Below are 230,686 nucleotides of genomic sequence, written 5' to 3'. Positions count from 1 at the left end.
TTATCAAATCCTTACGCTTTGCCTCATATTCTTAACAACAATTCAATTACTTGGTTTTTTTAGCAAAGTAAGCTGCTGCCTGTTTATTTGCAGGATCGTTTTCCTTTGCTTTATTAAAGTTCTCGGCCGCTTTCACTTCATCCTTTTCTTTAAACTCGTAAATAGTACCTAAGTAAGCGTATGATTCGGCAAGGGCCTTTTTGGTTTTATCATCCGGTGCGCCTTTAGCCAATACTACTTCGATATATTTTTCATAAAACGGTTTGGCATAACCTACAATGTTGTTACGGTCTTTATCCTTAAGCTCGTTAACACGGGCGCGGTATAAATAAGCATCGGCAGTTGTAGGGCTCTTTGCCATTACGTAACTGAAAGCGCTATCTGCTCTCACTATCAGTGTATCGGCATTAGGCAATTTCACATCATAACCATAGTAGTAGCTGATCCCTTCGTAAAAGTAATCTGTTAACTTAACGCTACGACCCGCTTTTAGTGTTGCCGTCCTGTAAGCATCACCAGCCTGAACATATTTCTTTTGACGGAAAAGCGACTTGGCTATCTCGCTGTAAACATCTGTTTGTGTGCTATCAAGCTCCAAAGCTTTCTTCAGGGTGTTGATACCTACTGAATCCTGATTTGAAGCTATCTCCAAACGACCTTTGTATAAATAATCGCGCGGAAGGATACGCTTAGGCTCGGCTTTTTGAAACCAGGTATTAATAGCGGTTAAACCGGCAGGATAATCCTTGTTTTCGTAAGCAGAATAAGCTAAGTAACGATATACCCTTGAGTTTGAATTTGCAGCTTGCGAAAGCGCGGTAGCTTCTACCTGCAAAGTTTTAAAATCACCAGCCTGGATCAGGAAGTCGGCATAACGCATTCTTGATTCAACAGAAAGATCTGTTAAGCTCAGGTATTTTTTATAATTATCTGCAGCTTGCTTTACTTTTTCCGATGCCATTTTGGGATCGGTTGTAGCCCAGCGAAGATCTGTTTCGGCCCATTCGCGGTAAGCGGGACCAAAGTTAGGATCAATAGCCAAAGCATCTTTAAACTGTGTTTCTGCACCATCAAAGTTGTTGGCAAATTTCCATAGTACGCCTGTTGCAACTTTTGCATTAGGGTTTTTAGGATCAAGCGTGGCAGCATCAGAATATGCGGCGTAGGCCTCGTTGCTTTGTACCTGTGAACGGTAAGCATCGCCAATGGTAACCAGCAGCTCAACATCTTTAGGGTTTACAACTTTACCTTTTTGCAATACTGCAAGGGCAGCGCTGGCATCGTCTTTTGTTACTTTACCATCGGCAGTAAGCGGCAATAAATATGCTTTACCTACATATACAAACGGTTTTACGTTTTTACCTGCAAGTGATATAGCCTGGTTAAAATTGGTGGTTGCGGTAGCCCTGTCTTTATCAATAAAAGCAGCGGCACCTAAACCGGCATAGTTTAATCCTGATTTTGGATTTACGGCAATACCTTTGTTAAAGGCAACCTTAGCCGAATCGGAGTAGTCCTGTTTAACATACACCCAACCCAGGTAAAAGAAATTTTCGTCCTTATCGGCCTGCGTGGTCGTAAGGTTTTTAAGCATCGACTTGGCTTTCTGATACTGCTCGGCATCAATAGCTTTCTTGGCATCGGCTAAACTCTGCGCAAAAACTGATGATGAACCAATAAGTACCAGTCCTAATGTCGTTTTAGCTATTTTACTGATCATTTTCATCTTTAAAATTATAGTTTACTTTTTAAATTAATTTCCCTTGGGGGTATCGAATCGGGCAATAATCCCGATCTTAATATAATTCGCTGTCCTACATCGCTGGCTAAAAACGTAGTAAAACCGGTTGTTAAACCTACCTTGCTTGAACAGTTGATCATATACAGGCCCCGGCTTAAAGGGTACTGTTTTAAGACAAGCGATTCTTGCGATGGTTTAAAGTACTCGTTGGGGTACTTCTTGCTGTTTTCGTCTTTTACGCCAACAATTTTAACTTTACTTACGTAATCCGCATAGTCTTTATCCGGATCAATGAGCCAGCTAAAACCGGTAATACCAATGGCATCCGGATGCTCGCTTACGTATTTTATAACTTCTTTATTTGATTTAAGCGCGTAAATGTTTTTTTGCTTAAATTCCTTATTACCCGAAAACTCTTTCAAATACCTTACCAAACTTGAGTTTGGGTTGTCAAAAACAATAGTTTTATTTACACCCGCCTGACCGTTCAGCATCTTTTTTAATTCATTTACGGTAGTTACGGTATCTGCAGATGTTTTATTTACTATTAAAGTAACCGCATCTGTAGCAAAACGCACTACCTCAACACTAAGCTGTTGCTTTATTAAAGCATTACGTTCGGCAGTATCCAGATCGCGGGATAACACTACGGCCCTTACACTGTCATTCATGAGCATGTTTACCGCCCTGTTTTCGGTACGGTAAAGTACTGTGGGGTTGGCATCGCGGTTTCGGCTTTTAAAAACGTACATCTCCTGGCCTACAATTGGTGCAAATGATTCGTCGGCTACAAGGGTTATCTCACCTGATTGAAAAGTATCTTTGGTAGAAAACTTAACCGCCTTTTGCTTACAGGCTGTTAAGCCCGCAACCATAGCAAGCGCTAAAAGCGCGTATTTGTTAATCTTATTCCTCATCATACTTGTCTTTTTTGAATAACCTCGAGAACCTCAGGATACCGTAACCTATTATTAAAACTCCGAAAAGTATGCGCTGGTATGGCTGAAGCTGTAGCGGGATCCTGTCCCAAAATATTATCATTAAGCCAAAAATGACAATACAAATAAATGCGGCTGTTCCTAAAATAAGCAAAAACCGCCTTTTGGGCGATTTTTGCTCTTTATTAAAATCTGTTGACATTATTTTATTCTTCGCTGGCCAGGGTAAAGCTTACCGGTACACTATATTGTACACGAACAGGCCTTCCGTTTTGAATACCAGGTCTCCATTTTGGTGATTGTTTTAATGCACGTACTGCTTCTTCATCGCAACCGCCGCCAATACCTCTTGTTACTTTAATGTCGGTTAATGAACCATCGCGTTCGCAAACGAAAGTTACAATTACCCTGCCTTGTGTTCCGTTTTCACGGGCAACGGCCGGGTAACGAATGGTTTTTTGTAAAAACAAACCAAATTTTTCGTTACCTCCCGGAAATTCCGGTACTTGCTCAACTGATGCAAAAATCCTGTTCGGATCTTCTTCAACCACTTGCTTAATATCTGAGTTACCTACCGGCTCATCAATCCTGATATCGGCATTAGGGTCACCTTTCTGATCTTTCTGACCAGGATCGGCTACTGCAAGTTCCTTTATCGTTGGCGGATCTTTTTCCTTAACCTCGTTATCTGGTTTTACAACCGGAGGAGGGAAACGAATCTGATCCACCTTTGGTTTAGGTGGTTCTGGTGGCGGTGGAGGTGGTTTTTTAGTTTGATCCACTGGTGGCGGAGGTAACAGCACTACGTCTGTTATCTTCACTTTTGGGTCAGCTTTGGGGATTAATCCCTTGATCTTGTTGATGATAGTAGGAATAGAAATTATAACCACAAACAAAACAATGGCTATAACAAGCGCCTTGTTGGTGTTTTTGGAGTTATCTCTTCTCAGTTCATAAGCCCCGTAGGCCTTATTTCTGCTACTAAAAACAACGTCGATCCATTTCTGATCTAATATGTCTAATTTTGATCCAAACATTCTGTAAGGCTTTAATTATTAATAACGTTGTGTAATATTATTTAGTATCGTTGTAAAGGTTGTTCTTTTTCAAGTCCGCAATTTCAGATGGTGTGATGTCAACAATACCATAACCCTGTACATTGGTTATATTGATCTCGTCAAGCACGGCAACCATGTTTTTGTAAACAGATTTATCACTTGGTTTTATTAAAACAAACATCCATTTACCAGTTGATTCCTGCACCGATTTACCTTTTTCAACCAGCAATTTACGTAAACCATCTTTACCGTAACCAATAATTTCTGGTGCTGATTTTCCTGGCTCACCAATGTACCACTCCAACTTGTCATCGCTGCCAAGTAAAAGGGTTAATGAGCGTGATGCAGCAATAGGTTTTTCATCCTTGATCTTTTCATCCTTATCAGGCATGGCCAAATCCATTGCTTTGGGTTTTGCCAATGTGGTAGTCATGATAAAGAATGTGATAAGTAAGAAAGCCAAATCAACCATCGCGGTTAAATCGATACGGGTAGATTGCTTTTTACTTCTAACCTTCCCGCCTTTATTCTTGCCTCCGCCGGAGGTATCTAATTCTGCCATGATTCTTTATTTAGCGACAGCTGCACCTGCATCGCTGCCAACGTTTGTTATTAAACTAAACTTGTTAACTTTTTGCTTTTGCAAAATAGCTATCACATCCTTTATAACAGGGTATGCCTCTTTACTATCACCTTTTATAGCTATACGTAATTCTTTGTTGTGCAAAGCTTTGGTTGCTATACGGGCCTGCTTAATCCAGTTAAAAAGTTCTGCGCTAACAGAATCTCTCGGGATACCTGGCTGGCTGTATTTCTTTTGTTGATCTGCACTCAATGCAATAAACTGGCGCAATTGAAGTACCGGAACACCAAAAGAGGTGATAGTTGAAAACCTTGTCTGCTCATCAGGAGTGAAGGATTCTTTATAAAGCTCACCTACCTGTGTTAAAGTTTGTTTACGTAAATCTGTACCTTCAAGCCCAAAAAACGCTTTATCCGCACCAACAGTAATGGTCAGGAAATCAGCTTCGGGCACGGGCTGCTGTATGGATGACTTAGGTGCATCAATCGGAACCGGATCTTCGGTACGCACCTTTGCAGTCATGATGAAGAAAGTAAGCAACAGGAACGCCACGTCGCACATGGCGGTCATGTCAATAGCTGTACTCTTTCTTGGAACTTTTATCCTTGCCATATTAAAAATTTTTAAAAATATATAGTGTGTATTAATTTAACTGTTTACGCCTTAAACGGTTGTTTTTTAGCGCAAACCAAGCACTAAAATATTCTTATTTATTTTTGTGTGATGCAGCAAATGTTTGAACGATGCTAAAGCCGGTTTCGTCAATAGCGTAAGTTAATTTGTCAATTTTTGATGTAAACACGTTGTACATTACAATTGAAATAGCTGATGTTAAGATACCAAATGCAGTATTGATCAACGCTTCAGAGATGTGTGAAGATAGCTCAACCTGGTTAGGTACACCTGATACCGCTAATGAACCGAACGCACGGATCATACCCACAACCGTACCTAATAAACCGGTTAATGTACCGATAGATACTAATGTAGCGATGATAGTTAAGTTTTGCTCTAACATTGGCATTTCCAATGCAGTTGCTTCTTCAATATCTTTTTGGATAGCTAAAGTTTTTTGATCAACATCCAGGTTAGGCTCAGCGTCCATTTCACTATATTTCTTTAATGCCGATTTTACAACGTTTGCTACAGAACCTTTTTGTTTGTCGCACTCAGCTGCTGCTGCTGCTATGTTACCTGCGTTAAGGAAAGATTGTATTTTTCTAACAAAAGAATCAACACTTCCAGTACCAGATGCTTTACTGATAACAACAAAACGCTCAATAGAGAAAACGATAACCATTAATAGGAACGACATGATAACCGGTACAATTACACCACCGCTATGAACTTGTCCAAATGGATCTGATGGGTAACCATTTACGTCACCACCTTTAAAGTGGCTTGGATCGCCCAGGATGAATACAAAAATCAGGATTGCCACAACCAGGCAAATTGGAATAGTTAAAGACGCAAACAAGCCCGATGCACTTGAGCTTTCTTTAACAGGAGTAGTTGGTTTTGTTGGTGCGTTTGCCATTACTTTTAAATTTAATTTTAGTTTTTGTTTATTTTATAAGTTAGTTAAATGTGTGCTTCATTAGCGAATAACAAAAATAGAATTTTAATGAAATAAAAAAATCTTTTATGTTATTCTTTACAATTATTTAATACCGAATTACATTTTGTTGCCAATTGGATATAAATAACGCCTAAACGCTTAAATATTGTGTGTTGGCAACACAATTATTTGCAATGAAAACCATTTTTTTTAATAATAGCAAGTCTTGCAGTATAAAATTTCTGTCACCAAGGTGTTACAGTAGGTTTTTTAATGTTGCGTAGGTAGTTAACGTTAACGCTTGATATTTGTTTTAGTGTATAGTTTACGCATAGGTACAGCTAAAACGTATTATCATATGTTAAAAAACGTTAAATTACTTATCCCCCGGCCTTTTTAGCCTTATAGCCATCGGTTTGCAGCAGGGCAAGTATCTTATCCCTGAAATCGCCCTGTATCAATATCTCATCATCTTTTACCGAGCCGCCTACGCCGCATTTAGTTTTTAGCTTTTTGCCAATGGCCTCCAGATCGGTATCGGCACCTATAAAACCGGTAACCCGGGTAACCAGTTTGCTGCCTCCTTTTCTATCCAGGTATATTTTGAGGTTTTGCTGTTGCGGCGGCAGGGTTTGCGCGGCCCCCCCTCCCTCCTGCTGGTACTCAAAATCAGGATCGGTAGAGTACATGATGCCTGTAAAGTTCTTTTTAGCCATAATATTAGTTTTTATAGGATGGGCCTACTATAACCTTTAACGAATTTGGTACTATATTAATATGTATATCGTTCCCGGCCATCTGCGGCTCACCATCCAGGTGAATAGGGCCTGTACGCTCACGGGTGATATCAATTTTTTTTCCGCGGATGATCTCTACATACCTGGAGCTTTCGGTAGCTTTAAGCAGCATGCGCATGCTCATCTCCGGAAAACGCCACAACGGAAAGGGTTTTATCACGCAAACATCCAGCAAGCCATCCTGTACCGTGGCCTTTGGTGATATATGTACATTGTTACCGTATTGTGATGAATTGGCTATACTGAGCATAAATGCCGTTTTATCAATCGCCTTACCGTCAATTTCAATATGGTAACCCTGCGAATCGTAGCTTACCACCTCTTGTATAGATGATTTGATGTAGCTGATAAACCCGCGCTTTTTACCGTGCGAAAATATCTCGCTGATATGCGCATCAAAACCCATACCCGCCATATTAAAAAACGGCTGCCCGTTTAACATGGCCGAATCTATAGCTTCAACCGTGCCGCGGCCCAGGTTTTCAATAGCTTTCCGGGGATCCATTGGGATGCCCAGGAAGCGCGAAAGCCCGTTGCCTGAGCCAAATGGCACTATACCCAGCGCCGTATCGGTACCTACTATGGCCGATGCCACCTCGTTTACCGTACCATCGCCGCCTACGGCAACCACTATATCAAACTGCCCAACTGCCTCACCTGCAATAACCCGCGCGTGCGATACGCCGTCGCTGTAAGCTATCACCGGCTCAAATCCTGCAGCACATTCCTCAATAAGCTCAGGCACCCCCTCCTTGCTCTTCCCGCCCGAAATTGGGTTTATTATAAATAACGCTTTACGTTTCAACTATATGTATTATTTAAACCATCAAAAGTAAATGTATTTTCGGCTTTGTAAAATTTGTTTTATTTTTGCTACCCGAAAGTGGAATGATTTAATTGTACCGATTACCCCGGTGCCGGATTGCAACCACGTAAAAAAGTGCTAAACCCATGCTTCTTTTTACAAGGAACCGTTTAAATCCCCGCTTTATTGTTTTTCGTTAATTGTAAAAAAAGATTTATATGCCATATTTATTTACCTCCGAATCCGTATCTGAAGGACACCCGGATAAAGTTGCCGACCAGATCTCAGACGCGCTGATTGATCATTTTTTAGCATTCGACCCTAATTCAAAAGTTGCCTGCGAAACCCTGGTAACTACCGGGCAGGTTATTTTGGCCGGCGAGGTAAAATCAAAAGCATATTTAGATGTGCAGAAGATTGCCCGTGAGGTGATCAACAAAATTGGCTATACCAAAGGCGAATACATGTTTGATGGCAGCTCATGCGGTGTGCTATCGGCCATTCACGAGCAATCACCGGATATTAACCAGGGTGTTGAACGCAAAGCACCCGAAGAGCAGGGCGCCGGCGACCAGGGGATGATGTTTGGCTATGCTACTGTTGAAACCGACAACTATATGCCCCTTGCTTTGGATATTGCCCACGCTTTATTATTAGAGCTGGCCGCAATCCGCCGAGAAAATACCGACATTAAATATCTTCGCCCGGATGCAAAATCGCAGGTTACTTTAGAGTATAGCGACGATAACAAACCGCAGCGCATTGATGCCATTGTTATATCAACCCAGCACGATGATTTTGATGAGGAAGCAACCATGCTGGCCAAGATCAGTGCCGATATTATCAGCATCCTTATTCCGCGTGTTAAGGCAAAATACCCTAAATACGCCCACTTTTTTAACGATCAGATAAAATACCATATTAACCCAACAGGCAAATTTGTAATCGGCGGTCCGCATGGCGATACAGGCTTAACCGGTCGTAAAATTATTGTGGATACCTACGGCGGTAAAGGAGCCCACGGCGGTGGTGCATTCTCAGGTAAAGACCCATCAAAGGTTGACCGTTCTGCAGCTTACGCAACCCGCCACATTGCCAAAAACCTGGTAGCAGCCGGCGTTTGCGACGAGGTATTGGTACAGGTGTCATACGCCATAGGCGTTGCCCAGCCAATGGGTATTTACGTAAACACTTACGGCACTGCTAAAGTGGACCTTCATGACGGCGCCATTGCCGCCAAGGTAGAGGAGATTTTTAACATGACCCCTTACGCCATTGAAACCCGTTTTAAACTGCGCAACCCTATTTACAGCGAAACAGCAGCATACGGTCACTTTGGTAAACCGAACGAAACAGTAACAAAAACCTTTATAGCCCATGATGGCAGCGAACTAAAACGCGAAGTTGAACTCTTTACCTGGGAAAAACTTGATTACGTTGATAAAGTGAAAGCTGCCTTCGGGATTTAAGAGCAAGGACTTTTAGAACAAGGATTTTTAGAGCAAGGAATAAAGACAAAAAGCGATTGGCGATGAGCCAGTCGCTTTTTTTGTGGTGTAATAAATTAGCAGTCAGCAAATTGCAAACGATTGTGTAGAAAAAATAAAGCCCGGCCCGTGCGATTTCCCTCTCAAGAGGGGAATAATAAAAAATATCATCCCGAAACGGGTAAGAGTGACAATTGCAACTGCGGTAATAAAAATCTATTTTGCATTGCCCAATCACAATCAACAAATGAAAAAAACCTTAGCCATAATTATCACAATACTGTTTCACTACGTTAGTTACGCGCAGTTACGTGATACCGCCTTAGCAAAAAGAATAACCATTAATGGCTTTTGTTTATGCAGCACCACTATAGCTGATTTAAGAAAATCAAATCCCGACTTAAAAGAAACAGACGTTGAGGAAATGGATTTATCTAAAAATTGCTTTGGAGAGGATCAACAATTTTTGGCCGGCAAAGGCTATTACACAAATGCGCAGCCCGGGATAATTTTTCAAAAAGAACGCGATTCTGCCTTTATCAGCAAAATAAGGCTTACAAGGGAATTTAAAGGAAAATTACCCGACGGAAATTTTATTGACTTAAAAAAGTTTCTTTTAAAGGATCTGTTTAAGCTATACCCTCAATTTAAAGATAAATGGCAATCAAGGGATTGTTCGGAATATTGGAAATTTTCAAATGATACCATATCATTTTACGTAAAAATCAACAAAAACAAAAAGCCGCAATTTCCCATTGACAAGCAATTTTACCTGAATAAACCAATTGAGGGCGTTGATATCACTATATCGTGCGGGCTAATCCGAGCTCGCGATGCAGGATATCGTGATGCCCGGTATCGTGACACCTGGTATAATGATGCCTGGTACCACGATGCATTGTATCATGATGCAGAAAAACATAAAGATGGCGTTTATTATCTTGACAGGATTAGAGTTCACAAATCAGACCTCCAGAAAATAAACCCAACGGATATTGCTTCTCTTGATGTTATAAAAGACTCTGTTATAACCAAGAGATTTGGATCGAACAGTACCGCCGGATTATTTTTTATTGAAACAAAAAACTTTGCAAAAAGTAGATATCAGAAATATTTTTCGTCAAAATCGCCCGAATACGCAAAACTTATTACAGATCCTGGAATAGATGCTGCCATTCAATATATACTTAATGACAAAGTGTTAAAAGAAAATTTTGAAGGCGATTTAGCGGGAATAAACGATAAACGGTTTAAAGGAATAAAAATTTTAACTAAGGCAGAGCTGATCAGCATTTATGGCATAAGCGATAAAGATTATGGCGTAGTAATTAGCACCGATTTAACAAAGAAATAAAAAACGCACCGCAAAGGTTATATAATTCTGTTTTATAAAAAACGTCATCTCGAAACGAGGCACGAGTGAGAGATCTTATACGGCCCAGCATACGAACGCTGCATATCATACAATCCGTCGGTAATACTATGCTTGCCCACCTTTATAACAACCAAATTGAACAATATCCCACATATAGTGATTAGCTAAACCTTCAAAGTCGGGCTTTAGCGGTGCAAGCAGATCATAATATTGGGGAGAATTTGTTTTGATAAAACCTTGAGCCTGGGAAAATATTGTTTCCAAATAAGCCGCGAGATCTGTTTGATCTTTAGATTCAATTTCGACATCAAACTCCATATAAAACCGGCTATCGCAGGTAATTATCTTTTTCCCGGTATTTTTTTCCTTGTAAAAGATGTTCCAATCCAGCGTTAAACCGTAAGGCATAGTTTTACCCTGGGTAGTTCTGTTTGTGGTTCTCAATACCCAGGTATGGCTAAAATCATCGTTTAAAATCAATGAGAAATTTGAACGGTATTTAACCAGTGATGAATCTATGGCTTTAATGATCATATTGCGAAGATGATGGTTAAAGATACCGCTATCGTACCAGATACAAAAGCGAGGCCCCGCGCGATTCCCCTCTTGAGAGGCGCGGAGGGGTGTGTTTCGCGACGCAGAACACACCCCTCCCATTGCACATCCATCGCGCCCCCTCTCATGAGGGGAATTTAGTGAACCCAATTGCGACAATTTCCTCCTATGATGTAAACTAACCAAGGCTACAACTCACCCGACCATCGCTACGCTTGGTCACCCTCTCTTCGCCTTCGGCGGAAAGAGGGGATTGCAGGATTTGATAAGTATCAAAAGTAGAGAAAAGATAAAAAATATCCTCCACCCTCTTTCCAGCGAAGCTGAAGAGAGGGGCGTCGCACGAAGTGCCGGCGGGGTGAGTAATCGCCACCATACAAAGCCACTACTCCCCCCGCACCCCGCACCCCGTACCCCGATCCCCGCACCTCCCCCACACAAACGTTTGCGTAGTAATTTTCATAATAATTAACCCCAGGTCATGTAAATTTATATAAAAACGACGAGAGCGGTTTTATATACCCGGGCTTAAAATAAAGCATTTTAAACCCGATAATTTTTTAGATGTGCCGGTGCTGATACAGAAAACCATTCTTGATGCCTGCTGAACTCAACTATTAAACATAACCGCTAAAAAATCGTAAAATGCAAAAATCAAACCTAAAAACACTCGCTAAAATGTTTGTGATCACCCTGTTATTCGGTTTAATGTCGTGCTCCAAAACAGCACAGATAGATAGTGCCGAAAAAACAGTAAAAGTCAACGCCCGTAAACAAGTAGTAGCATCTACCAGTAACGCGGCCCCGTCTGAGCACCTTACCTTCTATTTTCCTTCGGATGGTATTGCCAAAATTCAGAAGGTAAAAATCACGCAATCTGCCAATACCGAATTTTTTGAGGTTCATGGGTACGACGGCGGTTATGCGGGTTTACAGCAAACACCTGATAACTCCTTCGGCACACCGAATATATTGATCTCCTCCTTGTGGGACCCTAATACCGCCGGGGGCATTTTATCCCGGGTAGCCTATGCTGCACCAACCACCGTTACCAGCAGGTTTGGCGGCGAGGGTGATGGTTCGAAAACTATTAACCCTTACCAGTGGAGCCTCAATACCTGGTATAATATTGCCCTGCGTGCATGGAAATATAACGGTGAGCTGTTTATTGCCACCTTTATACAAAACATAAGCACCGGCACCTGGTTCCATACCACAACGCTGGCCATACCCACGCGTACCAACTTCCTGGGATCTGGTGATGACGCTTTCCTGGAAAACTGGGACGGCAGCAATACCGCCTGGGACGGCAGCTTTGTACGCAAAGCATTTTTTAAAGATTGCTGGAGCCTGAACACCAGCAACGTTTGGGAAAAACACACCAGTCGTAATTTTAGCGCAAATGCTGGCGACGAGGCCCGCAACGGCGCGTACGACCTGGCATTTAACTCCGGTTATGACGCCACCGAAGATGCTTACTTTATGCAGCATGGCGGCAGCACTACGCCATCAGCGGGTTTTGGTACCGGCCGTACACTCAGCCTGCCCGTGCAAACCAACCAGGGCACTGCGCCAACACTTACCACAGGCGCGGTATCAGCCGTTACAGCAAATTACACGGCTGGCACAATCAACGTAAGTTGGATCACCGATGCTACTAAAAGTCCGCAGCTATCATCAAAGGTGGAGATCCTGAACTCGGCCGGTACCGTAGTGCAAACTGTGGATCAGGTGCTGCCAGAAAAACGGTCGGCCGCCATTACTGCCACCCTTGCCGCAGGTAACTATACGGCCCGTGTAACCATTACCGATATATTTAACCATGTAGCCACAGCTATAACTTCGGCATTTACTGTTACCAGCAGTAGTACATGGTATAAAATTAAAAACGTTTACAGCGGCCTGTACCTTGCCATTGAGGGCACCAGCACAGCTAACAGCGCCTATATAGTGCAAAGCACCAGCAGCACCAGCTATGCGCAGCAATGGCAACTAAGCAGCCAGGCCGGGGCAACCGTACTGGTAAACCGCAACAGCACTAAAGCCATTGATGTATCGGGCAGCATCCAAACATCCGGCGTTAACCTTATACAGTACACCGTTACCAATGGCACCAACCAGCAATGGAACCTGCTCTCCATAGGCAGCGGTAAATACAACATCCAAAGCAACCTATCAAACCACTATATCATAGACGACCCGGCCAGCAGCACCGCCGACGGCACCCGTCTTATCCTTTACGCACTATCAGGCACAACCGGCTCCCCTAACCAACAGTGGACGCTGGAAGCGCAATAGTTTATATTTAATTAATTGGTGAAAAGAGCAGCCCGAAAGGGTTGCTCTTTTGTTTTGGGGGGATTTCCATCATCACTTCGCACGAGTGCCTTTCTGTGGCGGGCCGCAAAGGGAGCAGGCAATGTTTGAGATTATTAAGATTAGAGAAAAGATAAAAAATGTTCTTACCCTCTTTCCAGCGAAGCTGAAGAGAGAGGGGCGGCCAGCGAAGCGTAGCCGGGGTGAGTAATCGCCGATATCCATTCACCTTGCACTCGTTTGTAAAGAGTGCTTAACACAGTCACGCCATTGTATCACGAAAAAAGCAGGAGAATTTTAAGTACTCTTTACAAACGAGCGCAAGTACTAATATCTCACCGCTACTCCGGTCAACTTTTTCACGAACCACTTCCTGCTTTTAAACAGTAAATAACAAATCAGGAAGATCCATACGTGATGCTTTTCCTCATTATAAGTTGTTAACGTTATAATAAACGAGACTGCAAATAATGTATAAAACACGGCATCTGCCATCCATAATTTTATTTTAGGCTTATTTTTATGAGTAGGATATTCGGATGTTGATTTTTTCTCACTGCCTTCAAATTTATAGCTAATACCAACACTAAAACCATACCAGTGCTTATAATTCGCAATTTCAAATTCTTTATAATGTGCAAGAAAATCCCACACTTTCTGTATTAATCCGATATCATCGATCGCAGAGGTATCAAGCCAGGCTTTATCAGCGAAATCATCTATATACTTGTGTTCAGTATTGGTTAAACGATCTGAAAAACCATGCTTTTCTATCACAGTGATAGCCTCAGCAGTAGTAATAATGCCCGCCGACAGCCGGTGATACAATAACCCTAAAATAGCTCTTGCTACAGTACTATCTTCTTCTACACGAACAGAATTAAGCCAACTTATCAATTCATTTTTATCATGACTCAATGACAGATCTATAAAAAAACTTTCCGGCTCATTTTCATGTTGAATGATCTGGTCGGACCATTCAACAACTTCTTTTCTTGAGATCAGCCCATACCTGAGCGCGTAATAAAAAACCGTTAATATATATTTGGCTGTACTTGGTTTTGTAGAATAAATTGGCTGTTTTTCAACTTCTAACTGCCAGTCATACAAACCACCAGGTTCAAACACGTTCCCTTTTAAAACCCGATCGATAAATTCAGACAGGGAATTAGTGAGTACCAGCTTATTACCGTTGGCCTCAATAATAATTTTATAATCGTTGCAATCATCCGGGTTTATTTCCAATTGCCACATGTCAATGTATATCATGTACTCGGCAATGTACAGAGGGGCTTTTTTGCGTCGGTCTTTGTTTTCTATAATTTCTGTAAGAGGTATTATATTAAATATATCTTCATCAACTTCAAGTCCATCGCTAAAACTATAAAATGCCTTAAAATCATCAGGTAATGTTATGCCGTATGTAGCCTCACATTCACTTATAAGGCCGGCCTTTGCCCCCATGTGCAGGGTTAAACCGTTATGAGGTAAGTTTTGGAGTGTGTGAATGGTATCGGTTATCAACATATATAATGAATACGGTAAGCAATATAACCCTTGCAACCGATAGTACCAAGAGGCTTTAGTTATAATCCGACCGTATGTTGGTTATCATCACCTTGCGCTTGTTTTGTAAAGAGCGCAGGAGGATGAACAAGATCGATGAATTTCTGGAAGGATATTAACCCCTCATATTAAATAAACTTCAAAAAAAGCCCCAAAATCTACTGACGCATCACTGACGCCGACTGACGACACACTGACGCTTGCTGACGCACTACTGACGCCCATTGACGGCATACTGACGAAATGTGAATATGGATTTTATACCAATATAAAACGCACAGTTAAAACTCCTTTTTTCATCGCAAAAACAAAAGAGCAAAAAAGCTATCTTTGTCGCCATGAATATCCTGATCCTTGGTTCGGGCGGAAGGGAAAGTGCCTTCGCCTGGAAAATTGCCCAAAGCCCCAAATGCGAAAAGCTTTTTATTGCTCCCGGTAATGCCGGCACGCACCAGTATGGCACCAACGTTAACCTAAAAGTTACCGATTTTGAGGGCATTAAACAATTGGTAATCAGCGAGAAGATTGACCTGGTACTTGTTGGCCCCGAGGAGCCGCTGGTAAAGGGCATCCATGATTTTTTCCTGGCCGATGAGCAGTTGAAAGGCGTGCCGGTTGTAGGTCCGCAGCAACATGCCGCGCAGTTAGAAGGCAGTAAGGATTTCAGCAAGCAGTTTATGGAGAAGCATAATATCCCCACTGCTGCATATAAAACATTCACGAAAGACACTCTGCAAGAGGGACTTACCTACCTTGCAACCGCCGGTTTACCCGTAGTGCTAAAAGCCGATGGACTTGCCGCAGGCAAGGGCGTACTCATTTGCCTTACCCTGGAAGAGGCACAGCTTGAACTTACCCAAATGCTTGCCGAAGCCAAATTTGGCGAGGCCAGCTCGCGCGTGGTGGTTGAGCAATTTTTACAAGGTATTGAACTATCGGTATTTGTAATGACCGATGGTACCAACTATAAAATACTCCCCGAAGCCAAGGACTATAAACGTATTGGCGAAGGTGATACCGGCCTGAATACAGGCGGTATGGGCTCTGTTTCGCCGGTACCGTTTGCGGATGCGGGCTATATGAAAAAGGTGGAGGAAAAGGTGATTATCCCTACGGTAGAGGGTTTAAAAAAGGATAATATCCCCTATAAAGGCTTCATCTTCATTGGCTTAATGAACAGCGAGGGCGAGCCTTGGGTTATTGAATACAACTGCCGCATGGGCGACCCTGAAACAGAAAGCGTTATGCGCCGTATCGACAGTGATTTTGTTGATCTGCTGCAGGGCGTAGCCGAAGGTAACCTGAACGAAAAGGAACTTATTATATCGCCCAAAACAGCCGCAACTGTAGTAATGGTTGCAGGTGGTTACCCAGGCGAATACCTTAAAAACAAAGTAATAACCGGCACCGAAAACGTGCGCGATTCTATAGTTTTCCACGCGGGCACCAGCACCCAGGAGGACGGTGTGATCAGCACCGGTGGTCGTGTTTTGGCTATAACCACCCTGCAAAACGATATGTTTACCGCACTGCAACAAGCTACCGCCGATGCAAGCCGCATTTATTATGACGGTATGTATTTCAGGAAAGATATAGGGTTCGACTTACTTTAGGGTCATTTCGCTGCGCTGTCATTTCACTGCGTTGTCATTAGGTCATTGTTTTAGAAAAAAAAGAAAAGGGTGGATAAGTTAAACTTATCCACCCTTTATATTTAAGGACTAATGACTGCGAAGCAAATGACTTAATGACAGCGCAGCGAAATGACCAATATTATATTTTTCCAAAAATTTTGGCTAATGCTGCTTCCAGGTCATCGCCGCGAAGGTTTTTGCCAACGATCTTACCATTAGGATCTATAAGAAAGTTTTGGGGGATGCCGCGTACAGCGTACAATCCAGCGGCTTTACTATCCCAGTATTTAAGATCAGATACATGGTTCCAGGTAAGACCATCCTTGTGGATAGCAGCCAGCCATTTATCCTTTGCATTCGGCTGATCAAGCGATACACCCAAAATGGTGAATTTTTGATTTTTATAGTGATTGAAAGCCTTTACAACGTTAGGATTTTCCTGTCTGCAGGGACCGCACCATGAAGCCCAAAAATCAATCAACACGTATTTACCGCGGAATGACGACAGGCTAACCTCTTTACCTGCCGTATCGGCTTCGGCAAATTCAGGTGCAATTGCGCCCAAGGCTACAGCTTTTAATTTAGGTAAACGCTCGCCAAATTTTATTCCAGCTTCGGTTGCTTTTATAGCTGGCGATAGTCCGGCATATAAGGGTGCAATATCTACATAATCGGCACTGTAAGCATATGATTCCAGTGCGTTCAGACTGATGGATGAGTTAGGATTATCCTGAATAAATTTTTTGTCGATAGCAGTGCTTTTGTCTTCAATAGCTTTTTCATCAGCCTTTGACTGTTTAATAAACTCAGGGGATGCCTGCTGCGCTGGCGTTGCTGCCTTTTGCTTCGCTTCCAAAGCTTTATACGCATCAGCTATTGGCTTTTGAGCAAGCTGATATTTCTCGTTTTCCTGGTTTGTTTTCGGACCATCTACCTTTGCATTGGCCAGCAAATCGGCAGTGGTAATGTTAATAGTGCCAGCTTCAAGATAAATAGCACGATAATCTTCGGCATTGTTAGTACCATTGCCTTTCGCGTTGAATAACAGATAAGCGTTAACAGGCGCTGTGCCCTCTGTAACACCTTCAAAATGGAACTTGCCACCGGTTAATACAGCCGAATCAATAACGGTTTTACCTTTGGCGCGGTATTCAAGGTAAACCTTAGCAGGCGCGTTGTTTTCGCCTATTTTACCTTGTACGGTATATTTTGCCTCCTGTGCAAATGCAAAAGCAGGTAATGCTGCTATTGCCAATAAAGCTATTTTTTTCATCAATAATAATTTATAATGCAATATAGGGAAATTGGCTATAAATCGATCGTTGGGTACTTGATTTAGGTTGAAAACTCAATTATTCAACCCAATGCTACTCAATTAATCAAACTATATCTTTCCAAATAGCTCCTGCAACTTAGCATCCAGATCTTCGCCACGAAGGTTTTTGGCAACTATCTTTCCATCGGGACCGATAAGGTAATTTTGTGGGATAGATGATACCGAATATAGGGCCGCCGCCTCGTTACTCCAGAATTTCAGGTCGGATACTTGTGTCCATGCCAGGCCATCGGTTTTAATAGCCGCCAGCCAGGCTGCTTTACCATCGGGTTTATCCAGTGATACCCCTAATACGGTAAAGTTTTTGGTTTTGTATTTGTTGTAGTTGCGTACAACGTTGGGGTTTTCCTGCCTACAGGGGCCGCACCACGATGCCCAAAAATCCAGCAGTACATATTTACCGCGGAAAGATGAAAGCTTAACAGGTGTACCGTTCACATCGTTTTGAATAAAATCTGGAGCTATTGAACCAATGGCCGTAACCTTCAAAGCATCTAATGATTTTCTGATGTTTTTACCACCTTCAGAATCTTTAAGCGTTTGTGACAAGCTATTGTACAAAGGCTCTATCTCGGCAGGATCAGGCGCAGGGCCGCTTACTGAACTCAGAGCTATCAAACTTAAATAACTGTTAGGGTTTGATGTTATAAAGCTTTTAAGGATTGTTTTTTGCTCGTTTTGGATGACTTTATACTTTGCCTGCATCCCGCTTTGAAAAGCTTCTGTTTGTTGTTGGGCAGGGGTAGCTGCTTTGGCCTCGGCCATTAGCCTTTGTGCTTTTACGTTTACGGCTTCCAGTTGCTTGGTCAATTTTTTATTATCGTCGTTTATGGCCGATCCGGTGAACTGGGCATTACAAACAGAATCTTTACCTGTTAGTGTAAGTGTGCCCTTTTCAAGGAAAAAATTCAAATTATCGGTACCCTTTACTGGCTGACCGTTCGGATAAGTTTGCTCGGCATATTTGGTAAGGCCTATGCCTTTATAATCTACCGCCAGTGTAGCGTTGACCGGGTTTAAAATACCGCCCGTAAAGCTAAATGCGCCATTGGTAACATCTGCCGAATCAACCACCCGGTTTGAACCAAGTGTATATATCAGGTAAATCTTTGCGGGGGCATTTATATTACCCACTTTACCGTTCAACGTAAAAGTATCTGAGCCTTGGGCAAATGCCGCTGCGGGCAGCACGGCGGCTATATAAAAAAATAATTTCTTCATGAGGATTATTAAAACTATAAGAATTGATAACGTTAAAACGCTGATGTAATTATATTTATCAGTTTAATTTTTGATAAGTGCGCCACCAAAGGTCAGGCAATTCGCCGGATACGGCTGTCTTGTAATCGTCATAACTGCAGGGCACCAGGTGAAAACGCTCATTGCGCGAGCCGCCTGTTGGGTAAGGCACCTGCATCCACCAACGGTCGGTTTTCTTGCTTTTTACGAATACCACTTCCTGGTCTTCATGCTTAAGACTGGTTTTATAAATAAGGTATTGCGATTTGGGGTTGAGCGGAAAATCGCGCTTGCGACCATAAAAACCATCAACAAAGTACCAAAGCATTTGCGCCAGCAATGTGGCAGTTTGGCCATTACTATCAAACGCGGGGTTAAATTCGTAAAACCCTATTGAGCTTAACTTATCGTTATACCCCGCGTACCGGCAAAGCTGGCAGGCTTCTTCGCCGTACAAACCATTGGGTGTGGCGTTGCCATTACCCATAGCATCAGATGATCGTATAGCACCTATATCAAAGCTTATCATACTGGCATTCCGGATGGCGGGCTCTGTTACGGCCACGTTGCCGCTTATTTCGCCAAGGCGATGTACATCAAAATACAACTTATCCATTACCCGAAGGCTATCCTGACTGGCAAAATAGGTTTGATAACCCAAGTTGCTATAATTGAACAGGTAATTGGGCTCGTGCAGAAATATTTTATTGAGGTATGATTGTGAGGTTGTTTCTAACCCGCCGCGGGTTTCATCTTCGTCGAGATCAAAGTGCGAGTCGATAACTACCAGGTCTACCTTTTGTTCTAATTCTTCATAACCCAGGTATTGAGCATAGGTAAGATCCTGTCCGCCGCCGATGATGATGGGAACGATATCTTTCTTAACCAACTCGGCAACAACGGTTTTTAGGGCGAAGTAGGTGTCTGTAACGGTAGCTCCGGCGCGGATATTCCCCAGATCGGCAATTTTTACGGTGTAAGCACCCTCATTAAGCAGGTACAATTTTTCGCGCACATAATCCGGTCCGAGCGAGCAGCCGGGGTTGCCGGTTGCATTGCGGTCATCCAGTACGCCAATGATGGCCATATCTGTTTTCTCTTCCAGATCTGGAAAATCGACAGAATAATGCACAATTTTATCGCCAAGCTGGCTGGTATAATAGCCCTTTTTGGGAGCTATCTTTTTAAGATCAATAGGCGTAAAAAAATCAGCTAAGGACATTAATATTAATTTGAAGATGTTCCAATTTGAAGATTTGAAAATAAGTCAAATGCTCATTATTTTCAACAAAGATGCGATTTTCAAATCAGCCCATTTTCAAATCTTCAAATTAAATGATATTGTGCACTTTTACATTTTCAAATTAATATGATCTTAATTACTGGCGCAACAGGTTTTTTAGGGGCCGAACTGGCAAAGCTGCTGGTTAATTCTGGCGAAAGTATCCGCTGTACCAAAAGGAACACTTCCGCAATACCTGCTATACTCGCTCCCCTCAACGGAAAAATTGAATGGGTTGATGCCGATATAATGGACATGTTTGCTTTGGAAAACGCGTTGCAAGGCGTTACCCAGGTATACCATTGCGCGGCGTGGGTATCCTTAAAAGAGGCTGATAAAAAACAGATGATCCGCACTAATGTAACCGGAACGGCTAACCTGGTTGATTTATGTGTCGAAAAAAGTATTCGACTGGTACATGTAAGCTCCATAGCTGCTATCGGTATTGCCAAACCGGGTGAGCTTACCAACGAAGAACATCACCTGGAAGAATCTACCGAAAATGACGGCTATGCCATATCAAAGCTGGAAAGTGAAATGGAAGTTTGGCGCGGTATTGCCGAAGGTTTGGATGCCGTAGTCGTAAACCCATCCCTTATAATAGGCCCCAGCGCGGGCAAAGCCGGCAGCGGCGCTTTATTTGAAACCGTACGCAAAGGACTTAAATTTTATACCATCGGCAGTGCCGGTTTTGTTGATGTAGAAGATGTTGCCAAAAGCATGATAGCCCTCATGAACAGCCCACTTACTGCGGAACGTTACATCATCAGCGCTGAAAACTACACTTATAAAGCCATAACTACCGAAATTGCGCAGGGCTTTGGCATTAACCCGCCAACTAAATTAGCCAAACCCTGGATGATGGAAGTTGCCTGGCGCGGCGCAGCCGTAGCCGCTGCCTTAACCGGCGGCGATCCTGCTATTGACAAAATATCGGCACAAGCGGCTTCCATAACCCGTAATTTTGATAACTCTAAAATCAAAAAAGCAATTGGCATTGAGTTTAAACCGGTAAGCGAAACTATTTTAGAAATTTGTGAGGTGTTGAAGTAGTAACCCTACCCTTATGCAGACCGCCAAAGAATATTGCTTCAACAAAAGATCAACGGTATTTGATGTAATAATTCAGATCCTTCTTTCAACGTTAATTTGCTATGGCTTTATTAAACTTGCAGATCATTTGTTAATTGCATTACTGATTTCATCCGTACCCGGTTACTTGCTTTACTTGCAATATAATGTAACAAAGGTTGTTCGTCAATATAATAAATTAGATGCGGATAAGCAGATTCGGATAAGTGAAGATCGACTTATACTAACTATGGTGCAAGGAAACGTCACCACATTGGTCAACAGTAATGAAATAGAACGAGTAGAGCTATATGAGTCGAAGGATCTGGATAAATTTAGCCGTTACAACTATATCATTATTTACACTTCAAATAACAAAAGAATCCTTATAACAAGCTTTACTATTCCATTACTTGTGTATGACAAGCCCCTTGAATATTTTTTAAGAAAAAAGAAAAGAACTTATTTCAAAAAAAGCTTTAACCTGATTGATACCGGTAAGCTTTAATTAACCGTTCGAGTTATCTCATCACTAAATAAACTCTACTTACCCTATCAACAAAATTTTTTGCACATTTGCACCCAAGATGGAGCAGTACTTTATTATTGATTTCGATAGCACGTTTACACAAGTGGAGGCCCTTGACGAACTGGCCCGCATTTCTCTCAAAAACCACCCCGACCGAGAAGGTATCTACAAGAAAATAGAAGACCTGACTAATGCGTCAATGGAAGGCAAGCTCTCCTTTACGCAAAGTTTAGAGGCAAGGGTTAAACTTTTAGAGGCCAACCGCGACCATTTAAAGCAGCTGATCTCGCATCTTAAGAAAAAGGTTTCAACCTCATTTTCCCGCAATACCATTTTCTTTAAAAACCACCAGGACGAAGTTTTGATCGTTTCCGGCGGATTTAAGGAGTTTATTACACCAGTGGTTACTGAATATCACATCAAAAAGGAAAATATTTACGCCAATACTTTTGAGTTTGATGCAGAAGGTAATATTATAGGATACGATCGCTCCAATCCCCTTTCGCAAGAAGGTGGCAAGGTAAAATTGCTAAAAGAGCTACAGCTACCCGGCGATATTTACGGCATTGGCGATGGCTACTCTGATTTTCAGTTGAAGGAATCGGGTATGATCAAGAAATTCTTTGCTTTTACCGAGAACATCGAACGCAAATCGGTAACTGAAAGAGCTGATCATATTACCCCAAGTTTTGATGAGTTTTTATATCTGAATAAGTTACCTCGTGCCATTTCCTACCCTAAAAACCGCATCAAATGCTTAACTGTTGGTAATATTGATGAGGATGCTTCGGCACAAATGGCAAAAGAGGGTTACAACATCCGCCATCGCGAAAGCATCGAAGAAAAATACCTGGAAGAAGCGGGCGTTTTATTTTGCGACGAAGAAAACCAGCCAAACCCGGAGCAGATCATCAACGCTGGCAGGTTAAAAGTGATAGGAATTTTTGGTAAGTGCAATCGCAAACTGGCCGATGCAGCCACTGAAAGCGGTATTATTATATTTGACGACCCTAAGCACAACCCACACAATAACGATTTTATACCGCGCAGGGTTATGGGTTTTATGAACGAGGGAAAAACGCATACCAGCTGCAACTTCCCGGATCTGCAACCACCACGTGTTAACAATGCACACCGTCTTATCCATATCCACAAAAACGTACCGGGGATATTGGCTAAAATAAATGAAGTTTTCGCCCGCCATAACATCAACATAGTAGGCGAGTTTTTGGTAACCAACGCCCAAATAGGCTATGTAATTACTGATGTAAATACCGGCTACGACACACAGGTACTTAACGAGTTAAAAGCTATTGAGCATACTATAAGGTTCAGGTTGCTATATTAATTGGGTTCGGGTTGTCAATTGCGAGGTTCGGGTATGATATGGGTTCAGATCCAAATTCACGGGCTTTGCTATTTATCGTTGCCGAAGCTACACGAACCCCTCAACTCGCAACACGAACCTCATTCTACAAAAGGCACTACCAATACCGGGATCTCAGAATAACGTACCACATGTTCGGCTACGCTGCCCATTAACAGGCGGTTGAGGCCCGAGCGCCGATGTGTGCCAATTATTATAAGATTGGCACCAAACTGCTTGCCGCAGGCAATTATCCCATCGGTAGTTATACCGTATTGTGTAAATTTTGCCACTTCCATACCTTCGCCAAACTCTTTAATTGTTCTGTTGATGATAACTAACGATTGCTCGTTTTGTACCTCCATCATTTCGGTTTCCTGGATAGCTATGGCATTATCCATTGATACTCCCGATATGGTATCCACACTTTCCTGCTGGAAAATAACCGGTTCAACTATATGCACAAGGCCAACGGCCGCATTAAGGGAACGTGCCAGTTCAAAACCGTATGCCGCGGCGTGATGCGCGTAAGGACTATCATCAACGCCTATAAGTATTTTGGTGATCTTCATGTGTTTTAAGGTTAAATGGGGATTTATATTGATGATTTTTTCACAATTATCCGTCGCTAATTATTCTATCAGTTCTGTACATTGTTACTTAGCTATAAGACAGGTATCGCTTGAAAAGGTTTGTATTTTTTTGAAGATATTGTAATCCCGTAAACCATAATATCATATGGGCTGATGCCATTTTTATTACCTTTGATCATGAATTTCCACCCCGAAATTGAGGAACGTCTGCAACGCCTGCAGGAAAAATATGAAGCGATGGGTCAGGACATGACATCATACCTTGATGGCCTGCTTTATGCCGATTTTTTAACCTATTGGGATTATATACACCTGGATACCCTGCTAAGCCTGCAAAGCCCTAAAACACCATTCCCGGATGAGGAGATCTTTATAATTTACCACCAGATCACCGAACTATATTTTAAACTGGCATTGCATGAATGCCACCAAATTGCAGAAGCCGCCTCCTTAACGGTAGAATTTTTCACAGCCCGGCTTAAACGCATTAACCGTTATTTTGGCGCGCTTACCCAATCATTTGAAATTATGGTTGATGGTATGGAGAAGGAACAATTCCTTAAATTCCGGATGTCGTTACTGCCGGCAAGCGGTTTTCAATCGGGCCAGTACCGGATGATAGAGATCTACGCTACTGATTTTGTAAACCTTGTAGCCAAGGATAAACGTGAGGAATTGCGCAACGCCCCTATCGAAGATCAGTTTGAATACATTTATTGGAAATTTGGTGCTACCGAACTATCTACCGGTAAAAAAACGCTTACGCTAAAACAGTTCGAAAAAAAGTACGCCAAAACCTTTATTGAGTTAGGGCATACCGCGGCAAATCATAACTTTAATACCCTTGCCCTTAAGTTTAAAGCCGAAGGACAACTAACGCCAGAACTGCAAACCCAATTAAAACAGTTAGATGTGAATGTAAACGTTAACTGGCCGCTCTCTCACTATAAATCGGCCGTACGTTACCTTAACCGCGAACCCGAAGAAATTAAGGCAACCGGTGGTACCAACTGGCAAAAGTACCTTCCTCCGCGTTTCCAGAAACGTATTTTTTACCCATCGCTTTGGTCGGCACAGGAAATTGAGGACTGGGGTAAAGCTTGGGTAGAGGATGTTTTGGGGTAAAGTTCCTTGTCATCCTGTCATCCTGAGGTACGAAGGATCTATTACCGAACTTTGCTTGTCGATTAAGCATATCGCAGAATAGATTCTTCGCTGCGCTCAGAATGACAAATTCAATATAACAAAAATGCCACCTGTTTCCAGGCGGCATTTTTCATTAAGTAGAAACGCATATTTGCGTCCTTTGATATCTACCAAACTTTCACGCGCTCATTTTCCGGGCGGTAAAGTTTATCGCCGGGTTTAATGTCAAACGCTTTGTAGAAAGCTGGGGTGTTTGAAAGCGGACCATTAACCCTGTACATCTCCGGTGAATGCGGGTCGACGCTGATACGCATACGCATGGTTTCGTCGCGGGTTTTTATGCGCCAAACCTGGCCAAACGACAGGAAGAAACGCTGATCTGGCGTAAAACCATCAATCTTTTTATCGCTTTTGCCTTGTTCGGTATTTTTGAATGCTTCGTAAGCAATGGCAATACCGCCAATATCGGCAAGGTTTTCTCCTTGTGTTAAGGCACCGTTTACGTGCAGGTTGTTCAATACGGTGAATTTGTTGTACTGATCTATCATTACCTGCGCGCGGGCTTTAAATTTGGCGGCATCTTCTGGCGTCCACCAGTCTTTAAGGTTGCCGTCTTTATCATACTGGCGACCCTGATCATCAAATCCGTGGGTCATTTCGTGACCTATAACGGCACCTATGGCACCATAGTTAACCGCGTCGTCGGCATCCTTATCAAAGAAAGGGAACTGCAATATACCTGCCGGGAAAACTATCTCGTTAAATGTTGGATTGTAGTAAGCATTTACTGTTGGCGGTGTCATCCCCCATTCGGTTTTATCAACCGGCTTGCCTACCTTTTTAATCATTTGTTTGTAGTTGTGACGTGATATTGCCTGCAGATTTTTGTAATAAGCATCTTTGCTGATGGTTACATCATCGTAGTTTTTCCATTTATCAGGATAACCGATCTTTTTGGTGAAAGCATCCAGCTTGGCAATAGCTTTTGCTTTGGTTGCAGGACTCATCCAATCTAACTGTTCAATGCGCGATTTGTAAACGCTTTGCAGGTTGTTAACCAGTTTAAGCATCCTGTCCTTAGCATCGGCAGTAAAGTATTTTTCGGCATAAAGCTGGCCTAATAACTCGCCCAAACCACCGTCTACAGATTCAACAATGGTTTTCCAGCGTTCCTGCTGGGCTTTTTGACCGCTTAATACTTTGCCATGGAACTCAAAGCTGGCTTCTCTGAAAGGTTTGCTAAGACCACTTGCTGAGTTATCAAGCACAGTAAATGCAACCTTATCTTTCCAAAGATCAATCGGCTGCGATTTAAGCAAGGCATCCAAAGCTTTGAAGTAATTAGGCTGACCAACCAATACAGTATCGGCATTAAGTTCAAGGCGTTTAAAAGCATCCTTCAAATCAATATCCGGAACCTGTTTTTGCAAATCGGCAATGGTGAATTTGTTATAATTTTTAACCGGATCGCGTAGCTCAGTTGGTGTAAGGTGCGATTTTGCGATCAGTGTTTCGAGGCCCAAAATAGCGGCGGCCTTTTTATCGGCTATGGCTGCATCAACCCCTGTAAGCTTCATAAGCTTGGCAATATATTTTACGTATTCGGCGCGTATTTTAACAGTTGCCGAGTCGGTATTAAAATAATAATCTCTGTTTGGCAAACCTAAACCGGCCTGGTCAAAGTGGGCTATATTCTGGGTGCTTATTTTGTCATCGGGCGATACGTAGAAACCCAGTAAAAAACCATCACCATCTTTGTAGCCATCGGCTGCAAGGTCAATCAGCTGTTTATAATCCTTTACCGCGCTTATTTTAACAAGCAAAGGCATAATTGGCTGATAAGCCAGCTTTTCAATAGCAACTGTATCCATACCACTAGTGTAAAGATCAGCCACCTTCTGTTCTTTGCTACCCGCAGGATTGTCCTGTTTGGTAGCTTCTTCCAAAATCTTGTGCAGGTTTTTCTGGTTATCTTCATACAAGGTATAAAACGATCCCCATCCTGTTTGTGAAGCCGGGATCTCCGTTTTTTTCATCCAGTTGCCGCTGGCATACAAAAAGAAGTTGTCGCCCGGCTTTACGGTAGTGTCCATACCTGTTTTATCAAAAAACACGGTCCGTTTTGGGGCATCGCCCGCGGCCGATTCTTGTTTATTTTGGCCACATGATGCCAGAATAACAACAGGAATGGCTGCCATAGCCCATTTTGTAATCCTCATAATTGGTTTTTTAAAAAAATTTAAAGCTGAAAATAATAAAGCCTTATTGATGATAAGGCTCATTGACAACAGTAAGACGCTATAAAAGTTTATCTGTTACACAACCGGCTCAATTTCAGCGGCTGGCGGTTGTATCTGGTTTAAAGACAACGGTATAAGTTTCTTGGTTTTAAGATAAGTAATACCAACAATAAGCATAGTCATACTGCCGCCAAATATAACTGCAGGCACTGCGCCCATTATACGGGCAGCCGTTCCCGATTCAAAAGCGCCTATTTCATTTGATGACCCAATAAACATTTGGTTTACAGCCGATACCCGCCCGCGCATATGATCAGGCGTTAAAAGCTGCATAATTGTACCGCGGATAATTACGCTGATGCTATCAAATGCGCCTTCGGTAAATATAAATACCAGCGACAGGTAAAAACTTTTAGATAAGCCAAAGCAAATAATTGACAGACCAAAACCTGTAACCGCTATCAGCAAATTACGCCAGGGTTTACCCATTGGCGAAAAACGGGTCATAACCAACATAGTCAAAACGGCACCCAGTGATGAGGTAGCACGCATAATACCCAGGCCTTCGGCACCTACTTTCAATATTTCGTTGGCAAATACGGGCAATAACGCTACGGCGCCGCCAAAAAATACAGAGAACAGATCAAGGCTCATGGCACCGATCATCATTTTGTTATGAAACACAAAGTGGATACCTTCCGACAGGCTTTTCCAGATGCTTTCCTTTGGTACAAATACAGCCGGATATTTACGCAGCAGCGCAACAAGCACCAGCGATACCACCAGGAAAAATATGATACAGGCAAACGTTGCAGTAATACCGGCAATGCCAAAAAGCTTATCAGAGTAACCATAGATCAGTCCACCGGCGGCTGGTCCGATAATAGATGCTACCTGCCAGCTACTGCTGCTCCAGGTACTGCCATTGGGATAAAGCTCCTTGGGGATGCTATGCGCATAAATAGTAAAAGTTGCCGGACCATAAAACGCCCTTGCTATACCATTACAAAATATCATTACATAAATAACCGGCACTATCCAACCGGCATGAATAACCCCGCTCATGCTTTTCAGCGTAACGGTAAACATTACTACCGAGGTAATTATTACACCGCTGAATATCAGCAGTAGCATTTTTCGTTTTTCGGATTTATCGGCAATGTAACCGCCGTATAGCGCAATGCTTATAGCAGGAATAGCTTCGCACAAACCAATAAGACCTAACGCAAAAGCGCTTTTTGTAAGCTGATAAATATAAAAGCCGATAACCACGGCCTGCATAGAGTATGCAAAGGTGAAACAAAAGCGCATGCCAATGTAAGATCTGAAATCTTTATATCGCAATGCTGCAAAGGAATCGATTTTGGGCTTACTATCTCCTTCTCCGGTCACAGTGTTGTTTTAGATGTGCTGCAAATTTACAATACCATTTTGGGATTTGATAGCAACATTTGGGGATTTAATTGGATAGATAACGGTTTTTACACAAGGATGTGCAGAAGTACAGATTTTTTTAACGTCGAGGTAACGACAATACAGACAATACAAAAGCCCGGCAAACTTTTGCAAACCGGGCTTTCATAAGGAATTTAGATTGATTTATTAGTCATTACTTTTTACCAGCTTGATAAACTATTTTACCACCAACTATCGTAGTGTTTACTTTTATATCCTTGATATCATCGGGGTTAATGGTTGTGGGATCGGCGTTAAGCACAACCATATCGGCAAACTGGCCGGGTAATAATGATCCTTTCTTTTTTTCTTCAAAAGTGGCATAAGCCCCACCGTAGGTATAAGCCTTGATAGCGTCTTCGGCATCGATACATTGGTTGGCGCCAATTACAACCCCTTCTTTGGTTTTGCGGGTAACGGCACTGCCCAGCCTCAGCATGGCCGGATAAGTAGAGATGGGTGCATCAGAATGCAAAGCATAGGTAATACCCATTTGTTGCGCGGTTTGGGTTGGATGCAGCATTTTAAGTCGCTCGGGACCATAAACCAGCATTTTTTCACCAAGCTCATACATATAGCAATGAAAAACGGGCACTATACCATCCTGCTTTATCTTATCAAGGATGTTTTGATTGGTGATACTACAATGTTCAATACGATGGCGGGCATCCTGGCGTGGATTTACTTTTTGGGCGTTTTCAATAGCCGCTATCACCATATCTATTTCGCGGTCGCCATTGGAGTGGCAGGCAATTTGCCAGCCGAAGCTATGTATTTTAAGGAACAGGCTATCCAAACCGGCCTGACTGCGTGCCGGGGGAATACCGTAATAATCCTGTTTGCCGGTAAGCGGGTTTATCATATCATAAGGTTCATACAGCCAGCACGTTTTACCGCTTAATGAATTACCGTGAATAACCTTTATGGTCGAGATTCTTAAGAAATCGGTTTGCATCTGGGGTATCTTTCCACTTAGTACCTGGTCAAGATAATCAACACCTATAATGAGGTTAAGCCTCATAGGAAATTTTTCGGCGGTGAGCTTTTGGTAGATCTTTACCTTTTCGGGTGTTGTCCAGGCGTCGCCAACGCTGGTAACGCCGCTTGCCAAAACCTGGTTAAAATACAGGCGAAAGCCCTCCATTTCCTGCGCAGGCGTAGGGTTTGGCGGATACAGTATATTTTTAGCTTTACGCAGGGCACCAGCTGCAGACTCTTTACAGATCCCGTCGGGTTTGTTGGTACCGGGGTATCGTTCAAACAAACCACCGTCAGGGTCTTTAGTAGCTTCGGTAATACCGCTCCGGTCCATCAAAAGTGAATTGGCAGCAGAAAGGTGACCGCTCACATGCGATATAAGGATAGGATGATCTGTTGAGGCCTTATCCAAACTATCTCGAATGGGCTGCCCGCCAAGTTTGGTTTCGTTATAACCTACCCCTCTGATCAGCATACCTTTTGGGGTAATGGCAGCCTTAAGCCTCAGCAGCGTTAACAGGTTTTTCATAGAGCTTACTGTATCCAGCTTTAAAACAGCATAAGGGGCGCTGAAGGGATAAACCGGCGCCGGGTGCTGGTGCACATCGTTAAAACCGGGAATTATCGTTTTACCGTTCAATTCAATTTTGCGGGTTGCCTTGCCCACATACTTTAAAACATCGGCATTACTGCCAATAGCCAGTATGCGACCATCTTTTATGGCAACTGCCTGGGCACGGTGCCCCTTTTCTTTTAGGGTGATAATATTGCCGCCGGTAAGTACCAGGTCGGCTTGCTGTGCCTGCGCGGCGACTGTAAAAATCAATAAAACGGATAGGGTGATAAGCTTTTTCATACCCCTGCAAAATCCCAAAACAATATTAGTGCAACCTTTACAAATTGTTATGTTATCGGGGGAGCAAGAAGGTATGTGCGCCGGGTAAATGGTTAGTTAAACTGATAGCTAATTAGCTCCATATAGCTCCTTCATCATTTTAATAACATCCTGCCAATCTGATCCCGACGGGGTTTCAATCATTTTGCCATTTGGCGCTATCAGTATTTTACTGGGGTATTCCTTTATCCGGTAATTTCCGGAAATCTTACTATCGCCCATAGCTACGGTTATGCCGAAATTATTTTCATTGAGATATTTTTTTACTGCAATTGCATTGTCGTTACAGGCAATGCCCAATAGCGTTACTCCTGCATATTTGCCTTGTAAAAGATCGTTGTTAAATTCGTTAACTTTTGGCATTTCTTTTCGGCATGGCGCGCACCATGTTCCCCAAAAATCAAGCACCAGCCATTTGCCTTTATAATCGGCAAGGGTACGTTTTTCTCCGTTTAAGCCTGTTAGTGTAAAATCCGGCGCATCGGGCCAGGCATTCATAACACTGCCCCGGAAAAAATCCTTAAAGTTGCGCCCCTCAAACTTTGCCTGATATATATTTTCCATATCCTGCAGTTTCGACGGATCGGCATTGATGTGGTCGGCAAATAGTTTTAACGCTGTTTCTTTATCGCCATGCGCAAAAAGCTTATCTATATATTCTTCTCGGTAGCTTTTCTTTGATCCCAGAAAAAGAGGATCAGATAAACTTGAAAGCGTAGCCCTGTATTTTTTTACCGACGAATGCTGTGCAGCTTTTGCGAGATATTGCAATGCCTTAATGGAATCTGTTTTATTTACAGACTGGTAGTTTAAGTAATACGCATACGAAAGGATATTTTCATCGGCAAAACGGAGTTCGTTAAGGGTATCAACCGCATAGCGCTCCAGGTTTTGTGTTGTTTTTAAAAGCAAATTATCTGCTTCCTTATCTTGTTTTGCGTCGACAAGCATTTTATAAATAAGCAGGGCATAGCGGGCACCGTTACCGCTCTTCATATATACATCGTTCATATGCATGAAACTATTGTAGCTGTTTAATAAAACCTGCGGCTTATCAATATTACTTTTGGCATTTACCCAAACAGAGAGTGCATTGATCTGCGGCTGCAAATTCATACTCTTATCGGCATTAAGCAGCGTAAGCAATTGTTTGGAAACAGCATTGTCGCCATCAATAAAATCACGGGCATATAGCTGCAGCCAGTCATTAAAATCAGGATATTTATTAAGATATCGCACCAAATTGAAAGCAGAATCGGCATTTATACTCCACATCTGCTGCAGCTTGTTTGACAGGTGAATAGGATTATCTTTCAAAAACCTATTTGGTGTTTTGGTGAGCAGGTCACTATAGGTCATATCTGCGTTCTCTGTTTCCAGGTGTTGTACAAGGCTTAGTTTACCGGCATTATAATGGGCATCATTTTTATATATGGCATCATGCCCGTTAAAATACCCGAAAGCTTTGGCCGAATCAACGCGCATTGATTTAGTATTAAAAGCATCGCTCCAGTGGCTGAATTGTACAGCCATATTTATCCAGGCAGTATCAATTGTAGGTGCGGTGCTTTTCCCATAACTAATGCTTTGGTTATAATTATACTGCCTGGAAACCCCGGCTTGGGTTAAACTATAAGTACTGCGGGCATACTCCAACAAGCCGGTAACCGTGTTAAAGGTATAAAACTCCTCGCCGGCAACGTTTGGGCTTGTAGTGATAATATCTAACAATGCTCCTCTTACGGCAGTTACTTGATAGTCTGCTTTGGTTTCGTTATTAACCCAGCTTGATTGGTAAGCGATCTTTTGCCCAGGCAGTTCAAAGAACATCCTTTTTAGAGTGGGTAAAAGAAATGCCTCTAAACTGGCTTTTTGATATTGTTGAATCTCGGCCTTTAAATGCCAGGCTTGGGCCGCCTGGGTTATTAATTCGTCAATTCCCTCCAACCTTATTACCCGACCTTTGGGGCTTACTATTACCGTGAAGTTTTTTTGCAGTATGCTAAAAGGTATTAATACTGCCGAATTATTCATACTGGTATTACGGATACTATCTGAATTTATTTGCGTCCCATAGCCTTTATGCCATTGTTTCACTTTTAATAAAGTGCATTGCAGTTTACATTCGGCAGCATTTCTATCGAGCATTTTAAACTGAAAAGTATAAGCATCGTAGCCTGGTAATTTTATACCGGTTTCAGTAGTATGAAAAGTTATGGCAAATTCGTCGCCATTTTTAATAGCAATTTGTTGGGCTTGAAGTTGAGTTAAGGTCAGCAGGCATAACAAAGTAAATAGTAGTTTTTTCATTAATGGGATAATAATTAAGGTTGAATTGGTTTATCTAAAAATCAATTGCTCATTGACATTACAAAGGTATTTTTATGCACCAATTTTTATGGCGACATGTATACGGCATTTGTACGGCATTTATGCAGGAGCTATATTTTTGATGACAAATTAACTACCCTGCCTATGGGCACCGCCCATATTTATAAAAATTTTGATACCTTAACCCACATTAATTTTATCTCCCTAATGACTACTGTTAAGCCTGCACGCAACTACGGTTTGGATATTTTACGAGTGATTGCCTGTTATATGGTGATACAGATACACACCGGCGAATTTTATTACATAGGCAACATGGGCCTTACCTTAAACACCGCCGATGCTAATTGGGTGGGCTGGTACAATTCGTTATGCCGGATTTGCGTTCCGTTGTTTGTGATGATTTCGGGGTTTTACCTTTTCCCGGTTAGTGATACACCGGCGTTTTTTAAAAAGCGCATGAGCAGGGTGGCTATCCCCTTTATTTTGTGGTGTATACTTTATGCCTTTTACTACTACTTTATAGGGCAGATAGATCTGCAGACCGCCCTAATCAACATCCTTAAGATCCCGGTAAATTACGGGGTAGAGATTGGTCACCTGTGGTTTGTATATATGCTGCTGGGACTTTACCTTATTGCACCTATAGTCTCGCCTTGGGTACAATCTGCCAGTCGGGGTGTTATGGAGTTTTATCTGGCATTGTGGGCTATTGCTTTTTCGCTGCCGTATATCCATTTGGTTTTCCCCGAAATTTGGGGCGAGGCTTTTTGGAACCACACACCCATGCTGTATTATTTTTCGGGCTTTTTAGGTTACGTGGTACTGGCAAATTATATTAAACGTTTCCATATGCAGCACCGCCCGGGGCATTACGTGCTGGGTGTAGCACTGATAATTGCAGGGTACGCCATTACCACTTTTGGCTTTTTACATCGCCTGCCCACCGAAAAATATGTGAACACACTTGAACTTACCTGGGGCTTCGAAACCATAAACGTAGCCATGATGACTGCCGGGGTATTTCTGCTATTTAAAAACGTCACCATTAAAAACCCATCCGCACCGCTTATGAAACTTGTGCTTGACGTAGCCGCTAAAAGCTATGGCATTTACCTTGCACATATTATGGTTCTTAATGCCTGGCACGCAACACTCGACAAGTATTTTGAAACCGCCGCTATCAAAATACCGCTTATTGCACTGAGTACTTTTATCACGGTTTATATCGGCATCAAAATACTTTCTTATTTACCCAAGAGTAAATGGCTGGTGGGGTGATAATTCAAAAGTAAAAAAACTGCCGACAGGGCAAACACATCCGCGCTTGCGCTCGTATCTCCCGCACCCCTTCTCGAGAAGGGAGTTCGAAACGTTGATGAATGAATATTGCGCATTATTATTCAACATTCCCTTTTAGAACGATTGGACCGGGGTATAATTTTCCTTTCCATTGGGCACTTGTACCGGCGGGTATTTGTACCTGCATTTTTTGGGCTATAATTTCAAACAGGATGTTGCCGTGCGGGGTGGGTACAGTGGCATTTATCTGCTTTAAGGAGCCTGTTTGCGGGGCTATGGAAAATATTTTCCACCCATCGGCAAGGGGCTTTACGCCTAAAATTTCTGATGGCAAAAACGCGGCTGGGCCAGAGCTCCAGGCGTGGCACAAGCTTTTTCCATAAGGGCGATCATAAAATGCTAACTTTTCGTTTCCAGTTTGGCTGGCATCATAGGCCTCCCAAAAGGTGGTTGCACCGTTATTAAGCATACCGCCCCAGTAGCTTTTAACGTTGTTTAGCGATTGCACCTCGTTACCTAAGCGACTTAGCGCCATGTTTTCGAAACCGGCCATATAGGGTGTACCCACCTTATCGGCCTCGCTGCCTTTTAAAACTGAGGCTATTTGTTTGTATTGCGATCTATCGGCCATGTTGGAGATAACGGCAAAAATATTGGCATGCCTTGAAATTTTTTGCGGATGATATGGGTCGTCCATCCAGGCACCTTTTTGTTTGTTCCAGGCCAGTTTTAGCAATTGATCTTTTAACAGGGCCGATTTTTTATTGTACAGCTCCATTGTCTTGGTATCGCCCATACGGCTGGCAAGTTTAGCGGCGCTGTTTTGTGCCCACCACCATAAAATTTGCAGTGCGGTATTTTTATTAGCGTCTACCCAATCAACAAACAACCATGTGTCCTTTGCTTTTAGCAAGCCCAGCGAATCGCACCTGGAATTTAACACGTTTAGGGCAGCTTTAATCCGCGACCATTCGCGTTTTAAATGGGGCATATCGCCATAGTATTGCTGGTACATATCCTGGGAAATTATCCACCAAAGTGAGTAATCAACTATGCCATTAATATCTTTTTGTTTTATACCGGCACGACCCAAAACCAATAAACTGCGCCGTACGGGTTCACGATCGGCAAAAGAAAAAGCGTTAGCCTGCATGCTCATGGCGAGGTCGCCGGCCCAGGGCAGGCGGTCGCGTTTTACACCATCAATCAAAAAATCGTCCATGCAAAGCCGCAGGGTATAGGCGCTGTTCATCCAGATTTTTGTAAGCAGTGAATCGGAACAGGAAAACGCACCTTTGTATTGTGCTGGATAATATAACGCTCCGCAGCTAACTGCTGCATCCTTCGGCGTAAAAACCTTAACATACCTGAATGCTAATGGTACTTTTGAACGCCAGCTACCGGAGCCAACATCAATCAATTCTGCAGTTTGCTCTAAATTTTGTTTCGAAGTATCCTGGGCCTCCGCTACAGATTCGCCCACCCCAATTATGGGCTTGGTAGTTGATTGAACATATACGTATCCCAATAATTCCCTCCCGAAATCGCTTATCTTATCAGCTTGCGAAACTGTGTTTAAATGTATCTGTTGTAAAGTTCCTTCATGCGGCAACCGGCCGTTACTTAACTGTAGATATTGAAATGCAGGTTGCCATTCTTCTTTCCCTGCTTGCCAAGCCCATGCCTTGTTACTTGTACTGAACGGACCATTTTCAATCAGCAAGCATCCTGGTTCGCCGGTTGTGGACAGGTTAACTTGTAGTTTTCTAACCGATATGCCGGTTGTTAGGTCGATGCTATGAACACTCGTTTTCGCTTTGGAATCGTAAATAACCATATGGTCGTTAACAACAACCTTCACATCGCCGGTGGTATAAAATATTAAACTGTTAATTATTGCATCGCTCTTGTTTTGCAGCCGGAAGGAAACATTTTTATAGGCTAAATGATAATCTCCGGGATAACCAACTTTTAGGGCTGCATCTTTATTTTCTTTTTGCATTACCTGCAAACGCCAGCTTTCCAATTCGCTGTAACCGTAAATCCAGGGAGCACCAGCTTTGTTCATTGTGCCCGGTGTTTTACTCAACGCATTGTACGACGGATCGACTGTAGCGTATCGGGATAGCTCATGTGCCTTTGTTTGCGCATACATCTGGCTTTGGCTACAGGTAAACAAGCCGATAAACAGTATTTTTTTTGCAATATGATTAGGCATAACGATAATTTAGGCGGTATATCCAAAACTATTAAAAAAGTTTAAGCTCTGGTATTTTCAGCTTAAATCGGCGACCCCTACAGTCTTTTTTGCACAAAAAAAGCCCTGCATAAAAATGCACGGCTTCGTAGCAATATGGTTAATAGGTCAGTTATGACATTTTTAGCTTTTTTTGGATGTCGGCAACGTAACCTTTAAATTTCTTGTCGGTATCAATAAGGTCTTCAACAGTTTGGCAGGCATAAATAACGGTAGAGTGGTCACGACCGCCGAAGAAATGGCCTATTGATTTTAATGAGCTTTTGGTGTGTGCTTTTGCAAGATACATGGAAATTTGGCGGGCCTGAACAATTTCGCGTTTGCGGGTTTGTGATTTCACCATTTCAATTGGCACTTCAAAGTATTCGCAAACCAGGCTTTGTATATACTCCATCGAAATTTCTTTTGATGAGTTCTTCACAAAGTTTTTCAACATTTGTTTAGCAAGGTTCAGGTCAATCTCCTTACGGTTAAGGGTTGATTGTGCCAGTAACGATACCATTGCACCTTCCAGTTCACGTACGTTGTTATCAATGTTATGAGCAACGTATTCAATAACATCATTTGATAGTTCGATACCGTCCTGATAAATTTTGTTTTTAAGGATGGCCATACGGGTTTCCAGATCGGGGATCTGCAAATCGGCCGAGAGGCCCCATTTGAAACGGGATAACAAGCGTTCTTCTAAACCGGCCAGATCCTTAGGGGCTTTGTCTGATGTAATGATCAGCTGCTTGCCGCTTTGGTGCAGGTGGTTAAATATGTGGAAGAAGAAATCCTGTGTTTTCTCTTTACCGGCAAAGTTGTGCACATCATCCATGATCAGTACATCAATGGCCTGGTAAAAGTTCACAAAATCATTAATGTTATTGTGTTTCAGTGCGTCAACAAATTGCTGTGTGAATTTCTCGCATGATACGTAAAGCACCAGCTTATCAGGCAGTGAGCGTTTTATTTCGTTACCAATGGCCTGGGCAAGGTGTGTTTTACCTAAACCTACGCCACCATAAATCATTAAAGGATTAAATGAAGTACCGCCTGGTTTTGCAGCAACTGCATAACCTGCAGACCGTGCTAAACGGTTACAATCACCTTCAACAAAATTTTCAAAGGTGTAGTTCCTGTTCAGTTGCGGATCTACGTTTAGCTTTTTCAAGCCGGGTATTACAAAAGGATTTTTAATGTCCTTATTTATCGAGATCGGTATCGGCATCGACTGATACTTTGACTCGGCACCATTTCCGTTCGAAGGCATATTAGTCGTATATGGTTTACTTGATGATGATTGCTCAACAACAATATTATACTCTAAACGTCCTTCATCGCCCAATTGTTTTTTAATTGTTTTACGCAGCAAACCCACGTAGTGTTCCTCAAGCCATTCGTAAAAAAACAAACTTGGTACCTGTATGGTTAAGACGCTTCCTTCCATGCGTAAAGCTTTTATTGGCTCAAACCAAGTTTTAAAGCTTTGTGCTGGTATGTTATCTTTTATGATCTGGAGGCAGCTATTCCAAACGTTAGTACAAGTTTTTTCCATATAGATATTAGTAATTATTTGATTTCCAACCCCTCAGCCAACATCTTTTGGGACTGCTACGGAACATCGAATATTGCCAAAAAAAGCTTATAAAAAAATTAAATTTTCACTTTTTTAACATTTCTCAAGTTATCAACAAAAGCTGGTTTTCAATATAAATTTTGTATATAACACGCTTTTCCGAATAAAAAAATCGCAATTGTATTATTTTTTAATTAAATTTTTTTCTTTTTGAAAATCCAGCATTTAGCTCCCCAAAAACATACTTTTAAGTAGGCAGTTATACGCCTAAACAAAAGCAATTGTTGAGCCAGCCGGCAATGTACTGGCAACTAAAAAATTAAAGTACTGGCTTAGTGCCCGATAAATTTTATTTGTGGTTTGTGGCAAGGCATACACACTAATCCTTGAGCCACATTGTATTTAATACTCTCCAAACACGCTGCGCAGCGTATCCGAGATTTCACCTAAGGTAGCATAATTTTCAACCGCTTGTACAATCAGGGGCATCAGATTTACGCTTTCATGTGCAGATATTCTTAAAAGGTGTAAACTTTTTTCAACCGCCTTATTGTCCCGGATATTTTTAAGGGCGATAAGCTTTTCGGTTTGCATTTTGCGGATCGAATCATCTATCCGGAACAAATTGGTAGCGGCTTCTTCTTTTTGGGTAAACTTGTTAACACCTACCAATATCTTCTCGCCGCTTTCAATGTCATTTTGATACTGGTAGGCCGAAGCGGCTATTTCCTGTTGAATATAATCCTGCTCAATAGCTTTCACGGCACCGCCCATGGCATCTATCTTATCTATATATAATTGTGCTGCGGCTTCAATCTCATCGGTAAGAGCCTCTATAAAGTACGATCCCGCCAATGGGTCAACGGTATCAGTAACGCCGCTTTCAAAAGCGATGATCTGCTGGGTACGCAAGGCTATTTTGGCAGCAGCTTCGGTTGGCAGCGACAGCGCCTCGTCATATCCATTGGTATGTAACGATTGTGTGCCACCCAACACGGCGGCCAGTGCCTGGTTGCTTACGCGTATAATATTATTGAGCGGCTGCTGTGCTGTTAAGGTAGAACCACCCGTTTGTGTATGAAAGCGGAGCTTTTGCGCCCCGGCTTCTGTAGCACCAAGTTGCCTGGTAATATGTGCCCACATACGGCGGGCCGCCCTAAACTTGGCTATCTCCTCAAAAAAATTGTTATGGCAATTAAAAAAGAACGACAATCGCTTGGCAAATACATTAATATCAAGCCCTTTATCCAATGCGGCCTTTAAATAGGCTTTGCCGTTTGCCAGCGTAAAAGCCAGTTCCTGTACGGCAGTTGAACCGGCCTCGCGAATATGATAGCCCGAAATACTAATGGTATTCCATTTGGGTACTTCCTTACTGCAATACTCAAACACATCTGTTATTAACCGCATGGATTGCGAGGGCGGATAGATATAGGTACCACGAGCGGCGTACTCCTTTAATATATCGTTCTGAATAGTCCCCGAGATCTGCTGCAGATCGGCACCTTGCTTTTTTGCCAGCGCTATATACATAGCCAGTAATATTGGCGCGGTGGCATTAATGGTCATGGAGGTGGTAATATCCTTCAGCTGAATACCATCAAACAATATCTCTATATCTTTTAACGAATCAATGGCTACACCAACTTTGCCCACCTCGCCTTCAGCAAGCTCATGGTCGCTGTCGTACCCTATTTGGGTGGGCAGATCAAAGGCAACCGAAAGACCGGTAGTGCCCTGGCTTAGCAGGTAATGGTAACGTTTGTTTGATTCTTCGGCGGTTGAAAAGCCAGCATACTGCCGCATTGTCCAGGCTTTACCCCGATACATATCTTTTTGGATGCCGCGCGTAAAGGGAAATTCACCGGGCAGTTCGTCCATTTTAGAAGGGCCTGTGTATACCTCCTTTATTTCGATACCGGATGTGGTGCTGAATTTTTTGGCGGCCATTATGCTTAAAATAATTCTTCCATATCTTGCCTTATAAGGCTTAGCGCCATATCATAAGGATTATCCGGCAGCTTACTTAAATGTATGAGTATGGTTTTACTCAATTGAAGCGCGGTGGTATCTGGCGGCAACGCCTTTACGGCATTGTTTACAACACTTATGGTATCTTCTTTAACGCGTTTTACTACGGCCCACACCTTTATGCTTACATAAATTTGCTGAGCTATATTATGCTGAAACTCGTTGCGGATTTCGTTAATAATTATGGCTTGCAATTCGGCAGCTGTATTGGCCGATCCGTTGAGCCGGATAAGCAGGCTTGCAGGGTTTACTCTTTCAATAAATAACACAACACGCTCATAGGCTTGCAGGCGTAATGGCAGGGTTTGATTACTGATGGTACGCTTTAGTTCCAGCAGCTGTATTCCCTCTGATTTATCCAGATAAGGTTTAAAAAGATAGAACGCTACATATACAACCCCTATGCCGGCTACCGTATATTTTAAAATATCTAATAAAAAAGCAATTTGAAGCATGTTTATAAAGTGTTAAGCAGAGGTCATAAAAAACTGACAAAAGCAAAAATCCACATTTTACCTTATATTTGTATAGTTAAATAAAAATAAGATGAGTACTGCTGTTGAAATTGCACCGGTAACCTTTACACCAGGAGCCGTTAAAGAACTTTTTAAATTAAAGGATCAGCAAGAGATTGGTGACGACTTTGGTCTGCGCATTGGCGTTGAAGGTGGCGGCTGCTCTGGTATGAGCTATATCCTTGGTTTCGATCAGAAAAAAGAGGGCGACCAGGAATTTTGGATTGATGGCATAAAGGTATTTATGCACAAAGCCCATGGCATGTACCTTATGGGTATGGAAATAAACTTCCAGGATGGTTTAAACGCACGTGGCTTCACCTTTAACAACCCCAATGCCGCCAGTACGTGCGGTTGCGGAACTTCGTTCTCGGTATAGCTTTTGGAGCAAGGATAAAGGATTTATTCTTTTTTGAATATACTTAAGGCAGCCCGTTGGGTTGCCTTTTTATTTGTGTAAAATTTGAAGATTTCAAAAGTGTATTAGTCGATATTTGTATCTTAACACCTTGCCTTATTCTTTTTAATTTGCTGTAACAAATTGGCAGGGTGCATTGTCAAACGGTTAAAGCTTTTATTTTTTACGTCCATGCCGGTTAAAACCTCGTACAGAGAAAACATATCAATAGCGTTACAGTCCATAGCCGGCAACAGGCTGCGTACGTCGCTTACCTCGTTAATTATCGCTATAGGTATTATGGCGTTGGTTGGCATTTTAACAGCAATTGAGGGTATAAGGCAGTTTACCAACGATGCCTTTGCCGACTTGGGGGCCAACTCCTTTACCATCCAAAACCGGGGCGAAGGCTTAAACTTTGGTAATGGCGGGCACCGCAAGGTATATCCATCCATTAATTACGATCAGGCCGACCGCTTTAAAAAGACCTTTAAATTACCCGTACAGGCAGCCATAAATTTAGATGTTACCGGCACTGCAGTTGCCAAATACGGCAGCGAGAAAACCAGTCCCAATATTTCCATATCTGGCTCAAACGAATACTACTTGTCTACCAGTGGTAAAAAGCTATCCTTTGGGCGTAACTTTTCAACATCTGAACTGGAACATGGCTCCAACGTGGTGCTTATTGGCGACGAAATAAAAAAGAAGTTATTTAAGAACGAAGACCCTATCAATAAATCAGTTTTTATTGGCGATAATAAATTTAAGATCGTTGGTGTAATAGCATCAAAAGGATCAAGCTCATTTGGTGGCGATAAATTTTGTGTTATCCCCATTCTTAAAGCCAAACAAATAGATACTTTACCCAACATCTCCTATACTATTACGGTTAAAGTAGCCGGACCCGGCGCGCTGGATGCCTCTATTGGCGAAGCTATTTCCCTGTTCAGAAACATACGCGGACTAAACATTGCCAACCAGGACAACTTTGAAATTACCCGTAGCGACTCCATCCAACAGGAGCTATCATCGCAATTGCTTGGCATTACCATTGCCGGTTTTGCAATCGGTTTTATAACTTTAATTGGTGCTGCAATAGGTCTTATGAACATAATGCTGGTATCGGTAACCGAGCGCACGCGCGAAATTGGTGTGCGTAAGGCTATTGGTGCAACGCCGGCAGTTATACGCAAGCAATTTTTAATTGAGGCGATAGTCATCTGCCTTATAGGTGGATTTGCCGGAATTTTACTGGGTATGGCCGCAGGTAACCTTATAGCCGTTCAAATAAGCGGAACGTTTGTTGTTCCCTGGGGATGGATAATATTTGCAGTACTGTTATGTACCTTCATCGGCCTTGTGTCGGGTTACTATCCTGCAAAAAAAGCTGCCAAACTGGATCCGGTTGAGGCGTTAAGATACGAGTAGGAAAATAGAGTTAAGAAGTGAGAATCAAGAATTAAGACAGCTTCGGTTAGTCGTTTACTATTATATTCTTAATTAAAAATGACCCTGTAATCAAAAGTTGCAGCTGTTTTGATTAGCATTTTTTTCTTGATTCTTGATTCTTACCTCTTGTTTCTATCCTAAAATAGCATTTTATTTTTCAGCGGATAATCAAACAGTAGTTTCTCCATGTAGGTAGTGCGCAGCGCATCTTCAAAGGCCTGGGCATGCTTGGGATGGTGCATATCGCTTGATATAAAATCAATAAGATTATTATCTACCATTTCTTCGGCAAGCCTTTTTGCATCTTTTCCGTAATAGCCGGTTAAGGCAATGGAATTCATCTGAAAGTTACAGCCCCAGCCATGCAGGTTTTTATACTGCTCCAGATCCATGTAAGGATATCTTTCGGGATGCGCGAGGATTGGCTTGTAGCCCAAATCATTCATGCGCTGAATTACCGGGATGGCATTTGGCGGTTTATTAATAAATGAAAACTCAAACAGCGCATAGTTATCGCCCATTGTCATCAACTTGCCTTCATTTACACGGGCTTCAAATGTTTCATCAAAGTAGTGCTCGGCAGCCGCTTCAACGGGGATATCGATATTTTCCTTTTTTAATTCGGCTTTTAGAATTTCAAGTGCGTTACCAATGGTTTCTGGTGTGTTCTTGTAATAATCAATCATGATATGCGGGGTAGCAATAATTTTCTTTATCCCCAGCGCTATCATTTTACGTACTAATACTATTGATTCTTCGGGCGTTTGAGCGCCATCATCAATACCAGGCAGCACGTGCGAGTGCATATCAACCATGAGCGATTCATAGTTGAAAGTAATCTCCCTCTTCTCTCTCTTCTTCGTAAAAAATCCGAACATATAATTAACGGTTAGTATACTGCTCGTTATAATATTGCTGGTAATGACCCGAGGTTACATTCTCTAACCACGCTTCATTATCTAAATACCAGTCAACAGTTTTTTCGAGCCCTTCTTCAAAGGTTATATTTGGCACCCAACCAAGTTCATTTTTGAGCTTTGTGGCATCAATGGCATAACGCAAATCGTGCCCGGCTCTGTCTGTAACATACGTTATCAGCTTAGCCGACTCACCTGCATCCCTGCCCAGCTTCTTGTCGAGTATGGTACATAACAAATTAATAAGGTCAATGTTTTTCCATTCGTTATGGCCGCCAATATTATAGGTTTGGCCGGCTTTAGCATTGTGGAATATTACGTCAATAGCCCTTGCATGGTCTTCCACCCAAAGCCAATCGCGTATATTTTCACCTTTACCGTATACAGGTACAGGCTTGTTTTGCTTAATATTATTAATGGCCAGCGGTATCAGCTTTTCTGGAAAATGATATGAGCCATAGTTGTTTGAGCAGTTTGATATTACAGCGTTTAACCCATAAGTATCCTGGTAAGCACGCACAAAATGATCTGAACTGGCTTTTGATGCCGAGTACGGCGAATGCGGGTCATAAGCGGTTTCTTCGGTAAACATTCCCTCTTCGCCCAGGCTGCCGTATACCTCATCGGTAGATACATGGTAAAAACGATGTTGGTCGTACTTGCCCTTCCATGTATCGCGGGCGGCATTTAGCAGATTAACGGTACCAACAACATTAGTCATCACAAACTCCAGCGGACTAACAATGGATCTATCCACGTGCGATTCTGCCGCCAGGTGAATCACCGCGTCGGGTTTTTCAACCTCAAAAAATTTGTTAATAAACTCAAGATCAACAATGTCGCCTTTTACAAATCTATAATTAGGCTCGTTTTCAATATCTCTTAAGTTTTCGAGGTTACCTGCATAGGTTAACTTATCTAAATTGATAATGGTATAATTAGGGTAGGTTTTCACAAAGCGGCGTACCACATGTGATCCTATAAAACCTGCACCACCCGTAATAATGATCTTTTGCATTTGCTGATAGGTTTATTAAACAGACACGGATTTTATCAAATATGAAATTATCGAATTCCACGAAATAATTAAACACTATTCGTGAAATTCGATAAAAACTTGCAGTATCCGCGTTATAATTGATTTATAAAGGGTTTTGTGAAATATATTTTTCCCACTCCCAGGCCGATGACATCATGGCTTCAAGACCAAGCTCAGTTTTCCAGCCCAGTTTTTTGGTTGATTTTGTTACATCGCCCCAAACTTTTTCCACATCACCTGCGCGGCGCGGACCTATCTGATAGTTTACTTTTTCGCCTGTTGCGCGTTCAAAAGCTTTTATTACACCAAGTACGGTATTGCCTTCGCCGGTACCGATATTAAACACATCGTAACCTTTAAACTCATCCTTTTCCATTAATTTAAGCGCGGCAACGTGTGCCTTTGCCAAATCAACCACATGTATATAATCGCGCACGCAGCTACCATCCGGGGTATCGTAATCGTTACCAAAAACGGTAATTTTTTCGCGTTTGCCAATGGCAGTTTGGGTTATAAAAGGCACCAGGTTTTGCGGCACACCTATAGGCAACTCGCCAATAAGGGCTGTTTCATGCGCGCCAACCGGGTTAAAATAACGCAGGGCCACAACTTTATAGTCGGTACCCGATGCTACCATATCTCTTAGTATTTCTTCGGCTATTTGCTTGGTGTTGCCATACGGCGATTGTGCCGGCTGTATAGGAGCCGACTCGGTTACCGGCAATACTTCTGGCTGGCCGTATACCGTACAGCTTGATGAGAATACAAAATTTAATGGTTTGCCATAATAAGCTTCCAGTAAATTTATAAGCGAGTAAAAATTATTGCGGTAATATTTTAATGGTTTCTCAACCGATTCGCCAACTGCCTTAAAGGCTGCGAAATGGATAATACCTTCAACATCAGGCTCGGCAATTGCCAGGGCCTTTACACCTGCCTCATCACAAAGATCAAGCTTATGAAAAACAGGTTTGTAACCTATGATCCTGGCCAACTGATCTAATATTTTAGGATCGGAGTTAGATAGATCATCAACGATAACAGGCTCGTAACCGGCATTTACCAGTTCAACAACAGTATGGGAGCCTATAAAACCCAAGCCCCCTGTTACTAATATTTTCATTGCAGTAGTATATTATAAAGTACAAATCTTTAAAGAAACCTCGTTTTACCTGTTTTTATTGTAGTACGAAAAATCTTTGTGGTGAATCTCTTTCTCGGGCAGCGATTTAAAATAATCCAATGTTATTTTTAAACCTTCGCTCCTTGATATTTGGGGCTCCCAGCCTAAAATTGCTTTGGCTTTGGTAATATCCGGGCGGCGTTGCTTAGGATCATCTGTTGGCAACGGCAGGCTTATTAATTCCTGATCGGTACCGGTTAGTTTAATGATCTCCTCGCCAAATTGTTTTATGGTAATTTCATCTGGATTACCGATGTTCATAGGTTGCGCGTAATCGCTGTGCAATAGGCGGTAAATCCCTTCAACCAAATCATCAACATAACAAAACGAACGGGTTTGTGAGCCATCACCAAACATGGTTAATGATTCGCCCCTTAGCGCCTGGCCAATAAATGCAGGCAACACACGACCGTCATTCAGCCGCATACGCGGACCGTAGGTGTTAAAAATACGCACAATGCGGGTTTCTAAACCGTGGAAGGTATGGTAAGCCATAGTAATAGCTTCCTGGAAACGCTTTGCCTCATCATAAACCCCACGCGGGCCTACCGGGTTAACATTTCCCCAATATTCTTCGGGTTGCGGATTAATGTTCGGGTCGCCGTAAACTTCAGATGTAGAGGCTATAAGCATCCTTGCGCCTTTTGCCAGGGCCAAACCAAGTAAATTATGCGTACCTAATGATCCTACTTTTAACGTTTGGATAGGTATTTTCAAATAATCAATTGGACTTGCCGGCGATGCAAAGTGCAGGATGTAATCAAGATCGCCGGGAACGTGCACAAATGTAGAAACATCGTGGTTATAAAATTCGAAGTTTTCCAGCTTAAACAGGTGTTCTATATTACGCAGATCGCCGGTAATAAGGTTATCCATACCAATTACATGGTAATCTTCCTTTATAAATCTGTCGCTCAAATGCGAACCCAGAAAGCCGGCCGCTCCGGTGATCAATATTCGTTTACGGTTTGGCATGTTAATTATTTAGCTTTTTAATTAAGTGTATAAAATATGGTTGCGAATAAATCCTGATGATGGCTAAAATAGTCTGATAGGTTAAAACTCCTTTGCAACCGGCCATCCACCGCACTATCCTCTTTAACCAGCAACCGGATATATAACATCATAACTTAATTATTGTTATTACTTTTATGCCCGGCTAAGATAATCATTCATACTTAAAATTGATGTTATTATATAATATTGGGCTTCGGTTTTACTACATTATCATTTACATTGCCTCGTTTTTTAACCAGAAGGCAAGCCTATGGATAACTGGCCGTAACAACCAAACCGTTGCATGTTTAAACAATAGTATTTGGTTTCATTTTGCATCACTTGGCGAATTTGAACAGGGCCGCCCTATTTTAGAGGCCATGCGCGCCTTGCATCCCGGTAAAAAAATAGTGATTACTTTTTTTTCACCCTCGGGATACGAGATAAGAAAAAACACGCCGCTTGCCGATGCCGTGTACTACCTTCCACTTGATACCGCCAAAAACGCCCATAAATTTATAGAGGCGATACAGCCTCAGATGGCTATTTTCACCAAGTACGAGTACTGGTATCACTATTTTACCGAGGCCCACAAACGACAAATTCCGCTGTATATAATTTCAGGTGTTTTTAGGCCTAAGCAGGTGTTTTTTAAATGGTATGGGTGCTTAAACCGTAAAATATTAAGCTTTGTTACCCACTTTTTTTTACAGGACGAGCAATCAAAGCAACTGCTGCAAAACATAGGTATAACCAATGCAACTGTAAGCGGCGATACCCGGTTTGACCGGGTTTGGGCCAACGCGCAGCAACCAAAAGAAATACCCGGCATAGCAGCGTTCAAGAACGGCCAAAAACTATTTATAGCCGGCAGTACCTGGCCGCAGGATGAAACCCTGCTGACTACCCTACCCGCATTATACCCCGACTGGAAATTCATCTTTGCCCCGCATGAAATAGGCGAAGAAAAAATAAACAACTTGCTGAATTTACTACCAAAGGATTCTACCTTGCGGTACTCTGAACTAATTCAAAATTCAAAATTCAAAATTCAAAATGGGGATCTCAGACCTCACACCTCAGAACTCAGAACACTGATCATCGACAACATTGGTATGCTTTCATCCCTGTATGCCTACGGCGATATCGCTTACATAGGCGGTGGGTTTGGAGTAGGCATTCACAACACGCTGGAGGCTGCGGCTTTTGGTTTGCCGGTGATCTTTGGCCCCAATTACCAGAAATTTAACGAAGCTCGCGAACTCATTTCCATAAAAGCTGGCTTTAGCATTACCAATGAGGCCCAGCTAAAAGGCATTGTTGATATACTGGTTACCGACGAAGCTTTTTACAATATCACCAGCAAAAAAGTCCGTGAATATGTGGAGGAAAACATTGGCGCTACCGAAATAATTATGAGGATGCTTAGGTAAGTAATCTGCGGTGAGTGCCCCCTAAATAACCCCGCACCCAAGCATCACACAGGTTTTTTTATTAATATTGCCTTAATGGGTTATTTACAGCTGCCCGGCCTGGGTAAAGTGCATTTTCACGAATATGGTACCGGTAATAAACCGCTGCTGGCCTTTCACGGTTACGGCATGACGGGTAAACAATTTCATGTGCTGGAACAATCCATTCTGCCCCAATACCACATTTACGGTTTCGACCATTTTTTTCATGGCGATAGCAAATTAGATGGCTGGACCGAGAAACAAATTCTTGCTGGCATGTCCAAAAACATGGTGCGCAGCTATATGCAGGAGTGGTTTAACATTTATGGCGAACAACGCATATCTGTAATGGCTTACTCCATTGGTGCAAACCTGGCACTTATACTGGTTGAAGAATACGCGCACCTTATTGATGATATAATATTAATGGCTCCCGATGGCTTGTCGGTATATAAAAGTTTGCATTTTATATTGCACAATCCGCTTGGACGGGCGTTGTTTAGCTGGGCTACCAAAAGCAAATGGCTGGCGCCTTTTATATTAAAAACAGTAAAAAAAACAGGCTTAATTGATGAAAGCCTTTACCAGATAGCCTATAATGAAATTGATACCGAACAAAAACGGCTGGATACTTATTATACTTTAAATTTGATTCGCCTGCTAAAGCCAGATGCGGCAGCGGTAGCAGCACTTATCAATCAGCATAAAATAAAATGCCTGCTTATATTTGGCCGGCATGATCACCTGTTCCCAAAATCGGCGGCGATGCCATTTATAGGGATGCTGGATGATGCCGAAGTACATGAGGTGACACTGGGTCACTGGCTGGTGATAAAAGCGCTGGATGAATACCTGGCAAAATAAAATGAAGACGCAAATATGCGTCTCTACAACGAAAGAACATGGTTCCAACCCGAAAAAAAGAATTTTGGAGTGCCTTATACATTGGCTATGTGCGCTGGTGGATAAAACGCAATTTTAAGGAGGTTAACATACAGCCCTTTGAACCCAAAGCCGGTCATTCGGTGCTGATGCTTTGCAACCACTTTAGCTGGTGGGATGGCTTTATTGCCAACTGGACCGCCGTTTACAACCTCAAACGCCGTTACCATGTAATGATGCAGCAGGATCAGTTTGATGCCCGCAGCTACTTGCGTTATATTGGTGCTTACTCCATAAAAAAAGGGTCGCGCGAGTTGCTGGAATCCCTTACCTACTCGGCCGGTTTACTTGACGATCCTCGTAATATGATCGTGATATTTCCGCAGGGCGAACTTTACAGCAACCACGAAACACATATCCATGTAGAAAAAGGGGTTTACAAACTCATTGAGCAAATTAAAGGCCCCTGCCAAATAGTGTATCACTGTATTTTGATTGATTATTTTGAAAGCCTCAAACCTCGCGCCTATGTACACCAGTTTGATTGCGGCGTGGCCGGCGAGGTAACTTTCGACGAATTGAAGGAGCGAATTAACAATTTCCATAAGCAGGCCTTAAAAAACCAGATCAATATGGAACACTGATTGATGTTATCCGTTACATTGATTAACTTACCCATGCATGGTTCACAACAAGAGCAACTTCTTTATCAGCCCGGTTATCCGCTTTTATTTAAAGCGACTGGTTAAACGGCATTTTAATGAGTTGCTGTTCAATACCATCTCAACCGATAACAACAAAGCCATATTGTTAATTGGAAACCATTTTAGTTTTTGGGATTCGGTGATATTGTATACCGTTAATGATGTACTTTTTAAAAAGAAGTTCCATGTAATGATGCTGGAAGAAACTGATCGTGAACAGCCTTTTTTGAAATACGCCGGGGCATTTACCATCAACAAAAACTCCCGCGACATTATCCAATCACTTGATTATGCAGCAAAACTACTGAAAGACCCGCGCAACATGGTACTTATTTTTCCACAGGGCAGGCTTTTTCCAAACTTTACAAACACCATCCGGTTTCAAAAAGGGATAAGCCGGATAATTAACAATGCAGCCGCAGATTTTCAGCTGATATTTGCCGCAACATTTATTCAGCATTTTAAACACCTAAAACCCACCGCCACCGTTTATTTAAAAAGCGAAGCAGTAAACTATGCGAATAAAGATGTAAGCATATTGCAAAAATCTTACCAGGAGCATTATAACGGCGCCAGACATTTACAAACAGAAACCGAATTTGATATATAAAAAGCAGTGACAGCAATTATATTAATTACCCTCTTCTTTATTATTCTGCGTTTTTCGGTAACGTTGTTCAACTTTATATCCAACCCCAAACTGCGGCGGGTTGGCAAACACTATAACGATAAGGTATCTATACTTATACCTGCCCGAAACGAGGCTGATAATATTTTAACGTTGCTGCAATCCATCCATGAACAGGACTACCAAAATTACGATGTAACTGTTTTAGACGACGGCTCGACCGATGAAACCTATAACATTTGTGCCACGTTTGCCGCCAGCCATCCCCAATTTAAAGTTATAAAAGGAGCTACTCTCCCGGCCAGCTGGCTGGGTAAAAACTATGCCTGCCACCAGTTGGCCAAACAGGCCGATGGCAAATACCTGTTGTTTTTAGATGCCGATGAAGAAGTGAAACCCGGCCTTATTAACAGCGCGGTGTACCGCATGTACCTCAACAAGCTGGGCTTGCTTAGTCTGTTCACCAACCAGCAAATGGATACACTGGGCGAAAAATTGGTGGTGCCGCTGATGCACTTCATTTTGCTTAATTTACTGCCCGTCCGCCTTATTTACCTGGTAAAAAATGCGGCCGTAGCGGCGGCCAGTGGGCAGTTTATGTTATTTGATGCCGCCATTTACCACAAGCATCAATGGCATAAGCTGGTCAAAAATAAAGTAGTGGAGGATGTGGAAATCATGCGCCTCATAAAAGCTGAGGCCTACAACGGCGAAGCCCTGCTGGCCAACGGTATGATCTACTGCCGCATGTACAAAAATTACGCAGAAGCGATGAACGGCTTCAGCAAGAACTTTTTGGCCGCGTTTAATTACAGTATCATTGGTTTTATTGTTTACATCACCCTAACCATAGGCGGGCCCATGATGATCATGATGACGCTTAACCTGCCGCTCATCCTGTTCATGTTGGGCTTAATTATACTTACCCGCATCATGATCTCGCTATCATCCGGTCAAAACGCGGTTTATAATATTATCTTGCACCCTGTTCAAATGCTCAATATGCTCATTATAGCTTTCTTGTCTATCCAAAAACATATTACTAAAACCACCGTGTGGAAAGGGCGCAATATTTGAACTCCCTGTTTACCTCCCCCGCCTCGGTACTAAAAACGCGGATAGCCATAACCATTATTGTATTGTTTCATGTGGTAGGGCTGATAGGTTTTTCCCTTTCCTCAATCGATCTGTTGTTTTTAAACCTGGTACCCTGGCATCTATTGCTCATGGCGGGCGTTATTATTTACAGCCATGACCAAGTTGATGCCAAATTCCTGCTCTTTTTTCTGCTCACCTTCGTACTTGGCTTTACTGTCGAACTTATTGGCGTACACACTGGCTGGTTGTTTGGCAGCTACGGTTACGGCGAAACTCTGGGCATCCGGCTATTTAAAATACCATTGATGATAGGCGTAAACTGGTTTTTATTAATTTATGCCACCGGGGTTCTATTGCAACGCAGCCGTATTAAAAATATTTTCATTCGCATACTATCGGGAGCCATAATCCTCGTTATCCTCGATTCCCTGATTGAACCCATTGCCATCCGTTTTGACTATTGGCACTGGACAAACGGCAGCGTACCCATAAAAAATTATGTGTGCTGGTTTTTTGTAAGCGCCTTTATGCTTTTTATTTTTGAACAGTTTAAATTTAAGCTGCAAAGCAAAGTGGCCGTGGCGCTGTTATTTATGGAGTTTATATTTTTTATGGCATTGGGGTTATTGAATTAAGAGAGAGATAACTATTTACGTGTTTTCTTAAATTTCCCCGCAATAGAGAGGGAAACGGATACCGGCCTATGTGGATAAGGCCCGCGTAGTATAAGTGTACAGCCCGGGCCGAAGGCATTGCCATTGACCTGCATAATTTGCTAAACCCCTTCCTCCCCCTTCCCCAAGGAAGGAATCGCACTTACCCTACGCTTTTGTTGCCCTGGTTTTTCTAATTCCCCTCTCGAGAGGGGACGCGACGGGCCGGGTGATGGCAGGGGTGTGTTCTACGGCGCGAAACACACCCCTCCGCCCCTCTCAAGAGAGTAATAGCCCATGAAAAGACAGATGGGTAACCCTTACAGGGCATAATCTACATGATGCTTTTTTCTACAAACAGATAGTCCCTCCGGGACATGGAAGTATTCCAATATTGATAGAAGACAGCAGTTTTTTATGTCCTGGAGGGACTACCTGTTTGTAGCTTAATAGAAAAAAGTGTATTTGTCCCCAGAGGGGATTACCCATGTTCTTTAATATTCGGAATGTCTATTGATGGGCTATTACTCTCAAGAGGTGAATCGTACAAAGCCCTTGCCTCAATTTCTTCCTATATAAAGAATCCTGTCAATCCTTTAATTCCCTAAATCTTGTCAAAAAATAAAGGAGATAAGAACATTCACAAAAATCAACGGTATATTTGTATCGCAATGGGAGCGTACAACTTACAGGTTACTATCGATCAGGATTCGGGCTTTTGCTTTGGGGTGGTTTACGCCATTGACATGGCCGAAGAAATATTGGCCGAAGACGGCTATCTGTACTGCCTGGGCGATATTGTGCATAACGACGAAGAGGTAGAACGCCTGAAAGCGCAGGGCCTGCGTATTATTGAGCACAGCCAGCTAAAGGATCTGCGTAACGAAAAGGTACTCATCCGCGCGCATGGCGAAGCGCCCGATACCTACCGCACTGCCTTAGAAAACAACATTACCCTTATTGATGCATCATGCCCGGTAGTTTTAAAACTGCAAAACAGGATTAAAACGTCGTTTGATAATAAGGAGAAAATATTAATTTTCGGCAAGCATGGCCATGCCGAAGTTATCGGTTTACAAGGGCAAACCAACAACGAGGCGCTGGTTTTCCAGGATATTGCCGAATTAGAGGATGTGGAACTGCCGCACAACATTACGCTGTACAGCCAAACCACCAAAAGCATGGACAAGTTTTACAACGTAAAAGACCAGCTGATATCACGCGGGTATGATTTGAAGGCGAATGATACCATCTGCCGTCAGGTATCAAACCGGGATAAGGATCTGCCCAAGTTTGCTACACGTTTTAATAAGATAGTTTTTGTATCTGGCCGTAAATCATCAAACGGAAAGGTATTGTTTGAGGTTTGCCGCAAGCATAATCCGGACACCTTTTTTATATCATCTGCCGCCGAATTGGATAAAACTATGTTTTCGCCAAACGATACTATTGGCATAGCCGGCGCTACATCAACCCCAATGTGGCTGATGCAGCAGGTTAAGGAAGCCCTTGAAAGTTTTTAACAGCATGCTTTTTGCTATGGTATAAACTACATGCAAAAATCTCCCTCAAATAAAGGTTTATTGGTTGCCCTATTGGTTATTGGTTGTTGGGCTACATCTATTATTTTGCTGATGCAATGGCACTTTAGTTTTGCCAATCCGCTGGTTTACCTGTTGGTTTTGGTGCAAATGCATTTGTATACCGGGCTATTTATTACCGCGCACGATGCTATGCACGGAACGGTATCTCCAAATCGCAGCTTAAACAACTTTGTGGGTTACTTGTGTACTTTTTTATATGCCTCATTCTGGTACCCGCAACTTTATACCAAACACCACCTGCACCACAGCCACGTACACACCGATGATGATCCAGACTATCATAACGGCGGTTTCTGGAACTGGTATGTAAGGTTTATCCGCAATTATCTTTCTATATGGCAAATTGTGGTGATGGCCGCCTTATTCAACATTCTAAAAATTTGGATTCCGCAGCCAAACCTGCTGATGTTTTGGGTTGCACCATCCTTATTGAGCACGTTGCAACTGTTTTACTTCGGTACCTATCAGCCGCACAAAGGCGAGCACGACAATAAATACTTTGCCCGCAGTCAGCCCCGGAACCATGTGGTGGCTTTTTTTAGCTGCTACTTTTTTGGTTATCATTATGAGCACCATGATTCGCCTGGAACACCATGGTGGCAGTTGTGGCGAGGGTAAGGATAAAGCAAATAAATTGAGTTGTTTATTTTCGCTTTCTTCTTATAAAATAAATCAAAAGAAACACCAGCAAAATAAATCCTGCAATCTGCAACCACTTAAACATTGCCTTAAAATAAAAGCCACCGGCCACTACATCGTTTTGCAAAAAATTGATAATCCCAGCTTTCATTTTAATAAGGTTAATTAACGAATTTACAAAATATTCTGTCTTGCGTTCGTTTGTAACATTGTTTTACTTCGTTATTCGACATTGTTGGTTATTCAGTGTTCGATATTTAACATTCTTCAATTTCATGATCCTAATCACATTTTTGTAAATTATTCCCCCATTAGGGGGTTAGGGGGATAAATTATTTTAATTTTGCTGCCGATATAATTATGGGCAAAAAAGGAGTTTTATTGGTGAATTTAGGTACCCCTGATAGCCCTTCGACGGCAGATGTGCGTACCTATCTGAATGAGTTTTTGATGGATCCGCGGGTTATTGATGTTAACCCCGTATTGCGTACCCTGTTGGTGCGGGGCATTATTGTTCCGTTCAGGGCGCCAAAATCGGCCAAATTATACCGGGAGATCTGGAGCGAAACTACGGGCTCGCCATTAATGCACTATAGCATTTTACAGCACGAGGCTTTGAAGCAGCGACTGGGCGATGAGTACATGGTTGAACTGGCTATGCGTTATCAAAACCCTACTATTGAATCGGCCCTGAACCGTTTAAAAGATGCCTTGGTTGATGAGATCCAGGTAATAGCCTTGTTTCCACAGTACGCTTCGGCCAGTACAGGTTCGGTGTATGACAAGGTGATGGAACTGATTTTGCAATGGCCTACCAAACCCAATATCTCGTTTGTAAACTCGTTTCATGATAATGAGTTGATGATTGCCACCTTTGCCGAAAACGGTCGTAAATACAATCCCGAAAGTTTTGACCACGTATTGTTCAGCTTTCACGGTTTACCACAAAGGCAGCTTATTAAAGCCGATCATACCCACAAACATTGCTTAAAAGTAAACGATTGCTGCCAAACCCTTACCGATACCAATAAGTTTTGCTATTCGGCACAATCGCACCATACGGCTAAGCTTATTGCCGAAAAACTGAATATCCCGAAGGAAAAATATACCATCTGCTTTCAATCCCGCCTGGGTAACGACCCTTGGGTACAGCCTTACACCAGCGAAATTGTAGCCAAACTTGCCGGCGAAGGAAAGAAAAGCCTACTGGTATTTTGCCCGGCCTTTGTTGCCGATTGCCTTGAAACTGTTTACGAGGTTACCACCGAGTACGGCGATGAGTTTAAAGCCTTAGGCGGCGACCGTGTACAACTTGTTGAGAGCCTCAATGATTCACCAACATGGATTGATGCATTAGAGAAAATGGTAAGGGAAAATCATATATAAGATAGAGTATTGAAATTACAACAAAAAACAAAGCATTTAAAAAAACATCAATGGCGTCCTCTATAGATGGACTTAATTTTTGGTGATTATACTCAAGATACTATTTATATAATCCTTTTGGTCGTTACTTGATGGCCGACAATGCCCGCAACATTCAGCAATATATTTAGGGTTTAAAAGTTTGCTATTCCTTTTTGTATGATAAATTTTAGGTTCTTTCGAACTTTTAAAAAATAATCGGTGCTGAATGAATGGAAAAGCCCGCTCGTCATTGGTACAAATTAATTTGCAACCAGAAGCTAACAATAAACCTATTAAATGTTGATCGTCGAAATCTTTATGCACTATTTTCTCCGACGCTTTTTGCGTTAAGTCATCAACGATACCATTTTCAATATAAACAGCTTTATTTATTGAATTTAAAAGACCGAATAATTTTCCATATTTAGTTATCTCAGAAAGATATTTTGATCCTCCGTAAACTATTTTACCCTGACCATTAAAAATCCAATCTAAAACAGGCTCAAAATTTAAATGATAAGCATCTTTTTTATTAAAGACTGGACCTAAAACATTGGTATCAATAACAATACACATATTATATCTGTAATAGTGCTAATTCCTCCCTGATAAAAAACTCTTTAAACTCCCTTGGTTGATCTTCAGAATAAGAACCATTTGGATTGATAGATATGACACTTAAATTATTGCCCTCTTTTGTGCGATTAAAGAAAACTACCTGACTTTCAATTCTATCTCTTTCTATTTGACTTTCTTCACTCGAATGTCTACTTAATTTGAGCCTATATCGATCGATAGTATAATCCGAATGTGTTTCAACAATAAATCCCTTTCCGTCATTTAAAGCTGATTTAAAAAGCAAATCGCCAAAGGCCGCTTGCCCCTTTGGGTGTAAATGAATTTCGGGCTGTTGGATTGCAAGCCAACTATCGTCACTTCTAATGACAGTTTCGACTATCAGGGGCAAAATTTGAGAAACCCCATATCCAACATTTATAATTTTTAAAGCCTTTCCATTTAACACTACATTTATCTCAAATGGCGACAAATTAGATTTGCTATACTGAGAAACAGTAATTTTTTCAAACAATCCACTGTCTTCCCCAAAACGATTGAGAATTTCCTCAAACTTTTTACTTTGTTTGGTTCGTTTATTAGATAACTGTTTCTTTAAGATATATGGTACATGTGTGCCTTCTGGGGAGAAGTTTAACTCATAATCATCATATGTTCTTTTTGGCTCTGTTCTGATCGGTGCCAACCATGCAAGTTGCCCTACTAAAGAGGGAACATCAAAAGATTTGGATTCCTCTTCAAGATGTTTACTTATAACGAGATGTATCTGAAGTATTAGAGGGAGATTTACAGCTTTGAGTGTTTTATTAATATTCTTTTTTTCGTCAATTAAATTATCACTCTCAATCCATTCTTTAAAATTTTCTAATTGTTTGTCTTTAAAATAATCTCCATAATTTCCTTTTTTGAATTTATATTCTGCACCTTTAATAGTAAGACATATAAACATATTTATGTTTGAATCAATCTGTCTAATTTCTTTCAATTTGGCGAAACCATGACTATCAACAAACTTCAGATGTATAAATTTTTGTGGTATTAAAGAAAACAAACCTATTTCAAAAGATTTTTCCGTTGTTATCTCTGAAAAGTATCCAAATTCTTTTCTGAAATGGTCAGAGTCGGTTTTAAACCAAAATTCAGTTTCGGAGAGAATCTTGACGAGTTTTAAAATGGAGGTTTTACCCGTACTATTTTCACCAACAAAAAAATTTACTCGCTCCAATTGTAGGAAAGTATTTTTAAAACCACGAAAATTATTAATATATAATAACGGCTTCATTATTAAGGTTTAGATTGCTCAAATATCGAATCCAAGATAATATATTATATGAATATTACCTTAAAATATTATAATTATTTTAACCCCTCTATCTCTTTCAAACTCTTCGGCAGGTATTTACCTAATAAATGGCTGCCGGTATCGGTGATCAAAAAGTTGTCTTCTATGCGGATACCGCCAAAGTCGCGGTAGGTGTTCAGTACGTCGTAATTAATAAAATCGACATATTTCTTTTCGGCTTGCCAGCGATCTATCAGTTCGGGGATAATGTAGATGCCTGGCTCTATAGTTAGCACATAACCTGCTTCCAATTCTCGCCCGAGGCGTAATGATTTCAGTCCGAAAACAGTTCCTTTTTGCAGGTTATCACTGTAGCCAACATATTGCTCGCCCAGATTTTCCATGTCGTGGGTATCCATACCCAGCATATGGCCCAAACCACATTGAAAAAACATGGTGTGCGCACCTGCAGCAACAGCATCTACAGCATCCCCTTTCATAATACCGGCCTGCGAAAGCCCCTCTACCAGTTTTTGACAGGCTGCAAGGTGAATATCTAAATAACGTACGCCGGGTTTCAGCATATCAATAGCATGGTTCATTGAAGCAAGCACCACCTCATAAAGCTCGGCCTGTTTGGTGGTGAATTTATTGCCAACAGGTACGGTACGGGTAAGATCGCCCCCATAGTGCATGGGATTTTCGGCACCAATATCGCAAAGCAGCATCTGGCCATCTTGTAACGTATGCCCGTAGTAATGGGTATGCAGGGTTTCGCCACGCGGCGTAATAATAGCGGGATATCCCAGGCGCGAATCTGCCGCTATGGCCACTTCATTTGCCCTGGCCACCAGCTCATAGCCCTTAATACCAGGGCGTGTATTTTTAATAACAGCCAGCTGCATATCCACACTAATGGAAACCGCTTTCTCCATTTCGGCAACTTCTAAAGGTGTTTTTATAACACGCTGGGCTATAACCGCTTTGATTAGCGGAATAGATACATGATCGGCAACGTCCTGCAGGCTCACGTTGAGCCATGAAGCCAGTTTTATTTTTGTTTCGGGGCGGTAAGGCGGCAAAATATGCACCTTTCTGCCGGCGGTAACCGCCTTGTGAATGTAATGTGTTACTTCATTATAGGGTTGGGTTTTGGTAATACCAACCATCCCGGCCATTTCCCGTACCGAAGGTAGCACCCCCGTCCATATAATATCATCTATACTTAGCTCGTTGCCAAAAATCACTTCTTCGCCAGTATCGGTGTCAATAATGGCTACCAGGTCCTGAACGTCCAGTCCGAAATAATAAAGAAAGCTGCTATCCTGCCTAAAGGGGTAACAATTGTCTTTATAGCTCATGCTGCTATCCTCGTTACCGGGCAACAGGATAATACCCGAACCAATATTTTGCATTAAAGCCTTACGGCGATCAATATAAACTTGTTTGTCAAAAAGCTGAAGTTCCATGTTTTAATATGTTATTTACCGGCGCGAACACACTATCCTTACAATAATTCACTTACTATTTTGGCCGAAAGCAGGCAAAGCGGAATACCGCCGCCCGGATGAACGCTGCCGCCGCAAAAGTAAAGGTTTTTAATTTTAGATGACCGGTTAGCGTGCCTTAAAAATGCCGCGAACTGACTATTTGAGCTGGTACCATATAACGAACCCTGGTAAGATGATGTTCTACTTTCAATACTGCGTGGATCGAGGATGCTTTCGCATACTATCAGTTCTTCAATGTCATCGCCTAAAATGCGGGTAAGTTTTTTGAGGATGTTTTCGCGGGCTGTGGCAATCAGCTCATCCCAATTTTGACCAGTATTTGCGGGTACGTTGATCATCGTGAACCAATTTTCACAATCCTCGGGGGCATCATCGGTTTTATATTTGGAGCTGATGTTGAGGTAGATGGTAGGGTCATGATAAATATCTTTTTCCTTCCAGATATGGTCAAACTCAGCCTTATAATCGGTACCGAAAAAAATATTATGCAGATCGAGTTCCGGGAACGGCTTCTTTATACCCCAGTAAAATATCAATGCCGAACTGCTACGCTCCTGGCTTAATATCTTTTTGGGAAATAGCGACGGATGCGCCTTTAATAGTTTGTGGTACGTGAACCATACATCCATATTTGATATCACCAGATCGCCTGGGATAAACCCGCCCTTCACATTTAAACCTTCAACTCTCAGATCCTTTAAAACCACTTCATCAACCGGCGAATTATAATGGAAGATAACACCCAACGAAGTTGCCAGCTTAACCAAACTATTGGTGATGCTGTACATGCCACCCTCCGGAAAATACGCACCATAATGCTGCTCCAGATGCGGGATAACATTAAGCGTTGCCGGGGCAGTGTATGGGTTGGAGCCATTGTAGGTGGCATACCGGTCGTAAAACTGCACCATGCGATCGTCCTTAAAAAAATCTTCGTTGGCTTTGTGCATGGTACGGAGCGCATCTATCCGCGGCAGCTTTAAAACCGACCGTAAGGTATCCCAACTTAAATAGGTTTTAAGCCGGTGTAATGACTGCTCCAAAAAAACGTGATTGGTGATGCTATAAATATCCCGGCTTTTGGCCTGGTATTTTTTTATGGCTTCCATAGGTTCGCCGGTTACCCTGTTGACCTCAGCGGCAAATTTATCCGCATCTGCATAGGCGGTTAGCGTGGTACCGTCTTCGTAAAAATACTGGCAAACTACATCCAATTTCTGGTACCGGAAAAAATCGGCAGGCGTTTTTCCTGCCAGTTTAAAAAGCTCATCAACATATTGGGGCATGGTAAACAGGCTGGGGCCGGCATCAAACCGGTAACCCTCCTGCTCAAATTGGGTAAGCTTACCACCTGGCCCGGCATTGGCCTCAAAAACCTCAACAGCATAGCCCTTAACAGCCAGGTGAATTGCAGTGGCAATCCCCGCTATTCCGGAACCAACTATCAAAGCTTTTTTTGGGGGCATGAGTAAAGATAGCGGTATTCCTTAAGAAAAAAGCATTATGGCTACTACTCACCCCCACTTTGCTGTGCTCGTATATTTCTTATTTCCCCGCTATATGTCCCAACGCGAAGTTTATAAAATTACTCGTCAACCCGTAATCCTCAGTCCCCTTTCTGCGGATAAAGAAGAAATCGCGGGTAATTTTAAGGCCTTCAATTGGTACTTCAACCAGGTCGCCTTCCGCAAGTTGACGAATAATGGATGGACGGGGCATAAAGCCCAGGCATTGGTCGGCCAGCAGAAAGTTTTTGAGGGCTTCGGTACCACCAAGGCGTATTTTTACAGATAGATCGGCAGGCTTTATGTGCAGTGCCGAGAGCGATTTAAGCACCGCGTTAAGCGTACCCGAGCCGCGCTCACGTACAGCCAGCGGCGTTTTCACAAATTGCTTAAGCGTTAATGACTTACCCGCCAGCGGACTCTTAGCCGAACAAACCGGGATCACCTCATCGCTCATGAATGGTTTATAAGATACCGTGGTAAGCTTGTTATCAACCTCAATAATACCAATATCAACTTCGTGATTGAGCAAGGCATTCAATATGTACTCGGAGTTACGGTTTACCAACTGCACATCTACATTGGCGTATTCGCGTTGAAAACCTGAAAGTATGGAGGGCAATATATACAGCGCAATAGTGGTACTGGCACCCAATCGCAAATGCCCGGCGGCCTGCGAAAGGTTGCTTAATACCGATAGGTCATATTCAATTTTGCGTTCAATTTCGGTAGCCTGTTGCAGGTATTCGTTGAGTTTGTTGCCGGCTTCGGTAAGTAAAATACTGTTTCCCTTGCGTTCAAACAGGGGCACTTTATATTGATCTTCAAGCGCCTTAATGTGCTTGCTGATGGCGGGCTGCGTTACAAACAACACCTGCGCCGCCTTACTGAAACTAAGGTTGGCGGCAACTTCCATAAAAACACGGTGGGCAAAGGAGATCATACGGCTAAGTTACCTATTTCATCTTCTCAAAAAAGCGACCGTTAAATTTATAGGTAATAAACTTGCGGGTCATTTTGCCGCTGTAATCAACCAGCGGTGTACTGAGGGTTTTGGTGGCCTTATCAAAATTGATGGTCGGGAATGAGGTCCAATCGGCAATAGATGGAAAATTATAGTCGTAATGCAACTGGCTGTATACACCCGATGGTGTTTTTATAAGCGGCGGATTAGTAACGAGCTTGCCATTTTCGATAACAAATATCCTTAACCCCTGCGCAGCCCTGGCAGCCGAATAAATAGTATTAAACGTAGCCATGTAATAGGTTTTGCCATTCGCGGCAAACGTGTACACTTTGGAGTACCAGAACGATGGTGCAGCCTTTTTATCGGCGCTGTCTATTTTTAACAAAGCGGTAGTTTGGCCTTTTACCTTGTACTGTACCACGTTGCTAAAACTATAACCCGTGGTGCCCAGCCGGGTATCCCAGGAGTAGGTGCGGAACAAACCATCTGCCGAACTGGCTATAACCAGGCGCTCCTTTATTAATTCGGTAAAGTTTTGGGTAATGGTAAACGGGTACTTGGTGGTGTAGTATTTAAGCTTAAATGCAAACATCCGGTTCATTTTTTGCAACGAATCGATAGCTTTCCATTCCTTTTTATGCGCACCGTAATAGTTTACTTTTTTAAATATGCGCAGCAGATCGCCCTCTATAGCCTGCGGACTGTTTTGCGCAAACACACTGGCCGAAAAAAGGCAGCAGCAGAAAACAACTATCAGCGTAAAGGTTTTCATTGGTAACAAGATAGGTAAAAAAAGCAAACCTTATGGATATTAGTTATAATTGATAACCAAGTATTTGTTTTTTAGCTCTTTACTTTTTCAAAATACTGGCCCGTAAATTTGTAGGTGATATATTTAGATGTCACTTTACCTTTTCCGTCAACCAAGGGCAATTTGATCGTCTGGGTTGCTGCATCAAAAGTAATTGTTGGCCGTAATTCATACTTTATATCAACTACCGAGAAGAAATCGTAATCATAATATAACTTACTATGCAAGCCGGTTGATGTTTTGATGAGCTTTACATCTTCATTTAAACGGCCGTTTTCAATAGTAAAAACCTGTATACCTGTACCGGCATCCCTAGTTGAAAAAATACCACCATAAATTCCTAAATAATAGGTCTTGTCTTTTGCTTTGAGGGTATAAACTTTAGGAAACCAATAAGAAACGACTTCGCCGCCCCACTTTAAAGGATGAAATACCGACATTGTTTTATTACCCACCTTGTACTGAAACACATTTTCAAAAATATGCATCGATCCTCCTAACCATGTATCCCATGAATATATCCGGAATAATCCGTCAGAAGAAGTACAAATATCCAAATGCTCCTTTTTTAATAAATCAAAAGGTTGGCTTATGGTAAATGGATATTTTGCTGTATAATCAGCTAATTTTTTTCCAAATACTTCATTGGCTTTATTAAGAGAGTCATCCGCCCCGGAATTATTCTTTTGCTCATCCCAGTAATTGATCTTTTTAAAGGCATTAAGTAAATCAGCCTCAACAGCCTTCGGAGTTTGCGCAAAAACACTTGCAGATGCCATACACCCATAAAAAGTGAGGATGATAATAAAGGTTTTCATTGGTAAATATTTGTAAATAAAAATAGGGATAATCAACTGACTACGCCTATTCAAATTATCTTTTAAAGTCCTCTCCTTTGGAGAGGGTTGGTTGAGGCTCCTTATGCCTCAACCGGCGCGCCTATCAAGTGCTTTGCGGCCAGGTATTCGGCAATTTGCACGGCGTTGGTGGCAGCACCCTTACGCAAATTGTCTGATACTATCCAGCAGTTTAGGGTATTGTCCTGGCTTTCATCACGGCGAATACGGCCAACAAAAACATCGTCCTTATCATGTGCGTCAAGCGGCATTGGGTATTTCAGGTTGGCAGGATCATCTACCACTACTATACCCGGCGAGTTTGCCAGCAGTTCTTTTACTTCGCTCAAATCAAAGTCATGTAAAAACTCAATATTTACAGATTCCGAGTGGCCGCCCATAACCGGGATGCGCACGGTGGTAGCGGTAACTTTAATGCTGTCATCGCCCATGATCTTTTTGGTTTCGAGGATCATTTTCATTTCCTCTTTGGTGTAACCGTTTTCGGTAAACACATCAATCTGCGGTATTACGTTCAGGTCGATAGTATAAGGGTAAACCTTAGGGCCATCAATACCTTTACGTTCGTTAAATAACTGGTCAACAGCTTTTACGCCGGTACCGGTTACCGATTGATAGGTAGATACCACTACTCTTTTAATTTTATATTTATCATGCAGCGGCTTTAAGGCCACTACCATTTGTATGGTTGAGCAATTTGGGTTGGCAATGATCTTATCATCTGCAGTAAGTACATCGGCATTTACTTCGGGCACTACCAGTTTTTTGGTAGGGTCCATGCGCCAGGCCGATGAATTATCAATAACAGTTGTTCCTGCTGCCGCGAAAAGCGGTGCTTGCTCCAATGATGTGCTGCCGCCAGCGCTAAAAATAGCTACATCCGGCTTCATCTTAATCGCATCCTCAACAGAAACCACCTTAAACTGCTTACCCTTAAAAGTAATTTCTTTACCAATACTTTTTGCTGAAGCAACGGGAATTAATTCTGTAACGGGGAAGTTGCGTTCTGCAAGAACTTGCAACATTTTGGTGCCTACTAATCCTGTAGCACCTACTACTGCGACTTTCATTGAGTTAATTTGTTATATAATAAATGATTAAACTCCAAATATGCACATTTTTTGCATATTCTACCAGATTGGTAGTTAATTTAATATGCCGTTAGCTATAAATTGGTTAAAAAAAGGTGCCACAAATGAGCAATCGTTTGCGTAAACAGGCTGTTAAACCGTTAACATTTCAACCAAATTTTTACCTTTGCCCAAACTCAAAAATACATGGGCGAAAAGATTATAGTGATTGGCGCCAACGGCCAGATCGGAACTGAACTGGTAATGGCACTTAGAGGTATCCACGGAGCCGAAAACGTGATAGCATCGGATATAAATGATCCGGCTTACGCCATCCGCAACAGCGGCCCCTTTGAATTAATAAATGTGCTTGATAAGGATAATCTGCACCACATATTTGATAAACACCGCCCCACGCAGGTTTACCTGCTAGCCGCCATACTATCGGCCGTAGGCGAACAAAAACCCAAAATGGCCTGGGATTTAAACATGACCGGCCTGCTGCACATTCTTGATTTTGCCGTTGAGTTTAAAACCGCCAAAGTTTTCTGGCCAAGCTCTATAGCAGTGTTCGGTCCGCATTCACCGCAGTTTAATACACCGCAGTATTGTGTAATGGACCCCAATACCGTTTATGGCTTCAGTAAACTGGCCGGTGAGCGCTGGTGCGAATATTACCACGCTAAATACGGCGTAGATGTACGCAGCATTCGTTACCCCGGTTTAATAGGCTGGAAAGCTAATCCCGGAGGCGGCACTACAGATTATGCCGTGCATATTTTCCACGAGGCGTTAAAAACAGGTAAATACCAAAGTTTCCTATCGGCTGGCACCGCCCTGCCCATGATGTATATGGAAGATGCCATAAGAGCCACCATTTCATTGATGGATGCACCTGCCGAAAATATCAAGATCCGGTCGTCATATAATTTGGCGGGCATCAGCTTTACACCTACCCAGCTGGCCGAAGAAATTCAGAAACATATTCCGGATTTCGAGATCAGCTATAGCGATAACGACCCACGCCAGGCTATTGCCGATAGCTGGCCAAAATCAATAGATGATACCGACGCCCAGCAGGATTGGGGCTGGCAATTGGAGTATGATTTGTCCAAAATGACAGCCGATATGCTGGATAACCTTAAAAAAATTTTATAAGAGAATCTACAATGGTGAAAGGTTGAAGGTTTTAACCTCCGTTTTGTAAAACTTATATAAAACAATATTATCTTTGAACCCGCTGTATAACAAGCATACAGCGGGTTCTTTTTTATGGTAAAAGCCATAAATCATGAACCATCAACAATGAACTAAAAATTTATGGGAAGAGCATTTGAATTCCGCAAAGAAAGAAAGTTTAAGCGCTGGGCCAAAATGGCCGTGCAGTTTACGCGCTTAGGAAAAGAAATTGTAATGGCTGTAAAAGCCGGCGGCGGAGATATTAATACCAATTCGCGCCTGCGTACGGCCGTACAAAACTCAAAGGCGGTTAATATGCCTAAAGACCGGGTGGAAGCTGCCATTAAAAGAGCAACCAGCCGCGATGAAAAAGATTACGAAGAACTTGTATACGAGGGGTATGCACCTTACGGCGTAGCCGTTTTGGTGGAAACCGCTACCGATAATACCAACCGCACCGTTGCCAATGTGCGCAGCTATTTTACAAAGTATGGCGGCTCATTAGGCAAAACAGGTTCGCTTGATTTTATTTTCACCCGTAAATCGGTATTCACTTTTGAGCCCGGCAACCGCGACCTGGAAGAACTTGAATTTGAATTGATCGACGCGGGCCTTGAAGACCTTTTTGTGGAGGCCGACGAAGAAGGAAATGATATTGGTGTTATCCACACCGCGTTTGAAGATTTTGGCAAAATGCAAAAAGCACTGGAAGAAGCTGGCGTTGAAGTAAAATCGGCCAAGTTGGAACGCGTACCGCAGTCATTTCATGAAGTTACCGAAGAACAGGTTACAGACATCATGAAGCTTATCGATCGCCTTGAAGAAGACGACGATGTTCAGGCGGTTTACCACAATATGGCGGAGTAAGTTTTAATTTGAAGATTTGAAAGTGTGCCAATTTGAAAATGCCTAAACTAAATTAGCATTTCATAAAAAAGACAATTTTCAAATCACCAAATTTTCAAATTAGCACATGCCATTATTCAGCTCACGTAAGGAAGAAAAAAAGATAAAGGTTACCTTTGCCAACGGTTTGCTTTTTGTTGAAAAAGCCGATGGTAAGCAACAGGCTTTCCCGTTGGAGTGGTTCCCGAAATTGCTTAACGCAACCGACGAGGAACGCGAAGACTGGAAACAAACCGACAAAGGCATCCACTTTAATCAATTGGATGTGGATGTGGCAACTTCATAATGATTTGAAAATTTGAAGATGTGCTAATTTGAAGATTACGCATCATTTTCAAATCTTCAAATCACCAAATTTTCAAATTGAAACATGGTTTTCGAAGAGTTTTTTAAAAAGAAGCGAATAGATCTGGCGGCCTTGCAACAGGCCGAACAGCCCCTGTTTGCCGAATTTAAAGATCACTTTGAGCAAATGGGCGAAAAAAGTTTCGACCATACCAAAAAATACTGGTTCAATAAGTTAAGGCGGCGCTTCCCTATTGCCGCCGAAATAAAAACTGAAAAGGTACATATCCAAAATCCAATAGCCGAGCAAACCATTACCGAAAGTCTCATTGAACCTGGCACTCCGGCACCAAAAATAGGTTTTACTCCAAAATTCAGGGCAGCGGGTATACCCAAACCCGCTGAGGAAAAACCGGAAGATGCAAAAGCAGAAGAAACCGTATCATCTGCAGAAACGGCCACGCCCAAGCCTGCCTTTAAACCTCGCTTCAATCCCGGCATGGTAAAACCAAAACCTGCGGAAGATAGCGCGTCGCCAGAGATAACCGAAGAGCAAGTAACTCCTGCGGATGAAACACCAGTTGCTCCCAAGCCTGCATTTAAACCACGTTTCAATGCAACGATGATGAAGCCTAAGTTTCCGGAAGGCGAAACATCAGCTGAAGATAAACCCGAAATTACTACCGAGCCGTCAACTCCAACAGTCGAAGAAGCACCAGCGCCTAAACCTGCATTTAAGCCACGTTTCAACGCCACTATGATGAAGCCAAAGCCTGCGGAAGGCGAAGCACCTATTGAAGATAAACCCGAAATTACTACCGAGCCGTCAACTCCAACAGTCGAAGAAGCACCAGCGCCTAAACCTGCATTTAAGCCCCGTTTCAACGCCGCTATGATGAAGCCAAAGCCTGCGGAAGGCGAAGCACCTATTGAAGATAAGCCTGAAATTGCAGCCGAGTCGTCTGTTGCAGCAGCCGAAGAAGCATTGACGCCAAAGCCCGCATTCAAGCCACGCTTTAACGCGGCGATGATGAAGCCAAAACCAGCGGAAAGTGAACCGGAAGCTACTGAAAAGTCAGAGGATAAATCTGATGCGGTGTCACCTACTGATGAACCGGCCGCAAAACCGACCTACAAACCCCGGTTCAACATGAAAAATATCCCACCAAAGGCAACTGAGGAATAAGCGTATTTTATTTGTACCTCTACAAACATCATTGCGAGATACAATACAACCTTTTACTTGCGCTCGTTTGTAACGAGTGCTTAACAAGGTTACGCGATTGCATCGCCTATAAGCGTCACAGACGCAAAAACACTTTAAGCACTCGTTTGTACCTACAAGTGTTGGGAAGACTAAATTTTAATAAAAAGGTTGTCATTTCGACGAGCCTGCATGGGAATTGCGTGTGAGCGACAAGGAGAAATCTTCTACGAAAGGCTAAGTTCAATTGCATATCGTAGAAGATTTCTCCTCGTACCTCGTTCGAAATGACAACGCTTTTTATCTTCCCAACACTTGTAGTTACAAACGAGCGCAAGTAAATCCCCCCTATTCTCCCTACTTACTATGTGAAAACAACCAGCTTAGCAACTCGGGTTCTTTGAAGGCATTATCCCAGCTGTTATGGTCAACGCCGGGGTATAGCGTAAAGCGAGGCGTGCCGCCGGCTGCTTGTAAGGCGGTTACTATCGCTTCGGAATGTTCATGTGGCACTACGCTGTCATGATCACCGTGGAAGATCCAGAGGGGAACTTTTTTGGCGTATTTAGGTGCGTTATTGGTATTATCGCCGCCGCATATGGCAAAAGCTGCCGCAAACTTCTTGGGCTCGCGACCAATAATTTCAAGCGTACCCATGCCGCCCATACTTAGGCCGCCTATGTACACCTTATGTTTATCAACAAAGGGTTTATCTAAAAATTGATCTACCAGGCCCATCAGCATTTGCATGGCTTTTGTAGGCGGCGCATCAACCTGAAAAAGGAATTTATTTTTATGCGTAACCGAATCCTGCGAGAATTTTACGTTTGACCAAAAACTATTGTTAGGACATTGCGGGAACACCACTATAGCATCATATTTTTCACGCACACTATCCTGCAGCAACCGCGACGGGCCATATTTTAACTGGGCCTCGTTATCATTGCCGCGCTCGCCGGCGCCATGCAGCACAAGCAGCAGCGGGTATTTTCTGGCTGGGTTAAAGTGCTTGGGGAACAGCAAACGGTATGGCAGGGTATCGCCTTTAACTATAAAACTGCCCCTCTCAAATGCCGTCAGAGTTTGCGCACGGGCTGAAAAAGAAAATGCCAAGCATAAGCTTAGCATTCCTATTATGAGTTTTGTTTTGATCATTTTATGAGTTTAAAATTCGCTTCCTGTACATCCCTTGAATTTGGGCCGACAAAAACTTTGAAATCGCCAGGCTCACTGGTGTATTTCATATTGATGTCGTAAAATTTCAGGTCGTTGTTAGTTAAAACAAACTTAAGCTCTTTTGATTCACCTTTTTTCAAAAATATTTTCTGGAAACCCCTTAACTGCTTCACCGGGCGGGTAACCGACCCTACCAGATCGCGGATGTACAGTTGCACCACTTCCTCACCATCGTAATTACCGGTATTACTCACCGTTACGCTGATATTCAGTTTATCAGCAACCTTCATAGTAGTTTTATCGAGCGTTGGGCGCGAATAGCTGAATGTGGTATAGCTTAACCCATAACCAAACGGATACAGCGGATCAACCGGCGAATCCAGGTATTTTGAAGAGTATTTATTAGCAGGATCTGCCGGGCGACCAGTGTTTTTAGCGTTGTAATAAATCGGGATCTGCCCTACGTTACGCGGAAAGCTCATGGTTAACTTGCCCGATGGATTGTAATTACCAAACAGCACATCGGCAATGGCATTACCACCCTCGGTGCCAGAAAACCAGGTTTCCAGTATGGCGGGGATGTGGGCCTCTTCCCAGTTAAGGGTAAGCGGTCTGCCGTTCATCAGTACCAATACAACCGGCTTGCCTAACGTATAAATAGCTTGCATCAGTTTTTGCTGACTTTGCGGAATGCTGATATCTGTACGGCTGGCAGCTTCGCCGGTCATCCCCTGCGATTCGCCTATGGCCAAAACTACAACATCGGCCTTTTGGGCAATTTCCATCGCGCTTTTCAATAACGAATCGGCATTCAAAGCGGTGATGCCACCGCCATGCTCATTAAGCTGACGGGCTATGTCTTTATCATCGGTGATGTTGGCACCCTGCGCATAAACAATATTTGCCGATGCGCCGGCTACATTCTTCATACCCTGCAACAGCGTAACAGCCTTAGAAAAATCGCCAGCTGCCGACCAGTTGCCAATCATGTCCCGCTTGCTATCGCCCAGCGGACCAATCAACGCCACAGTACCTGATTTTTTTAGCGGTAATACCTGCTGATAATTTTTTAACAACACGAATGATTTACGGGCGGCATCACGGGCGGCATCTAAATTAGCGGCGCTCATGATCTCGGTTTTAGCTTTTTCTTCGTTGCAATACTTATACGGATCGGCAAACAAGCCCAGTTTGTATTTAGCTTCCAGGATGCGTTTAACAGCATCATTTAAAGTAGCCATAGTTACCTTGCCTTCGGCGATGGATTTTTTTAGATAAGTAGGGTAAACGGCATCCTGCATATCCATATCAACACCCGAGTTTATGGCCGCTTCGCCTGCCTCTTTTTCGTTGGCTACGTTGCCATGCTGTACCATTTCGGCAATACCGCTATAGTCGGTAACCACAAAGCCGGGGTAGTTCCATTGCTTTTTGAGGATATCCCTTGTAAGGTAATTACTGGCTGTTGATGGCGTACCTGAAATTTCATTAAACGAGGTCATGAACGATGCCACGCCTGCATCGGCAGCTGCCTTAAATGGCGGCAAATAGGTTTCCCAAAGCTCGCGGGTACTTATATCTACTGTATTATAGTCCCTGCCGGCAGTTGCGGCTCCGTAGGCGGCATAATGTTTAACGCAGGCTAATATGGTATTACCATCGTAACTACTACCCTGAAAACCCTGCACCTGCGCTTTGGCTATCTGACTGCCCAGCCAAACATCTTCGCCGGCACCTTCTGCAACACGGCCCCAGCGCGGATCGCGGGCAATATCAACCATTGGGGCGTAGGTCCACTGCAATCCATCGGCGGCAGCTTCTGCGGCAGCAATGCGGGCGCCGTTCTTAATTACATTTAAATCCCAGCTGGCGCTTTCGCCCAGCGGAATAGGAAATATGGTTTTATGCCCGTGAATAACATCATAACCAAATATCAGCGGAATTTTAAGGCGGGTGTTTTTAACCGCCAGGTCCTGCAGCTTACGGGTATAAGCCGGTGTATAGGCATTAAAAATAGCGCCCACCAATCCATTCTCTATATCGGTTTTATAACCGGCGCGAATGGTTGGGCCAGTAACGTCAAGATCGCTGGTATAAAGCGTAAGCTGACCAATTTTTTCTTCAACCGTCATTTTCTGCATCAGGCTGCTTATAAACTGATCCATTTTTGTTTTTGACGATGCCGGTTTGGTTTGTGCAGTACCGTTTAAAGCAAGCACAGCCATTAAAACCGATCCTATGGTTTTTTTAAGGTACATATATGATATTAATTTATGTAGAAAAGCCTCACCTAAATTCTCTCCAAAGGAGAGGACTTTGAGCTTAGCTCTTTTAGTAGTTTGTTTTCATAGCCCCTCTCCCTTGGAGAGGGGTTGGGGTGAGGCCGTTACTTTTTAACCAATGCTGGGCTTTCAAAACCCAGTTTTTTTAGTCCGCCCTGTACTTCGGGGCAACTCATGAAAAGTTTCCATAACAGGCCGGTGCGGTAATTTTCAATCATTACCACAATTGGGCCCTGATCAATGGCTAAATACGATTTGCCATACCAGTTATGCGATTCGCTGAAGGCATCGGTAAAACCGTATTCGCCCCAGATCTTATCGCCCAGATCGTAATAAAAATGACGCAGTGCTTTCATGGAATATTCGGGCGTGTATGGGAATGCCGAGAGTGCTGCCGTTGGCGATATCACCCCCAGATCATTGGTTGGCGAGTGGGCGTTGTAGCCTTCATAATTATCGCTGGCGGTTAACCCCCAGCTGTTTTCGCCGTAGCCTTTGAATTTCTTCGGATTTTCTACGCAGTAGGCGTGGTTTATCAGCGTATGGTTTTTGTTTTGCTCCCAGTAATCGGCATATTCATCTTTTAAACCCTTTGGGTTAAGGCCCAGAAACGAGTATTGTGAAAAGAACAGCGGACCGCCATAATCAAACCCAAGCGGTAGTTTAAAGCCATAATAGGTTTTGCCGTTTTTAAAGAAGCCGCCTTGTGCCCAGCCTTTGTGGTAAACGCTGGCGTTTACAGGATATCTTTCTGCAGATGCTGCCAGCACATAGGTTATTAAACATTCGTTAAACCCGTGGATAGGAAAGTTCATGGCCCAGCCATTATTTGGCGACCAATGCCAGTATAGCGCATCCTTACCATCGCGGGTGTACCAGTCCCACTCCATTTCGCCCCACATCCAACTGATCACATCGCGGATGCGCTGCTCCTTTGGCGTGTTGGCGGTAAAGTACTGGCGGGCACATAATAAACCCTGGAATAAATAGGCCGATTCTACTATATCGCCACCATCGTCCTTTCGTCCAAAGGGAATTACCTTGCCGGTTTCGCCATTCATCCAGTGCGGGAAAGCCCCGTGAAATGAGTTGGCCTTAAACAAAAAGTTAACGATCTTAACCATCCTGTCAACCGCCTGCTCATGCGTAACCCATTTGCGGCTATCGGCAACAATAAGCGCCATAACGCCAAAGCCCGAACCGCCCGTAGTTACTACCTCATCGCCATAATCAAATGATTTGTTACTGCGCTCGCGGGCGAGGCCACTTACGGGATGCCCAAAATCCCAAAAATAGCGGAACGTTTGGCGCTGTACCACATCAAGCAAAGCACTATCGCTAAGGTTTTTTATAATGCCTACGGGCTTAATGCCTTCGCTTGTATTCTTTGCGGGCTTTTGGGCCATGCAGCAAACAGCAAGCAGTAATATAGCGGGGGTTAATAATATTCGTTTCATGTGAATTTTATAAAAGGTTATAAGTTAGGCCCGGCAAACCCTAAACTTTTCATGCCTGTTTTTACTTCGGGAGCACTCATAAATAAATTCCAGAGCAGGCCACTGCGGTAATTTTCAACCATAATTACAATGGGCCCCTGGTCAATGGCCAGGTATGAATCTGCAAACCACGGATCGGTTAAGTTAAAGGCATCATAAAAGCCGTACTGCCCCCAAAGCTTATCGCCAAGTTTGTAATAAAAGAATTTTAAAGCCTGCATTGATTGTGTTGGCGTATAAGGTAACGACGCTATTGCAGCCGTTGGCGCAATTACCCCAACATCATTAGTTGGCGAACTGGCCGTGTAGCCGCCTTGTATGTCGCTGGCGGTAAGTCCCCAGCAATCTGCGCTGTAACCGCCTTTACTGTTGGGGTTGGCAACGCAGTAATTATAATTGATCATGGCATGTGCCTTGTTCTGTGTTTCGTAATTGGCATAGGCATCTGTTAGCCCTTTTGGGTTGATGCCTAAGAAAGAGTAATGCGCAAAAAACATTGGGCCACCCTGTGGCGGACCAAGTGGTAATTGTATGCCAAAATAAGTGTTGCCATTTTTCATAGCACCATTATTGGCCCAGCCCTCGTCATAAACAGCCTTTGTAATTGAATGCGTTGTTGACGATGCCGCCAAAGCATAAACTATAAGCGCTTCATTCCACCCGGTAATTTTCATATTGATGGCGAAACCCTGATCGGGGCTCCAATGCCAGTACAATACGTTTTGATTGCCTTGCCTAAACCAATCCCACTCCACACCGTTCCAAAGGGTATTGATATCGGTACGCAGCTGGGTTTCCGCGGCGTTGCTGCTGCTGAAATACTGGCGGGCGGTAAGCAGGCCCTGCATCAAGTAAGAAGTTTCTACCAGGTCGGCACCGTTATCCTGCGCGCTAAATGGTACTACCGCGCCCGTGCTGCCGTTTAACCAATGCGGAAAAGCTCCGTGAAACTTTTGCGCTTTGGTGTTTAAAAAGCCAACTATCTTTTGCATCCGTGCCAAACCATCGGCATGACTTATAAAATTACGGTTGATACCGGCCACAATAGCCATAATACCAAAACCCGAGCCGCCGGTAGTTACAACATCGCCAGAGGTGTTGCGCTCGCGCGCCAGGCCGCTGGTGGGGTGCCCAAAATCATAAAAATATTTTAGGGTTTGCTTTTCAACCAAATCCAGTAGTTGATCGTCTGTAATTGTTGCAAATTTGTTGGTACTATCAACAGCCGTGGTAAGCTGCACCGACAATGCCGATTGCAGGTTGCCGTCCTTTGCCGATTTTAGCGCAGTTGATATATTAACAGTATACTGCGTAATGGGCTTTAATGTTGGTGTTAAAACAAGGGTGCTGTCGCCGTTTTGGTAAGTTGCAGTATAGGCCGCGGTTTCGCCTGTATTACTGGCTACAGCAACGCTTCCCGCTACCGATGCCCGGTTAACCGGAGTTGAAAACGAAAGTTTTATTACCGGTTTGGCATTTACATTAATGTATTTAAAACCGCTATTAACCCCGTTAACCCTTATAGCGTTAAAGCTGAAAGAGGCAGGGGCAACCGGAGGCGCGGGATCGGGTGTAGTTTTGCTTCCCTTACTACAGGCATACAGCATAATTAACACGCACACTCCACCAAAAATCTTTAAATACTTCATGTTTATTACTATATACCTTATACAATTATTACAATTCAAATGATGGTTAAAAAGAGGTTACCCACTTAGGCGGGCAACCCCGTAACCAATCAATTAAACCTATTTTTTTCTACCTTCAAGCTTTACTATCGCGTTCACTTCTGCATCGGTAAGGGCTTTGTTGTAAACACGTACCTCATCAAGCTGGCCGGTTAAGAAACTTGCCCAATCCTGCTTGCCGGTAGCCGTTGTTTGGCTTGGCGTAGTTTGAAACTGCACGCAGCCAAATACAATTTTACCAACATGGTTAAATGCTAAAGGGCCGGTTAGGTTATCAACTTTTGCAGTGGCTACCTTTGAACCATTTACATACAGTTTACAGGTAGATGTACCAGCATCATATGAAAACCCGAGGTTAGCCCATTTACCTAATAAGTTGGCTACTCCATCTGTCGCAAATGTACGGTCATCGCCGCCGCCATAAATGTGGATCCTTACTTTGGCTGCATCAACAGTGCTGTTGTTTTCAATAAACACATCAATGTTACCCCAAAAGGCATCTGTTTTTGCAAGCGAAAAAACACCTATTATGCCGACTGTAGGTGGAGCTGTATTTATCCACTCGGTTACCGTAAAACTTTGCAGCCCGGTAATACCTGCACCTGGAGTTGCCAGCACATAACTATCTAATGCACCTTGCAATGCCTGGCCCTTTATGCCGGCATCTGTAAATTTGGTGCCGGTAGCTACACCTTCTGAGTTTGAAATACTATCTTTAAGGTTGCCGTTAAAATTCCAGTAACCTACCAAACTTCCCTTTGCCACATCATTTGAGCTGGTAAACCCACCAATATCCAGTTTTGGGGCGTAGCTTTTAGGGTCGTAACTTTTTTGACATGATGATAACCCCATACCCGCAACCGCGGCAATTACCATACTTATATATAATTTTTTCATGACGATCACATTAATGATTAATAGTTTTTGTTTTGAGTTATTACACCCGCGCTCAGGTCGATCTCGTTTTGTGGGATAGGCCAAACCTCGTTAGTGCCTGCTTTCCAACCTTTAGTACCAAAAATAGCCGCACCCCGACCCTGACGGATCACATCAAAATAACGATCGAACTCCATTGCCAGCTCAACCTGGCGCTCATGCCATATAGCTAAACGCAAAGCATCCTTATCTGTAGTGGTTACTTTTGGCAGGATAGCGTTGTTACCAGCCCTAGCACGTGCACGTACCATCTCTAATGAAGTTAGAGCCTTACCTGCATCGCCGGTTTCGTTGGCTGCTTCGGCGTTCATTAACAGTACTTCGGCATAACGAATAACCCGCACATTTTGATCTTCACCCTGGTTTTGAACAAAGGGAACGCTTTTTGGAACGTATGATTTTTGATTGTACCTCGGGTTTGGACCTGTAAGCTCTATGGCATCACCTTCGGGGGTTGTTTCGCCCCTGAAAATAATGGTAGCATCCATACGCGGATCGCCAGGCTCAAAAGCATCAACCAATGCCTGAGTAGGCACGTTGAAACCCCAGCCCAGGTTTAATGCACCCGGCACGCCCTGTATTTGTGAATACTGGCTTGTTGATGCGCCGGAAATGCTTGGCAAGCTTTGGCACTGAATTTCAAAAACCGATTCGGAATTATTTTCATTAGCAATGCGGAATGACTTTTCAAAATCGGGAAACAGGGAATAACCCAGGCCCATTACCAAGTTAGTGTAATTCAATACATCGGGCCATTTTTGCTGGTACATGGCAACTTTTGCGTGCAGTGCCAATGCAGCACCCTTAGTAGCACGGCCAATATCGGCAGAACCATAAGCTTGTGGTAACACCGCTGCAGCATCGGTTAAATCCTGCTCAATGGCAGCGTAAATTTGGGCTTTAGGTGTTCTTGGCAGGTTATACTCACTGGCATCTTTTGCCACATGCTGTCTTAACACAACGTCGCCAAAGGCGCGTACCAATCTGAAATAATTATATGCCCTTACAAATTTTGCCTCGGCTATGTAACGATTTTTCAGGTTTTCATCCATAGTGATAGCCGCTATATGATCTAATACCTGGTTACATAAGTTGATGCTCTGGTACTGGCCATTCCAAAAATCCTGTAGCTGCCCGTCAGTGGCGCTAATGGTAAAGTTATCATAGGCGTTCATGTAGCTGGCATCGGCGGGGGTACTGCCTTTTTCGGCCTCGTCAGATCCAAGGCTTTCAACGGCCATTGGTGCAAACGCGGTTTCTTTCCATTCCCTTAGGTTGCCATATATGGAGTTTACGGCTTTTGTTGCATCATCTTGTGTAACAAAAAACTCGGTGCTGGCCTGTTGCCCCTGCGGTGGTACGTCAAGGAAGCTTTTTTTACAGCCCTGCGTAATTATCGTGATTGCAAGCGCACTAATACTTAGTGCATTTACAAATTTGTGTTTGTTGCGAAACATAACTGAATATTTTAATTGTTAAAATGTAACATTGATACCAAAGTTGTAAGTAGCGTACAATGGATAAGCACCATTATCGATACCTGCATTAATACCAGGCTGATCGCCCTGGCCGCCTATTTCTGGGTTAAAGCCTTTATACTTAAAGAAGTTTAAGGCATTTTGCGCGTTGGCATATAACCTAACCCGTTTTAAAAATAGTTTTGAAGCTATTGACGACGGAAGGGTATAACCTAACTGCATGTTTCTTACCCTGAAGTAGCTGCCGCTTTCAACAAAAAATGTATTTGGTTTGTAGTTATTACCACCGCCAACGTTTGCAGATGGGTACGTTGTTGATGTACCCTCGCCATGCCAGCGGTTATCAAAAAAGTCCTGTGTAAAGTTTTCAGCCCCGTAACGTAAACCTTTGTTGGCGTTATACACATCAACACCGGCTACACCCTGAAAGTCAACACTCAGGTCAAATGCCTTATAGTTAAATGTAGTATTAAAACCATATAAATATTTAGGATTTGGATTGCCGATAGCGGTACGATCTTTAGCGTCAATTACTTTGTCGCCGTTCAAATCCTTATATATAAAATCGCCTGGTTTGGCATCCGCTTTTTGAAGAGAGTTAGCAACCTGTGCTGCATTCTGGAAAACGCCGGTTACTACTAAACCATAATACTCGCCAATTGGCTGCCCTACAATGGTACGGGTACTTAACTGGCCGCCTGTTGCTGCCGCGCCGCCACCATAAATTGGGTTGGCACCCGTTACGGTATTAAGTACTTTATTACTGTTGATACTTAAGTTGCCGTTTAAGCTGTAAGAAAAATCTTTGCTGATGTTATCTCTCCAACCCAGTGTAAACTCAAAACCACGGTTTTGGAAAGTTGCCTGGTTGCCAATTATGGTACCACCATCGGTACCTAATGAGCCTAATACCGGTATAGCGAAGATGGCTTGTTGCGTTTCTTTGTTATAAAAATCAGCCTCGAAGGTTAGTTTGCTTTTCAGGAAACCCATTTCTAAACCAACATCGGTACCAACGCCACGCTCCCAATAAGTTGTAGGAGGCACTATAGCGGTAATGTTTGCACCTGTTGCCGGCGCGCCATTGTAAATTGCTGTAAAGCCCGCCGAAGTATTTACTGTTTGGGTTGATAAATTTGCAGGTACAGATGCGTTACCTATTTTACCCCAGCTGCCCCTCAATTTTAAATTATCAAAAATCTGCTGATTTTTCATAAACTCCTCATTACTGATAACCCAACCGGCACCTACTGATGGGAAATAGCCCCAGCGTTGGTCACCAATGAATTTAGATGAACCATCAGCACGTATGGACGCATTTAACAAATACCTGTCTTTAAATGAATAGTTAACACGGCTAAAGAATGACTGGTAAGTGCTCAGATCGCCGCTATCATCAATAGATCTGGTGTCCTGTGATCCTAAACGCAGGTAAAGATCGCCAGAACTTGTATAAGGTACATCCTGGGCCGAAGCATTAAGGTTATACGATTTGTAACGCTGTGCAGACTGACCTACCAATACAGTAAGGTGATGATCTTTAGCGATGGTCCTATCAAAGGTTAAAGTATTTTCCCAGATCCAGTTACGGACTTCGGCCCTTGTAACTGTCAAAGTACTATGATTGGGGGCTCTGTTATTTTGGGTAGATGTAGCATAATAAAGAGGAAGATAACCTGTTGTTTCGGCCTGTCCAAACTCGCCACCAAAGCTGGTGTGGAAGGTTAAAAACGGCGCGAATTTAATATCGGCAAACATATTACCGGTAACCCTGTAGCCGTTTGATTTATGGTTATAAAAATCAAGCTGAGCCTGCGGGTTGTTGGTAGCATTACCTAAAGGAAAATCACCCGGATCGCCATAAGTTCCATCGTCATAAAATACCGGTACAATTGGTGCGGCTGTAAAGGCTTTATAAATTACATCGCCGGGAGCATCTGTTGATTTACTTCCCTGTAAAACTGCATTGTAACCTAATTTTAAGAATTTTGTTGCCTGTACATCCTGCTGCATATGAACGGTAATACGGTCGTAGTCATTTTTCTTAACTACACCCTGCTGTTTCAAATAACCTGCAGAAAAAGTATAAGTTGATTTATCGGTACTGCCGCTCACGCTTATATCATGTTTCATGGTAAAAGCATCGCGCAATACGTCGTTAAGCCAGTTGGTACCTGTTCCAAATTTATTTACATCCGGAAATGTAATAGGATCTGTTGGTGCGTTTATGGCGTTAAGTTCATTAATAAGTGTAGCATATTCGGTACCTGTAGCCAGTTTTGGCTGATGGGTAACACGCTGCCAGCCTGCGTAAGCGCTGTAATTGATTGATGGGGCACCTTTACCTTTTTTGGTGGTAATTAATACAACACCATTGGCAGCACGCACACCATATATTGACTCGCTTGATGCATCCTTCAGGATACTCATGTTTTCAATATCATTTGAGTTTAGAAAACTGATGTCATCAAACCATACACCGTCAACCACGTAAAGCGGGTTGGCATTACCGTAAACCGTTCCTAAACCACGGATGCGGATTTGCGGCGATGAGCCGGGCCCGCCCGCGTTGGTAATTTGCACACCGGCAACTTTACCTTGTAAGGAGCTTACTACGTTTGTTGATGATTGTTTTGATATCTCTTCGCCCTTTACTGATGCCACCGAACCGGTTACATCAAGCTTGCGTTGTGTGCCGTAACCAACTACAACTACCTGTTGCAATTCGTTGGCCGACGCCTGCAAACGCACATCAAGAGTGGTTTGACTATTTACTGCTACAGATTTTGCAGTGTACCCTATATAACTAAATGTAAGGGTTGCGGTGGGGGAAGTGCTAAGGGTGTACGCACCGTTAACATCTGTTTGTGTGCCTGCTGTTGTTCCTTTAACTGCTACGGATACGCCTATCAAAGGCTCGCCTGTAGCAACGTCAAATACTTTTCCTTTTACGGTTACATTTTGAGCAAATGCACTGGTAACAGAAAATAAGAACAATAACAGCACTCCTGAAATAGTAAAGATTCTTTTCATAGTGGTTAATAATAAATACGGATTTGAAATAATTGGTTTATTTGTTTACAAATCTGAACAGATAATACAGGTTTGCCAAAAAACAGCACTCTACATTAATACATCATTGCAAAAGTACTTTCACAAAGCAAGAATATTATTTTTACAAATAATTGATTACCAGAAATTTAAAACGACTTAGTGTATGCCACACGTACTACACATGTTAAGTACAAAACACTATGCATGCATAGTGCCTTGAGAGGTAATGATGTAGTGTTATAGCTCGATGAGAAACTCAACAAGGTTCTTATCATGCTCCAGATTGAGCTTTTTACGCAACCTGTAGCGTCTTATCTCTACACCACGTAAGGAGATGTTTAGCAGTGATGCCATTTCTTTACTGCTCATATTCATGCGCAGGTAGGCACACAACTTAAGGTCGTTGGGTACAAGATCGGGGTGATCGGATTTTAGTTTCTTGAAAAAGTTTTCGTGGGCTTCGTTAAAACTGCGTTCAAATATGTTCCAATCACGCTCATCATTCATACCCTCGTCAATAACTTTCTGGATGCGGCGCAGTTGATCGTCGGCCAGCTTTTTGCCGCTGTTATCTTTCAAATGCAGGATTTCTTCACTTATTTTTTGGAGTAGCTCATTCTTGTAAACCAGGTTCATTGCCGAGTTGGCCAGCTCCCGACTTTTACCGGCCAGATCAGCCTGTAGCTGCTCATTACGGATGCTGATGATATGCTGTTCGTTGGTTATGGCTTCCTGTTTTAAAAACTCCTCCTTCTCTTTCTGCATTTTTATTTGCAAGCGTTTTTGATGTCGCTTTAGTTTTATGCGGTAATAATAGCGTACCAAATAGTACGATAGTATAAGCAGCAAGCCATAAAATACCAGGGCTATTTTGCTGGCGTACCAGGGCGGCAGTATTATAAAGGTAAGGGTCGTTATTTCGGATATGTTCTGATCGTTGGTTTTGGCGCGCACTTTAAAATGATAGGTACCCTGGTCAAGATTGGTAAACTCTTTCTGGCTCTGCTGTGTCCAGTCAGACCATTGCCTGGAATATCCATCCAAATAATACTGGAACTTTATTTTTGCCTGCTGATAATACGGAAGCGTATAAGTAATGCGGATGTTATTTTGGGTATATGGTATTTCAATTTCATTGAACATGTTACTGTTTTCGCTTATCACGGTAACCTTATCGGTAATGTTTTCTACCTTGCGGATCAGCGCGCCGGGCAGCTTCATCTGGCTTTGCTGTGAGGCATCGGCATCATTGAGCATTACAAAACCATCGTCAACACTTATAAGATACATGAGGTTGTTGATAAGATTAATGTTCTCGTAATTCTGCACCATCTGGCCGTTAAGCATACTAAACTTGTTGGAGTCGATAGTGAGTTTGCCCGGCACCGAAAGATCTGCCAGTGCCACGCGGCCGTGATTAATAAACCAGTACTTTTTACCAATTGCCCCAATTATTTTGTTGGACGAGGCAAAGGTGCCCAGCTTAACATTCAGCTGCTGATATTTATAAAACCTGTCGGTAATATCATCATACACACAAAAACCAGAGTCGGACGAAAACACCACGCGGTTATCAAGATTAAAAACACCTACATTATAACTATTGGGCAGGCCCGAACTTTTATCATAATATTTTTGAGATACTACACGCTTTAAATCGGCGCTGAGGGTAATCTTGTAAATGCCCTTGTAGGCATGGCTCACCCAAATTTGTCCCTTATTGTCCTGCTCTACATACCGGGAAGGTTCGCCAAAACCGGTTATTTTATGATCGAAAACCCAATCGCCGGCCGCGTTTTTGCTGAATATAACCAAGCCTGTGTAGGTGCCCTGCATGAGTTGCGATGGGTTGATCTTCTTTATCGTCCAGCCGCCGCTTAGCGTGGTAATTTTGGTGATAGAGCTGCCATTTACCTGGAAGGTGCCATCATTATGGCTGCACAACAGGCGGCCATCCTGCAGGGATAGTTCCCACACCTGTCCCTGCGAACCGGGGATAAGCTTAAAATCGAACGGTTGCAGCAACTGGTTACCGGCCCCCGGTAGCCAATCGCTGTAAAACAAGCCCTGGTTAGTGCCTAAGTATATTTTGTTGTTGAATATAATGCTGGAGTAAACGGTACCAAACCGGCCCGTTTTATCAAAATAAAAATACAGGGGCGAGTTAACTTCAATACGGTCTATCCCATTATCCAGCCCGGCCCAAAGGTTTTGTTCGCTATCGGTAAACAGGCTTAATACGGTATTATTTTGCAATCCGCTTGATTTGTTGATATGCTGTACCACATTACCTGCGGTATCAATTATTACAATGCCATTTAAAATAGTACCGTAGGCAAAGTATTTGCCCGTTATAAGCGCGCCGTTATTGAGCTGATAGCTTTTTAAAAATTCATTGGCCTGGCTTAGCCATGGTTTTATCTGCTTACCATCAAATATAAAAAGACCGTCCTTTGCAGTACCTATCAGGTATTTGTTTGTACCGAAGGGCAATATGCTAAGCACACGGCTGGGCAACACGTTGGTGCCTTCAATATATTCCAGCTTATTGTTTTTAAGTTCGAACAGGCCCGATGCTACCTGCTCCACAAAAAAGCGTTTGCCTGCCTTAAACAAAAACAGGAAAGGTGGTTTGTTGGCTTTTATTACGTTTACCGCACCTTTGCTGTAAATGTATATGGTACCAAACGACTGGAATAGCACCCTATCGCCATCTACGTAGATCTTCCAGATCTCTTCATTAATGGGCTGGTATTTTTTCGACACCAGGTTTGCCAGCGAATGGTATTTTAAAAACCCTTTATCATTGTTTTCCCAATAACCAAAATCGCCAAAGCCTCCCGAGTATATTTTGCCTTTACCATCGGCCGCCACCGATCGTACTATAAGGCCATTGGGCATATGGTTAAGCTGCCAGTATTTGCCATCAAATGATAGCAAGCCTTCGTCGTTACCAAAATACATAATACCATGCTCATCTCGCGTTACGGCCCAGTTTTGGTTACCAGACTGGTACATGGCCTTGGTATAATTTTGCACATACGGTACCCCTATACTTTTTATATCAACCCCAGCAGCGTAAACGGTGCCGATGTAAAATAGGGTAAGGATGGTCAGTATTATTTTACGCATGGGTTTATTAAGGACATCGGCTTTCTGAAAAGCAAACCAATTTTACGAAATAGAGTTTGAATTGCCTAAAAAATAAAAGCCTACCTGTGTGGGTAAGCTTTTATTATGGTGCCGCAATGGCTTAATCGGCCGGTTGCAGGTTATTTTTTTTGCTGACGTTTACCGGCTGCGGTACTTTTACATAATAGCCCGTGCCATCATATACTCTTTTACGCGGGTGACTTTGGCAGGCATCGCTGCAGCAGCCTTCCATTTGAGTACCGCATTCATCGCACTGGGTAAAATGCTCGTTGCACTCGGGGTTGGCGCAGTTTATCATTTTGGGCGTGGTTTTACCGCAGTTACGGCAAGTTGATATCACCACGGGGTTAACGTTATTTACATCAACCGAAAGCCGATTATCAAAAACATAGCACTTGCCTTCAAAATCTTCACCGCCGGCTTCCTTACCGTATTTAATGATACCGCCGTGCAACTGATAAACTTCTGGGAATCCTTCATGCAGTAATAATGCCGATGCTTTTTCGCACTTGATGCCGCCAGTACAATAGGTAAGAATCTTTTTGTCTTTATACTTGGCAAGCTGATTTATCATATCGGGGAAATCCCTGAAATTTTCTATATCAAGCGTAACCGCATTTTTGAATTTACCTAATGAATGCTCGTAGTTTGATCGCACGTCGAGTATCACTACATCGTCCCTGTCCTTCATGGCAAGAAACTCTTTTGGATCGAGATGGATGCCGGTTTGCTGCTGAGGGTTAATTAGGTTTGGATCGCGCAGGCCCGAATGCACAATCTCAGATTTGTAACGTACATGCATTTTTACAAATGATGGTGCGTCTACCTCGTCTATCTTAAAATCGATATTGGCGAAACGCTCATCGGCATGTACGGTATCCATATATGTTTTGCAAGCTTCGGCAGTACCGGATACGGTACCGTTGAGTCCCTCGGTGGCCACAATAATGCGACCGGTTAAACCCAGGCTTTTACAAAATTTTAAATGATCGGCAGCAAATTGCTCCGCATCGGCTATTGTTGAATAACAATAGTACAGTAGTGTATTATATATTGCCATAATCCATTGATACTGTTGCAAACAGTGTTAAATGAGCGGCAAAGATAACGTTTTGAGGTGAAAGGTAAAAGGGCAAAGGCGAAAGGCATTAATATCGAACTTCGAATGTTGAATTCCCAATAATGAAGTGAAAAGATATCAAAGTAACAAATTGCGAATAATGCAGGCGTTTTTGATAAGGATAACCGAGAGGGCATTGAACTTGAATACCCTTTCGGTTATTATTTTTTTAACATTTATTAAAAGTGATAACCTTCCCAGTGCTATCAACCACTATCATGTAGTCATAAGGGCCGTAGCCGGTAGGGCCATATGCAAAATAGGTGCCGGCTGCAACCGGGAGTGTTAAGGTAGTATTTTGATAAACATGCGTATTTACTGCTATGGTACCTGTCCAATACCATGATGGGGCACATGAAACGCATGAATATGGCAGAGCGCTGGATGCACGTAGCCACGCGGCACAATCATTTACACCATTTATATGCCAAAACCACCAGGTATTAACACTTTGCTTACCGGGTTTATGCCCATGGGTAAGTTTTGGGCTTTTTACGGAATTTGCACTAGTTGCATACATAGTGCTGCTTGTAGCAGTAATCAACAGCATAATTGCAAGGCCACTTAACAGAATTTTTTTACTCTTTTCATTTGGTTGTTATTTTAGGTTTGTAATAATTTATCGATATAAAAATAAACCCCGGCACTGCATGTAGTTTGCAGTGCCGGGGTTTATTAAATTTTTATGGGATGGGATTAATTTAATCCTTAACAGATGTTCGATATAAAAGAAGCCTTTGACCTTTCGCCTTTATCCTTTCACCTCAAAAATTACCTTATGCCGTAAAAGATTCTGAATCCCTGGATATATTTCTGGTTACCGGCGTAGGACACACCATAGTCAACCCGGAATATAAGGCGTTGCACACCTACGTAAAACTCCCTGTAATTGCGGTTATTTTTGGTGGTAAGGTAGTTCGCACCTATGATTTCTTCCAGTTTAAGCTTACGCATAAAGGGGATATGGTTAAATATAGATCCGGCAAAGTTATGCTGGTAATGGGCCTCTATAAAACCGCCGTTTGTGCTGTAAGTATAAAACGGCAGGAAGTGAAAACTACCTACATAGGTTGGATCAAAAGTTAAGCCCTGGTTACCTAAGAAGTGGTTATAGTCCATGTAGTATAGTTTGTTATCATTAAAGAAACCACCTGCCGTAAGCTTAAATGAGGAGAAACCTGTTAGCCCTATCCTGATGTTATATTGGGAAATATCTGCCGATGCAAAATCGTAATCTACATCAGATCCCAAGGCGTTTTTAATGCCTTTACGGTAGTTTATAGTTAACGTAGGATACTTTGAAGGCAAATTAAATTTACCAGTAGGCCGGGTTTCATACCGCTGATCGAATGTAAATGCTGCGGATGCCGAGAACGTAAGCGCCTGGTTTTCCGGGAATAAAAACGAATGATCATCTGGTGGTGTTCCATTCGGAGCCAAAGGATTGTTTGAGGTAAACTGCCTGTCTTTCACATCCTTAAGATGCCCCAATGCGGTATTATATAACTGCGAGCGACTGGCATAGGCCAAATTGCCCGATAGTAAAACCCCATTAACAACCTCGCGCTGATAACCAAACAAACCATAGTGACTACGATAATATTTCACATAGTTATTTTCGCTCAACAAAGTACTTAAAGTATTAAAATACAAGGACCTTGTGCCCACGTTATTCAAGTCGAGCACATCGCTGCCAAACCCGGTAAAAAACTTGGCATTATGGAACGGATCGTTCTTATATTCCGAATAAATATTGGCGCTCAGTGTTTTGTTTGAAAACCCGTAACGTAATGCGGGTGTGATGCTTAGGGAATGAAAATCATCAATAACCTTTGTGTATCTCACCTTGGCATTTATACCAAAACCCTCAACGGTATTGTAATAAAACGTTTGTAAAAAAGGGTATACGTACAATGAGTCCTTTTCGCTGCGGTTACTTGCGTTATAGCCAAATATCAAATAACCAGGGTAATTGATGCGGTTTTTAGTATGCTGTAGTGTATCAAGATATTGATCTGTTTTCTTGTACGCCGTCACACTATCCTTCTTGTGATAATCGCGAATTTCCTGCCTTGTTAACGGTACAGGGCGCGCGGTTGCCCAATAATCTGCATTTTTAGTATTGGCCGTGGTATCAACTTTTAGCACCTCACCGGTAAAAAAACCTTCGGGAAACGTTGGGTTAATTTTGTAATTGTTGTAAATAGCCTCGTAATATCCGCCAAATTTAAAGCCCAAAACCTGCCCCTTGAAGCTCAGCTGCGCCGATGCAGGCATCCATACACTATCTGTAATTGGTATGTATTGCTGATTAACCTGCAGTGTATCAACCAGGTTGAGGTTACTCATTTTATTGGTGAGGTAAAGATCTACACTGTAAATGCGCCAATCGCCCTCTACTATATAAATATTACCCTGAAAATACTGACCATGCGCACGCTTAGGTATCACCTGTATCTTGTCGATGGTTCGCCCATTCTCGGTAGATACGCCCAGTAGCTTGTAATTGTAGAAAAGCGAAGCGTTAGTTGCTACCGGCGAAACGAACCCTCTTGTGCTTAAGCCATTTATGGTAAAAACATTCTGATAAAGATTAACCTGCAAATCTGATGCTTTGTTATAGCTGAATGCAGTATTCTGGCCCGCAAACCTGTTTGCAATAGTTATTTCACGTATTTTATCCGGCTTTTGAAAATTATATTCCGACAATGATTCCGACTGATAAAGTATCCCCCTACCATTAGAATCGAGATCAAGCGTACGCATAACCTCTTTGGATAACAGCGATTTTGGCACGCTAAGCAGCTTTTGAATACCCTTTATATACACCGCACTTGAATAGGACGTAGCTTCCTCCAGGAAATATTTCCGCTTTTTGGTTACCTGTTTCATGATGGTATCGGCAGCATCGCGGTTTTTACGATAAATTGCCGCAACCCTTTCGGTACCGAAAACCTCCGCATCCATCTGAATATTAAGCTGCTGATCGTGATCGGCTACGGCTACTTTCACCGTTTTTTCGTTAAAACCTACAAACCTATATACTACATCGTAGGTGCCTGGAGCCAGTTTAAGCTGGTACGCTCCGTTTTCGTTGGCGGTAGTACCATAGGTAGAATTACGGATATATATAGATGTAAACGGAATTACATTATTGTTCTGATCTGTTATCCGCCCGGATAAAAGATATTGCTGCGCAGACACACTAAGGTTACAAAACGCAATAGCAAATAATAGTAGGAGTTTTTTCATATGTTGTTAATGAAATAAATGCTTTTTGGGGGTAAAATGTTTTATTCTGACCTTAATAAATAAATTAAGCACCAATAAGCCTTATCAAATGCCTGTTAATGTTTAATTTTGCCTCCTCAAAATAAGAATATCTATGTATAATACACTACAGCCAGTTCTGCAGCAGGAACTTACAGACATTGAAAACGCCGGGTTATATAAAAAAGAACGCATCATTACATCGGCACAAGGTGCTGATATTACAGTGCAGGGCGGTAAAGAAGTAATTAACTTTTGTGCCAACAACTACCTCGGCTTATCTGGTAACGCCAAAGTGATACAGGCAGCAAAAGATGCTATGGACACCCGCGGTTACGGTTTATCATCTGTACGTTTTATTTGCGGCACGCAGGATATACATAAAGAACTTGAAAAAAAGATCGCTGATTTTTTAGGCACCGAGGACACCATCCTTTATGCGGCAGCATTTGATGCCAACGGCGGTGTTTTTGAACCATTATTTAACGATCAGGATGCTATTATTTCCGATGAGTTGAACCATGCCTCCATTATTGATGGTGTACGCCTTTGCAAGGCCCAGCGCCAGCGCTATAAACACGATGACATGGCCGACCTGGAAGAAAAACTTAAAATTACAGCGGGCTGCCGTCACCGCATTATTGTAACCGATGGTGCATTCAGCATGGACGGAACCATAGCCCAGCTTGATAAAATCTGCGCCCTTGCCGAACAATATAACGCCCTTGTAATGATTGATGAAAGCCATTGCAGCGGCTTTATGGGTAAAACCGGTCGCGGTACTCATGAGCACCACAATGTAATGGGCAAAATTGATATCATTACCGGCACCTTAGGTAAAGCATTAGGTGGTGCTTCGGGCGGGTTTACCTCTGGCCGTAAAGAGATCATTGATATGCTTCGCCAGCGTTCGCGCCCGTATTTGTTTTCAAATACACTTGCGCCGGCAATTACAGGTGCATCAATAGCGGTATTGGATATGCTGAGCGAAACCACCGAACTGCGTGATAAACTGGAAAGCAACACCCAATACTTCCGCCAAAAAATGACTGAAGCGGGGTTTGATATAAAACCGGGCGTACACCCAATTGTACCCGTTATGCTTTACGAAGCTAAACTGGCACAGGAATTTGCAGCCAAAATGCTGGAAGAAGGCATTTATGTTATTGGTTTTTACTACCCGGTAGTACCGCAAGGCAAAGCACGTATCAGGGTACAGATCTCGGCAGCGCATGACCAGCATCATTTAGATAAGGCAATAGCTGCCTTTACCAAGGTGGGTAAAGAGTTAAAAGTAATTAAATAATTATCTTTGTAATTGCGGGCGGAAACGGCTAAGCCACCACCTACAATTACACAAAATGTTATCAAACTATAATGCAAGCTCAAATAGATCAATATACAGCCGAGATCAATGCTTTTTCACCGGCAAATGCTGATGAACTGGAAACGTTCCGGATAAAATTTTTAGGTACAAAGGGAATTATTAAAGACTTGTTTGAGCAGTTTAAAACCGTTGGACCAGAAGAAAAACGCACCTTTGGTAAAGTGCTTAACCAGTTTAAACAACTGGCCGAGGCCAAATATGCTGAACTGAAAGAGGCTACAGAGTCAGGACCAAAGACTAAAGACTTAGAACTTGATCTTACCCTTCCCGGCGATGGCTTTGAGGTTGGCTCACGCCACCCGCTGTCGTTAGTACGTAACGAGATCATTGATATATTTAAACGCTTGGGCTTTGTGGTTGCCGAAGGACCGGAGATTGAGGACGACTGGCATAACTTTTCGGCACTTAATTTCCCAGAAGAGCACCCAGCCCGCGATATGCAGGATACCTTCTTTATTAAAAAGAATGCCGGTAAGGATGATATTGCTTTACGTACGCATACTTCATCGGTACAGGTGCGTATGATGGAACATGGCAAACCACCGTTCCGCGCTATTATGCCGGGCAGGGTTTACCGTAACGAGGCAATATCTGCCCGTGCACATTGCTTTTTTCACCAGGTTGAAGGTTTATATGTTGATGAAAACGTATCCTTTGCCGATCTGAAGCAAACACTTTATCACTTTGTACAGGAACTTTACGGCGAAGGTACTAAAGTGCGTTTCCGTCCGTCATACTTCCCGTTCACCGAACCGTCTGCAGAGATGGACGTGTCATGTACCATATGTAAGGGCGCTGGCTGTAACATGTGTAAATACAGCGGTTGGGTTGAGATATTGGGCTGCGGTATGGTTGACCCTAATGTTTTGGAAAACTGCGGCATCGACAGTAAAAAATTCACCGGCTTTGCCTTTGGTATGGGTATGGAGCGTATTGCTAACCTAAAATATGTGATCCGCGACCTGCGTTTATTTTCGGAGAACGACGTACGCTTCCTGAAACAGTTTCAAACCGAAATGTTATGAGGAAGCTCATGATAGTAGCATTTATTTGCTTATGCTATTTTTCGTGCGGTAAGGCTACCGATAATGTACCTAATGTGCCGGTAAATTTTCAGGCGGATATAAATCCTAGATATAGCGCGCTTAATAGTCCGGGCGGCTATGTTTACGTTAATGGTTATGGTATAGCCGGCCTTATCATTTACCGTACCATATCCGGGCGGTATGTGGCTTATGACCGGTGCAGCAGTTATCAACCCGAAAAAAAATGTGCCGTATCTGTTGACGATACAGGTTTACAAGTTGTTGATGCATGCAGTGGTTCTAAATTTTCATTAGAGGATGGAACACCTGTAAAAGCCCCGGCTACACGTTCGCTTAAATCTTACCAGGTTATAACAACGCAGTTCACAATTCAAGTTGTAAATTAAATAATGGAAGCCGATAAAATAAAAGATAGTATAAAGCGGGCCGCGCAGGATCTTTTCCGCAAATTCGGGTACCATAAAACCAGCGTTAACGAAATTGCAAAAAAAGCAAAAATTGCCAAGGCTACCATTTACAAATATTTCGACAGTAAAGAAGCCGTGCTGCATGTGCTGCTTATGGACTATATAAAAGCCAGCGTTGATGACCTGGTGCAAAGCAACACGCCCGATATGGATGAGGAAGCGCACCTCAACAGCCTCATCATGAAAACCTGCCGCCTGTCTTACACCGTGTGTAACGAGTTTATCGGCTGGGATTTTATCCGTGAATCTACCAATTCACAAGATTTCTTAAAAAACCTGTCTAACGAGCTGGAAGAGTTGCTAATGTCCTCATTCATCCAGCTACCCGGCATTCGCAAACACGAAACCTACCACCAGCGCCTGCGGTTTTTAATTAAATGCAGTAAAAGCATTGTTTTCAGTTTCGCATTCACTTCGGTAAGCGATTCAGATGTGCGTAAGAATTTTGTGTCATTCCAAAAGGAAATTTTGCCTTATTTGGTTAAGGCGGCTATTTCGGTGTAAGGGTTATTCTATTTTGAGGGTTATTGATCCGCTTTCTTCAACCTCCCAAATGGTTGTTTCATCAATATTAATAGCATTTAAGTTTAAAAAGTTATCGGCCTGCGGCAGGTAATCGTCTTCGGTATCGCCAAGTCTGGGTAAGGCAATTATATCGGTATCAATATTAATTCTTCCTACCCTATCTTTAAGTTGTTTCAAAGTGCTTGCCGAATAGGTAGATATTGCATCTTTGGCTAACTCGCCATCACTTTCAAATAAAAAATAATCGGTCATTAATATTGAAAAGAACTGATTGTCCCGTCTGTCATAATAAAACACCTCAGAAAACTTCACCGGCGATTGCTGCAGTCCTGCTACTAGCCAATTATATATTTGTTCCTGGATGGTCATTTATAAAGATATTGAACTTTCCGGTAAAATATTTGCAATCTTAAATTATTATACTTTACTTTGAATAACAAAGTACTTTTATAAAATACAAACAGAGCCCTTACGGCTCTTAATTTTTAATTATTTACTTTGAAAAACAAAGTACTTTAAAAACTAAAATCATGAGAGAACAACCACAAAAACCAAGCTGGCACACAGATTCTGTACTTATTAAATTAGGTATAATCGCATTTCTAATCCTTCTCTTATTGATCCCTTCAAGCTGGATACAAAGCCTGATTATCGAAAGAGAAGGTTATCAGCAAACCGAAAGAGGAAGCGTAATTAAAAATTGGGCTGATACCCAACTGATACAAGGCCCCGTATTAATGCTGCCCTACAAAAAGCAGATCACTGAAACCGACGCTCAAAAAAAAGTCACTATACATGAGGCCATTTTTATGCTTTATTTATTGCCGCAAAACCTGCGCATAAAAGCCGCTGTTAAAACCGAGCCTTTTCAAAAAGGTGTTTATGATGCAACCGGTTATAACGCGCAGGTGGCTATTACCGGCGATTTTACTCAACCCAATCTTTCCGAAGCGGGGATAGACCCGGCAGAAGTACTATATGATAAGGCCAGGCTGGTCTTTAGCATATCAGATATTAAGGGACTTAAAAACAATCCTGTTATTAACATACAGGGGCAAAATTACAATGCTGATGTAGCCGCGGACGATTTAATTCCTTTTGAAAAAGGGCTGCAGATAAACTTTCCTTTACAAAAAGACAAGGGATTTAACTTTAGCTACCTGCTAAATCTTAAAGGCAGCAACGAACTTAATTTTCTGCACACCGGCAAAACCACCGATGTTGAATTAAGCAGTGATTGGCGCTCGCCGGATTTTGGCCGGTTTATGCCCGATAGTAAAAATATAAACGAAAAGGGCTTTAGCGCCAGCTGGCATATGCTTTATTACAACAGGCCCTTTCCGCAGCAATGGCTAAACAGCAATCAAGTACTTGCCAATCAAAAAGATATAAAAGCGGCCACAATTGGAGTAAAACTGCAGCTGCCGATAGATCAGTACCGCAAAATTTTGCGCACAACCAAATACTCCACCTTAATTATACTGCTAACCTTTATATCGCTTTTCCTGGCCGAAATGATAAAGAATGAAAGGGTACATGTATTTAATTATGTGCTCATTGGCGCGGCTATGGTGGTGTATTATACCTTGTTGCTGTCTTTTTCTGAACAGGTTGGCTACAACTGGGCCTATTTAATATCCTCTGTTTCAACCATAGCATTAATAGCCGTTTTCACCGCGTCGTTATTAAAAAACAATATCGTGGCCATAACCTTCTCGTTGATACTATCGATATTTTATGGTTTCATCTATATCATCATCCAGTTGGAAGAGCTATCCCTGCTGTTTGGCAGCATAGGCTTATTTGTAATTGTGGCTACACTCATGTATTTCTCCCGTAAGATAAATTGGGATAAACAATAAATTAAAAGCAATGAAGCTAAAGCAAGAAAGACAATGAATACCGAAATATCGCAAACAACAAGGCAATGGTGGTGGGCAAAAAGACTCAAATATAATATAGGCTTAATTGTTGCCGGTTTTATTGCCTTTCTGCTTTACTGCATCCTCGGAGAGATAATAATAGCGCCGCATGAAGAATTTGAAGAAACAATATTTGGAATAGCTTTTCAGGGAGTTGCCTATTTATTTATGATGGGCCTGGCAAATGTATTTTACACATTGGGTTGGTTTATTGACAGCACTTTTAACACAGGTAATAACCAGCTTTTTAGGGAAAAGCTTTTTGCGCTGGGTTATTGGTTTTCGTGTGCATTGCCTATTTTGTTTATTTTGCTTGTAATGATAATCTTCTTATCCGGCGTAAATAGATAATAATTCCTTTCTTACTTATTACTCAAATCAAACTCATGCATTCAAATTCATTCATCTATAGCTTAAAAATATGGCTAACCAGCGTGTTTTTAGCTCCTTTAATATACATCGTAGTTACCTCTTTTAAAGAAAATTACCAGGACTTAGGTACACTTATCTCCAATCAATTTTCTAATTATGTCATGTGTGTTTTCTTTGGCAGCCTGTTCTCCTTTTTTACCTGGGTTCTTTTCTTCCTGACCGTTAAAATAACTACATTACATGCATCCTCAATAAAACAATCCAAATCTATAATATCATTGATTGGGGCATTATTAACGGTAGGAACCTTTGCATTGTTTTTATCCCCGTCGATTAGTATTCATGATGATTTTTTTTATTTAATGGTGGGTAACTGCATTTGCATTTCAGGTGGTTCATGGTTCTATAAGCTAAAAGTTGATAGTCTGTATGTAACTGTCAGAGCTCATTAATGCCTATACCATATACCAATTTGGTTTTTAGTATAATAAATATTATGTTTGCATAGTAAATAAAATTACTATGAGCCGTGAACTAACAAATTTTTCGAACCAGATAGATGAGCAGTTTGAGATAAAGGACGAGCAGGCAACCGATATTGTGACTTATTTATTGAGCTTGTTTGCTTAACAAATAACTGCCACGCGCTAACGCAGCTACCTTTAAGCTTTCGCCTTTACCCTTTTGCTTTATACTGATTCTTCTTTTTTAGCTACCTTTGCAGCCTGATGAATAAAGTTGCAAAACAGAAATTTTTTGAAGACGTACAGATCATTGATATTGCCGAAGAAGGCAAGGGCGTAGGTAAGGCCGATGACTTTGTACTTTTTGTTGACAAGGCCATTCCCGGCGATATTGCCGATGTACAGGTTTACCGCAGCAAAAAGAACTTTGGCGAGGCCAAGATCACCAATCTTAAACAAGCATCCGAATATCGGGTTACGCCTTTTTGTGAGCATTTTGGCACTTGCGGCGGCTGTAAATGGCAGCACATGACCTATGCTGCCCAATTGAAATTCAAACAAAAATCTGTTGCCGATGCCCTTGGCCGGATAGCCAAAATTGATGTGGATGGCATTATGGATATTATTCCATCCCCTGCCGATCGCTATTACCGCAATAAACTGGAATACACCTTTAGCGATAAACGCTGGCTTTACGATGGAGAAAGTAAAGAAGACGAAACACTTAATATGAACGCGCTGGGTTTCCATATCCCCGGCCGTTTTGATAAGATCCTCGACGTAAAACATTGCTACCTGCAGGCCGAACCATCAAACGATCTGCGTAACAGCATCCGCGATTTTGTGATCGAGCATGGTTACTCTTTTTATAATCTGCGTAACCATGAGGGCGCATTACGCAATCTTATCGTACGCACCTCGTCAACCGGTGAGGTTATGGTTATAGTGGTGTTTGCTTATGTAGGAGAGGATGAAGTTAATAAGCTGATGAGTTTTATTAACGGTCGTTTCCCTGAGATCACCTCGTTGTTATATATCATCAACCATAAAAAGAATGATACCATTTTTGACCAGGATGTGGTAGCCTTTAAAGGCCCCGAATATATCCACGAAGAAATGAACGGTATCAAATTCCGCATTGGGCCAAAATCATTTTATCAAACCAACAGCATCCAGGCCCTGCGTCTGTATGAAATAACCCGCGATTTTGCAGGCTTTACAGGTAATGAACTGGTTTATGACCTTTATACCGGCGCAGGCACAATCGCCAACTTTATTGCCGCACACGTACGCGAAGTTGTTGGTGTGGAGTATGTACCAACCGCCATTGAAGATGCCAAGGTAAACTCATCCATTAATAATATCACCAACACAAAATTTTATGCCGGCGATATGAAGGATGTACTGGTTGCCGATTTTGTGGCGGAACATGGCAAGCCCGATGTAATCATTACCGATCCGCCGCGCGCGGGGATGCACCCGGATGTGGTTGCCCGCCTAATGGAAATTGAAGCGCCTAAAATTGTTTATGTAAGCTGCAATGCCGCCACTCAGGCCCGCGACCTATTAGTACTAAAAGAAAAATACGATACGATAAAAATACAACCCGTTGACATGTTCCCGCACACCCAACACGTAGAAAATGTGGTGCTATTGGTGCTGAAGAGCAATTGATTTCGGAATTCGGAATTTCGATTTAGGAATTTAGGATTTATTATTTTCCTATTTAGAGTTTAGAATTTTTCCTTTTAGAATTTAGGATTTATTATTTAGAGTTTTTTCTTAGGATTTAGAAATTAAAGTTTAGAATTTATTACCCCAACTATGCAACCCGAAGAATTATTAAATCCGGATAATAACAGCGACCAGCCCAAACCGGCGGCAGATAGCCCGTTATTGAGTTTGGAGCGCGACCTGAAATTTTTTAACGAATCTATCCACGAGGTAGCTGTTGAAATTATGGTTGAAGGGCTATCATCGTACCCCATATTTGTGGCCCATCAGCATGAATTAAAATTAGGTGAATTGATACTGGACAGGCATGACCTTAACTCCGACTGGAGCATCCACGCCTCCACGATTGAAGAATTTACCGAACGCGGCGTTATCAAACCCGAATTAAAGGATCGCTTCATCAACAGTTACAAAAACCCTAATGATTTTATGTGCGTTTTTGTGGTAGTGCCCGAAGGTGCTAATTTTGTTTACGTTCCATATAAGAAGTAACATTTGACGCGTTTGTTGGAACGTTTATTTTATATATTTACCGTAGTATTTCAATAAGCTACCATGTCCGAAAAGAAACTCCTGATATTAAACCAGCAGCAGATACAGCAAAAGCTTGACCGTATTGCCTACCAGATACTGGAAGATAATTTCGACGAGGAAGAAATACTTATAGCCGGCATCCTGCCCCGAGGCAACCATATTGCCGGGCGCTTAAAAACCATCCTTGATGGCATTGCGCCTTTTAAAAGCAGGTTATTAACCATTGAGCTCGAAAAACAAAGCAGTACCCTGCAGGCCAATATTAATTTCGACATACAGGAATGCAGCAATAAAGTGGTGATACTGGTTGACGATGTGCTCAACAGCGGCAAAACCCTGGCCTATGGCTTTGGTGTTTTCCTTGATGTTCCGCTTAAAAAGCTGCGTACCGCCGTTCTCATAGACCGCAACCACAAAAGCTTCCCCGTAACTACCGATTTTGCAGGTGTAGCCCTATCCACTGTTATTAAAGAACATGTTGATGTGGTACTTGATGAAGATGGCGAGGAAGATGCCGTTTACTTGAGATAGAAAATACTTTTTTATACTTTCAATAGAAAATCGCCATTGTCATTTCGATAGAGCAGGCTCGGCATGAGCGTGGGCGCGAAAGAGAAATCTTCTGCGGTATGCTAAGTCCGTATTCAAAGCCGTATAGGATTTCTCCTCGTACCTCGTTCGAAATGACAAAATTTTATTATACTGTTTTGTGTTTCCCTGTATTAATCCAAACAAAAAAGGCGCTTTAGGCGCCTTTCATATTTTAATTTTGTTTTTGATTACACATTTTCCATACCGTAATGTTTCAGGATATCTTCAGGCACACCTGTCCATTTGCCGGGGGAGTTACCTGCGTAGCCGATGTCTTTAACACCCATTTGGCTGGTAAAAAATCCCGAAGCGGTAAGATCACGCATACGGTTAAAGAATGATACACCCTGCGCCATTTCTGGCTTGGCCTTGTTAGGGTAGGCAATCATATCTATCAGTTCTATCTGCTGGTTATGTGAGCAATCTGTAAAAACTTTACTGTACCTGTTAAGGCATTGCAGATCCAACCAACGCAAACCACCGCGTACGGGGGTTTGATGATCTGGCATATCTTTTACAATAAACTCAATAAAATCTGGCACCTTAGCATCTGATGCACTGCCCGATTTATCATCCTTAGGTATAATAATATCTACCAGCACAGTAATAGTTTCCATTTCGGCGGCTGTAAAAAACTTCTCGCCGTTCAGTTTTTTATCGCGCTCAATTTCAAAAGGCTGCCTGCCGGCTGCGCCTTCGGTGGCGGCAGCAGCTTCTGCTGCTGCGGGTTTTGTTTCGGTTTTACAGGCTTCCAGTAATAATCCTGCAGAAACGGCGCTTAAACCTAATGCTTTGAGGGAATCACGTCTGTTCATAATATTTTTATTGGGTTAGCTTGTTATATGTTCAGTGCTTTTCTTTGCTGTAAAATGTATTCGGCGGTACGCATAGACAGGGCCAGGATGGTCCATGTAGCGTTTTTATCACCTTGCTGTACAAACGGAGCGGCATCAACCACAAAAAGGTTTTTGCAATCATGCGCCTGGCACCATTTGTTGAGGGCCGATTTTTTAGGATCGTCGCCCATGCGCACGGTACCAACCTCGTGAATGATCTTACCCGGTGTTTCCAAACCATAATTGGTTTCCGGACCTTGCGGGCCACCATAAATACCACCCATGTTGTGCATGATCTCCTGGAAGGTTTCCTGCATGTGCTTGGCCTGTTTTATCTCGTCTGGTGCCCATTTATAATGGAAACGCAATACCGGGATACCAAATTTATCAACCACATTAGGGTCTATCTCGCAATAGTTATCATAACGGGCAATGGCAGTACCACGACCGGCCATGCCAAACTGCGTACCGTAAAACCGGCGGTAGTCATCCTTTAACGATGCACCATAACCACCGGCTTCCTTCTTGTTACCATTACGATCTGGCACCATGCCGTTCATATTCTCGATACCGCCCCCGAAACCGTATGATGGCATGTGTAAGCCGCCACCATATTCAATATGGTAACCGCGCGGGAAATCAAGTTTTTTATTATCAAGCCACCAAGGTGAGTAAATGTGTACACTTCCTACACCGTCTTCATTATAACGCTTACGGTCCATCAGCTGCGGAAGGAAGCCTCCAGCGCTTGAACCAGTTGAATCATGCAAGTAACGGCCTACAACACCACTACTATTGGCCAACCCTCCCGGATGCGCGGCTGAACGTGAGTTAAGCAGCAAACGGGCCGATTCGCCTGCACTGGCACCAAGTATCACCGTTTTGGCATTTACCTGGTACTCCTGCATATCTTCTTTATTTACGTAGGATACACCTGTTGCAAGTCCTTCTTTATTGGTAAGTACCTCACGCACCATGGCGTTGGTAATTACTTTAAGATTGCCGGTTTTAACAGCTGGGATAACCAAACATGATGATGCAGAGAAATCGCCGTAAACCTTACAGCTACGGCCGCATTGCCCGCAGAAGAAACATGCGCCACGGTCTTTATTGCCAGGCAATGCTTCCGTTAATACCGATCCACGACCTGTAATTACAGTTACACCTGCTTTTTTAGCACCCTGCTTAATATAAAGCTCATTAAGCCTTGGTTTTGGCGGAGGTAAAAATATCCCATCCGGTTCATTTTCCAAACCTTCTACCGTTCCGTATACACCTATCATGCGGTCAACCTTATCATAGTATGGTTTAACCTCATCATAAGTTATAGGCCAATCATCGGTAAGGCCGTCGCGACTTTTAAAGTCATGCGGGCCCATGCGTAAGGATATACGGCCCCAGTGATTGGTACGCCCGCCCAGCATACGCGAGCGGAACCATGAAAATTCGGTATTGTCTTTTGTAGTATAAGGTTCGCCATCCAGTTCCCATCCGCCAAAGGCAGCATCAAAATCGCCAAAGTAACGGGTGGTACCCGCACCACGACGGGGCGATTCCCAGGGCCATTTTAACTGTTGTGAATCCTTTTGAGGGTCGAAGTAGGCACCAGCCTCCAGCATAAGCACTTTAATACCGGCATTCGCCAAAACGTAACCGGCCATACCGCCGCCCGCGCCCGAACCAACTATTACCACATCATAAGTAGTGGATGATTTTTTAATTTGCAGATCGCTCATATTATCTCAATGTATCCTGAATTACGAAGGTAGATGCACGTTAAATACGCGCAAAATAATTAACTAAAAATTGGTTCATCACTATAAATATAGCCAGCACTGGATGCTAAACTTTCTATGTTGAAAAACACTATAGTTCTTTGATCTTGATTTTACGGTATGACACCACGTGTCCGTGATCTTGCAGGGCTATGTGTCCTTTAGGGTAAGCGGCAAAATCCTTCCAGTTTTTGAACTTACTTTTACCTAAAAGCTCTTTCCATTCATCGCTGCCCATTTGAATATCAAGCGATTGTTTGCCATTCATCCAAAAGGTAATATGGCCGTCTTTTTTGCGCAGCTTTATTTTATTCCACTCGCCGGCCGGTTTTGCAGCTACAGAGGCCGTTTTTAAATCATATAATGAACCCGCAAGGTGATTGGTTTGCTTGTTATCATCGGCACCTATATCATCCAATACCTGCATTTCAATACCGGTTTGGTAGGTTGCGCCAAATTTAGGATCTTCTTTAACACCGAAAATAATACCGCTGTTACCCTCTTTGGTAATGCTCCACTCTAATGTAAGCTCGTAATTTTCGTATTCGCCATCGGTAATCAAATCGCCGCCATCCGGTACAGCAGGGTCAAGCTGTAATGCACCATCAACAACCTTCCAGCCACCTGCACCTGTTTTGTTAAAGATATGCCAGCCGGTAGTTGTTTTACCGTCAAATAAAGGTTTGGTTTGTGCCGATACTGCAAAATGCAAGGCAGAAACAGCCATAAGGCTTAACACGAGTTTTTTCATGAATAATATTTTAGAATAAAAAAGCTAACAAATAGGTTGGGATAAATATATCTGCTTTTTGTTAATGCTAAAACGATTATATGAAAAATAAATTATAAACAGCTGTGAATGGCTTTGTAAAAATATGGCTATACACCGGATAGCCCTGTTTTTCAAACCTTAGCGCTGATGAAAGCCCATTGAGAGGTTTGCGGCCAAACCTATAGTAACAAAGCCATAGCTGTCTTCAAAAAACTGGTTATAATCATCCTGCCCGCGATAACCACCGCCAACCATCAGAGCTGTACCCTGCATAAAGGGGAACGAGTAGTAATATTTGAGGCTTACATTCAAACGCTTTTTTAGGTCAGTGGCCGAGTAGTTATCATACTTATCGGCAATGTAGGTAAAGTCGAACTGCAGGCGCTGCCAGTTTTTGTAAATCTTTTTACCTTTCTCCAAAGGATCATCATAAGCCTTATCAAAGTTGTACATGCGGCTGCCGTTAACACGGATAAAACCATAATGACCTTTTAGCCCTTCAGACAGGCCTAAGTTGAACAAACCGGCGTGTACTTCAAGGCCCAGGTTATCATAACGGTTTATAACCAAGTCTTTTTTATCGGTACGCTTACCCATATAATAGGTAAGTGTGTAAAAGTTGGTCGTAAATTTTCCGCTATCGCGATTAAAGCTGCCATCGGGATTAAGCGATGGCCCCCTCACCCCATTGGAATGGTGTGAATAGCCGAATGAGAAGAATTTTGGATTATATGTATCTTCATTAACCCTGAAAAACACGGTAGCACCCGGCATAAAGCTTGGTGATTTAACCGGCGCACCCCTTGCGGCCAGCAAGCGTATTTTCACCCTTGGCGTAAACACAGCAAAAAAACGCGATTTTGGCGTGCTGTACATAATAAAGTTTGGTGCAAGATCTGCCGTGAGCTGGGTTTTTACCGGGTTAAAATAATCGTTACCACCAACAGATAAACGCAGGTTTTGGGTATAAATATCGTCGAATTCGTTGTTGATGAAGCGGTGTTTAAGCTGTACCGAATCGGCAATTGTATCTGCACGTAAAGTTTTGGTTGAAGATGCCGCGGCGCTGCCGGCAAAAGCCACGCAAATGATAAAGCAAAGGCTGATATATTTAAGAGAGGCTTTGTTTAAGGCTCCTTTGAAATGTAAAAAAGTAATCAATTGCGTAAGTATTATTTTGATCGATACTGTTGTGTTTTGTAGCCCATCGTTAGCAGCGTGGTGTTAATATACTGTTAAGAATTGCGCTGCAATATTAGATATAAGCATCAATTTCAATGTCAACCAAACGTAAATGTATTTTAGGTTTGCAGGCCGATTGCAGCGCCAGGTTAGTTTTTTATTAAACTATTGAATTGTTGATATTTATAACATATAAAAGCCTTGCTTTTAATGCTATTTTGTTATATTTGGTTAAAGCCAATCCCCAAGCTATAAACCTCAACATCATGATAAAAGTTTCAAACATCCTCGCCCGTAAAGGTAACGGCGCTATTAGTATTGATGCCGGCACATCTGTTTTGGAAGCCTTAGAACTGATGTCCGAAAAAAACATCGGCTCGGTTGTAATAACCGAAAACGGCAATTACCTTGGTTTGATGACCGAGCGCGACTATGCCCGCAAGGTGATTCTGAAAGGCAAATCATCGCACGAAACTTCGGTATGCGAAATCATGAGCACAGGGTTGCCCCGCATAGTGCCCGAAAACTCCATAGAAACCTGTATGCACATCATGAGCGAAAACAACATTCGCTACCTGCCCGTTTTTATGGCCGACAGACTATGCGGCATAGTTTCCATCAATGACCTGGTAACCGAAACTATCCTGAGGCAGGAAGAAACCATTGAGCAACTGAAAAGCTATATACACTCGTGATAGCCCCACCCAAACACTCCCCAGAAGGGAGGGATTTAAAATATCCGTTTAAATTTTAACAATCTGTTTAAAAGTCTGCCCAACAGGGGGAGATTTAGAGGGGGCCAACCATATCCCATTAAATTTGCATACCTTGCATAATTTACCAACAACATATAGTGACATTTCAGGATTTTAATTTCAACGAGCAATTATTCGAAGGCATACAAAGTATGGGGTTCACCACCCCTACCCCTATACAGGAAATGGCCATTCCGGCTATTTTACAAGGCCAGGATTTAATTGCATGCGCGCAAACCGGTACCGGTAAAACAGGCGCATATTTACTGCCGGTTTTAAACCATATTACCGGCACAGCAAAGCACCAAACCAGCGCGCTTATTTTAGCGCCCACCCGCGAGCTTGCCCAGCAAATAGATCAGCAGGTAGAAGGCCTTGCCTATTTTACAGGTGTAAGTTCCATAGCTATTTTTGGCGGTGGCGATGGTATGGCCTATGAGCAGCAGCGCCGCGGTATTCAAAATAATGTAAATATTATTATTGCTACCCCAGGCCGTTTAATAGCCCACCTTACATCGGGCGTGCTTAAGCTTAACCATTTAACCCATTTGATATTGGATGAGGCCGACCGTATGCTTGACATGGGTTTCTCTGACGATATCATGAAGATTATCAGCTACCTGCCTAAAGAACGCCAAACCTTACTATTTTCGGCTACCATGCCGGGGCGCATCCGTTCATTGGCAAAGGCTATTCTGAAAGATCCGCAGCAAATAAATATCGCTATTTCGCAGCCGGCAGTTGGTATCGATCAGCAGATCTACCGTTTGCACGATCAGCAGAAAACACCTTTATTGCAATTGATCCTGCGCGATTCAGCCTATACCAGCACCATTATCTTCGCCTCCCGAAAAGAGATCGTAAAATCCCTTTATAAAGAGCTTAGAGCTATAAAGATAGACGCGATGGCCTTTCACTCTGATCTGGAACAAAAAGAACGCGAAGAAATCCTGCTGAAATTCAAGAATAAATTGCTGCCTGTTATTATTGGTACCGATGCCCTATCGCGCGGTATTGATGTGGAAGGTATTGATCTTGTGGTAAATTACGATGTTCCCGGCGATCCGGAGGATTATATTCACCGCATTGGCCGTACAGCACGTGCTGCTACCACAGGTACCGCCATAACTTTTGTAAACCACCGCGATGAGCGCAAGCTTAAAAACATTGAGCAATTGATGGATAGGGCCATACGCGTTGTTGGCCTGCCCGATGAATTGGCATCTATACAGCCTGCCCCACAATCGGCCCAGTCTGACGATAAACGCAAGCCCAACAGGCCAAACAAGCGCTGGAATAATAACAAACCTAAAAGAAACAGTTAAACGTATACGGCATGTATAAAAAGATGCTTTTAAAAGCGATGCTGGGTATAACACTTGCAGCACCCGCGGTTACAACTTTTGCACAGGACAAAAAGACATCGGGCAATCCAGTTGTGGAAGGCTGGTACGCCGATCCTGAAGCTAAAATTTTCAATAAACAATACTGGCTGTACCCAACCTACTCGGCCAAATACGATGAGCAGGTTTACATGGATGCCTTTTCCTCACCCGATCTGATACATTGGACAAAGCATCCGCATATTGTTGATACCAGCGGTGTAAAATGGGTTCGCCGCGCATTATGGGCTCCGGCCGTTACCGAGAAGGATGGGAAATATTATATTTTCTTTGGCGCCAACGACATTCAGAATAATAACGAAAAAGGCGGTATCGGCGTAGCGGTAAGCGATAACCCTGCCGGACCGTTTAAGGATTACCTGGGCAAACCACTTGTAGACCAAATCATCAATAAAGCCCAGCCTATTGACCAGTTTGTTTTTAAAGACGACGATGGCCAGTACTACATGATATACGGCGGATGGGGGCAATGTAACATCGTAAAACTTAAAAATGATTTTACAGGTGTTGTACCTTTTGACGATGGGGTAACCTACAAAAAAATCACGCCTGAAGGTTATGTAGAAGGCCCGGTAATGTTTAAACGTAAGGGCAAATACTACTTTATGTGGAGCGAAGGCGGCTGGACCGGACCGGATTACCGCGTGGCTTATGCCGTCGGCGATTCTCCTTTCGGGCCGTTTAAGCGTATAGCTACCGTTCTTAAACAGGATGCCAGTATAGCAACCGGTGCAGGTCATCACTCGGTAATTAATGTACCAGGAACTGATGAATGGTATATTGTTTATCACCGCAGGCCATTAACCGAAACCGATGCCAACCACCGGGTAATGTGTATTGATAAGATGTATTTTGACAAGGATGGCACCATTAAACCGGTTAAGATAACCAACGAGGGAGTAACTGCGAGGAAAATAAAATAGCTTGGTGCAAATCAATCCCAATAAAAAAGGGTGTTGCATTTAACTGCAACACCCTTTTTTATTGGTGATATAACGGCTGTTAAATATCCAGCATACTTAAATCAAAGTTTGGCTTTATAGTGTAACGAAGCTGAACAAGGCCACTTGAAAATTGCTCGCTGCCAAGCAACATCAGCTCGGTACGCTCAATTCCGGTAAACAGCGGCTTGCCACCGCCCAATATTACGGGATGTACCGATAGCAGAAACTCGTTGATAAGGTTATACCTGATAAATGCAGTCACCAGTTCGGCGCCACCAAAAAGCCATATGTTTCCTCCCTGGTGATACCTTAGCTCCTCTACCCTTCGCTTAAAATCTGCATCGCCAATAATTTCTGCGTTACCGTCAACCTGGGTCAAGGTATTTGAAAACACGTACATTTTAAGCGCCGCAAACATTTCAGGATCGGTACCCATCAGTAGTTCATAACTTTTACGCCCTATGAATATAGCGTCTGTGCTGTTTATGAAATTGGTCATACCGTAATCCTGATCGGTAAAGCACCAGTCATATTCGCCGTTAGGGCCTTCTATAAACCCATCAAGGCTAATAGCAAGATTTAAAATAATTTTTCGCATGAAGGGTTGGTTATTCTTCGGTTTTATTTCTTTCCTGCCATTGTTTGCTGAATGATTTATCGGCAACGGTAGGCATATCTTTTAAATGACCCCAGGTACTTTTAAAGAAGGTACGCAGCAGGAAGTTTTTCATTTTGCCACCAAAAAAATCAGCGAAGCTGCGTTTCAACATTCCTTTTTTCCAGATAGCCCACCCCCAGCGCTCTTTAGTAGTCACCAAGTGTTCTGTCACGGAATCACGACGGTTAAGGAGCAGCATTTTATGGATATCTATTTTTACCGGGCAAACTTCCGTACACCTGCCGCATAAACTGGATGCATAGCTCAGGTGTTTAAATTCATCCATCCCCTTGGTGTGGGGTGTAATTATAGAACCAATGGGGCCGCTATAAGTGGTGTTATAAGCATGACCACCAATGTTTTTATAAACCGGGCATACATTAAGGCAGGCCCCGCAGCGGATGCAATATAGCCCCTGCCTTTGATCCTTTTGCGCAAGCAGATTGGTGCGGCCGTTATCAAGCAGGATCACATACATTTCATCCGGTCCGTCTGTTTCATCGGGCTGGCGCGGACCACTTAAAATAGTGTTATATACCGTAAGATTTTGCCCCGTACCGTGGGTTGACAGCATAGGCCAGAACAGGTCAAGATCGGCAATGGACGGGATGATCTTTTCAATACCTACAATAGCAATATGAATTTTAGGAAAGGTAGTGCATAAACGCGCGTTTCCCTCATTTTCGCTGATGGCTATACTGCCGGTATCTGCCAATAAAAAATTAGCTCCGGTAATCCCCACATCCGCTGTTAAATATTTATCGCGCAGCAGTTCACGGGCTTTTTGGGTAAGTTGTTCGGGCGTAGCATCGGCAGGGGTACCAAACCGCTCGTGGAACAATTTGGCTATATCCTCTTTGCTGAGGTGCATGGCAGGGGTAACAATATGGTATGGCTTTTGGCCCAGCAACTGAACAATGTATTCGCCCAAATCGGTTTCCAGCGATTCGACCTGATTACTTTGCAAAAACTCATTTAAATGAATCTCCTCGGTAACCATCGATTTGGATTTTACTACCGTTTTTGCGTTGGCTTTTTGAATTATGTTCAGGATCTCGCGGTTAGCTTCTTCGGCATCATTTGCCCAGATAACCTTGCCGCCGCGCTTTTGAAAATTGGCTTCAAACTCTGGTAAAAATTTATCCAGGTTTTCCATCACCTTCCACTTAATTACATGGCCTTTGCGTTTTGCGTTATCGAGATTGGTAATGCGCGAAAGTCCGCGGGCCACAGAGGTGCTGTATTTATCAATATTATTATTGATAATACGGCGGTGATCCACATCAAATGCTTTCTCTTCAGAGGCTATCAAAAACTCTTCCGCAGTGCTTCCCATATTTGCGAATTTAGGATTTTTTTATGTGGGTTGATTAAGTGAGTGGCTTATTGCGTTGAATAAGTTTTAAACACAGCAAAAAAAGAGGCGCAAGTGTGCGCCTCTTTTTTTGTATTTCCTGAGCAACTTATTCAACTACTTAACAGCATCCACCGCCGGACGCTTATCGCGGTTAGCCAGTTCCCAGCCAGTGTAAAACACCAGCTGTGCGCGTTTAGCCAGCAACGGAAAGTTGATCTTACTTACCTCGTCGCCGGGTTGATGGTAATCTGCATGTACACCATTGAAGTAAAAAATAATAGGCACACCGTGTTTGGCAAAGTTGTAATGATCGCTGCGGTAATAAAACCGGTTAGGATCGGCAGGATCATCGTATTTGTAGTCAAGATTTAGCTTGGTGTAAGTATTATTGGCCTTTTCGCCAATTTCATGCAACTCCTTACTTAACATTGCCGAACCTATGGCGTACACATAGTTCGCAGAATCAGCCTTTCCAATGTATTCTTCGCCCACACGACCAATCATATCAATGTTCAAATCGGTAATGGTTTTATCCAACGGAAAAACCGGATGGTCGGTATAATATTCAGATCCAAGCAAACCTTTTTCTTCGCCCACATTACCTAAAAACAACACACTGCGACGCGGACCATGACCATCTTTTTTTGCCTGCGAAAAAGCCCTGGCTATTTCAAGGATACCTGTAGTTCCAGATCCATCATCATCGGCCCCGTTGTTTACTTTATCTGTAGCGCCTGGTTTAGTAACCAAGCCAATATGATCGTAATGGGCGGAGAAAACCAGCACCTCATCTTTCAATTTAGGATCACGGCCCGGCATAAAGCCTAATACGTCCACGGCCTTAACGGGAGTATATTCGGTATTATAATTTAGCGTAACAGCCGCTTTTATTGTTTGTGTAAGTACTACACCTGCTGTTGCAGCTGATTTAAGCTCATCATAAGTTTTCCCGCTCAACTTAACCAATTGATCTGCCAGTGTAGGGGTTATCCAAAAAACGCCGGTCTTTTTTTCGCCTGCTTTAACCTCGGGTTTTACCCCTAAACGGCCAGCAGAAAGACGGTCCTTATTCCTTTTTAACAATCCAGCAATCTCCGGGTTAACGGCAATTATAATTGAAGGATTTTTACTCTTTAAATTTTTCAAGATGCGCTCGCGTGCATCCGTTGCTCGGTAACCGGTGTTAGCAGGCTTTCCTTCAGCGGCCTTATCTTCATTTATCCATACCAATATTTTTCCATTCAAATCGGTATTGGCAATTTCGCTCTCGGTGCCATAACCAACAAACACTACCTCAGTAGCGGTAATTTCCCTATCGGCTTCGGGACTGTAGGCATAAAAATCCTCTTCTTTTGAAGCAGCCTGTCCATTTACCGAGAAAGACGATTTCAAAACACTTGTAGCCAAATTAATATCTAAAAAGTACGATCCTTTTACCGGGCCTTGCAAACCCAGCTTTTTAAATTCAGCAGCTATATAGTTAGCGGCCTTTTCGGCGCCCGGTTTGCCGGTTTCCCTTCCTTCAAACTCATCCGATGCCAAAATGCTCAGGTGTCTTTTAGCATCGTCGGCAGTAATGAATTTAGCGTATTTCATAGCAACCGGATTTTGTTGGGCGCTTACGTTTAATACAAAGGCGGTAGAAAATGCCAGTAATGATATTTTTTTCATGTGATGAGGTGATAATTAGTAGAGATTAAATCAACACGATTTAACTCTTATTTATTTGTCTTTTATATCGTTAGCCAGTCAATTTAGCAAGAAATTTTTCCTACACGCGTTGCATGGCGACCGCCTTCAAATTCGGTTTTTAAAAAAGCCGTCACTATACTTTTGGCTTCTTCAATGCTGGTAAAACGTGCAGGGATGCAAACAATGTTGGCATTGTTATGACTGCGGGCCAGTACGGCAAGTTCCTCATTCCAGCAAATGGCAGCACGGATGCCCTGATGCTTATTAGCTGTAATAGCCACACCGTTTGCGCTGCCGCAAACCAATATGCCAAAATCAAAATCGCCACTTTCAACTGCCGAAGCTACGGGGTGGGCAAAATCGGGATAATCGACCGATGCACTTGAATAAGTGCCGAAATCTTTAAACTCAACCGATGATAAAACCTCCGTTAATGCCTGTTTATAATCAAAGCCGGCATGATCTGCGCCAATGGCAATTTTTAACCCCATTTTAATTTTTGTTTAGGATACAAATGTGAAGATAGATGTGCAGATATGCAAATTGAGTTAAACTACATAAAGCCCAGTAATAAATTCCTAATATTTTTAGCAAAAAACCATCCCATTTGTAATAAAATCTGCACATTTGCACATCTGTAACGGATCTATTAATTATGGCAAAATCCAAAATTGCGTACTTTTGTCAAAGCTGTGGCTTTGAATCGGCTAAATGGTTGGGCAAATGCCCGTCCTGTCAGCAGTGGAACACCTTTGTAGAAGAAGTGATTGACAAGGGTAATACATCTGTCCCTGCCTGGAAGGTATCGCCATCAACTACCATGCAGCGTGCCAACAAACCGGTTCAGGTTGCCGATATTACTTTTAGCGAGGAACACCGTATGCTCACTCCAGACAAGGAATTTAACCGTGTTTTGGGTGGGGGTATTGTAGCCGGTTCATTGGTACTCATCGGCGGTGAACCGGGTATCGGAAAATCTACGTTGATGCTGCAGCTTGCACTCAACATGCCTAACCTAAAGGTATTGTATGTATCTGGCGAAGAAAGCGAAAGACAGATAAAGATGCGAGCCGAGCGTTTAGCGCATCCCAACGCCGGTGGCGTTATTGGCGATGGCTGTTTTATTCTTTGTGAAACATCAACACAAAACATTTTTAAGCAGATAGAAGCGTTAGAGCCCGACCTGGTAGTTATTGATTCTATACAAACACTGCACTCATCACATATTGAATCTACGCCGGGCAGTGTATCGCAGGTGCGCGAATGTACAGCCGAGATGCTGCGTTTTGCCAAGGAAACCTCTACCCCCGTATTCCTGATAGGCCATATCACCAAAGACGGCATGATTGCCGGACCAAAGATCCTGGAGCATATGGTTGATACCGTTTTACAGTTTGAGGGCGACAGGCACCATGTTTACCGCATCCTGCGCACCATCAAAAACCGCTTTGGTTCATCATCTGAACTGGGTATTTACGAGATGCTGGGCGAAGGCTTGCGTGAAGTATCTAACCCATCTGAAATATTATTATCCCACCGCGATGAGCCCTTGAGCGGGATCACTATATCGGCAACTTTAGAGGGCATGCGCCCGATGCTTATAGAAACACAAGCATTAGTAAGTACATCCGCTTATGGAACACCACAGCGTACCGCTACCGGTTTTGATACCAAACGTATGAGCATGTTACTGGCTGTACTTGAAAAACGCTGTGGTTTTAGGCTGGCAGCAAAAGATGTGTTCCTTAATATTACCGGTGGTATAAGAGTGGAAGACCCGGCTATTGACCTGGGATTGGCGGCAGCCATTATTTCAAGCCATGAAGATATGCCGGTGCCATTTAAAACCTGTTTCGCAGGCGAGATTGGCCTCTCAGGTGAGATAAGAGCGGTTAACCGGGTAGAGCAGCGCATTGCCGAGGCCCAGAAATTAGGCTTTAACCAGATCTTTATTTCCAAATACAACCTGCCATCTGGCGGACAGGATAAGAAGCGTATGGATTTGTCGCGCTATGATATCGATATAAAAATTGTAAGCACTATTGAAGAAGTATTTGGATTGCTGTTTGGATAGTTTTTGGAGTAAGGATTGATGGAATAAGGAGAAAGGATTTAAAACAAAAAGGTCGGGTTATGCCCGACCTTTTTATTAAACTCAATTATGTTCTTATTGTAGCGCGTTATAACAAAGTCTTCTTCCTTAGTCCAAAAGTCTTTACTCCTTGCTCCAAAAAATCTGCTTATAATCCGCTTGGCAATACCAGTTTACGGATGCGGTTGTTTCCGCTATCGGCGATCCAAAGGTCGCCGTTCTTATCAACCGTAACGGCTTGTGGAGCACTGAATAATGCGCTTGTTCCTTGTCCGTCTGCAAAACCGAGTAGTGATTTTCCGGCTAAAGGCAGTAATACATTCCCGGCTGTTACCACTAAGATGCGGCCGTTTTGATCAACTATAAACATATCTCCTTTTGCATTGGTAGTTACGGCACCCGGATATCCAACCGTTGTAAGATCTCTTGGTCCACCCAATAACGTAGATACTACACCAGCGGTGGTAATTTTGCGTATGGCATGGTTAAGCAGGTCGGCTACATAAATATTGCCAGCAGCATCAACTGTAACACCAGATGGCCTGTTAAATGAAGCGCTGGTAGCCGTTGTGTTGTTAGCATAACCCGCGCCCCTGTTACCTGCAACAGTGGTAACTACACCCGCCGGTGTAACCCTGCGGATAAGGTTGTTACCCCTATCGGCAACTATAATATTTCCTTGAAGATCAAATGCTAAACCGCATGGGTTATTAAACTCAGCTTTAACACCTGTTGCATCGGTATAACCTGTTGTTCCGCTTCCGGCAAGGGTGCTTACTACACCGGCAGCTGTAATTTTACGGATAAGGTTATTAGCCAGGTCGGCAATATACACGGTGCCTGCTCCGTCAATTATTAAACCCTGTGGTGCGTAAAAACGAGCATCTGCAAGTAAGCCATCTACATAGCCAATTGTTCCGTTACCTGTTAATGTTGTTACTGTTCCGGTAGATGTTACCGTTCTGATAGCACTGTTAAATGAGTCGCTCACGTAAATATCGCCGGCTGCATTGGTAGTTATTCCCTGCGGACTGTTAAAAAAGGCGTTTTGTCCGTCACCATCAGTTAAGCCTGTTGAGGCATTACCAGCCAATGAGCTTACGGTACCAACTAAAGCGGTCATGTTGCCGCCAGTGGTAAATTTTATTACGTTACCGTAACCTGTGCCCGCTACATTTGTAGCATAAGCACGCAAATAATAGGTGGTATTATTTGCAAGTGCATGTAATTTGCTGGCAAAACTTACCAGGTTAACCGTATCTGTAGTTTTTGTATCGGCAGTTGTTGGTAGTTGATTGGTTGTGCTATAGCAAACGCCGTAGGCAGATATACCATCTGTAAGTGTTTCGGTTATAAAGCCCCCGCTGTGGCCGCTGGTATCGGCGGCATCCATAATTACCTGTGTGGTGGATAAAACAGGTATAGCGCTTGGCGTAGCACTTCCGCTTTTACCGCATCCTGTTCCTATCAGAATTATAGCGAATAAAAAAGCGGCAAGTAAAGCAGTTTTAGTTAGGGTTTTGTTCATGTATATAAGTACTGAAAAGTTAGTATGTATAATTACGGCAAATTAACTGAACATGCTACAGCTTATCTAATAAACCTGCCTGTTTTAACATATATTAACAATAAAAAATGCCTTGTATTAAATTAGGTGGTAAAAATACGCTTTGCGCAGGCAAAAGCGGCCTTTCAGCAATTAAATGTAACACATAAAATACAATTGTTATTTGGGGCAACAATTTGCAAATGCAAGTGTTGTAAGGTAACAATCAACATTATGAAAGTATTCCCATTACTGGTCTTACTATTTTATACCGTCACGGTATCGGCGCAAAAACATGTGCACTTGCCGCATGGCATGGTTTACGGCAAACGCCCAGATACCATGGCTTTGCAGGATGCCAAAAAGATAGAAGCCTTTATGGGTAAAAAAACACGCATTAGCACCACCATTGAGGGTAAGGTTACCAGGGTGACTAAGGAAAAAGGTGGCTGGTTTGAACTTGATGCCGGCGATGGTAGAATAATAGCCGCGCATTTTAGCGATTATAATATCAATATCCCTGCCAACCTTGCCGGGCGCACTGTAATTATTGAAGGTGTTGCCGCCAAACAATTCATAGCTGATGATCTTCAGCACATGGCCGGCGATACTGTTACCGGTAAAAAACAACACCAGGTAAAAACCGACCCTAAAAAAAGGATTGTGTTTGAGGTAAAGGGGTTAATGGTGGATATATAGCCACAAAAAAGCCAAAGTCTTTGGGTCCGCGGCTTTCTATATTGTCAAAACTGATAGTTGTTAAAACTTAGCGTCACGTGTTAAAACAGAAGGCTCCAAATAAAGATTGGCTGTGAACAGTTCCTTTATTTTTTGCGAGATTTCCATTTTGTTTACGGTAGCTGCGTCGCGACGGCATTTTATGTGGTGCTCTTTTGCAACTTGCTCGGCCAAATCGCCGAGGGTTTTAACTTTAAGTTCCTTGCCAAATTTACCAGCAAGGGCCAGTCCCGCGGCAGCAATTATTGCTCCTACGGCAGCCATTATGGGTTCAAAAAAGAAGCCAACTATTGATGCCAGTAACACAAACCCAAAAACAGCTACTACTCCCTGTTTAGGTTGCAACAGGTTAAGCTGAAAGCCCATTTCCTTTTCAATTTCGGTAATTACCTCAATACGGTTATCGCGCGGAAAAATATCTGCTAATTTAGTTTGGGGTTTTACCATTTCCCTGGGTGGAGAAACTGTGGAATTTATGGCATTACGTATTTTGTAAAATGCCTGCTGCGTGGTGCAGCTTTCGTTATTTACCTGCTTCACTTTTTCAACAACAATGTCGCAAAGCTTGCCAAAAGTTTTTACATCTTTAAATGATGTATCGTCTAAATGGATATTAAATGATCTTTCAATTTTTACAAGAACTTCACCTATATCTTCAGGATCAACATTATTAAGGTTGAATGCCTGCGTATTATTCAAATTAACTTTCAAACTATAGTACCTAAATTCAACAATTATTTTCCTGTAACCATAGTTACAGGAAAATGTTATTAGCCATTAAATTACAACAGGGGCAATTTAATGTTTTAATTATTTGCTTAAATACATTGATTTCTCTTTGTACAAATGGCGGAAATACGGATCCTGCAGGTTAGGGATAAAGCGGATAGCCTCACCTGTCGATTTCATTTCAGGCCCCAGTTCCTTGTTTACTTCAGGGAATTTATCGAAAGAGAAAACCGGCTCTTTAATGGCATAACCCCATAGTTTACGCTCAATAGTAAAGTCTTTTAACTTGGCCACACCCAGCATAACCTTGGCGGCTATGTTAATGTATGGCACATCGTAGGCTTTGGCTATAAAAGGCACCGTACGTGATGCACGCGGGTTGGCTTCAATAACGTATACCTTATCGTTCTTAACCGCAAACTGAATGTTTAGCAAGCCAATAACGTTTAGTGCTTTTGCAATTTTAGCGGTGTATTCTTCCATCTGGCCAATCACATTATCCGATAGGTCAAACGGTGGCAGCACCGAGAATGAATCGCCCGAGTGAATACCTGCGGGCTCAATATGTTCCATCAAACCAATGATATGTACATCATCGCCATCGCTTATCGAGTCAGACTCGGTTTCGGATGCACGGTCAAGGAAGTGGTCAATCAGTACGCGGTTGCCTGGCAGATTTTTCAGCAGACTAACAACCGCTTTCTCCAGGTCCTCGTCGTTAATTACGATGCTCATGCCCTGCCCGCCTAATACGTAGCTTGGGCGAACCAATACCGGGTAACCTACTTCGTGGGCAACTTCAAGTGCTTCTTCGGCACTTTCAGCAACACCATATTTAGGGTAAGGAATTTCCAGTTCTTTCAACAGGTCTGAGAAACGACCGCGATCTTCGGCGATGTCCATGTTATCGAACGAGGTACCGATGATCCTGATACCGTGTTCGTGCATTTTCTCAGCCATTTTCAAGGCAGTTTGACCACCCAACTGAACAATTACACCGTAAGGTTTTTCCAGTTCGATGATCTCACGCACGTGCTCCCAGTAAACCGGCTCAAAGTATAGCTTATCGGCCATATTAAAGTCGGTAGATACCGTTTCAGGATTACAATTAATCATGATGGCTTCAAAGCCCGATTCCTTGGCTGCAAGCAATCCGTGTACGCAGCTGTAATCAAACTCAATACCCTGACCGATACGGTTAGGGCCCGATCCTAATACGATGATCTTCTTTTTGTCGGAACAAATGGATTCGTTCTCGCCTTCATAAGTTGAGTAGTAGTAAGGCGTTTTTGCAGGAAACTCGGCGGCGCAGGTATCAACCATTTTGTAAACGCGTTTGATACCTAATTCTTTCCTGCGCTGGTAAACATCCTCTTCGGTTACGTTACCAAGTATGTAGGCAATTTGTGTATCCGAGAAACCTTTTTGTTTAAGGGTGAAGAAGAAATCTTCGGGGATGTTGTTCAGTGAATAACGGCGCAGTTCATTTTCTAAGTTAACTACATCCATTATCTGGTTCAGGAACCAGCGGTCTATCTTCGTAACTTTACGTACCGATTCAATTGGTACGCCTAAGCTTAATGCATCATATATGTGGAATAACCTGTCCCAGCTTGGATGCTCCAGGCTGTACATTATCTCTTCGAGGTTGCGGCTCTGGCGACCATCGGCACCTAAGCCGGCACGACCGATCTCCAAACTTTGACAGGCTTTTTGCAGCGCTTCAATAAAGCTGCGGCCAATACCCATTACCTCACCTACCGATTTCATTTGCAGACCAAGCTCGCGATTGGCGCCTTTAAATTTATCGAAGTTCCAGCGGGGGATTTTTACAATTACGTAGTCCAGAGTAGGCTCAAAATAAGCCGAAGTTGTTTTAGTGATCTGGTTTTCTATTTCGTCGAGGTTGTAACCAATAGCAAGCTTGGCAGCGATTTTGGCAATCGGGTAACCGGTTGCTTTTGATGCCAGCGCCGATGAGCGCGATACACGCGGGTTTATTTCAATGGCGATGATAGATTCATCAGCAGGGTTAACCGAGAACTGTACGTTACAGCCACCCGCGAAGTTACCAATGGCGCGCATCATGCGGATAGCCTGGTTACGCATATCCTGGTAGCAACGGTCGCTCAGCGTCATGGCCGGGGCCACGGTTATCGAGTCGCCCGTGTGGATCCCCATCGGGTCGAAATTTTCGATAGAGCAAATGATGATAACGTTGTCGTTATTATCACGCAGCAACTCTAATTCGTATTCTTTCCAGCCTATAACAGCTTGCTCAACCAATACTTCGTGAGTAGGTGATGCCTGTAAGCCTTTGCTTAAAGCGGCATCAAAATCTTCTTTTTTGTGTACAAAGCCTGCGCCTTTACCACCCAACGTATAGCTTGGGCGAATAACCAGCGGGAAACCAATTTCCTGCGCAGCTTCTTTACCTTCTAAAAATGAGTTGGCTATTTTTGAAGTAGCAACGCCTACGCCTATATCAACCATTAACTGGCGAAAAGCTTCGCGGTTCTCTGTTTTTTCGATGGCGTCTAAATCAACACCAACAATCTTAACACCGTATTTTTCCCAAATGCCAAGTTCGGCAACACTAATGCAAAGATTAAGCGCTGTTTGGCCACCCATGGTAGGCAGTACGGCATCAATCTGTTGTTCTTGTAATATCTTCTCAATACTTTCGGGTTCAAGTGGCAGCAGATAAACATGATCTGCAATAACCTTGTCCGTCATGATAGTAGCAGGATTGCTGTTAATGATGGATACGGTAATACCTTCTTCTTTTAATGAGAGTGCGGCCTGTGAGCCGGCGTAATCAAATTCACATGCCTGGCCAATAATAATGGGGCCTGAGCCAATAATGAGAACCGATTTGATGGAAGTGTCTTTGGGCATGGGCTTTTTTTAGTAAAAAGTTGTAAGTCAGTAATCCAACTGTGATCAATAACTATGTTCCTATGCGCTGAAAGCCAAGAAATCCCGACTTCAGCGTCGGGGTGCAAAGATAGGATTTACACAAACATTTTACTCAATTTTTTTAAAATATTGACCACACATGTTAATATGTTCTTTTAAGGCATAAATCATTGTATGGTCAAAGCGATCTCTGCAACGGCAACATTTGGTAAATATGCTTTAAAAACCATTATATATTCGTTTTACGGTGCTTTAATAAAAATATAAATTTTTGTTAAAGTGATATCTTAAATCGATAACGGTTTATATTGTAATAGCCAAAATATTTATGGCCGCATTGGCTTTTACCAGCTAAAAACTTATTAAATTGGCATATCCGGTAAACCTGAATTAGCTGTTATGAAAAGAATTTGTTTTGTGCTGATTGGCATTTTTGCCAGTTCATGCGCCATGGTGCAGTCTATCGTAAAGTCAACATTTCCTTATACGGCCGTTATGGTAATTCCCGCATCGGCCAGGGTGGGCGAAAGCCATACAGCACTGAGTACCGCCAACAGCTTTGACCAGGATTTTACAAAAGACGGCAATAATGCAGGCAGGGTTGGCGAAGTGCGTGTTATATCGGCCAAGCTACAATCAAAGGATCCATCAGATTATAATATCGGCAACATAACTTCCATAAAGGTTTATATGGCAAAGGCAGATGGCAGCGAGGAGGTTATGGTGGCATCGCGCAATGACATTACCCCAAACGTGGGCGATGGCATTGTGCTTGATATAGATAACTCAAACTTTTTGGATGCCCTGGTGCGTGAGCCAAGTGTACGCTTAAGAATGGTTTATGTATTGCGCAAGGCAGCCAATGTTGATGTCAGTTTAAAGGTATCATTAGGGCTCGGGGCGTATCCGCATAATTGATTGCACTTTAATTAAGTATAAAGCTGATCGGTATGCTATAACTAACACGCACAGGATTACCAAATTGCGTTCCGGGGGTCCATAATGGCGATTTTTTTAATACCCTGACGGCCTCGGCGTCAAGTTCGGCGCTAACAGATTTAGCAACCTTAATGCCGGAAAGCTCCCCTGTTTTTTCAACTATGAATGAAAGGATAACGGATCCCTCTACATTATTTTCACGAGCCCTTGCCGGATAATTGATATGACGGGAAAGAAAGCTACCAAAAGCCTTAACTCCTCCCTTAAACTCAGGCACCTTTCTTCTTGTTCCGCTATAATTACTGCTTTTTCCATTTTTTTCAATAGCAGTACCGTTTACAAGTTTTCCATTATCATAAATTTCCGTAAAGGAAGTATGTATATCCTTAAACTCACCTTTCCACGTGCCATCTCTTTTACCATCTTTAACCGGCCCCTCTTCTTCAATATAAGCGAATTTATCGTCATAGCCTTTAAAGTATCCATTCCCATCGGTAACCTGGGCTTTACCTAATGAGTCATTATTGTTTTTTATTTGATAATCATTTCTTACATCAATAGTAGTGTTATTCTGGTAAGTTTTCTGTAGATAAAGCTCGCCGTTAGGGTAATACTCAAAATCTTCTCCATTTTTTTCGCCATCTTTATAAGATGCTATTGATTCTCGTTGTCCGTTGGCATAAAAAGTACGGCACGTACCCTCATAAAGGGCTGACACAATAGACTTTGACTGACCGAGAAGCTTTCTTTTCCCGTTAATGTAAAGCTCTGTTACATTATACAATACCGTACCAGAATCTGGCTCGCGTACAATTCTTACATAATCAGCGCTATCACGCACATCTACATATTTGCCGTTATTCTTTATATAATAAACATTTTGGCCTTGTTGTGCAAGACACAAGGAGCCTATAAAAATCAGGGAAAGCGTAAGCAGGAGTTTCATTAATAAATTGCGATTTGGTGCCGCTAATTTACTTTATTAATTTGTTATCGCTTTATTAAAGCGCAAAGGAAATTGGAACCGAATATTTGACTTTCACAAGCTTCCCGTATTGCACACCTGGCCTCCATTTGGGTGACATTTTTAAAACCCTAAGGGCTTCTTCGTCAAGAGCAGGGTCTACAGAATGCCCAATCGTTATATTAACAAGCTCACCTGTCGTTTCTACTGAAAAATTGAGTATTACTCGGCCCTGGATACCTTTTGAACGAGCGCTTTCTGGATATTTTATATTTCTTTGAAGGAATTTTACAAATTCTTTGTTTCCGCCTTCAAATTCAGGGATTACCGATTGTGTTTCGGCATTGTATGAGCTACTTTTACCATCCTTGTCTATCGCTATTCCGCTGATAAGTATTCCATTATTGTATATTTCTGTTAAAGTGGTTTTTGAATCCCTGAAATTATATTTCCAAGTGCCCTCTCTTTTACCATCTTTAACCAGCCCTTCTTCCTCAATATAAGCGAACTTTTTATCGTAGCCTTTATAATAGCCATTCCCATCGGTTACCAACTCATTTCCCAATGAATCGCTGTTGGCCATTATGAGGTAATTACCATAGAAATTAGAATTTTCAGGATAGACGTACCGGCTGTAAAGCCTGCCATTTGTATAATATTCATAGTCATTGCCATTTTTTATCCCGTTCTTGTAATTTACAACAGATCGTTTTTCACCATTGCCGTAATAGTTAACGAATAATCCTTCATATGTTAATCCATCAAGATCCGATGACTTTGCAATCGTTCTTATATCCCCTTTAACAAAAAACTCTTTTACGTTATAAAATTTGGAACCCGGATCTGGTTCACTTACTACCCTGATATAGTCTGCGCTATCGCGCGTATTAACTTCAGTACCGCCAAATTTTAAGTAAAATTTGTTTCGATGTTGCGCAAAGCTGGAGATGGCTACAAATATAAACAGCGAGATTGCAAGAAAAGATTTCATTAATAAATTGCGATTTGGTACCGCTAATTTACTTTATTAATTTGTTATCGCCGTCGGGGAAAATTAAAATCGGCTCGTAGTTGCGAGCTTCTTCGGTTTCCATGTAAGCGTACGACATAATGATCACCACATCGCCCACCTGGGCCAAACGGGCTGTAGCGCCGTTTAAACATACGGTACCGCTACCGCGTTCGCCTTTTATAACATAAGTTTCAAAGCGGGCACCGTTATTATTATTAACTATTTGTACCTTTTCGTTGGGTATGATGTTAGCGGCTTCTATAAGGTCTTCATCAATTGTTATACTGCCCACATAATTCAACTCCGCCTGTGTAACCTTCACCCTGTGAATTTTGGACTTTAATATCTCAATAATCATGGCGCAAAGTTATAAATAATTAATAGTAGGTGAAAGTAGTGGGTGATAAGGTAAAAGGATAAAGGTAAAAGGCAGTAAAAAAACCTTTCGCCTTTTACCTTTGTCCTTTCACCTAATTTATCAACACATTATCTATCAATCTTGTTTTACCTGCGCGGGCAGCAACAAGGGCTACTATATTTTTTGTACTGGCAGTGGCCGGGTACAATGTATTGCCGTCAACAATTTCAAAATACTCCAGTTCGATGCCAGGTTCGCTGCTTACCATTTGCTCAGCCTGTAGTTTTAGCGAGGCAATATTTTCGGTATTAAAATTATCCTTAACCCAGTTTAAGGCTTTTGACAGAATAAGCGCGTGAAGGCGGTCGTCGGCAGTTAAATGAACATTTCTTGAACTCATGGCCAAACCGTCGGATTCCCGTTGAATAGGGCACATTACCATCTTCACCGGCATTTTCAATAGTTCCACCATTTTACTGATCACTAAAAACTGCTGATAGTCCTTTTGGCCAAAAAAAGCCACATCAGGCTTAACAATATTAAAAAGCTTATTTACTACCTGCATAACGCCCTGGTAATGCCCCGGCCTGAATTTGCCTTCCAGTAAATGCTCCATATCGCCTATGTCTAAATGCCATTTCTCATTATCAACATACATCTCATTAACCTGCGGATTAAACAATACATCGCAGCCCGCCTGCTCAAGCATAGCTATATCTGCAGCTATAGGGCGCGGATATTTTTCAAGATCTTTAGGATCATTAAACTGCGTGGGGTTAACAAAAATGCTGCATACAACCTCGGTGCTGTTTTGCTGCGCCTGTTTAATAAGCGAGATATGCCCATTGTGCAGCGCGCCCATGGTAGGTACAAAGCCAATGGTTTTACCGCTTTTATAGGTAAAATACGCTGATATTTCTTGTTTGGTGGTAAAAATTTTCAATACTATTTGAATTACAAAATTTGGCAAAGGTGTGCATTTGCGCAAAAAATACCAAAAGTTACTTGCACAATTCGTTGACAGTTTGTATAATAATGATTATATTTGCAAACTCAAATTTTTTGACTTCTTTACAATTTTAAATACTGATTAAGTGATGGGTAAATCTAAGCTATTGTTTATAACTCATGAAATGTCTCCTTTCCTTGAACTCACAAAAATTGCTGAAATAACACGCCAACTTCCGCAGGCAATGCAGGAGAAGGGTTACGAAATCCGTATCCTAATGCCGCGTTTTGGCAATATTAATGAGCGCAGGAATAGACTTCATGAAGTGATTCGTTTATCGGGTATGAACATTATTATCAATGATAATGATAACCCGCTGATCATCAAAGTAGCATCAATCCCGGCGGCACGTATGCAGGTGTATTTTTTAGATAATGAAGAATATTTTCAGCGTAAACATGTGTTTGGCGATAAGGATGGGAAGTTTTACGCCGATAATGATGAAAGAATGATTTTCTTTTGCAAAGGTGCGTTGGAAACTGTAAAAAAATTAGGCTGGGCACCAGATATCATCCACTGTCATGGATGGATGAGCGCATTAGTACCTGCTTACCTTAAAACTACTTATAAGGACGATCCTACATTTAAACACTCAAAAATCATTTACTCTATTTATGAAAATGATTTTAACGACAAGTTAAGTGCTGACTTTGCGCAGAAAGCTGTAATGAGCAATATGACCGAAGAACATATTGACGCTTATAAAGAAGGCACCAACTCGGCATTATATACCGGCGCTATCCAATATTCAGATGGTATTGTTTTAGGCAGCGAGAATATCGATGCATTTGTGTTAAATAATGTTAAAAACAGCAATAAATCGGTTTTAGAATTCGATTCTACCGCAGATTTCGAAAATTATTACAATTTTTACGACGAAATTACCAACGACGAATTGGTGCATGTTGCATAATACTTAATATTATATATGAAATTTTTTCGATTAGACTTATTGACCCTGTTAATAAGTCTTTTTATTTTGAATAGCTGTAAACGCCAGGATGGTATAGGACTGGGTGTTAATGAATCGAATCAGATCAACGGCAGCCTGGTGGTTGATACCAATATTACCATCCGTACCGAGATTGACTCGTCAATTGTAACCTCGGGACTTTCAAAAACACCAATGGGCGATTTTGCAGATCCTGAATTTGGCGGCACCAAGGCAGACTTAGCGCTTGGCTTGGGCTTACCAAGCGTTCCATATACCGTACCAGCCGGTACACTAACTATCGACTCGGCAGTTATGGTGTTACGTTACGCTGATGGTTTCTATGGCGACTCTATTGCATCACGCTTTAAAGTGAACGTATACCAGTTGAAGGAAAAAGCATCATCGGCTATCAGTTACTACAGTAACAGAAAGTGGCAGGTAGACTCAACACTTATATTGGGATCAAAAACATTCACGGCCCATACGCATGATAGCGTTACCATTGCATTAATCAGAAGCGCCCAGGTAGATACCATACAAAAAGTTGGACCGCAGCTGCGTATAGCATTCAGCAAAAAGTTTATTTATGATAATCTTCTAAATGCAACTGGTACGCAATTGGCTTCAAATACCACCTTCCTTGAAGCAGTAAAGGGCCTATATGTTACGCTTGACAGGGAACACCCTACAGATGCGGGCGGTATCATCCAACTTAAGCTTGATTCATCGCGTATAGATGTTTTTTATAAAGCTGTAAATGGTGCAACTATTGACACAGCGGTGGCTACATTAAGTTTCCCGTCGTATAGCGCAGCCGTGCGCCATACTTATACAACAACAATTAAAGCAGCGCTTGCCTCAACAACCGGCTCACAAAACGATATTTATCTGCAAGGATTAGCTGGTTTAAGGGCTAAGGTTAGTTTCCCTGGATTAGAAAAACTAAACCCAGATTCGGTAGTATTAAACCGGGTTGAACTGGTAATTAGTCCAAGGCCGGGTTCGGCTATCCCTTATGCGCCGCTGGCCAAACTGGGTATGTACCAATTGGATATTGCTAACCAGCGTACTTATATACAGGATTCATCGCCATCTGATCCGCGCAATGGCGGCCCAAGCGTATTTGGTGGGTTTTATAACAAAACCAAAAAAGAATACCGCTTTATAATTACAGCCTACATTCAGGATTTAATATTAAAGAAAACCAAAGATTACGGAACCTTTATAGCGCCTGTTGATACAACCGTGATAAACTCAGCTGCAGGTGTAGATTACAGCCCTACCGTACAAAATGCCGCCAGAACCAAAGTAGTTGGCAGCGACAAATCACCGTACAGCATCAAGCTAAATATTATCTACACAAAAATTCGCAAATAAAAAGATTTACCGATTTAAATAATAAGAATCCCCTCAATGGGGATTTTTTGTTTAAGCCTTTTACACTTTTTAAAATTTATTTTTAAGTAATTAAAAACTCTGCGGTTTTATTGAATAATTAAAATAATTAGCTGTGAACTGTGTTATATAGCTGATTATTTTTGCTCCATTTACATTTTATTAATTTTACTATGTGCGGAATTGTAGGTTATATAGGTTACCGGGATGCTTACCCCATTGTTATAAAAGGACTTCATCGTTTAGAGTACCGCGGTTACGATAGTGCCGGTATTGCTTTAATAAATAAGGAGCTTAAAGTATATAAAAAAGCAGGCAAGGTTGATGACCTTGAAAAATTTGTAAAAGATGTTGACCTGAGCGGATCAATTGGCATGGGCCATACCCGCTGGGCCACGCATGGTGCGCCGAGCGATCGTAACTCGCACCCGCATTCGTCGGGCAACCGTAAGTTAACCATCATCCACAATGGCATTATCGAAAACTATGGTATTATAAAAGAAACACTCACAGCCAAAGGCCACGTTTTTAAAAGTGATACAGATACCGAGGTATTGATCCATTTGATTGAGGATATCCAGCAGTCGGCAAACCTTGATTTGCGCGAAGCGGTACGTGTGGCGCTTAACAAGGTAATAGGCGCCTATGCTATTGTTATTATGAGTGCCGACGAACCCGATGAATTAATAGCCGCCCGTAAAGGCAGCCCTATGGTTATTGGTGTTGGCAAGGGCGAATACTTTATAGCATCGGATGCCACACCCATAGTGGAGTACACCAAAAATGTGATCTACCTAAATGATAACGAGATTGCCTATATAAAACGCGATAACCTGCTGATAAAAAACATCGATAATTCGGTGCAGATCCCCTACATACAGGAACTTGATCTAAAACTGGAGATGCTTGAAAAGGGCGGCTACGATCACTTTATGTTAAAAGAGATATATGAGCAACCCCGTTCCATCCGCGATTGCCTGCGTGGCCGCATTTACCCACAGCAGGGCAAAGTGCAGCTGGGCGGCATTAAAGAATATACCGAGAAGCTAAAAAATGTCGACCGTATCATCATCATCGCCTGCGGCACATCATGGCACGCAGGCCTGGTTGGCGAATATCTGATAGAAGAGTATGCCCGCGTACCCGTTGAGGTGGAATACGCTTCAGAGTTTCGTTACCGTAATCCCATCATTACCGAAAAAGACCTGGTAATTGCCATTTCACAATCCGGCGAAACCGCAGATACCATGGCTGCCATTGAGCTGGCTAAAGAAAAGGGTGCCACTATATTTGGTATCTGTAACGTTGTAGGCGCGTCTATACCACGCACTACCCATGCAGGCGTTTACACACATGCCGGGCCCGAGATTGGTGTGGCATCAACCAAAGCCTTTACAGCTCAAGTTAGCGTATTAACATTAATAGCTTTTTACATAGCACAGCAACGAGGTAAAATAACGCAAAGCAAGTTGGTTGAATATTTAACCGAACTTAACGAGATTCCGAACCTTGTTGAACAGGCACTAAAATGCAACGATCATGTGATTGAAATTGCCGAAAAATTTAAGGATAGCACAAACTGCCTGTTCCTGGGCAGGGGCAGTTCGTTCCCGGTTGCGCTGGAAGGTGCGTTGAAGCTAAAAGAGATCTCCTATATCCATGCCGAAGGTTATCCTGCCGCAGAGATGAAACACGGCCCCATAGCTTTAATTGATGACGATATGCCGGTAGTGGTTATAGCCACCCAAAGCTCATCGTATGAAAAAGTAATTAGCAACATACAGGAAGTGAAAGCACGTAAAGGCCACGTGATTGCCATTGTTACAGAGGGCGATACCGAAGTACGTAACATGGCCGATTATGTGATTGAAATACCACAGGTACACGAAGCATTTGTACCGCTGATAGCAACTATTCCATTACAGCTGCTGGCTTACCACATAGCCGTAATGCGCGGCTGCAATGTAGATCAGCCAAGGAACCTGGCAAAATCAGTAACGGTAGAATAGAAGATTTGATTTGAGATGTTAGATATGAGATTTAAGACAGCTTCACAAGCGTCTTAAATCTCATATCTAACATCTATCTAAACCGGCATTTGTTTCATGGTTTCGGCCAGGTCCAGCTCAAGACCTTTGGCTATTGCCATGCCCAGATTAATATCAGCCCTAAACCAGTGGCAAAGCTGACGGTTGGTGATCAAATCCTTTTTAGGGCCTTCAATACCACTCATCGAGTTTACGATATTAGTGATCAGATCCTGCTTTTGCTGGGCATCCATCAAGCGGTACAAGTCGCCGGGTTGGGTATAATGATCGTTCTCACCTTCGGCATTACGATCATACCAGTCCCCTACCGAACTACCGAAATCCCATGCAGGTTCCTTGTAGCTTTGGTCTGCCTCAATATCGTCAAAACTGTTAGGAAAATAGTTAGGGTTTGATCCCTGGTTGCCATTAACCGTCATTTGGCCATCACGCTGGTAATTGCTCACCAGGTAAGGGCATTTATTTACAGGGATTTGCTCGTAGTTACCACCAAGGCGGTAACGGTGTGCATCCGGATAAGAAAGGATGCGTCCCTGCAGCATTTTATCGGGCGAATACCCCACTCCATCAATCACATGGGCTGGGGCAAAAGCAGCCTGCTCCACATGGGCGAAATAATTATCCGGGTTTTCGTTTAGTTCAAGTACCCCAACATCAATCAGCGGATAATCGCCATGCGGCCAAACTTTCGTCAGGTCGAATGGGTTGATATGGTAGGTTTTGGCATCGGCTTCGGGCATTACCTGTATTTTCAGACTCCATTTAGGGAAGTCGCCATTATCAATATGTGTTAACAGATCGTGCTGTGCAAAGTCGGGTGCTTTACCACGCATGTCCCCTGCCTCTGCATCGGTAAAGTTTTTAATTCCTTGTTGGGTTTTAAAGTGAAACTTAACCCAAAATCTTTCATTATCAGCATTAATAAACGAAAATGTATGGCTGCCAAAACCATCCATGTGGCGGTACCCGTAAGGCGTTCCCCTATCGCTCATTAATATGGTAACCTGGTGCAAACTCTCGGGATTAAGCGACCAAAAATCCCACATCATAGTAGCACTTTTGCAGTTAGTGTACGGATCGCGTTTTTGGGTGTGGATAAAATCGCCGAATTTTTTTGGGTCTTTTATGAAGAATACAGGGGTGTTGTTACCTACCAAATCCCAGTTACCATCCTCTGTATAAAACTTTATGGCAAAACCACGCGGATCACGTTCTGTATCCGCTGATCCTTTTTCGCCGCCAACTGTAGAAAACCGTAAGAACACCTTTGTTTCCTTACCAATTTTATCAAAAACCTTGGCCCGCGTGTATTGTGAAATATCATGTGTAATGGTCAGTTTACCATAGGCCCCAGATCCTTTTGCATGTACCACACGCTCGGGAATTCGCTCACGGTTAAAATGGGCCATTTTTTCATGAAGAATAAAATCCTGTAACAGGATGGGGCCTCTTGGGCCGGCAGTTTGGGAATTCTCATTCTCTGCATAAGGCTTGCCGGAGGCGGTAGTCAGCTTTTTCTTATTGGTTTCCATTTTCACTTGGTTTTGTTAATCAAACTTCATCATAATAATTCAATAGAAAAAATCAATAATTGTTATATTTGAATAGAATTTATCTATATGACCATTACCCAACTGGAATATATTGTAGCGGTTGACACATACCGCAGTTTTGTATTAGCTGCCGAAAAATGCTTTGTTACGCAGCCTACCCTAAGTATGCAGGTTCAAAAGCTGGAAGATACACTGGGCGTAAAACTATTCGATCGCAGTAAGCAACCGGTAACGCCTACTGAAATAGGCATTGAAATAATTACCCAGGCCCGCATCATGCTTTCGGAAAGTGAAAAGATAAAAGAGATAATTACCGACAGGCAAAAGGAACTATCGGGCGAATTGAAGGTTGGCATCATCCCTACCGTATCACCTTATATATTACCTAAGATCATTCACGGTTTTATTGAGAAATATCCGCAAGTAAAACTAATAGTTTGGGAGCAAACTACCGAAGAAATAGTTCAGCAGTTAAAATTAGGCACTATAGATTGCGGCATCCTGTCTACTCCGTTGCATGAGAGCAATTTAACAGAGATCCCGGTGTTTTATGAAAACTTTGTGGCCTATACATCTAAAAATAGCAAGCTTTCTAAAAAGAAAAACATTACACCAGATGATATAGATATGGAGGAGATATGGATCTTGAACGAAGGCCATTGTATGCGTGAACAGGTGTTGAACATTTGCCAGCGCCGTAAATCAACCAAAGGCTTCCAGCATTTTGAATACAATACCGGCAGTGTTGAAACACTGAAACGCATGGTTGACCAAAACAACGGTGCTACCATACTCCCCGAGCTTGCACTTGCCGACCTGAGTGACAAACAACTGGACAGGGTACGTTACTTCAAATCGCCTGAGCCGGCCCGCGAAGTAAGCATTGTGATACAGCGAAACTTTTTAAAACGACGTATGATTGAGGCGCTTAAAAATGAGATACTTGAATTTGTACCCAAACGAATGAAAAGTAAAAAGAAAAAAGAACTGATGGATATTTAATACCCCAGAGTGTAATTCCTTAGGCTTAGCGTATTGGATACACTATATCACACATCGTTAAAAGACTGAAAATAAGCACACAACGCCCATCTATTTATAATCTTTCTAAATAAATTTGGATTAATTGTCATAATGGAATACTTTTGGCCATTATTTATAATTAGTCTAAATAAAATGAAACAACCCGGACAATTTTTAAGATCTTTACTTTCTCTCCCATTTATAGCATTCTTGCTATTCATTAATACGCCCCCAGCAAGTGCACAGCAGGTACGCGGCACTATTAAGGGCAGAGTGCTTACTACCGAAAACAAGCCTGCAGAAAATGTATCTATAGCATTAAAAGGAACCAAATATGGCACCCTTACCGATGACAATGGCTATTTCATATTTAAAGCTGCCGCGGGTAACTATACTTTAGTAGTATCATTAGTTGGTACAACAAGCCAGGAAAAGATTATTGAGGTAACCGCAGGACAAACAATAGTTGTTGTTCCTGATTTTACAATTAATATTACAGCTAACGCTTTAAATGAGGTTAATATTAAGGCCAGCAACAGGGTAAATAAATTTAAACGCAGCAAAAGCGAAGATGTAGCTAAGATGCCGTTGAACAACCTGGAAAACCCACAATCCTATACAACTGTTAGTAAAGAGTTATTAACCGAACAAGGTTCCTTCTCTGCAGATGACGCGATAAAAAACGCTGCAGGTATTACAAAATTATGGCAAGCTACAAGCCGTGTTGGTGATGGTGGTGCTTATTTTACATTAAGAGGTTTCACTGTACAAACATCATTGCGCAATGGCATGACCGGAAACGTTGCAACCACTATTGATGCTGCGAACCTCGAAAAACTGGAAATTATAAAAGGCCCATCGGGTACTTTATACGGCAGTAGCCTGATATCCTACGGCGGTTTAATAAACCGTGTAACTAAAAAACCTTTTGAAACTTCTGCGGGCGAAATCAGCTATTCTTTTGGCAGTTATGGACTAAATCGTGTTAGCGCCGATTATAATACCCCGCTTGATTCGGGCAAGAAAGCGCTATTACGAATTAATACCGCCTATAATAACATCAATTCGTTTCAGGATAATGGCTACAGCAAAAATTTTGCCTTTGATCCAAGTTTTTCATACCAGGTTAATGACCGATTAAAATTATCTTTTGAAGCAGAAATAAATCATGTTGTTGGTACAACACCGGTAATTTATTTCTTTAACACCACAATGGCCGACTTAGGCGTGAGCCGAGCCGATCAGTTGAACCTTGATTATAAAAGATCATACCAAAGCAACGATATAATTAATGCAAGCAGTAATGTAAATTTTTTCGCCCAGGCAGATTATAAAATATCCGACCAATGGAGATCACAAACCAACATAAGCACAACCAACAGCAGCGGTGGTGGCCCTCAAACCTATTTTTACTTACTTCCGGGTAACGATAATCTTTCGCGCAATGTTTGGGAGTTAAATGGGAATACTAACTCCTTACAGGTACAACAAAATTTTATAGGAGATTTTAAGATCGGTACACTAAGAAACAGACTGGTAGTTGGTTTAGATTTCATGAACGACAGATCAAACATCAAATACATAGACCCTAATCACGGTTCAGACAATTTCGACATTATCAACCTAAACGGCCCAATAGCTAACTATGACCATTTTAACAGAACCAAAGTTGATTCGCTGTTTCAAAATGTACCTTCAACTACATCATACAATCGCTACAGCAACTACAACTATAGCGCTTACGCAAGTGATGTGTTAAACATTACAGATAATTTATTAGCAATGGCCAGCTTGAGGGTAGATCATTTTAACACCAAATCTGTTGACAACCCAACAACCGGAGAAGCCTCAGTTAGTTTCAGTCAAACTACCTTATCTCCAAAATTTGGTTTAGTTTACCAGGTGATAAAGGATAAAGTTTCAGTTTTTGGTAACTATATGAATGGCTTCAGCAATCCGGGTTATAACCTAGCTTATGATGCCGCCACTGATAAAAACGTTAGCAGGCTGTTTAAATCTGAGCAGGCTAACCAATGGGAAGGTGGTGTTAAACTTGATGTATTTAATGGCAAGCTAAGCAGTACAATAAGCTACTATGATATTAGCGTTAAAAATAAAATAAGGAGTGATGCCGACCACCCTAATGCAAGCGTACAGGATGGCACTCAAAAAAGCAGGGGCTTTGAAGCTGAAGTTATTGCCAACCCGGTTAGCGGATTTAACATTATTGCAGGCTACTCACATAATTACAGCATAATGGAAAAATCAAGCGATTATGATAATGGTCGCAGGCCACAAACCGCCGGACCAGTAAATTCTGCCAATTTTTGGTTGAGTTATACCATAACCGCTGGCGATGTTAAAGGACTGGGATTGGGTTTTGGTGGTAACTATGCCAGCGACAATCGCATACTTGATAACTCTTATAACGGTGTATTTACATTACCATCGTACACGGTACTTAACACCGGTGTATTTTATAACAAAGAAAAATACCGCTTAGCACTTAACGTAAATAACCTTACAGATAAAAAATATTACACAGGCTACACAACTGTTAATCCGCAAGTTTTAAGGCAGGTAATTGCCAGCCTCACGTATAAGTTTTAATATATGACGAGGTTTAAGAAAACCATACTATTTATACATCGCTGGCTCGGATTCATATCCGGGCTTGTGGTGTTTATAGTAAGCATCACCGGTTGCATATTTTGTTTTCAGGATGAGATACAGGATCTTATTCATGATTACCGCAAAGTAGAGGTACAATACAAACCTTACTTGGCCCCATCCCTGCTTAAAGCAGAGGCGCTGAAGGGCAGAAAAGGAGCAACTGCCAGCTATATTTATTATTATGGAGCCAACCGTCCTGCCGGCGTACTGGTTAACCTGCCTAAAGACCAAATGGTATACGTGTACCTTAACCCGTATACAGGAAAGATAACCGCAACAGAGAACCCGGCCCGCAACTTCTTTATCATTGTTGAATATATTCACCTTTACCTGTTGCTACCGCCTAAAATTGGCGGTATGATAGTAGGTATATCAGTAATTATTTTTGTGGTGCTCATGATAACGGGTATAGTATTATGGTGGCCCAAACGCAAAAGCGACCGTAAGCGCAGTTTTAACATTAAATGGAATGGCCGCTGGCGCAGGATAAACTACGACCTGCATAATGTACTGGGTTTTTACGCCACCGGTATTGCCATAATACTGGCTTTTACAGGTCTGTCTATCGCGTTTGATTGGATGCGTGAGGGTATTTACACTACCGCCAATTTGGGTAAGGTTTATCCGTCGGAAAAGATTACCCCTAAGTCCGATTCGTTATTGAAAACAAAGGTTGATAACCGTTTTATTATTGATGAAGCCTTTGCCGTGGCGCAGGCCAAATCACCGTCGGCAGAAATGTTTTTGATCTATGATGACGCAAGTGTTGCCGGAACGGTGGGCATTACCGCTTTTGCTCAAAGTCTGCACTATTATAAAAGCGACGAGTATCTCTTTGAGAAATATACAGGCAAGCTATTAAAGCAAACCACGCATGCGCAAAAAAGCCCCGGTTTAAAAATGAACGACATGAATTATGATTTGCATGTAGGGCAGGTATTGGGCTTCACAGGTAAGATCATCGCGTTTTTAGCCAGCCTCATTTGCGCAAGTTTACCAATAACAGGATTCATCATTTGGCTTGGTAAACGCAAAAAATCAAAATCAAAAAAGGTAAAGGAAGTTGTGCACAGGCGGGTAGTGAGGCAACACTTGAGTTGATGAAAGTATCGACAAAATAATCACTTGTCATCCTGAGCGGAGCGAAGGATCTGTATGCGATTTACAATGTTGATATGCACAGTTGCGAATAGATGCTTCACTATCGTTCAGCATGACAAGTTTATTTAAGGAAAAATTACTCTCCAAACGTAACTACCACATCACCGCTTACCGGGTGCCCGGTACAAGTCAGGATCCAGCCATCGGCAATGTCTGTATCGGTCAATACATCGTTTTTGACCATTTCTATTTTGCCCGAGACACATTTCGCCGCACAGCTGGAACAAACACCGTTACGGCAGCTATAAGGCAGCGAAATTCCATTCTGAAGCGCGGCCTGCAGTATCGATTGGTTTTCACCAACAACAAAGTCATGCAGCTCATTCCTGAACTTTATTTTAATGTTACGGGGTGGAAAGTTTATGGAGGTGCCTGTAACCGTAACCGTTTCGATTACAAAATTCTCTCTTCGGATCTGCCGGGGCAATACGCCCATAAAAACAAGATCAAAGCGAATCATACGCATATAGGAGAAAGGGCCGCATAAATAAAATTCTGCTGACGTTAAATCCCCTTTTACAATTTTTCGGGTTAGCTGCTCTACCTTATCGGGATTAAGACGGTTAGCCTCGCTGCTTAGCAGGTGAATAATCTTAAACCTTCCCGGATTTTTCGCTTCAAGCTTTATTAACTCTTCTTTAAATAAAACAGATCCTGCGTTCTGGTTACTGTAGATAAGCGTAAGCCTGCTTTTGCCGGGACGGTTTAGCACATATTTAATTTGCGAAAATATGGGCGTAATGCCAGTGCCGCCAGCAAACAGCAAAATATCCTTCTCATGCTGATAATTGCTTATAGTAAACCGCCCAGTCGGTGCCAGCGCATTCAGTACATTACCAGGTTTCATTTTGGTAAGCATAAAACGCGAGATCTCGCCGTTGGTGATACGTTTTATGGTGATAGCAAGCTGATCTTCATCTGGTGAAGAACTTAAGGAATACGACCTCCTGATCTCCTCATTACCGTGATTGAAAATTAGGGTTAAAAACTGACCAGCTTTATAAATAATTGACTGCCCCGATACTTCGCTCAAGTAAAACGTAGCAGTATCGGGTGTTTCCCATTTTATTTCTTCAACCCTCAGCTTTAGAATATCTTCGGTCATAAACTATTCTTATTTCACAAAAAAGCGGCAGGATATTTACATCCTGCCGCTTTTTTATAACTTAATTGAATTAAGCAATAGCTTTTGTGTAAAGCTCGGCAACGTGTGCCCAGTTAATTACACTCCAGATACCGGCCAGGTAATCCGGACGACGGTTTTGATATTTTAAGTAGTAAGCATGCTCCCAAACGTCGATACCTAAAATTGGCGTACCTTTTACTTCGGCAATATCCATTAATGGATTATCCTGGTTAGGGGTTGATGAAACAACCAGTTTTTTATCGGCAGTAACAACAAGCCATGCCCAGCCGGATCCGAAACGTGTTGCACCAGCTTCGTTCACTTTAGTTTTTAAATCTGCAACCGAACCAAAAGTACTTTTGATAGCATCAGCTAAAGCACCTGTAGGCTCGCCGCCACCGTTTGGCGAAAGCAATGTCCAAAATAAAGAGTGGTTATAATGACCACCGCCATTGTTGCGTACAGCCGGCGCAAATTTTGAAATATTTTTAATGATATCCTCAATGCTGCTATCAGCTTCGGGTTTACCTTCAAGGGCCTTGTTTAAGTTAGTTACGTAAGCCTGGTGATGTTTACCATGGTGAATTTCCATAGTCAGTTTATCAATGTGCGGTTCCAATGCATCTGTAGCGTAGGATAACGCCGGTAGTGTGAATGCCATAATTATTTTTTTAAAGTTTAATTATTGTGATGAACAAATATAAGAGTTGATTTAGCTTTTTGTTCTAAAAATATTGTCAGGGGTTTGTATTACTTCGTGGTTCATTGGTTTATTAGTTCAATTGTTCATTAGTGGTACACTTAACCTTTATTGTGAACTATTGACCATCAACTATTATTCATGAATTATAGTCTGTTCCGCTTCGCCTTAAAAAAATTCTTCACCAGGTCGGCACATTCGTTTTCTCGGATACCTCCGGTGATAACAGTTTTGGGATGGGTTATTTTTTGATTAAGCCTGCCGAAACCGAGTTTTGTATCATATGCCCCAAAAACTATCCTGCTCACCTGAAACCAGTACGATGCCCCGGCACACATAACGCAGGGCTCCATCGTTACATAAAGCGTACAGCCCTGCAGGTATTTGCCGCCCATTGAATTGGCAGCCGCGGTAAGCGCCTGCATTTCAGCATGGGCCGATACATCTGTAAGGCGCTCGGTAAGGTTATGGCCGCGACCGATGATCTTGCCATTGTAAGTAACTATGGCTCCAATGGGTATCTCGTCTTCTTCAAGAGCATAGCGGGCCTCTTTTAACGCCTCGCCCATAAAGAAATCATCGGGAGATATAGCCGGTGCGTCCTCGAAGTTTATATATCGCATTTATATCAGTTTGCTGCCGTTTGGCACGGGTTTATCAATAGCAGTTAAAACAATATCGCCGTTGGCATCGGCAAAGCCGGTAACCAAAAATTCCGACATAAAATTGGCTATCTGCTTTTTTGGGAAATTTATAACGCCTACAATTTGCCGGCCGGGTAATTCATCTAAAGTATAATGCTTAGTGACTTGCGCACTTGACCATTTTATCCCAAACTCACCAAAATCAACCCTTAATTTATAGGCCGGTTTGCGTGCCCCGGGGAAATCTGTAGCTTCCAGAATAGTACCAACCCTAAGCTCCACTTGCTCAAAATCATGCCAGGTTATAGTTTCCATGGGGCAAAGGTAATAATTTGATGTGCAGGTTTTTCGATTACAGATTTCAGATGTGCAAATATGCAGATGAAAAAAGGGTACAAACAAAATGTGCAGATGCTTTTTAAAACATCTGCACATCTGTAATTTGCATATCTGCAAATCTAAAGCTTAATCTCTTCGTCTTTACTGGAGAAGAAATGGAACTCGGTGATCTGGTAGGCGGGGTTGCTTTTAACCTTTATCCACTGACCATATTTTACAAACCACTTCATTTGGCGGTTGTAGATACCTTTTTTAATGTAAGCTTCAATATACGGGTGCACGCATAGGGTTATCCCCTTTTCGTTTTGCTCATCCAATATATAATTGAAGTTATTTTCAATATCGTCCAATAACAAAATTGTTGGCCTTATGGTACCGGTACCATTACAGGTTGGGCAAACTTCGCTGGTAACAATATTCATTTCGGGCCTAACGCGCTGACGGGTAATTTGCACTAAACCAAATTTACTTGGAGGTAAAATGGTGTGCTTTGCCCTGTCGTACTGCATTTCGGCACGTAAATAATCAAACAGCTCCTTGCGGTTTTGCGGTTTGTGCATGTCGATGAAATCGATAACAACAATACCGCCCATATCGCGCAGGCGCAGCTGGCGGGCAATTTCTTTAGCCGCCTCCTTATTTACCTGATAAGCGTTCTCTTCCTGGTTTTCTTTACTGGCTGTACGGTTACCGCTGTTTACGTCGATAACGTGTAATGCCTCTGTATGTTCAATAACCAAGTAAGCGCCGCCGGCAAGGTTTACGGTTTTACCAAATGCTCCCTTAATCTGTTTATCAACGCCAAAATGTTCAAATATAGGCTCCTTATGCTTGTGCATACGAACTATACTTTCCATATCGGGCGATATTTCATGGATGTATGATCGAATTTCTTCAAACATACCGTTATCATTTACGTAGATGTGCTGAAAATCAGGATTCAAAATATCCCTAAGGATAGTTGATGTACGCCCAATTTCGCCTAAAACCTTTTTTGAAGGCTCAATAGACGGCAACCTGGTAATGAAAACTTCCCACTTTGATATCAGATCAAGCAGATCTTTTTGTAATTCCTCAACTCCTTTGCCTTCAGATACCGTTCGGATTATCACCCCAAAGTGCTTTGGCTTAATGCTTTCAACAACCTTACGCAGGCGGTTACGTTCTGTATTGCTCTTTATCTTTTTTGATATCGAGATAGCTTCCGAAAAGGGAACTAATACTACATAACGTCCGGCTATGGATAGGTCGGAACTTAAGCGTGGTCCTTTGGTTGATATAGGTTCCTTAGCTATTTGTACGGGTATAAGTTGGTTTTTTGATAATAACTCAGAGATCTTGCCTCCTTTATTAATATCTGCTTCCAGCTTAAAGCCATCCAAAAGCTTTGACTGATATCCCCCGCTACGCACTTGCTTGGTAAGCTTTAACAGGCTTTGCACCTGCGGCCCAAGATCAAGATAATGCAAAAAGGCATCCTTCTCATAGCCAACATCAACAAACGCTGCATTTAAGCTGGGCATAATTTTTTTTATGCGCCCAAGATAAATATCACCAACAGTGTAATTATTGCTGGTATGTTCTTTATGAAGCTCTACGAGTTGTTTGTCCTGTAATAATGCAATGGTAGCCCCATTGGGGGATGAATCGATAATTAATTCTTTTATCAACTGCTACTCCATTTCTTAAAACGGCTTAAACCGTATGTAAATAAGTGGGTAAAAAAACACTAATAATAAAAAGTTACCCGCCTTTAATAAAGGCAGGTAAAATCTGCTAAAACTTAAGCAGCTTATTTCTTTTTATGTCTGTTTTTTCTTAAACGCTTTTTGCGTTTGTGGGTAGCCATTTTGTGTCTTTTACGTTTTTTACCGCTCGGCATAATAATAATTTTTAAATGTGATTAGTTCCTTAATTCCTTTATGTATTCGTCAATTTTCTGCCCAAACGTGGGGTCGGGCATCATTTCTTTGCATTTTTGGTAAGCGTCTATAGCTTCCTTTTTCATGCCCAGTTGTTTGTAGCTTTCTGCCAGGTAAAATGTTGGCTCAAGCTCTGTTTTTTGGGCAAGTAATGTTTTAAACCTTGCAACTGCTTTTTCGTACTGTCCAGATTTCATGGCAAACATTCCTAAATTGAGGTTTGCATTCCAATTGTTCGGGTCCTTTTTTACTACTTCAAGCAGCAAGGCAATACCTTGCATTGGGCCGGCAGCGCCATTTACGTACGCAATGCCTAATCCTGTTTTGCCCTCAAGGCTTTCAGGGGTTAACTTTAAGGCGCTTTGAAAAGCCTCTGCAGCACTGGTTACAAATGCCGGCTGCAATAAAGTATCCTGTGTAAGTTTGTATGCATCATTAAAACGATTACCTGCATTTAACCAATCCTGGGCTTTATTATCTTTTCGGGCCAAGGCCTGGTAGTAAAATGCCGCCGGTGCGGGCTGGTTAACATCATCCCACTGTGCGGCCAGTTGCTGTTGCAGCTTGGCGGCACCGGTGCCTGATGCATTTTTTAATTGCCCTTCAAGGTCGTTTATCTTTGCCGCTAAAGCTGCCCCAATTGCTGCTTTGGCCGGCGCCGATACCATATCAACTGTTACTGCAGTGGCCGCCTTGCGGTTTCCTGTCATAACATTTGTTTTATCGCTTTTTGCCTCTTTGGGTTTTATCAAACCTTTAACAGGTAAATTGTACAAATAGCCCATAATAGCCAAAACTACCACACCAACTGCTATTTGTTTTTTCTGCATGCTCTGAAAAATTATTTGCTTGTTTTGTTACCTGTTTTAACTTTTTCAACAAAAGTTTTTGCTGGTTTAAAGCTTGGCACAAAATGCTCTGGAATGATGATGGCAGTATTCTTTGAAATGTTACGTGCTGTCTTTTTCGCTCTTTTCTTAACTACAAAACTTCCAAATCCTCTAACATAAACATTTTCGCCACCTACCATTGAGCTTTTAACAACTTTAAAAAACGCCTCAACAGTTTCCTGCACGTCTACTTTCTCGATACCTGTCTTAGATGAGATTTCAGTTATAATTTCTGCCTTAGTCATATCTGATTTACTTTTATTTAATTATATAAATACTTAACTGTTTTGGGGTTGCAAAAGTATCGCTTTATAATTTATAAGCGAAATATTTAACAGATTTTTTTTGTTCAGTAGATAAATCAGGTATTATCGTTACAAAGTATAGACAATTAGCTCCGCTTACAACTTGAAGGAATGTGACTTTTAGAACACTTTCTGTAGGTATTTATTTGATTTTTGGGATACTCGGGATAGGTTAATTAATCAGGCCATTAAAAAGATAAACGATCAAAGCTGAGAGTAAAACGATTTCCTTTATTATGAATTTTAAAACGTTTATCTTGTAACATGGGCAATGCCTGCGGCCCGGGCTTTCCACTTATACTGCACAGGCCTTAGTCACAGGCCGGTATCCGTTTCAATCCCTATTGCGCTAAAGAGTAAAATGGGACGAGTAATAAAAGTTTTGATTGATGATTAGGCAGTTATGGTATAGATTTCATCTTCATACTCCTTTACTTTTATAAAATCTTTATTCCTTTATCCTTTCATCCTTATTCCAAAAGCCTTTCTCTCTTTACCTTTAACCTTCACTACATTTACACCAATGAATTTTACCGACGAACTGGTACAATGGTACCTGAGTAACAAGCGCGACCTTCCCTGGCGCAACACCACCAACGCCTATATTATATGGTTATCTGAAATAATCTTACAGCAAACGCGTGTAGAACAGGGCTTACCTTACTTTAACCGCTTTTTGGAAAAGTACCCAACCGTAACTGATTTTGCCGCCGCCCATGAGGATGAAGTGCTTAAACTTTGGCAGGGCCTTGGCTATTATTCACGCGGCCGCAATATGCTTAAAACTGCCCGGCTCGTGCAGGAACAATATAATGGCGTATTCCCCACCAGTTATGACGAACTTATAAAACTAAAAGGAATTGGCGAATACACGGCTGCAGCCATTGCATCCTTCTCGGCAAATGAAGCAAAGGCCGTTGTTGATGGCAATGTTTACCGTGTATTGGCCCGTTACTACGGCATTTTTGAGCCCATTAATTCAACCCAGGGAAAGAAAATATTCCAGTCGGCGGCAAGCGATTTGCTTAATAAGCAAAATCCCGCACTCCATAACCAGACCATGATGGAGTTTGGGGCGATGCTCTGTAAGCCCAAAAATCCCGCATGTGGAATTTGCCCGGTACGGGAAGGCTGCTATGCTTTCATCAATAATGCAACAACCGGCCTGCCTGTTAAATTGAATAAACTGAAAGTACGCGAGCGCTTTTTTAATTACTTTTTAGTAACCGATAGCAATACCATATTGATGAATAAACGCGGCGAAAACGACATTTGGGCGAATATGTACGACCTGCCGATGGTTGAAACCTCCGCTTTATTAAGCATAGATGAACTCATTCAGTTGCCGGAGGTTAAAACAATGTTTGGAAATAACCTGAACATAATTGAAGATTCACCCATACACAAGCATATCCTTACCCACCAGCGTTTGTTTGTCAGAATGATTAAAACCGATAATTACCCGGTTAATATGAACGAAAACTGGGCTTACTTTTCGGTTGAAAACCTGCAGGATCTGGCACTACCGAGAATTATTTTTATATTAATAAAAAATATTTTTAATTTGTAAAATAATTTTCCGTTAATTTATGGCATGTCTGGAATAAATAAAGTTATCCTTGTTGGCCATTTAGGCAAGGACCCTGAAGTTAGGAATTTAGAGGGCGGCGTATCAGTAACCAGTTTCCCATTAGCTACCTCCGAAACCTATAATAAAGATGGCCGCAAGGTTGAACAAACCGAATGGCATAACATAGTAATGTGGCGCGGACTGGCCGATATGGCCGCCAAATTTTTACAAAAAGGCAAACTGGTTTACATAGAAGGAAAGTTGCGCACCCGTTCATTTGAAGATAAAGAAGGCGTTAAAAAATACACTACCGAGGTAGTTGCCGAAAACTTTACCATGCTTGGCCGCAAAAGTGATTTTGACGACGAAATGCCCAAAAATGGCAAACAAAACGAATCGCAAAGCTATATGGAAGGAGCAGACAATCATAACCCAGCTTATTGATTAAAATTTACTAACCAATTATAAACAAAAAATCCCCTCGTAGTTTACGGGAGGATTTTTTTATTTGGTTGATTTAAGGTTATATCATTTGCCTATCTGCCACCCGGAGGGCAATGCTCCTTAAGGTATTTAGTGAACATGGTATGCAAGTGTAATACCGTTCCATCCCCTTCAAAAATACCATGTGTGCGGTTTGGGTAAGCCATCAGTTCAAACTGGCGATTATATTTTACCAGTTCATTTATCAGCTCTTCGGCATTTTTATAGTGCACGTTATCGTCGCCGGTACCGTGAATATATAGCAGGTTACCGCGCAGGTTCTTAGCATAGGTAATCGGCGATCCTTTTATAAACGCAGCGCGCCCTTCGTCATTAATGGGTACACCCATGTAGCGCTCCTGGTAAATATTATCGTAAGTTAATTGGTCGCCCACGGCTGCTACAGCTATACCAGTTTTATAAATGTCGGGGTATTGAAACAGCAGATTTAAAGTTGTTGAACCACCGCCGCTCCAGCCATGAACAGCTATGCGGGCTGAGTCAATAAAAGGCCATTTAATAATTTCCTTAGCCGCCATTGCCTGGTCGCGAATGTTTACAATGCCGATATTCTTATAAATTGCCTTGCGCCACGCAGTGCCTTTAGGAGCCGGAGCACCACGACCTTCAACAGCCATATAAATATATCCATCATCAGCCATACTGCCCACATACAGGCCGTTACGGCCCGCTCCCCAGCTGTCTGTAACAGTTTGTCCGGCGGGTTCACTGTAAACAGTAAATAAAACCGGGTATTTTTTAGTCGGATCAAAATTAGTTGGCTTTTTCATCCAGCCATCCATTTCAATGCCATCAACGGTTTTCACTTTAAAAAACTCAACCTTATTTTTGGCATCGGTATTTAAAGCAATGGTTGTGCCGCCAATGTGCTTGTGCTCCGGCAGGCTCACCACCTCACTTTGGGGTGGCGTGTAACTGTTTGAAAAATTATGCAGCGCCACCTTTCCATTGGGCGAAATATCATAACTATGCGTACCGGGCTCATCTGCCGGCGAAACGCGCTCGGCTTTACCGCCGCTTATTTTTATGCGGTACAGGTATTTCTGCGTAGCGTTATCCGGCGAAGCTATAAAGTAGATATTACCACCGGCATCGTCAATTAAATCAATGCTTATCACATCGTAATTGCCTTTAGTGATAAGGGTTTCCTTGCCTTCGCGGCTTATGCGATATATGTGTTTCCAGCCGTCTTTTTCACTTACCCATAAAAACTCTTTACCCTTGTTTACCCACTCCCAGCCCATTGGGTCGCCGCCATTCCAGCGTTCTTTGCCATCAATCCAGGCATTGCTTTTTTCCTCGCGGATGATACGGGTTGTACCGTTTGAAACATTACCAATAAAAACCCGGCTTTCGGTTTGCGCACGATTCAGTTGTTCCAGAATAATCTCGTTCGAGTTTAAAGTCCACTCCATACGGGGGATGTAATGCTGTATGGCATCGCCCGGCGTATTAATCCATTGCGTAGCGCCTGTACTAATATTTACAACGCCAACCTTGCATGAGCTTGGATCTTCGCCCGCAACCGGGTACTCAACAGGCACTACAAAAGGATAAATAGAATCTGTTGTGTTGAGCATCAGGTAGCTCTTTATTTTAGTAGCATCAATTTGCCAGTAGGCTATCGATTTACTATCCGGCGACCAGCGAAAACCATCGCGGCAGCCAAATTCTTCTTCATAGGCCCAGTCAAAAGTACCATTGATAATTTTTGCGGTACCATCTGTTGTTATTTGTTTAGCAGATCCATCAGCCAGGTCCTCTACATAAATATTATGACCGCTTACGTATGCCGCCTTGCTGCCATCGGGCGATAATTTGGCGAACATCAATGATGCAGAAGGCAGGCTTTTACCCAGCTGCCAAAGTTTTTTGGTATCGGTATCATACACCCAGTAATCGCCGCGGGTATCATAGCGCCACACCTTTTTTGTATTGGTGTTGATAAGCACTTTTTTGCCATCGGCAGATACCGTGAACCGCCTGATACCTATCGGCTTTCCACCCTGCGGGGTAATCATATCTTTGGTTATCCATACGGTTTTTTTGCTGGTATCGCGGGTATCCAATATGGTGATACCTCCGTTGGTAATTTTATAGTACTGGAAGCCGTCGCTTGTCCAATGCTGTTGGGCCTGCGCTAAATTCGCGCTAAAAGTGAACAAAACAAATACAAGAAAGGCCCACGCCGAACGGTTAAATTTCATATAATTATATTTTGAATTAAGAATACGGCGTTATTTAATAATTAAGCAATGCCGATGTAAATTTTGCGTTAAATTAGCATTTTTAAGACTGCCTAAATACCGTGTAATGAAAAAAATACTTCTACTGCTCATCGTTTGCATTTCATTAATTAATACCGCCAACGCCCAACATGCCGATAGAAGTAAGTTTATAAAGGATAGTCTTGATGTGTATATAAGCCGCGCCTTAACCAATTGGCGGGTTCCGGGCATAGCGGTTTGTATAGTAAAAGATAATAAAGTGGTGCTGATGAAGGGCTACGGTATCAAAGAATTGGGGCTCACAAACCCGGTAGATATCAATACCTTGTTTATGATTGGCAGCAACACCAAGGCCTTTACCGCTACTGCACTGGCTATGCTGCAAAGCAGCGGTAAACTATCACTTGATGAAAAGGTAACCAAATATATTCCCGAGTTTAAGCTGGTTGATAAACTGGCGGGAGAGCAAGCAATCGTAAAAGATCTGCTAAGCCACCGTTTGGGTTTCCAGACCTTTGAGGGCGATTTTACTTTTTATAATACCAACCTCAGCCGGAACGATGTAATACAAAGACTGGGCAAACTAAAGCCGGTATATCCCTTTCGCACGTATTTTGGTTATACCAACGCTGCATTTTTAACTGCCGGCGAAATCATCCCCCGTGTAGCGGGTAAACCCTGGGAGGCCTATTTAAAAGAAAATATTTTTGCACCGCTGGGTATGATCAATACACTTGCCTTATCGGCAGATATGCCCAAGGCTTTAAACCGGTCGGTACCACATACGCTTACCGATGGCAGGCTTACCGCCATCCCTTATTGCCAGGTAGACGCCCTTGCCCCGGCCGGCTCCATCAGTTCGTCTGTTAATGACATGAGTAAGTGGGTATTGGCCTTGTTAAACAACGGCAAGGTTGGCGCAAGGCAAGTGATTCCCGCCGCCGCTATTGAAGCCACAAGAGAACCGCAAACTATTGTTAGCAGCATTCGCCATTTAAATGATCAATACAATTATGAATTATATGGACTTGGCTGGTTTATACAAGATTATTTTAATCACCGTTTAATAATGCATACCGGTGGTATAAATGGCTTTGTATCATCGGTAACGTTGTCGCCATATGATAACCTGGGCATTATTATACTAACCAATACCGATCAAAACGAGCTGTATGAGTCGTTGCGGTGGGATATTCTGGACGCATTCTTTGGTCAGCCATTTCGTAATTACAGCGACGCGTATTTGAAAAGCTATAAGGCCGATGCCGCTGTTGAACAGGCAAAAGAAAAAAAACTCCGCGATTCGGTATTGCTTAACCTCCGCCCAATGTTGGCGGCAAATAAGTATACGGGGAAGTATATAAACGATTTTTATGGTAGTATGGAAGTTACCCAGGGCGAGAATAACGACCTGGAGATTCGCTTTGAGCATCACCCTAAAATGTTTGCCAAACTGCAACCATTGGGCGGCAACCGCTTTTTTGTAACATTCTCTGATCCTACACTGGGTAAAGCCGTTTTTCCGTTTACCGTACAAAACGGAAACGTTACAAGCGTAAGGGTTAAAGTGGCCGATTTTGTGGAAATGGCGCCTTATGATTTTAAGAAACAATAGTTCTGAGGTCGGTGGTCTGAGGTGTGTTTTCGGTGGTCTAAGTTCGGAATATAGGGTCGCGATAAAATTGGGGATATCCCATACAAACACCAGACCTCAGAAACCAGAACTCACACCACAGAAACTAAAACTTCAAATTTGATTTAAGCCATTGCTGCACATCTTCCTGGGTATGAATTTCGGGCGGCAGTTTATCGTGGATCAGTTTTTCCATTTTGTTGCCGGTGTTGGCAAAACGGTAGTCCCAAAGTATCATGAGCTTATTTATGAGGTAAACTACTTCATTACCCTCCTCCTTGGCAAAAGGTGTATTATCCGGCTTACCGTTTACGCGGGGGTCGTTTTGAGTATACGCGGTCCACTGGTAATCGGTGTAATGCAGGTTTCTTCTTGAAAAAAGGATCATGAGTTCAGTAATTTCTTTAAAGGTACGCATAATAAAACCCCTTTATTGGTAAAAGCCCTTTTTTAATAGCAGCCACAATAAACATTTATGAATCTAACATTAACAAAATATCAACTTTTATGCACAATAGTTGTATTTTGAAGCAAATATTTGTGCCCGATTAATTGTAATTTCATCGCGATTAAACATCAACTGCATGAAGAAACTATTTTTAATTGTTGCAGCATCGCTTTTTACAATTGCCGCCGCTGCCCAGGATGTGCAAAAGGCCATATATTATTCTATTTCGTTTCCAAATGCCGTACACCACGAGGCAGAAGTTACCATGACCATTCCACAGGCACCCTCCGGGCCTTTCAGGGTACGCATGAGCCGCTCGTCGGCCGGGCGGTATGCAACGCATGAATTTGGAAAAAACATTTATAATATACGGGTGACAGATATAGGCGGAAAAGCTATTCCCTTTATGCAGGTTGAGGGCGATGTATATGAAGTAGGCGAGCATCCCGAAAATCTTAAAATAAGCTATACCCTGTTTGGCAACTGGACGGACGGCACTTATACCAGCATAGACCCAAGCCATGCCCACTTGAACATGCCAGCCACCTTTATGTGGGTTATTGGTCAAAACCAAAGACCTGTTAAGTTTGAATTTAACGACCTGGACAAATACGGTTGGAAGGTTGCTACCCAGTTAAAGCATGAAGGAAACAACATTTACAGCGCGCCAAACCTTCAATATATGATGGATAGCCCTACCGAACTTTCGAACTATAAACTTACCAGCTGGGATATCAAGAACACCGACGGTAAAACTGAAAAGATAAAGCTGGCTATCCACTCAGATGACAACCAATTTATTGTAGACAATTTTGGCAAACTGATACAAAAAGTGGTACTGGAAGAAGAGGCCGTTTACGGCGAACTGCCCGCTTATGATTATGGCGAGTATACCTTTATTGCTGATATTAACCCGGCTGCCTCCGGCGATGGGATGGAGCATCGTAACTCTACCTGCATCACTACACCGGTACCAAAGGTTGATGGAATGGAAGACCGGCTGTTCGGTGTTTTTGCCCATGAATATTTTCACAGCTGGAATGTAAAGCGCATCCGCCCAAAATCATTGGAGCCCTTTAACTTTGAACACGCCAACATGAGCAGCGAACTTTGGTTTGCCGAAGGCTTCACCCAATATTACGGCGAAATGCTGCTCACCCGCGCCGGTTTTCGTACACTTGATGATTATACCAATACGCTGGCCGGCCTCGTAAACCAAGTGCTTAACACGCCTGGTGCAACAAAATACCCGGCAACGCAAATGAGCCGCTATTCGGTATTTGCCGATGCTGGTGTATCCACGGATCCAAACAATAATGTTAACGATTACACCAGCTATTATACCTACGGCGGCGCTATTGCTTTAGCACTTGACCTGCGCCTGCGCAGCGATTTTAATTTAACCCTTGATGATTACATGCGGCAGGTGTGGCTGGCACGAGGCAAGGTGATGAAGCCTTATACCATTTGGGATTTACAAACTGACCTGGCCAAAGTCACCAACAACTCTAAATTTGCTACCGATTTTTTTAAGCGCTACATTAATGGTACCGATAAAAACAACTACCAGGAACTATTGGCGAAGGCCGGCCTGGTATTACGCAAAACCCAGGCCGGCCAGGGATGGGCCGGACCATTATCCACAGCACCGGGTCGCGGACGGGCCGGAGTAGTACGCCAGATTGGTGCCGAAGGCTTGCCCCTGTTATCCGGCACCACTATAGAAACCCCCATTTACAAAGCAGGGCTTGACGCCGGTGATGTTATTTTAAAAGTTAACGGAGCCGACATCAACACCGAAAAATCATTTAACGACCAGCTTACAGATAAAAAACCCGGCGATAAGCTAACCGTAAATTATAAAAACAGAACCGGGCCACACGAAACAACCATTATATTAGAAGAATGTCCGTACTTTGAGGTTGTAACCTTTGAAAAGGTGGGTAAGCCCTTAAGTAAAGAGCAGGAAGCATTCCGCAATAATTGGTTACAGTCAAAAGTTAAGTAACAACAGATGAAGAAAATAGTATTAGCAGCAGTTCTGGCAGCAGCATCAACCTGCAGTTTTGCACAAAACGTAAATAAATTAATAAACCAGGAAGATGTAACCCGCATCATAAAAACCTTATCGGCCGATGATATGCAGGGCAGGGCAACCTTTACGCCGGGCATTGAAAAAGCCGCCAAATTTATTGAAGGCGAATACACCAAAGCTGGTTTAAAACCATTGGCCGGCAATAAGGATTTCAGGCAGAATTTTACCATGATCCGCAGTACGCCTGTTAAAACCTCATTGAGTATTAACGGCAAAAGCATAGCCGCCGATAGCGTTTTTGCTAATGGAAATACATCGTTTACCTGGGCATCAGATAAGGACGTGCAGGTTGTGCAGGTAACCGCCGACAAAAATTTCAGGCAGGAATATTATAGCGCCATAAAAAGTGGAAAGAAAATGCTGGTTATCGTCGACCCTAAATTTGACGCTTTGTTTAAACGCATCCGCGATTTTGTTACCCGTGGCAGCGTAACTTTTAAAGGAAAAGACACACAACCGGTAATATTTGTAATAGGCAAATTCGACAATGTAACCTCATTTGATGCCAGTTACGAAAGCAAAAATGAAGAGTTGCCGTTATTTAACGTAGCGGGGATGCTACCGGGCAAAACCAAGCCCAATGAGTATGTTGTTTTCTCGGGCCATTATGACCATTTGGGCATCCTTAAACCGGTAGAAGGCGATAGCATTGCCAACGGTGCCGATGATGACGCATCGGGCACTACCGCCGTATTAACGCTGGCCAAATACTACAAAAAACTAAACAACAATGCCCGCACCATTATCTTTGTAGCCTTCACCGCCGAAGAAATTGGAGAATACGGTTCGCAATACTTTGCCACCCAGGTAAACCCCGATAAGGTAATGGCGATGTTTAATATCGAAATGATTGGCAAGGCGTCAAAATTTGGCAAAAATTCGGCGTTCATTACCGGGTTCGACAGATCGAACTTCGGCACCATATTACAAAAGAACCTAACCGGCACCGCCTTTAAATTTTATCCAGACCCTTACCCGGATCAGGATCTTTTTTACCGCAGTGATAATGCGTCGCTTGCAGAGGTTGGCGTACCAGCGCATACCATATCAACAGATCAGATAGATATTGATAAGTTATACCACACCGTAAAGGACGAATTTAGCTCGCTCGACGTAAATAATATTGTATCTACCATAAAGGCCATAGCGCTAAGCTCCCGCACTATAGTTGCCGGTGAGGATACGCCTACCAGGGTGCCCAAGCTGGAAAAGTAATCGTTGTTTGGCGCAGCAAAGCGGCGAGGACTCACCCCAGCATCGCTACGCTTGCCGACCCTCTCTACAGCTTCGCTGTAAAGAGGGTAAAGACATTTTTTATAATATCAATACTATCAAACCTGCAATCCCCTCTTTCCGCCGAAGGCGAAGAGAGGGTGACCGAGCGTAGCGATGGTCGGGTGAGTCGATTCACCGATATAAATTTATTCTCCATGAACAACATACTCAGAATAGCAGTAGTAGGTCCCGAATCGACAGGAAAATCAACCATGGCCGATTTTCTGGCGGCACATTACCACACGGTTTCGGTGCCCGAGTATGCCCGCGCCTATTGCGAAAAGCTCACCGGGCCCTGTACCTGGCAGGATGAGATCAATATGTTTTATGGTCAGTTGCAATTGGAAGCCGAATTGCTCCCGCAGGCCAATAAAATTCTTATTTGCGATACCACTTTTATCACCGTAAAAATATGGAGCGACGAAATGTTTGGCAGTGCCCCGCAGGAGGTGCTGGATGAACTACCCAAGCACCCGTATGATCTGTACCTGCTCTTGAACATCGATCTGCCCTGGCAGGATGATCCGCTGCGTAACTTCCCCACCATGCGTGAGCACTTCATGAAAGTTTGGCATAACGAGCTTGAGGCCCTCGGAGCACGCTATGAAGTAATTTCTGGCACTGCTGGTGACAGGTATCAAAATGCCATTAAAGCTATTGACGACTTCCTGGCCGAATAGTTTCAGATTTGCAGATTTTAAATGTGTGGATTTCAGATGGTTCTTTAATGTGCATATATGATTGAAAGATGTACAATTTCATTCGAATAATCTGCACATCTGTAATCTGAAATCCGCACATCTAAAAATTATTTTCTCTCGTCGTGCAACGTTGTAAAAACCCATGCGTCATTTAACTTGAAGCTTAACACAATTTGGAAGCCATATATATTGACAAACATTACAACCTTGTGGTTGAATGTAGACAGGGAAGCAAAAAAGCCAGTTACGAGCTGTACCGGCTGTATTCTAAAGCAATGCTAAACGTTGCCTTTAGGATAGTGGGTAATATTGGCGAAGCTGAAGATGTTTTGCAGGAGGCTTTCCTGGATGCTTTTAATAAGCTCAGGGATTTCAGGCAGGAAACTACATTTGGTTTATGGCTTAAACAAATTGTGGTAAACCGCTCCATAAACATGCTGCGGAAACGCAAATTGGAACTGATTGAACTGGAAGGCGATCATCTGGAGAATATCCCGGATGAGGAAAATGCCGACGATGAAGAAATTCAATACCAGGTGGCGCTGGTTAAAGAAGCCATGAAACAATTGCCAGACGGGTACCGCGTAGTATTATCGCTTTACTTGCTGGAAGGTTACGATCACGAAGAGATAGGACAAATACTAAGCATAACAGAAAACACATCAAGAACCCAGTTTTTGAGAGCTAAAAGAAAATTAATGGAAATTTTAAACAGGAAAGGAAAAGTATCATGAGCAAGCGATTTGAAGATTTCATTAAAAATAACCACGATGAGTTTGACGAAATTGAACCTTCTGCAGATTTATGGAGCAAGATTGAACAGCAATTAATATTGGATGAACAGCCAAAAAAGCGCGAAACCAAAACCTTTTCACTCGGCTTTGTGCTAAAGGTGGCCGCATCGGTAATTGTGGTAATGGGTATCGGTTTCGGTATTTACCTCCAAAGCCAAAAAGGAACAAAAGGCGTTGATCTTGTAGCCATTAACCCCGAATATGCAAGGCAACAGGTGCACTATGCCTCGTTGGTTGAAACCAAGTTAACCGAGTTAAAATCGGCAGCAAAGGCCGATCCGCAATTATACCAGGAGTTTAGCGCAGAAATTGCCAAAATGGATTCTACTTATAAAAAACTTAATAACGACTTAGCCACCAGCCCTAACCAGGAAACAGTTTTACATGCAATGATCCGGAACTTGCAAATACAAACTGAGTTGCTTAATCAGCAATTGAATGTATTAGAGCAATACAACCAAATGAAAAAAGATCAAAAAAATGAAATCAAAAATATTTAACCCATTCCTGTTTGCTTTAATGGTTTTAATAACCGTTTGTTCAAACACTTTTGCACAGGTTACCCCTGCGCCGCCCGTATCGCCCAAACCGCTGCCAGCACCGCCTGCATCAGACATGAAGCCACTTGAAAAACTGGACGATAAGGATTTTCAGCTAAAAATGAATGATCTGAAAATTCAAATGAGAGATCTTCAGGTAAAAATGAATGCCCTTAACAAACTTAAAATTGAAAAAACCATGAAGCTGAGCGCGAAAAAGTTCAAAAGCTTCAGCAAAAACTTCAACTTTAAGTTCGACAGTTTAAAAACCTTCACCTATAAATCATTAGATAGCAGCCTCAACTTTAGCTTTAGTACAGATCTGGCACCTAAAATCGCTTACGGATTTAAGGATTTCGACAACAACTTTACATTTTTCAGCAACGAGGAGGATACCGCCACTAAACGCAGCGGCAAAGATGATGGCATTGAAAAAATTAAAAACTACAGCAAAAGTTACTCTGTTGATGGCAATGATGTAATTAATATTGATAACCGTTTTGGCAAAATAACAGTAAACACCTGGGCAAAAAACGAAGTAAAGGTTGACGTACAGATAAAAGTTGTAGCTAATGACGATGACAAGGCGCAAAAACTATTGGATAATGTAAAAATCATGGATAGCAAAGATGGATCAGATGTTTTCTTTAAAACCTACATCAAATCTGATGATGATAATAATGGTTCATGGAGCTCCTTATTCAGCGGCAAACGTAGTTCTTCGCATTCAATCAGTATAAATTACACGGTGTATATGCCTGCCAAAAGCGCCTTAAATATCACCAACAAATACGGCAGTACTAACCTGCCCGATTTGGATGGCAAGCTGAACATCAATAATTCGTATGGCAGCCTTGTTGCCAAAGTATTAAGCCACACAGGCAACCAGATAAAGGTGAGGTACGGCAGTGCTAATATTGGCTCCCTGAACGACAGCGAACTTGACGTAGCCTATGGCAGTTTGGATCTTGGCGATTGCAATAAGCTAAATGCCGATGTTAGCTACGGCTCTGCAAAAATTGGCAGGATCACTACATCAGGTAACATCAACTTAAAATTTGGCGGCGGTTTAAATATTAATGAGGTTGATAAAAACGTAAAGAACTTATCCGTTACCTCGTCATACTCCAGCGTAAAACTGGGTATCGGGAGCGACCATAATGCTGATTTTGATGTAACCATACACTACGGCAGCTTTAATTATGATGGGCACGATGTTAACATCACCAGCAAAACACCTGCTGACGGCGAACGCGGATTTAACCCTACAAAAAACTATAAAGGTCATTTAGGAAAAGGTGCTAGCGAAAAAACAATTACCGTTACCTCAAACTACGGCAGCGTAAAATTTGATTAAACCCTAATATATTTAAACTAAATACTTAGCTCCTGTCACAAAACGACAGGGGTTTTGTTATTTTTGGGCTAAACGCGTCAACCCTTATGGATATAGAAATATTTGCCCAGGCCGAATCATGGATCTCCTTAATAACCCTTACACTCCTGGAAATTGTTTTGGGTATAGATAACGTGATCTTTATTTCTATCCTGTCAGATAAGTTGCCTGCCAACCAGCAAAGTAAAGGCCGGCGTATTGGTTTAGGGATGGCTATGATCACCAGGATATTGCTGTTGCTGTCCATTAGCTGGGTGATGACGCTTACCGCTCCCCTGTTTAATCTGGGTCATTTACTAAGCATTACAGATGCCGGTTGGGTTGAAAAACTGGCTATTTCCGGTCGCGATTTGATACTTATAGTGGGTGGCTTGTTCCTGATATATAAAAGTACTGCCGAAATTCACCATAAAATTGAGGGCGAAGAGGAAGGCGGCGAAAATGTAAAACCTCATACCTTTTGGGGCACCATTATCCAGATCATGCTGCTGGACATTGTATTCTCGTTAGATTCGGTTATCACTGCTGTTGGAATGGCCAGCCATGTAGAGATCATGATACTGGCCGTAGTAATAGCTGTAGGCATTATGATGTGGGCCTCAAACGGCGTAGCGGGCTTTGTAAACAAGCACCCGACTGTAAAGATGCTGGCGCTATCGTTCCTTTTGCTGATAGGTGTTTCGCTTTTGGCGGAGGCTTTTGAACAGCACATCCCCAAAGGATACATCTATTTTGCTATGGCGTTTTCGGTATTGGTAGAGATGTTGAATTTAAAAATGAAAGCTAAGAAGGCAAAAAAGTAAGAATCAAGACGTTAGCGTTATAAAATAACGTTCAAAGCCCGGGCCTCGTGCGATTCCCTCCCTCGGGAGGGTAGGGAGGGGTTTCTAAAAGCGATTTATTGATGACCAAAATTATTCCATACAATCCTAAATTAAAAGCATTAGCCCGAAAGTTAAGAAAGGATATGACTTTTGGCGAGGTGTTACTATGGAATGAGTTAAAGGTAATAAATTATTGGGCTTTGATTTTTGATCGCCAGTGCTGCATCGATAATTATATAGTCGATTTTTATTGTAAAAATTTAATGCTGGTAATTGAAATTGATGGGATGTCACACAATTACGAAGAAGCATTTAATAAAGATGAATTAAGAGAGAAAAAATTAGAAAGCTTTGGGATACGGATTATACGCTTTTCAGAGGCTGAAATAAAAAACGATATTATAAATGTATTAAGAACTATTGAAAGCACGATAATAGAAATTATTAATACCACTTCTTCAATTAAACTACCTGAGGAATTTGATTCAAGCTTATTAAAATAGTATCAGTTTAGCTTATACTTCGCAGAAACCCCTCCCTGCCCCTCCCAAGGGAGGGAATCGCACAAGGCAATGCCTTTTGTTCCTGACTTATACAATCCTTATCTAATTAGATAGTTCCAATTGTCTTAAAGTCCATTATTCCAAAGTCCCTAAAACACCCGGCATAACAAACCCTTCAGATATTCACCCTCTGGGAATGAAGCCCTTACAGGGTGATCTTCTGGTTGGTGAAACTGGTAAATGAATTGCACTTGTTTGCCAGCGTCAAGCGCGGCCCAGGCAATTACCTGCTTAAAGGTTTCCATATCCATAGCGCCAGAGCAGGAATAGGTAGCCAGCAATCCGCCTTCGTTGAGCAGTAGCATTCCTAAGCGGTTAAGGTCTTTATAAGCGCGTGAAGCCCGGGTAAGTGCCGAACGCGACGGCGCATATTTAGGCGGATCAAGCACGATCACGTCAAACTTTTCGCCATCATCCCTGAATTTGCGCAATTGTACGTTAACATCAGATTTTATGGAAGTATGCTTATCTGCATTCAATTTATTCAGAAGGATATTCTCTTTCAGTGTTTCTATGGCCAGCGCAGAGCTGTCAACACTGGTTACAGATGCTGCACCGTTTTTTAGACTGTTTAAGGTAAAACCGCCAGTATAGCAAAAGCAATCTAACACCTTTTTATTTTTAGCATACGATGCAACTACACGGCGGTTATCACGTTGATCGCAATAAAAGCCGGATTTTTGCCCTTCTGTAATGTTGATCCCGTAAACTACACCATTCTCCAGCACTTCAACTATTTCAGGCGGCGGGTTGCCGGCAAGTACTTTATTTTCGGTTTCCAATAAGCCTTCATGCGCCCGGGAGGCCGAGTCGCTTTTATCGGAGATACTTTCGGGGTTTAACAGTTTTTGCAGTTCATCAATAATTACAGGCATCATCCGTTCCATACCAGATGTTAGTACCTGTACGGCCAGGTGGCCTGCATACTTATCTACAATTAATCCTGGCAGATAGTCGGATTCGCTGAAAACCAACCGGCAGGTATTGGTGCCATTTTCCAGTACATTGGCGCGGCTTTTAACTGCAGTGCCCAATTTACGGCGAAACCAGTCGTCATTAATTTCTACTGCCTCGTCCCATTCCAGCAGGCGCAGGGCTACTCTTGATTGATCGTTATAAAAACCATAAGCCATAAAATCGCCTTTGGCATTAAGGAGGCGTACCACATCGCCATTGGCAGGTTTGCCTTTTACCTTTTCAACGGCTCCCGAAAATACCCAGGGGTGTTTATGCAATACGGCTTTTTCTTTACCCTTATTTAATATAACGTCAATCATGCTGCAAAGGTAATAAAAAGCATAAAGCCAAAGGCCGAAAGTCAAAAGCGCGCTGAAGGTAAAAGGCAGAAAGCGAAAAGCTTTTCACACATAAAGTATTTAGCGTTTGATTTACCATATTCTGATTTAGCTTTAAGCCTTTTGCTTTCGGTTTTTCGCTTTCTTATAGCTTTTTGCTCCCCGGTATTAAACTTTTATTTAATTTATTACTCCAATACAATATTTCCCGATTAAAAACATTTGGTATCTTAGTATCGAAAACATAACATGAGAAAAACTTACTTACTTTTAGCTACCGTGCTGTTGGCATGTGTGAGCTTAAAAAGCTATGCTCAGGTGCCACGCATTCCCGAGGCAAGTTCAACGCAAACGCTTATCCAGGATTTTGGATTAGGAAAAATCAGCATAACTTATTCGCGGCCCAATGTTAAAGATCGTAAGATTTTTGGCGGGATAATTCCCTACGGTGAAGTTTGGCGTACAGGCGCTAATGCCGCAACCACCATAACATTTACTGAAAAGGTGATCATCGAAGGCCATAACGTACCAGCCGGTACTTACTCGCTGTTCACTATCCCCGAAAGAAATGAATGGACGGTTATACTAAACAAAACCGTTAAACAATGGGGAGCCTACAGCTACAAACAAGCCGACGATCTTTTACGCTTTACTATAAAACCCATCCGCGTAGCCGAAAAAAGGGAGACTTTCACCATGGCTTTTGCAAACTCTTCCACCCAATCATCTGATCTTTACCTGGTTTGGGACCATACGGCTGCCGCAATCCATTTCCAGACAGATGATGATGCAAAGATAACCGCCAACATTGATGAACTCATGAAAGGCGACAGAAAGCCTTACTATTTTAACGCTATACAATATTATTACGAAAACCATAAGGATGTAGAAAAAGCCTTAGGCTGGGTTTACGAAGCCGAAAAATCTGACCCTAAAGGTTCATGGTTTAAATTATGGGAATCTCGTTTATTGCTGAGGATGGGCGATAAAGCTGGAGCAATAGCAGCAGCCACCGAAGGAATCAGGTTGGCAAAAGCAAGCAAGGATGATGAATACGCAAGGCTAAACCAAGAAGCATTGGATCAGGCTAATTAGGCTAACCTAAATATAATATTATACGCCCGGCTCTACAGCTGGGCTTTTTTGTTGAATAATTTTATTGATGATAAAGGCTACAACGATCACCAGCATACAGCCGATAGCATTTAGCCACAGATAGGCTACAATTTTGTTCAATCCTAAATACAGGATAATGCATTCGGTTATAATTGCACCTATAAAAACGGAAGTTCCGTTTATTTTCCTGAGATAAAAAGCCACTACAAAAACTCCCAAAATGGTACCGTAAATGTAGGAACCCAATTGGTTTACTGCCTCGAGCAAATTACCCACCCTATTGGCGTAGAGCGCCATTCCAATGCAAATCACGCCCCAAAATATGGTAGCCAGGCGCGATGCGTTCAGGTAATTTTTCTCAGATGCACCAGGGTTAATAATGCGCTTATAAATATCAACCACGCTGGTTGATGCAAGTGAGTTGAGCGCACTCGCCGTCGACCCCATAGAGGCCAGGAAAATAATAGCTATCAGTAAACCAACAAGTCCCTTAGGTAAATATTGGGTAACAAAGGTCAGGAATACGTAATTGGTATCATTACTATCGGCGTTGGCATTGTTTTTACGCATTAAACCAATGGCTTGCTTACGTATGCCCCCAGCCTGCTTATCGGCTTGTTTTAAAGCTTGCTGCGCGTTATCTATTTGCGCAACGTCCTTGCTATCCAAAGCTTTAATAAGGTCGTTAGCCTTGGTTTTACGCTGCTCAAAAGCTGTGGTATATTGCTTATCCAGTTGGTTATATTGATTGGCATAGCCGCTTTGTTTTATCTTGCTTACCTCATAATTGTTAAAAAATATGGGCGGCCTGTTAAACTGGTAAAAGGCAAATACCAATACCCCAATCAGCAAGATCATGAACTGCATAGGAATTTTTATGAGCCCGTTCATGATAAGGCCAAGCCTGCTTTGCCCTACCGAACTCCCAGTTAAATAACGCCCTACCTGGCTTTGATCTGTTCCGAAATAAGACAGCTGTAAAAAAAAGCCCCCAATTACACCGCTCCATATATTATAGCGATTGCTTAGGTCAAATTTCCAATCTATCACGTTCATACGGCCCAGTTTACCGGCCATTTTAAGTGCATGGGTAAAACCAACGCCCGCAGGCAACAAACTCACCACCAATATACCAGCCATAAACATACCGGCGAAAATGATGCTCATTTGCAATAATTGGGTATACGATACTGCCTTGCTACCTCCGTAAACGGTATAAAATATTACCAGCCCGCCAATAAAAAGCGTAGTATAAACCGTGTTGATGTTAAGTATGGTTGATAAAATAATGGACGGTGCATAAATGGTAACGCCTGTTGATAAACCGCGTTGCACCAGGAACAGGAACGAAGTAAGCGCCCGTGTTTTCAGATCGAAACGTTGCTCCAGAAACTCATATGCGGTGAAAACTTTAAGGCGGTGAAATATGGGGACAAAGGTTATGCACAGCACAATCATGGCCAGCGGCAAGCCAAAATAAAACTGCACAAAGCTCATCCCATCTGAATAAGCCTGCCCGGGGGCCGAAAGAAAAGTGATGGCACTGGCCTGCGTGGCCATAACAGAAAGCCCTACGTGGTACCAGGGCAGGGAACGGTTCCCCATTAAAAACTGATCGATGTTTTTATTGCTGCCGCTTTTATATATGCCATAGCCAACTATGCCAAAAAGAGTCAGACCTAAAACTATCCAATCAATTAAACTCATTCAAAAAATTTTGTAATGAGCCAAAATACAAAAATTAAAAAAACCAGCCATGCGACTACAATGCCGTAAAACTGGTTCCAATTATTTATAAATGACGGCAGATCAGGATCACGCCTCTTCACCCCGGCCTTTAACCAATACATTCAGGAAAAATCCGGCAGATAGTAGGCCTAAAACACCACCTACAAATATCCAGGTGAATCCTTTATCGATAATAAAACCAACAAACAAACCAGATACAAGGGCTACTAAGTAGTATACAAAATCTAAGTTGTCTTTTTCTTCTTCGTGATGTTTCATATTGTTGTATTATAACGGAGCAAAAATAGTGATTAATTGATTTTTATCAACATTTAATTTAAGGTAGTTATGTAATATATATAACACATGATATTGCGAGGCACGAAGCAATATCATAGGACAGATGATAGACTTTGCATTGTCGCTCTTTATGGTGAGATTGCTTCGTGCCTCGCAATGACAGGTTTTTTATTTTATAGGCTACAATCCATTCGGTTTGGGCGTTGCCTGCGGCCGGGCTCTCCGCTCATACGCCTGCAGGCCTTACGCACATTGGCCGGTATCCGCTATGATCCCTAACGCGGTTCGCTTGACCTCTATCTCTTTATTCAAAGCGCATTCCCCGGCTTACTTAGCAAATTCACGAACAACCTGTATGCCCCCGGTACACCGGCGGGCAGTTCCCTGAAAAACGCCAGCGAGGTATATACAAAACGGCCTTTGCCATAATCGCCCGTTATCAGCGCCCCATTAAGCGGTGCCTCGCCTTTATCATTCATTTGAAATACAGCTTTGTATTGCGGGTCGATGTCGCTCACGTAATATAAACCACGCTCCTGAATCCAGCTTTTAAAATCGTCCTGGGTTATTTTGTTAGGATAATTCAACACTGGGTTTTGCTGATCTAAAATTGTGATAGCCGCATCTTCATCGGTAACACGCTGATTAACTACCCTGAACGGGTATGGACCAATTTGCTTTACCACTAAGCCTGCATTATTATTATACTGCACAACAAGGTTGCCGCCGTTTTTAACATAGTCCATAAGTTTTGGTTGCTCGTAGGTTAGCCGCTCGTTAACGTTATAGGCGCGCACACCAGTGATGATAGCATCATAAACCGATAGATCGGTATTCATGATCTCACTTTCAGATAGCATATGCACATCATAACCTACCTGTCGTAAAGCCTCGGGCATTAAGTCGCCGGCACCTGCAATGTAGCCTATCTTTTTCCCGGCAGTTTTCAGGTCGATATTTACCAGTTTGGCTACCGACGGTGGGAATAGCGTAATTGCTGGTATATGGTCATACCTTATACGACGCAGGCCTACAGAAAATAGCTTTCCGTTTGCAGTGGTTACCACTTCCAGCTGGCTGGTTTTTGGTTTGTTATCCGTAGGTGTTACGGTAAAGGCAACGGTCCATTCGTCGTTTTTAGTTTTGCCGTCAAAATCAATTTTCTCCGGACTTATCTTCCAACCCGCAATCGGTTTTATGCTGATATCGCCGCTGGCTTGTGTAAAGCTTTTTAGTTTTACCTGAACCGTTTGTGGCTGCCGTGCATTAAATATATAATCCTGGTTTACAATATTAGCCGTAACAGGTGGCGTAATTTCTAAAGGCTGGTATACTTCACCACGAACGGGATCGGTAAATTTGTAATTAATGGGTCTGCCAATTTCAATTACTTGATTTGAAATATTAAAGTCCGTATATACTGTTTCTTGTAAATTTTGTGGAAGTGTTTTTTGCTCAACAAAACCTGTTTCATCCAAGAATCCTGTATTATATGAGCCAATGCCGTGAGGGAATTTCAACCAATAAGGTTGAGTTATTTCATCAGCTTTAAACTTGACGTTCAAAAACTTTAAAACATTCCTGCTTATATTACCAGGATTCGCATATGCGACAGGAGCATAATCACTATCATAGTTCAACAAACTTGTTCTTATAATTTTTACAGGAACAGCTGACCTGACTATCACTTGCGTATTTACCGAGATGCTATCACCAATGGCGTACGTTGGTTCTGTAGAATAGCTTTCAAACCACAAGCCTGCGCAGGCAGCTATCAATTCGCTCAGCTCCTTTATTTTTTGCTCCCGCCAGTAAACATCCGATGTTTTTTCGACTTTGCTTAGTAAAGTCACAAGTGCCGGTACTGATTTTTCCGGCGCTTCTATATCAAAATTCTTTCTAATAATACCAATCGAAGCGCCTATACTTTCGCCATCCTTAACCCGTTTCCAGGTAGTTTCAACACCCTCCATCAAATCGTTCTGCGGGGCCTCTCCTAATATGGTTTTAAAATATTCGAAAGCCTCGCCGCGCTGCTTTGCCGCTCCAAAGCCCTGAGTTTTGTGATTGCTCCGGCTTTCGGCAGCTATCTCGCCGTAGCTTTTACCTAATGTGGGGTTATAGGTGCCTACATCAATTTTAAACTGATCGGCTGCTGTGGTATTTACACTGCCAAAGCTAAATGTGTTCCACAAAAGCCGTTTGGCCTGCCAGGGCTTTACATATTTTAATTGCTCGGGGTACCGGGATGGGTCGGCAGCGGCTGTAAATGCTTCCTGCGCCAGTATAGCCGATGAAGTATGGTGACCGTGACCTCCCTCGCCTGTAGTGGGAAACCTGCATATAATAACATCGGGCCTAAACTTACGGATCACCCAAACCACATCCCCAAGTACTTTTTCCTTATCCCATATCTTCAGCGTTTCTTCCGGCCCTTTTGAAAAACCGAAGTCGTTAGCGCGGGTAAAAAACTGCTCGGCACCATCAATTTTGCGTGCAGCTAACAGCTCCTGGGTACGTATCAACCCTAATAGTTCGCTTTGCTCGTTACCGATCAGGTTTTGTCCGCCATCGCCGCGAGTTAGGGAAAGATAACCGGTGCGATAATGTTTTTCCTGTGCAAGGTAGGCCAACAGGCGGGTGTTTTCATCATCAGGGTGGGCGGCTACATAAAGAACGCTGCCCAGTGTGTTTAATTTCTTGAAATTTTGTTGAATACTGCCCAGATCAGCCGGCGGCGCGGTTTGCGCGATGGTCATTGTCGACAGGAATAAAAAGACTGTAAATAGGTTGATCCGCTTCATGGCGACAAATATATTGAAAGATAAAGATTAACAATTTTGTGTATCATAAATATGGCATGTGTAACTAATGCCCTTTATGAAATATTTAACAGTTTAAACATTTATTTAAAAATGTGAAAATAAATCAAACTGAATAAAACAATTTTGTCATTAAACAGTAATCATTAATCAAACGATTAACATTTCCCATGAAATGACTTTCACTAATCAATCGTTTGATTAATTTTGTGCCGTTAAAACAATGGACAAAGATAAAATAGATAAAAAAGACCACATCCTTGACGTTGCCGAACGTGTGTTTTCGGACCTTGGATTTGATGGCGCTTCTACCCGCACTATATCAAGTGAGGCAGGCGTAAATATGGCCATGCTCAACTATTATTTCGGTTCAAAAGAAGGACTTTTCCTGGCTATATTTGAGCGTAAGATCTCTTCTTTCCGTACCCTTCTGCAAAATATAGGCAGCGATGACAGCATGTCGTCATGGGATAAACTGGCAAAATGTATTGATAACTATGTTGAACGCATTATAGTTAACAACTGCTTCCAGAAACTGATTAACCGTGAAATAACTATGACCAAACGTTGGGACCTTAGCGATAAAATTGTTGAGATTTTAATGGTGAATGTTTTTGAAGTTCGCAAGATAATAGAAGAAGGGCTCAACAGTGGTAATTTTTATAAAGACATCGACATCCCCATGGTGATAGCCACCATGTTTGGTACAAAGAATTATATCATTAATACACCGCAAATGTCGTCGCTTATTGTAGGACACGATATCCGCGACGAAAAGTTTATGGAAGAGGTGCTAAAGCCACGCCTCAAAACTTATATGAAAAGACTTTTAAAAGCTTATTTAGTTAATGAAAATGACAACTCAAAATAAAACCAATCACCTTACACTGTTGAAAAATACAGCGCATGCGTTCTGGAGGTATGGTACCGCCTTTGCAGTATCAGGCCTGCTGTTTACAGCTACCGTGAACGCACAAGACAGGACAATTACTTTAGACGAGGCCGTTAAGCTTGGCCTTGATAACAGTAAAGTGCTGAAACTATCACAAGCCAAAATTGATCAGGCTGTATCGGCCTACAACCAGGCTAAGGACGAAGCCTTGCCTACCGGTAAGATAAGCTACGGCTACAACCACGCCGAAATTCCGGCCAACAGGCTTGCCCTGGGTACAGAAAGCTTTAACCTGCCCCAACGTGCCGATGCCTATTTAGGTATCCTATCACTAAACCAGGTGATCTTTGCTGGCGGTAAATACAAATATGCCCGTCAATCAACCGAATTGTTAGCGCAGGTTGCCCGTTTGGATGTTAATAATGATAAGGATCAGATCACTTATGATATCATCAGCCAATACTATAACCTTTATAAAGTGTTGCAAAGCAAAAAAGTAGTTGAGCAAAATTTATCAACCATTGATGCGCAGATCAAACAATCGCAGCGCTTTTTTGATCAGGGTATTGTAACTAAGAATGATGTACTAAGATTCCAGTTGCAACGCTCAAACATCGAGCTTAATGGTATAGACCTGGAAACTAACCGCCGTATCATCAATTACAATCTCGATATATTGTTAGGGTTGCCAGAAAGCACACAACTAACTATAGCCCAGATCACCGAAGCCGACAGGACTGTTGCACCGCTAAGCAATTATATTGATACCGCAATGGCAAGCCGTCCCGAATTTCAACAATATGATTTGCGTGGCACCTATGCAGATGTAAACATCAAAAATATTAAGGCCAACACGCTGCCTACTTTAGGTGCATCCGCAAGTGGTTATTATGTAGATGTGAGCGCTAATCCAATACCAAAAAGCGGTCAGTTTATAACACCATTATCTGTAGGACTGACGCTTTCATGGGATTTTGGCAAGTTATGGACTAACAAAAACAAGATCACCGAAGCTAAAATACAGCGCGAAGAGGTAACCATAAACAAAAGCATTACTGTTGACCGTGTGAAGAACGAGGTAAACCAAAACTACCAGAACTGGACAATGGCTTTGGATAAGATAAAGCTACTGCAAACCTCCATTGAGCAGGCCGGTGAAAACAATAAGATCCTCGAATCTAAATACAAAAGCAATATAGCATCAGCTACAGACCGTGCAGATGCGGAAACCTTGCTTTACCAGGCACAGATAAACCTGGAATTGGCTAAAGCTGATGCAGGTCTTGCTTACTACACGTTACTAAAATCAACAGGAAAAATTAATAACAAATAATACTAAACCACTCAATACAATGGCAAAGGAACACGAAACACAGGAACACGAACCAAAAAAGAAACCAAATAAAGTTATCCCTATTATATTAGGCGTATTACTTGTTGGCGGTATCATTTTCGGTATAAAAGAATACATATACTATGGTAAACACATTGATACTGACGATGCGCAGATTGATGGCGATATAAGCCCGGTAGTTGCCCGCGTTGGCGGATATGTAGATTCTATCTATTTTGAAGAAAACACACATGTAACCGTTGGTCAAACGTTGGTTAAAATTGACGACCGTGATTACAAGGTTAAGGTAGAGCAAGCGCAGGCAGCACAAGTAGGTGCAAGTGCCGGTATAAACGTTAACCAATCTCAAATTTATGCCAACGAGGCAAACTCATCAAGCGCAAGGGCGCAGGTAGCATCAAATGCTGCACGTTTGGATAAAGTGCAAAAAGATTACGCACGCTACGCCAACCTTGTAAAAGATGGTTCAGTTACCCAGCAACAATTTGATCAGGCTAAAGCAGATCTTGATGTTGCTAAAGCCAACCTGCGTGCATCACAGGATCAATACAAAGCTGCCCAGGAGCAAATAGGTACAACCCGCAGCCAGTTAAAGGTTACCAACACTGGTGTAAGCCAAAAGCAGGTTGATATTGATTATGCCAAACTTCAATTAAGCTATGCAACTATAAAAGCACCGTCAAGCGGTTTAGCAGCTAAAAAGAGCGTTCAGTTAGGCCAATTGGTACAAGCAGGACAAACATTGTTCTCTATAGTGAATGATAACAGTCTTTACATAACTGCCAACTTTAAAGAAACACAGTTGAATGATATGAAGAACGGTCAGAAAGTTGATGTTGAAATTGACGCTTACCCTGACCTGAAACTGGAAGGTGAAGTTTATAACTTCTCACCTGCAACCGGTGCCAAATTCTCTTTATTACCGCCAGACAATGCTACCGGTAACTTTGTAAAAGTTGTACAACGTGTGCCTGTAAAAATCAAAATAACTGCCGATAAGGCAACAATGGACAAATTACGCCCGGGAATGAGCGTAAAGGTTTCTGTAATTAAAGGATAATCCCTGATTTGTGAATTCGGATTTTCTATTCCGGATTCAAAATTCAGGATTTAAAATTTAGAATCTAATATAAAATGGCTGAAACAGGCTTTAAAAAATGGATCATCACCATTACAGTTATCATAGCCTCCTTGCTGGAGCTTATTGATACCACAATTGTGAATGTATCCCTGCCCGATATACAGGGTAATCTTGGCGCCACGCTGGAAGATATTGCCTGGGTGGTTACGGGTTATGCTGTAGCAAACGTAATTATACTTCCTATGTCAGGCTGGCTGGGAAGTCGTTTCGGGCGTAAGAATTACTTTATCACCTCAATAATTGTGTTTACCATTGCCTCATTTTTATGCGGTAATGCTACAAATTTAAATGAGCTGGTAATGTTCAGGATATTACAAGGCGTTGCAGGTGGTGGCTTAATATCAACCTCGCAGGCCATATTAATAGAAACCTGGCCGCGCGAACAAATTGGTACTGCTACAGCGTTATTTGGTTTAGGCGCCGTAGTAGGCCCAACTGTAGGCCCAACAATAGGCGGTTATATTACCGATCACTCCAACTGGAGATGGATATTTTATGTAAACATTCCTGTTGGTGCGTTGGCGGCGTTTTTTGCCTACACCTTTGTACGAGAAACACCTAAGGAAGCAAAGGGAAAACCAATAGACTGGTGGGGTATAGCCCTGCTGGCCGTTGCGGTAGGCAGTTTACAAACCATATTGGAAAAAGGCGAATCGGAAGATTGGTTTGCTACCGGGTATATTACCGTATTAACCATCACCGCTATATTGGGCCTTATACTATTTATATGGCGCGAAATGAGCATCGATTACCCGATAGTGAATTTCAGTATCCTGCGGCACAGGAGCTTCGCGGTGGGGATGTTCACGTCCTTTATTCTCGGGTTCGGGCTGTATGGATCGGTGTTCGTGTTCCCGGTATTTTGTCAGAATTTGCTTGGCTTTACGGCACAGCAAACGGGCGAGATCCTGTTCCCCGGTGGGTTATGTACCATTATCATGATGCCATTTATAGGTAAGATGCTTAATAAAGGCATCCCCGCGCAATTTATGGCAACCGCGGGTATGTTCCTCTTCTTTGTATTTACCACAATGCTCAGTAATTCAACGCTGGCCATGGGAACCAGTAACTTCTTTTTACCGCTGGTGATAAGAGGTGTTGGTATGGCGCTGTTATTTGTGCCGTTAACCACATTGGCCATAGCCGATTTGAAAGGCCCGGAAGTTGGACAGGGAACAGGTTTGAACAATATGATGCGCCAGTTAGGCGGTTCATTTGGGATAGCTACCTTAACAACTATCATCCACATACGCCAGGGTGTGCACCGCCAAAACCTTTTAACCAACATTACAGCCACTAATCCGGCCTTTGTTGATAGGTTTAACGCTTCCTTACACTCGTTCATGGCTAAAGGGCATTCATTAATAGATGCCACACGCATGGCCTATGGCGCTATAGAAGGCGCCTTAACCAAACAGGTATTGTTGTTAACTTATGATGATGCCTACTGGATCTCAGGTTTGGTGATGCTGTTCTCGATACCTTTGCTGTATCTGCAGCCATTTAAGAAAAACAACGTTAAAATACCGGTAGACGCGCATTAATAAACGATAAAAGCCGTTCCACTATTACCTGGAACGGCTTTCCCCAAAAAAAATTAACAATTAAAATTTAAAATACTCCCCTCAGAGAACAGATGCTTTTAATAAAGAATAATGCAGGCTGAGGTTTGTTTAATCTTAGGTATAAATTTAGAAGTTTTTAATTAACAATCGCAAATTTTATTCAGTAATAAAGCACTATTTATGAAAAAGGCATGAAATTTTAAAATTTCATGCCTTTTTCTATACTAAAAGTAGGTAAGCAGCTTAAAAAATTACTTTCCCGGTAGCCGTAATCAGCGACGCGATGCGCACGGCATCAAAAATCCGCTCTTCTGTGGTGGCCAGTTTTATCAATGAATCTTCGTGAGCGTTCACGCACATCTCGCAACCGTTAACGGCAGATACCGCAAGGCTCATCAATTCAAAAAATTCTTTACCGGTAACAGGCTTCATCATCAGCTGCATACGGATACGTGCTGGTATCTGCGTATATTTTTCCTTTTGGGTAAAATGCCTGAACCTGTAAAACACATTGTTTGATGCCAGTAAAGACGCGCAACCCACTGCTTCGGCTATTTCTTCGGCTGTTGCCTCGTTTTGTTCGGCATACTTGGTGAAATATACAGTAAGCGGATTGTTGTTATTGTTTACAGCAATGCTTAAAGCCAGTAACGCGCATTCCTTAGCGGTTAAATGGGCTGATGTAAGGGTGCTGGTAAAATTCAGCTTCAGATCGCGCAGGTAGCGCGACCGGCCTTTTTCAAGCAGGGTAAGGCTTTCGGTTCTATAGTCATTATCTAATCCAATGCTTTGCAGCAGTTCCTGGATCACTTCGGTACTTTCGTTCATTTTTATTAGTTTAAAGCTTAAAGCAAAAGGCATAAAGCCAAATGCTAAGGACTCTGTTGATAATATAAGAAAAGCTTTGGGCCTTAAGCCTTCTGCTTTCAGCATATAAAAAAATCCCCGCACAATAATTAACTGTACGGGGAAATATACGGTAGGGGTTAATTAAACGGTAAGGGTTTCCTGACCCTTTTCCCAGTTACATGGGCAAAGCTCGTCGGTTTGTAAACCATCAAGTACACGTAAAACTTCTTTAACACTACGGCCTACGCTTAAATCATTAACACATACCCAACGGATGATACCGGTAGGATCGATAATGAAAGTTGCACGGTAAGCGATCTTTTCGTTTGGTTCTAATATACCAAGGTCTTCAGCTAATGATTTTGAAGTATCGGCAAGCATCGGGAATTTAAGATCGCGCAAATCGTCATGATCGCGTCTCCAGGCTGCGTGTACAAATTCCGAATCTGTAGAAGCACCGATCAAACGGGTTTCACGGTCGCGGAACTCACCAAAGTTTTTGTTAAACTCGGCTATTTCAGTCGGGCAAACAAAAGTAAAATCCTTTGGCCACCAGAACATTACTGTCCAAACGTTATCATCGTTCACCAGGTACTCAGAAGTTAGTGTTTCAAACTCTTTACCTTTTTCAAGGCTTGTTACAGCAGTTTTAGAGAATTGGGGGAATTTTTGTCCTATCGTTAACATAATTGCTATTTCGTTATTATTTATGCAAATATAACGTTTTTAAAGCACCTGCCGAATACGAATAATCTATACGATATAGATTTTATTGATATATTTTTACAACTCAATAAATTTTAACTATCTAACTCATAAACAGCCTTTTTTATAATTGCTTTGAGATTAATTTAAATAGCTATATTGGTATTATGAAAGCTAAACCTATCATAATAACCATAGTTGTAATACTGGTTTTACTTTGCGGATTTCTGTTCATTCGCAGTAAATACATGAGCAAGCCTCAAAAAGGCGAGATCACAGCGTTCTTGAACGCCTTTAATACGCAGATAAAGTCAGGCAATACCGATTCGGCAAGTTTATATTTTGACTCCGATCCGAAAAATAAATCGATAAAAACCTTGCTTAGCGTGCTAACCGGTAAAACCAGCACCAATGGAAAATCGAAACCGTTGTTTAAGTTGAGCATAAATACCGAAGATGCGCTTATCAAGCTCGTAAATCCCGAATTAACAACGGCTGTTGTAGCCGCAACCTTCCACTTTGAAGGCCTGCCGGCAGAAAAATCTATCATAACATTCACCATTCATAAAACAGGCAGCAAACAGTACAAATTTTCGCAGGTGGATCTTAAAGACTTCCTTACCGATTACGCGACCTATCAAACCAAAGTAATAAACAAAACCATACCCGAAAAAGATATTTACAGCCCGATAACCCTGGCCGCGTTTAAAACCGCCGAGCAGTTAAAAACCCGTTACGACAGCGTTTTATGGTTTAATCATGTTGACAATAAAACTTTTTATTATGTTGTAAAAGGAACTATTGAAGAAGGTTTTTACTGGCCTGAGTCGGATGAATTGAACAGAAGGAAAAAATCCGTTTACAAAATTGGCCTTGTAAACCCGGCTCTGCAAGAGATAATTCCTGTTGAGTATGATATGGTACACAATGTAGGCGGAACAATTAACGGACTGGTAGAGGTTGAAAAGGGAAATAAAAAGGGCTTTTATAATTTAGAAGGCAAATTGGTGGTACCCGTTAATTACGACCAAGCCTATCCGTTGAAGGAAGGTGAAGAAAACCTTGCGTTGCTTAAAAATGGTGACGATTATTTTTACCTGAAATCAGATTCTACCATATCTGACAAACTACCAGATTTTAAAATTGCCGACAATGTGCAGAAGATTAAAACCTATGGCAAATCATTCACGATAACAGAGAAAACGTCTGCAAATATCCTGGAGTTTAACTCACGCGAAGATTTTAATTCGATGGTTATATCGCCTTCGTACCTGGTTGATTGGCAAATACTGCCTAAATTTATTATGCTTCCAAACTCGCTCCGGAAACAAACAGATGAAGACGGTGAAGGTTCGGGTAGTTTGTCGCTTACCATTAATTTTAATGGAGATAAAAAGGATGATAGCACTAATTGGTTTACAAGCGCCTTCTATTCAGTTGTTGATGATTACTTGGGCGGCCGCTCGGGCTTATATACTACCAAGAACGTATTGCTGGTTGATAAAAAACAAAACAGGATACTCAGCTTTAACGCCAGCAGCTTCTTCGGCAATTCAGAAGGCGGCGGCGAACTGAGCGGTACGTGTAACGAAAACTCGCTAAAAGCCATTAATGATTCGTTATTTGAATTTAAAACAACATCGGAGCTTGACCAGGGCTTGTTAGATACCATCCGTTCACTTAAGGAAGGCCCTTACTACCATTACCTGCAAATAAAAAACGGAAAACTCACCGCATTAGCATCTAAACGGATCTTCCCTACTCAATTTGTAAAACTGGACGATTCCTACCTGCAAAACTGCTATCTTATTGTAAACGATGTATATAGCGAAAAAGCTTCAACAACTACCCTAAGTCATACAAGCAACGAGATTTTGCAGTGCATGAAAAATGAGATTTATGCTTCCTATCAATATAAATTCAAAAACAAAAGATGGAACGAGATTTTCGACTACAGGTTTAATGGCGGCGAAGACGCCAAAAACACTACCGTTGATGACTCCCTCACCACTATAGATAAATACAACATCAATTTTATCAACAGCAAATTAAACGGACAAAAAGCTACTACCTTAGCAGCTAAATGAGTATTACGGCACGGCTATTAAGGTATTTCGCGTTCTTTTGGATCTTGTTTTTATGCGCGGGCACTATTTATCAGTATATAAATTTTAAGCACGACACTTATTTTATTCACCTTAAACAAACTGCTGTTGCAACGGGCTGGTATCTGCCTGCCTTTTACTGCCATATTTTTGGCAGTAGCATTATTTTATTAGCCGGCTTTTTCCAATTCTCAAAAACGGTTTATAACAACCGGCCATTGCACAAGGCGCTGGGCAAGCTGTATGTATTTGGGGTGTTATTTTTTGCCGCGCCGGGTGCTTATGTCATGACGCTGTTTATCAACCGCGGTGGGTTTGTGTTCGCCTCCTTTTTTATTCAGAATACGCTTTGGGTGATTTTTACCCTATCGGCATTTTTACTGGTGAAGAATGGCAAAATAGACGCCCATGTAAAAATGATGCACCGTAGCTACGCGTTAGCATTTGGCGCGGTAATGCTGCGTTTTTATATCTGGCTGTTTATGCGTTTAGGTATTGGGGTAGATTTTGAGAACAATTACATTATCATATCATTTTTAAGCTGGGTACCCAACCTCATTTTGGTAGAACTGATCAATAGGTATAATAAATGCCCTTATCGCACCTTACAAAATTAAAATATGTCATTGTGAGGAACAAAGCAATCCCACATGCATAGTGTGCTACATGTATGGTAAGATTACTTTGTTCCTCACAATGACATATTGCTTTGGCTCTACTTAAAGTATAAACTTGGTACTCAAAAAATTAGAGTCGTTATCATTCACAATATCATTGAGTATCTGCTTATTGGTTTCGTTCATTTTGGTAGCCACTAATGAACGGATGGAGAAAGCCCTTAACGCGTCATGTACCGAAAGTGTACCCTCTGCACTATCCTTACGACCGGTGAACGGAAACACATCGGGCCCACGCTGGCATTGACTGTTGATGTTTACGCGACTTACCAAGTTCACAAACGGATCTATCAAGCTGGAAATTTCCTTAGCATCGTTACTAAAAATACTCACCTGCATACCATGCGGCGAGTCTATCTGATACGCTATCGGTTCTTCTATAGACTCAAACGGAATAACAGGGATCACTGGCCCAAATTGCTCTTCGCGATATAAGCGCATCTTCTCAGTAACCGGATAAACAATAGCCGGGTAAAAGAAGGAGGCTACCGTATCGCCGCCATTTTCGTTGATGATACTTGCACCATTAGCAATGGCATCGGCAACAATTTCGGTAAGATATTCGGTTTTGTTAGGCTCTGGTAGCGGGGTAAGTTTTACGTCCTTATCCCAAGGCAAACCGAATTTCAGTTTGGATACAGCTTCACTTAATAGTTTTAAAAATTCGTCGGCTACCTCCTTGTGTACAAATATCATTTTTATGGCCGTACAGCGCTGGCCGTTAAATGACAGGGCACCCAAAATACACTCGCTCACCGCTAAAGGCAGATCGGCATTTTTAGTGATGATGGCGGCGTTTTTTGCATCCAGACTTAACACAGCTCTTAAGCGGTTAATTTTTGGATGGCGTTTTTTCAGATCGTTAGCCACTTTACTTGAACCAATAAAAGCCAGCACATTGATCTTCCCGGTTTGCATTAAGCCGGGCGTAACAACGGCGCCACGACCGTAAACTGTATTTACCACCCCTTTAGGGAACGACTCCTGGAACGCCCGCAACAGTGGGTAATGCAAAAGCGTACCATGCTTAGGTGGTTTAAACAATATGGTATTGCCCATAATAAGGGCGGGGATCAAAGTAGTAAAAGTTTCGTTAAGCGGATAGTTGAATGGCCCCATACACAGTACCACGCCCAGCGGTGATCGGCGGATCTGCGCTATCAAACCTTCGGCCATTTCAAATCTTGATGACTGGCGGTCGATATCCTTTAGGGCATCTATGGTAGCGTTTATATATTCGATGGTACGGTCAAATTCCTTTGCCGAATCGCCGTATGATTTGCCTATTTCCCACATTAGCAGGTTAACCACTAAAGCGCGTTGCTCGCTCATTTTATAAATAAAGCGCTCCATGCATTTAATACGATCGGCAATACTCATGGTAGGCCATTCGCCGCGACCGTTATCGTAGGCGGCTATTGCTGCATCAAGGGCATCGTTAGCTTCTGTTTCGGTACAAATGGGGTAAGTGCCAATTAGTTTACGTTTAAAACCATCGGCGCCAAAAAAGCCAACCGGCGAATAAACTTCGCTTACCGGCCCGTTCCAGGGTTTTATTTCGCCATTACAAAGGTATTCACGCTGATGCACTTCTGTTATCTGAAATTCGGCCGGTATCTGGCTTTCCTCCACAAATATTGAACTTATCTGTTCTTGAAGACTCATATAGATTTGGTGTTAGATTTCTATAAAGTTAAATAAAGCTACTATTCATTAGCAAGCTTTTTTATCAAAATGGATTTTATTGCTAAATTCATAATTTAAACACCTGCTGACCAGCTAAAAATATTAATGTTTATGGCTGTAAAAAGTTAAGCCATTAGCAAATCCCGAAAAATCTGTATTGAGCCTTCGCGAAACAACCTGTAAGGAGTCATGATTACGTTTTACCTGCAGGTAGTGAAACATGGGTTTATAATCAGCTGCCATATCAGGAGTTATTTTATCCGAACGTAAAGGCTGATGAGGGCCACCTCCGCCGCCTATCACCAGGAAATCCTTACCCTTAAAGTTAAAACGTTCAAAATTATGGGAGTGGCCCGAAAGAAAAAGGACGCACTTTTTTGAGTTGATAAATGCGGGAACAAATTTTTGCTGAACTGCTGATGACGGCTTAACCACTTTGCTATTTGTAAAAGGCGAATGGTGACAACCAATGATCACCAGCTTTATCGCCGCATCGTTATCTAAGCCTGTAATTGTTTGAATGTACCATGCATCCTGCCTGGCTATAGCCGAATCCTTCATTTTACTGAAATTAGAATTTAGCAGAACTATCGCAACAGAATCTATTACTTCTACATAACCGGTTGACTTGTGCATCGGAAACCGGGATTGAAACCTTTCGGCACCTTTAGCTGCATTAAGCATAAGTTCATGATTGCCGAGGGAGGCATAAACCGGGATATTATTTTGGCTGCATAATTTCAGGTAACTATCCATTGCCTGCCATTTACTATTTTTATAGCCCAATGATACCACATCCCCAAGAATAAATAATCCAGCGGGATGGGTAGCTATAACATCCTTAAATATCAGTTCCGTCGCTTTTGTATTGTGATCTGATCTGCGAATCACCTTTTCTATAGCCAAAGGGGCCTGTGTATCACTGGCAAAGGCAATTACAGGGTTTTTATCCTGTGCAAGTGTTGACGAGAAACAACACATAGCTCCCATCCATATTGCAAGAAAACAGAAGTGCTTCAATACTTTCATCCCAATACAAAAATATCCTTAATGCTATAGCTCTGGTGAAGTTACAACATTAAAGATATTTTAGCTGGTACTGCCTTATGCAGATTCTTTATACAACATCATACCGGCATGAAAATATACGCCGTCTATGAAGTCACCTTCGGCGGTAAAGCCGGTATCATCCAGGTATTCTACATGTTTGCCTCTTATGGCATAGAAGCCGGTATAGGCATTTTTTTCATTTCCGCGGGCCTCAATGTAGCGACCGTTGGGCATAAACTCATGGCGTATATAACCGTCTTTGGTTACCCAAACGCCTATGTGCTCATTGCTTTGCATTTTTAATATCCAGTTGAAACTGTTAGTTCCTTCCATGTTTCTAAATCTTTTTGAACCGCCGCTATTTTTTGGCCGGCCAGTTGATAGGCATCTTCACCTAAAAATAAATTGAGCGGCGGGTTGGGGTCTTCTACTACTTTTATCATTGCCGCGGCGGCCTTTTCCGGGTCGCCGACTTGTTGTTTGTCCAGGCTGGTTTGGTGTACATTTACCATGTTGCGTACATCCTTATAAGCATCTATCTGATTTTTAGGTACCACGAGTGATCCTTCAGAAAGAAAATTAGTGCGGAAATAACCCGGCTGTACAATGGTGGTTTTAATACCAAATTGTGTTCCCTCGGCTGCAAGCGCCTCAGAAAAACCATTAACAGCAAACTTGGTAGCGCAATAAATGCCGCCACCCGGGAAGTTACCGGTAAACCCGCCGATAGACGAGATGTTAAGAAAATGCCCTGATTGTTGCTCGCGCAGGTAAGGCAGCGCTTTACGGATAACATTTAATGATCCAAATACATTTACCTCGAAGTTTTCGCGGGCTTCGGCATCAGTTAGTTCTTCTAAACCACCAAGCAAGCCGTAACCTGCATTGTTTACCACTACGTCTATCCTCCCGAAAGTACTTACAGTTTTTTCGATAGCCTGCTGTACGCTTTCTTCATTTTTTATATCTACTGCAAGCGGTAAGAAACTGTCACTCTCTGCTGTTACAGCGGCATTAAGATCATTAATGTTTCTTGATGTTGCGGCCACTTTATAGCCTTCGCTTAACAACCGCTTTACAAGGCTCAGGCCTAATCCTTTGGAGGCCCCGGTTACAAACCATATTTTTTTATCGTTCATTTTTTTATGTTTAGTGTGTGATTTAATTGTTGATCTTTTGATTATCGTGTTTGTCCAAGCGGCCTTAGCACCAGATCATTTATGGTGATGTTCCCCGGTTGGCTTATAGCGTATACAACCGCGTTGGCAATTGCCTCTTCATCCATTTTGGGCATATTCCCCAGATTTCCGTACAGCGCTTTTATCTTGGGGCTGGTAATATCATGTCCTAATTCTGATTGGGTGGCACCAGGAAAAATAGTAGTCACTTTTATGGTTTGGGCCACTTCTTCGCGCAGTGTATCCATAATTGCGCGAACCGCGAATTTTGTACCCGAGTAAACCCCGATACCCGGCGATGTTCTTAAACCGCCGACAGATGATGTTGCCAGAATATGCCCCTGTCCACGTTCAAGCATATGCGGAAGTACGGCGTTAATACCATACAGTACACCTTTAATATTGATATCTATCATTCTATCCCATTCGTCAACATGCCCTTCATCAAAAAAGGAGATAGGCATAATGCCGGCGTTGTTCCAAAGCACATCCACATGCCCAAATTTGGCAATAGCCTGCTGTATCAAATTATCCAGATCGATGCGTTTGCTTACATCGGTAATTACATACATCGTATTGTCGCCCAGCTCATTTACAAGAGCTTTCAGCTGATCTTCCCGGCGGGCAGCGAGTACAATCTTAGCGCCCAAGCCTGCTAATTTGCGGGCAGTGGCCGCTCCCATGCCACTGCTGGCACCGGTAATTACTATTACTTTATCCTTAATATTTTCCATTTTGGCAGATGTTAATAGTTAGTCGAAATCGGTTGAGCAGGTAAGATTTTCCCATTGGTGGATCTCTTTGTACAAGGCATCCATTTTTGTTAGGGCGCGGTTATAAGAGTCGCCGCCTAATAAGAGGTATAGCGGTGGGTTTTCCTCAGATGTAATTTTGATGATAGATAATGCGGCTTTCTCCGGATCACCCGCTTGCTGACCATCCATGTTTTTATATCTACAGTGCGATTCTCTGACAGCGCTGTAATCTGCAATAGGGTTATTGGTGATAGCCAGCGAATCGGGATTAAGAAAACTTGTTCTGAAGGCGCCCGGAGCAACCACGGTAACATTTATACCAAATTCCTTTACATCGGCAGCCAATACTTCTGATAAGCCAATTACCGCATATTTGGCAGCGCCATAAATTGCCCAGCCCGTACCTGGCGAAATACCAGCTATTGAAGAAATATTAATGATATGACCCGAACGCTGCTTGCGCAGGTAAGGCATTACATGCCTGATTACATTAAGAGTAGCAAATACGTTAACATCAAAAGCCTTGCGAGTTTCTTCATCAGAAAGTTCTTCGACGGCCCCGCCAATGCCATAACCGGCATTATTGATCACTACATCAATTTTGCCAAATGTTTCATAGGTGTGCTGCAGGGCAAGTGATACACTGCTTTCATTTACAAGTTCAACTTGTAAGGGTAAAAAATTAATACTGTTTGAGCCAACTGCTGCAGTTAACTCTTGTTGATTGCGGGAAGTGGCGGCAACAAGCTGACCAGCATCCAGTAATTGTTTTACTAAACTGAGCCCAAATCCCTTTGAAGCACCAGTGATAAACCATACTTTTTTGTTGTCCATGTTTTTTGTTTGTTTGATAAAACAAAGGTACTATGGCAACAAAGGGAAAGCATTACGCTATTCAAACCAATGGTTACAAAATTCAAACATTCCTGAATGAAGAGGGCGTAATTTGGGTTTGCTTTTTGAAAAAGTTATTAAAATGAGTGGGCTCTTCAAAGCCCAGGCAGTAGCCAATTTCAGATATATTCCAATCGGTGTGCTTTAATAATGATTTGGCTTCGCTCAGCAGGCGGTCGGCAATATGATCAGTTGTGGTTTTGCCGGTAGTTTCGCGAATAGCCCTGTTCAGGTGATTTACATGCACAGATAAACGCTGTGCAAAGTCATTAGCCGACCGCAAGGCAAAGCGCTGCGATGGCGTTTCTATAGGAAACTGACGTTCCAGCAATTCGGTAAATACAGATGTTATCCTTGATTTTGCGTCGGCATGCTTGTACACATTCTCCGATGGATGGGTTTTAAGGGCATAATAAGCCAGCTCGGTAACGTAATTCCTGATCAGATCATATTTAAAGGCGTAATCGGAGTTTATTTCCTCGGTCATTTTCAGGAATAAGCCACTCACATATTCATCCTGGGCATCATCAAGGGCATACACCGGCTTGGCATTAAGCGCAAACATGGGTAACTCGCTTAACCCGCCCCTGAATCTTTCGGCAAAAAACGATTCGGTAAAAATGCAGAAGAAGCCTGTACGGTCGTCGGACAGGTTTTCAAACGTATAAGGTACCAGTGGGTTAAAAAACATTAACGAAGTGCCGGAGAGCGTAATACTTTTATCGGCATAATGAATCACGTTTTCACCACGCATCAGGCTTATTTTATAAAAGCTCCTGCGGCTATATGTTACCGGTTTTGCATTGGGGCCTATGCAATCCTCAATCTTAAAAACATTAAAATGACCGATATTCTGCTGCAGGTTATCAGGCAGCCATTCGAACTTATTTTTGTAGAAATCTTCAAGTGTTTCTATTACCATACTCAAAGTTACAAAATTCAAACTTTACCGCAAATACTATTACGCATTATTAAACTACTATGGCATTAGCAGTAAGCGTACTTTAACGCATACATGAAATAAAAAAAGCCGTTCCATAATTAAATGGAACGGCTTTTTTTAAGAAATGCAGGTAAAACCTGTATTTACGATTATTCTTCGTCTTCTTCCTGTGGCAGGTTAGCAGCCGCAGGTTCGTCAATAAACCATTCTGTTTCACCAGAAATGGAATCTATGAGCTGAGCAGGGTATTCTTCAATGTCTTCATCATCTTCCAGTACATGGTGCAAAGCTTCTGCTTTACCTTCGCCATAAACCAAGAATGCGATGTAACGGGCATCATTAATTAAAGGTGCATTAAGCGTAATACGCCACACCTGCTGATCCTCTAACCAAACTTCTTTTACGCCGGGGGTTGTATCATGTAATACTGGTGTATGCGGAAACAGGGAGGCTGTATGCGAGTTATCGCCAAGACCAAGCAATACTAAATCAAAACTCAGTTCACCATCGTCAAAAAAGGCGGAGATCATCTCCCAGTATTTAGAAGCGGCTTCGGCAGGCTCAAACGTTGTATCAACCGGGAAAATCTGTACCGGGCTTATCAGCAACGGATCAAACAAGGCTTTTTTTGCCATCAGGTAGTTACTATCCTTATGGTCCTGAGGCACGTTGCGTTCATCGCCAAAAAAGAAAAATACCTTTTCCCAGTCGAGCTGATCAGCATATGAGGTAGAAGCCAGCAGCTCATAAAGTTTTTTGGGCGAGCTTCCACCTGATAGGGCTACGGTAAATTTGCCCCTTGCAGCTATCGATTCGCTGCCAATTTTAATAAAGTAATCTGCCAATGCGGTAAGCACCTCATCGGCAGTGTTAAAAATGTTTACATTCATAGGTTATTCTTTTGGTCTGTGGCCGGTAGTCTGTGGCCGGAGATCTGAAATTAATTTGCACTATTTTTAACTTCATACCACCGGCCACCGGCCTCACACCACAAACTTATTTAGTGTTTTTTACCGTTTACAGGCAAGGTAAACCAATTAAATCCGTCGCGGGCAATCAGCGCCTCGGCAGCTTCCGGGCCCCATGAGTCGGCAGAATAATTAGGGAAATTAAGGCTCTTTTTATTTTGCCATGTACTAAGAATAGGCATAACCAAATCCCATGCTGCTTCTACCTGGTCGCCACGCATAAACAACGTTTGGTCGCCCATCATAGTATCCAGTATTAGTGTTTCGTAAGCTTCGGGGGCTTGGTTTGTGTACGTGCCTTTATAGTCAAATACCATATCAACAACGTTTAATACCATATCAATTCCGGGGCGTTTAGCCTGTACCTGCAAACGAATGCTCATTTCTGGCTGAATACTGATGATCAACCTGTTTTGCTGCCAGCTTTCGGCGGCCTCAGTAGGGAATATCAGGTGCGGCACATCTTTAAACTGAATGGTAATAACTGATGACGACTGGTGCATTCTTTTACCTGTACGCAGGTAAAAAGGAACTCCCTGCCAGCGCCAATTGTCAACAAAGAACTTGATGGCTGCAAAAGTTTCGGTATTTGATTCGGGGTTAACTTTAGGTTCTTCGCGGTATCCCGGTACTTCTTTGCCCTTCATCCATCCGCTGCCGTACTGGCCCCTAACGGCCGAGTTACGCACATCTTCCGGGGTAAACCTGCGCATTGCCTTTAACACATCAACCTTACGGTCGCGCACTTCATCAGCGCTGAAGCTAACCGGTGGTTCCATTGCTATGTGGCAAAGCAATTGCAGCAAGTGGTTCTGGATCATATCGCGCATGGCACCTGAGCCATCGTAATAATCGCCACGTTCTTCAACACCTAACTGCTCGGTAACAGAGATCTGTACGTGCTCAATATAATTGCGGTTCCACAAAGGCTCCATAATGGAGTTTGCAAAGCGGAAAGCCATAATATTCTGTACGGTTTCCTTACCCAGGTAATGGTCAATACGATAAATCTGGCACTCATCAAAAATGCTTGATAACAATTGGTTAAGCTCTTTTGCTGTTTCCAGATCATGACCAAATGGTTTTTCGATGATGATCCTTACGCGTTTTTTATCTTCGGCCAGTTTGGCCTTTGATATATTGGATGCGATAATCGGGAAGAAGTTTGGTGCAACTGCAAGGTAAAACAGCACATTGGCTTTAGTTTTCCACTCGGCATTGTGCTTATCTATACGCTTGCCAAACTCTTTATAAGTTTCTGCATCGGTAGCATCAGATACCTGGTAATAGATATTTTTTACAAAATCAGCCCATTTCTTGTCGTCGGCTTTACCGCTACGCGAAAACTGGTTGATATCGTTATGTAAATTTTCTCTGAACTGTTCGTCGGTAAGTTTGGTACGGCCTGTACCAATAATAGAAAATTGTTTGGGCATCCAGCCATCTAAAAAAAGATTGTAAAGGGCCGGTGCAATTTTCCTTGAATTTAAATCCCCTGTGCCACCAAAAATGATGAATATAGTAGGATCTGTTTTAGTGCTTGTGCTCATTTTATGATTTTTTTAATATCAATTGGTATCAAGTAGTTAGTATCAAGTATCATGATTTTTTATTTCTTGAACTATGCATCCTGTCTTGATACTTGATACTAACTACTTGATACTAATATTTAATCTTCGCTTGGTGCCCATTGCGTATGGAAAGTACCTTCTTTGCCTATCAGCTCGTAAGTGTGCGCTCCAAAATAATCGCGTTGTGCCTGGGTTAAGTTACTTGGCATCCTTTCACTACGGAAAGCGTCAAAGTAACTTAAAGACGCCGCGTAAGCAGGTGCTGCAATACCCGCATTAACTGCCGATGCAACTATTTTACGGATGCCGGGCAATGTGCCTTCAACAAGGGCTGCCACATCGCCATCTAAAAGTAGATGTTCAAGGTTTTTATCTTTGCCGTAAGCACCATAAATGTTCTCCAGGAATTTTGAACGGATGATACATCCGCCGCGCCAGATCTTGGCTATCTCGTCAAGTTTCAGGTCATACTGGTATTCTTCTGATGCTCTTGACAACATGTGCATGCCTTGCGCGTAGCTAATGATCATGGTGAAGTAGAAAGCCTGCTCTAAAGCGGTTAATAATTCCTCTACTTTGCCTTCAATAGCCTGGCGGTCTTGCGTACTGTAAATACCGGCAGCCTTGGTACGTAAAGCTTTGTATTTTGAAAGATCGCGCATAGAAACCGCGGTATCAACCGTTGGGATAGGTGCCTGCAGGTCCATAGCGCTTTGCGATGTCCATTTACCGGTACCTTTTGCACGAGCCTCGTCTTTAATATCATCTAAAAGCAAATGGTCTGTACCCGGTGCTTTAAATGCAAATATATCTTTGGTGATATCAAGCAGGAATGATTGCAGGCGACCATTATTCCAATCGGTAAATATTTTGCCGATGGCTGCATTATCCAGCTTTAGGCCTTTTTTCATTATCTCGTAGGTTTCTGCAAGTAATTGCATTATGCCGTACTCTATACCGTTATGCACCATCTTCACAAAGTGACCAGATGCACCTGGGCCAATATAGGTTACGCATGGCGCGCCATCAACCTTGGCAGCAATGGCCTCAAAAATAGGCTTCATTACATTGTAGGCTTCTTTATCGCCACCCGGCATCATGCTTGGGCCACGACGAGCGCCTTCTTCGCCGCCAGATACACCCATGCCAAAGAAATGCAGGCCTATAGCTTCCAGCTCTTCTACACGGCGGTTGGTATCGGTAAAGTGCGAGTTACCGCCATCAATTAATATATCTCCCTTTTCTAACAAAGGAGTAAGCTCCTCAATAACCGCATCTACAATTTTACCTGCTGGTACCAGCATCATAATTGCCCTTGGCGTTGTAAGGCTTTGTATAAATTCTTTAACATCGCCAAAGCCTTTTACGGCCAGGTCACCGGCTTCGTCATTTAATGATGCTACTTTAGCGGCATCTTTATCATGCCCTGCTACGGCAAAGCCATGATCGGCCATGTTAAGCAGCAGGCTGCGGCCCATAACGCCTAAGCCTATCATGCCAAAGGCATATTTATCTGTTGTTGCGCTCATGTTGTTTTGAGGTTTTCTTTTTTAAGATCTTCTAATATTTTTTTTGTGGTTGCCAGGTCAACGTGCTGAAACGAGCGGATCCCCAATTTTTGGGCCGTGTTAACAAACATCATCCTGTCATCAAAGTAAACGCACTGGTTTGGCTGGGCTTGGGCAATACCCATGGCCAACTGCCAGATACCGGGATCGGGCTTACGCATTTTTACTTCGCACGATGATATAAAGGCGTCGAAACATTCGTGCAGTTTAAATTTACGTACACGATAATCGTTAAGCTCCTTGCCTTCGTTGTTTAGGGAGATAATACGGAAGCCGCAGTCTTTTTTCCACTCTTTTAAAAATTGCAGCATAGGCAATTCAACCGAGGTTGAGAAAATAAATTCCTTAAAATCCTCACGAACAAAATCCCTTGGGTGATTAAAAATAACCGTATCAAGGTATTCATCCAACGTGATGCTGCCAATTTCATATACATTGAAAATGAAATTATGCAGGGCATTTACTTCGGCGTAGTCGAGGTTAAACCTTTTGGCTGCTTCCTCGCGAGCTTCATGCCCCCAACCGTTTGACAGCAAAATGCCACCCACATCAAAAAAGAGGATCTTCAGATCAGCAACTTCCATCAGTTTAATTTTTATTTGTTTTTTTGATCTTCAATAGCGTTAAGCAGTTTTTCAAAAGGCTTGTTAAATTTCTCGATACCTTCATCCTCTAATTGCTGGGTGATGGCGTCAAGATCGATACCTAAGTCTTTCAGTTTTGCTAATGTTGCAGTTGCTTCTGCTAAACCACCTTCTAAAGTGTTTGCAGCAACACCATGATCGCGGAAAGCATCAACAGTTTCCAAAGGAACGGTATCAACAGTATCCGGACCGATCAAAGCCTCAACGTATTTGGTATCTTTAAATGCAGGGTTTTTGCTGCCAGTACTTGCCCATAACAAACGTTGTGGTTTTGCGCCTTCAGCTTCTAATTTTTTCCATCTTTCGCTGCTGAATACCCTTTTGTATATTTCGTATGCTTTTTTGGCTGATGCAATGGCAACTTCGCCTACTAAAGCTTTTTCGCCTTTTGCTTCCAATAAAGGATCAACAATCACATCAATACGGCTCAGGAAGAAACTGGCTACCGATGCGATATGTGCAATTTTGTGGCCTGCTGCCAAATGATCCTCCAAACCTGCAATGTAGGCTTCGGTTACAGCTTCGTAACGCTCCAAACCAAAAAGTAAAGTAACGTTAATGTTGATACCTTTTGCGATTGACTGCCTGATTGCTGCTAAGCCCGGTTGTGTACCAGGAATTTTGATCATTACGTTATCGCGATCAACTTGTTTCCAAAGTAATTCTGCCTGTTTTGCTGTACCTTCGGTATCTAACGCTAAAAACGGAGATACTTCAAGGCTTACATAACCGTCAACCTTGTCAGATTCGGTATAAACATCTTTAAATAACTCAGTAGCTTGTTGAATGTCTTTTACGGCTAAACCAAAAAACAACTCTTCGTTGTTTGCGGCTGTTTTAGCAAGCTCCTTAATATCGTTATCATAATCGGCGCTGCTGGTAATGGCTTTCTCAAAAATGGCCGGGTTTGAGGTTACGCCTCTTACACCATCCTCATCAATAAGTTTTTTTAATTTTCCGGAAGCGATTATTTCGCGGTCAATAAAATCAAGCCAGATGCTTTGTCCGAAATCATGAATTTGTTTTACGTTATTAGTTGCCATTTTTGGTCTGTTTTAAATTTCTATTCTTTAATATTTTTAATGATCCACCTAACCAACCGATAAAATCGATGTGTTTAGTGGATAATGTTGTAAAGTTATTCGTTTACGCCGTTATGTAAAGCTCTTAATTAATATTATGTGTATTGTAAGCATAATATCATTGTTGCGCTATAACAATGTAAACTCTTTTAATCGTTCGATGCTACTAAAATTTCCAGATTATAGCCGATAAAAAGCCCGCTTTCAATAACACCGGTGATCGATTTTATATCCTGCTCCATGCTTTTTCCTATCTCATTAAAATAGCAATCGAATATTAAATTATTGTTTTCAGTGATAATCGGCCCATCCTTGCCTTTTGCCGGCCTTAATACAATGCTGTTGGCCCCCAATTTTTTGAGTTCAGCCTCCACATGCAATAAGGCTTGCGGGAAAACCTCAATCGGAACCGGGAAGTTTGTCCCCAGTTTTTTAACAACCTTTGAGTCATCCACAATAATATAATTTACTGCGCTTGAACTAATGAGCAATTTCTCTTTAAACATTGCCCCGCCCCTGCCTTTTATTAAACTATTGTCGGGGTCAACTTCATCGGCACCGTCGAACAGCCAATCGGGTTTATTCTCAAACAAGGTAGTTAGTGGTATACCCAGCTTGCTGCAAAACATCGAGATTTCCAGCGAGGTTGGGATTGCCAGCACTTTAAGCTTCTCGTTCCTGATCCGTTCGGCAATAGCCAGCAACGCCATGTAAACAGTGGAGCCCGAGCCCACACCCAGCACATCGCCATCTTTCACCTTAGCTGCAATTTGATCAGCCACCTTTTGCTTGCCAGCCGCATTAATGATCTCCGAAGACCAGGAAAGATTTTGTATAAGGTTACTATTCCAATTCATCTCTTAGATATGAGATGTGAGATATGAGATATGAGACAAAGATCCAACTTCGACCGAAGTAAAATCTCACATCTCATATCTCACATCTCAAATCTATTTTACAACAACGCTTTCGCGCGGGCTACTACATTGTCAATTGTAAAGCCAAAGTGCTTGTACAAGTCTTCTGCCGGGGCAGATTCGCCAAAGGTGGTCATGCCAAGCATATCGCCTTCGTCGGTAGTGTATTTATGCCAGCCCATTGGCGATGCCATTTCAACGGCTAAACGTTTCCTGTAAGCTTTAGGGAATACTTTTTCTTTATATGCAGCATCTTGTTTTTCAAACAATTCCCATGATGGGAAACTTACCACGCGGGTTGAGATACCTTCAGCTTCTAATTTAATCTGCGCATCCATGATCAATGCAACTTCAGAACCTGTTGCAATTAAGATCAGATCAGGGTTTTTGCTGGCTTCAGATAGGATGTAAGCACCTTTTTCTAAATCTGATGCTTTACCATATTTATCCTGGTCAAGAATCGGCAGGCCCTGACGGGTGAATACCAATACAGTAGGGCCGCCTTTTTTCTCAACGGCAACACGCCAGGCATGTGCAGTTTCGTTAGCATCGGCCGGACGGATAACGGTTAAGTTTGGTATAGAACGCAGTGAAGCTAATTGCTCAACCGGCTGGTGGGTGGTACCATCCTCGCCTAAACCAATACTATCGTGTGTGTAAACAAATATCGGACTGATCTTCATAATGGCTGCCAAACGGATTGGCGGGCGCATGTATTCAGAGAACATCAGGAACGTGGCACCAAACGGGATAACACCTTTTGTTAATGACATACCATTCATTGCCGAACCCATTGCATGCTCGCGGATCCCGAAGTGGAAGTTACGACCTGCCCTGTTTTCAGATGTAAATGAATCATACTCTTTAAGGTTTGTTTCTGTTGATGGCGAAAGATCGGCTGCACCACCTATAAGGTTTGGCACTGTTGCAGCAATAGCATTTAACACCTTACCAGATGCCTGGCGTGTTGCCATTTTAGGATCGGTTGCTTTAAATACCGGCAATTTATCGGCCCAACCAGCTGGTAACTCACCTTTAAAGGCGGTTTCGTATTCTGCTGCTAATTCCGGATATTTTGCTTTATAGTCTGCAAATAATTGGTTCCATTTTTCTTCTTTTCCTTCGCCTTTAGCACCTTTTTCGTTGTAGTATTTTACAACTTCATCAGGTACGTTAAATGATTTTTCAGGATCGAAACCAAAGAACTTTTTAACCAGTTTAATTTCATCAGCTCCAAGCGGTGATCCGTGTGAACCGGCAGTGCCCGATTTATTAGGGCTACCATAGGCAATAAGTGAACGAACGCGAATGAGTGACGGTTTCTGCGTTTCGGATTTGGCGTTTATTAAAGCCAGTTCCAAAGCGTGAGTATCGTTAACGTCTGATACTTCCTGCACCTGCCAGCCGTACGCACGGAAACGTGCGCTTACATCTTCATTAAAAGCAATATCAGTGCTACCTTCAATTGATATGTGGTTATCATCATACAGGTAAATTAAGTTGCCCAATTGCAGGTGACCAGCCAACGAAGCAGCTTCGGAAGTAACACCTTCCATCATATCGCCATCGCTGGTGATAGCGTAAATGTTATAGTTAAAAAGATCGAAGCCGGGTTTGTTGTAACGCGCAGCTAAGTGTTTTTGGGCGATGGCAAAACCTACACCGTTTGCAAAACCCTGGCCCAGCGGACCAGTGGTAACATCAACACCAGGGGCCAAGCCATACTCTGGGTGACCGGCAGTTTTGCTGTTTAACTGGCGAAATTGTTTTATATCATCTAAACTAAGGTCATAGCCTGTTAAATACAAAAAGCTGTACTGCAATATACATGCGTGCCCTGCAGATAGGATAAACCTATCGCGGTTAGCCCAATCAGGGTTTTTAGGGTTGTAGTTCAAAAACTTCGACCATAAAACGTGCCCCATAGGTGCAAGTGCCATTGCCGTTCCCGGGTGACCAGAATTTGCTTTCTGTACTGCATCTGCAGATAAAATCCTTACGGTATCTATTGCTAATTTTTCTATGTCCTGTGTATTTTCCATTATAATATTGGTATTGTATGATTTTATTACGTTGTTGGGGTTGATACTTTACGTTTAGTTACACTTTCTTCATCGGCAAGCCATAACCTTGCTCCGCCTTTGATACCGTCGGCATTGGTTACAATCTTCATGTTTTTATCCAGCTTAAAATTAAGCTTATCAGAATTGCCTCCGCCTATATACAAAGTATCGTAATTGAATACGGTTTTCATTATTTCAAAAACTTTTTTCATCCGCCTGTTCCACTTTTCTTTTCCTTCTTTTTCAAGCGCGGCTTCGCCAATATATTTATCGTAGGTTTTACCGGCTTTAACGGGCAGATGAGCAAGTTCAAAGTGTGGTAACAGATGGCCGTTCATTAATAACGCGGTTCCAAAACCGGTACCCAAGGTAACCACCATTTCAAGCCCTTTACCATCAACCACTCCCAGGCCCTGCATATCGGCGTCGTTTACCACCTGGGTGGGTTTGCCTAATGCGTCGGTCAGTTTTTTTGTAAGGTCAACATCGGCCCAAAGCTTGGTGCTGAGATTAGGTGCCGTTTTTATGATGCCATTTTTCACATAGCCAGGAAAACCAACAGATATTTTATCATAGGCGGGAAAATCTTTAACCAGCGTTTTTATAGCTTTAATAACATTTTCGGGACTGGCGGGCGCAGGGGTTACAATTTTGTCGTAATCCATTTTAAGCTCCCCTTTTTTATTAAGAATAGTGGCTTTTATGTGCGAACCGCCTATGTCAATAGAAAGAATTTTTACCTGTTTTGAAGTGGTTTCCATAGTATAGAATTTGGCAACGTGGTAAACCCGGCGCAAACCGGGGGATGATTTAGTAATCTTTGGCGCGTAAATATCACATTTTTAATAATATCTGCACATTAAAAATGTGTAATTTATACACACCACTAAACACTACAAGAGTAAAGTTACCCCTGATGTTTGCTTTGTCAACAGAAATTTCAAGTATTTACTTCGATATGGCAAAAAACGGCACATTCTTATGGATTGTGGATAACCGTAAATGAGTAACAGCGCTGAGTATTCAATGTGAATAGGAAAAGAAACACTCCAGCTTTCGTGATATTTATAAATTTTGCTTATTATTTTATAATTCATCTATCTTTAGGCTCTTGCTAAACCTTACAATATGGATGTACTAACCGTATTTTTATTACTGCTGGTTGTTATTTTAATTTTAAATAACAAAAGTAATGTTACCCGCAACATGCAGGATCTTGAACTAAAGATACTGGATTTAAAGCGAATAATTGAACAATTAAGAATAACAATATTAGCCCAGGAAAATAAAAAAACAGAGGACGCTCCTAAGCCAGTTGTGCAGGAAACACCGTCAGTTAAACCCGTGGAGGAATCGGTTACCCCAACACCACCGTCCTCAATTTCAGCAACCGAACTTGAGGTCGAAGCGCTGGCATTTGGCAATGAAGATACTGCACCTATCCCTGTTGAAAGACAGCCGGACGTGATACGTGACGATAGCTCCATCATCAACAGACCGATAAAGGTGGCCGAGAATTATCAGCCTAAACCTCAAAATATTTACCCGCCCAAGCCGCGGGAACCGCAGTTATCCTTCTTTGAGCGCCATCCCGATCTGGAAAAATTCATCGGCGAAAATCTCATTAATAAAATTGGCATAGCTATATTGGTGCTGGCCATAGGCTACTTTGTGAAATTTGCTATTGATAACGACTGGGTTGGCCCATTAGGCCGGGTTGGCATTGGTATTGGCTGCGGCGCTATTTTAATTGCCATTGCCCACCGCATGCGCAACAGCTACAAAGCTTTTAGCTCGGTATTGGTAGGTGGTGGTTTGGCGGTGTTTTATTTCACCATTACGCTGGCCTATCACCAGTTTAATTTGTTTAGCCAAACTACATCGTTTATAATTTTAATAGTCATCACCATTTTCGCGGTATTGCTTTCGCTGCTTTATGATAAACAGGAGCTTGCAGTAATTGCCCTTGTGGGTGGTTTTGCCAGTCCGTTTATGGTAAGTAACGGCCATGCAAATTACAACGCGCTGTTTATTTACCTGCTCATACTAAACATTGGCCTGCTCATTATTTCCTACTTTAAAGCATGGCGGGTGCTAAATATTGTATCCTTCGGCTTTACTGTAATAGTTTTCGGCAGCGTTTTATATACGCTTACCCCGCCTACTTACCATTATGGCTTTATTTATGCCAGCATATTTTACCTGCTGTATTTTGCCATAAATGTTGCGCATAATGTTCGCGAAAACAAAACATTCATTGCATCGGATTTCAGCATACTGCTAACCAACACGGCACTTTACTTTGCGGCCGGCTTATACCTGCTTACGGCAATGCACGCCGAACAATTCCGCGGATTATTCTGCGTAAGTTTAGCGGTGGTTAACCTTGTTCTCTCCTACATCTTATTCCGTAACCGCAAGGTTGATACCAATATCCTTTACCTGCTCATTGGGATAACGCTTACGTTTATTTCATTGGCAGCACCTATTCAACTGCACAGCAACAGCATTACCATTTTCTGGGCGTCAGAGGCGGTATTACTTTACTGGCTGTATCAACGCTCGGGCATTCAGCTGATGAAACTCACTTCGCTGGTAATCTGGGGTGCCATGCTATGCAGTTTAATGATGGATCTGTTCCAGATCTACAGCGACCATTTAATTACACTTACTATTGTTGCCAACAAAGGTTTTATTACTACAGTAGTTGCCGCTGTAAGTTCATTCTTACTATCGATATTAATAGGTCGTGACGAAAACCCACGAATTAAAGGCATCGCCGTTGAAGACCGCATCTTTAGCATAACCGCCCTTGCATTGCTATTCCTGAGCGGCCTTTTGGAGATAAACCATCAGTTCCTGAACCACTTCCCGGGCACTACATTAAATATTTTATACATAATGCTGTATACGCCGGTGTTTATATACGGCTATTACCTTGCCTCGTTAAAAGCCGGTGCATTACGTTTTGCAAACCCGATACGGTTAGGCATATTGCTGCTATGCGTTACTATTTACCTTGCGCTGATGCCGGCATTTTTTGATGTGCTTACAGATATGCTAAGTGGCCACAAACCACCGGCTGGTCATTTTATCGCGCATTGGATATCGGCAGTATTCGTAGGCCTGTTATTTTATCGTATTATCCGCCTGTGCCAAGCCACACTTGATGAAGGCATGAAAACACTCTTTACCTGGCTTATAAGTATCGGCATTGTGGTGTTTTTAAGTTTAGAAGTTAGCCTGCTAAGCAATGTATTGTTCTATAGCAAAATAAAGGATATCGGCCGGATAGAAACCGTATATGTAAAAACCGGTTTACCTATTTTATGGGGACTGCTTTCTTTCTCGCTCATGTGGCTCGGGATGCGTTATAAATTAAAAACAATGCGTATAGTATCGCTAAGTTTGTTTTCGCTTACGCTGATAAAATTATTTGTGTACGATATTGTGGATATACCGCAGGCGGGTAAAATAGCGGCGTTCTTTTGCCTGGGTATTTTGCTGCTTATTATATCGTTCATGTACCAAAAGGTTAAAAAAATTATTGTTGACGATGAGGCTAAAAACAAAGACGATAACAAGGAGTTGTAATATTGCGGTTTTAATCCTGCTGTTTTTTGCGTCTATAAAAACGGCATCGGCACAAAAAACCTTTAAGTACGGAGCTGCATTGCAACAGGTAGATAGCACGGGCTTTTATCGCATTAACCTGCAACCGGCTTTGGTGGCAAAGGCAAAGGCCGATCTGAGCGATATCCGCATAGCGGATGGCAAGGGTAATTTTGTGCCTTACATACAAGCCGGCAGTTTGCCGCAGAAAGATCAGAAAAGCTTTGTTGTTTTCAATACCATTGCCACCCGTCTGCCAACAGATACAGGCACCACTTTTATAGTAGAAAATAAAACAGGCTTGCCGCTCGACCGCCTTTGGATAAAACTGCAAAATACCGCTGTACAGCGCCAGATCAACCTCATTGGCAGCGACGACCTGCAGCAATGGTTTGCCATACAGGAGAACATTCCTTTGCAGGAAGCAGTGCAAAACAGCGAAGGCACGTATATGCAATCGCTGTCGTTCCCGGCCAGCAGTTATCGTTATTTGAAATTGTTGGTGAATGATAAAAGAAGAACGCCCATCAAATTTTTACAAGCTGGCATTTATACAGATTATGCGGCTATTTTAGCCTATACCCAGATAATTCCCGTACAATTCTCCCGTGTCGATAGCAACAAGACAACTTTTATCAACCTTAAACTAAATGACAATTACCAGGTAAATAAACTGCATTTAAATATTAGCGGCCCTAAATATTTTAAGCGTAACATTACTATTTATCAGTTGATAAACGGCTACAAAGAGACGGTTGCAGAAACTGAAATAAGCGCCACCCAAAGCACAGATGTGCTGATATCGGCCAAAACCAACCAGCTGATATTGCAGGTAAACAATGGCGATAATCCACCTTTAACTATAAAAAGTATCGATGTTTATCAATCAGATGAATATTTAATCAGCTACCTGGAGGGCAAACAAAGTTATCGTCTGCTGACTGGCGATTCATCTGCCTTGGCTGCAGAATATGACCTTAAGTTTTTTGCTGATAGCATAAAGGACAACACGCCATTAATTACTCATGATGCGGTTATAAAAAACAATATACAACCACCGGCAGTAGTAAAAAAAGGGCGGGATTATACCGTATTTATATGGATAGCTATTGTTGTTTCGTTAGGTCTGCTTCTATTCCTTACTTTGAAAATGACAAAGGAAGTGGGGAAGAAAACGGGGGAAAGATAATTGCAAGTTCAAGCGTCCATCCTTGAATTGTACCGCAAGTAAGCGTCCACGCTTACCATTGAAAACGGGAGCGTGGACGCTCCATGAAACATTATTCAGGCGTGGACGCCTGAATATGCAGCGGGGGACAACCCTTTTAATAGAAATTGTCATTCTGAGGCACGAAGAATCTATTCGCAAACATGCAAGCGGTATAATAGATTCTTCGCTCCACTCAGAATGACGGGAGTTCTTTACTTCCTTATACTCAAAATATCATGGATGGCATGGTCGGCTTTTTCATATTGAAACGTGAAGCCCGCATCCAGCAAACGTTTTGGTTTCACCCATCGGCTTTTCAATATCAGCTCGGTTTCCGTACCAATAACTATCGCACCAATCTCCAACAACCATTGCGGGGCGGGTAAACCTATCGGCATTCCATAGCCTTTACGCATGGCCTGCATAAAATCGGCGTTCCTTGCGGCTTCGGGGGCAGTGCAATTAAATATGCCCTCCAGTTCGGGGTGATCCATCAAAAATTGGGTGCTGCGGGCCACATCATGTTCGTGTACCCAAGCTATATATTGGCGGCCATCGCCTTGTTGTCCGCCCATACCCATCTTCACAAGATTAAGTAGGCGCGGAAAAACGCTGCCGCTTTGGCCAAGCGCTATACCCATGCGCAGGGCAATTTTGCGGGTATGCTGTGTTTCGGCTTTAAAGAATGCGTTTTCCCAACTGTTACATACATCAATGGAAAAGCCATAACCAATTTCGCCGGTTTCCTCATCCTGCGGATGATCTTCGGCATGGCGGTATATGGTGGCAGAGGCTACGTTGATCCAGAGCTTTGGCGGATCGGTCATTTTATTTATCACCTTTCCCAACAATTCGGTAGGAACTACACGTGAGCGGATGATCTCGGCCTTGTTCTTCTCAGTGTAGCGACAGTTAACATTTTTACCACAAAGATTGATCAACATATCTGCACCGGAAAGATGTACCGTCCAGCCGTTTTCTGTTTGGCCATCCCATAACGCTGTATGGATGTTATCAACAACCGGGGCCTGCTTGCGGGCCAGGATGATTACCTCATCGGCAAGGTCTTTATAATATTTTGCAAGTACAGTGCCCAGGTAACCATTACCGCCGGCAAGTACAATTTTTTTATAAGGTTTCATTAGTTCAGTTTTAATATCAATACCAATATAATAATGCGGTAAGTTACCCAGGTTATGGTCATTACCCAACCCAGGTTCAGTAATTTTGTTCTGCGGATGTGCTCAAGGAACATGAGGCCCGCTACGCCCATGAAACAAAGTGTGTAAAACAACGGACCAGCGGTAAACCAGTGGCTTAAAACCAGCGGGATAAGCAAGAGCAAGCTACCGGCAAAAGAGATGGTCATCATGTTGCCTAAATAGCTCCACACCTGGCTGCGTGAAAAAGCGCTGATAATCAATCCCTGAAAGATCACCTGCCCGCCGCAGATCATGTATTCGCGATAAGCATTTCCCAGCGGCACCATTGGGGTAAGTAAATGCGCGTATGCGGTAAGTATAAACCCGGTGCAAAACCAGGTAAAAAGCAGGTAAGCAATGCGATAATGCAGTTTAAAGGTTGGCTGATAAGCAAAATTAGCATCTTCTTTTGTGGGCGGAATAATTACCCGCCTGTTGTAGCTTATAAAAGCATAAACCTTGCTCATTAACCATACAAAAGGCCTGAAAGCAAATAACGTCGTAAAAACGGGACAGGCATTACCAATAATTTTAAACAGACTATCAACTCCATAGGTAACTTCGCCGTTTTTGATATTTATAAGGGCTATTTCATTGACTGCCCGTTGCCTGTCGTAAACCGGGCAAGCCTCCTGCTGCACGGCCTGGTATGGGGTTCTGCCGTTGTTATCAAGCATCCCGGTTTTTACAAAGGCTTTGGTGTATACACTGCACATAGGGCATTCTGCATCAAATAGTACCATGTGATCTTTAAGCGTTTTCATTGTAATTCATTTATCGTTTCAACAATACAAATATACATTTTATTTTGTATTTTCAATAAATACTGAAAATTAAATTACAAATAGCCCCCCTGTCCTAAAATTTATTTCAACCAGCCATTGCAAATTCAATTTATCTACCTAACTTTGAACAACAAAGTACTTTTAATGAAAGATCAAGACATTCATTCAGAACTCAGCTCCATCCGCAACCTGATGGAGCGTTCGGCCAAGTTCATTTCACTTAGTGGGCTCTCGGGCATAATGGCCGGCATATACGCTATTATAGGTGCGTTTATAGGCTACAAAATCATAGCAAATGAAGCATATGGCCTGCCACACAATGAGTACATCACCATATTACAGTTATTTGCGGTAGCCTTTTCAGTACTTATTTTGTCGATCGGTACGGGTGTTTGGCTCTCGGTTAAAAAAGCAAAAAAACATGGGCAATCATTTTGGAGCACGGGCAGCAAGCGTTTGCTGATAAATATGAGCATCCCCTTAGTGGCAGGCGGCCTGTTTACTTTTATATTAATATACCGCGGCTATTACGGCATTGTTGCCCCAGCTACCCTCATTTTTTATGGTCTGGCCCTCGTTGCAGGCAGTCATTACACTTATTCGGGTGTAAAAGGATTGGGGATACTGGAGATTTTATTAGGTTTGCTTTGCGCGCTAATGCCCGGTTACGGACTAATTTTCTGGACGGTTGGTTTTGGCCTGCTGCACATTATTTATGGTACAGTGATGCATTTTAAATACGATTCGTGAACATATCATTAGAACAATTTGATAAAGCCTTTGAAAACCGCATCCGCCTGCAAATTATGAGTGTGCTGGTTGCCAATGAAAGCTACGACTTTAATTCACTTAAAGAACTGCTTGACCTTACAGACGGCAACCTGGCATCGCACCTTAAAGCTTTGGAAAAGGAAGAATATATACAAGTACAAAAAAGCTTTATCGGCCGTAAGCCCAATACACGTTACCTCGCTTCAGAAAAGGGCCGTGCGGCTTTCAGGCTGCACTTACTTGCGCTTGAAAGTTTAATAAAACAACAGAAACTATAATTTACCGGGCTGCTATTTACATTTGTATCCACAGCAATCGCAGATAAATAAATTATTGCGGTTTTAATAAATTTTCACATCTTTGCTGCAGTTCCTCAATATTAACCACTAATAACAGGAATCATGCAAGAAAGTACCTCCACAATATCCCATCAACCCACTGCCTGAAACAGGCGGACAATATATTTCTATTGCTTTTTAATTAATGTTGGTTTGCCAATGATCTCTTGATTGGCATACTTGGCTTTATTTGTCTGCGAAATTTTCTGTTTCAATTTTAGCCCGGGACTTTTCATAATGGGTATATCCACACGATGGATGAATTTTTAATCACACAGATTTCAAAATAAGCATAGTCCCCATAAAGGGCTCATGCAGACTATTAAACAAAACCCGTATGGGCAATTTGAAAATAAAAGAACTGGACAGTATAGGCTATGTAGATAACAGGCTTAAAAGCATTGTTATAAATACCATAGCCAAACATTTTAAACATCACACTAACGAAGATATTATATCGATATTAATCCATATTCGCGACAATCCGGACACATATGTTAATGATGCTATAAAAAGCAAAATAGCATTGGCATTTATATCAGAAAAGCATGATCTCCCTGCCAACGAATATCAGTTAATGCAAACTCTAACCCCGATAAAAATTTATGGGGCTGATGAAATTGAAGACGCCGCGAAACAGCAAATGGCACTGGCATTAAGTTTACCTATAAGCATACAGGGTGCCTTAATGCCCGATGCGCACAGCGGTTATGGTTTGCCAATAGGCGGTGTTTTGGCCACCCGTAATGCGGTAATTCCCTATGGTGTAGGCATGGATATTGGCTGCCGGATGACCTTAACCATTATTGATGCCGATGAAAAGTTCCTGAACCGATACGATCACCAAATAAAAAAGGTGCTGTTTAGCGATACTCATTTTGGTATGGAAGGCGGCTTGGCGGTCGCGCAATACCACGAGGTTTTGGACGATTCGAGATTTAAGGCCACGCCCCTACTTAAAAAACTGCATGGCAAAGCTATCAAGCAACTGGGCACGTCAGGCAGCGGTAATCACTTTGTAGAGTTCGGCATGATTAAACTGGCCGATAATAATACCCTGGGATTACCGGGTAACAGCTACATGGCTTTGTTATCACACTCGGGTAGTCGCGGATTGGGCGCAAATATTGCCCGCCATTATACCCAGGTGGCTATGGATACCTGCAAGTTGCCGCGGCAAGCCCAGCCACTTGCATGGCTTAATCTTGATACCGAAGCAGGACAGGAATACTGGCTGAGCATGAACCTTGCCGGCGATTATGCCCGGGCCTGTCATGATCGTATTCATGCAAACCTGCTAAAGACACTTGGACTAAAAGCCCTGCACAAGACAGAAAACCACCACAATTTTGCGTGGAGGGAGAAACTTGCAGATGGAGCAGAAGCAATAATTCACCGCAAAGGAGCCACACCTGCTCATGAAGGCGAGCTCGGAATTATTCCTGGCAGTATGGCTACCCCCGCTTATCTCGTAGCTGGTAAGGGCAACACGGATTCGCTAAATTCCGCGTCGCACGGCGCCGGTAGAGCAATGAGCAGACAAGAAGCCAAGGCAAGTATGACTGGATCGGCGCTGAAGAAAACCCTTGCAGCAGCCGGGGTAACATTAATTGGCGGCAGTATGGAAGAAAATCCATCGGCCTATAAAAACATTGAAGCGGTTATGGCTGCACAAACTAACCTGGTAAGCATACAGGGCAAATTTATGCCCCGTATAGTACGCATGAATAATGAATAACAAAATGAAAAAAGTAATTATACAAATAACCGCGGGCAAAGGCCCGGCAGAGTGCTGTCGGGTTGTTTACAAAATACAGGAAATAATGCTGAAGCAGGCCGCAGCTTTTGGCTTAGAACTATCTATAATTGAAAACAAAAAAGGCACAGTTTCCGGCACACTGCTATCGGCAACACTATTGGCGCAAGGCGTTAATCCAAACATATTTATAAATGAATGGAGTGGAACTATACAATGGATAGCCCAAAGCCCTTACCGTAAATTTCATAAACGAAAAAATTGGTTTGCAGGTGTGGGTATTTTCAATGTAGATGAGCAAATTGCCTTTAACACACATGATGTAAAATTTGAAACCCTTCGGTCATCAGGCCCAGGAGGCCAAAACGTAAATAAAGTTGAAACCGCAGTACGTGGTATCCACATACCTACCGGCATACAGGTTTTGGCAATGGATAGCCGATCGCAATTGCAAAATAAAACAATTTGTATGGCCCGGTTAACAGCAAAGGTAATGGCCTTGCAAACCCAAAAGCAAATCAACCAGCATGAGGAGCACTGGATAGCTCACCATTCATTACAGCGGGGTAATGCCGTTAAAATAATTCAACAGGAACTGTAAAGTAAAGTGCCGGTATGCGCACAGCCGGCACTTTATATTTTTTACAATAAGGATTATTGCCCAAATTTCACCCAGACGAAATAGCCCACCCAAAGCAAAACATTGGAGTAAACCCCGGCAAGCACATCATCCATCATAACGCCGGTGCCACTGGGCAGGGCTTCCATTTTGCGGATGCCGAGGGGTTTTACGATATCAAAAAAGCGAAACAGCACCAGGCCACCTATCAAAAAGTAAAGAGTTTGCGGTAAAAACAACACCGAGATAAGCATACCAGCAACCTCATCAATCACCACGCGCGAGCTGTCTTCGCCCCAATCGGGTTCAACCTTGTTGCTTACATAAACACCCCAAAGGGTTATAATGATAGTAATGGCCAGTAAATACAGCGGATTTTGCAAAGCAGGCGTTTTCCACAGCAGCCAGATGCCACCGCAGGTAACTATAGCCGCATAAGTGCCCCCACCCTTTAAAAAACCTATCCCAAATATCGACGCTATTATTTTGTTGAAGTTCATTCTATTTAGTCATTTGTCATTGGGTTATTAGTCATTCTTTCAAATGCACATCTCTCTCGCCCTTTAACATTTTTCAATTTGGCGCAAAGGAAGCTACCTTTTGCCTTTGACCTTTCGCTTTTAACCTCTCCTTACTGCTTATCCAATACATCCTCGGCTGCTTCGGCAACTTCGGGTTCGATGGTGTGGCGTTTGGGGAAATTGAACAGTAACGATGTTAATACCGGGATAATGAATATCCCCACGGTAAATACTGAGGTAATAATATCCGCCTTTTCACCCTCCATAAACTTGGAGAAAGATGCATCCGGATAAAAATGAACGTATAACGACGATGATAATTTAATACCCAATACGCCAATCACTATAAAAGCCACAGTTTCTAAAAAGGTGAACTTCTCCATCAGCTTCACAAAGGCCTGCGCTACAAAACGCATAGCCAGGATACCGATGAATACCCCTATATAAATCAGCACCACATGGTCTGTAAAGGCCACTGCGGCAAATACGTTATCTATGGAAAAGGCAAGGTCCATTAGCTCAACCAAGGCCACTGTAGCCCAGAATACGCCGAAAACCCCTACTGTAGACCGGTAAAGCCAGTTTTTGTTTTTATCAACTTCTTCCTCTTCACCGCCTGCGTTGGCTGCCTGAATTTTACCTTTAAAATAATCAAAGGCCAGATAAAGCAGGTACAAGCCGCCAATTGGTTTTAACCACCAGATCTTCACCAGCCAGGCCGCTAAAAACAAGCATACACCACGCAGTACATACGCGCCGATGATACCATAACGCAAAGCCTTTTTACGCTGATCCTTAGGCAGATCCAGCACCATGGTGGCCAGTACGGCGGCATTATCTACCGAGAGCAGGCTTTCAATAACTATAAGGTTTAAAATAATAAGGAAGCCGGCTTTAATGTCGGGACCTAATATTGTGTGTAAAAAATCCATATTGGCAGGTAATGTATTTTGTTAAGGTTAAATAAACTAAATTATATCGGTATTTAGCATCGATTTTAAAATATTTGCCTGTACATCAACATTACTGATGTTTTCCAGGAAATTGATATCGGTGATTTTCTTGTAATCATCGGCCAGCAGGGCCTTTATTTCGGGTGGCATAAATGCTTTCATGGCGGCGGCGTTGCCTTCCAGCTTATCGTTTTTATCTTTCAGCTCATATACCAATCGCTCTTTTTTCGATAGATTGGTTGACATATCTATTCCCGAAATTTTCCCTAAGTCAAAGAAAACGAATAGGTTATCAGCCGGCACATACAGAAAATAGCGGTCGGCATCTACAAACTTGTATACTTCAATTACCTGGCTGCCCGATTTGAGGCCGCAGTAAAACTCAGTTTTAAAATCATATTTACATAGTACCCCCATGAGCTTGCGCTGGATGGTGGCATAGGGGTTTTTATAAACATCGGCAAGGTTGTAGGCCGTTGCTTCTTCTATTAATTCGTTACTTACGGTGTAAAAAAAATCTGCGCTAAACCTTGAGCTAAAGGAGTTTATGTTTTTTGATAACGGATTATCATTCCCACTATCCGACAATACCTGGAACAGTTTCCGTAACGACAAATTCACCTTTAAGGCCTGCCTTTGCTTCTCCAAATTGAAATTAGCTATGGTATAAGTAGGATCATTAAGGCGCTCTATCATCTCCCGGTTTATCTGGATCTCGTCAAACAGGAGGCTCACATTACCCTCATTATTCTTCTTGATCTTACGCAGCAGGTCTATCAAACTTTGGGTGAATTGCAAGTGAAACAGATCTAACTTATTGACATCCAGTTCGGTATTGGCTTCAAAAAGCTTATGAATCACTTGGCTGCGGAGGTAAATTTTATAGATCACATCGTCCCCGAAATACACAGAAAGCAGTTGCAGCTTGCTGAGCATCCGGTTGGATTGATTTAAAATATTTAGCCGGTTTTCATCCATTTGTAAGTACAAATTTACTAAAATATTAAGCCCTGCCCAAACGCCCCGCAGCAATGGATCTGTTTATTTCAACATTCGTCAGTAACCGTCAGTATAGCGTCAGTAGCCGTCAGTACCTCGTCAGCAGTCGTCAGTGGTTAAAAACAAGCAATCCCCGGCCTTTGGCGTGCCGGGGATTTATTTATTTGTTACAACATTTAAAAACGACAAAAAAACTACGCGTTGGTAACGTGTTTTTTCAATTCGGTTTCTAATGATTGCAATTCGGTGTTCAGGGTTTTGCGGTTGGCGGTACCCTCGTCGTGGATGCGTTTAACCTCGGTAAGGGTTTCTATTAATGACGCAGTTGTACGTTTCAGGGTATCCAGCGATACTACCGTTTTCTCATTCTCGCGGGCAACGTCAATACTGTTTTGTTTCAGCAGTTCGGCATTCTTTTGCAGGATGGTGTTAGTAGTGTCTGAGATCTTTTTCTGCATCTCCACATTTTCCTTCTGGCGGTTAAGCGCAACGGCAATGGTGAGTTGGTTTTTCCAAACCGGGATGGTGGTTGATACTATCGACTGTGCTTTTTCGGCAATGGTGGTGTTGTTGCTTTGCACCACGCGGATTTGCGCCAGCGACTGCATCATAATAAAACGTACCACTTTTAAATCGGCAAGGCGTTTATCCAGGCGGTTCACAAAATCACGCAGATCGGCAATTTCATAATCGTTATAGGCCGATGGATTGGCATCCATCTGCGCCAGCTGCTCGGTAAGTTCGTTATACTTTAACTGGCCCGATATAATGAGTTCCTCCATTTGGTGAATGTAGGTTACATTGCTATCAAACATGGTTTGCAACGAGCTGTTATCCTTTAGCGAGTTAACCCTGCCGGCCTTTATCTTGTTGGTTATTTTATCAATGTTGTTGATAACCGTATCGTACTTCTGAAACAGTTTTTTTGCATCGAAAACCAGCTTTTTAACAAAGGGGATATGCGATATAAAAGAGGTGAACGCGTTTTGGTTCAGCTCATCAACATCAATGTAATTAAGCTCGGTAAGCAGGTCGTTAATTAACAGGCCAACCTCGCCCGAATTGTAGGTACGTACCGATGTTAAAAAGTTATTACTATACTTTTCCATGGATGCCTGCACATCGGTACCATAGTTAAGTATCGAGTTTACATCTTTAGGGTCAAGCGCTTTGGCAACCTCGCCGTACTTTTGTACTTCGGTAGATGAGATATTGGTTAAATCTACATTACCCTCCTTATCCAGCAGTTTTGCGGGCGTGGTTGTGCCTGGTGCCGGCGGCGGGGTAATATTCAGGTTTACCGGTGTTATATTTATAGGGTCGAAATTATTTGGTGAGCCTTCCATTTTTTTAATTTTTAATGTATGATCTGTGGTGTGGTTTCTGAGGTCTTTGATCTGTGGTATGGTTTCTGAGGTGTGAGGTCGATGGTATGGTTTCTGTTTTTCTGTCCAATTACCACCGACCTCACACCACCGCCCCCAGACCTCAGACTACAAATAATTTTGTGTTACCGTGCGTACGGTTTCTTCCAGCTTGCGGTCGCGGGTTGGTTCGCCAATGGCATTGAATTTCCATTCGCTGTTCTTTTTGTAAAACACGCCCATCACCATTGATACATGGCCCGCAAAATCTTTGCTGTGCGCAATATCATAGGTTGCAAATACCTCATTAACGCGTGTAGGCGTACCCTCGTAAATGCGGATAGATGCAAACGGAATGGTACCAAAATCCTGTCCGCGGAAACTGTTCAGCATAAATGCCACGTAGGTAACATTAGCGCCCAGCGTACCCAGGTCAACAGTTATTACCTCGTTATCCAGGCCGTCGTTACCGGCCATATCGCCGGTCAGGTCGTCGCCGCTGTGCCTTACTGCGCCATCTTTTGAACGCAGGTTGCCAAAGTAAATTACATCTATCAGTTTTTTGGTATCATCAAACAGCGCGCAGCTGGCATCAAGGTCAACCGCTTCTTTAGTGGTACCAAAACCAAACAGGCCCTTTTTTTCAATAGCGCCCCAGTTAATACCTACACAAAGGCTTTGCAGTTTGCTGCCGTTTTCTTTTTCAAGACTAATGCGTTGTCCTTTTTGAAGATTAATTGCCATATTATTATTGGTATTTGGTTAAGTAATCCTGTAAGCCGCCTTTCATGCCTGCGCCAACAGCTTCAAATTTCCAGTTGTTATCTTTTTTGTAAATGCGGCCAAACTCAACGGCTGTTTCTATCGAAAAATCTTCTTCCAGCTCGTATTTCAAAATATCGGCATTGGTAGCTGCATCAAACACGCGGATGAACGAGTTACGCACCTGCCCAAAATTCTGGCGGCGAGATTCGGCTTCGTGGATGGTTACCACTATACAGATCTCTGATACTTTAGGGTCTATTTTCGACAGGTCTATCCTGATCTGCTCGTCATCGCCGTCGCCATCACCGGTAAGATTATCGCCGGTATGTTCAACCGCGCCATCGGGCGATTTAAGGTTATTGTAAAACACAAAATACTCATCGCCAACCAGCCTTTTGTTATCGCCTAAAATAAAAATAGACGCGTCGAGGTCAAAGGCGCTGCCTGTTGATGAACTATTGGTATCCCAGCCCAGCCCAATGGTAAATTTGGGGGCGTTTATCGCTTCGCGCTGGCCTTTTTGCAAATTAATTGCCATGTTAAATTAAAGTTTTGTTGTTTATAAATAGGTTTTCGGTAATAAAGTTAAGGTTTTTGGCGTAGGCGTCAATAGTATGATAGCCGTTGCCCAGCGCCATATCATATAGCAAGTTTACAAAATCGGTGCTTTGGTTTTGTATAAAGATGCTAAAGCAATCGAAATTATAATTCAGTATGTATTTTACTATGCGGGTGTTAATGCAAAAGCTGCCGCTTTTAATGATCGGCTCCAGATCAAATATTGTTTTTACCTGGTGATAGTTCAGGTAGTTTTCAATATTTGGGTGGATGTTTTTGTTCACCAGTTCGGCAAAGTACAGCATATACACATCATTATGCAGGCCATATTCGTTAACCATTTTCATGATCATACGCTCGTGGCTGCCGGTTATTTTTATATCATCTAAAAAAATGAGCGTTTTACCGGTCAAAAAATCCTTATCAATATGAAACGAATCGTTACCGATAAGGCTTAACCTTTGCGCGGCATCCAGCTCGCCGTAATCTTCCTTATAAGTAATGGTGCGATGCACCTTGGTTTCCTGCACTACAGGGTAGCCATGCCTGGCCAGCCAGCGGTTAAGCCGGTGTACAAAAGCAGTTTTCATGGCGAAGGTAGCCGTTGGGATAAACGAATACGGACTTGATATAACCACTATTTGCTGGGTAATGGGCTGCTTTGCCAGCCGCTGCCGTATAAAACCATCGGCAAGGGCCACCCCAAAATCATTGGACACGCTTTCGTCGCCAAATTTAAAACGACTATAGCTATCCGGGCAAAACCCAAATTCGGTCGCATTATCTATGTGATGTAATGAATAGGTAGTGTTCATTAGCTTATTAAGGATAAAATAGACTTGTTGTTTGAGTTAATGAGTAAACTTTTTACGCCCGCGGCTTCGGCCCCTTCAATATCGGCTTTGGGGTTATCGCCTATGTGGATGATATCATTTAACCCAATTACCGTTGGATGATTTACTTTTTGGATATTTTGCAGCATAAGCGCAAACAGCGCCGGGTTTGGTTTAGACATGCCAACCTCATCAGAGTACAGCTGAAAATCAAAGTATTGATCCATTTTTAATGCCACCAGTATTTGTTTCAATGTTGCCCCTTTTATAAAGCCGGTATTACTAAGCAAACTAAAAGTAGCGCCGCCTTTTTCTTTTAGATGCTGCAGCACCTCAATTGTTACAGGCGAGTACACATAGGGCAGGTAATTGAACAGCAGCTTATCCATATCGGCATATAGTTTTTTTACGTCGATACCGGTAAGGTTAAGCTCATTATCATTAATAAGGCTGATAACCATAAGGTACATTTCGTCGGCATCTATGTTTTTGCCGGTGCTTTCATTAACCGCGTTGCACATCAGATCAACCTGCCTGAAAGCCTTTGCTACCTCATCAATACTTTTACCCGCCGGGTTAAATTCCCGGTGAAAGATCTTGGTACGCTCTATTTTAAAATATGGGTTCGATTTTATCAGCGTAAGCCAAAGATCAAAGGAATAGTGTAACATTCTGTGGTGTGGGTTCTGGGTTCGGTGATGTGGGGTGTGGGATCGGTGGGGTGAGGTGTGGGATCTGAGGTGTGAGGTCTGTGGTGTGTGGTCCTGTGGTCTGTGATCTGTGATCTGAGGTGTGAGTTCAGAGGTGTGTGGTCGGCGGTGTATGGTGGTAGCATGAAAATCCATAACGAATTGTGCATTCATTACCCATCTCCCAATAACAAACCTCAGAACTCACACCACACACCTCTGAACTCACACCACAGACAACACACCTCAGATCACACACCTCAGATCAATACTCTTTCAACAATTCTAAAAAGTTATCGGTAGTATGTGGTTCGCCAACGGCGCGGAATTTCCAGGTGCCGTCTTTACGGTAAACCTCGGCAAATTTCATGGAGCACATGCCATTATAAGTAGCATCGCCAGACAGGCTGAACTTGGCTATCTCCTTGCCCCTGCCGTCCACAGCGCGAATAAAAGCGTTATCAACCATACCAAAATGCTGGTTGTTTTTGCGGCCCTGGTATATAGCCACAATAAACAGGATGCGGTCAATCCGCTGATCAAGCGAATCCAGCTTTACAATGATCTGCTCATCGTCGCCATCACCGGCCCCGGTACGGTTATCGCCCGTAAGCCATATATTGCCCGATGGGTGTTTCATGGAATTGAAATACACTACATCGCCCTCATACAAACTCACTTTATTGCCGTTTGGCTTTTGAATAGTGCGACCCCTATCGGCCACTTTACCATTTTTATCAAGCAAAAAAGCAATGGCATCCAGGTCATACTCCACCTCTTCGGCACCGCCGCCAAACAGTTTGCCCAAAAAGCCGCCGCCGCCATGGCTTTGCCTTACATCCCAGCCCAAACCAATAGTAACCGACGACAGGTCATAACTTTCGCCGCTCTGGTCGTTTTTACGGAGGTCAATAGTTTGACCTTTTACCAAATTTATTGCCATAATAATATTGTTTAATTTAATAACGGCCCCGTTCCTTTCAAAAAAGCCCTCTCCTTTGGAGAGGGTTGGGTGAGGCTCTTACTTAATGATCTGTCCTTTAAAATATTTACTTAAAAAGAAGGCAAGATCCTCCTTATAACCCACGCCCGATGCTTCAAATTTCCAGGCACCGCCGCGACGGTAAAGCCGGCCAAATTCAATGGCTGTTTCAATAGAGAAATCCTCGCCCAGTTCATACTTACAAACTTCGCTGCCGGTTTGCTCGTCAATAATGCGGATGTATGAATCGCGCACCTGGCCAAAGTTTTGCCTGCGGGGCTGCGCCTCATGAATGGTTACCACAAACAGGATCTCCTGAATTTTAGCGTCTACCTTAGTAAGGTCGATATTAATGGATTCGTCATCGCCGCCATCGCTGTTACCGCCCGATGGATCATCGCCGGTATGATGCACCGCGTTATCCGGCGAATCTACATTGTTATAAAACACGAAGAACTCGTCCTGTGGTACAAAGCGGTTAGCATCTATCATGATAGCCGATACATCCAGGTCGAAATCATAACCCGTGCCCTCGTTAGGGTTCCAGCCCAAACCAACTGTCATTTTAGACAGTCCGATATCTATTTTTTGTCCTTTTTGAAGATTAATTGCCATTGTAAAAATGTTTAATTATAAACCTTAAACGCCTATAATATTGCAGTGTTTTAAGCTGGTGTAAGTATTAACAGCGGTTTAAAATATTGAACTAAGATATATATTTTTATATATCCCATTGTATATGATTACCGCTTAACATTAATGTTACCATAAGCCCCCGAAATATTTTTTAAGCTTTAAATTTATGCTGGTAATGCAGTGACGAGCTTTTATATAGAGCATGTCATGCTGAGGCACGAAGCATCTATCCGTGAGCAAGTATAGTAGCAGAGTAGATTCTTCGTACCTCAGAATGACAATCTCTTTTAACCTGAAGTTGCCCCTAATTCACCATATTGCCATTCAAATCAACCTTCCGGGCAAAGGGGTTCAAAAACTTGTTGGCCAGTACGGCAAACTCGCGGCGGGTAACCGGGCGGGTCATATCAAAATTGGCAGTAAATTTATACTCCGTTTTCCAGTTTTTTTGCAGACTAAGCTGTAAGGTTTTGGGCTCGGTAAGCGTTATCTCACTAATGAACGACATGAGGTTGCCCACCGTAAATTTATTGCCCGGCTTCTCCTTATTAAACCACAAAAAGGCGCGGGTGTAAATCTCCATGATCAGCGGTTTAACCTCGGCGGTGTTCACTACAGAATCGGGCATGAAAAACAGTTGGGTTACGCCATTGCTAATTGTATGCGGCAAGCCTTTTAATAAGCCGGTTGCGCCAACCTGTTGTATGGCCCTCATGTACGGGTCGTTTGGTTTTACATCGGCAAAGGGCAATAGGTAACCTTTAAAATCCAGTATTTCGCCTTGTACGGTACGGGGATCCAGCTTTTTTGTGGTGGTTTTAAAAAACGCGCAAAAAGCAGCAGCCGTTCCCGCACCCTGCCCAAGGGTAAGCTGACCGGCAAGGTACTGGATATCATCGCCGGGGATAAGCGCGGCGGTTACCAATAAATTATCAACCTGTTTTACAACAATACTATTAAGCGGGATGCAATACGACGGATATGGCGGATAATTACCCGCCGGCACCACACCATCCGCACCTTGCCCGGGGAAGCTATCGCCCATGGCAATACTGGTACGGTACAAAGTCGACTGCTGGTTAGCTGCCCCAAAATCAAATGACTTAACGGCTATGCCCAGCTTTGCCGCTACCGTGGCACCCTGCGTTGCATCAATAATTACTTTGGCCTTTACCAACTGCGATTTCCCGTTTTGGCTGATGGTTATCTCCCAAACATCACCATCCCTTTTTACGGTAGAAAATGAGGTATTGAGCTTTACGGTCAGATTTTTAACCGTATCAGCTATTTTTTTGAAGATGGCGGCGCCGGTATAGGGCTCCAAATGCAGGCTGGCATTATGCGCGGTATCATACCCCGGCGTTTTTTTATAAAACTCGATGGTTCTTTTACGAAACTCGCCCCAGATCCCCGATGGCAGATCCGTCCCTCTGGTAATAGTCACCATGCTTTGCGAAGTCATGGCCTGGCACAACTGCGCGCCTGGTTCAATGAGTAAGGTTTTTAGCTTGCTGCGCGCGCCTTGAATGGCTGCCGCCGTGCCGCCGGCATCGCCGCCTATTACCAAAATATCTGTTTTAATGGTTTGGGCGTAGGTTAAGGAGCAATTAAAAAGAAGCAGTGCTAAAAGTAGCTTTTTTATCATCGGCGTAAATAATGTACAGAACGCTAAATTAGCTTAAAGCTTGCGCTACTATAAAATTATGCCTAAATTAAATTTTTTTATGCTTATGACAGACGAACAAATGAAGTACCCCATTGGCAAATTTGCCCCGCCGGCCTCTTATACCAGCGAGGATATGCGCGGTTGGATTGACGATATAGCCACGCTGCCGGGTAAATTGCGCCATGCCATTACCGGTCTTAATTACCAGGAACTGGATACCCCCTACCGCACCGGCGGGTGGACACTGAGGCAGGTGATCCATCACCTGGCCGATAGCCACATGAATTCCATTACTCGTTTTAAACTGGCCCTTACTGAAAACAACCCCGTTATAAAACCCTACGAGGAGGCCGACTGGGCCCTGCTGCCCGATTACCGCCTGCCTGTAGAATCGTCATTAAAAATGCTGGAAGGCATCCACATACATTTTGTGGCCCTGTTTGAAAGTTTTACCGAAAACGAATGGGCCCGCACCTTTGTTCACCCAGCATCCGGCGATATCGTTTCCCTAAAAAAAGGCCTGGCCCTTTACGCCTGGCACAGCAACCACCACCTTGCCCACGTTACCGAAACAGTGAAGAAGTTTATGGTGCGGAGTTAGGTTAAAGGGAAAAGGCGAAAGGTTAAAAACATTCCACTCGTCATTGCGCTCGTTTGTAACGAGTGCTTACCCGCTACCGTCGCTCGGCTCCTGCCCATAAGTGTTGGAAAGACTGAATTTTATAAAAAGTTTGTCATTTCGATTGAGCTCAGGTGGGTGAAAGCGTGGCGCAAAAGAGAAACTACCTCTTGAGCGATAGCGAAAAATCTTCTGCGGAATACAGTGTTTTGAGGCATATCGAATAAGATTTCTCCTCGTACCTCGTTCGAAATGACAAATTTTTTAATCTTCCGAACACTTATGGGCAAGAGCCGGGCGACTCCGAGATTCGCATCCCTTTTTCAAACCTTTTACCTTTCGCCTTTTACCTTTTACCTCCAGATTACGCCGATGGAAAGCTCAGGTAAAATGTGGTGCCTATTTCCATGGTGGTTTCGAACCATATTTTGCCGTTGGCGTTTTCTATGGAGTTTTTTACGAATGCAAGGCCAAGGCCCGTGCCCGAACTTTTGGTGGTAAAGTTGGGTTCAAATATTTTTTCGCGCATGTTTTCGGGGATGCCGTTGCCGTTATCCTTTATGGTTAACAATACGTTTTTACTGGTTATCAGGTAATGGATGTCAATAATACCCTGCCTGCCCTGCGGGGTAGCTTCAATGGCATTTTTAAGCAGGTTGTTAAAACAGCGCAGCAATTGGTCACGGTCTGCAGCTACTATAAATGGTGTTTCGGGCTGGGCATAAAGGATGCTGATATTATCCATCTGTTTAAAAATGGTTACCGCCTGACCCAGCATTTCAAAAATATTTATCTGCTCAATGCGCGTATCGGGCATTTTGGCAAAGGCCGAAAACTCCGATGCTATGGACGATAAGCTCTCTATCTGTTCCACAAATGATTTGCTGAAACGCTCAAACTTCTGATCAAATTTGGGGTCTTTATCCTTCCATGATTTATCAAGCAGCTGCAAGCCAAGTTTAAGCGGTGTAAGCGGATTTTTAATTTCATGGGCTACCTGTTTGGCCATTTCGCGCCAGGCGCTTTCCCGCTCGGATTGTGCCAGCCTATGCGCGCTGTTTTCCAGGGCCGAGATCATTTTATTGTACTCGGTAACCAGCGCCCCTATCTCGTCATTGCGTGACCATTTTATCGGCTCGTTCTTTTTACCGTAGATGGTTTTACTTAAACTTTGCTGTATAAAATTAAGCGGGGCCGTAATTTGCCGCGCAATAATAATGGCAAATAAACCAATGGCCACAAATACCAATGCGTACACGTTTATCATTACGTTTAATAACGAGCTGATACGCTCGCGGTAGTCGGCCTCATTTGAAAAATAAGGCAGTTGTATGTAGGCTATGGTTTTGTTTGATGTGGTTATTATAGGTGCGTAGGCCGCTTTATAACTCAAATCGCCTATCTTTTCTTCGTTCACAAATTCCGATTTTTGAAGTTTGCTCAGAAATATGAAAGCGCGGGAGTTCATGCGTCGTACCACTAAACCATTTTCGTAAATTTTGGGTTGCGTGGTTACCAGCGGTATGCCATTGGTATCAAACAAAATAAGATCGGTAGCGTAGGTGTTGGCCAGTTCATTAAAGCTAACCTGGCTTTTTTCGTTAATATTATAAATATATTTGTTGTAGCCTCCGCTTTCAAAGGCGGCTGCAATGCGGGTTATTTTATCGCGAATTTGCTTGTCCTGCTGGTTGTGGTATTGTGTGCCTATAGAGAAAAAAGTAATAAAGCCCACCATTACCAGCGTAACCACCACGGCAAATATCATAGAAAACTGGATGCGGGTTTTATACAAGATCTTATCAAAGTTTATCCGCAGTACCCATTGCAGTTTATTATCCTGAATTTGCAGAATGCGGATGCGGAACCAGCACCACCTCACTAAAATAACAACAGCACTAAATATTAACAGGATCACAAAAAAGAAAGTGATGGATGTTACCCCGTAATACAGCGGGTTATCTTCTTTACTTACCACTATTAAGTTACGGGCACTGGGTTTATATATCAGGTGATTGTACCTGTTAAAACTATCATACCATGCGGTGTTTACCCCGCTGGTTGTAGTAACGGTATAGTTTTTAAGATTCCCCTTAAACTCGGTATTGTTGAGCGAGTAAACAAAGGTTCCTTTCTGGCTTTGCAGCTTGTTATCGATATAAAAGGCGTAGGAGTAATCTTTAAAATCATCTTCGGGTTTTATGCGCCCGTCTATCAGCAGTTCGGGGAAAGCTCCGGCGGCCTGCAGGGGTTTTGATCGTAGTTCGATAACCAGCGTACCCAGTTGTTTGCCATCAAGGTTGATGGGAAGTATGGCAAAATATTTCTGAAACCCGAACGACTCATTTTCGCGGTAAAAATAGTTTGATACTTTAAATGAGCTGTACAGCACCAGGTCCTTAAACACATCAAGCGAATAGCTATCGCCGGAGAGGGCCTGCTCCTTTTCGTCGTACTCATGCACCTTAAACTCGTACTTTGAAAGGTAGCCATCAAAATAAAGTTTCTGAAACCGGTTTATAAGGTAATCTGTATTGCGCACACCATCGTTAAAATAATTGCGGATGGCAGTATCGGCAATTATCTTGCCTTCAATCTTTTTAAAAATATAATCGGCGTTGGCATCATCGGGCACTTCCAGCTTTTGCACCAGCGCGGCCCGTGTGGTTTGTTCCTTTATACTTTCAAAGTGGTTAAGTTTTATAGATGCAATAACCGCGCATATTACCAAAATACTTAAAAACGTAGCGGCATTAAGTTTGCCGTTATTATGTATAAAACCCTGGGCGCGTATAATTATAAGAATGCCCCATAATATATAAAACAGGGTAAACTCCTTGTAAAATGCAAAAACCGCGGTTGTTATCACAATGCCAAGTACCAGCAGCACTAACTGGTGCGATCGGGGTACCTCAAGCCTGAGGCAAAAATACAGGATAACGTCTACCAGTAAATAAAATATCAAAAAACTAAAGCACAGCATCAATACGCCCAGCATACTAAATGACGAAAGGCTGAGCACATTATTTACATTAAAGTTGATTCTGGAGTTGATAACCAGCCCGTAAAAAAGACTCAGGAGCGATGTTGATACCGCTACCAGTATCAATATACAGGCAATAACGGTTAAGTAGCCTGCCATTTTCCCGTACGTGCCGGTAAATAAACGGCGGCGTTGCAGGTATATAAAGGCAACAAACCAAAATATAGCCAGTATGTTGATGCAAAAATCGCCAAGTGAGGGGTAAACTGCGCTTGAGGCGTAAAAGGTGGGGTTAAAAACGTCGAGCTTGTAGGTAAAATCCGGGACGTTATAATGCAGGTTCACAAACCTGAACAGTAAAATAAAAAGTCCTAAAAAAATAACAGATAACAAAGCGTATCCCTTTGCAGCCACATAGCAGCAAACGTTGTGCATTAAGGCACAAAGGGTAATAACGGTTAATATCCAAAATAACAGCTGATAATATATAAACGCGTAATTAACACTGTTTGGCCGCTGCTTTATAGAAAACAGGTAATGATTATCAACGCTGTGGATCTCGTAAATATCCCTATCGGCAAAGCTGGCAATGTCAATATTATCCTCGGTTACCAGATCTTTTGCAAACGTGTTTTGCAGGTATTTGTTGGTAAGGGCAAAATTGGTTTTTATGGGGATGAAGAAAATAACAGAGAAATTGCCCTCGGTTTTCCGGATGGTTTCGTAATAGCCGTTGGGCTGCTTTATAAACGAGTAGCCATTATTTATAGCCTGCAGATCATCGGGGATAACTTTTATACCGCTCCAAAAAGCAAGCTTATTATTGCGGGTGGTAATAAACCAAATCCTGTTAACAACGGTTATCTCCTGGATATCGGCAACGGCCCTGTTATCATCATTAGGATGTTTTTTAAAGGCGTTAAACCTTTCCTTATCATTAAGCAGCTTGTTTACGTAAACCTCCTTTTTATGCAGGTTATCCTCGAGGGTTTGGCCGGTTTGGGCCAGGTTATTTAAGGGCGTATATGTTTTTTGAACAAAAATAGCCGCAAACAATAAACCAACACCTATAAGGGTAAGCAACAAACGTATTTTTCCGGAGGTAGTCAAATTGCTTCGATGTGTAACAGTTTATTTATAAAATTAAAGGCACTTTTCAGTGCCTTTTTATTAATTATTGCGGTAAAACAGCGCTGCTTATGGCTACTTCCATATCAACCTTTTTTACAAGGCCCTGCAGTACTTTGCCCGGCCCAACCTCTGTAAATGAGGTAGCGCCGTCTTCCAGCATGTGTTTTACGGTTTGTGTCCACCTTACCGCGCCGGTAAGTTGGGCAATTAAATTTTGTTTTATAACAGCAGGATCGGTATAAGGTTTTGCATCAATGTTCTGATAAATTGGGCAAACCGGTGCTTTTATTTCGGTGGCTACTATAGCTGCTTCCAGCTCAACCCGTGCCGATTCCATAAGCGGCGAGTGAAACGCGCCCCCTACTTTTAGTTTCAACGCTCTTTTAGCACCCGCGGCCAGCAATTTTTCGCAGGCAGCATCAATACCGGCAATACTGCCAGATATTACCAGTTGCCCCGGGCAGTTATAATTGGCGGTAACCACTACATCACTTACTCGCTGGCATACATCTTCAACAGTAAAATCATCCAAACCTAAAATTGCGGCCATGGTTGATGGCTGCAGCTCGCAGGCTTTTTGCATGGCATTGGCGCGTGCGGCAACCAGGCGCAAACCATCCTCAAATGATAAAGCACCGGCAGCTACCAGGGCCGAAAACTCGCCCAATGAATGACCGGCAACCATTTCGGGCTGAAAATCATCGCCCAAAACAATGGCTAAAATAACCGAATGTAAAAATATGGCCGGCTGGGTAACGTTGGTTTGAACCAGGTCCTCTGGCGTACCTTCAAACATTACATCGGTAATGCGGAAACCTAAAATTTCGTTTGCTTGTTCAAATAGTTCGCGGGCTTTGTCAGACTGATCATAAAGATCTTTACCCATACCTGTAAATTGGGCACCCTGCCCCGGAAAAATATATGCTTTCATTGTTATTTAGGATTTCGGATGTTCGATTTCGGATTTACAAAAGCTCCAATTTCAAAACCGTGTTTTTTCTTCTCTTGGTTCTTGATTCTTATTTCCTGATTCTAACTAAGGCTTAACTCAACTTAGCGCTTATCAAATTTAAAAATTCGGTGCGTGTTTTTTCTTTTAAAAACTCGCCGGTAAATGCCGATGTGGTGGTTACCGAGTTTTGTTTTTGTACACCGCGCATACTCATGCAAAGGTGACGGCATTCAATAACAACGCCTACGCCTATTGGGTTAAGTGTTTCCTGTATACAATCGCGAATTTCGTTGGTAAGGCGTTCCTGAACCTGCAGGCGACGCGCAAATACGTCAACAATACGCGGTATTTTGCTTAGGCCAACAACATACCCGTTGGGGATGTAGGCAATATGCGCCTTGCCAAAAAATGGCAGCATATGGTGCTCGCACATGGAGTATACTTCAATATCCTTAACTATAACCATCTGGCTATAATCTTCCTTAAACATGGCCGAGCCAAGTATTTCCTTTGCGTTTAAATCATAACCATGTGTTAGGTACAGCATGGCTTTGGCAATACGCTCGGGGGTTTTTAACAGGCCCTCGCGCTCGGGATTCTCGCCAATTTGTTTTAAAACATCAAGATAATGGGCAGACAGGTTATCAATCAGTTCGGGGTTGTAGCGGTCAATTTTGGTGTATCCGTCTATATCGTCATCACGATCCGGAATGTGGTTGTGGTTACTCATCTTATAAAATTATCCGCCAAAATACTCGGCAGAATTGTTTTCAGTTTCATACAGTTTAACCGAGTGTAAAAACACGCCTTCGTTAACCTCAATAGGGCCTTTAAGCTGGTTAAATATCCCAATACAAAGCAACTCGGTTGATGCCATTATGCCCTTCATAAATTCAACATCCATGTTGATGTTCTTATGATCCAGCTTTTCAATAACGTGTTCGTTTATAACAACTTTAAGGTCTTTTAAATCCATAAGGTACCCCGTAGCGTGGGTAACCTCGCCTTTAATGGTTACAAACAAATTATAGTTATGTCCATGCCAGTTTGGGTTGGCGCATTTGCCAAATACCTCATTGTTTTTTTCAGCGCTCCATTCCTCACGGTACATTCTGTGAGCGGCATTAAAATGTTCTTTGCGCGTAATATATATCATCATAATATTTGTGGGTGCAAATATACAAAACAAAAACAGGTGAGTTGTTTTATCTTAGCACTGAAAAAAGTAGTTACAAAGTTTTACATGCTTATACTCATAGTTGCCGCAACGGCCCCCGAAATTGAACCCCTCACACAGTACTTTGGCAACAAAATAGATGTGCTGGTAACCGGCGCGGGCATGGTGCCCACCGCCTTTGCGCTGGGCAGGCATTTTACAAAACCCAAGTACGACCTGGTGCTTAACCTGGGTATTGCGGGCAGTTTTGACAGGGCCATACAACCCGGCTATGTAGTTGAAGTAACTGAAGATACCTTTGCCGAAACCGGTGCCGAAGATGATGAGCATTTTATCCCCATCACCACCCTTGGCTTTGGCGAAAACACGTACCGCCCTACCACTTCGCTTAGCGAGGTAAACAGCAATTTTCATTTGCAAAAGGCACGGGCCATAACCGTAAATACCGTTCATGGCAACGAGGCATCTATTAAAAAAGTGCAAGAACGGCTTAACCCCCAGCTGGAGAGTATGGAAGGTGCCGCCTTTTTTTATGCCTGCCAGCAAATGGGTATGGCGTGTATGCAAATCAGGGCTGTGTCAAATTATGTAGAAAAACGTAACCGCGAGGCCTGGCAAATAGGGCTGGCCATAAAAAATCTGAATACATTTGCCATTGATCTGATTGATAAGATCATTAACGATTAGTAGATGAGCGAGGTGCGGAGAGTGGGGTGCGTATGACCTGATGATACAAGGAATATAATACGCTCCCCGCACCTCACTCCCCGCACTATCAAATACAAATACCATGAAACTAACACTCGGCTTTTCGCCATGCCCCAACGATACTTTTATTTTTGATGCCCTTATTCACCATAAAATTGATACCGAGGGCCTGGAGTTTGAGGTTTTTTATGATGATGTGGAAACGCTTAACCAAAAAGCCTTTCGCCGCGAGCTGGATGTTACCAAATTAAGTTACCACGCCTTTGCCTACGTGGCCGATAAATATGTACTGCTTGATTCGGGCAGCGCCCTGGGTTTTGGCGTTGGCCCCATGCTAATCTGTAAAGACGACCCCGAGAAACTACTTTCAGAACTCAGCACCCAGACCCCACACCTCAGGATCGGAATTCCCGGCAAATACACTACCGCAAATTTTCTGTTGGGCAATGCTTTTCCTAATGCCACCAATAAGGTTGAGCTGGTATTTTCAGATATTGAAAATGCCGTATTGGAAGGCCGTGTTGATATTGGCCTTATTATTCATGAAAACCGTTTCACTTACCAGGATAAGGGTTTAAAAAAAATCATAGACCTGGGCGATCATTGGGAAAAGCAAACCGGCTGTGCCATACCCCTGGGTGGCATTGTTGCCAACCGTAACCTGCCGCTGGATGTGCAGCATAAACTGAACAGGGTGCTGCGTAAATCTGTAGAGTTTGCGTTTGCCAATCCAAAATCGGGGTTGGAATTTATCCGCAGCCACGCGCAGGAAATGAGCGAGGAAGTAATGTACAAACACATTGAGCTTTACGTAAACAAATACTCTATTGAACTTGGCGAAGAAGGCCGCAAAGCCATTAAGCTGCTGTTTGATACCGCCCTGCGCAATAATTTTATCCCCCCGATACAGGAAGATTTGTTTTTGAGTTAGGCTGATATTTTTAAAGCTCTTTTTTTACGGGCAGCTTTTTCAGGTATCTATCCACCTCTTCCTGTGTATCTACAATTTTAAGGATAGATGGATAACGTGTGGAATAGATAACGGGGACGGTTTCATTCTTATAAAACTGCTCAAATTGCTTTGCAGTAATACCATGTTTTACAAATGCCGAATCACCATCGGCCTTTTTAAAGCCCAGCACGAGGTTAGAGAAATCAAACCGGCGGCTGGAAAACGAATCGCCATTTACAACCGTGGCCAGGGTTAACTGCCCATGATTTTCCAGCTCGTTTTTCTCCATTTGAACTTCGCGCCATATCAGCAGGCAAACCATCGAAAAAAACAACACCACGATAACCGGCACAACAACACAGCCCGAGGGATTGAAAACTTTGGCCGCAGCCGCGCTTTTTTCTGACGGCATAAGGTCGGGATTTTTCATAATGGCGGTAAGCTTTTTAAGAAAAACGCTCACCAGTAACTTTACAAGCACAAACGTTAAGGCAACCGCACCCACCATTACAATAAGATAAAGCCCCGAACTATAAATATTTACCGGGATGAGGAACAGGAAAAAAACAAGGAGCGCGGTTGTAATAAGTCCCCATTTTGCGGTTTCGTTCATGTGATAAATATACCTGCGTGCAGGCAAATTTCAAAGCTATAACCTCGCCATAAAAATATTATCTTGTGCCATTATATGATAAAAAATATTGCCCCGCTTATACTATTAACATTGCTGTTTACCTGCTGCAAACAAAAACCTGCGCGCACCCCGGCAATAGCCATTAAATTACACAGCAACAAAATTGAAGCCCGCGGGCATTACACCAGCCCGGCGCTTAATAAGTACGCAGCTTTTATAGATTCATTAAGCGGAGCTGATGCCGCGACTGCACAGCAGGCAGCCAAACGCTACACCTTGTTATTTAACCGCCAAAACACTACCATTTGCGATGCAGGATTTATTATTTTCAGCACCTATTATGATAAGCTGAATGCCACGTTAGATGATCAGCACCAGAAAGACACTGCCGATTACAACAAATACCTGGTTAATGGCGATAAACACCCCATGCCTGCTAAAATGACGGCGTACATAAACCTCCTGAGTGAAAATGGTTTTGAATTTGCCCAGGAAGAGGGCGCAACCTACGTAACGCAAGACAGGGATTTTATCACCCGTTGGTTTTACCGCTATGTTTCGCCGGTTATGCGCGAGTACCTTACGCAGGTGAACATGGAAAACAAGAATATTTATATGCACGATGCCGGCATATCTATAACACCAGATCAACTGGTAGAGCGCGCCATTTGGTGGGAAGATTTTTACAAGCTGCACAGCGGTTTTGTACTGGTAAACCAGGCCAAAAGCACAGCTGACACCTACCTGGCGCTGCTACTTCAGGGATCTGACAATACCCCGGTTACCGAATACAATACCAAAGCACTTACCACATTTTTCAAGGATGCCTATACCCTGCTGCAGAAAAAATATCCCACATCGGATGCCGGGAAACTGGCTATACCCTACTACCAGCTGTTGCTGAATGGCAAAGATGCCACCGCAAATAGCCTCCTTAAAGCGTACGTAGCAAAAGGGTTCATAAAAAATTAAGGGTAGTTATTCGCTATCCTCGTTCTTGATGCCTTTTAACAGGGCATATATGGCCATACCGTGACCCTGACCAAGCTGAAATTCCTCCTTAAGCCACTTAAAAATATCGCCCGCTTTTACGCTGGCTTTCAGTTGGCCGTTTTGGGTAAAACCCTTCTCTTCGGCCATCGCCCGAAAATCGGCGGGAACCTTGCCTGTTTTCTGTTTTATGGTTTTTAAATATCCCTGGTATGACATGGGTTATAATTTTGGTTAGATTAAATATAGTGGAATTGTAACCAATTTATATCCGGATAATTGTAGTTTATTCCACAACTATTTTCCTTATTTTGTTGCCGTCGGTGGTCATATATATGTCGCCAAGCTTATCAATTGTAATGCCAATTGGCCCTTTAAAAGACGAAGCTAAATCAATACCATCGGCCTCCTTCGCAAAGCCATTGCCCGCAATTATTGTCACATTACCGCCTTTATCAATGAGCTTCAGGCAATTATTTAGGTAATCTGTTCCGTAAAAATTGCCATAAACATCAAGCGCAACATCAATGCCCTGAAAAGCTTTATCCTGAGCCACCACTATTTTATCTGTATCAGTTACCCTAAATATCGCTAACACTCCAGACCCTGGGTATATTGCCTGTACAAACATATTATTTTGACTATCGAAAATTATACGCCCTGGCGATAACAATCCCGAAGCTATTTTTGTTACTTGCTTACCATCCGTGCTTACCTTCATAATAGTTCCTGCTGTACCTAAGCTCAAATACAAAAAGCCATCCGGCCCAACAGTGATCCCGGTAGATCGATATGTGCTTTTATAAACAGCATTAATTGTTTTATCAGCATTCACCCGCACCACATTACCGTACAAATCAGCTACGTACAAAACATTGTTTTTATGATCATAAGCTAACTCCTCTGGCAAAGCGTAATCGCTCCCGTTCAGTTTAAAGGGAATTGTGGAAACGGTGTTATAAGTAAGGTTTATCTTCCTGATCACACTATTTAGGCAATCAGCCACATACAAGTTCCCATTATCGTCGGCAGCAATACCCTGGGGAGAGCTGAATGTTGCATTTGGCCCATAGCCGTCTTGTGCGCCAATAGCCCCTGTGCCAGCTATAGTGATAGCTTCCGCTCTATATACATAGGTAAAAAATGAACCCCTATATGTTTTGCCATTGCGGGTTACAATAATTGGCCCCGAACCTGCCATTTTAGGTATAATGGCCTGTATGGTTGTGTTAGTTTGTTTGAGAATGTCAAAAGCCATACCATTTAAGGTTACCTTATTGGTACCGTCGCCGGTTAAAAAATTAGTACCAGAAATTTTTATTATTTCACCGTTGCCAGCCACAAAAGGATAAACATTGGTGATGGTAATATCATTGGATACAGGTTGGGTTTCTACCGGTGGTGTTTCCGGTGGTTTGGCCGGATCACTTCCTTTTGAACAGGACGTTATTGAGGTTAGCGCAATAAACAAAACAAGCAGGACAGGAACAAAAGATTTAATGCTACGCATATAGATAAGGTTGTGGTTATTTGACCGATAAGGTGTGAACTTATTTAAGGCACTAATATGCTGAAAAAGCGTGTAAAAGTTTAATACCCAATATTAATAAACGTATTATTTTATATAAATTTTCAATCTGCTCATATTATTATCCTTTGAGGGCAAAACTTTTATTCAAAACCATAAATCGTCATCGCCCCTTCCCGTCATAACCACGTAACTTAATGCGCCGGGCGGGGTAATATCCGTACCGATGTAATAAATTTGCGGCGTTCAAACATAACCCCATCATACAGGCCGGTAACCCGCACCTGTATTGTCTGTTAAAAAACATCGCTTTAAAACAGGCAAATATGTATATCAAAATGCTCAAACAAAAAAATCAACATATAGCTACTTTACTGGGTTTCGCGCTTATCCCACTATCGGGCTTTGCTACCGATATTTATATCCCATCGTTGCCCAGCATGGGTGCCGATATGCATATCGGCAGTATCCAGGTGCAAATGACCTTAACGCTGTTCCTGATCAGTTACGGGGTTGCCCAGCTTTTTATAGGCAGTATACTGGATAGCTTTGGCCGTTACAAATTTAGCCTGGGCGCCTTGCTGGTATTTACATTGGCCAGCCTTGTAATAGCCAAAACGCACAACATCTACCTTATTTATTTAATGCGGATTATTCACGGTATTGCGGTTGCTATGATTGTGGTATCAAAAAGAGCCTTCTTTGTTGATGTGTACAAAGGCGAAAAATTGAAACATTACCTGAGCCTTTTTACCATCATCTGGTCGGCCGGACCAATAATTGCCCCGTTTTTGGGTGGCTACCTGGAGCATAGCTTTGGCTGGCAATCAAACTTTTACTTTTTAGCGGGCTTTGCGTTTATTATGGCTGTGCTTGAATATATTTTCAGCGGCGAAACCCTGGTGCAGCCTGCCCCGTTTCATCTGAAACGCATTATTGGCACTTATGCAGAAATGATTGGCACCGCCAGTTTTTCCATCGGGCTGCTGATGCTTTGCTTTGCCTACTCTATGGTTATGGTTTACAACATGACCGGCCCTTACATTATAGAACATGAAATGAACCTTACCCCCGTTGTGGCAGGTTATTGTTCCCTTATTTTAGGTTTAGCGTGGATGGTGGGCGGCTTTATAGGCAAGGCTACCATTAACCGTCCGTTTTACAAAAAGCTGGCTGTTAACACGGGTTTGCAGGTAGTATTTGTGGTGGCAATGATTGTTAGTCTGGCTTTTATAAGTAATTTATATACTATGGTTTTCTTCGCGTTTATTATTCATGTGGGCGCCGGGTTTACCTATAATAATTACTTCACCTATAGCCTCAGCAAGTTCCCTAAAAACGCCGGTATAGCGGGCGGACTGGCAGGCGGCGTGGTATACGTGATACTGTCGTTCCTTACCTACGCCATTGTATATTTTATCCCCGCTAAAGACGAACGCAACCTTAGCTACAGCTACCTCATCCTCATCCTGCTATCGGCATTGGGCATGTACACCGTATTTGTGATGAACAAACGCAAAAGAAAAGCCGTTGAAATGGCGGCGGTGTAAGCTGATGGGTGGGATTGACGCAAAGAATAGCATACAAACAGTTTAAATGCGTAAAATCTTATTTTAAAACAGGCACTTTCACTTTCTTATAACGCCGTTTATACCTTCCTATTAATTCATGTGCAGATTGTGCCTCTGAAAGAACTGAAGCATTTGCCACCAAGCTTCCACCTTGTACAGTTGCTCCAATTACAATACCCGATGATAACAATACCAGGTTTTTGATGATATATTCCAAGCAGGGTAGGTACAAAGATGTTAGAGGTCCAGGTTTCATGAGGAAAGAAGAACAAAGGCAACAAAGTGCCAGCCATTTGAAAGTATAATAATACCAATGTGAAGCTTAACCATCTTTTAGTAATTAGCCCCAGGCCAATAGCACATTCCCAACAGGCCAGCAGAGGCAACGAAACCGCAGGCCGAACATGACCGAAAGTTAATTTAAGAATTGTTTTACCGGCAATAACTTCGGCTGCACTTAACCCATGAAAAAACTTAAGTGCACCAAACCATATAAAAACAATCCCTAAACATACTCTTAAAATGTCCAGTCCGTTTCTGGCTTTCCACGCCACCATAACGGTTTCTGTAGCTATTACAAACTTTATAAACTTTCGTATCATCGGGTAAATGTTTGACAATACAATTACGAAACAATCTAATGTTCAGCCTTAAACAAAAAAATTAGCTTAGCGCTTAAAGGAGTACAAATAAAAATTAAAACAGCTGCTTAGAAACTGTCTAAAAACGAAAGTTATTCATTGCCGTTGACTAAAGTCAACGGCAATGAATTTTATAGGATACTCAAATAGTTTACATCAAATTTAAACAGCTTCTTAGAATGTTATAGCTTTTTCTTCTGTTGCGATGAATCCCTGATAAATACCTGCGTTGGCAAAACGGCGGTTTCAAATTCGGTAACGGGGCGCTTGCTTTCAATAAGATCAATGAGCATTTCGGTGGCTTTTTTACCCATCTCAAACCCGGGCTGGTATACGGTGCTTAGCGATGGATTGATGACATCGGCAAGGGGCGTATTGGTAAAACCAATTAAAGCCATATCCTGCGGAATGGCCAGCTTTAGCTTGTGCAGCAGCAATAATATGGTGGTGGTTATCCTGTCTGATGCGGTAAAAATAGCATCGGGCCGGTTGGGTTGCTGCAGCAGTTCGGTCAGCGCGTTCTCAATTTCCTGCTGGTCTTTACCGCCATGCAGGCAGTATTTAATATAGGCTTCATTTGGCTGGATATTGTTTTGCTGCAAGGCAAGCGTGTAGCCCTTTAACCGTTCTTTAGTGATAGAGATATTGGGCGAACTGGTGATGTGCGCTATATTTTTATACCCGCTTTGTATTAAATGCTGCGTGGCCTCATAAGCACCTTTAAAATTATCGGCAATAACTTTGTGGGTATCTATTTCATCACTAACCCTATCAAAAAACACAATGGGCAAGCCCTTTTGATGCAGACTTTTCAGGTGATCTATAGCGTCTGTTTCTGTAGATACCGAGATCAGCAACCCATCAATAGCCCTATTGGTAAGGTGCCTAACGTTTTGCACTTCCAACTCAAATGATTCATGCGTTTGCGTAATAATAAGGTTGTACCCCCGGCTATACGCCACCGATTCGATACCATTCATTACCTGCGGAAAAAACTGGTTATCTAACGAGGCCACCACGATGCCTATGGATTTGCTGTTACCCCGCTTTAGGCTTTGCGCCATTGGGTTTGGCTGATAGTTAAGCCGCCGGGCACAGTCCAACACCAGGAGCTTGGTTTTTGCGCTTATTTCATGACTATCCTTCAGCGCCTTTGAAACCGCCGATGCCGAAATGCCAAGTTCACGCGCAATATCTTTAATGGTTACAGCTTCAAAATTCATGTCGTTGCGGTTAATTGGTCTGGTTGGCTAATAAGCCGGTGATCGCCAATAAAAATTAACCATGTAGCTATTAGCGAGGTGCTAATATATCATTACTTTGATTTATAATTAGGGCAGTTAAGGCAAAATACCATGAAACGTACTATCAATAACCACTATCAGGTATCAAAACTACCATATTAGCAAGCTGATCGTTAATGGCGATACTGCAGGCCAATACCGGTTTTTTATAGGATCGTTCTTTATTACTAATTTCAACCAAACAAGTTCCGCAACTACCCATGCCGCAACATAAACCAAAGCCCGAAACCGGTAATATAGCCGAGATTAAAGTCATCAGACTATAGTATTCGTTTTGATAAGTGCGGATGATATGATCTTCATTTTTAAAATGAAGACTAAAAATGATCGTTGCTTCCTCCATATTCATGGCTAAATTGAGGCAACAATAACGATTATCAATATCATTTTAAAGCATGAAACTGCAATTGGCCAGAATCATCAACTTTTTGGCCTGTTAGGTTATATTATTTATAAAAGCTTGCTGTTGGTTACATTGCCAAATCTGTAGCTGATGCTTACTTCACTGGTAGTAATATTTACGCCCCCCAGGTTACTTGACGATGTTCCAAACTGGTAACTATATCCTACTTTAAATGATTTTCCCAAAACCGATACCATGGCTGCTGCCTTTTTATCGGTACGATAATTTAGCCCGATCCCCAATTGCTCTTTCAGGTACATGGTACCTGAAATGTTAGCTAATACAGTTGAACCGTTCACATAACTAACCAATGTGGCAGGTTTAACTTTCACATCATCGCTTACATCGGCCAGGTAAGCGCCAGAAAAGTAATAATGCGTGCGCAGGTAATTAGCCTGCTGCTCTGATGCTGTACCCAGGCCACGGATAGTAAATTCGGGAACAGAGAGGCCCAGGTAATAATCAGGGCCGTACAACATTGCTCCAAAACCAATATTGGGTTTTGTTTCGCGTACATCATTCCTAAACTGCGAATCGGAAGCGTCAAGCTGTGAATAGTTTCCAACGTAGTTGCGTATGCCGGCATTTAATCCCACAGCCAGGTAATTGGTTTCTGTTAACTGAATGCCTTTGGCAAAAAAAGCATTAAATTCAATCTGGTGTTCAACAGCAGCCTGGTCATTCAGCACATAAAAACCGGCAGCCCCGTTTATTGATTCGATGGGGAAATTGGCATTAAGCATCAGGCTGCTTGGTGCCCCATCTATCCCAATAAATTGCTTACGCCCAAGCACATTTACTGATCCGGCTTTATCAAGCAATGAATAAGCCGAATTTACTGAGGTTAGGTTATCAGCATATTGACTGTAATTATAAATTTGTTGCTGCGCAATAGCCTTACCGCCGGTAATTAATACCAGTAGCATACTCAGCTTTAAAATTGTTGTTGTTTTGAACATAAATACCAGTTTCTACCCCGTTATTTTTTATTGTTTATATTAAAAATGATAATACTCCTGAGCCTTAAAAAACTAAAGTAATTATAGCCGTATTTATTGATTCGGCAATAGTGTATATCGCCCTAAATAGCCATGTTTACCAGGCTGATTTCACCCTTTTTAATTTGTTAAAATAGTTGCCTGTTATAACTAAAAAGTCTGCCACCGGCAATTGATACCGGTAGCAGACATTATGTTGTTATTGCAAATAGAATAATCCTGCGCTTATAGGTGCATATTAATATTTAAGTATAATATACCCTGTTTTGCGTTTGGTTTCGAGCCCATCTTTATATTCAAGTGAATAGTAATAGGTGCCCGATTTTTGCAGGGTACCGCTTTTGTTAGAGTGGCCATCAAACACATTACCGTTAACACCATAATTCCGGGTTTCGTAAACCAGCTGGCCGCCCGAGTTCATGATTGATAAATGGTTATCGGCATAGTTTTCAATACCATCGATAGTAAGGAAATCATTAACACCATCGCCGTTTGGTGATAATGCCTGGTGAACGGTGATGCCCGTGCTGGCAATATCGTTTGATTTTGGTGCGATTTCGGTAACCGTAATATAAGGTGCAAAAAATGATAGGGCAGCATCTTGACTTACAGCTATGTTATAATTCCCGGTGGTTACACCATCCTCTGCAGTAATTTGCATATGAATGAGCGTTACACCGCTTGCATTCAGCGTGATTGGCGAAGATGGGACGCCACTCGGCACCACATTCCCTTCTATAGTTATTACCGCATTTGCATCAGATGCCTTCGGCGTAATAATTACACTGCCTGTACCTGCTGCCACGGAAGCACTGTAGTTATTAGTATTAGTAGCTGTACCTGTTACCACAGTTAAAGGAACCTTCGGACTTATAGTGAATGTCAACCCCGCATTGTTTGAACCGTTTCTGCTTACTACAAAACTGTAGGTACGCTGCGTGCCATCCTGCGCGGTTGCCGTTGCATTGATCGTAGTTGGGCCGGAAACATTTAGCGGCAACGGAGCTGAGGCCGTACCACTTGAAACAACCGAACCGCCTATGCGTACCACTGTATGCGAATCTGTTGTTGTTGGCGTAATAGTTACACTGCCGGCACCTGCTGAAACTGAAGTGGCATAATTATAATCGGCCGCACCCGTGGCTGCCACAAATACTGATGATGGTGTCATCTTAAAGCTGGTAGTAAAATTGTTTGACCCGTTCCGGCTTACACCTATGCTATAAGTCCTGGTGGTTACACCATCCTCTGCGGTAATTTGCATATGAATGAGTGTTGCCCCGCTTGCATTCAGCGTGATTGGCGAACAAGGAACACCGCTCGGCACCACATTTCCTTCTATAGTTATTACCGCATTTGCATTAGATGCCTTCGGCGTGATAACTACACTACTTGTACCTGCTGCCACAGAAGCAACAGAGTTATAATTAGCCGTACCTGTTGTAGTAACAAAAAGCACATTCGGGTTCATCGTGAAGGCCATCCCTGCGTCGTTTGAACCGTTTCTGCTTACTACAAAACTATAGGTACGCTGCGTGCCATCCTGCGCGGTTGCCGTTGCATTGATCGTAGTTGGGCCGGAAACATTTAGCGGCAACGGAGTTGAGGCCGTACCACTTGAAACAACCGATCCGGCTATGCTTACCACAGTATGCGAATCTGTTGTTGTTGGCGTAATAGTTACACTACTGGCACCAGCCGCAACCGAGGTGATATAATTATAATTGGCCGGGCCGGCGGATACCACCAATACTGATGATGGTGTTATTTTAAAGCTGGTGGTAAAATTGTTTGATCCGGTGCGGCTTACAGCTATGCTATAAGTCCTGGTGGTTATACCATCCTCTGCGGTGATCTGCATATGAATGAGTGTTACACCGCTTGCATTCAGCGTAATTGGTGAAGATGCACCACCACTCGGTACTACATTGCCTTCAACAGTTATTACCGCATTTGCATTAGATGCCTTTGGCGTAATAATTACACTGCCTGTACCGGCTGCCACAGAAGCACTGTAGTTATAATTAGCCGTACCTGATGCGGGAACAAAAAGCACATTCGGGTTCATCGTGTAGGTCATCCCTACATCGCTCGAGCCGTTTCTGCTTACTACAAAACTATAGGTACGCTGCGTGCCATCCTGCGCGGTTGCCGTCGCATTGATCGTCGTTGTGCCGGAAACATTCAGCGGAAACGGAGCTGAGGCTGTGCCGCTTGCAACAACCGATCCGCCTATGCTTACCACAGTATGAGATTCTATTGTTGTTGGCGTAATAGTTACACTGCTGGTACCAGCCGCAACCGAAGTGGTATAATTATAATTGGCCGGGCCTGCGGCGCCCACCAATACCGATGATGGTGTCAGCTTAAAGCCGGTGGTAAAATCATTTGATCCATTCTGACTTACAGCTATGCTATAAGTCTTAGTGCTTACACCATCCTCTGCTATACTATGCAAATTAATGAGCGTTACACCGCCTGCATTCAGCGCAATTGGCGAAGATGCAGCACCACTCGGCACCACATTTCCGTTTACAGTTATTACCCCATTTGCATTAATTCCCTGGGGCGTTATAGTTACACTGCCTGTACCTGCTGCAACAGAAACAGCATAGTTATAATTAGCCGCACCTGAGGCAGGAATAAAAACCACCTTCGGATTCATCGCGAATGACAACCTCGCATCGCTCGAGCCAGGCCCTGCACGTTTAACCGTTAGCGTGTAAGTGTTGCTGGTAGTACCATCCTGGGCTGTTACTGTAATGTTTATAATGTTGGCGCCAATATTTAATGGGATTGCTACAGGTGAAACAGTTACACCATTTACCGTAGTTACCACATGTTGAAGTGCCGTTATAGTAGGGGTAACTGTAATATTACTTATACCATTAGCTACAATGGTTGTGTAGGCTGTTGTCGACGATAAAAACACAGGGTCTAAGGTTCCATTACTAACCTTCAGTTGGGTTAAACTGGCATCTGAAGACCCGGCATTTGCAGCAGCCCTGGTTACTGTTACCGTATATGTTTGGGTAGTTGTACCGTCCGGTGCTGTTATTATTGTGGTTATACTATTTGCACCAACGGTTAAAGGTATGTTTACCAGGTTTGCATTATCGGGCGAAATGTCATTAACAGTTACAACCGAACCAGGATCAACAGCAATAGGCTTAACAGTAACATTGCTTACATTATTACCAACTGAAGCTGTATAACCTGTAGTTGCACCGTTAAATGACGGACTAAGCGTACCACTGCTAAGGGTTAGTGATGCAAGTGATGCATCGGGCGCTAAACGGGTTACATTTACAGTATAAACCTGTGTATTTACGCCATCGGCAGCGGTTACTGTAACCCTTATCCGGTTTGGCAGTCCTGTATTAAGCGGAACACTTGCACTTGGCGTACCGGCGCCTATGGTAGTAGCGCCTACGGTAACTGTTGCAGTAGCGGAGGTGGCAACCGGGGTTACGTTTAAGTTGCTAAAGCTATAAGGGACAGAAGCCGTATAAGTAAATGTTGTGCCGGCAAAAGCAGGACTTAACGTACCGGCGTTTAAAGCTAATGAAGCAAGGCTAACATCGGCAGCAGGCAGCCTGTTAACATGCAGTGTTGTTGTTGTTTTATGAACCCCATCCGCGGCAGTTACAACTACATCAAAAGTATTATCGCCTACATTTAATGGCAGCAGATCGGTGCTGGCGTCATAAGCTATAGCAACGCCATTAACGGTAGTTGTGGCACCAACATCGCCGGTTACAGGATGAAGCCTTACCCCGGTAATTTTATTTGCTACGTTAAGCGGCTTAAGCACATCATAAGCGAAATTGAAGTTATAACTGTAGCCGGTACCCGAAACAGAAATTGCAGCTAAAGAAGCATCGGGCGAATACAGCGGCGGCGGCATACCTGCCCGGGTAAGCACCAGCGTATATGTTTTTGGGGTACTGTTATCCTGTGGCGTAACTACTATATTAAAAGTATTAATCCCGCCATGTAAAGTCATGGTATAATTGGCAAACCTGGTTACCGCGGTACCATTTATTTTCATGGTAGCATTTGGATCATAAGAGTAAGCTGTAAGTGGCAAACCGGTTATGGTCGAATCGGCCAGCGTAGCGGTATAGTTTAGTACACTGGGATCAAATGGTTCATTTAGTGTAGTAACAAATGGAATGGAAAGTGTAGACAGGTTATTATCTGACGACAGCGTACGGGTTACCGTAATGGTGTAGGTATTTGTTGCCGTACCATCCTCAGATTTAACTATTATACTATAGGTATTAACTCCATAGTTAAGTGTTGGTGTAACGCCGTAATAAGTTACGGGATTGCCATTAAATGTAATAGTGGCGGCGTTGTTTGTGGCAACAGGCGCAAAGTTAAACTGCGCTACATTGTTGGCTACAGTTGCCGTATAATTATAGGTAGTACTGCTAAACGGCTCATTAAATGTTAACACGGTAGTGTTAAGCGATGCCAGGCTGGCATCTGACGATGCTGCCCTGGTTACGGTTATATAATAATGTTTAATATCGCCGTTTTGGGCAACCCCGTCAACGTTGATAGGATTGTCGCCAACATTTAATGTTAAATGGTAAGGCGTAGTTGCCGATAATTTCACTGGGCCTAACTGTGCACTGGCATCAACATCCGCAGTGGTCGCGGTAGCATCGGTACCATCTACAAGGTTACCTACAGACGCCGTATAGGTTGTAGTATTTGAATCAAACACAGGGTTTAATGTAACTCCGCTAAGCGTAATGTTTGTTAACAGGGTGTTTGTTGAAAACGCCCTGTTTACAGTTACCAGGTAGTTTTGTGTAGTGGTGCCATCCTGGGCAGTTATCACTATGGTAAAGTAATTATTGCCGGCACCTAAAGGCAAGGTAGTTGCCAAACCTGATGTTAGTGCTGCACCGTTAACAAGCATAGTGGCATTAGCCTGATGAAGAACAGCAGTAAGGTCAATTGATGTAGTGTTATGATCTACATTAACAGTGTATTGCAACGTACCGGCATCAAAAGGAGTGTTTAATGTTCCCTGGCTAACGGTTATATTAGATAAAGTGGCATCGGGCGATAAAACAACCGTTAAGGCCGAACTATTTGCCGCTGCCTGGATAAAACTATAATTGGCTGCATTTAAACCCGAACCGTTAATGGGGTAATTACCCTGCGGACTTGAGTCTGTTGCTGTTGATGTAAAACTTAATGTACCGGTTGTAGCCGATGCCTGTGTATCGCCATTGATAAACCCGGTTACTGTACCTGTAAAAGTTGGGTTAGGCGACAGGTAAATTTTACTTACCGGGGTGGCTACGTAACTTAAAGCAACCTTACCAATGGTTAAGTTGTTACCTGTATAATTTAAAGCGTAATTACTACTCGCCGTCAGGCTGCCCAGGGTAATGGCGTAATCACCTGCGGTTTCGCCGCCAGCACGGGTTAGCGCACCGGTAAAGGTATCGCTGCCAAGTAATGCATCGGCTGTATAGGTTAAAGCGGGATCTGCATCGCCATATGTTTTGCTCTGCGCGTTTGCGGTTATATTAATTGCTTTTTGGCCGATAGTTAAGTTATTGCCTGTAAAGGCTAAAGTATAGTTGCCATTTAACACCAGGCTTCCCTGGGTAATGGCATATGTACCAGCGGCATCGCCGGCAGCACGGGTTAATGCACCTGTAAAGCTCTCGCCATTGGCCAGTGCATCAGCCGTATAGGTTAAGGCAGGGTCTGGGTCGCCATAGGTTTTAGTTTGCACGTTAGCCGTTACGTTGATGGTTTTTTTACCGATGGTAAAATTTGAACCTGTAAAATTCAGGTTATAGTTAGTAGTGTTTAAAGCAAGTGAGCCCTGACTAATGGCATAAGTGCCAACACCTTCACCAGCAACGCGTGTTAGCGTGCCGCTAAAGGTATCACTAAAACCAAGCGCATCGGCGGCGTAAGTTAAAGCGGGGTCGGCATCGCCATAGGTTTTACTTAGTGCGTTTGCGCTTACCATAATCGTTTTTTTGGTAATGGTAAGGTTGTCAGATATAATTGATATGGTGTAATACTGATCAGTAAAAACGCCCGATGTTGCATTGACGGGCCTTTTTGTACCAAGATTTAAGGCATAGGTACCGACATTTTCGCCGGGCTCTCTGCCAAACGTACCCGTCATACCCTCACCCGGTGCAAGCGAACCTACAGTAAACTGGTAAGGGAAGGTGGGGTCGGCATTTCCGTAAACTTTCGTGGCGGGTACCGGATGCAGGGTTATCACCCTTTTGGTGATGGTTAAATATTCGGGGATAAAAGTTATATCGTAGTTATTGGTCTGGTCAACACCTGTTGTGGCATTTACGGGATGTTTGGTTCCTATACTTAACGCGTAGGTACCCGGGGTTTCACCCGGCTCGCGTACATATGAGCCTGTCATACCATCAGTACTTGCCAATGAACCCACCCTATAATAATAAGGATAACCGCCGGGATCATTATCGCCGTATGATTTAATTGCAGGCGCAGGTTGAATGCTGATGGCCCGTTTATTAACGGTTAAAACGCCCGGAACAAAAGTAAGCGTGTATTTGTTACCTAAATTAAGCGTACCCTGGGTAATATTGTAAGTACCGATATTGGTACCGGCATCGCGTGTTAGCGTCCCGCTAAAGGCATCAGTACCTACTAATGCACCCGAAGTTATGGAGTATGTAAACGATGGATCTGCATCGCCATAAATTTTATTTGCGGCAGTTGCTGTTACCGTTATTGCAGCATTATTTACCGTTAAGGCCTGCACTACGCTGGTTGCGGCCAGGTTATTGGCATCGCCAGCCTGCGAGGCCGTTATGTTGGCAGTGCCCGGCCCAACAAGGTGAATGTTACCACCTACTATAGTTGCCACAGCCGTGTTATCGCTGCTATAGCTAACCGTTAACCCGCTGCTTGATGTTGCACCGGGAGCATAATCTGCACTGCCGTATGCTTTTGAAGCTGTTGACGCAAAAGTAATTGTTTGTGCCGTTTTGGCCCTGTTTACCGTAACAGTATAGGTTTTGGTTGTCGAACCATCCTGGGCGGTTACAATAGTGGTTACTGTATTATCGCCAATATTTAAACCTATACTACCTGATGCTGAGCCTGATGTTACAGCTGTACCGTTAACTGTTATAGTAGCATTAGCCTGGTTACGGGTTGGTATTACGGTTACCGAAGTTGTGGCATTTGGTACCGAGGCTGTATAAGAAGTAGTAGCCGAAGCAAATGTTGTGTTTAATGAACCACTACTTAAACTAAGCCCCGAAAGGGTGGCATCATTTGATTGTGTTGAAAAAGAAACCACATCACCATAACCTGTACCGGCAGTACTGGTTGCATATGAGCGTACGTAATACGTGGTTGAACTTGATAGCCCGGTTATGCTTCCGGAGAAAGCACCATTACCACTGCCGATAGCTGATTTTGTGACACCACTGCCGCCAATTGTTGGCGTTTGATTGGTGGAGCTATATACTACCCCACGCTCGGTTACGCTTACATCGCTGCTTATTATATCACCGCCTAATGTTGCAGATGCGGATGAAAAAGTTGAAACTGAGGCAGTTGCAACAATAGGGCGCGCCGGGGCAAACAGGCCATAAACCCTAAGGTAATTAGGCGTATTTTGCAATCCTGAATGGTCAAGCGTTAAGGTAGTATTACCCGTTGTAAGATCTACCGCGTAAATACCGGTATTAGATAATCTTATAGTTTGCGAGCTGCCGTAATATCCATTGTAAACAAAAGCACGGTTATTACCTGCATCCAGTGCCATGTATTGAGGGCTTATAACTAACGATGATTTAACCACAACTTCACCACCTGCACCACCGGGACGTATCTTTCTTAATGCATCATTAACAGTGCCATTGGTAGTACCGCTATTCAACTGGTCGTTATCGGATGTTATATAATAGATATAATCGGTTACTGCGTCGTAACCGATAGCATTTACTATATTGACTAACGGGGTGCTGGCTGTTACTGTATTGCTGGTCAAATCAAAAGTTAGCATTTTACGGGCGCTAAAAAGTCCATCATTGACAAACACCCGGTTATTAGGAATATCGAGCGCCAGCCATTGCGGCAATAAAGCAAATTGTTTTGCCAAGACAGTATTTTGAGTACCATCTGGTTTAGACCTGTATATAGCATTCAGATCATTGGCAGTACCTGTATTGCTGTTGGATACGTAATATACCCAATCGTTAATGGGGTCATACTTAATTGCTGTTACAGACGGGCCGGATACCTGAATGCCTGCTGGCAAAGTAATGGTATTTATAACCGCGCCGGTCGTCATATTTATGACATTAATAACCCTATTACCTACAAAGGCACTATAGGCAAATATGCGGTTATTGGGTGCGTCAACCTCAACTAAGCTGGGGTTGGGTATCGAACTGGTAACTACACCGTCATTGCTACCATTATAATCAACTTTTCTTAATGAGTTTGCAACGTTAGTAGTATTACCTGTGCTGCTGTTTAAAAGGTAATAAACCTGTGCATACGTATTTTGGGTTATCCCCAATAATATCAGCAATAGCACTATAGCCGAAAATGATTTTCGGCCTTTGTCCATCACCTTTTTAACAATAAGTAAAAGTGTTTTCATAATGAAAGGTTAAGCGTTAGGTTTTATATTTTACCGGCAATGCCGTATATTTTGCTAATAAATATTTGCCCTGTTTTTAAACCATAAAAACCTGCATGCCGGGCCGGGATGCAAGTATTATTTATATTTAAAAAGTTAATGCTTAGGGCTTTGTTATTTATGCAAGCCACATTAAACTTGTTGTTAGCTATGGTAATTGTGCCGGGTTTATTATTTGTTTCTGCCAAAGCTGTTTCGGCATCTAATATTTTTAATTCGAGCCCGTTTATCAAAGTGCCTGCCCCGTTATTCCAGGATGTGCAGGCTTTTACCAGGTTCAATATTTCTTTTACGTCCATCGTATCCCAGTTTATCATTACATCAGCCAATTGTGGCTTGCCGTAATAATTGCCCCGACTTTCATCCTGTTCGCTTTTATGAAGTAGCTGCTCCTGGCTTAGCTTTATAAGTAGTTCTGCAACTCCCCTCACTTGCAGCTCACTAAATAATTGATTTATATAATTGTAGGTATGGTACTCTTCGTTCTTTATCGTTTGCTCCCAAACAACCGCACCGCTATCTAATCTATCGGTCATCTCATGAATAGTGAGCCCCATTTGCGCTTCTCCGTTTTTCAATTGCCAGAAAACAGGCGAGGCCCCCCTGTATTGCGGCAACACCCCAAAGTGTATGTTATATATTCCTTTTGGCACTCCTTTTAGTTGTACCACGTTCACTTTGTAGCTATAACCCGAAAAAAAAACAATATCCGGACTATGCAATTGCTGCCATTGGTATAGCTCGTTTTTATCTTCTTCTGCGTGTACGGCTATTTTCCTGGCCCTGCAAAAAGCTATAATATCATTAATATGGAAACCTGGCTGTCCCGATTTGCCCAGGTACAGCATAACCCCTGCCTTATTATTACTTAAATAATGAAGCAGGGGTAAGCATATTTTTGAATTGGATACAATGCCAATTTTCATTGGTTACTGTAAAATATAGCTGGCTGATAACCCATAATTATTACGGTCTTGGCGGCCAGATACCTTTAGTGGCTATAATAAATGTTAAACCCAGCACTGGTTGTACTATTTGAACCGGAGCATTGTCGCCGGTAGCAGCTATGGTACCGGGATTTAACTGAACGTCAGGCGTGGCATCTGAATAAGTATTTATTCCCTGGCCGGTACTCGGATCAACAGGAACGGCAGAAGGGTAATTTGTTGCAGCAGGCACGGGTTTCGTTCCCAATACAACTGCATTAACCCCGTGATTGTGCGAGGGTAGTTGTTGTTGAGATAAAATTATTTTTTCGCTGCCAACCTTTTTACCCAGGCCATAATATGACAAATCCGGCGCCTGGCCGACACAAACGGGAGCACGGCCACGCAGATCAGGCACCGCAAAGGTACTGGAGCCATCGCCGCCGTAATAATTTTGTATCAGCGCATATAATTCCTGATAGCGGCCAATTTGATAGGTTTTGCCGTCGCATAATAACCAATCTACCGGGGCGTAATCGCCCGCAAACATTTTGATTTCACCAATGTAAGGGTCCATAATTTAAAAAGTGATAAGGTTTATGTTAAAAAATAAGTTTTAGGTTGGGGAATGGTTAATTCCCCGTTAATTGGTTAGTAAATATATTTTAAACAGTAACGCTGTTTAGTTTTAAAATCACAATTATCATATCAAACAAGCTATTTAATTAAAAATAAAAACCTTACGTCGTATAATTAACTGCCGGTTTGTTCTATCTGTTTAAGCAGCATTGTTTTGTTTAACAAAGCTGCATTTAAATTTCATTCCCCAACAGGGTATAATCAGCTTTTTTTCAGCGGTTTTTAAGGATAAAAAAAGGCCGGTTCATGTATTGCGGATCAGTAGATAAATAAGCACTTTCGACAAACCTTTATTTAACCAGCATGACAATTA

General features: G+C 42.6%; 196 protein-coding genes. 74 read left to right on the top strand and 122 right to left on the bottom strand.

Translation table 11 applies throughout. From position 1 onward, the window contains the following. Positions 1–46: 46 nt before the first annotated feature. From BLS59_RS16515 to BLS59_RS16475, 9 genes are all read right to left on the bottom strand, one after another. Entirely contained in the window at positions 47–1,726 is a 1,680-nt protein-coding gene (locus BLS59_RS16515) for a tetratricopeptide repeat protein (RefSeq protein ID WP_091150589.1), read from the bottom strand. 8 nt (positions 1,727–1,734) lie between these two features. Then, positions 1,735–2,661, bottom strand: a complete 927-nt coding sequence (locus BLS59_RS16510; protein WP_091150587.1) for a PstS family phosphate ABC transporter substrate-binding protein — start codon at positions 2,659–2,661, stop codon at positions 1,735–1,737. Further along, complete coding sequence (locus BLS59_RS16505; protein ID WP_091150585.1) at positions 2,648–2,881, bottom strand: hypothetical protein; 234 nt, start codon at positions 2,879–2,881, stop codon at positions 2,648–2,650. The genes BLS59_RS16510 and BLS59_RS16505 overlap by 14 nt, the downstream gene beginning before the upstream one ends. 4 nt (positions 2,882–2,885) lie before the next feature. After that, entirely contained in the window at positions 2,886–3,716 is an 831-nt protein-coding gene (locus BLS59_RS16500; RefSeq protein WP_091150584.1) for an energy transducer TonB, read from the bottom strand. A 37-nt stretch (positions 3,717–3,753) separates the two neighbouring features. After that, entirely contained in the window at positions 3,754–4,299 is a 546-nt protein-coding gene (locus BLS59_RS16495) for an ExbD/TolR family protein (RefSeq protein ID WP_091150581.1), read from the bottom strand. A 6-nt stretch (positions 4,300–4,305) separates the two neighbouring features. Then, positions 4,306–4,932: an ExbD/TolR family protein gene (locus BLS59_RS16490; RefSeq protein WP_091150579.1), complete on the bottom strand. Its 627-nt coding sequence runs from the start codon at positions 4,930–4,932 to the stop codon at positions 4,306–4,308. Between the two features lie 94 nt (positions 4,933–5,026). Then, complete coding sequence (locus tag BLS59_RS16485) at positions 5,027–5,857, bottom strand: MotA/TolQ/ExbB proton channel family protein (protein WP_091150578.1); 831 nt, start codon at positions 5,855–5,857, stop codon at positions 5,027–5,029. Between the two features lie 401 nt (positions 5,858–6,258). Next, positions 6,259–6,594 carry a translation initiation factor gene (locus BLS59_RS16480; RefSeq protein WP_091150576.1) on the bottom strand — a complete coding sequence of 112 codons (336 nt, stop codon included), beginning with the start codon at positions 6,592–6,594 and terminating at the stop codon, positions 6,259–6,261. Between the two features lie 4 nt (positions 6,595–6,598). Further along, positions 6,599–7,480, bottom strand: a complete 882-nt coding sequence (locus tag BLS59_RS16475; RefSeq protein ID WP_091150574.1) for a diacylglycerol/lipid kinase family protein — start codon at positions 7,478–7,480, stop codon at positions 6,599–6,601. Between the two features lie 218 nt (positions 7,481–7,698). Between BLS59_RS16475 and metK the strand changes: the two genes are divergently transcribed. Both metK and BLS59_RS16465 read left to right on the top strand, forming a co-directional pair. Further along, positions 7,699–8,949, top strand: coding sequence for a methionine adenosyltransferase (gene metK / locus BLS59_RS16470; protein WP_091150572.1), 1,251 nt, complete (start codon positions 7,699–7,701; stop codon positions 8,947–8,949). Between the two features lie 265 nt (positions 8,950–9,214). Then, positions 9,215–10,321 carry a hypothetical protein gene (locus BLS59_RS16465; protein ID WP_091150570.1) on the top strand — a complete coding sequence of 369 codons (1,107 nt, stop codon included), beginning with the start codon at positions 9,215–9,217 and terminating at the stop codon, positions 10,319–10,321. A gap of 126 nt (positions 10,322–10,447) precedes the next feature. On the opposite strand, the gene BLS59_RS16460 is transcribed toward BLS59_RS16465, so the two are convergent. Beyond that, positions 10,448–10,876: a hypothetical protein gene (locus BLS59_RS16460; protein WP_091150568.1), complete on the bottom strand. Its 429-nt coding sequence runs from the start codon at positions 10,874–10,876 to the stop codon at positions 10,448–10,450. A 666-nt stretch (positions 10,877–11,542) separates the two neighbouring features. Between BLS59_RS16460 and BLS59_RS16455 the strand changes: the two genes are divergently transcribed. After that, the gene (locus tag BLS59_RS16455; protein WP_091150565.1) at positions 11,543–13,195 is read left to right on the top strand and encodes a DUF3472 domain-containing protein; all 1,653 of its coding nucleotides are present in this window, start codon (positions 11,543–11,545) and stop codon (positions 13,193–13,195) included. A gap of 345 nt (positions 13,196–13,540) precedes the next feature. Here the strand turns inward: BLS59_RS16455 and BLS59_RS16450 are convergent, their stop codons facing one another. After that, the gene (locus tag BLS59_RS16450; RefSeq protein ID WP_091150563.1) at positions 13,541–14,740 is read right to left on the bottom strand and encodes an SMI1/KNR4 family protein; all 1,200 of its coding nucleotides are present in this window, start codon (positions 14,738–14,740) and stop codon (positions 13,541–13,543) included. Positions 14,741–15,117: 377 nt separating this feature from the next. Between BLS59_RS16450 and purD the strand changes: the two genes are divergently transcribed. Beyond that, entirely contained in the window at positions 15,118–16,392 is a 1,275-nt protein-coding gene (gene purD, locus BLS59_RS16445) for a phosphoribosylamine--glycine ligase (RefSeq protein WP_091150561.1), read from the top strand. Positions 16,393–16,552: 160 nt separating this feature from the next. Here purD and BLS59_RS16440 read toward each other — a convergent pair whose 3' ends face one another. From BLS59_RS16440 to BLS59_RS16430, 3 genes are all read right to left on the bottom strand, one after another. After that, on the bottom strand, positions 16,553–17,686 hold the full coding sequence (locus BLS59_RS16440; RefSeq protein ID WP_091150559.1) for a TlpA disulfide reductase family protein: 1,134 nt from the start codon (positions 17,684–17,686) through the stop codon (positions 16,553–16,555). Positions 17,687–17,797: 111 nt separating this feature from the next. Further along, positions 17,798–18,970, bottom strand: a complete 1,173-nt coding sequence (locus BLS59_RS16435) for a TlpA disulfide reductase family protein (RefSeq protein ID WP_091150558.1) — start codon at positions 18,968–18,970, stop codon at positions 17,798–17,800. 58 nt (positions 18,971–19,028) lie between these two features. Then, on the bottom strand, positions 19,029–20,210 hold the full coding sequence (locus BLS59_RS16430; RefSeq protein WP_091150556.1) for a formimidoylglutamase: 1,182 nt from the start codon (positions 20,208–20,210) through the stop codon (positions 19,029–19,031). 147 nt (positions 20,211–20,357) lie between these two features. Here BLS59_RS16430 and BLS59_RS16425 point away from each other — a divergent pair, with 147 nt between their 5' ends. The 3 genes from BLS59_RS16425 (at position 20,358) to BLS59_RS16415 (ending at position 23,218) form a co-directional block, all read left to right on the top strand. Continuing rightward, positions 20,358–21,323: an SDR family NAD(P)-dependent oxidoreductase gene (locus BLS59_RS16425; protein WP_091150554.1), complete on the top strand. Its 966-nt coding sequence runs from the start codon at positions 20,358–20,360 to the stop codon at positions 21,321–21,323. 13 nt (positions 21,324–21,336) lie between these two features. Continuing rightward, positions 21,337–21,849 carry a hypothetical protein gene (locus BLS59_RS16420; protein WP_091150553.1) on the top strand — a complete coding sequence of 171 codons (513 nt, stop codon included), beginning with the start codon at positions 21,337–21,339 and terminating at the stop codon, positions 21,847–21,849. A 79-nt stretch (positions 21,850–21,928) separates the two neighbouring features. Further along, positions 21,929–23,218, top strand: coding sequence for an HAD-IB family phosphatase (locus BLS59_RS16415; protein ID WP_091150551.1), 1,290 nt, complete (start codon positions 21,929–21,931; stop codon positions 23,216–23,218). A gap of 119 nt (positions 23,219–23,337) precedes the next feature. Here the strand turns inward: BLS59_RS16415 and BLS59_RS16410 are convergent, their stop codons facing one another. Further along, positions 23,338–23,808: a universal stress protein gene (locus tag BLS59_RS16410; protein ID WP_091150549.1), complete on the bottom strand. Its 471-nt coding sequence runs from the start codon at positions 23,806–23,808 to the stop codon at positions 23,338–23,340. A gap of 198 nt (positions 23,809–24,006) precedes the next feature. On the opposite strand from BLS59_RS16410, the gene BLS59_RS16405 reads away from it, so the two are divergent. Then, positions 24,007–24,954 (top strand): tryptophan 2,3-dioxygenase family protein, encoded by a 948-nt coding sequence (locus tag BLS59_RS16405; protein WP_091150547.1) that lies wholly within the window; start codon positions 24,007–24,009, stop codon positions 24,952–24,954. A gap of 188 nt (positions 24,955–25,142) precedes the next feature. Here the strand turns inward: BLS59_RS16405 and BLS59_RS16400 are convergent, their stop codons facing one another. The 4 genes from BLS59_RS16400 to BLS59_RS16385 all read right to left on the bottom strand — a co-directional run bounded on the left by BLS59_RS16400 (position 25,143) and on the right by BLS59_RS16385 (position 32,853). Then, positions 25,143–27,194, bottom strand: a complete 2,052-nt coding sequence (locus BLS59_RS16400; protein WP_091150750.1) for a M13 family metallopeptidase — start codon at positions 27,192–27,194, stop codon at positions 25,143–25,145. 96 nt (positions 27,195–27,290) lie between these two features. After that, positions 27,291–28,607: an MFS transporter gene (locus BLS59_RS16395; protein WP_240315254.1), complete on the bottom strand. Its 1,317-nt coding sequence runs from the start codon at positions 28,605–28,607 to the stop codon at positions 27,291–27,293. A 217-nt stretch (positions 28,608–28,824) separates the two neighbouring features. Next, positions 28,825–30,504, bottom strand: a complete 1,680-nt coding sequence (locus BLS59_RS16390; RefSeq protein ID WP_091150545.1) for an amidohydrolase — start codon at positions 30,502–30,504, stop codon at positions 28,825–28,827. Between the two features lie 108 nt (positions 30,505–30,612). After that, positions 30,613–32,853: a DUF6263 family protein gene (locus BLS59_RS16385; protein WP_091150542.1), complete on the bottom strand. Its 2,241-nt coding sequence runs from the start codon at positions 32,851–32,853 to the stop codon at positions 30,613–30,615. Between the two features lie 96 nt (positions 32,854–32,949). Between BLS59_RS16385 and BLS59_RS16380 the strand changes: the two genes are divergently transcribed. Further along, positions 32,950–34,155, top strand: a complete 1,206-nt coding sequence (locus BLS59_RS16380; RefSeq protein ID WP_240315253.1) for an acyltransferase — start codon at positions 32,950–32,952, stop codon at positions 34,153–34,155. 118 nt (positions 34,156–34,273) lie between these two features. On the opposite strand, the gene BLS59_RS16375 is transcribed toward BLS59_RS16380, so the two are convergent. The 4 genes from BLS59_RS16375 to BLS59_RS16360 form a co-directional block, all read right to left on the bottom strand. Next, positions 34,274–36,394: an alpha-L-rhamnosidase-related protein gene (locus BLS59_RS16375; protein WP_091150540.1), complete on the bottom strand. Its 2,121-nt coding sequence runs from the start codon at positions 36,392–36,394 to the stop codon at positions 34,274–34,276. A 151-nt stretch (positions 36,395–36,545) separates the two neighbouring features. Beyond that, complete coding sequence (gene dnaA, locus BLS59_RS16370) at positions 36,546–37,973, bottom strand: chromosomal replication initiator protein DnaA (protein ID WP_091150538.1); 1,428 nt, start codon at positions 37,971–37,973, stop codon at positions 36,546–36,548. 423 nt (positions 37,974–38,396) lie between these two features. Next, positions 38,397–39,944: an acyl-CoA mutase large subunit family protein gene (locus tag BLS59_RS16365; RefSeq protein ID WP_091150536.1), complete on the bottom strand. Its 1,548-nt coding sequence runs from the start codon at positions 39,942–39,944 to the stop codon at positions 38,397–38,399. A 5-nt stretch (positions 39,945–39,949) separates the two neighbouring features. Further along, on the bottom strand, positions 39,950–40,480 hold the full coding sequence (locus BLS59_RS16360; RefSeq protein WP_091150534.1) for a DUF7935 family protein: 531 nt from the start codon (positions 40,478–40,480) through the stop codon (positions 39,950–39,952). 91 nt (positions 40,481–40,571) lie between these two features. Between BLS59_RS16360 and BLS59_RS16355 the strand changes: the two genes are divergently transcribed. Both BLS59_RS16355 and BLS59_RS16350 read left to right on the top strand, forming a co-directional pair. Beyond that, on the top strand, positions 40,572–40,919 hold the full coding sequence (locus tag BLS59_RS16355; RefSeq protein ID WP_091150532.1) for a HesB/IscA family protein: 348 nt from the start codon (positions 40,572–40,574) through the stop codon (positions 40,917–40,919). Between the two features lie 210 nt (positions 40,920–41,129). Next, entirely contained in the window at positions 41,130–42,368 is a 1,239-nt protein-coding gene (locus tag BLS59_RS16350; RefSeq protein ID WP_091150531.1) for an ABC transporter permease, read from the top strand. 158 nt (positions 42,369–42,526) lie between these two features. Here the strand turns inward: BLS59_RS16350 and BLS59_RS16345 are convergent, their stop codons facing one another. From BLS59_RS16345 to BLS59_RS32505, 5 genes are all read right to left on the bottom strand, one after another. Next, a complete protein-coding gene (locus tag BLS59_RS16345) occupies positions 42,527–43,267 on the bottom strand; it encodes a tyrosine-protein phosphatase (RefSeq protein WP_091150529.1) in 741 nt (246 codons plus the stop codon). A 4-nt stretch (positions 43,268–43,271) separates the two neighbouring features. After that, positions 43,272–44,324, bottom strand: coding sequence for a dTDP-glucose 4,6-dehydratase (gene rfbB, locus BLS59_RS16340; RefSeq protein ID WP_091150527.1), 1,053 nt, complete (start codon positions 44,322–44,324; stop codon positions 43,272–43,274). A gap of 124 nt (positions 44,325–44,448) precedes the next feature. Further along, complete coding sequence (gene galE, locus BLS59_RS16335; RefSeq protein WP_091150525.1) at positions 44,449–45,468, bottom strand: UDP-glucose 4-epimerase GalE; 1,020 nt, start codon at positions 45,466–45,468, stop codon at positions 44,449–44,451. 45 nt (positions 45,469–45,513) lie between these two features. Beyond that, positions 45,514–46,503 carry a UDP-glucuronic acid decarboxylase family protein gene (locus tag BLS59_RS16330; protein ID WP_091150523.1) on the bottom strand — a complete coding sequence of 330 codons (990 nt, stop codon included), beginning with the start codon at positions 46,501–46,503 and terminating at the stop codon, positions 45,514–45,516. A 17-nt stretch (positions 46,504–46,520) separates the two neighbouring features. Continuing rightward, on the bottom strand, positions 46,521–46,655 hold the full coding sequence (locus BLS59_RS32505) for a hypothetical protein (RefSeq protein ID WP_262492955.1): 135 nt from the start codon (positions 46,653–46,655) through the stop codon (positions 46,521–46,523). 60 nt (positions 46,656–46,715) lie between these two features. Between BLS59_RS32505 and BLS59_RS16325 the strand changes: the two genes are divergently transcribed. The 8 genes from BLS59_RS16325 to BLS59_RS16290 all read left to right on the top strand — a co-directional run bounded on the left by BLS59_RS16325 (position 46,716) and on the right by BLS59_RS16290 (position 54,165). After that, the gene (locus BLS59_RS16325; RefSeq protein ID WP_317039768.1) at positions 46,716–47,957 is read left to right on the top strand and encodes a 3-deoxy-D-manno-octulosonic acid transferase; all 1,242 of its coding nucleotides are present in this window, start codon (positions 46,716–46,718) and stop codon (positions 47,955–47,957) included. Positions 47,958–48,032: 75 nt separating this feature from the next. Continuing rightward, a complete protein-coding gene (locus BLS59_RS16320) occupies positions 48,033–48,842 on the top strand; it encodes an alpha/beta fold hydrolase (RefSeq protein WP_091150519.1) in 810 nt (269 codons plus the stop codon). 38 nt (positions 48,843–48,880) lie between these two features. Next, on the top strand, positions 48,881–49,504 hold the full coding sequence (locus BLS59_RS16315; RefSeq protein WP_091150517.1) for a lysophospholipid acyltransferase family protein: 624 nt from the start codon (positions 48,881–48,883) through the stop codon (positions 49,502–49,504). 37 nt (positions 49,505–49,541) lie between these two features. After that, positions 49,542–50,174 (top strand): 1-acyl-sn-glycerol-3-phosphate acyltransferase, encoded by a 633-nt coding sequence (locus BLS59_RS16310; protein ID WP_091150515.1) that lies wholly within the window; start codon positions 49,542–49,544, stop codon positions 50,172–50,174. A 6-nt stretch (positions 50,175–50,180) separates the two neighbouring features. Continuing rightward, positions 50,181–51,269 carry a glycosyltransferase family 2 protein gene (locus tag BLS59_RS16305; protein ID WP_091150514.1) on the top strand — a complete coding sequence of 363 codons (1,089 nt, stop codon included), beginning with the start codon at positions 50,181–50,183 and terminating at the stop codon, positions 51,267–51,269. Beyond that, positions 51,248–51,925, top strand: a complete 678-nt coding sequence (locus BLS59_RS16300) for a carotenoid biosynthesis protein (RefSeq protein WP_143014143.1) — start codon at positions 51,248–51,250, stop codon at positions 51,923–51,925. Before BLS59_RS16305 ends, BLS59_RS16300 begins: the two co-directional genes overlap by 22 nt. A 689-nt stretch (positions 51,926–52,614) precedes the next feature. Beyond that, positions 52,615–53,466, top strand: a complete 852-nt coding sequence (locus tag BLS59_RS16295; RefSeq protein ID WP_091150510.1) for a 4-hydroxy-3-methylbut-2-enyl diphosphate reductase — start codon at positions 52,615–52,617, stop codon at positions 53,464–53,466. Between the two features lie 30 nt (positions 53,467–53,496). Continuing rightward, positions 53,497–54,165 (top strand): fatty acid desaturase, encoded by a 669-nt coding sequence (locus BLS59_RS16290; protein ID WP_091150508.1) that lies wholly within the window; start codon positions 53,497–53,499, stop codon positions 54,163–54,165. A 25-nt stretch (positions 54,166–54,190) separates the two neighbouring features. Here the strand turns inward: BLS59_RS16290 and BLS59_RS31240 are convergent, their stop codons facing one another. Further along, complete coding sequence (locus tag BLS59_RS31240; RefSeq protein WP_143014142.1) at positions 54,191–54,337, bottom strand: LPXTG cell wall anchor domain-containing protein; 147 nt, start codon at positions 54,335–54,337, stop codon at positions 54,191–54,193. A 209-nt stretch (positions 54,338–54,546) separates the two neighbouring features. Here BLS59_RS31240 and hemH point away from each other — a divergent pair, with 209 nt between their 5' ends. Further along, on the top strand, positions 54,547–55,572 hold the full coding sequence (gene hemH / locus BLS59_RS16285; protein WP_091150506.1) for a ferrochelatase: 1,026 nt from the start codon (positions 54,547–54,549) through the stop codon (positions 55,570–55,572). Between the two features lie 72 nt (positions 55,573–55,644). Here hemH and BLS59_RS16280 read toward each other — a convergent pair whose 3' ends face one another. From BLS59_RS16280 to BLS59_RS16245, 8 genes are all read right to left on the bottom strand, one after another. After that, positions 55,645–56,169: a PIN domain-containing protein gene (locus BLS59_RS16280; RefSeq protein ID WP_091150503.1), complete on the bottom strand. Its 525-nt coding sequence runs from the start codon at positions 56,167–56,169 to the stop codon at positions 55,645–55,647. A 1-nt stretch (position 56,170) separates the two neighbouring features. Continuing rightward, positions 56,171–57,451: an AAA family ATPase gene (locus BLS59_RS16275; RefSeq protein ID WP_091150501.1), complete on the bottom strand. Its 1,281-nt coding sequence runs from the start codon at positions 57,449–57,451 to the stop codon at positions 56,171–56,173. Between the two features lie 74 nt (positions 57,452–57,525). Next, positions 57,526–58,920 (bottom strand): aminopeptidase P family protein, encoded by a 1,395-nt coding sequence (locus BLS59_RS16270; protein ID WP_091150499.1) that lies wholly within the window; start codon positions 58,918–58,920, stop codon positions 57,526–57,528. Positions 58,921–58,958: 38 nt separating this feature from the next. After that, the gene (gene crtD / locus BLS59_RS16265; protein WP_091150497.1) at positions 58,959–60,428 is read right to left on the bottom strand and encodes a 1-hydroxycarotenoid 3,4-desaturase CrtD; all 1,470 of its coding nucleotides are present in this window, start codon (positions 60,426–60,428) and stop codon (positions 58,959–58,961) included. Between the two features lie 79 nt (positions 60,429–60,507). Then, positions 60,508–61,410 (bottom strand): LysR substrate-binding domain-containing protein, encoded by a 903-nt coding sequence (locus BLS59_RS16260; protein WP_091150495.1) that lies wholly within the window; start codon positions 61,408–61,410, stop codon positions 60,508–60,510. 13 nt (positions 61,411–61,423) lie between these two features. Beyond that, positions 61,424–62,206: a hypothetical protein gene (locus tag BLS59_RS16255; protein ID WP_091150494.1), complete on the bottom strand. Its 783-nt coding sequence runs from the start codon at positions 62,204–62,206 to the stop codon at positions 61,424–61,426. A gap of 71 nt (positions 62,207–62,277) precedes the next feature. Further along, a complete protein-coding gene (locus tag BLS59_RS16250) occupies positions 62,278–63,063 on the bottom strand; it encodes a hypothetical protein (protein ID WP_091150492.1) in 786 nt (261 codons plus the stop codon). Between the two features lie 101 nt (positions 63,064–63,164). Further along, entirely contained in the window at positions 63,165–64,172 is a 1,008-nt protein-coding gene (locus BLS59_RS16245) for an aspartate-semialdehyde dehydrogenase (protein WP_091150490.1), read from the bottom strand. Positions 64,173–64,379: 207 nt separating this feature from the next. Between BLS59_RS16245 and BLS59_RS16240 the strand changes: the two genes are divergently transcribed. From BLS59_RS16240 to BLS59_RS16225, 4 genes are all read left to right on the top strand, one after another. Then, the gene (locus BLS59_RS16240) at positions 64,380–65,330 is read left to right on the top strand and encodes an NAD-dependent epimerase/dehydratase family protein (RefSeq protein ID WP_091150488.1); all 951 of its coding nucleotides are present in this window, start codon (positions 64,380–64,382) and stop codon (positions 65,328–65,330) included. Positions 65,331–65,492: 162 nt separating this feature from the next. Further along, the gene (locus BLS59_RS16235) at positions 65,493–66,218 is read left to right on the top strand and encodes a YebC/PmpR family DNA-binding transcriptional regulator (protein WP_091150486.1); all 726 of its coding nucleotides are present in this window, start codon (positions 65,493–65,495) and stop codon (positions 66,216–66,218) included. A 106-nt stretch (positions 66,219–66,324) separates the two neighbouring features. Further along, on the top strand, positions 66,325–66,543 hold the full coding sequence (locus tag BLS59_RS16230; RefSeq protein ID WP_091150484.1) for a DUF2442 domain-containing protein: 219 nt from the start codon (positions 66,325–66,327) through the stop codon (positions 66,541–66,543). A gap of 84 nt (positions 66,544–66,627) precedes the next feature. Beyond that, the gene (locus tag BLS59_RS16225) at positions 66,628–67,728 is read left to right on the top strand and encodes a hypothetical protein (RefSeq protein WP_091150482.1); all 1,101 of its coding nucleotides are present in this window, start codon (positions 66,628–66,630) and stop codon (positions 67,726–67,728) included. A gap of 375 nt (positions 67,729–68,103) precedes the next feature. On the opposite strand, the gene BLS59_RS16220 is transcribed toward BLS59_RS16225, so the two are convergent. From BLS59_RS16220 to BLS59_RS16165, 11 genes are all read right to left on the bottom strand, one after another. Further along, the gene (locus BLS59_RS16220) at positions 68,104–68,901 is read right to left on the bottom strand and encodes a carboxylesterase family protein (protein WP_091150480.1); all 798 of its coding nucleotides are present in this window, start codon (positions 68,899–68,901) and stop codon (positions 68,104–68,106) included. After that, positions 68,898–71,180: a beta-glucosidase BglX gene (gene bglX / locus BLS59_RS16215; protein WP_162842655.1), complete on the bottom strand. Its 2,283-nt coding sequence runs from the start codon at positions 71,178–71,180 to the stop codon at positions 68,898–68,900. Before bglX ends, BLS59_RS16220 begins: the two co-directional genes overlap by 4 nt. A 128-nt stretch (positions 71,181–71,308) precedes the next feature. Continuing rightward, positions 71,309–72,661, bottom strand: coding sequence for a glucoamylase family protein (locus BLS59_RS16210; protein ID WP_091150478.1), 1,353 nt, complete (start codon positions 72,659–72,661; stop codon positions 71,309–71,311). Positions 72,662–72,678: 17 nt separating this feature from the next. Then, complete coding sequence (locus BLS59_RS16205; RefSeq protein WP_091150476.1) at positions 72,679–74,349, bottom strand: glucoamylase family protein; 1,671 nt, start codon at positions 74,347–74,349, stop codon at positions 72,679–72,681. Between the two features lie 99 nt (positions 74,350–74,448). Next, positions 74,449–75,285 (bottom strand): LamG domain-containing protein, encoded by an 837-nt coding sequence (locus BLS59_RS16200; RefSeq protein WP_091150474.1) that lies wholly within the window; start codon positions 75,283–75,285, stop codon positions 74,449–74,451. A gap of 17 nt (positions 75,286–75,302) precedes the next feature. Continuing rightward, entirely contained in the window at positions 75,303–76,781 is a 1,479-nt protein-coding gene (locus tag BLS59_RS16195) for a RagB/SusD family nutrient uptake outer membrane protein (protein ID WP_091150473.1), read from the bottom strand. Between the two features lie 18 nt (positions 76,782–76,799). Beyond that, on the bottom strand, positions 76,800–79,835 hold the full coding sequence (locus BLS59_RS16190) for a SusC/RagA family TonB-linked outer membrane protein (protein WP_091150471.1): 3,036 nt from the start codon (positions 79,833–79,835) through the stop codon (positions 76,800–76,802). Between the two features lie 258 nt (positions 79,836–80,093). Next, on the bottom strand, positions 80,094–82,988 hold the full coding sequence (locus BLS59_RS16180; RefSeq protein WP_091150467.1) for a ligand-binding sensor domain-containing protein: 2,895 nt from the start codon (positions 82,986–82,988) through the stop codon (positions 80,094–80,096). Positions 82,989–83,109: 121 nt separating this feature from the next. Continuing rightward, positions 83,110–84,069, bottom strand: a complete 960-nt coding sequence (gene trhO / locus BLS59_RS16175) for an oxygen-dependent tRNA uridine(34) hydroxylase TrhO (protein ID WP_091150465.1) — start codon at positions 84,067–84,069, stop codon at positions 83,110–83,112. 229 nt (positions 84,070–84,298) lie between these two features. Beyond that, positions 84,299–84,649 carry a hypothetical protein gene (locus BLS59_RS16170; protein WP_143014141.1) on the bottom strand — a complete coding sequence of 117 codons (351 nt, stop codon included), beginning with the start codon at positions 84,647–84,649 and terminating at the stop codon, positions 84,299–84,301. A 251-nt stretch (positions 84,650–84,900) separates the two neighbouring features. After that, on the bottom strand, positions 84,901–87,381 hold the full coding sequence (locus tag BLS59_RS16165) for a DUF5686 family protein (RefSeq protein WP_091150461.1): 2,481 nt from the start codon (positions 87,379–87,381) through the stop codon (positions 84,901–84,903). Between the two features lie 133 nt (positions 87,382–87,514). Here BLS59_RS16165 and kbl point away from each other — a divergent pair, with 133 nt between their 5' ends. From kbl to BLS59_RS16145, 4 genes are all read left to right on the top strand, one after another. Next, positions 87,515–88,705, top strand: coding sequence for a glycine C-acetyltransferase (gene kbl, locus BLS59_RS16160; RefSeq protein ID WP_091150460.1), 1,191 nt, complete (start codon positions 87,515–87,517; stop codon positions 88,703–88,705). 71 nt (positions 88,706–88,776) lie between these two features. Next, the gene (gene pheS / locus BLS59_RS16155; RefSeq protein ID WP_205411290.1) at positions 88,777–89,811 is read left to right on the top strand and encodes a phenylalanine--tRNA ligase subunit alpha; all 1,035 of its coding nucleotides are present in this window, start codon (positions 88,777–88,779) and stop codon (positions 89,809–89,811) included. After that, on the top strand, positions 89,808–90,218 hold the full coding sequence (locus BLS59_RS16150; RefSeq protein WP_091150456.1) for a Rieske (2Fe-2S) protein: 411 nt from the start codon (positions 89,808–89,810) through the stop codon (positions 90,216–90,218). Before pheS ends, BLS59_RS16150 begins: the two co-directional genes overlap by 4 nt. Positions 90,219–90,221: 3 nt before the next feature. Further along, the gene (locus BLS59_RS16145; RefSeq protein WP_091150454.1) at positions 90,222–90,803 is read left to right on the top strand and encodes a TetR/AcrR family transcriptional regulator; all 582 of its coding nucleotides are present in this window, start codon (positions 90,222–90,224) and stop codon (positions 90,801–90,803) included. 3 nt (positions 90,804–90,806) lie between these two features. Here BLS59_RS16145 and BLS59_RS16140 read toward each other — a convergent pair whose 3' ends face one another. Then, positions 90,807–91,193: a hypothetical protein gene (locus BLS59_RS16140; protein ID WP_091150452.1), complete on the bottom strand. Its 387-nt coding sequence runs from the start codon at positions 91,191–91,193 to the stop codon at positions 90,807–90,809. A gap of 161 nt (positions 91,194–91,354) precedes the next feature. On the opposite strand from BLS59_RS16140, the gene creD reads away from it, so the two are divergent. The 5 genes from creD (at position 91,355) to BLS59_RS16115 (ending at position 96,381) form a co-directional block, all read left to right on the top strand. Next, positions 91,355–92,686 carry a cell envelope integrity protein CreD gene (gene creD, locus BLS59_RS16135; protein WP_091150450.1) on the top strand — a complete coding sequence of 444 codons (1,332 nt, stop codon included), beginning with the start codon at positions 91,355–91,357 and terminating at the stop codon, positions 92,684–92,686. Between the two features lie 33 nt (positions 92,687–92,719). Continuing rightward, positions 92,720–93,097 carry a hypothetical protein gene (locus tag BLS59_RS16130; RefSeq protein ID WP_091150448.1) on the top strand — a complete coding sequence of 126 codons (378 nt, stop codon included), beginning with the start codon at positions 92,720–92,722 and terminating at the stop codon, positions 93,095–93,097. A 749-nt stretch (positions 93,098–93,846) separates the two neighbouring features. Beyond that, complete coding sequence (rlmD, locus tag BLS59_RS16125; protein WP_205411289.1) at positions 93,847–95,256, top strand: 23S rRNA (uracil(1939)-C(5))-methyltransferase RlmD; 1,410 nt, start codon at positions 93,847–93,849, stop codon at positions 95,254–95,256. A gap of 150 nt (positions 95,257–95,406) precedes the next feature. Next, on the top strand, positions 95,407–95,808 hold the full coding sequence (locus tag BLS59_RS16120) for a hypothetical protein (RefSeq protein WP_091150444.1): 402 nt from the start codon (positions 95,407–95,409) through the stop codon (positions 95,806–95,808). A gap of 63 nt (positions 95,809–95,871) precedes the next feature. Continuing rightward, complete coding sequence (locus BLS59_RS16115; protein WP_091150443.1) at positions 95,872–96,381, top strand: phosphoribosyltransferase family protein; 510 nt, start codon at positions 95,872–95,874, stop codon at positions 96,379–96,381. A gap of 248 nt (positions 96,382–96,629) precedes the next feature. Here the strand turns inward: BLS59_RS16115 and BLS59_RS16110 are convergent, their stop codons facing one another. The 4 genes from BLS59_RS16110 to BLS59_RS16095 all read right to left on the bottom strand — a co-directional run bounded on the left by BLS59_RS16110 (position 96,630) and on the right by BLS59_RS16095 (position 100,985). Continuing rightward, complete coding sequence (locus BLS59_RS16110) at positions 96,630–97,256, bottom strand: gluconate 2-dehydrogenase subunit 3 family protein (RefSeq protein WP_091150441.1); 627 nt, start codon at positions 97,254–97,256, stop codon at positions 96,630–96,632. Between the two features lie 23 nt (positions 97,257–97,279). Further along, positions 97,280–99,013 (bottom strand): GMC family oxidoreductase, encoded by a 1,734-nt coding sequence (locus tag BLS59_RS16105; protein WP_091150439.1) that lies wholly within the window; start codon positions 99,011–99,013, stop codon positions 97,280–97,282. A 130-nt stretch (positions 99,014–99,143) separates the two neighbouring features. Continuing rightward, positions 99,144–99,803: a 3-keto-disaccharide hydrolase gene (locus BLS59_RS16100; protein ID WP_091150437.1), complete on the bottom strand. Its 660-nt coding sequence runs from the start codon at positions 99,801–99,803 to the stop codon at positions 99,144–99,146. A 159-nt stretch (positions 99,804–99,962) separates the two neighbouring features. Next, complete coding sequence (locus tag BLS59_RS16095) at positions 99,963–100,985, bottom strand: hypothetical protein (RefSeq protein WP_143014140.1); 1,023 nt, start codon at positions 100,983–100,985, stop codon at positions 99,963–99,965. Between the two features lie 287 nt (positions 100,986–101,272). Between BLS59_RS16095 and BLS59_RS16090 the strand changes: the two genes are divergently transcribed. From BLS59_RS16090 to BLS59_RS16080, 3 genes are all read left to right on the top strand, one after another. Then, the gene (locus tag BLS59_RS16090) at positions 101,273–101,701 is read left to right on the top strand and encodes a CBS domain-containing protein (protein ID WP_091150741.1); all 429 of its coding nucleotides are present in this window, start codon (positions 101,273–101,275) and stop codon (positions 101,699–101,701) included. A gap of 158 nt (positions 101,702–101,859) precedes the next feature. After that, on the top strand, positions 101,860–103,086 hold the full coding sequence (locus BLS59_RS16085) for a DEAD/DEAH box helicase (protein ID WP_205411288.1): 1,227 nt from the start codon (positions 101,860–101,862) through the stop codon (positions 103,084–103,086). Between the two features lie 11 nt (positions 103,087–103,097). Next, a complete protein-coding gene (locus tag BLS59_RS16080) occupies positions 103,098–104,087 on the top strand; it encodes a glycoside hydrolase family 43 protein (protein WP_205411287.1) in 990 nt (329 codons plus the stop codon). Between the two features lie 79 nt (positions 104,088–104,166). On the opposite strand, the gene BLS59_RS16075 is transcribed toward BLS59_RS16080, so the two are convergent. From BLS59_RS16075 to rpiB, 4 genes are all read right to left on the bottom strand, one after another. Continuing rightward, entirely contained in the window at positions 104,167–104,706 is a 540-nt protein-coding gene (locus tag BLS59_RS16075; protein ID WP_091150432.1) for a dihydrofolate reductase family protein, read from the bottom strand. A gap of 10 nt (positions 104,707–104,716) precedes the next feature. Beyond that, the gene (locus tag BLS59_RS16070) at positions 104,717–106,102 is read right to left on the bottom strand and encodes a LutB/LldF family L-lactate oxidation iron-sulfur protein (RefSeq protein WP_091150430.1); all 1,386 of its coding nucleotides are present in this window, start codon (positions 106,100–106,102) and stop codon (positions 104,717–104,719) included. 135 nt (positions 106,103–106,237) lie between these two features. Beyond that, a complete protein-coding gene (locus BLS59_RS16065; RefSeq protein ID WP_091150428.1) occupies positions 106,238–107,794 on the bottom strand; it encodes a M28 family peptidase in 1,557 nt (518 codons plus the stop codon). 83 nt (positions 107,795–107,877) lie between these two features. Next, the gene (gene rpiB / locus BLS59_RS16060) at positions 107,878–108,306 is read right to left on the bottom strand and encodes a ribose 5-phosphate isomerase B (RefSeq protein WP_091150427.1); all 429 of its coding nucleotides are present in this window, start codon (positions 108,304–108,306) and stop codon (positions 107,878–107,880) included. 164 nt (positions 108,307–108,470) lie between these two features. On the opposite strand from rpiB, the gene radA reads away from it, so the two are divergent. Next, the gene (gene radA, locus BLS59_RS16055) at positions 108,471–109,889 is read left to right on the top strand and encodes a DNA repair protein RadA (RefSeq protein WP_091150425.1); all 1,419 of its coding nucleotides are present in this window, start codon (positions 108,471–108,473) and stop codon (positions 109,887–109,889) included. Positions 109,890–110,055: 166 nt separating this feature from the next. Here the strand turns inward: radA and BLS59_RS16050 are convergent, their stop codons facing one another. Then, entirely contained in the window at positions 110,056–111,435 is a 1,380-nt protein-coding gene (locus BLS59_RS16050; RefSeq protein ID WP_091150424.1) for an NHL domain-containing protein, read from the bottom strand. 252 nt (positions 111,436–111,687) lie between these two features. On the opposite strand from BLS59_RS16050, the gene BLS59_RS16045 reads away from it, so the two are divergent. Beyond that, entirely contained in the window at positions 111,688–112,152 is a 465-nt protein-coding gene (locus BLS59_RS16045) for a DUF4920 domain-containing protein (protein WP_143014139.1), read from the top strand. A gap of 60 nt (positions 112,153–112,212) precedes the next feature. Here the strand turns inward: BLS59_RS16045 and BLS59_RS16040 are convergent, their stop codons facing one another. After that, positions 112,213–112,902, bottom strand: a complete 690-nt coding sequence (locus tag BLS59_RS16040; RefSeq protein ID WP_143014138.1) for a hypothetical protein — start codon at positions 112,900–112,902, stop codon at positions 112,213–112,215. A 99-nt stretch (positions 112,903–113,001) separates the two neighbouring features. After that, a complete protein-coding gene (carB, locus tag BLS59_RS16035; RefSeq protein WP_091150418.1) occupies positions 113,002–115,818 on the bottom strand; it encodes a carbamoyl-phosphate synthase large subunit in 2,817 nt (938 codons plus the stop codon). Between the two features lie 420 nt (positions 115,819–116,238). Here carB and BLS59_RS16030 point away from each other — a divergent pair, with 420 nt between their 5' ends. Further along, positions 116,239–116,757: a hypothetical protein gene (locus BLS59_RS16030; RefSeq protein ID WP_091150417.1), complete on the top strand. Its 519-nt coding sequence runs from the start codon at positions 116,239–116,241 to the stop codon at positions 116,755–116,757. 7 nt (positions 116,758–116,764) lie between these two features. Here BLS59_RS16030 and BLS59_RS16025 read toward each other — a convergent pair whose 3' ends face one another. From BLS59_RS16025 to panC, 4 genes are all read right to left on the bottom strand, one after another. After that, positions 116,765–117,724: an energy transducer TonB gene (locus tag BLS59_RS16025; RefSeq protein WP_091150415.1), complete on the bottom strand. Its 960-nt coding sequence runs from the start codon at positions 117,722–117,724 to the stop codon at positions 116,765–116,767. A gap of 55 nt (positions 117,725–117,779) precedes the next feature. Further along, complete coding sequence (locus BLS59_RS16020) at positions 117,780–118,733, bottom strand: energy transducer TonB (protein WP_091150412.1); 954 nt, start codon at positions 118,731–118,733, stop codon at positions 117,780–117,782. A gap of 28 nt (positions 118,734–118,761) precedes the next feature. Further along, entirely contained in the window at positions 118,762–119,112 is a 351-nt protein-coding gene (panD, locus tag BLS59_RS16015; protein ID WP_091150411.1) for an aspartate 1-decarboxylase, read from the bottom strand. Between the two features lie 112 nt (positions 119,113–119,224). Next, complete coding sequence (panC, locus tag BLS59_RS16010; protein WP_091150409.1) at positions 119,225–120,055, bottom strand: pantoate--beta-alanine ligase; 831 nt, start codon at positions 120,053–120,055, stop codon at positions 119,225–119,227. Between the two features lie 154 nt (positions 120,056–120,209). Between panC and BLS59_RS16005 the strand changes: the two genes are divergently transcribed. The 3 genes from BLS59_RS16005 (at position 120,210) to glmS (ending at position 124,459) form a co-directional block, all read left to right on the top strand. Next, positions 120,210–121,034, top strand: a complete 825-nt coding sequence (locus BLS59_RS16005; protein ID WP_091150408.1) for a glycogen/starch synthase — start codon at positions 120,210–120,212, stop codon at positions 121,032–121,034. Between the two features lie 66 nt (positions 121,035–121,100). Continuing rightward, the gene (locus tag BLS59_RS16000; protein ID WP_205411286.1) at positions 121,101–122,432 is read left to right on the top strand and encodes a DUF4270 family protein; all 1,332 of its coding nucleotides are present in this window, start codon (positions 121,101–121,103) and stop codon (positions 122,430–122,432) included. Positions 122,433–122,623: 191 nt separating this feature from the next. Further along, a complete protein-coding gene (gene glmS / locus BLS59_RS15995; RefSeq protein WP_091150404.1) occupies positions 122,624–124,459 on the top strand; it encodes a glutamine--fructose-6-phosphate transaminase (isomerizing) in 1,836 nt (611 codons plus the stop codon). 77 nt (positions 124,460–124,536) lie between these two features. Here the strand turns inward: glmS and BLS59_RS15990 are convergent, their stop codons facing one another. After that, entirely contained in the window at positions 124,537–126,030 is a 1,494-nt protein-coding gene (locus tag BLS59_RS15990) for a catalase (RefSeq protein WP_091150401.1), read from the bottom strand. 87 nt (positions 126,031–126,117) lie between these two features. Between BLS59_RS15990 and BLS59_RS15985 the strand changes: the two genes are divergently transcribed. The 3 genes from BLS59_RS15985 to BLS59_RS15975 all read left to right on the top strand — a co-directional run bounded on the left by BLS59_RS15985 (position 126,118) and on the right by BLS59_RS15975 (position 130,848). After that, positions 126,118–127,053 (top strand): hydrogen peroxide-inducible genes activator, encoded by a 936-nt coding sequence (locus BLS59_RS15985; RefSeq protein WP_091150399.1) that lies wholly within the window; start codon positions 126,118–126,120, stop codon positions 127,051–127,053. A gap of 174 nt (positions 127,054–127,227) precedes the next feature. Beyond that, positions 127,228–129,684: a TonB-dependent receptor gene (locus BLS59_RS15980; RefSeq protein ID WP_091150398.1), complete on the top strand. Its 2,457-nt coding sequence runs from the start codon at positions 127,228–127,230 to the stop codon at positions 129,682–129,684. A gap of 3 nt (positions 129,685–129,687) precedes the next feature. Further along, positions 129,688–130,848 (top strand): PepSY-associated TM helix domain-containing protein, encoded by a 1,161-nt coding sequence (locus tag BLS59_RS15975; RefSeq protein WP_091150396.1) that lies wholly within the window; start codon positions 129,688–129,690, stop codon positions 130,846–130,848. Between the two features lie 136 nt (positions 130,849–130,984). Here BLS59_RS15975 and BLS59_RS15970 read toward each other — a convergent pair whose 3' ends face one another. The 7 genes from BLS59_RS15970 to BLS59_RS15940 form a co-directional block, all read right to left on the bottom strand. After that, complete coding sequence (locus BLS59_RS15970; RefSeq protein ID WP_091150395.1) at positions 130,985–132,013, bottom strand: ferredoxin--NADP reductase; 1,029 nt, start codon at positions 132,011–132,013, stop codon at positions 130,985–130,987. Between the two features lie 70 nt (positions 132,014–132,083). Beyond that, positions 132,084–132,695 (bottom strand): superoxide dismutase, encoded by a 612-nt coding sequence (locus BLS59_RS15965; RefSeq protein ID WP_091150393.1) that lies wholly within the window; start codon positions 132,693–132,695, stop codon positions 132,084–132,086. A 185-nt stretch (positions 132,696–132,880) separates the two neighbouring features. Then, complete coding sequence (locus BLS59_RS15960) at positions 132,881–133,357, bottom strand: nucleoside deaminase (RefSeq protein WP_091150391.1); 477 nt, start codon at positions 133,355–133,357, stop codon at positions 132,881–132,883. Next, complete coding sequence (locus tag BLS59_RS15955) at positions 133,358–133,693, bottom strand: tRNA-binding protein (RefSeq protein ID WP_091150390.1); 336 nt, start codon at positions 133,691–133,693, stop codon at positions 133,358–133,360. It lies immediately after the preceding gene. A 143-nt stretch (positions 133,694–133,836) separates the two neighbouring features. Beyond that, positions 133,837–135,387: an Rne/Rng family ribonuclease gene (locus BLS59_RS15950; protein ID WP_091150388.1), complete on the bottom strand. Its 1,551-nt coding sequence runs from the start codon at positions 135,385–135,387 to the stop codon at positions 133,837–133,839. A 233-nt stretch (positions 135,388–135,620) separates the two neighbouring features. After that, complete coding sequence (locus BLS59_RS15945) at positions 135,621–136,469, bottom strand: tetratricopeptide repeat protein (RefSeq protein ID WP_091150386.1); 849 nt, start codon at positions 136,467–136,469, stop codon at positions 135,621–135,623. Between the two features lie 11 nt (positions 136,470–136,480). Then, on the bottom strand, positions 136,481–136,774 hold the full coding sequence (locus BLS59_RS15940; protein ID WP_076378439.1) for an HU family DNA-binding protein: 294 nt from the start codon (positions 136,772–136,774) through the stop codon (positions 136,481–136,483). A 583-nt stretch (positions 136,775–137,357) separates the two neighbouring features. On the opposite strand from BLS59_RS15940, the gene mutY reads away from it, so the two are divergent. Both mutY and BLS59_RS15930 read left to right on the top strand, forming a co-directional pair. Then, entirely contained in the window at positions 137,358–138,404 is a 1,047-nt protein-coding gene (gene mutY, locus BLS59_RS15935) for an A/G-specific adenine glycosylase (RefSeq protein ID WP_091150384.1), read from the top strand. A gap of 24 nt (positions 138,405–138,428) precedes the next feature. After that, positions 138,429–138,848 (top strand): single-stranded DNA-binding protein, encoded by a 420-nt coding sequence (locus BLS59_RS15930; RefSeq protein WP_091150383.1) that lies wholly within the window; start codon positions 138,429–138,431, stop codon positions 138,846–138,848. Between the two features lie 92 nt (positions 138,849–138,940). Here BLS59_RS15930 and BLS59_RS15925 read toward each other — a convergent pair whose 3' ends face one another. Further along, positions 138,941–141,115 (bottom strand): S9 family peptidase, encoded by a 2,175-nt coding sequence (locus tag BLS59_RS15925; RefSeq protein WP_091150381.1) that lies wholly within the window; start codon positions 141,113–141,115, stop codon positions 138,941–138,943. A 106-nt stretch (positions 141,116–141,221) separates the two neighbouring features. Here BLS59_RS15925 and BLS59_RS15920 point away from each other — a divergent pair, with 106 nt between their 5' ends. Beyond that, positions 141,222–142,751 carry a serine hydrolase gene (locus BLS59_RS15920; protein WP_091150379.1) on the top strand — a complete coding sequence of 510 codons (1,530 nt, stop codon included), beginning with the start codon at positions 141,222–141,224 and terminating at the stop codon, positions 142,749–142,751. Between the two features lie 124 nt (positions 142,752–142,875). Here the strand turns inward: BLS59_RS15920 and BLS59_RS32800 are convergent, their stop codons facing one another. Then, the gene (locus tag BLS59_RS32800; protein WP_091150378.1) at positions 142,876–143,187 is read right to left on the bottom strand and encodes a hypothetical protein; all 312 of its coding nucleotides are present in this window, start codon (positions 143,185–143,187) and stop codon (positions 142,876–142,878) included. Between the two features lie 166 nt (positions 143,188–143,353). On the opposite strand from BLS59_RS32800, the gene BLS59_RS15910 reads away from it, so the two are divergent. From BLS59_RS15910 to BLS59_RS15875, 8 genes are all read left to right on the top strand, one after another. Next, entirely contained in the window at positions 143,354–145,225 is a 1,872-nt protein-coding gene (locus BLS59_RS15910) for a M61 family metallopeptidase (protein ID WP_091150376.1), read from the top strand. Between the two features lie 6 nt (positions 145,226–145,231). Continuing rightward, on the top strand, positions 145,232–146,527 hold the full coding sequence (locus tag BLS59_RS15905) for a M20/M25/M40 family metallo-hydrolase (RefSeq protein WP_091150374.1): 1,296 nt from the start codon (positions 145,232–145,234) through the stop codon (positions 146,525–146,527). A gap of 215 nt (positions 146,528–146,742) precedes the next feature. Beyond that, positions 146,743–147,267 (top strand): AAA family ATPase, encoded by a 525-nt coding sequence (locus tag BLS59_RS15900; RefSeq protein WP_091150372.1) that lies wholly within the window; start codon positions 146,743–146,745, stop codon positions 147,265–147,267. A gap of 194 nt (positions 147,268–147,461) precedes the next feature. After that, positions 147,462–148,022: an RNA polymerase sigma factor gene (locus tag BLS59_RS15895; RefSeq protein ID WP_091150370.1), complete on the top strand. Its 561-nt coding sequence runs from the start codon at positions 147,462–147,464 to the stop codon at positions 148,020–148,022. Beyond that, positions 148,019–148,582, top strand: coding sequence for a hypothetical protein (locus BLS59_RS15890; protein WP_091150369.1), 564 nt, complete (start codon positions 148,019–148,021; stop codon positions 148,580–148,582). The genes BLS59_RS15895 and BLS59_RS15890 overlap by 4 nt, the downstream gene beginning before the upstream one ends. After that, positions 148,563–149,978, top strand: coding sequence for a hypothetical protein (locus BLS59_RS15885; RefSeq protein ID WP_091150367.1), 1,416 nt, complete (start codon positions 148,563–148,565; stop codon positions 149,976–149,978). Before BLS59_RS15890 ends, BLS59_RS15885 begins: the two co-directional genes overlap by 20 nt. An 86-nt stretch (positions 149,979–150,064) precedes the next feature. Beyond that, positions 150,065–150,820 carry a TerC family protein gene (locus BLS59_RS15880; protein WP_091150365.1) on the top strand — a complete coding sequence of 252 codons (756 nt, stop codon included), beginning with the start codon at positions 150,065–150,067 and terminating at the stop codon, positions 150,818–150,820. Positions 150,821–150,921: 101 nt separating this feature from the next. Beyond that, positions 150,922–151,344 carry an endonuclease domain-containing protein gene (locus BLS59_RS15875; protein ID WP_091150363.1) on the top strand — a complete coding sequence of 141 codons (423 nt, stop codon included), beginning with the start codon at positions 150,922–150,924 and terminating at the stop codon, positions 151,342–151,344. 149 nt (positions 151,345–151,493) lie between these two features. Here BLS59_RS15875 and BLS59_RS15870 read toward each other — a convergent pair whose 3' ends face one another. Next, positions 151,494–152,681 (bottom strand): class I SAM-dependent rRNA methyltransferase, encoded by a 1,188-nt coding sequence (locus BLS59_RS15870; RefSeq protein ID WP_091150362.1) that lies wholly within the window; start codon positions 152,679–152,681, stop codon positions 151,494–151,496. Between the two features lie 267 nt (positions 152,682–152,948). Between BLS59_RS15870 and BLS59_RS15865 the strand changes: the two genes are divergently transcribed. Further along, positions 152,949–153,794 (top strand): DUF2911 domain-containing protein, encoded by an 846-nt coding sequence (locus BLS59_RS15865; protein ID WP_091150360.1) that lies wholly within the window; start codon positions 152,949–152,951, stop codon positions 153,792–153,794. 18 nt (positions 153,795–153,812) lie between these two features. On the opposite strand, the gene BLS59_RS15860 is transcribed toward BLS59_RS15865, so the two are convergent. The 3 genes from BLS59_RS15860 to BLS59_RS15850 form a co-directional block, all read right to left on the bottom strand. Continuing rightward, positions 153,813–155,522, bottom strand: coding sequence for a sodium:solute symporter family protein (locus tag BLS59_RS15860; protein WP_091150358.1), 1,710 nt, complete (start codon positions 155,520–155,522; stop codon positions 153,813–153,815). Positions 155,523–155,630: 108 nt separating this feature from the next. Beyond that, positions 155,631–155,822, bottom strand: a complete 192-nt coding sequence (locus BLS59_RS15855; protein WP_091150356.1) for a hypothetical protein — start codon at positions 155,820–155,822, stop codon at positions 155,631–155,633. A gap of 329 nt (positions 155,823–156,151) precedes the next feature. After that, on the bottom strand, positions 156,152–158,647 hold the full coding sequence (locus BLS59_RS15850) for a PIG-L family deacetylase (protein WP_091150354.1): 2,496 nt from the start codon (positions 158,645–158,647) through the stop codon (positions 156,152–156,154). 241 nt (positions 158,648–158,888) lie between these two features. Between BLS59_RS15850 and BLS59_RS15845 the strand changes: the two genes are divergently transcribed. From BLS59_RS15845 to BLS59_RS15830, 4 genes are all read left to right on the top strand, one after another. Continuing rightward, positions 158,889–159,536 carry a TetR/AcrR family transcriptional regulator gene (locus tag BLS59_RS15845; RefSeq protein WP_091150352.1) on the top strand — a complete coding sequence of 216 codons (648 nt, stop codon included), beginning with the start codon at positions 158,889–158,891 and terminating at the stop codon, positions 159,534–159,536. Next, positions 159,514–160,890: a TolC family protein gene (locus tag BLS59_RS15840; RefSeq protein ID WP_240315252.1), complete on the top strand. Its 1,377-nt coding sequence runs from the start codon at positions 159,514–159,516 to the stop codon at positions 160,888–160,890. The genes BLS59_RS15845 and BLS59_RS15840 overlap by 23 nt, the downstream gene beginning before the upstream one ends. Positions 160,891–160,909: 19 nt before the next feature. Further along, entirely contained in the window at positions 160,910–161,971 is a 1,062-nt protein-coding gene (locus tag BLS59_RS15835) for an HlyD family secretion protein (RefSeq protein WP_091150347.1), read from the top strand. A 74-nt stretch (positions 161,972–162,045) separates the two neighbouring features. Further along, complete coding sequence (locus BLS59_RS15830; RefSeq protein ID WP_091150345.1) at positions 162,046–163,596, top strand: DHA2 family efflux MFS transporter permease subunit; 1,551 nt, start codon at positions 162,046–162,048, stop codon at positions 163,594–163,596. Positions 163,597–163,860: 264 nt separating this feature from the next. Here BLS59_RS15830 and BLS59_RS15825 read toward each other — a convergent pair whose 3' ends face one another. Together BLS59_RS15825 and BLS59_RS15820 are read right to left on the bottom strand one after the other, a co-directional pair. Beyond that, on the bottom strand, positions 163,861–164,445 hold the full coding sequence (locus BLS59_RS15825) for a carboxymuconolactone decarboxylase family protein (protein ID WP_091150735.1): 585 nt from the start codon (positions 164,443–164,445) through the stop codon (positions 163,861–163,863). A 162-nt stretch (positions 164,446–164,607) separates the two neighbouring features. Beyond that, positions 164,608–165,153: a peroxiredoxin gene (locus tag BLS59_RS15820; RefSeq protein ID WP_091150343.1), complete on the bottom strand. Its 546-nt coding sequence runs from the start codon at positions 165,151–165,153 to the stop codon at positions 164,608–164,610. A gap of 185 nt (positions 165,154–165,338) precedes the next feature. Between BLS59_RS15820 and BLS59_RS15815 the strand changes: the two genes are divergently transcribed. Both BLS59_RS15815 and BLS59_RS15810 read left to right on the top strand, forming a co-directional pair. Then, positions 165,339–167,258, top strand: a complete 1,920-nt coding sequence (locus BLS59_RS15815; protein ID WP_091150341.1) for a WG repeat-containing protein — start codon at positions 165,339–165,341, stop codon at positions 167,256–167,258. Continuing rightward, complete coding sequence (locus BLS59_RS15810; protein ID WP_091150339.1) at positions 167,255–167,893, top strand: DUF2306 domain-containing protein; 639 nt, start codon at positions 167,255–167,257, stop codon at positions 167,891–167,893. The genes BLS59_RS15815 and BLS59_RS15810 overlap by 4 nt, the downstream gene beginning before the upstream one ends. 102 nt (positions 167,894–167,995) lie before the next feature. Here the strand turns inward: BLS59_RS15810 and BLS59_RS15805 are convergent, their stop codons facing one another. The 15 genes from BLS59_RS15805 to BLS59_RS15735 form a co-directional block, all read right to left on the bottom strand. Then, entirely contained in the window at positions 167,996–169,618 is a 1,623-nt protein-coding gene (locus BLS59_RS15805) for an NADP-dependent glyceraldehyde-3-phosphate dehydrogenase (protein ID WP_091150337.1), read from the bottom strand. Positions 169,619–169,741: 123 nt separating this feature from the next. Continuing rightward, complete coding sequence (locus tag BLS59_RS15800) at positions 169,742–170,629, bottom strand: metallophosphoesterase family protein (protein ID WP_205411284.1); 888 nt, start codon at positions 170,627–170,629, stop codon at positions 169,742–169,744. Between the two features lie 114 nt (positions 170,630–170,743). Continuing rightward, entirely contained in the window at positions 170,744–171,022 is a 279-nt protein-coding gene (locus tag BLS59_RS15795; protein WP_091150334.1) for an Atu4866 domain-containing protein, read from the bottom strand. After that, positions 170,989–171,828: an oxidoreductase gene (locus tag BLS59_RS15790; RefSeq protein WP_091150332.1), complete on the bottom strand. Its 840-nt coding sequence runs from the start codon at positions 171,826–171,828 to the stop codon at positions 170,989–170,991. Before BLS59_RS15790 ends, BLS59_RS15795 begins: the two co-directional genes overlap by 34 nt. A gap of 41 nt (positions 171,829–171,869) precedes the next feature. Next, on the bottom strand, positions 171,870–172,601 hold the full coding sequence (locus BLS59_RS15785; protein WP_091150330.1) for an SDR family oxidoreductase: 732 nt from the start codon (positions 172,599–172,601) through the stop codon (positions 171,870–171,872). Between the two features lie 18 nt (positions 172,602–172,619). Further along, on the bottom strand, positions 172,620–173,456 hold the full coding sequence (locus BLS59_RS15780) for an SDR family NAD(P)-dependent oxidoreductase (RefSeq protein ID WP_091150329.1): 837 nt from the start codon (positions 173,454–173,456) through the stop codon (positions 172,620–172,622). A gap of 82 nt (positions 173,457–173,538) precedes the next feature. Further along, complete coding sequence (locus tag BLS59_RS15775; protein WP_091150327.1) at positions 173,539–174,438, bottom strand: helix-turn-helix domain-containing protein; 900 nt, start codon at positions 174,436–174,438, stop codon at positions 173,539–173,541. A 170-nt stretch (positions 174,439–174,608) separates the two neighbouring features. Next, positions 174,609–175,349: a 6-phosphogluconolactonase gene (gene pgl / locus BLS59_RS15770; protein WP_091150325.1), complete on the bottom strand. Its 741-nt coding sequence runs from the start codon at positions 175,347–175,349 to the stop codon at positions 174,609–174,611. Positions 175,350–175,459: 110 nt separating this feature from the next. After that, positions 175,460–176,977 carry a glucose-6-phosphate dehydrogenase gene (zwf, locus tag BLS59_RS15765; protein WP_091150323.1) on the bottom strand — a complete coding sequence of 506 codons (1,518 nt, stop codon included), beginning with the start codon at positions 176,975–176,977 and terminating at the stop codon, positions 175,460–175,462. Between the two features lie 119 nt (positions 176,978–177,096). Further along, complete coding sequence (gene gndA, locus BLS59_RS15760; protein ID WP_091150321.1) at positions 177,097–178,527, bottom strand: NADP-dependent phosphogluconate dehydrogenase; 1,431 nt, start codon at positions 178,525–178,527, stop codon at positions 177,097–177,099. Next, positions 178,524–179,150: an HAD family hydrolase gene (locus tag BLS59_RS15755; RefSeq protein WP_091150319.1), complete on the bottom strand. Its 627-nt coding sequence runs from the start codon at positions 179,148–179,150 to the stop codon at positions 178,524–178,526. The genes gndA and BLS59_RS15755 overlap by 4 nt, the downstream gene beginning before the upstream one ends. A gap of 11 nt (positions 179,151–179,161) precedes the next feature. After that, on the bottom strand, positions 179,162–180,253 hold the full coding sequence (gene tal / locus BLS59_RS15750; protein WP_091150317.1) for a transaldolase: 1,092 nt from the start codon (positions 180,251–180,253) through the stop codon (positions 179,162–179,164). Positions 180,254–180,441: 188 nt separating this feature from the next. Continuing rightward, positions 180,442–181,149, bottom strand: a complete 708-nt coding sequence (gene rpiA, locus BLS59_RS15745; protein WP_091150316.1) for a ribose 5-phosphate isomerase A — start codon at positions 181,147–181,149, stop codon at positions 180,442–180,444. A gap of 98 nt (positions 181,150–181,247) precedes the next feature. After that, positions 181,248–183,251 carry a transketolase gene (gene tkt, locus BLS59_RS15740; RefSeq protein ID WP_162842654.1) on the bottom strand — a complete coding sequence of 668 codons (2,004 nt, stop codon included), beginning with the start codon at positions 183,249–183,251 and terminating at the stop codon, positions 181,248–181,250. A gap of 26 nt (positions 183,252–183,277) precedes the next feature. Beyond that, positions 183,278–184,033, bottom strand: coding sequence for an ROK family protein (locus tag BLS59_RS15735; protein ID WP_091150312.1), 756 nt, complete (start codon positions 184,031–184,033; stop codon positions 183,278–183,280). A gap of 367 nt (positions 184,034–184,400) precedes the next feature. Here BLS59_RS15735 and BLS59_RS15730 point away from each other — a divergent pair, with 367 nt between their 5' ends. Then, the gene (locus tag BLS59_RS15730) at positions 184,401–186,866 is read left to right on the top strand and encodes a DUF2339 domain-containing protein (RefSeq protein ID WP_091150310.1); all 2,466 of its coding nucleotides are present in this window, start codon (positions 184,401–184,403) and stop codon (positions 186,864–186,866) included. Then, positions 186,829–188,073: a DUF3999 family protein gene (locus tag BLS59_RS15725; protein WP_091150308.1), complete on the top strand. Its 1,245-nt coding sequence runs from the start codon at positions 186,829–186,831 to the stop codon at positions 188,071–188,073. The genes BLS59_RS15730 and BLS59_RS15725 overlap by 38 nt, the downstream gene beginning before the upstream one ends. A gap of 233 nt (positions 188,074–188,306) precedes the next feature. On the opposite strand, the gene BLS59_RS15720 is transcribed toward BLS59_RS15725, so the two are convergent. Together BLS59_RS15720 and BLS59_RS15715 are read right to left on the bottom strand one after the other, a co-directional pair. Continuing rightward, complete coding sequence (locus BLS59_RS15720) at positions 188,307–189,236, bottom strand: TIGR01777 family oxidoreductase (protein WP_091150306.1); 930 nt, start codon at positions 189,234–189,236, stop codon at positions 188,307–188,309. Next, positions 189,236–190,060 (bottom strand): DCC1-like thiol-disulfide oxidoreductase family protein, encoded by an 825-nt coding sequence (locus tag BLS59_RS15715; RefSeq protein ID WP_091150305.1) that lies wholly within the window; start codon positions 190,058–190,060, stop codon positions 189,236–189,238. The genes BLS59_RS15720 and BLS59_RS15715 overlap by 1 nt, the downstream gene beginning before the upstream one ends. A gap of 165 nt (positions 190,061–190,225) precedes the next feature. Here BLS59_RS15715 and BLS59_RS15710 point away from each other — a divergent pair, with 165 nt between their 5' ends. The 4 genes from BLS59_RS15710 to prfH all read left to right on the top strand — a co-directional run bounded on the left by BLS59_RS15710 (position 190,226) and on the right by prfH (position 193,547). After that, a complete protein-coding gene (locus tag BLS59_RS15710) occupies positions 190,226–190,831 on the top strand; it encodes a hypothetical protein (RefSeq protein ID WP_091150303.1) in 606 nt (201 codons plus the stop codon). After that, positions 190,828–191,130, top strand: coding sequence for a winged helix-turn-helix domain-containing protein (locus BLS59_RS15705; RefSeq protein ID WP_091150300.1), 303 nt, complete (start codon positions 190,828–190,830; stop codon positions 191,128–191,130). Before BLS59_RS15710 ends, BLS59_RS15705 begins: the two co-directional genes overlap by 4 nt. Positions 191,131–191,527: 397 nt before the next feature. Then, positions 191,528–192,928, top strand: coding sequence for an RtcB family protein (locus BLS59_RS15700; protein WP_091150299.1), 1,401 nt, complete (start codon positions 191,528–191,530; stop codon positions 192,926–192,928). Between the two features lie 4 nt (positions 192,929–192,932). Then, on the top strand, positions 192,933–193,547 hold the full coding sequence (prfH, locus tag BLS59_RS15695) for a peptide chain release factor H (RefSeq protein ID WP_091150734.1): 615 nt from the start codon (positions 192,933–192,935) through the stop codon (positions 193,545–193,547). Positions 193,548–193,600: 53 nt separating this feature from the next. Here prfH and BLS59_RS15690 read toward each other — a convergent pair whose 3' ends face one another. From BLS59_RS15690 to BLS59_RS15640, 11 genes are all read right to left on the bottom strand, one after another. Beyond that, on the bottom strand, positions 193,601–194,065 hold the full coding sequence (locus tag BLS59_RS15690; RefSeq protein WP_091150296.1) for a phosphatidylglycerophosphatase A family protein: 465 nt from the start codon (positions 194,063–194,065) through the stop codon (positions 193,601–193,603). Positions 194,066–194,196: 131 nt separating this feature from the next. After that, the gene (locus tag BLS59_RS15685) at positions 194,197–195,018 is read right to left on the bottom strand and encodes a TerC family protein (RefSeq protein ID WP_091150294.1); all 822 of its coding nucleotides are present in this window, start codon (positions 195,016–195,018) and stop codon (positions 194,197–194,199) included. A 36-nt stretch (positions 195,019–195,054) separates the two neighbouring features. Then, a complete protein-coding gene (locus tag BLS59_RS15680; protein ID WP_091150291.1) occupies positions 195,055–196,017 on the bottom strand; it encodes a hypothetical protein in 963 nt (320 codons plus the stop codon). Positions 196,018–196,232: 215 nt separating this feature from the next. Beyond that, positions 196,233–197,384, bottom strand: coding sequence for a toxic anion resistance protein (locus BLS59_RS15675; protein WP_091150289.1), 1,152 nt, complete (start codon positions 197,382–197,384; stop codon positions 196,233–196,235). Between the two features lie 147 nt (positions 197,385–197,531). Continuing rightward, positions 197,532–198,146 carry a TerD family protein gene (locus tag BLS59_RS15670; protein WP_091150287.1) on the bottom strand — a complete coding sequence of 205 codons (615 nt, stop codon included), beginning with the start codon at positions 198,144–198,146 and terminating at the stop codon, positions 197,532–197,534. Between the two features lie 4 nt (positions 198,147–198,150). After that, positions 198,151–198,705 (bottom strand): TerD family protein, encoded by a 555-nt coding sequence (locus BLS59_RS15665; RefSeq protein ID WP_091150285.1) that lies wholly within the window; start codon positions 198,703–198,705, stop codon positions 198,151–198,153. A gap of 1 nt (position 198,706) precedes the next feature. Then, on the bottom strand, positions 198,707–199,540 hold the full coding sequence (locus tag BLS59_RS15660; RefSeq protein WP_091150283.1) for a phosphoribosyltransferase family protein: 834 nt from the start codon (positions 199,538–199,540) through the stop codon (positions 198,707–198,709). After that, positions 199,540–200,229 (bottom strand): HAD family hydrolase, encoded by a 690-nt coding sequence (locus BLS59_RS15655; protein WP_091150281.1) that lies wholly within the window; start codon positions 200,227–200,229, stop codon positions 199,540–199,542. Before BLS59_RS15655 ends, BLS59_RS15660 begins: the two co-directional genes overlap by 1 nt. 283 nt (positions 200,230–200,512) lie before the next feature. Further along, positions 200,513–201,190, bottom strand: coding sequence for a TerD family protein (locus BLS59_RS15650; RefSeq protein ID WP_091150279.1), 678 nt, complete (start codon positions 201,188–201,190; stop codon positions 200,513–200,515). Between the two features lie 78 nt (positions 201,191–201,268). Further along, positions 201,269–201,844, bottom strand: coding sequence for a TerD family protein (locus BLS59_RS15645; protein WP_091150277.1), 576 nt, complete (start codon positions 201,842–201,844; stop codon positions 201,269–201,271). Between the two features lie 325 nt (positions 201,845–202,169). Next, positions 202,170–203,510 carry an FAD-dependent oxidoreductase gene (locus tag BLS59_RS15640; protein ID WP_091150275.1) on the bottom strand — a complete coding sequence of 447 codons (1,341 nt, stop codon included), beginning with the start codon at positions 203,508–203,510 and terminating at the stop codon, positions 202,170–202,172. Positions 203,511–203,595: 85 nt separating this feature from the next. Between BLS59_RS15640 and BLS59_RS15635 the strand changes: the two genes are divergently transcribed. Next, the gene (locus BLS59_RS15635; RefSeq protein ID WP_091150732.1) at positions 203,596–204,132 is read left to right on the top strand and encodes a YfiT family bacillithiol transferase; all 537 of its coding nucleotides are present in this window, start codon (positions 203,596–203,598) and stop codon (positions 204,130–204,132) included. 382 nt (positions 204,133–204,514) lie between these two features. Here the strand turns inward: BLS59_RS15635 and BLS59_RS15630 are convergent, their stop codons facing one another. The 4 genes from BLS59_RS15630 to BLS59_RS15615 all read right to left on the bottom strand — a co-directional run bounded on the left by BLS59_RS15630 (position 204,515) and on the right by BLS59_RS15615 (position 210,372). Beyond that, complete coding sequence (locus BLS59_RS15630; protein WP_091150273.1) at positions 204,515–208,243, bottom strand: ATP-binding protein; 3,729 nt, start codon at positions 208,241–208,243, stop codon at positions 204,515–204,517. A 64-nt stretch (positions 208,244–208,307) separates the two neighbouring features. Then, positions 208,308–209,195, bottom strand: a complete 888-nt coding sequence (gene fabD, locus BLS59_RS15625) for an ACP S-malonyltransferase (protein ID WP_091150272.1) — start codon at positions 209,193–209,195, stop codon at positions 208,308–208,310. A gap of 112 nt (positions 209,196–209,307) precedes the next feature. Then, positions 209,308–209,946 carry a GTP cyclohydrolase I FolE gene (gene folE, locus BLS59_RS15620; protein ID WP_091150270.1) on the bottom strand — a complete coding sequence of 213 codons (639 nt, stop codon included), beginning with the start codon at positions 209,944–209,946 and terminating at the stop codon, positions 209,308–209,310. Positions 209,947–209,955: 9 nt separating this feature from the next. After that, on the bottom strand, positions 209,956–210,372 hold the full coding sequence (locus BLS59_RS15615) for a 6-pyruvoyl trahydropterin synthase family protein (RefSeq protein ID WP_091150268.1): 417 nt from the start codon (positions 210,370–210,372) through the stop codon (positions 209,956–209,958). Between the two features lie 87 nt (positions 210,373–210,459). On the opposite strand from BLS59_RS15615, the gene mqnB reads away from it, so the two are divergent. Together mqnB and BLS59_RS15605 are read left to right on the top strand one after the other, a co-directional pair. Next, entirely contained in the window at positions 210,460–211,080 is a 621-nt protein-coding gene (gene mqnB, locus BLS59_RS15610; RefSeq protein ID WP_091150267.1) for a futalosine hydrolase, read from the top strand. A gap of 103 nt (positions 211,081–211,183) precedes the next feature. Further along, positions 211,184–212,032, top strand: a complete 849-nt coding sequence (locus BLS59_RS15605) for a menaquinone biosynthesis family protein (protein WP_091150265.1) — start codon at positions 211,184–211,186, stop codon at positions 212,030–212,032. A 10-nt stretch (positions 212,033–212,042) separates the two neighbouring features. Here the strand turns inward: BLS59_RS15605 and BLS59_RS15600 are convergent, their stop codons facing one another. Continuing rightward, positions 212,043–212,666 (bottom strand): hypothetical protein, encoded by a 624-nt coding sequence (locus BLS59_RS15600; RefSeq protein ID WP_091150263.1) that lies wholly within the window; start codon positions 212,664–212,666, stop codon positions 212,043–212,045. 75 nt (positions 212,667–212,741) lie between these two features. Between BLS59_RS15600 and BLS59_RS15595 the strand changes: the two genes are divergently transcribed. Then, complete coding sequence (locus tag BLS59_RS15595) at positions 212,742–213,659, top strand: hypothetical protein (RefSeq protein WP_091150261.1); 918 nt, start codon at positions 212,742–212,744, stop codon at positions 213,657–213,659. A 6-nt stretch (positions 213,660–213,665) separates the two neighbouring features. Here BLS59_RS15595 and BLS59_RS15590 read toward each other — a convergent pair whose 3' ends face one another. Next, complete coding sequence (locus tag BLS59_RS15590) at positions 213,666–213,896, bottom strand: DUF4287 domain-containing protein (RefSeq protein WP_091150259.1); 231 nt, start codon at positions 213,894–213,896, stop codon at positions 213,666–213,668. Between the two features lie 67 nt (positions 213,897–213,963). Continuing rightward, positions 213,964–215,187, bottom strand: a complete 1,224-nt coding sequence (locus BLS59_RS15585) for an IPT/TIG domain-containing protein (RefSeq protein ID WP_091150257.1) — start codon at positions 215,185–215,187, stop codon at positions 213,964–213,966. A gap of 344 nt (positions 215,188–215,531) precedes the next feature. On the opposite strand from BLS59_RS15585, the gene BLS59_RS15580 reads away from it, so the two are divergent. Next, positions 215,532–216,755, top strand: coding sequence for an MFS transporter (locus tag BLS59_RS15580; RefSeq protein WP_162842653.1), 1,224 nt, complete (start codon positions 215,532–215,534; stop codon positions 216,753–216,755). Between the two features lie 116 nt (positions 216,756–216,871). On the opposite strand, the gene BLS59_RS15575 is transcribed toward BLS59_RS15580, so the two are convergent. The 7 genes from BLS59_RS15575 to BLS59_RS15545 form a co-directional block, all read right to left on the bottom strand. Then, positions 216,872–217,378, bottom strand: a complete 507-nt coding sequence (locus BLS59_RS15575) for a hypothetical protein (protein WP_205411283.1) — start codon at positions 217,376–217,378, stop codon at positions 216,872–216,874. A gap of 221 nt (positions 217,379–217,599) precedes the next feature. Continuing rightward, entirely contained in the window at positions 217,600–218,640 is a 1,041-nt protein-coding gene (locus BLS59_RS15570; protein WP_091150255.1) for a LacI family DNA-binding transcriptional regulator, read from the bottom strand. A gap of 145 nt (positions 218,641–218,785) precedes the next feature. After that, positions 218,786–219,070 carry a 2Fe-2S iron-sulfur cluster-binding protein gene (locus tag BLS59_RS15565; protein WP_091150253.1) on the bottom strand — a complete coding sequence of 95 codons (285 nt, stop codon included), beginning with the start codon at positions 219,068–219,070 and terminating at the stop codon, positions 218,786–218,788. 101 nt (positions 219,071–219,171) lie between these two features. Then, complete coding sequence (locus BLS59_RS15560; protein WP_205411282.1) at positions 219,172–220,050, bottom strand: PorP/SprF family type IX secretion system membrane protein; 879 nt, start codon at positions 220,048–220,050, stop codon at positions 219,172–219,174. Positions 220,051–220,360: 310 nt separating this feature from the next. After that, positions 220,361–228,769: a cadherin-like beta sandwich domain-containing protein gene (locus BLS59_RS15555; RefSeq protein ID WP_091150249.1), complete on the bottom strand. Its 8,409-nt coding sequence runs from the start codon at positions 228,767–228,769 to the stop codon at positions 220,361–220,363. A gap of 23 nt (positions 228,770–228,792) precedes the next feature. Next, complete coding sequence (locus BLS59_RS15550; RefSeq protein WP_091150247.1) at positions 228,793–229,734, bottom strand: methionyl-tRNA formyltransferase; 942 nt, start codon at positions 229,732–229,734, stop codon at positions 228,793–228,795. Positions 229,735–229,774: 40 nt separating this feature from the next. Then, entirely contained in the window at positions 229,775–230,311 is a 537-nt protein-coding gene (locus BLS59_RS15545) for a phage tail protein (protein ID WP_091150245.1), read from the bottom strand. Between the last annotated feature and the right edge of the window lie 375 nt (positions 230,312–230,686).

The sequence above is a fragment of the Mucilaginibacter pineti genome (assembly GCF_900101875.1).
Taxonomy (GTDB): domain Bacteria; phylum Bacteroidota; class Bacteroidia; order Sphingobacteriales; family Sphingobacteriaceae; genus Mucilaginibacter; species Mucilaginibacter pineti.
This window is presented reverse-complemented; position numbering and strand designations above follow the sequence as displayed.

Bases quoted from the DNA above. Each gene is read 5' to 3' on its own strand.
- BLS59_RS16400 (WP_091150750.1), bottom strand. From the start codon at position 27,194: ATGAGGATTACAAAATGGGCTATGGCAGCCATTCCTGTTGTTATTCTG.
- BLS59_RS15800 (WP_205411284.1), bottom strand. From the start codon at position 170,629: ATGGGAGCTATGTGTTGTTTCTCGTCAACACTTGCACAGGATAAAAAC.
- BLS59_RS15600 (WP_091150263.1), bottom strand. From the start codon at position 212,666: ATGAACGAAACCGCAAAATGGGGACTTATTACAACCGCGCTCCTTGTT.
- BLS59_RS16120 (WP_091150444.1), top strand. From the start codon at position 95,407: ATGCAACCCGAAGAATTATTAAATCCGGATAATAACAGCGACCAGCCC.
- BLS59_RS16050 (WP_091150424.1), bottom strand. From the start codon at position 111,435: ATGAACAAAACCCTAACTAAAACTGCTTTACTTGCCGCTTTTTTATTC.
- BLS59_RS16235 (WP_091150486.1), top strand. From the start codon at position 65,493: ATGGGAAGAGCATTTGAATTCCGCAAAGAAAGAAAGTTTAAGCGCTGG.
- BLS59_RS15825 (WP_091150735.1), bottom strand. From the start codon at position 164,445: ATGAACGAAAGTACCGAAGTGATCCAGGAACTGCTGCAAAGCATTGGA.
- BLS59_RS16405 (WP_091150547.1), top strand. From the start codon at position 24,007: ATGAATTTCCACCCCGAAATTGAGGAACGTCTGCAACGCCTGCAGGAA.
- BLS59_RS15925 (WP_091150381.1), bottom strand. From the start codon at position 141,115: ATGAAATTTAACCGTTCGGCGTGGGCCTTTCTTGTATTTGTTTTGTTC.
- BLS59_RS16230 (WP_091150484.1), top strand. From the start codon at position 66,325: ATGCCATTATTCAGCTCACGTAAGGAAGAAAAAAAGATAAAGGTTACC.
- BLS59_RS15665 (WP_091150285.1), bottom strand. From the start codon at position 198,705: ATGGCAATTAATTTGCAAAAAGGCCAGCGCGAAGCGATAAACGCCCCC.
- BLS59_RS16150 (WP_091150456.1), top strand. From the start codon at position 89,808: ATGAGGAAGCTCATGATAGTAGCATTTATTTGCTTATGCTATTTTTCG.
- BLS59_RS15930 (WP_091150383.1), top strand. From the start codon at position 138,429: ATGTCTGGAATAAATAAAGTTATCCTTGTTGGCCATTTAGGCAAGGAC.
- BLS59_RS15855 (WP_091150356.1), bottom strand. From the start codon at position 155,822: ATGAAACATCACGAAGAAGAAAAAGACAACTTAGATTTTGTATACTAC.
- BLS59_RS15875 (WP_091150363.1), top strand. From the start codon at position 150,922: ATGACCAAAATTATTCCATACAATCCTAAATTAAAAGCATTAGCCCGA.
- BLS59_RS15905 (WP_091150374.1), top strand. From the start codon at position 145,232: ATGAAGAAAATAGTATTAGCAGCAGTTCTGGCAGCAGCATCAACCTGC.
- zwf (WP_091150323.1), bottom strand. From the start codon at position 176,977: ATGAGCACAAGCACTAAAACAGATCCTACTATATTCATCATTTTTGGT.
- BLS59_RS15815 (WP_091150341.1), top strand. From the start codon at position 165,339: ATGAAAGCTAAACCTATCATAATAACCATAGTTGTAATACTGGTTTTA.
- BLS59_RS15595 (WP_091150261.1), top strand. From the start codon at position 212,742: ATGATAAAAAATATTGCCCCGCTTATACTATTAACATTGCTGTTTACC.
- pheS (WP_205411290.1), top strand. From the start codon at position 88,777: ATGCAAGCTCAAATAGATCAATATACAGCCGAGATCAATGCTTTTTCA.
- pgl (WP_091150325.1), bottom strand. From the start codon at position 175,349: ATGAATGTAAACATTTTTAACACTGCCGATGAGGTGCTTACCGCATTG.
- BLS59_RS16450 (WP_091150563.1), bottom strand. From the start codon at position 14,740: ATGTTGATAACCGATACCATTCACACACTCCAAAACTTACCTCATAAC.
- tkt (WP_162842654.1), bottom strand. From the start codon at position 183,251: ATGGAAAATACACAGGACATAGAAAAATTAGCAATAGATACCGTAAGG.
- BLS59_RS15850 (WP_091150354.1), bottom strand. From the start codon at position 158,647: ATGAAGCGGATCAACCTATTTACAGTCTTTTTATTCCTGTCGACAATG.
- BLS59_RS16110 (WP_091150441.1), bottom strand. From the start codon at position 97,256: ATGAACAGACGTGATTCCCTCAAAGCATTAGGTTTAAGCGCCGTTTCT.
- BLS59_RS15605 (WP_091150265.1), top strand. From the start codon at position 211,184: ATGAAACTAACACTCGGCTTTTCGCCATGCCCCAACGATACTTTTATT.
- BLS59_RS15835 (WP_091150347.1), top strand. From the start codon at position 160,910: ATGGCAAAGGAACACGAAACACAGGAACACGAACCAAAAAAGAAACCA.
- BLS59_RS16510 (WP_091150587.1), bottom strand. From the start codon at position 2,661: ATGATGAGGAATAAGATTAACAAATACGCGCTTTTAGCGCTTGCTATG.
- BLS59_RS15970 (WP_091150395.1), bottom strand. From the start codon at position 132,013: ATGACCGAAGATATTCTAAAGCTGAGGGTTGAAGAAATAAAATGGGAA.
- BLS59_RS15785 (WP_091150330.1), bottom strand. From the start codon at position 172,601: ATGGAAAATATTAAGGATAAAGTAATAGTAATTACCGGTGCCAGCAGT.
- BLS59_RS16260 (WP_091150495.1), bottom strand. From the start codon at position 61,410: ATGATCTCCTTTGCCCACCGTGTTTTTATGGAAGTTGCCGCCAACCTT.
- BLS59_RS16250 (WP_091150492.1), bottom strand. From the start codon at position 63,063: ATGAAAACCTTTATTATCATCCTCACTTTTTATGGGTGTATGGCATCT.
- BLS59_RS16025 (WP_091150415.1), bottom strand. From the start codon at position 117,724: ATGAAACTCCTGCTTACGCTTTCCCTGATTTTTATAGGCTCCTTGTGT.
- rpiB (WP_091150427.1), bottom strand. From the start codon at position 108,306: ATGGGGTTAAAAATTGCCATTGGCGCAGATCATGCCGGCTTTGATTAT.
- BLS59_RS15955 (WP_091150390.1), bottom strand. From the start codon at position 133,693: ATGGAAACTATAACCTGGCATGATTTTGAGCAAGTGGAGCTTAGGGTT.
- BLS59_RS16100 (WP_091150437.1), bottom strand. From the start codon at position 99,803: ATGAAAAAACTCGTGTTAAGCCTTATGGCTGTTTCTGCCTTGCATTTT.
- BLS59_RS15870 (WP_091150362.1), bottom strand. From the start codon at position 152,681: ATGATTGACGTTATATTAAATAAGGGTAAAGAAAAAGCCGTATTGCAT.
- dnaA (WP_091150538.1), bottom strand. From the start codon at position 37,973: ATGGAAAAAACTTGTACTAACGTTTGGAATAGCTGCCTCCAGATCATA.
- BLS59_RS15735 (WP_091150312.1), bottom strand. From the start codon at position 184,033: ATGGAAACCACTTCAAAACAGGTAAAAATTCTTTCTATTGACATAGGC.
- BLS59_RS15685 (WP_091150294.1), bottom strand. From the start codon at position 195,018: ATGGATTTTTTACACACAATATTAGGTCCCGACATTAAAGCCGGCTTC.
- BLS59_RS16425 (WP_091150554.1), top strand. From the start codon at position 20,358: ATGATCTTAATTACTGGCGCAACAGGTTTTTTAGGGGCCGAACTGGCA.
- BLS59_RS15570 (WP_091150255.1), bottom strand. From the start codon at position 218,640: ATGAATTTTGAAGCTGTAACCATTAAAGATATTGCGCGTGAACTTGGC.
- BLS59_RS15700 (WP_091150299.1), top strand. From the start codon at position 191,528: ATGGGCAATTTGAAAATAAAAGAACTGGACAGTATAGGCTATGTAGAT.
- panD (WP_091150411.1), bottom strand. From the start codon at position 119,112: ATGATTATTGAGATATTAAAGTCCAAAATTCACAGGGTGAAGGTTACA.
- BLS59_RS16440 (WP_091150559.1), bottom strand. From the start codon at position 17,686: ATGAAAAAAATAGCTTTATTGGCAATAGCAGCATTACCTGCTTTTGCA.
- BLS59_RS16495 (WP_091150581.1), bottom strand. From the start codon at position 4,299: ATGGCAGAATTAGATACCTCCGGCGGAGGCAAGAATAAAGGCGGGAAG.
- BLS59_RS15860 (WP_091150358.1), bottom strand. From the start codon at position 155,522: ATGAGTTTAATTGATTGGATAGTTTTAGGTCTGACTCTTTTTGGCATA.
- BLS59_RS15940 (WP_076378439.1), bottom strand. From the start codon at position 136,774: ATGACTAAGGCAGAAATTATAACTGAAATCTCATCTAAGACAGGTATC.
- BLS59_RS15775 (WP_091150327.1), bottom strand. From the start codon at position 174,438: ATGGTAATAGAAACACTTGAAGATTTCTACAAAAATAAGTTCGAATGG.
- BLS59_RS16390 (WP_091150545.1), bottom strand. From the start codon at position 30,504: ATGAAAAAGCTTATCACCCTATCCGTTTTATTGATTTTTACAGTCGCC.
- BLS59_RS16355 (WP_091150532.1), top strand. From the start codon at position 40,572: ATGAGTACTGCTGTTGAAATTGCACCGGTAACCTTTACACCAGGAGCC.
- rlmD (WP_205411289.1), top strand. From the start codon at position 93,847: ATGAATAAAGTTGCAAAACAGAAATTTTTTGAAGACGTACAGATCATT.
- BLS59_RS15755 (WP_091150319.1), bottom strand. From the start codon at position 179,150: ATGGAAGTTGCTGATCTGAAGATCCTCTTTTTTGATGTGGGTGGCATT.
- carB (WP_091150418.1), bottom strand. From the start codon at position 115,818: ATGCCCAAAGACACTTCCATCAAATCGGTTCTCATTATTGGCTCAGGC.
- BLS59_RS15690 (WP_091150296.1), bottom strand. From the start codon at position 194,065: ATGAACTTCAACAAAATAATAGCGTCGATATTTGGGATAGGTTTTTTA.
- BLS59_RS16320 (WP_091150519.1), top strand. From the start codon at position 48,033: ATGGGTTATTTACAGCTGCCCGGCCTGGGTAAAGTGCATTTTCACGAA.
- BLS59_RS15900 (WP_091150372.1), top strand. From the start codon at position 146,743: ATGAACAACATACTCAGAATAGCAGTAGTAGGTCCCGAATCGACAGGA.
- BLS59_RS15615 (WP_091150268.1), bottom strand. From the start codon at position 210,372: ATGATATATATTACGCGCAAAGAACATTTTAATGCCGCTCACAGAATG.
- BLS59_RS16245 (WP_091150490.1), bottom strand. From the start codon at position 64,172: ATGAAAGTCGCAGTAGTAGGTGCTACAGGATTAGTAGGCACCAAAATG.
- BLS59_RS15670 (WP_091150287.1), bottom strand. From the start codon at position 198,146: ATGGCAATTAATCTTCAAAAAGGACAACGCATTAGTCTTGAAAAAGAA.
- BLS59_RS15805 (WP_091150337.1), bottom strand. From the start codon at position 169,618: ATGAGTCTTCAAGAACAGATAAGTTCAATATTTGTGGAGGAAAGCCAG.
- BLS59_RS15920 (WP_091150379.1), top strand. From the start codon at position 141,222: ATGAAAAAAATACTTCTACTGCTCATCGTTTGCATTTCATTAATTAAT.
- BLS59_RS16255 (WP_091150494.1), bottom strand. From the start codon at position 62,206: ATGAAAACCTTTACGCTGATAGTTGTTTTCTGCTGCTGCCTTTTTTCG.
- gndA (WP_091150321.1), bottom strand. From the start codon at position 178,527: ATGAGCGCAACAACAGATAAATATGCCTTTGGCATGATAGGCTTAGGC.
- BLS59_RS15635 (WP_091150732.1), top strand. From the start codon at position 203,596: ATGACAGACGAACAAATGAAGTACCCCATTGGCAAATTTGCCCCGCCG.
- BLS59_RS16115 (WP_091150443.1), top strand. From the start codon at position 95,872: ATGTCCGAAAAGAAACTCCTGATATTAAACCAGCAGCAGATACAGCAA.
- BLS59_RS16295 (WP_091150510.1), top strand. From the start codon at position 52,615: ATGGGAGCGTACAACTTACAGGTTACTATCGATCAGGATTCGGGCTTT.
- BLS59_RS16350 (WP_091150531.1), top strand. From the start codon at position 41,130: ATGCCGGTTAAAACCTCGTACAGAGAAAACATATCAATAGCGTTACAG.
- radA (WP_091150425.1), top strand. From the start codon at position 108,471: ATGGCAAAATCCAAAATTGCGTACTTTTGTCAAAGCTGTGGCTTTGAA.
- kbl (WP_091150460.1), top strand. From the start codon at position 87,515: ATGTATAATACACTACAGCCAGTTCTGCAGCAGGAACTTACAGACATT.
- BLS59_RS16415 (WP_091150551.1), top strand. From the start codon at position 21,929: ATGGAGCAGTACTTTATTATTGATTTCGATAGCACGTTTACACAAGTG.
- BLS59_RS16090 (WP_091150741.1), top strand. From the start codon at position 101,273: ATGATAAAAGTTTCAAACATCCTCGCCCGTAAAGGTAACGGCGCTATT.
- BLS59_RS15675 (WP_091150289.1), bottom strand. From the start codon at position 197,384: ATGGAAGGCTCACCAAATAATTTCGACCCTATAAATATAACACCGGTA.
- BLS59_RS15945 (WP_091150386.1), bottom strand. From the start codon at position 136,469: ATGCAGAAAAAACAAATAGCAGTTGGTGTGGTAGTTTTGGCTATTATG.
- BLS59_RS16280 (WP_091150503.1), bottom strand. From the start codon at position 56,169: ATGTGTATTGTTATTGATACCAATGTTTTAGGTCCAGTCTTTAATAAA.
- metK (WP_091150572.1), top strand. From the start codon at position 7,699: ATGCCATATTTATTTACCTCCGAATCCGTATCTGAAGGACACCCGGAT.
- BLS59_RS15910 (WP_091150376.1), top strand. From the start codon at position 143,354: ATGAAGAAACTATTTTTAATTGTTGCAGCATCGCTTTTTACAATTGCC.
- BLS59_RS15660 (WP_091150283.1), bottom strand. From the start codon at position 199,540: ATGAACACTACCTATTCATTACATCACATAGATAATGCGACCGAATTT.
- BLS59_RS16195 (WP_091150473.1), bottom strand. From the start codon at position 76,781: ATGTTTCGCAACAAACACAAATTTGTAAATGCACTAAGTATTAGTGCG.
- BLS59_RS16105 (WP_091150439.1), bottom strand. From the start codon at position 99,013: ATGAGCGATCTGCAAATTAAAAAATCATCCACTACTTATGATGTGGTA.
- galE (WP_091150525.1), bottom strand. From the start codon at position 45,468: ATGAAAATATTAGTAACAGGGGGCTTGGGTTTTATAGGCTCCCATACT.
- BLS59_RS15590 (WP_091150259.1), bottom strand. From the start codon at position 213,896: ATGTCATACCAGGGATATTTAAAAACCATAAAACAGAAAACAGGCAAG.
- BLS59_RS16220 (WP_091150480.1), bottom strand. From the start codon at position 68,901: ATGATCAAAACAAAACTCATAATAGGAATGCTAAGCTTATGCTTGGCA.
- BLS59_RS16075 (WP_091150432.1), bottom strand. From the start codon at position 104,706: ATGCGAAAAATTATTTTAAATCTTGCTATTAGCCTTGATGGGTTTATA.
- hemH (WP_091150506.1), top strand. From the start codon at position 54,547: ATGGGCAAAAAAGGAGTTTTATTGGTGAATTTAGGTACCCCTGATAGC.
- fabD (WP_091150272.1), bottom strand. From the start codon at position 209,195: ATGAAAGCATATATTTTTCCGGGGCAGGGTGCCCAATTTACAGGTATG.
- BLS59_RS16420 (WP_091150553.1), top strand. From the start codon at position 21,337: ATGCAGACCGCCAAAGAATATTGCTTCAACAAAAGATCAACGGTATTT.
- BLS59_RS16460 (WP_091150568.1), bottom strand. From the start codon at position 10,876: ATGATCATTAAAGCCATAGATTCATCACTGGTTAAATACCGTTCAAAT.
- BLS59_RS15560 (WP_205411282.1), bottom strand. From the start codon at position 220,050: ATGCTACTGGTATTAATTACCGGCGGTAAGGCTATTGCGCAGCAACAA.
- BLS59_RS15780 (WP_091150329.1), bottom strand. From the start codon at position 173,456: ATGGACAACAAAAAAGTATGGTTTATCACTGGTGCTTCAAAGGGATTT.
- BLS59_RS16290 (WP_091150508.1), top strand. From the start codon at position 53,497: ATGCAAAAATCTCCCTCAAATAAAGGTTTATTGGTTGCCCTATTGGTT.
- BLS59_RS16385 (WP_091150542.1), bottom strand. From the start codon at position 32,853: ATGAAAAAACTACTATTTACTTTGTTATGCCTGCTGACCTTAACTCAA.
- BLS59_RS15990 (WP_091150401.1), bottom strand. From the start codon at position 126,030: ATGGAAACCAATAAGAAAAAGCTGACTACCGCCTCCGGCAAGCCTTAT.
- trhO (WP_091150465.1), bottom strand. From the start codon at position 84,069: ATGGCAATATATAATACACTACTGTACTATTGTTATTCAACAATAGCC.
- BLS59_RS16070 (WP_091150430.1), bottom strand. From the start codon at position 106,102: ATGGGAAGCACTGCGGAAGAGTTTTTGATAGCCTCTGAAGAGAAAGCA.
- BLS59_RS15880 (WP_091150365.1), top strand. From the start codon at position 150,065: ATGGATATAGAAATATTTGCCCAGGCCGAATCATGGATCTCCTTAATA.
- BLS59_RS16315 (WP_091150517.1), top strand. From the start codon at position 48,881: ATGGTTCCAACCCGAAAAAAAGAATTTTGGAGTGCCTTATACATTGGC.
- folE (WP_091150270.1), bottom strand. From the start codon at position 209,946: ATGAGTAACCACAACCACATTCCGGATCGTGATGACGATATAGACGGA.
- BLS59_RS15555 (WP_091150249.1), bottom strand. From the start codon at position 228,769: ATGAAAACACTTTTACTTATTGTTAAAAAGGTGATGGACAAAGGCCGA.
- BLS59_RS15655 (WP_091150281.1), bottom strand. From the start codon at position 200,229: ATGTTACACTATTCCTTTGATCTTTGGCTTACGCTGATAAAATCGAAC.
- BLS59_RS15720 (WP_091150306.1), bottom strand. From the start codon at position 189,236: ATGAAACCTTATAAAAAAATTGTACTTGCCGGCGGTAATGGTTACCTG.
- BLS59_RS16005 (WP_091150408.1), top strand. From the start codon at position 120,210: ATGGGTAAATCTAAGCTATTGTTTATAACTCATGAAATGTCTCCTTTC.
- crtD (WP_091150497.1), bottom strand. From the start codon at position 60,428: ATGCCCCCAAAAAAAGCTTTGATAGTTGGTTCCGGAATAGCGGGGATT.
- BLS59_RS15550 (WP_091150247.1), bottom strand. From the start codon at position 229,734: ATGAAAATTGGCATTGTATCCAATTCAAAAATATGCTTACCCCTGCTT.
- BLS59_RS16345 (WP_091150529.1), bottom strand. From the start codon at position 43,267: ATGTTCGGATTTTTTACGAAGAAGAGAGAGAAGAGGGAGATTACTTTC.
- BLS59_RS15545 (WP_091150245.1), bottom strand. From the start codon at position 230,311: ATGGACCCTTACATTGGTGAAATCAAAATGTTTGCGGGCGATTACGCC.
- BLS59_RS16505 (WP_091150585.1), bottom strand. From the start codon at position 2,881: ATGTCAACAGATTTTAATAAAGAGCAAAAATCGCCCAAAAGGCGGTTT.
- BLS59_RS15565 (WP_091150253.1), bottom strand. From the start codon at position 219,070: ATGAATATGGAGGAAGCAACGATCATTTTTAGTCTTCATTTTAAAAAT.
- prfH (WP_091150734.1), top strand. From the start codon at position 192,933: ATGAAAAAAGTAATTATACAAATAACCGCGGGCAAAGGCCCGGCAGAG.
- BLS59_RS15585 (WP_091150257.1), bottom strand. From the start codon at position 215,187: ATGCGTAGCATTAAATCTTTTGTTCCTGTCCTGCTTGTTTTGTTTATT.
- creD (WP_091150450.1), top strand. From the start codon at position 91,355: ATGAGAGAACAACCACAAAAACCAAGCTGGCACACAGATTCTGTACTT.
- BLS59_RS16270 (WP_091150499.1), bottom strand. From the start codon at position 58,920: ATGGAACTTCAGCTTTTTGACAAACAAGTTTATATTGATCGCCGTAAG.
- BLS59_RS15810 (WP_091150339.1), top strand. From the start codon at position 167,255: ATGAGTATTACGGCACGGCTATTAAGGTATTTCGCGTTCTTTTGGATC.
- BLS59_RS16170 (WP_143014141.1), bottom strand. From the start codon at position 84,649: ATGTATGCAACTAGTGCAAATTCCGTAAAAAGCCCAAAACTTACCCAT.
- BLS59_RS16410 (WP_091150549.1), bottom strand. From the start codon at position 23,808: ATGAAGATCACCAAAATACTTATAGGCGTTGATGATAGTCCTTACGCG.
- BLS59_RS16485 (WP_091150578.1), bottom strand. From the start codon at position 5,857: ATGGCAAACGCACCAACAAAACCAACTACTCCTGTTAAAGAAAGCTCA.
- BLS59_RS16180 (WP_091150467.1), bottom strand. From the start codon at position 82,988: ATGCGTAAAATAATACTGACCATCCTTACCCTATTTTACATCGGCACC.
- BLS59_RS16190 (WP_091150471.1), bottom strand. From the start codon at position 79,835: ATGAAAAGAATCTTTACTATTTCAGGAGTGCTGTTATTGTTCTTATTT.
- BLS59_RS16480 (WP_091150576.1), bottom strand. From the start codon at position 6,594: ATGGCTAAAAAGAACTTTACAGGCATCATGTACTCTACCGATCCTGAT.
- BLS59_RS16045 (WP_143014139.1), top strand. From the start codon at position 111,688: ATGAAAGTATTCCCATTACTGGTCTTACTATTTTATACCGTCACGGTA.
- BLS59_RS16210 (WP_091150478.1), bottom strand. From the start codon at position 72,661: ATGAAACGAATATTATTAACCCCCGCTATATTACTGCTTGCTGTTTGC.
- rfbB (WP_091150527.1), bottom strand. From the start codon at position 44,324: ATGCAAAAGATCATTATTACGGGTGGTGCAGGTTTTATAGGATCACAT.
- BLS59_RS15710 (WP_091150303.1), top strand. From the start codon at position 190,226: ATGAAAGATCAAGACATTCATTCAGAACTCAGCTCCATCCGCAACCTG.
- BLS59_RS15975 (WP_091150396.1), top strand. From the start codon at position 129,688: ATGACGAGGTTTAAGAAAACCATACTATTTATACATCGCTGGCTCGGA.
- BLS59_RS16430 (WP_091150556.1), bottom strand. From the start codon at position 20,210: ATGTCCTTAGCTGATTTTTTTACGCCTATTGATCTTAAAAAGATAGCT.
- BLS59_RS16380 (WP_240315253.1), top strand. From the start codon at position 32,950: ATGTATACGGCATTTGTACGGCATTTATGCAGGAGCTATATTTTTGAT.
- BLS59_RS15650 (WP_091150279.1), bottom strand. From the start codon at position 201,190: ATGGCAATAAATTTGGTAAAAGGTCAAACTATTGACCTCCGTAAAAAC.
- BLS59_RS15845 (WP_091150352.1), top strand. From the start codon at position 158,889: ATGGACAAAGATAAAATAGATAAAAAAGACCACATCCTTGACGTTGCC.
- BLS59_RS15730 (WP_091150310.1), top strand. From the start codon at position 184,401: ATGGATGTACTAACCGTATTTTTATTACTGCTGGTTGTTATTTTAATT.
- BLS59_RS16240 (WP_091150488.1), top strand. From the start codon at position 64,380: ATGGGCGAAAAGATTATAGTGATTGGCGCCAACGGCCAGATCGGAACT.
- mutY (WP_091150384.1), top strand. From the start codon at position 137,358: ATGAATTTTACCGACGAACTGGTACAATGGTACCTGAGTAACAAGCGC.
- BLS59_RS16330 (WP_091150523.1), bottom strand. From the start codon at position 46,503: ATGCCAAACCGTAAACGAATATTGATCACCGGAGCGGCCGGCTTTCTG.
- bglX (WP_162842655.1), bottom strand. From the start codon at position 71,180: ATGTACCTTAAAAAAACCATAGGATCGGTTTTAATGGCTGTGCTTGCT.
- BLS59_RS15795 (WP_091150334.1), bottom strand. From the start codon at position 171,022: ATGGAAGGAACTAACAGTTTCAACTGGATATTAAAAATGCAAAGCAAT.
- BLS59_RS15885 (WP_091150367.1), top strand. From the start codon at position 148,563: ATGAAATCAAAAATATTTAACCCATTCCTGTTTGCTTTAATGGTTTTA.
- BLS59_RS16030 (WP_091150417.1), top strand. From the start codon at position 116,239: ATGAAAAGAATTTGTTTTGTGCTGATTGGCATTTTTGCCAGTTCATGC.
- BLS59_RS15965 (WP_091150393.1), bottom strand. From the start codon at position 132,695: ATGGCATTCACACTACCGGCGTTATCCTACGCTACAGATGCATTGGAA.
- BLS59_RS16360 (WP_091150534.1), bottom strand. From the start codon at position 40,480: ATGCTTCAAATTGCTTTTTTATTAGATATTTTAAAATATACGGTAGCC.
- BLS59_RS15865 (WP_091150360.1), top strand. From the start codon at position 152,949: ATGAGAAAAACTTACTTACTTTTAGCTACCGTGCTGTTGGCATGTGTG.
- BLS59_RS16200 (WP_091150474.1), bottom strand. From the start codon at position 75,285: ATGAAAAAATTATATATAAGTATGGTAATTGCCGCGGTTGCGGGTATG.
- BLS59_RS32800 (WP_091150378.1), bottom strand. From the start codon at position 143,187: ATGCGTACCTTTAAAGAAATTACTGAACTCATGATCCTTTTTTCAAGA.
- BLS59_RS15820 (WP_091150343.1), bottom strand. From the start codon at position 165,153: ATGTTAACGATAGGACAAAAATTCCCCCAATTCTCTAAAACTGCTGTA.
- BLS59_RS15890 (WP_091150369.1), top strand. From the start codon at position 148,019: ATGAGCAAGCGATTTGAAGATTTCATTAAAAATAACCACGATGAGTTT.
- tal (WP_091150317.1), bottom strand. From the start codon at position 180,253: ATGGCAACTAATAACGTAAAACAAATTCATGATTTCGGACAAAGCATC.
- glmS (WP_091150404.1), top strand. From the start codon at position 122,624: ATGTGCGGAATTGTAGGTTATATAGGTTACCGGGATGCTTACCCCATT.
- BLS59_RS15725 (WP_091150308.1), top strand. From the start codon at position 186,829: ATGAGGCTAAAAACAAAGACGATAACAAGGAGTTGTAATATTGCGGTT.
- BLS59_RS15575 (WP_205411283.1), bottom strand. From the start codon at position 217,378: ATGATACGAAAGTTTATAAAGTTTGTAATAGCTACAGAAACCGTTATG.
- BLS59_RS16225 (WP_091150482.1), top strand. From the start codon at position 66,628: ATGGTTTTCGAAGAGTTTTTTAAAAAGAAGCGAATAGATCTGGCGGCC.
- mqnB (WP_091150267.1), top strand. From the start codon at position 210,460: ATGCTTATACTCATAGTTGCCGCAACGGCCCCCGAAATTGAACCCCTC.
- BLS59_RS32505 (WP_262492955.1), bottom strand. From the start codon at position 46,655: ATGATGTTATATATCCGGTTGCTGGTTAAAGAGGATAGTGCGGTGGAT.
- BLS59_RS15715 (WP_091150305.1), bottom strand. From the start codon at position 190,060: ATGAAAACGCTTAAAGATCACATGGTACTATTTGATGCAGAATGCCCT.
- BLS59_RS15790 (WP_091150332.1), bottom strand. From the start codon at position 171,828: ATGAACGATAAAAAAATATGGTTTGTAACCGGGGCCTCCAAAGGATTA.
- BLS59_RS15840 (WP_240315252.1), top strand. From the start codon at position 159,514: ATGAAAATGACAACTCAAAATAAAACCAATCACCTTACACTGTTGAAA.
- BLS59_RS16275 (WP_091150501.1), bottom strand. From the start codon at position 57,451: ATGAAGCCGTTATTATATATTAATAATTTTCGTGGTTTTAAAAATACT.
- BLS59_RS15640 (WP_091150275.1), bottom strand. From the start codon at position 203,510: ATGATAAAAAAGCTACTTTTAGCACTGCTTCTTTTTAATTGCTCCTTA.
- BLS59_RS16065 (WP_091150428.1), bottom strand. From the start codon at position 107,794: ATGAAAAAAATATCATTACTGGCATTTTCTACCGCCTTTGTATTAAAC.
- BLS59_RS16145 (WP_091150454.1), top strand. From the start codon at position 90,222: ATGGAAGCCGATAAAATAAAAGATAGTATAAAGCGGGCCGCGCAGGAT.
- BLS59_RS16310 (WP_091150515.1), top strand. From the start codon at position 49,542: ATGGTTCACAACAAGAGCAACTTCTTTATCAGCCCGGTTATCCGCTTT.
- BLS59_RS16325 (WP_317039768.1), top strand. From the start codon at position 46,716: ATGTTATTATATAATATTGGGCTTCGGTTTTACTACATTATCATTTAC.
- BLS59_RS16435 (WP_091150558.1), bottom strand. From the start codon at position 18,970: ATGAAGAAATTATTTTTTTATATAGCCGCCGTGCTGCCCGCAGCGGCA.
- BLS59_RS15830 (WP_091150345.1), top strand. From the start codon at position 162,046: ATGGCTGAAACAGGCTTTAAAAAATGGATCATCACCATTACAGTTATC.
- purD (WP_091150561.1), top strand. From the start codon at position 15,118: ATGAATATCCTGATCCTTGGTTCGGGCGGAAGGGAAAGTGCCTTCGCC.
- BLS59_RS16020 (WP_091150412.1), bottom strand. From the start codon at position 118,733: ATGAAATCTTTTCTTGCAATCTCGCTGTTTATATTTGTAGCCATCTCC.
- BLS59_RS16375 (WP_091150540.1), bottom strand. From the start codon at position 36,394: ATGCCTAATCATATTGCAAAAAAAATACTGTTTATCGGCTTGTTTACC.
- rpiA (WP_091150316.1), bottom strand. From the start codon at position 181,149: ATGAATTGGAATAGTAACCTTATACAAAATCTTTCCTGGTCTTCGGAG.
- BLS59_RS15680 (WP_091150291.1), bottom strand. From the start codon at position 196,017: ATGGATGAAAACCGGCTAAATATTTTAAATCAATCCAACCGGATGCTC.
- BLS59_RS16165 (WP_091150461.1), bottom strand. From the start codon at position 87,381: ATGAAAAAACTCCTACTATTATTTGCTATTGCGTTTTGTAACCTTAGT.
- BLS59_RS16500 (WP_091150584.1), bottom strand. From the start codon at position 3,716: ATGTTTGGATCAAAATTAGACATATTAGATCAGAAATGGATCGACGTT.
- BLS59_RS16365 (WP_091150536.1), bottom strand. From the start codon at position 39,944: ATGGCCGCCAAAAAATTCAGCACCACATCCGGTATCGAAATAAAGGAG.
- BLS59_RS16515 (WP_091150589.1), bottom strand. From the start codon at position 1,726: ATGAAAATGATCAGTAAAATAGCTAAAACGACATTAGGACTGGTACTT.
- BLS59_RS16205 (WP_091150476.1), bottom strand. From the start codon at position 74,349: ATGAAGTATTTAAAGATTTTTGGTGGAGTGTGCGTGTTAATTATGCTG.
- BLS59_RS16130 (WP_091150448.1), top strand. From the start codon at position 92,720: ATGAATACCGAAATATCGCAAACAACAAGGCAATGGTGGTGGGCAAAA.
- BLS59_RS16080 (WP_205411287.1), top strand. From the start codon at position 103,098: ATGTATAAAAAGATGCTTTTAAAAGCGATGCTGGGTATAACACTTGCA.
- BLS59_RS16455 (WP_091150565.1), top strand. From the start codon at position 11,543: ATGCAAAAATCAAACCTAAAAACACTCGCTAAAATGTTTGTGATCACC.
- BLS59_RS15580 (WP_162842653.1), top strand. From the start codon at position 215,532: ATGTATATCAAAATGCTCAAACAAAAAAATCAACATATAGCTACTTTA.
- BLS59_RS16140 (WP_091150452.1), bottom strand. From the start codon at position 91,193: ATGACCATCCAGGAACAAATATATAATTGGCTAGTAGCAGGACTGCAG.
- BLS59_RS15960 (WP_091150391.1), bottom strand. From the start codon at position 133,357: ATGCGATATATAAACTTCGAGGACGCACCGGCTATATCTCCCGATGAT.
- BLS59_RS16490 (WP_091150579.1), bottom strand. From the start codon at position 4,932: ATGGCAAGGATAAAAGTTCCAAGAAAGAGTACAGCTATTGACATGACC.
- BLS59_RS15985 (WP_091150399.1), top strand. From the start codon at position 126,118: ATGACCATTACCCAACTGGAATATATTGTAGCGGTTGACACATACCGC.
- BLS59_RS31240 (WP_143014142.1), bottom strand. From the start codon at position 54,337: ATGAAAGCTGGGATTATCAATTTTTTGCAAAACGATGTAGTGGCCGGT.
- BLS59_RS15980 (WP_091150398.1), top strand. From the start codon at position 127,228: ATGAAACAACCCGGACAATTTTTAAGATCTTTACTTTCTCTCCCATTT.
- BLS59_RS16465 (WP_091150570.1), top strand. From the start codon at position 9,215: ATGAAAAAAACCTTAGCCATAATTATCACAATACTGTTTCACTACGTT.
- BLS59_RS15645 (WP_091150277.1), bottom strand. From the start codon at position 201,844: ATGGCAATTAATCTTCAAAAAGGACAAAAAATAGATATCGGACTGTCT.